The organism is Streptomyces marianii (genome assembly GCF_005795905.1).
GTDB lineage: Bacteria > Actinomycetota > Actinomycetes > Streptomycetales > Streptomycetaceae > Streptomyces > Streptomyces marianii.
In genome coordinates, this window is sequence record NZ_VAWE01000001.1 from 1,776,845 (window position 1) to 2,005,593 (window position 228,749).

General features: G+C 71.3%; 197 protein-coding genes and 15 pseudogenes (2 of these 212 running past the window's edge). 94 read left to right on the top strand and 118 right to left on the bottom strand.

Translation table 11 applies throughout. The annotated features are described in order from the left end of the window. The 3 genes and pseudogenes from FEF34_RS07880 to FEF34_RS42695 form a co-directional block, all read right to left on the bottom strand. On the bottom strand, window positions 1–1,082 hold the 5' portion of the coding sequence (locus tag FEF34_RS07880) for an SAV2148 family HEPN domain-containing protein (protein ID WP_138052506.1). It extends 163 nt beyond the left edge of the window; the window shows 1,082 of its 1,245 coding nt (coding positions 1–1,082); it begins with the start codon at window positions 1,080–1,082; the stop codon falls past the left edge of the window. Between the two features lie 99 nt (window positions 1,083–1,181). Continuing rightward, window positions 1,182–1,656, bottom strand: a pseudogene (locus FEF34_RS07885) (copper amine oxidase); the annotation flags it as partial. A gap of 407 nt (window positions 1,657–2,063) precedes the next feature. Next, on the bottom strand, window positions 2,064–2,333 hold the full coding sequence (locus FEF34_RS42695) for a hypothetical protein (RefSeq protein WP_234042322.1): 270 nt from the start codon (window positions 2,331–2,333) through the stop codon (window positions 2,064–2,066). 688 nt (window positions 2,334–3,021) lie between these two features. Between FEF34_RS42695 and glgX the strand changes: the two genes are divergently transcribed. Continuing rightward, window positions 3,022–5,142 (top strand): glycogen debranching protein GlgX, encoded by a 2,121-nt coding sequence (glgX, locus tag FEF34_RS07895; protein WP_138052507.1) that lies wholly within the window; start codon window positions 3,022–3,024, stop codon window positions 5,140–5,142. Window positions 5,143–5,286: 144 nt separating this feature from the next. Continuing rightward, on the top strand, window positions 5,287–7,602 hold the full coding sequence (treY, locus tag FEF34_RS07900) for a malto-oligosyltrehalose synthase (protein WP_138052508.1): 2,316 nt from the start codon (window positions 5,287–5,289) through the stop codon (window positions 7,600–7,602). A gap of 226 nt (window positions 7,603–7,828) precedes the next feature. Here treY and FEF34_RS07905 read toward each other — a convergent pair whose 3' ends face one another. From FEF34_RS07905 to FEF34_RS07930, 6 genes are all read right to left on the bottom strand, one after another. Next, on the bottom strand, window positions 7,829–10,225 hold the full coding sequence (locus FEF34_RS07905; protein WP_138052509.1) for a glycoside hydrolase family 65 protein: 2,397 nt from the start codon (window positions 10,223–10,225) through the stop codon (window positions 7,829–7,831). Next, window positions 10,222–10,965, bottom strand: a complete 744-nt coding sequence (locus FEF34_RS07910; RefSeq protein WP_171052868.1) for an HAD family hydrolase — start codon at window positions 10,963–10,965, stop codon at window positions 10,222–10,224. Before FEF34_RS07910 ends, FEF34_RS07905 begins: the two co-directional genes overlap by 4 nt. 190 nt (window positions 10,966–11,155) lie before the next feature. Next, window positions 11,156–12,607 (bottom strand): glucose-6-phosphate dehydrogenase, encoded by a 1,452-nt coding sequence (gene zwf, locus FEF34_RS07915; protein WP_138052510.1) that lies wholly within the window; start codon window positions 12,605–12,607, stop codon window positions 11,156–11,158. A gap of 3 nt (window positions 12,608–12,610) precedes the next feature. Further along, window positions 12,611–13,642, bottom strand: coding sequence for a phosphogluconate dehydrogenase (NAD(+)-dependent, decarboxylating) (gene gnd / locus FEF34_RS07920; RefSeq protein WP_138052511.1), 1,032 nt, complete (start codon window positions 13,640–13,642; stop codon window positions 12,611–12,613). 61 nt (window positions 13,643–13,703) lie between these two features. After that, the gene (gene tkt / locus FEF34_RS07925) at window positions 13,704–15,770 is read right to left on the bottom strand and encodes a transketolase (protein ID WP_138052512.1); all 2,067 of its coding nucleotides are present in this window, start codon (window positions 15,768–15,770) and stop codon (window positions 13,704–13,706) included. A gap of 420 nt (window positions 15,771–16,190) precedes the next feature. After that, a complete protein-coding gene (locus FEF34_RS07930) occupies window positions 16,191–17,051 on the bottom strand; it encodes a universal stress protein (RefSeq protein WP_138052513.1) in 861 nt (286 codons plus the stop codon). A 230-nt stretch (window positions 17,052–17,281) separates the two neighbouring features. Between FEF34_RS07930 and FEF34_RS41100 the strand changes: the two genes are divergently transcribed. Next, window positions 17,282–17,440, top strand: a complete 159-nt coding sequence (locus tag FEF34_RS41100) for a hypothetical protein (protein ID WP_171052869.1) — start codon at window positions 17,282–17,284, stop codon at window positions 17,438–17,440. A gap of 121 nt (window positions 17,441–17,561) precedes the next feature. Here the strand turns inward: FEF34_RS41100 and FEF34_RS07935 are convergent, their stop codons facing one another. After that, window positions 17,562–18,113 (bottom strand): DUF1707 and FHA domain-containing protein, encoded by a 552-nt coding sequence (locus FEF34_RS07935; protein WP_138052514.1) that lies wholly within the window; start codon window positions 18,111–18,113, stop codon window positions 17,562–17,564. Window positions 18,114–18,391: 278 nt separating this feature from the next. Between FEF34_RS07935 and FEF34_RS42700 the strand changes: the two are divergent. Continuing rightward, window positions 18,392–18,724, top strand: a pseudogene (locus FEF34_RS42700) (GNAT family N-acetyltransferase); the annotation flags it as partial. Here the strand turns inward: FEF34_RS42700 and FEF34_RS42705 are convergent. After that, window positions 18,699–18,944 (bottom strand): hypothetical protein, encoded by a 246-nt coding sequence (locus FEF34_RS42705; RefSeq protein WP_234042323.1) that lies wholly within the window; start codon window positions 18,942–18,944, stop codon window positions 18,699–18,701. The pseudogene FEF34_RS42700 and the gene FEF34_RS42705 overlap by 26 nt on opposite strands. Beyond that, window positions 18,938–20,032 (bottom strand): alpha/beta hydrolase, encoded by a 1,095-nt coding sequence (locus tag FEF34_RS07945; RefSeq protein WP_234042324.1) that lies wholly within the window; start codon window positions 20,030–20,032, stop codon window positions 18,938–18,940. The genes FEF34_RS42705 and FEF34_RS07945 overlap by 7 nt, the downstream gene beginning before the upstream one ends. Before the next feature lie 67 nt (window positions 20,033–20,099). Here FEF34_RS07945 and FEF34_RS07950 point away from each other — a divergent pair, with 67 nt between their 5' ends. Together FEF34_RS07950 and FEF34_RS41105 are read left to right on the top strand one after the other, a co-directional pair. Beyond that, window positions 20,100–20,717, top strand: coding sequence for a TetR/AcrR family transcriptional regulator (locus FEF34_RS07950; RefSeq protein WP_138057356.1), 618 nt, complete (start codon window positions 20,100–20,102; stop codon window positions 20,715–20,717). 43 nt (window positions 20,718–20,760) lie between these two features. Then, window positions 20,761–21,105 (top strand): hypothetical protein, encoded by a 345-nt coding sequence (locus FEF34_RS41105; RefSeq protein WP_171052870.1) that lies wholly within the window; start codon window positions 20,761–20,763, stop codon window positions 21,103–21,105. Here the strand turns inward: FEF34_RS41105 and FEF34_RS07960 are convergent. The 3 genes from FEF34_RS07960 to FEF34_RS07970 all read right to left on the bottom strand — a co-directional run bounded on the left by FEF34_RS07960 (window position 21,062) and on the right by FEF34_RS07970 (window position 24,911). Further along, window positions 21,062–22,117 carry a helix-turn-helix domain-containing protein gene (locus tag FEF34_RS07960; RefSeq protein ID WP_138052515.1) on the bottom strand — a complete coding sequence of 352 codons (1,056 nt, stop codon included), beginning with the start codon at window positions 22,115–22,117 and terminating at the stop codon, window positions 21,062–21,064. The genes FEF34_RS41105 and FEF34_RS07960 overlap by 44 nt on opposite strands. A 239-nt stretch (window positions 22,118–22,356) precedes the next feature. Next, entirely contained in the window at window positions 22,357–23,307 is a 951-nt protein-coding gene (locus FEF34_RS07965) for a tyrosine-type recombinase/integrase (protein ID WP_199800650.1), read from the bottom strand. A 227-nt stretch (window positions 23,308–23,534) separates the two neighbouring features. Further along, window positions 23,535–24,911 carry a GH1 family beta-glucosidase gene (locus FEF34_RS07970; protein ID WP_138052516.1) on the bottom strand — a complete coding sequence of 459 codons (1,377 nt, stop codon included), beginning with the start codon at window positions 24,909–24,911 and terminating at the stop codon, window positions 23,535–23,537. Window positions 24,912–25,083: 172 nt separating this feature from the next. On the opposite strand from FEF34_RS07970, the gene treZ reads away from it, so the two are divergent. Then, window positions 25,084–26,835 (top strand): malto-oligosyltrehalose trehalohydrolase, encoded by a 1,752-nt coding sequence (gene treZ / locus FEF34_RS07975; protein WP_138057358.1) that lies wholly within the window; start codon window positions 25,084–25,086, stop codon window positions 26,833–26,835. A gap of 203 nt (window positions 26,836–27,038) precedes the next feature. On the opposite strand, the gene FEF34_RS07980 is transcribed toward treZ, so the two are convergent. Then, the gene (locus FEF34_RS07980; protein WP_138052517.1) at window positions 27,039–28,547 is read right to left on the bottom strand and encodes an FG-GAP-like repeat-containing protein; all 1,509 of its coding nucleotides are present in this window, start codon (window positions 28,545–28,547) and stop codon (window positions 27,039–27,041) included. Window positions 28,548–28,697: 150 nt separating this feature from the next. Continuing rightward, entirely contained in the window at window positions 28,698–29,201 is a 504-nt protein-coding gene (locus tag FEF34_RS07985; protein ID WP_138052518.1) for a hypothetical protein, read from the bottom strand. Window positions 29,202–29,509: 308 nt separating this feature from the next. Between FEF34_RS07985 and FEF34_RS07990 the strand changes: the two genes are divergently transcribed. The 3 genes from FEF34_RS07990 to FEF34_RS08000 all read left to right on the top strand — a co-directional run bounded on the left by FEF34_RS07990 (window position 29,510) and on the right by FEF34_RS08000 (window position 35,200). Beyond that, window positions 29,510–33,361 carry a polymorphic toxin-type HINT domain-containing protein gene (locus FEF34_RS07990; protein ID WP_234042325.1) on the top strand — a complete coding sequence of 1,284 codons (3,852 nt, stop codon included), beginning with the start codon at window positions 29,510–29,512 and terminating at the stop codon, window positions 33,359–33,361. Beyond that, window positions 33,355–33,648 (top strand): hypothetical protein, encoded by a 294-nt coding sequence (locus FEF34_RS07995; RefSeq protein WP_234042326.1) that lies wholly within the window; start codon window positions 33,355–33,357, stop codon window positions 33,646–33,648. The genes FEF34_RS07990 and FEF34_RS07995 overlap by 7 nt, the downstream gene beginning before the upstream one ends. A gap of 202 nt (window positions 33,649–33,850) precedes the next feature. Continuing rightward, entirely contained in the window at window positions 33,851–35,200 is a 1,350-nt protein-coding gene (locus FEF34_RS08000) for an ISL3 family transposase (protein WP_199800618.1), read from the top strand. Window positions 35,201–35,365: 165 nt separating this feature from the next. Here the strand turns inward: FEF34_RS08000 and FEF34_RS08005 are convergent, their stop codons facing one another. The 3 genes from FEF34_RS08005 to FEF34_RS08015 form a co-directional block, all read right to left on the bottom strand. Next, complete coding sequence (locus FEF34_RS08005; protein WP_138052519.1) at window positions 35,366–36,502, bottom strand: aminopeptidase P family protein; 1,137 nt, start codon at window positions 36,500–36,502, stop codon at window positions 35,366–35,368. 354 nt (window positions 36,503–36,856) lie between these two features. Continuing rightward, window positions 36,857–37,816 carry a hypothetical protein gene (locus tag FEF34_RS08010; RefSeq protein WP_138052520.1) on the bottom strand — a complete coding sequence of 320 codons (960 nt, stop codon included), beginning with the start codon at window positions 37,814–37,816 and terminating at the stop codon, window positions 36,857–36,859. Window positions 37,817–38,077: 261 nt separating this feature from the next. Continuing rightward, window positions 38,078–38,722: a TetR/AcrR family transcriptional regulator gene (locus FEF34_RS08015; protein ID WP_234042327.1), complete on the bottom strand. Its 645-nt coding sequence runs from the start codon at window positions 38,720–38,722 to the stop codon at window positions 38,078–38,080. Window positions 38,723–38,849: 127 nt separating this feature from the next. Between FEF34_RS08015 and FEF34_RS08020 the strand changes: the two genes are divergently transcribed. Together FEF34_RS08020 and FEF34_RS08025 are read left to right on the top strand one after the other, a co-directional pair. Then, complete coding sequence (locus FEF34_RS08020) at window positions 38,850–39,683, top strand: oxidoreductase (protein ID WP_138052521.1); 834 nt, start codon at window positions 38,850–38,852, stop codon at window positions 39,681–39,683. A 50-nt stretch (window positions 39,684–39,733) separates the two neighbouring features. Then, the gene (locus FEF34_RS08025) at window positions 39,734–40,270 is read left to right on the top strand and encodes an SMI1/KNR4 family protein (RefSeq protein ID WP_138052522.1); all 537 of its coding nucleotides are present in this window, start codon (window positions 39,734–39,736) and stop codon (window positions 40,268–40,270) included. A 39-nt stretch (window positions 40,271–40,309) separates the two neighbouring features. Here FEF34_RS08025 and FEF34_RS08030 read toward each other — a convergent pair whose 3' ends face one another. After that, window positions 40,310–40,945 (bottom strand): nucleoside/nucleotide kinase family protein, encoded by a 636-nt coding sequence (locus FEF34_RS08030; RefSeq protein ID WP_138052523.1) that lies wholly within the window; start codon window positions 40,943–40,945, stop codon window positions 40,310–40,312. 63 nt (window positions 40,946–41,008) lie between these two features. Between FEF34_RS08030 and FEF34_RS08035 the strand changes: the two genes are divergently transcribed. Then, window positions 41,009–41,413 (top strand): VOC family protein, encoded by a 405-nt coding sequence (locus tag FEF34_RS08035; protein ID WP_138052524.1) that lies wholly within the window; start codon window positions 41,009–41,011, stop codon window positions 41,411–41,413. A gap of 75 nt (window positions 41,414–41,488) precedes the next feature. Here the strand turns inward: FEF34_RS08035 and FEF34_RS08040 are convergent, their stop codons facing one another. Beyond that, the gene (locus FEF34_RS08040) at window positions 41,489–42,034 is read right to left on the bottom strand and encodes an ATP-binding protein (protein ID WP_138052525.1); all 546 of its coding nucleotides are present in this window, start codon (window positions 42,032–42,034) and stop codon (window positions 41,489–41,491) included. 116 nt (window positions 42,035–42,150) lie between these two features. Between FEF34_RS08040 and FEF34_RS08045 the strand changes: the two genes are divergently transcribed. Together FEF34_RS08045 and FEF34_RS08050 are read left to right on the top strand one after the other, a co-directional pair. Further along, window positions 42,151–42,999 carry a helix-turn-helix domain-containing protein gene (locus FEF34_RS08045; protein ID WP_138052526.1) on the top strand — a complete coding sequence of 283 codons (849 nt, stop codon included), beginning with the start codon at window positions 42,151–42,153 and terminating at the stop codon, window positions 42,997–42,999. Then, the gene (locus FEF34_RS08050) at window positions 42,996–43,244 is read left to right on the top strand and encodes a DUF397 domain-containing protein (protein WP_138052527.1); all 249 of its coding nucleotides are present in this window, start codon (window positions 42,996–42,998) and stop codon (window positions 43,242–43,244) included. Before FEF34_RS08045 ends, FEF34_RS08050 begins: the two co-directional genes overlap by 4 nt. A gap of 3 nt (window positions 43,245–43,247) precedes the next feature. Here FEF34_RS08050 and FEF34_RS41115 read toward each other — a convergent pair whose 3' ends face one another. The 5 genes from FEF34_RS41115 to FEF34_RS08070 form a co-directional block, all read right to left on the bottom strand. Then, window positions 43,248–43,406, bottom strand: coding sequence for a hypothetical protein (locus tag FEF34_RS41115; protein WP_171052871.1), 159 nt, complete (start codon window positions 43,404–43,406; stop codon window positions 43,248–43,250). A gap of 32 nt (window positions 43,407–43,438) precedes the next feature. After that, window positions 43,439–43,936 (bottom strand): HAD domain-containing protein, encoded by a 498-nt coding sequence (locus FEF34_RS08055; RefSeq protein WP_138051381.1) that lies wholly within the window; start codon window positions 43,934–43,936, stop codon window positions 43,439–43,441. Continuing rightward, complete coding sequence (locus FEF34_RS08060; protein ID WP_138051382.1) at window positions 43,933–45,186, bottom strand: IS256 family transposase; 1,254 nt, start codon at window positions 45,184–45,186, stop codon at window positions 43,933–43,935. The genes FEF34_RS08055 and FEF34_RS08060 overlap by 4 nt, the downstream gene beginning before the upstream one ends. A gap of 431 nt (window positions 45,187–45,617) precedes the next feature. Continuing rightward, the gene (locus tag FEF34_RS08065) at window positions 45,618–46,091 is read right to left on the bottom strand and encodes a GNAT family N-acetyltransferase (RefSeq protein ID WP_138052528.1); all 474 of its coding nucleotides are present in this window, start codon (window positions 46,089–46,091) and stop codon (window positions 45,618–45,620) included. Between the two features lie 102 nt (window positions 46,092–46,193). Further along, window positions 46,194–47,045, bottom strand: coding sequence for an IS5 family transposase (locus tag FEF34_RS08070; RefSeq protein WP_138057361.1), 852 nt, complete (start codon window positions 47,043–47,045; stop codon window positions 46,194–46,196). Window positions 47,046–47,165: 120 nt separating this feature from the next. Here FEF34_RS08070 and FEF34_RS08075 point away from each other — a divergent pair, with 120 nt between their 5' ends. Beyond that, entirely contained in the window at window positions 47,166–48,572 is a 1,407-nt protein-coding gene (locus tag FEF34_RS08075) for an IS4 family transposase (protein WP_138052000.1), read from the top strand. Between the two features lie 237 nt (window positions 48,573–48,809). Here FEF34_RS08075 and FEF34_RS08080 read toward each other — a convergent pair whose 3' ends face one another. After that, entirely contained in the window at window positions 48,810–49,262 is a 453-nt protein-coding gene (locus FEF34_RS08080) for an Lrp/AsnC family transcriptional regulator (RefSeq protein WP_138052529.1), read from the bottom strand. 105 nt (window positions 49,263–49,367) lie between these two features. Between FEF34_RS08080 and FEF34_RS08085 the strand changes: the two genes are divergently transcribed. Continuing rightward, a complete protein-coding gene (locus FEF34_RS08085) occupies window positions 49,368–50,312 on the top strand; it encodes an SMP-30/gluconolactonase/LRE family protein (protein WP_138052530.1) in 945 nt (314 codons plus the stop codon). A gap of 87 nt (window positions 50,313–50,399) precedes the next feature. On the opposite strand, the gene FEF34_RS08090 is transcribed toward FEF34_RS08085, so the two are convergent. Further along, window positions 50,400–50,690 (bottom strand): hypothetical protein, encoded by a 291-nt coding sequence (locus FEF34_RS08090; protein WP_138052531.1) that lies wholly within the window; start codon window positions 50,688–50,690, stop codon window positions 50,400–50,402. An 86-nt stretch (window positions 50,691–50,776) separates the two neighbouring features. On the opposite strand from FEF34_RS08090, the gene FEF34_RS08095 reads away from it, so the two are divergent. The 5 genes and pseudogenes from FEF34_RS08095 to rox all read left to right on the top strand — a co-directional run bounded on the left by FEF34_RS08095 (window position 50,777) and on the right by rox (window position 54,613). Beyond that, window positions 50,777–51,199 (top strand): helix-turn-helix domain-containing protein, encoded by a 423-nt coding sequence (locus FEF34_RS08095; protein WP_138052532.1) that lies wholly within the window; start codon window positions 50,777–50,779, stop codon window positions 51,197–51,199. An 84-nt stretch (window positions 51,200–51,283) separates the two neighbouring features. Beyond that, window positions 51,284–51,541, top strand: coding sequence for a hypothetical protein (locus tag FEF34_RS08100; RefSeq protein ID WP_138052533.1), 258 nt, complete (start codon window positions 51,284–51,286; stop codon window positions 51,539–51,541). Next, a complete protein-coding gene (locus FEF34_RS08105; RefSeq protein ID WP_138052534.1) occupies window positions 51,538–51,942 on the top strand; it encodes a transposase in 405 nt (134 codons plus the stop codon). Before FEF34_RS08100 ends, FEF34_RS08105 begins: the two co-directional genes overlap by 4 nt. A 204-nt stretch (window positions 51,943–52,146) precedes the next feature. Further along, a pseudogene (locus tag FEF34_RS08110) lies at window positions 52,147–52,748 on the top strand (hypothetical protein). Window positions 52,749–53,185: 437 nt separating this feature from the next. Next, complete coding sequence (gene rox, locus FEF34_RS08115) at window positions 53,186–54,613, top strand: rifampin monooxygenase (protein ID WP_138052535.1); 1,428 nt, start codon at window positions 53,186–53,188, stop codon at window positions 54,611–54,613. A 234-nt stretch (window positions 54,614–54,847) separates the two neighbouring features. Here the strand turns inward: rox and FEF34_RS08120 are convergent, their stop codons facing one another. Further along, window positions 54,848–55,675 (bottom strand): alpha/beta fold hydrolase, encoded by an 828-nt coding sequence (locus tag FEF34_RS08120; RefSeq protein ID WP_138052536.1) that lies wholly within the window; start codon window positions 55,673–55,675, stop codon window positions 54,848–54,850. A gap of 97 nt (window positions 55,676–55,772) precedes the next feature. Between FEF34_RS08120 and FEF34_RS08125 the strand changes: the two genes are divergently transcribed. Further along, a complete protein-coding gene (locus FEF34_RS08125) occupies window positions 55,773–56,720 on the top strand; it encodes a MerR family transcriptional regulator (RefSeq protein ID WP_138052537.1) in 948 nt (315 codons plus the stop codon). Between the two features lie 414 nt (window positions 56,721–57,134). Here the strand turns inward: FEF34_RS08125 and FEF34_RS08130 are convergent, their stop codons facing one another. From FEF34_RS08130 to FEF34_RS08150, 5 genes are all read right to left on the bottom strand, one after another. Next, window positions 57,135–58,307: an acyltransferase family protein gene (locus tag FEF34_RS08130; RefSeq protein ID WP_138052538.1), complete on the bottom strand. Its 1,173-nt coding sequence runs from the start codon at window positions 58,305–58,307 to the stop codon at window positions 57,135–57,137. Between the two features lie 306 nt (window positions 58,308–58,613). After that, complete coding sequence (msrB, locus tag FEF34_RS08135; RefSeq protein ID WP_138052539.1) at window positions 58,614–59,024, bottom strand: peptide-methionine (R)-S-oxide reductase MsrB; 411 nt, start codon at window positions 59,022–59,024, stop codon at window positions 58,614–58,616. 36 nt (window positions 59,025–59,060) lie between these two features. Then, complete coding sequence (murC, locus tag FEF34_RS08140) at window positions 59,061–60,455, bottom strand: UDP-N-acetylmuramate--L-alanine ligase (protein ID WP_138052540.1); 1,395 nt, start codon at window positions 60,453–60,455, stop codon at window positions 59,061–59,063. Between the two features lie 42 nt (window positions 60,456–60,497). Next, window positions 60,498–60,968, bottom strand: coding sequence for an indole-3-glycerol phosphate synthase (locus tag FEF34_RS08145; RefSeq protein ID WP_138052541.1), 471 nt, complete (start codon window positions 60,966–60,968; stop codon window positions 60,498–60,500). Window positions 60,969–61,070: 102 nt separating this feature from the next. Further along, on the bottom strand, window positions 61,071–61,850 hold the full coding sequence (locus FEF34_RS08150; RefSeq protein WP_138052542.1) for a pyrimidine reductase family protein: 780 nt from the start codon (window positions 61,848–61,850) through the stop codon (window positions 61,071–61,073). A 654-nt stretch (window positions 61,851–62,504) separates the two neighbouring features. Between FEF34_RS08150 and zapE the strand changes: the two genes are divergently transcribed. From zapE to FEF34_RS08170, 4 genes are all read left to right on the top strand, one after another. Further along, window positions 62,505–63,560 (top strand): cell division protein ZapE, encoded by a 1,056-nt coding sequence (gene zapE / locus FEF34_RS08155; protein WP_138057362.1) that lies wholly within the window; start codon window positions 62,505–62,507, stop codon window positions 63,558–63,560. 61 nt (window positions 63,561–63,621) lie between these two features. Then, entirely contained in the window at window positions 63,622–64,047 is a 426-nt protein-coding gene (locus tag FEF34_RS08160) for an OsmC family protein (protein ID WP_093651891.1), read from the top strand. Between the two features lie 218 nt (window positions 64,048–64,265). Beyond that, window positions 64,266–65,702 carry an alkaline phosphatase PhoX gene (locus FEF34_RS08165; RefSeq protein WP_138052543.1) on the top strand — a complete coding sequence of 479 codons (1,437 nt, stop codon included), beginning with the start codon at window positions 64,266–64,268 and terminating at the stop codon, window positions 65,700–65,702. Window positions 65,703–66,135: 433 nt separating this feature from the next. Then, window positions 66,136–67,077, top strand: a complete 942-nt coding sequence (locus FEF34_RS08170) for a PPK2 family polyphosphate kinase (protein WP_138052544.1) — start codon at window positions 66,136–66,138, stop codon at window positions 67,075–67,077. A gap of 200 nt (window positions 67,078–67,277) precedes the next feature. Here the strand turns inward: FEF34_RS08170 and FEF34_RS08175 are convergent, their stop codons facing one another. Continuing rightward, window positions 67,278–68,390 (bottom strand): S1 family peptidase, encoded by a 1,113-nt coding sequence (locus tag FEF34_RS08175; RefSeq protein ID WP_456113798.1) that lies wholly within the window; start codon window positions 68,388–68,390, stop codon window positions 67,278–67,280. A 282-nt stretch (window positions 68,391–68,672) separates the two neighbouring features. On the opposite strand from FEF34_RS08175, the gene FEF34_RS08180 reads away from it, so the two are divergent. The 5 genes from FEF34_RS08180 to FEF34_RS08200 all read left to right on the top strand — a co-directional run bounded on the left by FEF34_RS08180 (window position 68,673) and on the right by FEF34_RS08200 (window position 75,111). Continuing rightward, entirely contained in the window at window positions 68,673–69,407 is a 735-nt protein-coding gene (locus FEF34_RS08180; protein ID WP_234042328.1) for an aminoacyl-tRNA hydrolase, read from the top strand. Window positions 69,408–69,516: 109 nt separating this feature from the next. Next, window positions 69,517–70,296 (top strand): DUF4142 domain-containing protein, encoded by a 780-nt coding sequence (locus tag FEF34_RS08185; protein WP_171053277.1) that lies wholly within the window; start codon window positions 69,517–69,519, stop codon window positions 70,294–70,296. A 147-nt stretch (window positions 70,297–70,443) separates the two neighbouring features. Continuing rightward, window positions 70,444–72,036, top strand: a complete 1,593-nt coding sequence (locus FEF34_RS08190) for a DUF692 domain-containing protein (RefSeq protein ID WP_138052547.1) — start codon at window positions 70,444–70,446, stop codon at window positions 72,034–72,036. Between the two features lie 6 nt (window positions 72,037–72,042). Further along, a complete protein-coding gene (locus FEF34_RS08195) occupies window positions 72,043–73,077 on the top strand; it encodes a TIGR04222 domain-containing membrane protein (protein ID WP_138052548.1) in 1,035 nt (344 codons plus the stop codon). Between the two features lie 438 nt (window positions 73,078–73,515). Then, a complete protein-coding gene (locus tag FEF34_RS08200) occupies window positions 73,516–75,111 on the top strand; it encodes an alpha/beta hydrolase (RefSeq protein ID WP_138052549.1) in 1,596 nt (531 codons plus the stop codon). Window positions 75,112–75,175: 64 nt separating this feature from the next. On the opposite strand, the gene hemQ is transcribed toward FEF34_RS08200, so the two are convergent. Further along, window positions 75,176–75,895, bottom strand: coding sequence for a hydrogen peroxide-dependent heme synthase (gene hemQ / locus FEF34_RS08205; protein WP_138052550.1), 720 nt, complete (start codon window positions 75,893–75,895; stop codon window positions 75,176–75,178). A gap of 4 nt (window positions 75,896–75,899) precedes the next feature. Continuing rightward, window positions 75,900–77,345 (bottom strand): protoporphyrinogen oxidase, encoded by a 1,446-nt coding sequence (hemG, locus tag FEF34_RS08210; protein ID WP_138052551.1) that lies wholly within the window; start codon window positions 77,343–77,345, stop codon window positions 75,900–75,902. Window positions 77,346–77,615: 270 nt separating this feature from the next. Between hemG and FEF34_RS08215 the strand changes: the two genes are divergently transcribed. Further along, window positions 77,616–78,551: a DUF4349 domain-containing protein gene (locus tag FEF34_RS08215; protein WP_138052552.1), complete on the top strand. Its 936-nt coding sequence runs from the start codon at window positions 77,616–77,618 to the stop codon at window positions 78,549–78,551. A 28-nt stretch (window positions 78,552–78,579) separates the two neighbouring features. Then, window positions 78,580–79,953, top strand: a complete 1,374-nt coding sequence (locus tag FEF34_RS08220) for an FAD-dependent oxidoreductase (protein ID WP_138052553.1) — start codon at window positions 78,580–78,582, stop codon at window positions 79,951–79,953. A 635-nt stretch (window positions 79,954–80,588) separates the two neighbouring features. Here the strand turns inward: FEF34_RS08220 and hemE are convergent. Continuing rightward, window positions 80,589–81,701: a uroporphyrinogen decarboxylase gene (gene hemE, locus FEF34_RS08230; protein ID WP_407698264.1), complete on the bottom strand. Its 1,113-nt coding sequence runs from the start codon at window positions 81,699–81,701 to the stop codon at window positions 80,589–80,591. A gap of 90 nt (window positions 81,702–81,791) precedes the next feature. Between hemE and FEF34_RS08235 the strand changes: the two genes are divergently transcribed. The 5 genes from FEF34_RS08235 to FEF34_RS08255 all read left to right on the top strand — a co-directional run bounded on the left by FEF34_RS08235 (window position 81,792) and on the right by FEF34_RS08255 (window position 89,014). Further along, window positions 81,792–82,463 (top strand): DUF3000 domain-containing protein, encoded by a 672-nt coding sequence (locus tag FEF34_RS08235; protein WP_138052555.1) that lies wholly within the window; start codon window positions 81,792–81,794, stop codon window positions 82,461–82,463. 442 nt (window positions 82,464–82,905) lie between these two features. Next, window positions 82,906–83,568 (top strand): helix-turn-helix transcriptional regulator, encoded by a 663-nt coding sequence (locus FEF34_RS08240; protein WP_093651875.1) that lies wholly within the window; start codon window positions 82,906–82,908, stop codon window positions 83,566–83,568. A gap of 80 nt (window positions 83,569–83,648) precedes the next feature. Next, window positions 83,649–84,932, top strand: a complete 1,284-nt coding sequence (locus FEF34_RS08245) for an HRDC domain-containing protein (protein WP_138052556.1) — start codon at window positions 83,649–83,651, stop codon at window positions 84,930–84,932. 628 nt (window positions 84,933–85,560) lie between these two features. After that, window positions 85,561–86,811, top strand: a complete 1,251-nt coding sequence (locus FEF34_RS08250) for an acetyl-CoA C-acyltransferase (RefSeq protein ID WP_138052557.1) — start codon at window positions 85,561–85,563, stop codon at window positions 86,809–86,811. Window positions 86,812–86,884: 73 nt separating this feature from the next. Continuing rightward, the gene (locus FEF34_RS08255) at window positions 86,885–89,014 is read left to right on the top strand and encodes a 3-hydroxyacyl-CoA dehydrogenase NAD-binding domain-containing protein (RefSeq protein ID WP_138052558.1); all 2,130 of its coding nucleotides are present in this window, start codon (window positions 86,885–86,887) and stop codon (window positions 89,012–89,014) included. Between the two features lie 140 nt (window positions 89,015–89,154). Here FEF34_RS08255 and FEF34_RS08260 read toward each other — a convergent pair whose 3' ends face one another. After that, a complete protein-coding gene (locus FEF34_RS08260; protein WP_138057365.1) occupies window positions 89,155–90,264 on the bottom strand; it encodes a hypothetical protein in 1,110 nt (369 codons plus the stop codon). Between the two features lie 172 nt (window positions 90,265–90,436). Between FEF34_RS08260 and FEF34_RS08265 the strand changes: the two genes are divergently transcribed. Further along, window positions 90,437–90,808 carry a PIN domain-containing protein gene (locus FEF34_RS08265; protein WP_138052559.1) on the top strand — a complete coding sequence of 124 codons (372 nt, stop codon included), beginning with the start codon at window positions 90,437–90,439 and terminating at the stop codon, window positions 90,806–90,808. Between the two features lie 22 nt (window positions 90,809–90,830). Here FEF34_RS08265 and FEF34_RS08270 read toward each other — a convergent pair whose 3' ends face one another. The 9 genes from FEF34_RS08270 to ngcE all read right to left on the bottom strand — a co-directional run bounded on the left by FEF34_RS08270 (window position 90,831) and on the right by ngcE (window position 103,003). After that, window positions 90,831–92,342 carry an amino acid permease gene (locus FEF34_RS08270; RefSeq protein WP_138052560.1) on the bottom strand — a complete coding sequence of 504 codons (1,512 nt, stop codon included), beginning with the start codon at window positions 92,340–92,342 and terminating at the stop codon, window positions 90,831–90,833. 170 nt (window positions 92,343–92,512) lie between these two features. After that, on the bottom strand, window positions 92,513–94,480 hold the full coding sequence (gene dxs / locus FEF34_RS08275) for a 1-deoxy-D-xylulose-5-phosphate synthase (protein ID WP_138052561.1): 1,968 nt from the start codon (window positions 94,478–94,480) through the stop codon (window positions 92,513–92,515). 243 nt (window positions 94,481–94,723) lie between these two features. Beyond that, window positions 94,724–96,019, bottom strand: a complete 1,296-nt coding sequence (locus FEF34_RS08280; protein WP_138052562.1) for a sugar ABC transporter permease — start codon at window positions 96,017–96,019, stop codon at window positions 94,724–94,726. Beyond that, window positions 96,016–96,804, bottom strand: coding sequence for an ATP-binding cassette domain-containing protein (locus tag FEF34_RS08285; RefSeq protein ID WP_138052563.1), 789 nt, complete (start codon window positions 96,802–96,804; stop codon window positions 96,016–96,018). Before FEF34_RS08285 ends, FEF34_RS08280 begins: the two co-directional genes overlap by 4 nt. Before the next feature lie 168 nt (window positions 96,805–96,972). After that, the gene (locus tag FEF34_RS08290) at window positions 96,973–98,085 is read right to left on the bottom strand and encodes a substrate-binding domain-containing protein (RefSeq protein WP_138052564.1); all 1,113 of its coding nucleotides are present in this window, start codon (window positions 98,083–98,085) and stop codon (window positions 96,973–96,975) included. A 120-nt stretch (window positions 98,086–98,205) separates the two neighbouring features. Continuing rightward, complete coding sequence (locus FEF34_RS08295) at window positions 98,206–99,405, bottom strand: ROK family transcriptional regulator (protein WP_138052565.1); 1,200 nt, start codon at window positions 99,403–99,405, stop codon at window positions 98,206–98,208. A gap of 209 nt (window positions 99,406–99,614) precedes the next feature. Next, window positions 99,615–100,541 (bottom strand): carbohydrate ABC transporter permease, encoded by a 927-nt coding sequence (locus FEF34_RS08300; RefSeq protein WP_138052566.1) that lies wholly within the window; start codon window positions 100,539–100,541, stop codon window positions 99,615–99,617. A gap of 1 nt (window position 100,542) precedes the next feature. Further along, entirely contained in the window at window positions 100,543–101,466 is a 924-nt protein-coding gene (locus FEF34_RS08305) for a carbohydrate ABC transporter permease (protein ID WP_138052567.1), read from the bottom strand. Between the two features lie 85 nt (window positions 101,467–101,551). Continuing rightward, complete coding sequence (gene ngcE / locus FEF34_RS08310; RefSeq protein WP_138052568.1) at window positions 101,552–103,003, bottom strand: N-acetylglucosamine/diacetylchitobiose ABC transporter substrate-binding protein; 1,452 nt, start codon at window positions 103,001–103,003, stop codon at window positions 101,552–101,554. A 472-nt stretch (window positions 103,004–103,475) separates the two neighbouring features. On the opposite strand from ngcE, the gene FEF34_RS08315 reads away from it, so the two are divergent. After that, window positions 103,476–107,306, top strand: coding sequence for a GH92 family glycosyl hydrolase (locus tag FEF34_RS08315; protein ID WP_138052569.1), 3,831 nt, complete (start codon window positions 103,476–103,478; stop codon window positions 107,304–107,306). 1,105 nt (window positions 107,307–108,411) lie between these two features. After that, window positions 108,412–108,630, top strand: a pseudogene (locus FEF34_RS08320) (IS1380 family transposase); the annotation flags it as partial. Between the two features lie 66 nt (window positions 108,631–108,696). Here the strand turns inward: FEF34_RS08320 and FEF34_RS08325 are convergent. Next, window positions 108,697–109,281 carry a hypothetical protein gene (locus FEF34_RS08325; RefSeq protein WP_138052570.1) on the bottom strand — a complete coding sequence of 195 codons (585 nt, stop codon included), beginning with the start codon at window positions 109,279–109,281 and terminating at the stop codon, window positions 108,697–108,699. 172 nt (window positions 109,282–109,453) lie between these two features. Here FEF34_RS08325 and FEF34_RS08330 point away from each other — a divergent pair. Next, window positions 109,454–110,454: pseudogene (locus FEF34_RS08330) on the top strand (IS5 family transposase). Here FEF34_RS08330 and FEF34_RS08335 read toward each other — a convergent pair. Then, a complete protein-coding gene (locus tag FEF34_RS08335) occupies window positions 110,388–111,140 on the bottom strand; it encodes an ATP-binding protein (protein ID WP_138052572.1) in 753 nt (250 codons plus the stop codon). The pseudogene FEF34_RS08330 and the gene FEF34_RS08335 overlap by 67 nt on opposite strands. 73 nt (window positions 111,141–111,213) lie before the next feature. Beyond that, entirely contained in the window at window positions 111,214–112,749 is a 1,536-nt protein-coding gene (locus FEF34_RS08340; protein ID WP_138052573.1) for an alpha/beta hydrolase, read from the bottom strand. Window positions 112,750–112,915: 166 nt separating this feature from the next. Between FEF34_RS08340 and FEF34_RS08345 the strand changes: the two genes are divergently transcribed. Continuing rightward, a complete protein-coding gene (locus FEF34_RS08345) occupies window positions 112,916–114,079 on the top strand; it encodes an IS701 family transposase (protein ID WP_138052574.1) in 1,164 nt (387 codons plus the stop codon). 56 nt (window positions 114,080–114,135) lie between these two features. On the opposite strand, the gene FEF34_RS08350 is transcribed toward FEF34_RS08345, so the two are convergent. Further along, a complete protein-coding gene (locus tag FEF34_RS08350) occupies window positions 114,136–115,506 on the bottom strand; it encodes a phosphotransferase (protein ID WP_171052874.1) in 1,371 nt (456 codons plus the stop codon). Between the two features lie 598 nt (window positions 115,507–116,104). Between FEF34_RS08350 and FEF34_RS08355 the strand changes: the two genes are divergently transcribed. The 10 genes from FEF34_RS08355 to FEF34_RS08400 all read left to right on the top strand — a co-directional run bounded on the left by FEF34_RS08355 (window position 116,105) and on the right by FEF34_RS08400 (window position 125,254). Beyond that, on the top strand, window positions 116,105–116,296 hold the full coding sequence (locus FEF34_RS08355; RefSeq protein WP_138052576.1) for a hypothetical protein: 192 nt from the start codon (window positions 116,105–116,107) through the stop codon (window positions 116,294–116,296). Between the two features lie 162 nt (window positions 116,297–116,458). Further along, entirely contained in the window at window positions 116,459–116,806 is a 348-nt protein-coding gene (locus tag FEF34_RS08360) for a lasso peptide biosynthesis protein (protein WP_138052577.1), read from the top strand. Window positions 116,807–116,811: 5 nt separating this feature from the next. Beyond that, window positions 116,812–118,299, top strand: a complete 1,488-nt coding sequence (locus FEF34_RS08365; protein WP_171052876.1) for an asparagine synthetase B family protein — start codon at window positions 116,812–116,814, stop codon at window positions 118,297–118,299. Then, on the top strand, window positions 118,296–118,553 hold the full coding sequence (adfB, locus tag FEF34_RS08370; RefSeq protein WP_138052579.1) for an actinodefensin-associated protein B: 258 nt from the start codon (window positions 118,296–118,298) through the stop codon (window positions 118,551–118,553). The genes FEF34_RS08365 and adfB overlap by 4 nt, the downstream gene beginning before the upstream one ends. A 7-nt stretch (window positions 118,554–118,560) precedes the next feature. Further along, window positions 118,561–119,358, top strand: coding sequence for a hypothetical protein (locus FEF34_RS08375; RefSeq protein ID WP_138052580.1), 798 nt, complete (start codon window positions 118,561–118,563; stop codon window positions 119,356–119,358). Continuing rightward, on the top strand, window positions 119,348–120,934 hold the full coding sequence (locus tag FEF34_RS08380) for an alpha/beta hydrolase family protein (protein WP_138052581.1): 1,587 nt from the start codon (window positions 119,348–119,350) through the stop codon (window positions 120,932–120,934). The genes FEF34_RS08375 and FEF34_RS08380 overlap by 11 nt, the downstream gene beginning before the upstream one ends. After that, entirely contained in the window at window positions 120,935–122,815 is a 1,881-nt protein-coding gene (locus tag FEF34_RS08385; RefSeq protein WP_138052582.1) for an ABC transporter ATP-binding protein, read from the top strand. It abuts the gene before it with no gap. A 146-nt stretch (window positions 122,816–122,961) separates the two neighbouring features. Further along, window positions 122,962–123,366, top strand: a complete 405-nt coding sequence (locus FEF34_RS08390; protein ID WP_138052583.1) for a GntR family transcriptional regulator — start codon at window positions 122,962–122,964, stop codon at window positions 123,364–123,366. Beyond that, complete coding sequence (locus FEF34_RS08395; protein WP_138052584.1) at window positions 123,363–124,286, top strand: ABC transporter ATP-binding protein; 924 nt, start codon at window positions 123,363–123,365, stop codon at window positions 124,284–124,286. Before FEF34_RS08390 ends, FEF34_RS08395 begins: the two co-directional genes overlap by 4 nt. Beyond that, window positions 124,286–125,254, top strand: coding sequence for an ABC transporter permease subunit (locus tag FEF34_RS08400; RefSeq protein WP_138052585.1), 969 nt, complete (start codon window positions 124,286–124,288; stop codon window positions 125,252–125,254). The genes FEF34_RS08395 and FEF34_RS08400 overlap by 1 nt, the downstream gene beginning before the upstream one ends. A 200-nt stretch (window positions 125,255–125,454) precedes the next feature. Here the strand turns inward: FEF34_RS08400 and FEF34_RS08405 are convergent. The 3 genes and pseudogenes from FEF34_RS08405 to FEF34_RS08415 all read right to left on the bottom strand — a co-directional run. Next, a pseudogene (locus FEF34_RS08405) lies at window positions 125,455–126,388 on the bottom strand (IS110 family RNA-guided transposase); the annotation flags it as partial. Window positions 126,389–127,159: 771 nt separating this feature from the next. Next, on the bottom strand, window positions 127,160–129,889 hold the full coding sequence (gene acnA, locus FEF34_RS08410) for an aconitate hydratase AcnA (protein WP_138052586.1): 2,730 nt from the start codon (window positions 129,887–129,889) through the stop codon (window positions 127,160–127,162). A 335-nt stretch (window positions 129,890–130,224) separates the two neighbouring features. Next, window positions 130,225–130,770, bottom strand: a pseudogene (locus FEF34_RS08415) (GNAT family N-acetyltransferase); the annotation flags it as partial. Between the two features lie 476 nt (window positions 130,771–131,246). On the opposite strand from FEF34_RS08415, the gene FEF34_RS08420 reads away from it, so the two are divergent. Then, entirely contained in the window at window positions 131,247–132,776 is a 1,530-nt protein-coding gene (locus tag FEF34_RS08420) for a helix-turn-helix domain-containing protein (RefSeq protein ID WP_138052588.1), read from the top strand. 210 nt (window positions 132,777–132,986) lie between these two features. On the opposite strand, the gene FEF34_RS08425 is transcribed toward FEF34_RS08420, so the two are convergent. Continuing rightward, window positions 132,987–133,457 carry a VOC family protein gene (locus FEF34_RS08425; RefSeq protein ID WP_138052589.1) on the bottom strand — a complete coding sequence of 157 codons (471 nt, stop codon included), beginning with the start codon at window positions 133,455–133,457 and terminating at the stop codon, window positions 132,987–132,989. Window position 133,458: 1 nt separating this feature from the next. Next, window positions 133,459–134,439, bottom strand: coding sequence for a DUF5996 family protein (locus FEF34_RS08430; RefSeq protein ID WP_138052590.1), 981 nt, complete (start codon window positions 134,437–134,439; stop codon window positions 133,459–133,461). Window positions 134,440–134,690: 251 nt separating this feature from the next. Between FEF34_RS08430 and FEF34_RS08435 the strand changes: the two genes are divergently transcribed. Beyond that, window positions 134,691–135,488: a response regulator gene (locus FEF34_RS08435; protein WP_138052591.1), complete on the top strand. Its 798-nt coding sequence runs from the start codon at window positions 134,691–134,693 to the stop codon at window positions 135,486–135,488. A gap of 255 nt (window positions 135,489–135,743) precedes the next feature. On the opposite strand, the gene FEF34_RS08440 is transcribed toward FEF34_RS08435, so the two are convergent. Continuing rightward, window positions 135,744–136,673: a sensor histidine kinase gene (locus FEF34_RS08440; RefSeq protein WP_138052592.1), complete on the bottom strand. Its 930-nt coding sequence runs from the start codon at window positions 136,671–136,673 to the stop codon at window positions 135,744–135,746. A 268-nt stretch (window positions 136,674–136,941) separates the two neighbouring features. Between FEF34_RS08440 and FEF34_RS08445 the strand changes: the two genes are divergently transcribed. Continuing rightward, on the top strand, window positions 136,942–137,094 hold the full coding sequence (locus FEF34_RS08445) for an ATP-binding protein (RefSeq protein ID WP_138052593.1): 153 nt from the start codon (window positions 136,942–136,944) through the stop codon (window positions 137,092–137,094). A gap of 24 nt (window positions 137,095–137,118) precedes the next feature. Here FEF34_RS08445 and FEF34_RS08450 read toward each other — a convergent pair whose 3' ends face one another. The 8 genes from FEF34_RS08450 to FEF34_RS08490 form a co-directional block, all read right to left on the bottom strand. Further along, window positions 137,119–138,570: an MFS transporter gene (locus FEF34_RS08450; RefSeq protein ID WP_138052594.1), complete on the bottom strand. Its 1,452-nt coding sequence runs from the start codon at window positions 138,568–138,570 to the stop codon at window positions 137,119–137,121. A gap of 513 nt (window positions 138,571–139,083) precedes the next feature. After that, window positions 139,084–139,797 (bottom strand): GntR family transcriptional regulator, encoded by a 714-nt coding sequence (locus FEF34_RS08455; protein WP_138052595.1) that lies wholly within the window; start codon window positions 139,795–139,797, stop codon window positions 139,084–139,086. A gap of 766 nt (window positions 139,798–140,563) precedes the next feature. Continuing rightward, on the bottom strand, window positions 140,564–141,565 hold the full coding sequence (locus FEF34_RS08465; RefSeq protein WP_138052596.1) for a proline racemase family protein: 1,002 nt from the start codon (window positions 141,563–141,565) through the stop codon (window positions 140,564–140,566). A gap of 413 nt (window positions 141,566–141,978) precedes the next feature. Continuing rightward, complete coding sequence (locus FEF34_RS08470; protein ID WP_138052597.1) at window positions 141,979–142,884, bottom strand: dihydrodipicolinate synthase family protein; 906 nt, start codon at window positions 142,882–142,884, stop codon at window positions 141,979–141,981. Between the two features lie 332 nt (window positions 142,885–143,216). Beyond that, a complete protein-coding gene (locus tag FEF34_RS08475) occupies window positions 143,217–144,833 on the bottom strand; it encodes an FAD/NAD(P)-dependent oxidoreductase (RefSeq protein ID WP_138052598.1) in 1,617 nt (538 codons plus the stop codon). Next, entirely contained in the window at window positions 144,814–145,128 is a 315-nt protein-coding gene (locus FEF34_RS08480; RefSeq protein ID WP_138052599.1) for a (2Fe-2S)-binding protein, read from the bottom strand. The genes FEF34_RS08475 and FEF34_RS08480 overlap by 20 nt, the downstream gene beginning before the upstream one ends. Then, window positions 145,125–146,300, bottom strand: coding sequence for an NAD(P)/FAD-dependent oxidoreductase (locus tag FEF34_RS08485; protein ID WP_234042330.1), 1,176 nt, complete (start codon window positions 146,298–146,300; stop codon window positions 145,125–145,127). Before FEF34_RS08485 ends, FEF34_RS08480 begins: the two co-directional genes overlap by 4 nt. A gap of 69 nt (window positions 146,301–146,369) precedes the next feature. Then, window positions 146,370–148,754 (bottom strand): collagenase, encoded by a 2,385-nt coding sequence (locus FEF34_RS08490; protein ID WP_234042331.1) that lies wholly within the window; start codon window positions 148,752–148,754, stop codon window positions 146,370–146,372. 403 nt (window positions 148,755–149,157) lie between these two features. Between FEF34_RS08490 and FEF34_RS08495 the strand changes: the two are divergent. Continuing rightward, window positions 149,158–149,835, top strand: a pseudogene (locus FEF34_RS08495) (M24 family metallopeptidase); the annotation flags it as partial. Between the two features lie 27 nt (window positions 149,836–149,862). On the opposite strand, the gene FEF34_RS08500 reads toward FEF34_RS08495, so the two are convergent. Both FEF34_RS08500 and FEF34_RS08505 read right to left on the bottom strand, forming a co-directional pair. Next, a complete protein-coding gene (locus FEF34_RS08500; protein ID WP_138052600.1) occupies window positions 149,863–150,261 on the bottom strand; it encodes a RidA family protein in 399 nt (132 codons plus the stop codon). Beyond that, on the bottom strand, window positions 150,258–151,400 hold the full coding sequence (locus FEF34_RS08505) for an acyl-CoA dehydrogenase family protein (protein ID WP_138052601.1): 1,143 nt from the start codon (window positions 151,398–151,400) through the stop codon (window positions 150,258–150,260). Before FEF34_RS08505 ends, FEF34_RS08500 begins: the two co-directional genes overlap by 4 nt. Window positions 151,401–151,545: 145 nt before the next feature. Here FEF34_RS08505 and FEF34_RS08510 point away from each other — a divergent pair, with 145 nt between their 5' ends. Both FEF34_RS08510 and FEF34_RS08515 read left to right on the top strand, forming a co-directional pair. Beyond that, complete coding sequence (locus FEF34_RS08510; protein ID WP_138052602.1) at window positions 151,546–153,186, top strand: AMP-binding protein; 1,641 nt, start codon at window positions 151,546–151,548, stop codon at window positions 153,184–153,186. 4 nt (window positions 153,187–153,190) lie between these two features. Beyond that, a complete protein-coding gene (locus FEF34_RS08515) occupies window positions 153,191–154,006 on the top strand; it encodes a PaaX family transcriptional regulator (protein ID WP_138052603.1) in 816 nt (271 codons plus the stop codon). A gap of 195 nt (window positions 154,007–154,201) precedes the next feature. Here FEF34_RS08515 and FEF34_RS08520 read toward each other — a convergent pair whose 3' ends face one another. Next, a complete protein-coding gene (locus tag FEF34_RS08520) occupies window positions 154,202–156,694 on the bottom strand; it encodes a bifunctional salicylyl-CoA 5-hydroxylase/oxidoreductase (RefSeq protein ID WP_234042332.1) in 2,493 nt (830 codons plus the stop codon). Further along, window positions 156,691–157,518, bottom strand: a complete 828-nt coding sequence (locus FEF34_RS08525) for an enoyl-CoA hydratase family protein (RefSeq protein ID WP_138052604.1) — start codon at window positions 157,516–157,518, stop codon at window positions 156,691–156,693. The genes FEF34_RS08520 and FEF34_RS08525 overlap by 4 nt, the downstream gene beginning before the upstream one ends. A 234-nt stretch (window positions 157,519–157,752) precedes the next feature. On the opposite strand from FEF34_RS08525, the gene FEF34_RS08530 reads away from it, so the two are divergent. After that, window positions 157,753–158,229, top strand: coding sequence for an ATP-binding protein (locus FEF34_RS08530; RefSeq protein ID WP_407698266.1), 477 nt, complete (start codon window positions 157,753–157,755; stop codon window positions 158,227–158,229). Here FEF34_RS08530 and FEF34_RS41980 read toward each other — a convergent pair. From FEF34_RS41980 to FEF34_RS44180, 4 genes and pseudogenes are all read right to left on the bottom strand, one after another. Next, window positions 158,198–158,482 (bottom strand): hypothetical protein, encoded by a 285-nt coding sequence (locus tag FEF34_RS41980; RefSeq protein WP_199800651.1) that lies wholly within the window; start codon window positions 158,480–158,482, stop codon window positions 158,198–158,200. The genes FEF34_RS08530 and FEF34_RS41980 overlap by 32 nt on opposite strands. 93 nt (window positions 158,483–158,575) lie before the next feature. Further along, window positions 158,576–159,583, bottom strand: coding sequence for an ornithine carbamoyltransferase (argF, locus tag FEF34_RS08540; protein WP_138052605.1), 1,008 nt, complete (start codon window positions 159,581–159,583; stop codon window positions 158,576–158,578). An 85-nt stretch (window positions 159,584–159,668) separates the two neighbouring features. Then, a complete protein-coding gene (locus FEF34_RS08545; RefSeq protein ID WP_138052606.1) occupies window positions 159,669–160,919 on the bottom strand; it encodes an arginine deiminase in 1,251 nt (416 codons plus the stop codon). Between the two features lie 457 nt (window positions 160,920–161,376). After that, window positions 161,377–161,499: pseudogene (locus FEF34_RS44180) on the bottom strand (hypothetical protein); the annotation flags it as partial. Between the two features lie 331 nt (window positions 161,500–161,830). On the opposite strand from FEF34_RS44180, the gene FEF34_RS08555 reads away from it, so the two are divergent. Beyond that, window positions 161,831–162,061 carry a hypothetical protein gene (locus FEF34_RS08555; RefSeq protein ID WP_171052737.1) on the top strand — a complete coding sequence of 77 codons (231 nt, stop codon included), beginning with the start codon at window positions 161,831–161,833 and terminating at the stop codon, window positions 162,059–162,061. Between the two features lie 77 nt (window positions 162,062–162,138). On the opposite strand, the gene FEF34_RS08560 is transcribed toward FEF34_RS08555, so the two are convergent. Then, window positions 162,139–163,341 carry an RNA-guided endonuclease InsQ/TnpB family protein gene (locus tag FEF34_RS08560; protein WP_138052609.1) on the bottom strand — a complete coding sequence of 401 codons (1,203 nt, stop codon included), beginning with the start codon at window positions 163,339–163,341 and terminating at the stop codon, window positions 162,139–162,141. Between the two features lie 26 nt (window positions 163,342–163,367). Here FEF34_RS08560 and tnpA point away from each other — a divergent pair, with 26 nt between their 5' ends. Further along, window positions 163,368–163,784, top strand: coding sequence for an IS200/IS605 family transposase (tnpA, locus tag FEF34_RS08565; protein WP_138052610.1), 417 nt, complete (start codon window positions 163,368–163,370; stop codon window positions 163,782–163,784). 137 nt (window positions 163,785–163,921) lie between these two features. Then, complete coding sequence (locus tag FEF34_RS41125; RefSeq protein ID WP_171052878.1) at window positions 163,922–164,059, top strand: hypothetical protein; 138 nt, start codon at window positions 163,922–163,924, stop codon at window positions 164,057–164,059. A gap of 10 nt (window positions 164,060–164,069) precedes the next feature. On the opposite strand, the gene FEF34_RS08570 is transcribed toward FEF34_RS41125, so the two are convergent. Beyond that, window positions 164,070–165,239, bottom strand: a complete 1,170-nt coding sequence (locus FEF34_RS08570) for a helix-turn-helix domain-containing protein (RefSeq protein WP_138052611.1) — start codon at window positions 165,237–165,239, stop codon at window positions 164,070–164,072. A gap of 154 nt (window positions 165,240–165,393) precedes the next feature. On the opposite strand from FEF34_RS08570, the gene FEF34_RS08575 reads away from it, so the two are divergent. Continuing rightward, the gene (locus tag FEF34_RS08575) at window positions 165,394–165,633 is read left to right on the top strand and encodes a hypothetical protein (protein WP_138052612.1); all 240 of its coding nucleotides are present in this window, start codon (window positions 165,394–165,396) and stop codon (window positions 165,631–165,633) included. Beyond that, window positions 165,588–165,833, top strand: coding sequence for a hypothetical protein (locus FEF34_RS08580; protein WP_138052613.1), 246 nt, complete (start codon window positions 165,588–165,590; stop codon window positions 165,831–165,833). Before FEF34_RS08575 ends, FEF34_RS08580 begins: the two co-directional genes overlap by 46 nt. 136 nt (window positions 165,834–165,969) lie before the next feature. Here FEF34_RS08580 and FEF34_RS41130 read toward each other — a convergent pair whose 3' ends face one another. The 8 genes and pseudogenes from FEF34_RS41130 to FEF34_RS42710 all read right to left on the bottom strand — a co-directional run. After that, window positions 165,970–166,110 (bottom strand): hypothetical protein, encoded by a 141-nt coding sequence (locus tag FEF34_RS41130; protein WP_171052879.1) that lies wholly within the window; start codon window positions 166,108–166,110, stop codon window positions 165,970–165,972. An 85-nt stretch (window positions 166,111–166,195) separates the two neighbouring features. Continuing rightward, on the bottom strand, window positions 166,196–167,110 hold the full coding sequence (mmuM, locus tag FEF34_RS08585; protein WP_138052614.1) for a homocysteine S-methyltransferase: 915 nt from the start codon (window positions 167,108–167,110) through the stop codon (window positions 166,196–166,198). Window positions 167,111–167,157: 47 nt separating this feature from the next. Beyond that, window positions 167,158–168,081 carry an LLM class F420-dependent oxidoreductase gene (locus FEF34_RS08590; RefSeq protein WP_138052615.1) on the bottom strand — a complete coding sequence of 308 codons (924 nt, stop codon included), beginning with the start codon at window positions 168,079–168,081 and terminating at the stop codon, window positions 167,158–167,160. A gap of 356 nt (window positions 168,082–168,437) precedes the next feature. Further along, window positions 168,438–169,013, bottom strand: a complete 576-nt coding sequence (locus FEF34_RS08595; protein ID WP_234042333.1) for a DUF6099 family protein — start codon at window positions 169,011–169,013, stop codon at window positions 168,438–168,440. A 125-nt stretch (window positions 169,014–169,138) separates the two neighbouring features. Further along, window positions 169,139–169,510 (bottom strand): nucleotide pyrophosphohydrolase, encoded by a 372-nt coding sequence (locus FEF34_RS08600; RefSeq protein WP_138052617.1) that lies wholly within the window; start codon window positions 169,508–169,510, stop codon window positions 169,139–169,141. After that, window positions 169,507–170,646 carry an AAA family ATPase gene (locus FEF34_RS08605; protein WP_138052618.1) on the bottom strand — a complete coding sequence of 380 codons (1,140 nt, stop codon included), beginning with the start codon at window positions 170,644–170,646 and terminating at the stop codon, window positions 169,507–169,509. Before FEF34_RS08605 ends, FEF34_RS08600 begins: the two co-directional genes overlap by 4 nt. A 56-nt stretch (window positions 170,647–170,702) precedes the next feature. Next, a complete protein-coding gene (locus FEF34_RS08610; protein ID WP_138052619.1) occupies window positions 170,703–171,122 on the bottom strand; it encodes a cell division protein SepF in 420 nt (139 codons plus the stop codon). A gap of 198 nt (window positions 171,123–171,320) precedes the next feature. Further along, window positions 171,321–171,585 (bottom strand): annotated as a pseudogene (locus tag FEF34_RS42710) (potassium-transporting ATPase subunit KdpA); the annotation flags it as partial. Window positions 171,586–171,808: 223 nt separating this feature from the next. On the opposite strand from FEF34_RS42710, the gene FEF34_RS08620 reads away from it, so the two are divergent. Both FEF34_RS08620 and FEF34_RS08625 read left to right on the top strand, forming a co-directional pair. Further along, entirely contained in the window at window positions 171,809–174,238 is a 2,430-nt protein-coding gene (locus FEF34_RS08620; protein WP_138052620.1) for a SpoIIE family protein phosphatase, read from the top strand. 122 nt (window positions 174,239–174,360) lie between these two features. Continuing rightward, on the top strand, window positions 174,361–176,436 hold the full coding sequence (locus tag FEF34_RS08625) for a SpoIIE family protein phosphatase (protein WP_138052621.1): 2,076 nt from the start codon (window positions 174,361–174,363) through the stop codon (window positions 176,434–176,436). Between the two features lie 365 nt (window positions 176,437–176,801). Here FEF34_RS08625 and FEF34_RS08630 read toward each other — a convergent pair whose 3' ends face one another. Beyond that, window positions 176,802–177,062, bottom strand: coding sequence for a hypothetical protein (locus FEF34_RS08630; RefSeq protein ID WP_138052622.1), 261 nt, complete (start codon window positions 177,060–177,062; stop codon window positions 176,802–176,804). Window positions 177,063–177,322: 260 nt separating this feature from the next. On the opposite strand from FEF34_RS08630, the gene FEF34_RS08635 reads away from it, so the two are divergent. Next, window positions 177,323–178,117, top strand: a complete 795-nt coding sequence (locus FEF34_RS08635; RefSeq protein WP_234042334.1) for an SDR family NAD(P)-dependent oxidoreductase — start codon at window positions 177,323–177,325, stop codon at window positions 178,115–178,117. A 352-nt stretch (window positions 178,118–178,469) separates the two neighbouring features. On the opposite strand, the gene FEF34_RS08640 is transcribed toward FEF34_RS08635, so the two are convergent. Together FEF34_RS08640 and FEF34_RS08645 are read right to left on the bottom strand one after the other, a co-directional pair. Beyond that, on the bottom strand, window positions 178,470–179,234 hold the full coding sequence (locus tag FEF34_RS08640) for an aldehyde dehydrogenase family protein (protein ID WP_138052623.1): 765 nt from the start codon (window positions 179,232–179,234) through the stop codon (window positions 178,470–178,472). Between the two features lie 495 nt (window positions 179,235–179,729). After that, window positions 179,730–180,338, bottom strand: a complete 609-nt coding sequence (locus FEF34_RS08645; RefSeq protein ID WP_234042335.1) for a DUF402 domain-containing protein — start codon at window positions 180,336–180,338, stop codon at window positions 179,730–179,732. A gap of 243 nt (window positions 180,339–180,581) precedes the next feature. Between FEF34_RS08645 and msrA the strand changes: the two genes are divergently transcribed. Next, window positions 180,582–181,103 carry a peptide-methionine (S)-S-oxide reductase MsrA gene (gene msrA, locus FEF34_RS08650; RefSeq protein ID WP_138052624.1) on the top strand — a complete coding sequence of 174 codons (522 nt, stop codon included), beginning with the start codon at window positions 180,582–180,584 and terminating at the stop codon, window positions 181,101–181,103. A gap of 732 nt (window positions 181,104–181,835) precedes the next feature. Here the strand turns inward: msrA and FEF34_RS08655 are convergent. From FEF34_RS08655 to FEF34_RS08670, 4 genes are all read right to left on the bottom strand, one after another. After that, window positions 181,836–182,780, bottom strand: a complete 945-nt coding sequence (locus tag FEF34_RS08655) for an endonuclease/exonuclease/phosphatase family protein (protein ID WP_234042336.1) — start codon at window positions 182,778–182,780, stop codon at window positions 181,836–181,838. 506 nt (window positions 182,781–183,286) lie between these two features. Beyond that, entirely contained in the window at window positions 183,287–183,496 is a 210-nt protein-coding gene (locus FEF34_RS08660) for a helix-turn-helix transcriptional regulator (protein WP_138057373.1), read from the bottom strand. Between the two features lie 187 nt (window positions 183,497–183,683). Next, window positions 183,684–184,538 (bottom strand): ABC transporter permease, encoded by an 855-nt coding sequence (locus tag FEF34_RS08665; protein ID WP_138052625.1) that lies wholly within the window; start codon window positions 184,536–184,538, stop codon window positions 183,684–183,686. After that, window positions 184,535–185,515, bottom strand: a complete 981-nt coding sequence (locus FEF34_RS08670) for an ABC transporter ATP-binding protein (RefSeq protein WP_138052626.1) — start codon at window positions 185,513–185,515, stop codon at window positions 184,535–184,537. Before FEF34_RS08670 ends, FEF34_RS08665 begins: the two co-directional genes overlap by 4 nt. Before the next feature lie 780 nt (window positions 185,516–186,295). Between FEF34_RS08670 and FEF34_RS42715 the strand changes: the two genes are divergently transcribed. Beyond that, window positions 186,296–186,487 carry an ester cyclase gene (locus FEF34_RS42715; RefSeq protein ID WP_234042337.1) on the top strand — a complete coding sequence of 64 codons (192 nt, stop codon included), beginning with the start codon at window positions 186,296–186,298 and terminating at the stop codon, window positions 186,485–186,487. A gap of 25 nt (window positions 186,488–186,512) precedes the next feature. Next, window positions 186,513–187,133: a mycothiol-dependent nitroreductase Rv2466c family protein gene (locus tag FEF34_RS08680; protein WP_138052627.1), complete on the top strand. Its 621-nt coding sequence runs from the start codon at window positions 186,513–186,515 to the stop codon at window positions 187,131–187,133. A gap of 291 nt (window positions 187,134–187,424) precedes the next feature. Here FEF34_RS08680 and FEF34_RS08685 read toward each other — a convergent pair whose 3' ends face one another. Then, window positions 187,425–188,000 (bottom strand): rhodanese-like domain-containing protein, encoded by a 576-nt coding sequence (locus FEF34_RS08685; protein WP_138052628.1) that lies wholly within the window; start codon window positions 187,998–188,000, stop codon window positions 187,425–187,427. Between the two features lie 82 nt (window positions 188,001–188,082). Between FEF34_RS08685 and FEF34_RS08690 the strand changes: the two genes are divergently transcribed. Continuing rightward, on the top strand, window positions 188,083–188,370 hold the full coding sequence (locus tag FEF34_RS08690) for a metal-sensitive transcriptional regulator (protein ID WP_138057374.1): 288 nt from the start codon (window positions 188,083–188,085) through the stop codon (window positions 188,368–188,370). A gap of 39 nt (window positions 188,371–188,409) precedes the next feature. Here the strand turns inward: FEF34_RS08690 and FEF34_RS08695 are convergent, their stop codons facing one another. From FEF34_RS08695 to FEF34_RS08705, 3 genes are all read right to left on the bottom strand, one after another. Then, window positions 188,410–189,153 (bottom strand): sulfite exporter TauE/SafE family protein, encoded by a 744-nt coding sequence (locus FEF34_RS08695; protein ID WP_138052629.1) that lies wholly within the window; start codon window positions 189,151–189,153, stop codon window positions 188,410–188,412. Next, window positions 189,150–189,515, bottom strand: coding sequence for a rhodanese-like domain-containing protein (locus FEF34_RS08700; RefSeq protein WP_138052630.1), 366 nt, complete (start codon window positions 189,513–189,515; stop codon window positions 189,150–189,152). The genes FEF34_RS08695 and FEF34_RS08700 overlap by 4 nt, the downstream gene beginning before the upstream one ends. A gap of 96 nt (window positions 189,516–189,611) precedes the next feature. Further along, window positions 189,612–190,979 (bottom strand): MBL fold metallo-hydrolase, encoded by a 1,368-nt coding sequence (locus tag FEF34_RS08705; protein WP_138052631.1) that lies wholly within the window; start codon window positions 190,977–190,979, stop codon window positions 189,612–189,614. A gap of 151 nt (window positions 190,980–191,130) precedes the next feature. Here FEF34_RS08705 and FEF34_RS08710 point away from each other — a divergent pair, with 151 nt between their 5' ends. After that, complete coding sequence (locus FEF34_RS08710) at window positions 191,131–191,529, top strand: DUF302 domain-containing protein (protein ID WP_138052632.1); 399 nt, start codon at window positions 191,131–191,133, stop codon at window positions 191,527–191,529. Window positions 191,530–191,746: 217 nt separating this feature from the next. Here FEF34_RS08710 and FEF34_RS08715 read toward each other — a convergent pair whose 3' ends face one another. Continuing rightward, window positions 191,747–192,334 (bottom strand): class I SAM-dependent methyltransferase, encoded by a 588-nt coding sequence (locus FEF34_RS08715; RefSeq protein ID WP_138052633.1) that lies wholly within the window; start codon window positions 192,332–192,334, stop codon window positions 191,747–191,749. Between the two features lie 330 nt (window positions 192,335–192,664). Further along, the gene (locus FEF34_RS08720; RefSeq protein ID WP_138052634.1) at window positions 192,665–195,187 is read right to left on the bottom strand and encodes a heavy metal translocating P-type ATPase; all 2,523 of its coding nucleotides are present in this window, start codon (window positions 195,185–195,187) and stop codon (window positions 192,665–192,667) included. A gap of 398 nt (window positions 195,188–195,585) precedes the next feature. On the opposite strand from FEF34_RS08720, the gene FEF34_RS08725 reads away from it, so the two are divergent. From FEF34_RS08725 to FEF34_RS08735, 3 genes are all read left to right on the top strand, one after another. After that, window positions 195,586–196,062 (top strand): hypothetical protein, encoded by a 477-nt coding sequence (locus FEF34_RS08725; protein ID WP_234042338.1) that lies wholly within the window; start codon window positions 195,586–195,588, stop codon window positions 196,060–196,062. A gap of 92 nt (window positions 196,063–196,154) precedes the next feature. Further along, window positions 196,155–196,784 carry a DUF305 domain-containing protein gene (locus FEF34_RS08730; RefSeq protein ID WP_138052636.1) on the top strand — a complete coding sequence of 210 codons (630 nt, stop codon included), beginning with the start codon at window positions 196,155–196,157 and terminating at the stop codon, window positions 196,782–196,784. A 96-nt stretch (window positions 196,785–196,880) separates the two neighbouring features. After that, complete coding sequence (locus FEF34_RS08735) at window positions 196,881–197,774, top strand: F510_1955 family glycosylhydrolase (RefSeq protein WP_138052637.1); 894 nt, start codon at window positions 196,881–196,883, stop codon at window positions 197,772–197,774. Between the two features lie 841 nt (window positions 197,775–198,615). On the opposite strand, the gene FEF34_RS08745 is transcribed toward FEF34_RS08735, so the two are convergent. The 3 genes and pseudogenes from FEF34_RS08745 to FEF34_RS42730 form a co-directional block, all read right to left on the bottom strand. Next, window positions 198,616–199,911 (bottom strand): MFS transporter, encoded by a 1,296-nt coding sequence (locus tag FEF34_RS08745; RefSeq protein WP_138052638.1) that lies wholly within the window; start codon window positions 199,909–199,911, stop codon window positions 198,616–198,618. A 12-nt stretch (window positions 199,912–199,923) separates the two neighbouring features. After that, window positions 199,924–200,421, bottom strand: a complete 498-nt coding sequence (locus tag FEF34_RS42725) for a hypothetical protein (protein WP_234043296.1) — start codon at window positions 200,419–200,421, stop codon at window positions 199,924–199,926. Between the two features lie 28 nt (window positions 200,422–200,449). Beyond that, window positions 200,450–200,923 (bottom strand): annotated as a pseudogene (locus FEF34_RS42730) (condensation domain-containing protein); the annotation flags it as partial. Between the two features lie 116 nt (window positions 200,924–201,039). Here FEF34_RS42730 and FEF34_RS08760 point away from each other — a divergent pair. The 7 genes from FEF34_RS08760 (at window position 201,040) to FEF34_RS08790 (ending at window position 205,896) form a co-directional block, all read left to right on the top strand. Beyond that, a complete protein-coding gene (locus tag FEF34_RS08760) occupies window positions 201,040–201,366 on the top strand; it encodes a PadR family transcriptional regulator (RefSeq protein ID WP_138052641.1) in 327 nt (108 codons plus the stop codon). Continuing rightward, window positions 201,363–201,719, top strand: coding sequence for a DUF1048 domain-containing protein (locus FEF34_RS08765; protein ID WP_138052642.1), 357 nt, complete (start codon window positions 201,363–201,365; stop codon window positions 201,717–201,719). The genes FEF34_RS08760 and FEF34_RS08765 overlap by 4 nt, the downstream gene beginning before the upstream one ends. Window position 201,720: 1 nt before the next feature. Next, window positions 201,721–202,047: a DUF1048 domain-containing protein gene (locus FEF34_RS08770; RefSeq protein ID WP_138052643.1), complete on the top strand. Its 327-nt coding sequence runs from the start codon at window positions 201,721–201,723 to the stop codon at window positions 202,045–202,047. Between the two features lie 183 nt (window positions 202,048–202,230). Then, window positions 202,231–202,392, top strand: a complete 162-nt coding sequence (locus tag FEF34_RS41135) for a hypothetical protein (protein WP_171052880.1) — start codon at window positions 202,231–202,233, stop codon at window positions 202,390–202,392. A gap of 31 nt (window positions 202,393–202,423) precedes the next feature. Next, window positions 202,424–203,500, top strand: coding sequence for a hypothetical protein (locus FEF34_RS08775; RefSeq protein ID WP_138052644.1), 1,077 nt, complete (start codon window positions 202,424–202,426; stop codon window positions 203,498–203,500). 909 nt (window positions 203,501–204,409) lie between these two features. Beyond that, the gene (locus tag FEF34_RS08785) at window positions 204,410–205,240 is read left to right on the top strand and encodes an ATP-binding cassette domain-containing protein (protein ID WP_234042339.1); all 831 of its coding nucleotides are present in this window, start codon (window positions 204,410–204,412) and stop codon (window positions 205,238–205,240) included. Continuing rightward, window positions 205,237–205,896, top strand: a complete 660-nt coding sequence (locus FEF34_RS08790) for a hypothetical protein (RefSeq protein ID WP_138052646.1) — start codon at window positions 205,237–205,239, stop codon at window positions 205,894–205,896. Before FEF34_RS08785 ends, FEF34_RS08790 begins: the two co-directional genes overlap by 4 nt. 548 nt (window positions 205,897–206,444) lie before the next feature. Here FEF34_RS08790 and FEF34_RS08800 read toward each other — a convergent pair. Next, a complete protein-coding gene (locus FEF34_RS08800) occupies window positions 206,445–207,911 on the bottom strand; it encodes a multicopper oxidase family protein (protein WP_138052647.1) in 1,467 nt (488 codons plus the stop codon). Between the two features lie 682 nt (window positions 207,912–208,593). On the opposite strand from FEF34_RS08800, the gene FEF34_RS08810 reads away from it, so the two are divergent. The 4 genes from FEF34_RS08810 to FEF34_RS41140 all read left to right on the top strand — a co-directional run bounded on the left by FEF34_RS08810 (window position 208,594) and on the right by FEF34_RS41140 (window position 209,783). Beyond that, entirely contained in the window at window positions 208,594–208,773 is a 180-nt protein-coding gene (locus tag FEF34_RS08810) for a hypothetical protein (RefSeq protein WP_138052648.1), read from the top strand. Window positions 208,774–208,778: 5 nt separating this feature from the next. Further along, entirely contained in the window at window positions 208,779–209,117 is a 339-nt protein-coding gene (locus FEF34_RS08815; RefSeq protein WP_138057375.1) for an ArsR/SmtB family transcription factor, read from the top strand. Window positions 209,118–209,274: 157 nt separating this feature from the next. Then, complete coding sequence (locus FEF34_RS08820) at window positions 209,275–209,472, top strand: hypothetical protein (protein WP_138052649.1); 198 nt, start codon at window positions 209,275–209,277, stop codon at window positions 209,470–209,472. 149 nt (window positions 209,473–209,621) lie between these two features. Beyond that, window positions 209,622–209,783, top strand: coding sequence for a DUF6126 family protein (locus FEF34_RS41140; protein ID WP_234043069.1), 162 nt, complete (start codon window positions 209,622–209,624; stop codon window positions 209,781–209,783). Window positions 209,784–209,994: 211 nt separating this feature from the next. On the opposite strand, the gene FEF34_RS08825 is transcribed toward FEF34_RS41140, so the two are convergent. Next, entirely contained in the window at window positions 209,995–210,312 is a 318-nt protein-coding gene (locus FEF34_RS08825) for a hypothetical protein (protein ID WP_138052650.1), read from the bottom strand. Window positions 210,313–210,350: 38 nt separating this feature from the next. Next, window positions 210,351–210,701, bottom strand: coding sequence for an ArsR/SmtB family transcription factor (locus tag FEF34_RS08830; protein ID WP_138057376.1), 351 nt, complete (start codon window positions 210,699–210,701; stop codon window positions 210,351–210,353). Between the two features lie 401 nt (window positions 210,702–211,102). Here FEF34_RS08830 and FEF34_RS08840 point away from each other — a divergent pair, with 401 nt between their 5' ends. Next, window positions 211,103–211,453, top strand: a complete 351-nt coding sequence (locus tag FEF34_RS08840; protein WP_234042340.1) for an STAS domain-containing protein — start codon at window positions 211,103–211,105, stop codon at window positions 211,451–211,453. A 395-nt stretch (window positions 211,454–211,848) separates the two neighbouring features. Here the strand turns inward: FEF34_RS08840 and FEF34_RS08850 are convergent, their stop codons facing one another. The 4 genes from FEF34_RS08850 to FEF34_RS08865 are packed head-to-tail and all read right to left on the bottom strand — an operon-like array spanning window position 211,849 to window position 214,734. Beyond that, window positions 211,849–212,271 carry an ATP-binding protein gene (locus tag FEF34_RS08850; RefSeq protein ID WP_138052652.1) on the bottom strand — a complete coding sequence of 141 codons (423 nt, stop codon included), beginning with the start codon at window positions 212,269–212,271 and terminating at the stop codon, window positions 211,849–211,851. Further along, a complete protein-coding gene (locus FEF34_RS08855; protein ID WP_138052653.1) occupies window positions 212,271–212,681 on the bottom strand; it encodes a pyridoxamine 5'-phosphate oxidase family protein in 411 nt (136 codons plus the stop codon). Before FEF34_RS08855 ends, FEF34_RS08850 begins: the two co-directional genes overlap by 1 nt. Continuing rightward, the gene (locus FEF34_RS08860) at window positions 212,678–214,396 is read right to left on the bottom strand and encodes a SulP family inorganic anion transporter (protein WP_138052654.1); all 1,719 of its coding nucleotides are present in this window, start codon (window positions 214,394–214,396) and stop codon (window positions 212,678–212,680) included. Before FEF34_RS08860 ends, FEF34_RS08855 begins: the two co-directional genes overlap by 4 nt. Further along, window positions 214,393–214,734, bottom strand: coding sequence for an ArsR/SmtB family transcription factor (locus FEF34_RS08865; RefSeq protein WP_138052655.1), 342 nt, complete (start codon window positions 214,732–214,734; stop codon window positions 214,393–214,395). Before FEF34_RS08865 ends, FEF34_RS08860 begins: the two co-directional genes overlap by 4 nt. 146 nt (window positions 214,735–214,880) lie before the next feature. Here FEF34_RS08865 and FEF34_RS42735 point away from each other — a divergent pair. Beyond that, window positions 214,881–214,943, top strand: a pseudogene (locus tag FEF34_RS42735) (acyl carrier protein); the annotation flags it as partial. Between the two features lie 122 nt (window positions 214,944–215,065). On the opposite strand, the pseudogene FEF34_RS43900 reads toward FEF34_RS42735, so the two are convergent. Continuing rightward, window positions 215,066–215,608 (bottom strand): annotated as a pseudogene (locus FEF34_RS43900) (LLM class flavin-dependent oxidoreductase); the annotation flags it as partial. Between the two features lie 390 nt (window positions 215,609–215,998). Between FEF34_RS43900 and FEF34_RS08875 the strand changes: the two are divergent. Both FEF34_RS08875 and FEF34_RS42745 read left to right on the top strand, forming a co-directional pair. Then, window positions 215,999–216,479, top strand: a pseudogene (locus FEF34_RS08875) (DNA cytosine methyltransferase); the annotation flags it as partial. Further along, window positions 216,466–217,020 (top strand): hypothetical protein, encoded by a 555-nt coding sequence (locus FEF34_RS42745; RefSeq protein ID WP_234042341.1) that lies wholly within the window; start codon window positions 216,466–216,468, stop codon window positions 217,018–217,020. The pseudogene FEF34_RS08875 and the gene FEF34_RS42745, both read left to right, overlap by 14 nt. Before the next feature lie 244 nt (window positions 217,021–217,264). On the opposite strand, the gene FEF34_RS08885 is transcribed toward FEF34_RS42745, so the two are convergent. Next, on the bottom strand, window positions 217,265–218,593 hold the full coding sequence (locus tag FEF34_RS08885; RefSeq protein ID WP_138052657.1) for a class I SAM-dependent RNA methyltransferase: 1,329 nt from the start codon (window positions 218,591–218,593) through the stop codon (window positions 217,265–217,267). Window positions 218,594–218,709: 116 nt separating this feature from the next. Further along, complete coding sequence (locus FEF34_RS08890) at window positions 218,710–220,758, bottom strand: APC family permease (protein ID WP_138052658.1); 2,049 nt, start codon at window positions 220,756–220,758, stop codon at window positions 218,710–218,712. Window positions 220,759–221,051: 293 nt separating this feature from the next. Here FEF34_RS08890 and FEF34_RS08895 point away from each other — a divergent pair, with 293 nt between their 5' ends. Both FEF34_RS08895 and FEF34_RS08900 read left to right on the top strand, forming a co-directional pair. Further along, entirely contained in the window at window positions 221,052–221,720 is a 669-nt protein-coding gene (locus tag FEF34_RS08895) for a potassium channel family protein (protein WP_138052659.1), read from the top strand. Then, window positions 221,720–222,403, top strand: a complete 684-nt coding sequence (locus FEF34_RS08900; RefSeq protein WP_138052660.1) for a potassium channel family protein — start codon at window positions 221,720–221,722, stop codon at window positions 222,401–222,403. Before FEF34_RS08895 ends, FEF34_RS08900 begins: the two co-directional genes overlap by 1 nt. 131 nt (window positions 222,404–222,534) lie before the next feature. Here FEF34_RS08900 and FEF34_RS08905 read toward each other — a convergent pair whose 3' ends face one another. The 7 genes and pseudogenes from FEF34_RS08905 to dut form a co-directional block, all read right to left on the bottom strand. After that, complete coding sequence (locus FEF34_RS08905) at window positions 222,535–223,278, bottom strand: DUF3159 domain-containing protein (RefSeq protein WP_138052661.1); 744 nt, start codon at window positions 223,276–223,278, stop codon at window positions 222,535–222,537. A gap of 3 nt (window positions 223,279–223,281) precedes the next feature. Continuing rightward, window positions 223,282–223,689 carry an OB-fold nucleic acid binding domain-containing protein gene (locus tag FEF34_RS08910; RefSeq protein WP_138052662.1) on the bottom strand — a complete coding sequence of 136 codons (408 nt, stop codon included), beginning with the start codon at window positions 223,687–223,689 and terminating at the stop codon, window positions 223,282–223,284. A 108-nt stretch (window positions 223,690–223,797) separates the two neighbouring features. Further along, window positions 223,798–224,484 carry a response regulator gene (locus FEF34_RS08915; RefSeq protein WP_138052663.1) on the bottom strand — a complete coding sequence of 229 codons (687 nt, stop codon included), beginning with the start codon at window positions 224,482–224,484 and terminating at the stop codon, window positions 223,798–223,800. 50 nt (window positions 224,485–224,534) lie between these two features. Continuing rightward, window positions 224,535–227,081, bottom strand: coding sequence for a sensor histidine kinase (locus FEF34_RS08920; protein WP_138052664.1), 2,547 nt, complete (start codon window positions 227,079–227,081; stop codon window positions 224,535–224,537). A 169-nt stretch (window positions 227,082–227,250) separates the two neighbouring features. Beyond that, window positions 227,251–227,611 (bottom strand): annotated as a pseudogene (locus tag FEF34_RS08925) (ATP-binding cassette domain-containing protein). 214 nt (window positions 227,612–227,825) lie between these two features. Then, on the bottom strand, window positions 227,826–228,602 hold the full coding sequence (locus FEF34_RS08930; RefSeq protein ID WP_138052665.1) for a DUF3710 domain-containing protein: 777 nt from the start codon (window positions 228,600–228,602) through the stop codon (window positions 227,826–227,828). 1 nt (window position 228,603) lies between these two features. Further along, on the bottom strand, window positions 228,604–228,749 hold the 3' portion of the coding sequence (gene dut, locus FEF34_RS08935) for a dUTP diphosphatase (protein WP_138052666.1). Its footprint extends 376 nt past the window's final position; only the last 146 of its 522 coding nucleotides appear in the window; the start codon falls outside the window, past its right edge — the gene reads right to left on this strand; the stop codon is at window positions 228,604–228,606.

Consider the following 228,749-nt stretch of genomic DNA (forward strand, 5'->3'; position numbering starts at 1 on the left):
TGGACGACGGCGAGCCCGTCCGCCCCGTCCCCGTCGACGAGATAGGCGGTGAAGCGCGGGGTCTCGTCGAAGACGTGGATCTCGAACGCCCCGGGGTCGCGGAGCCGCGACCGCACCCGCCGCATGTGGAGGATGTTCATCTCCACCGCCCGGCTCAGCTCCCCCTTGCGCAGCCCGAGTTCGCGCTCGCGGCGCTTCACCGCGCTGCTCGCCGGATTGAGGAAGAGCAGCCGCACCCGGCAGCCGGATTCCGCCAACCGCACCAGCCGGCGTCCGGAGAAGTTCTGCACCAGCAGATTGAGGCCTATGCCGACGGCGTCGAGGCGCCGTGCGCCCCCGAACAGGTCCTCCGCCGGAAGCTGCCGCTGCAGCCGCACGCGGTCGGGGTGGATGGAGACCACGTCCGCGTACCGGTCCCCCACCAGGTCCTCGACCGCGTCGACCGGGAGCCGGTCGGCGGACGGCACGCCGGCGCCGCTGCCGAGGATCTCCAGCAGCCGCGCCGAGGCCCGTTCGGCCTGGGCCAGCACCGTCTCGTTGAGCGCCCGGTTGCGGGAGACGACGTTCCGCGCGACCTCCAGCTCGTCCAGCGCCAGTTCCACGTCGCGCCGGTCGTCGAAGTACGGTTCGAAGCAGGGCCAGTGCTGGACCATCAGTTCCCGCAGCTGCGGCAGCGTGAGGAAGCTGAGGACGTTGTCGTCGGCGGGGTCCAGCAGGTAGCCCTTGCGCCGGCTGACCTCCCGTACCGCGACGGCGCGCTGCACCCACTCCTGCCCGGCCGGTCCCGCCGCGGCGACGACCCATTCCTCGCCGTGCACGGGTTCGTAGATGGGCCTCAGCACCGCGGCCACGACGGCACGCAGCCGCTGCTCGACCAGATTCAGCCAGATGTACGCCCGCCCGGCCCGCTGCGCGCGGGTGCGCACCTCGCTCCAGGCGTCCGCGCTCCAGTCCAGTTCGGGTCCGATCTCGGATCCCGTGTCCACCGGCCGGGCCAGGGAGACGGCGCCCGGCGGCGCGTCGGAGGAGTCCCCGTCGTGACCCGTGTCACCTGGGGGTAGCTCAAGCCCTCCCGAGCTCACCCGCGCACCGCCTTCTGCTCCCGCACACCCGTCTGCAACGATCAAGGAAGGGTACTCCGGGAGCGGGACGCGGTGCAGCAGGATCCACAGGCTCTTCGCTCAACTCCCCTCCGGGGGCGCACCGTTCTGGTCCGCGAGGTCGGCCGGGGTGAGCGGATTCATAGCCGTGACGTCCCTGGGCGCGAGCTGGAAGCCCTGCCAGTGGACGGGCATCGGCTGCCGATCCTCGTCCGGGCGACATGGTGGTAGCCGATGTGGACCCACACGACCGGGTCGGTGAGCGTCTCGCCGTTGACCCATCCGTCCACGCTGTCGGGCGTGTTCCGGCCGCAGTCGAGGGTGTTGTTGCCGGCGCACGCTCACAGGCGCGGTTCTGGGTGAAGCAGACGTCGTGGCGGGTGTAAGACCGCCCGGCGTGCCTGGCGGTCGGGCCGGGCACGATCTCGTAACTGCGGCCGTGGCCGACGGCGTTGCGGCCCTTCGCGCTGACCACGCGCCACCAGCGCATGGCCCGGGCGTCCCCGGCCAGTTCCCTGGTGACGGGGGTCCGGGTGGTCCTGGTCGTGGGGCTCCCCTGGGCGGGGGCGGGGTGGGGCCCGCCGCCGGTACCGCTCCGGCCGTGGCGGGGCCGGCCGCGTTCAGCGCGCCGCCGAGCAGCACGGCGGCGGCCGCCATGGAGGCGGCCCTCCGGGGGCGCGCACCCGGGCTCGGCGCTCCGGGGCGGATTCGGCACCGGCCGCGGAGCCCCGGGGGGCGGTTTCGGCACCGGCCGCGGAGCTCCGGGGGCCTTCCGGGCCGGTGCCGTCTTCCGGGTCGGCGACGGCCGCGGGCGTGGTCCGGGAAACGGCCCGCCGGCAGGGTCCCTTCGCCCACCGCCGGGGCGGCGGCACCACCCGGCGGCTCGGCTCCCGGGCCGCCGGCCCGGCCGGGCCGCCCGCGGGCATCCGGATGTCCGTTCCTGTCCGTGCGCATGCGAACCCCTCAGCCGGGCGGCGCGACGACGGCTGCGCGGGCGCTCAGGTCGACGGCGAGGTTCCTCGTGTCGATCCACGGCCCGCCGGTGATCCCGGCGACGACGCGCACGCACCGGTGCACGCCGCAGGAGCGGAGTCCGGGCGGCACCCGGGCCCCGCGCTCCTTGCGGTACGCGTAGCCGCTGGGGGTGAGCGGCGCGGGCGTGGTCAGGCCCGCGCCGGTGGCGTCCCGGTGGTCCGCCCGGAGCCCTGCGCCGTGCGGACTCGCGAGGATCATCTCGACCTCCCGGAGTTCCGCCCGGACCCGGGAGGGCTGCACACCCTGCCTGGCGTCGCGGCTCTCGAACTTCCCGCCCGTGACGTCGACGGTCGCCGTGACGAGCCGGTCGGTGCGGTAGTCGTAGTACGAGACGACCGCGCGGAGCGGCGGAGCGGCGGAGCGGCGGAGCGGCGGAGCGGGCCTCGGATGGCAGAGATTCGGCCAGATCGGTGGTGAGGTGCTGCGGGCCCGGGCCTCCGGCCGCGTTCAGGGCGGTGCGCGCCGCGGGAGCGGCGGCGAGCCGCCGGGCGCGCTCCGGTTCGTCGTCGGTGAGCGGATCGCGTCCCGTGGCCCCGCCTCCCCTCCGCGGGGGCCGCCGCGACGACGCCGGGTCCGGGCGGGGGAGGGCCGCCCCCGCTCCCGGGCGCCCGCTCCCCGGCAGAGGCCGGAGCACCGGGGCCCGCCCGGGCGCCCGCCGGGTCGGGCAGGGTGACGGCGACCACCGCGGCCGTGCCCGTCACCGCAATGGCGGTGCCTGCCACCGGCTTCCCCAGGTGGCCGCGCATCAATGTGCGCACTTTTCCACCCTCGTACCCGTGGTCACCCGGTAGGACGGTGGTAAGTCCTAGGAGGTTGCCCAACTTTCGGGGAGGATCTGGCCGAAGAGGTCCCCAGCACCCGGATCAGAAGTGGAAGAGTCTTATCTATGCAGGTCTGGCCGGGACAGGCGTATCCACTCGGTGCCACGTACGACGGCGCCGGCACCAATTTCGCGGTCTACTCAGAGGCCGCGCACCGAATCGAGCTGTGTCTGCTCCACGACGACGGCTCCGAGACCGCGGTCGAGCTCCGCGAGACCGACGCGTTCGTGCGCCACGCCTACCTGCCGGGCGTGATGCCCGGACAGCGCTACGGCTTTCGGGTGCACGGACCGTACGAGCCCGAGCACGGGCAGCGGTGCAACTCCGCGAAACTGCTCCTCGACCCGTACGCGCGGGCGATGAGCGGCCGCGTCGACTGGGGGGAGGCGGTCTACGGCTACCATTTCGGCAGACCGGACTCGCGCAACGATCTCGACTCCGCTCCGCACACGATGGCGTCGGTCGTCGTCAACCCGTACTTCGACTGGGGTGACGACCGCCCGCCGCGCACCGACTACCACCGCACGGTCATCTACGAGGCCCACGTCAAGGGCCTGACGATGCTGCACCCCGCACTGCCGGAGGAACTGCGCGGGACGTACGCCGGGCTCGCCCATCCCGAGGTGATCTCGCACCTGACGGAACTGGGCATCACGGCACTGGAGTTGATGCCGGTGCACCAGTTCGTCAACGACCACCGGCTGGTCGACGCGGGCCTGAACAACTACTGGGGGTACAACACCATCGGGTTCTTCGCCCCGCACAACAGCTACGCGTCCTGGGGCGACCGGGGCCAGCAGGTCCTGGAGTTCAAGTCCGCGGTGCGGGCGCTGCACCATGCGGGCATCGAGGTCATCCTCGACGTCGTCTACAACCACACCGCCGAGGGGAACCACCTCGGCCCGACGCTGTCGTTCCGCGGCATCGACAACGCCTCGTACTACCGGCTCACCGAGGACCGCCGGTACTACATGGACACGACCGGCACCGGCAACTCGATGCTGATGCGCTCTCCGCACGTCCTCCAGCTGATCATGGACTCGCTGCGGTACTGGGTCACCGAGATGCACGTCGACGGCTTCCGCTTCGACCTGGCGGCGACCCTCGCACGTCAGTTCCACGAGGTGGACCGGCTGTCGTCGTTCTTCGACCTGGTCCAGCAGGACCCGGTGGTCAGCCAGGTGAAGCTGATCGCCGAGCCGTGGGACGTCGGCGAGGGCGGCTACCAGGTGGGCAGGTTCCCACCGCTGTGGACGGAGTGGAACGGTATGTACCGGGACACGGTGCGGGACCTGTGGCGCGGGGAGCCGCGCACCCTCGCCGAGTTCGCGTCCCGGCTGACCGGCTCCTCCGACCTGTACCAGGACGACGGCCGGCGTCCGCTCGCCTCCGTCAACTTCGTCACCTGCCACGACGGGTTCACCCTGCACGACCTCGTCTCGTACAACGAGAAGCACAACGAGGCCAACGGGGAGGGCAACCGGGACGGGGAGAGCCACAACCGGTCCTGGAACTGCGGCGCGGAGGGGGAGACGGAGGACGGCGGGGTCCGGGAGCTGCGCAACCGCCAGATGCGAAACTTCATCGCGACCCTGATGCTGTCGCAGGGCGTGCCGATGCTCAGCCACGGCGACGAGTTCGCCCGCACCCAGCGGGGCAACAACAACGCGTACTGCCAGGACAACGAGCTGTCCTGGGTGCGCTGGCCGGAGTCGACGGCGGACCAGGACGGCACGCTGCTCGCGTTCACGCGTGCGATGGTGTGGCTGCGCCGCGACCACCAGGTGTTCCGGCGGCGGCGCTTCTTCCACGGCCGGCCGGTGGAGGGCACGCACGACGAGCTCTCCGACATCGCCTGGTTCACGCCGGAGGGCTCGGAGATGACGTCGCGGGACTGGCAGGCGGCCCATGCGAAGGCCCTGACGGTCTTCCTGAACGGCCACGCCATCTCGGAGCCGGGCCCGCGCGGCGAGCGGATCTCCGACGACTCGTTCCTGCTGATGTTCAACGCGAGCGACGACGACCTGGACTTCGCCGTGCCGGTCGACCACGGCCGGCAGTGGCAGGTCGTGGTGGACACCGCGCGGCCCGAGGGTGTCCCTCCGGGACAGGGGCCGAAGGTGGACGCGGGCGAGCGGATCAGGATGATCAGCCGGAGTCTGACGGTGCTGCGGCGGCCGGCGTAGTCCCTGACGGGCGAACGCGCCCCGGCCCGGGTCCTCCCCGGGGCCGGGGCGCGTTCGCCGTATCAGGTGAACGTTCGGACGGTGACCGCCGCCGGTGCGGCGGCCGATGACACAGAGCGCCGCGATCCGGGTACGTACGTTCGCATGACGCCCACCGCCACGTACCGGCTCCAGCTGCAACCGGACTTCCCCTTCCGGGCCGCCGAGGAGGCGGTCCCCTACCTCGCCGGCCTCGGCGTCTCCCATCTGCACCTCTCCCCCGTCCTGGAGGCGGTGCCCGGCTCCCCGCACGGGTACGACGTCGTCGACCACGACCGGGTGCGGGAGGAGCTCGGCGGCGAGGAGGGGTTGCGCGCGCTGGCCCGCACGGCACGCCGGCACGGTCTCGGACTGGTGGTCGACATCGTGCCCAACCACATGGCAGCCGCCCCCCGGTACAACCGGGCCCTCCGGGAGGTTCTGCGGGAGGGCCCGGAGTCGCCCTTCGCCCGCTGGTTCGACATCGACTGGGACGCGGGCGGCGGGAAGGTGCTGATGCCGGTGCTGGGCGAGCGGCTGGGCGAGGAGCTCGGAGCACTGCGGGTGGAGGGGCGGAGCCTCCACTACGGCGAACACACGTTCCCGGTGCGGGAGGGCACGGAGGAGCTGCCGCTGCCGGAACTGCTGGACGCGCAGTGGTACCGGCTCGGCTGGTGGCGGCTGGCCCGCACCGAGCTCAACTACCGGCGGTTCTTCACCATCTCCGAACTGATCGGGGTCCGGGTGGAGGACCCGGAGGTGTTCGCCGCCACCCACGCCAAGATCCTGGAGCTGGTGCGGGACGGGGTGGTGGAGGGCCTGCGGATCGACCACCCGGACGGGCTCGCCGACCCGGAGGGCTATCTGCTGCGGCTGGACGAGGCCACGGGCGGCTGCTGGACGGTCGTCGAGAAGATCCTCACCGGCGACGAGCGGCTGCCGGCGTCCTGGCCGGTCGCCGGCACCACCGGGTACGACGCGCTGTACCGGATCGACGGGCTGTTCACCGACCCGGACGGGGCCGGGGAACTGCTCCGGCAGTACCGGGACCACGCGACCCCAGCCGGGGACCGCGGCGGCTACTGGGGGGCGACCGTGCGGCGTGCCGCCCACAAGGTGGTGACGCACGAGCTGGCGGCCGAGACCGAGGCCCTGGCCCGGCTGGCCGAGCGGGTCTGTGCGGCGGACACGGCGCTGCGCGACCACGCGCCCTGGGCGCTGCGCACCGCGATCCGCGAACTGCTGGTGCGCGTGCCCGTGTACCGCCCGTACCGCACCGGCGGCGAGTCGGTGGTGACGGCCGACGCGGCTCTGCGGGCGAAGGCGGTGTTCGCGGTGGCCCGGGAGGGCGACGCCGTCGACGTGGTCCGCGACCTGGCGCTGGGCCGGCTCGGCAACGGCCCGGACCAGCGGGCGTTCCGGGCGCGGTTCGCGCAGACCTCGTCGGCACTGCGGGCGAAGTCGGTGGAGGACACGGCCTTCTACCGCTACGTACCGCTGCTGTCGGCCAACGAGGTGGGCGGCGATCCCGGCCGGCCGGCGGTGGCGCCGGAGGAGTTCCACGCCTACTGCGCCCGGCTCGCCCGGGACTGGCCGGCCACGGGGACGGTGCTCTCCACTCACGACACCAAGCGCAGCGCGGACGTACGGGCGCGCATCGCGGTGCTGTCGGAGTGCCCGGAGCGGTGGGAGCGGCTGCTGACGAGCCTGGCCTGGGCTCCGGCACCGGACCGGCACTTCGCGTGGGTGGCGTGGCAGACGGCGTCCGGATTCGGGTTCCCCTCCCCGGAACGGCTCGGTCCGGCGCTGCTGAAGTCGGTGCGGGAGGCGGGGCTGCACACCAGCTGGACCGAACCGGACGAGGGGTACGAGCAGGCCGTGGAGGAGTTCGTGGAGGCGGGGCCCGCCGGGCCGCCCGTGTACCAGGTGGCCCTGTTCGCCCGGGAACTCGACCCGTACGTACGGGCCAACTCGCTCGGCGCGGCACTGGTGCACCTGACGATGCCGGGGGTGCCCGACCTGTACCAGGGCACGGAGGGCGAGTACATCGCGCTGGTGGACCCGGACAACCGGCGGCCGTTCCGTGAGCCGGACGGGGACCGGAAGACGGCGGTGACGAAGGCGGCGCTGGACGTGCGCCGGCGGCGCCCGGACGTCTTCGGCGAGTCGGGCACGTACGCCGCCCTGACGGCACTGGGGCCCGCGGCCGGGCACTGCCTGGCGTTCTCCCGCTCGGGCGAGGTGATCACGGCGGTGACCCGGCTGGCGCTTCGGCTGGAGGAGGCGGGCGGCTGGCGGGACACCGCGCTGCCCCTGCCGGCCGGGCGGTGGACGGATCTGCTTTCCCCCGGCCGGGAGTTCACGGGCGGCGGTCCCGTGCCGCTGGCGGATCTCTTCGCCACGGGCCCGGTCGCGCTGCTGGAACGCACCGCGGACGGCTGAGCGGCGGACGGCTGAGCGGCGGACGCACCTCCGGCCGAACCCGGCGTGCTCGGGTGGGGGTAAGGCCGGCCGTACCCCACCCGAGCCCACCGGGCGCGATCCGCCCCGGCGGGCGAGGGCCTCGGCCCCGGCGGTCCCGGGGCGCACCCGGGGCGCAGCGGCGGACGGTCGCCCGTCGCCTGTCGGTATCCGGGGCCCTGATGCCGACAGGCGACGGGCGACGGGGTCAGCCGTCCGCGCACTCGTCGGCGGCGGGCCCGGCGAACGCGCGGTCCGCCGGACGGCGGCCCTTGGGCTGCTGCGGCTCGGGGAGCACCGGCACCGGCGGAAGGGGGCACTCCGTGGAACTGCCCGCGGAGAGCTCGACCGGCTTGCCATGGTGCAGGATATGCAGCGGGTCCCCGTCCTCCAGGGTGTAGCGGACCGCCTGGGGGCGGATGTCCACCCGCAGTCGGCGCCCCCGGATCAGCACGGTGAACTTCAGGCCGGACAGCTTCTCCGGCAGCCGGGGGGCGAAGCCCAGCCGGCGCACCCCCTCCTCGTCCTGGTGCTGGCGCATGCCGCCCAGGCCGACGACCAGGGCCATCCAGGTGCCGGCGAGCGAGGCGATGTGCAGCCCGTCGCGGGTGTTGTGCTCCAGGTTGTCCAGGTCCATCAGGGCCGCCTCGCCGAGATAGGCGTAGGCGAGCCGCATGTGCCCGGTCTCGGCGGCCATCACGGCCTGGCAGCACGCCGAGAGCGACGAGTCCCGTACCGTCAGCGCCTCGTAGTACGCGAAGTTGCGGGCCTTCTCCTCCGCCGTGAAGTCGTCCGGGCAGGTCACCATGGCGAGGACCAGGTCGGCCTGCTTGACGACCTGCTTGCGGTAGAGGTCGAAGTAGGGGAAGTGCAGCAGCAGCGGGTACCGGTCGGGAGAGGTGTTCGCGAAGTCCCAGTGCTGGAACGTGGTGAACCCGGCCGACTGCTCGTGCACGCCGAGGGCCTCGTTGTACGGCACGGCCGTCCGGGCTGCGGCATCCCGCCAGGCCGCGGTCTCCTCGTCGCCGACGCCCAGTTGCTCGGCCTGGTCGGCGTGCCGGGCCGCCGCCTCCGCCGCGGCCAGCAGGTTCCACCGCGCCATCAGGTTGGTGTACAGGTTGTCGCGGGCGATGGCGCTGTACTCGTCCGGGCCGGTCACCCCGTCGATGTGGAAGACGCCGTCCGGGTCGTGGTGGCCGAGCGAGTGCCACAGCCGTGCCGTGTGCACCAGGAGTTCGAGTCCCGGCCCGCGCTCGAACTCCTCGTCCCCGGTGGCCGCCACGTACCGCGCCACGGCTCGCGCGATGTCCGCGTTGACGTGGAAGGCGGCCGTGCCGGCGGGCCAGTAGGCGGAGCACTCGGCGCCGCTGATGGTCCGCCACGGGAACGCCGCCCCGGCCAGCCCGAGCTGGTGGGCCCGGTCCCGTGCCGCCGGCAGGGTCGCGTGCCGCCAGCGCAGCACCGGGGCGACGGCCCGGGGTGCCGTGAAGGTCAGCATCGGGAGGACGAAGGACTCCACGTCCCAGAACGAGTGCCCGTCGTAGCCCGTACCGGTCAGCCCCTTGGCGGGAATGGCCCGCTCCTCGCTGCGGGCCGCGGCCTGGAGGACGTGGAACAGCGAGAAGCGCACGGCCTGCTGGATCTCCGCGTCGCCCTGCACTTCGACGTCGGCGCACGACCAGAAGTGGTCCAGGAACGCCCTCTGCTCCGCGAGCAGCCCTTCCCAGCCCGTGCTGCGGGCGGCGGCGACGGCCGCGTCGGCCTGGTCGTGCATGGCCGGCAGCGACCTCTCGGCCGACCACCCGTACCCGACGAACTTCACCAGCCGCAGCCTCTCCCCCCGCTTCAGCCTGGCGGTGACGGTGAGCCGGCTGACGTCCGGCTCGCTCTCCGCGGACCAGGCCGTCCCCTCCGGGCCCTCGACGAGGTGGTCGGCCGCGGCCGCCACCCGCTGGCCGCTGCGCCGGGTGCGGTGGACCAGCCGCAGCCCGGTGTCCCGGGCGAAGTGCTCCTCCGGCTCCAGTGGCGCGTCGACGGCGGCGGCGACGCGCGGGTCGCCGGGTTCGCGGGGCATCTGCTCGTTGGCGACCAGCTCGGACTGGACCGCCGCGTGGACGGGTCCGTCCAGCGGCTCGACCTCGTAGGCGATCGCCGCGATCGCTCGCTGGGTGAACGACACCAGCCGCTCGGAGGTGATGCGCACGGAGCGTCCGCCCGGCGAGGTCCACTCCACCGTCCGGCGCAGGACTCCGGTGCGGAAGTCCAGTACCCGCTCGTGGGAGTCGAGTTCGCCGTAGCGCAGGTCGAAGGGGTGGTCGTCCACGAGCAGCCTGACGATCTTGCCGTCGGTGACGTTGATCATTGTCTCGCCGGACTCCGGATAGCCGTATCCGGCCTCGGCGTACGGCAGCGGATGGAGTTCGTGGACGCCGTTGAGGTAGGAGCCGGGCAACCCGTGCGGCTCGCCCTCGTCGAGGTTGCCGCGCCAGCCGATGTGGCCGTTGGCGAGGGCGAAGACGGACTCGCTCTGGGCGAGGACGCCGAGGTCGAGCCCGGTCTCGCGCAGACACCACGGTTCGATCGTGTAGCCGGAGTGGGTGATCATCGTGGCTCCATCAGTTCGGCCAGGTCTTCCACCACGACGTCCGCACCGTGCCGCCGCAGCTCCGCGGCCTGTCCGGTGCGGTCGACGCCCACGACGAGGCCGAAGCTCCCCGCCCGGCCGGCCTCCACCCCGGCGAGCGCGTCCTCGAACACGGCCGCGGCCCCCGGCGCGACACCGAGGGCGCGGGCCGCGGCCAGAAAGGTGTCGGGCGCCGGTTTGCCGTGGAGCCCCTGCTCGCGGGCGACGATCCCGTCGACGCGTTCGTCGAACAGGTCCTCGATACCGGCGGCGGCGAGCACGTCGCGGCAGTTGGCGCTCGAGGAGACGACGGCGGTACGGAGCCCGGCGCGGCGGACGGCGTGCACGTAGGCGACGGAGCCCTCGTACGCCTCCACGCCGTCCTCGTGGATCCGGCGGAGCACCAGCTCGTTCTTGCGGTTGCCCAGGCCGCCCACCGTCTCGCGCTCCGGCGGGTCGTCGGGCGCCCCCTCGGGCAGCTCGACGCCGCGGGATGCGAGGAAGGTGCGGACGCCGTCCTCTCGGGGGCGGCCGTCGACGTACTCGTCGTAGTCGCGGACGGCGTCGAACGGCACGAAGGCGACGCCTTCGCCATCGGCCCGGCGGCGCAGGAAGTCGTCGAACATCTCCTTCCAGGCGGCGGCGTGGACCTTCGCCGTGCGGGTGAGGACGCCGTCGAGGTCGAACAGACAGGTGTGCACATGATCGGGAAGCCCCAGCATGCGGTCGAGGCTAGGAGGCGCCGGCGGCAGTCGGGGGCAGCAGTGGACTCCCGCCGCACCGCGCGTACCCCGTGGGGATGACGTGCCCGGTGCCATCCGGAGCAGCCCGCCGCCGGGCACCCGCCGGCCTCCGCTTCCTGAAGGGTCCGCGCCCCGGCGGGGGGGCGCGGACCCGTTCGGCTTCCGGCACTCACCGGCGGCCCGGCAGGCTCCAGTGGTGCGGCGCGATGAGGCGGTCGATGTTCTCCGGCCCCCAGGAGCCGGGGGCGTAGGGCTCCACCGGCGGCGGGTTCTCCAGCAGCGGGGTGGACACCTCCCAGAGCCGTTCGATGCCGTCGGCACGGGTGAACAGGGACTGGTCGCCGAGCATCGCGTCCAGGATGAGGCGCTCGTACCCCTCGAGCGCGTACATCGTGTTGAACGACTCGGCGTAGCTGAAGACCATCTCCGCATCGCTCAGCCGCATCGCGGGCCCGGGGTCCTTCACCAGGAAGCGGGCGGCGATCGTGCCCGGGTCGCCGAAGTCGATCACCAGCTTGTTGGCGCGGGTGCGTTGGCGTGCGGTCAGCGGGAACATCCGCAGGGCGGGCTCCCGGAAGCCGAGTGTCACGACGTGCCGCCCCTCCCCCAGCGACTTGCCGGAGCGCAGGTAGAACGGCACACCCGCCCAGCGCCAGTTGTCGAGTTCGACGCGCAGCGCGACGAAGGTCTCGGTGTCCGAGCGGGGGTCGACGCCGGGCTCCTCGCGGTAGCCCTCGTACTGCCCGCGCACCACGTGTGACGGGTCCAGTGACCGCATGGACTGGAAGACCTTCTCCTTCTCGTCCCGCAGGGGCTTGGCGGCGAGCGTGGTCGGCGGTTCCATCGCCACGAAGCCCAGCAGCTGGAAGAGATGGGTGACGATCATGTCACGGAAGGTGCCGGTCCCCTCGAAGAACTGGGCGCGGCCCTCGATACCGATCCTCTCCGGCACGTCGATCTGCACATGGCTGATGTGGTCGCGGTTCCACACCGGCTCCAGCAGGCCGTTGGCGAACCTCAGCGCCAGGATGTTGTCGACCGACTCCTTGCCGAGGAAGTGGTCGATGCGGAAGACCCGCGACTCGTCGAAGACGGAGTGGATGGTCGCGTTGAGGGCCCGCGCGGAGGGGAGGTCCGTGCCGAACGGCTTCTCCACGATGACGCGCGCGCCGTCGGCGAGGCCCGTCGCACCGAGCATCTCGATGACGGAGGCGAACGCCTTCGGCGGCACGGCGAGGTGGAACAGCCGGCGGGGGCCGCCGCCCACGGCCTGCTCGGCGTCGCGCACGGCCTCCAGCAGCGGCTCCGGGGCCTCGGGGTCGGCGGCCCCGAAGGACAGCGACTCCTCGAACCTCCGCCACTCCTCGCCCTCGGGCCCGGACCTTCCGAACTCGGCGACCGACTCCCGCGCCCTCTTGCGGAAGTCGTCGTCGCTGAGCGCCGCCTGGGCTGGCGCGGAGCCGACGATCCGGTAGCGGTCGGGCAGCAGTCCGGCCTTCGCCAGGTGGAAGAGCCCCGGCAGCAGTTTGCGCCGTGCGAGGTCGCCGGTGGCCCCGAACAGCACGATGACGTGGTCGTCCGGTACGGCACCGGGGTGCTCCGCTCGGTTTCCTCCGGTCACGGTTCACCCCGCCTTCTCGGCGTGCCCGCCGAACTCGCCGCGCATCGCGGACAGCACCTTGTCGGTGAACTGCCCCAGCCCGCGTGATTCGTAGCGCTCGATGAGCGCGTTGGTGATGACGGGCGCCGGCACGCTCTCGTCGACCGCCGCCAGGACCGTCCAGCGGCCCTCACCGGAGTCGGAGACCCGCCCGGAGTACGCGTCGAGCTCGGGCGAGCGGGCGAGCGCGTCGGCGACGAGGTCGACCAGCCAGGACCCGACGACCGAGCCGCGCCGCCACACCTCTGCGACCTCGGCCACGTCGATCTCGTACCGGTACGCCTCCGGCTCGCGCAGCGGGGCGGTCTCGGCGTCGACCGTGCGTGAACGCAGGCCCGCGTCGGCGTGCTTGATGATGCTGAGCCCTTCGCCGATGGCCGCCATCATCCCGTACTCGACACCGTTGTGGACCATCTTCACGAAGTGGCCGGCCCCGCTGGGTCCGCAGTGCAGATAGCCCTCCGGTGCGGTCCCGCCGGAACGGGTCCGGCCGGGTGTGGGGGCGGCGTCGCCGACGCCCGGGGCGATGGTGCGGAAGACCGGGCCGAGGCGCGCGACCGGCTCGTCCTCGCCGCCGATCATCAGGCAGTAGCCGCGTTCGAGGCCCCACACGCCGCCGGAGGTGCCGCAGTCCACGTAGTGGATGCCGCTGGGGGCGAGCTGCCGTGCACGGGTGATGTCGTCGCGGTAGTACGAGTTGCCGCCGTCGATGACGGTGTCGTCGGCCGCCAGCAGGGCCGCCAGCTGGTCGAGCGTGGACTGCACGACACCGGCGGGCAGCATCAGCCAGACGTTCCTCGGCTGTTCCAGCCTGTCGACGAGGTCGTGGAGCGAGGAGGCGGCCGTCGCCCCCTCCTTCTCCATCTCCTTCACGGCGTCGGTGTCCAGGTCGTAGACGACGCAGCGGTGGCCGTCGCGCATCAGCCGGCGCACGAGGTTGGCGCCCATCCGGCCGAGTCCGACCATGCCGAGCTGCATGGGTGTGTCCGTGGTCATGGTCGATCTCCCCGTTCTCGGTGAGTGCGGACGGTCTGCGGGACTGCTCGGCGACGGCCCGTCACGGCGCCGCCTCCCGGCCGGCCGCCAGCAACCCGCGAGCGGTCTCGGCCACCCGCTGGGCGGTGAACCCGAACTTGCCGAGCAGTTGTTTCAGGGGCGCCGAGGCGCCGAACGTGTGCATGCCGACGAGGGCACCCCGGTCGCCGACGTACCGGTCCCAGCCGAACGTGGAGGCCTGCTCGACACCCACCCGGGCGGTCACGGACGGCGGCAGCACCTCGTCCCGGTACGCCTGCGGCTGACGGTCGAACAGCTCCCAGCACGGCATGCTGACCACCCGCGCGCCGATGCCCTCGGCAGCGAGCTCGTCCCGCGCCGCCAGGGCCAGGGACACCTCGGACCCGGTGGCGAGCAGGATCACCTGCGGGGCGCCGGAGGGCGCGTCGGCCAGGACGTACGCTCCGCGCGCGACGCCCGACGCGGCCCCGAGCCGGGTGCGGTCGAGCGTGGGGAGCGCCTGACGGGAGAGCACCAGCGCCGCCGGCTCGTGGCGCAGCGCGGCGACGTACCGCCAGGTCTCGGTGACCTCGCCGGCGTCCGCGGGGCGGAACACCAGCAGCCCCGGCAGCGCCCGCAGTCCCGCGAGCTGCTCGACCGGCTGGTGGGTCGGTCCGTCCTCGCCGACGCCGATGGAGTCGTGGGTGAAGATGTGCACGACGGGCAGCTCCATCAGCGCCGACAGCCGGATGGCGCCCTTGGCGTAGTCGGAGAAGATGAGGAAGCCGGACCAGTAGGGCCGCAGTTTCGTCAGGGCCATCCCGTTCGAGATGGCGGCGGCCGCGTGCTCGCGGATACCGAAGTGCAGATTGCGTCCGCCCGGCTCGTCGGGTTCCTGGTCTCCCGCGCCGTCGAACGTGAGCCTGGTCTTCGTGGACGGGGCCAGGTCGGCCGAACCGCCGAGGAGCCAGGGGATGTTCTGCGCCAGGTCGTTCAGCACCCGGCCCGAGGAGTCCCGGGTGGCGAGGCCCTTGGGGTCCGGAGGGAACTCGGGGAGCGCCCGGTCCCAGCCGTCGGGGAGCTCGCGCCGCTGGATGCGCTCCAGTTCGTCGGCCTCGGCGGGCCAGGCGGCGCGGTAGTCCTCGAACCGCTTCTCCCACGCGGCGCGCAGTTCGGCGCCGCGGGTGCCGATGCCCTGGGCGAACCGTTCCCGCACCGCGTCGGGAACCCAGAAGTCCTCGTCCTCGGGCAGACCGAGGAAGCGTTTGGCCGCACGGACCCCGTCGGGGCCGAGCGGTGAGCCGTGGGCCTTCGGGGAGTCCTCGACGGGTGAGCCGTAGCCGATGTGGCTGTGCACCAGCACCAGGGTGGGGCGTTCGGTCTCGGCCCGGAAGTCGTGGAGCGCCCGGGCGACGGCGTCGAGGTCGTTGGCGTCGGCGACGGTGGTCACGTTCCAGCCGTAGGCGAGGAACCGGGCCGCGACGTCCTCGGTGAAGGCGATGTCGGTGTGGCCCTCGATGGTGATCCGGTTCGAGTCGTAGATCCAGCACAGATTGGACAGCCGCTGGTGGCCGGCGAACGAGGCGGCCTCGGAGGCGATGCCCTCCATCATGCAGCCGTCACCGGCGAGGGCGTACACGTCGAAGTCGAAGAGCGGGAAGTCCTCGCGGTTGTACGCGGCACCGAGCCACCGGCCGGCGAGCGCCATGCCGACGGACGTGGCGACGCCCTGGCCGAGCGGGCCGGTCGTGGTCTCCACCCCGCTCGTCCAGCGGTACTCGGGGTGCCCGGGGCAGCGGGAGTCGAGCTGGCGGAAGGACTTCAGATCCTCCATGGTGACCGCCGGACGGCCCAGCATCTCGTAGTCCGGGTCGACGGCGTGGACCCCGGCCAGGTGCAGCAGGGACCACAGCAACGTCGAGGCGTGGCCCTCGGACAGCACGAATCGGTCGCGGTTGGGCCAGATCGGGTCCCGGGGGTCGTACCTCAGGAACCGCTGCCAGAGCGTGTACGCGACGGGGGCCATGCCCATCGGTGTGCCGGGGTGTCCGGACTCGGCGCGCTGGACGGCGTCCATGCACAGGCCGCGGATGGTGTTCACCGACAGGGTGTCCGGATCGTCGGTCATGAGGCCTTCCCCGTTCTCCGCGTGCTCGGCGTGCTCGGCGTGCTCGGCGTGCTGTTCTCCGCCGGACGGGCAGGGGTCCGCAGGCCCGGCGGGTCGGGATCCTTCCCGCATCGTGTCCACGGAGCCCGCGGGCGGGCCTCACCCACGCCGGGTGAAATGCGGGAGCCGTGGCCGAGGTGCCCGGGACGGAGGGCGTGTCCCGGGCCTGGACCGCTGGGGCGGACGGCGTGCCCGGGACGGAGGGCGTGTCCCGGGCGTGGACCGCTGGGGCGGCCGACGTGTCCGGGGCGGAGGGCGTGTCCCGGGCGTGGACCGCTGGGGCGGCCGACGTGTCCGGGGCGGACGGGGGCCACGGACGGATGCCCGTCCCCCGTGCCGGGGTGCCCGACACGGGCGGCCGCCCTCGGACGCGCCGGCATGTCAGCCGTGCGGGACCACGGCCACCGGGCAGGCGGCGTGGTGGATGACGGCGTGGGTGATCGAGCCGATGTGCGAACCGGAGGCCGCCCGGCGCCGGCCGACGACCACCAGACGGGCGTCCGCGGCGGCCTCCACGAGCTGTGCGGCGGGCCGTCCGGGAGCCGACTCCTCCGTCACCTTCACGGTGGGGTACTTGTCGCGGAACGGACGTACGGCCCGGGCGAGCGCCGACGCCATCTCGGACTGCACGCCCGGATCCGGGTCGGCCCGGTGCCGGTGGTAGAACGGGGCGTTCCAGCCGTGCACCACGTGGAGCGGGGCGTCGCGCCGTGCCGCGTGGTCGAAGGCGAACTCCAGCAGCTCGTCGGAGGCATCCGTCACGTCGAGGCCGAGGACCACCCTGCGCCGGGCGCCGGCGGGCGAGCCCTGCGGGTCCTCGCGGTAGTCCGGCCGTACCAGCACCACCGGCTCCTTGGCGCCGGTGACGACCTCCTGCCCCACGGAACCGATGATGAAGCCGCCCACGCCGCCGAGTCCGTGTGACCCGACGACCAGCTCATCGGCCCGGGACGCCGCCTCCAGCAGGACGCTCGCGGGTGAGTCCTCGATCTCCTCGGCGGTCATCGCGAGCTCCGGCCTGCGGGACCGTACGCGCTCCTCCATCGCGCCGAGGACGCCTTCCGCCTCGCCGGCCCGGTCCTCGTGGGACATCCGCACGGCCTGCAACTGATGCGCGATCCACCGGGTCGCATACACCAGCCGCAGTGCCGCACCGCGCAGCGCGGCCTCGTCGGCGGCCCAGTCCACGGCCGCGAGACTTCCGTCGGAGCCGTCCACTCCCACGACGATGGGTCGGGACATGCCGTCCTCCTTGCCTCGGGCTCTTGCGAAGGGCCGGGCCCGGTGGGCGCGGCCGTCGACGCGAGAGGACACCTGATCAAGAAAGTACCGACTCCGGAGGAACGGCGCGATTCAGGAAATCACGGACAGTGACGGAGCGCATCGGCGCACACGTGCGGGTCGGCACCAGCCGTGTCCCTCCATCCGTGCACGGACCGATCCGCGACCACCCGTGCAGGAACACGCCGTGAGTGAGGCGTGCACAGCGCGCCAAGGTCGAGCACGTCCACCGGCACACCTTCGCCACCCGCACCGAGGCCCGGATCAGGACCGCCACCCGGATCACCGACTTCTGCAACACCGGGCGGATACACGGCGCATGCGGGTTCAAGAGCCCGTTCGGCCCGTGAACGTGACTGCCGAGCCACCCTCGCCGAGGGGCTGGCCGGACAGATCGTCCCCACGCTGCGAGGGGATCGACAGGGCGCCCCTCGTCTCGCGGCACCGCTCCGCACCGCCCGTGTACCCGCCTCAGCGCGCGTCGAGGCGGAAGCTCATGTGGCCGAAGCCGACCATGTCGCCGGCCCGGACCACCACGGCACCGGTCACACGACGGCCGTTGACGGTCGTGCCGTTGGTCGAACCGAGGTCGCGGAGGACCCACAGTCCGCCGCGCAGCACCAGTTCGGCGTGCAGCCGCGACACCGTCTCATGGCTGAGCCGCAATCCGTTCGACGGGTCACGGCCTATCCGCAGCGGATACGGACCCGGCTCCGGCAGCAGCAGCGGAGGCAGCCGCTCCGCCCGCCAGGCGCGGCCGAGCCTCATCGAGAACGCCGAGATCCTCCCCACCGCGCCGAACAGCTTCTCGGACAGCCGGCGGCCTTCGGGCCGCAGGTCCGCGGTGAGCGCGCGGAGTTCGTCGGGTCCGCGGGCGGCCAGGGCGAGCTCCATGCGCCGCACGAACGTGTCGTGCGACAACCGGCCCTGGACGGCGCCCTCCCGGAGCACTCCGAGGACGCGCTCCCGCTCGGCGTCGGAGGGCCGCGCGGGATACGTCTGGAACTCGAAGGAGGACGTCACAGTCGTGATTGTCCGGCCGAGCGCCCCGGGTGTCCAGAAGGAACCGTGAAGATCACTTCCGTTCCGGTACGGCAGGTCCTGTGCCGGCGGGTCGGAAGCGCGGGCGTCCGCCGGGCCGCGAACGCCCCCGACACCGCCTCCGACCGGCGGTGCCTCGGAGTTCGGCGAGGCCGCGCTGCGCGACCGTGTCCAGTGCCTGGTCCGTGCCGCCTGGACGGAACGTGCCCTCGGCCGCGCCGAGGACGGCAGCGCGCGGATGCGGCGGCCTTGTCGGCGCATGGTGGCGGCTGGCGTACCGGGACGGCGAACTCGTCGGTCTGCGCATCCCGGCGCACAACCCTTCGGGCCCGTGCATCGGCTTCATCGGAGTCGTTCCGGAGCACCGCGGCAACGGCGACGCGTACGACCTGCTCGCCGAGTGCACGCACCTCCTGGCGGAGCGGGGCGCGGAGTTCGTCGCCGGCGCCACCGACCAGGGCAACGTACCTTTTCCGGACTACGAGCTCGTCCTTGGCTGTACTTCGTGCAGGGCCCAAGCGGCTTCGCGGTTTCGCCCGCCTTTGCCGGTGCCGGGCTGCAACGTCTTCATTTGTGGTCGCGCAGGAAGGTAGGGATCTCGTCGCGGGTCGGGTAGTTCGGCAGGGGTGCTGGCTTGTCCTGAAGGAACGCGGTGATGACGGCGGCGGCTCGGTCGTTGTTGTCGTCCAGACCGTTCCACATGTGGTGTCCGACTCCGGGCATGTAATGCGTGCGCTGGATGGCGGGGTCATTGGCAAGGACGGTGGTCTCCCATTGACGGATCTGGGAGGAGCACTCGGCGATCATCAGCATCGCGGGGTCCGGGAGCGCCTCAGTTTCGGGGCGATGGAGGGTGAGTCCTTGACCGTTTGCTGGATGCGGAGGCTGGCGGCGGGGCTGAAGGAGAAGTTCTGTGCGGTGTCCTCGGCGGGGATGCGGTGCGCGTCGCGCGCGCAGTATGCGGATGCGGTGTCGCTGCCGAGGTCTGCGGCGGTGAAGGCGTTGTCGCCTTCCGCCTGTCCGATCAGTCCGGTGTCGGGGCTGAGGAGTCCGAGCCGCATGAGGCCGAATGCCACGGCGTACCGGGGGACGTATGTCGATCGCGGTCCGGTCGGGGCCGGCGCGAGGCCGTGTGCGGATTTTCGGCCCTTGTGCCCGGTGATGTGTGCGGTGGGGCCGTCCATGGGGCCGGGCTCGGCGATGATCGCCCGGTGCAGGCGTGCGGCGACGCGCGGGTCGGCCAGGGCTCGGGTGAGCACGGCCCCGCCTGAGGAGAAGCCGAGGATGTCGACCTTGCCTTTGTTCAGGCGGTCGATGAAGGCGGCGAGGTCGCGGACCGGCCTGGAGATCGTGTACTGGCCCATGGGGAGCAGGTCGCTTCGTCCGCCGCCGGCCTGTTCGTAGGCGTAGACGTCGTAGCCCTGGCGGGCCAGGAGTTGCAGGAACCGGTGGTCGAGTACCGAGATGCCACGGACCGGTCCGCCGTTGAGGTACACGAGCGGGGTGGGATGCCGGGGACTGGGGTGCGCGGGCGGGTAGTGGTACACCGCGACCCGGCTGCCCGTGGTCAGGCTCCAGTGCTGCGTGGTCACGAAGGGTAGCGCGGGCGGGTACCGCCGGGTCGTCGGCACGGTCGGGATGCAGACCGATGCCGTCAGCGCCGCCGCGACAGCCACCGGCAGGAACGGCACGAGCCGCGCCGGCCACGTGCGGCGCCGGCTCCGCCACGTCGCGAGGACAGCCCCGACTCCAAGGGTCGGCAACCATGCGGCGAGCCCCGAGCCTGCCCCGTCCGTGAGGGCGATCAGCGCGAGAAAGACGACGACCAGCATCACGAAGGCGGCCAGGGCCAGCAGTAAGCGTCCGGTGAAGCGGACGAGACGTATGGCGGGCGTGGGCACAGCGGACCTCCGAAGTTTCAGAACACTGTTTCAAAACGACGTTATCAAAGAGGGTAGGCTGCTGGCCGTGGGTAGGCCCAGAACAAACGATCAGGCCGTCAAAGAGCGGCTTGTGGAGTGCGCGACCGAGATGCTCGCCACCCGTCCACGGGAGTCGCTCACGGTCCGCGCCGTGGCCGCTGCTGCCGAGGCGTCGACGACGGCGGTGTACTCCCTGTTCGGTGGAAAGGACGGGCTGATCGGTGCGGTGCGCGACAGAGCCGTCGCTGGCCTGTTCCAGGACCTGTCGACGGTGCAGACCTCCGCGGACCCTCTAGCCGACCTCTACGCGCTGGCCGTCGCCTACCGTCGTTGGGGGCGCGGACACAGCCACCTGTACACGGTGCTGTTCGGTGGTGTGCAGTCCTTCGACCCGTCGGGGGAGGTCGGTGCCAGTGACCCGATCCGTCCGCTCCTCGCGGCAATCGATCGCGCGTTGGCGGTGTCTGTCCTCGCTGGCGACGCAACGGCGATCGCCCTGTCGATCTGGGCCACCCTGCACGGGCTCGTCACTCTTGAACTGGCTGGGGCTCTCGACGCCGCCACGGCCGAGGCCGCATTCCGATCGGCGGTTCACGCCACGTTGCGCGGGTGGGCGACCCCGGCGGTGTTCCGCAGCCTTGGCGAAACCGAACTCGCTCCTTGACAGGATCAGGGCCGGTTATCCGGTCCTGGCGGGGGCGGGGTACGTGGTCAGTGAAGACAGGCATGCCAAGGTCGATCAGCTGTGGCCGACCATCGGTTGGAGATCGCTTGAGGCTGTTGAGTTTGGCCATCGCAGCGTCGAAGCTGACCTGGAGTCCCTCGACCTCGCCGAGCCAGCCGTTGGCGCGGGCCTCGCGGATGCGTTCTCGGAGGTTCTGGATGATCTCGATGAGGCGTGGCCTCTGGCGGGGATCCATCTGGAGGGCGGGGCAGCGAATGCAGGCTTCTCTGAACAATCGGTGAGTGACTCGAAGCTGTCGTGCCTCGGTGTTGCGATGAGAGGTATCAGGATCCAGGAGGCTTCTCCTCATGGCCAGCTCCAGCTATGAGTGCTCGTATGCGGGCTACTCCCTGGGCCTGACTGAAATGTGAAACCTCTGCCTGACGTCGATCAGAATATCGAGCATCTTCACGAAGCGGATCATCTGTCATCGCCTGGTCGAGTTTTCGCAGCGCCAGGATATTGATGGCCTGCGGGGTTCGGTCAACCACTTCGGTGCCGAGGAGGCATTCGAATGACGCATACAATGGCGCGAACTCGTCGGTTGCTTCCGTGAGGTGCCTTGCTGCAGCCCAACTGCCGTAGCCGAAGCTACCAGCAATGACCAGAACCGGAACCTGGGGATTGAATGGGTTCTTGGTTTTCACTACGAGGCCGTAGTCGGTTCCTTCGTCTCCTCGTGGCTGCAACTCGGGGGCGTAGATTTGATCAGTCTGGCTGTCATGGAGTGAGACATCATGGGGACTTCTTCTACTGAACCCCAGGGAGAGGGAGCTTGACAGCCGTTGCATGACTTCATCCGTGATGCCGTTGCTGTCTGGCCCTCCGATCAAGATGAGGGGGTGGCGTCTTTCTGCGCCTTTGATTCGATCACCGTATGTGATAACAGGAGATGGTGCGCCGATACGAACAAAGTATTGTTGGAGCTCGGAAAGAGCAAAAGCACAGCCGACTCCGATGAGGCCGGAAGGCTCCCAACGGCCGAGCTGATGCAAGCCGACCACCACTGTGAGGTTGGGCTTGCTGAACTCACGCCAGAACGCCCGGGATTGACGACTTCTCGTTTGGGCGGTATGTGGCTTGGCTAATTGGTAAATCCGGGCCAGCGCGGCTAGCCAAGGCTCCGGATCCTCTCCGCACGCCTCAACAAATTTTTCAAGCGTCTTCTTTCTCGGGATATTGGTCTTACCGTCGATCAGGCTGTGAATCGTCGCGCTGCTGAGGCCAGCCGCGTTGGCCAGGCGGTCGAAGCTCCACCCGCCGGCAGCAAACAGCCGTTCCAGCTGTTTGATCAGATCCTCTCGACTGTGAACTTGATCTGGATTGATCCGAACCCCCACGTGGTCCTCCTGGTCTGGCCGTTCGCTTCATTCGGATGGAAGCGTAGCCGAGATGCTTCATGACCTGGGAAGACGAAAAAACTGGGGCGATATCGATCATCTCTGATGCTTCCGAATGCAGGGGAGGTCCAGGGTGTGCTCACCAGCCAACACCATTGAAGAAGGAGTCCCGTGGTGAGCAGGAACAGGAAGAAGACTCGCCCGGTGCACGACGGTGCGGTGCCGACAGGCACGGTCACTCAAACCCTGTGCACCATCCTCGACAAGGCCATGGCCAGCTGGTGTGCTGTCCTCCGTCTCACCGCGGCTTGCATGGCCCTGTGCCTGCCCGTCGCAGCTGCTGTCACTGTGTACCTCTTCCTCCATTGGTAGAGCCGGACCCAGATGAACGCCTCCGCGCTCGCGGGCAGCCACTGCTCGGTCTGGGCGCCCTTGCGCACTACACGCACGAGCTGGTCGCCCCAGTCCACGTCGGCCCCCTTCATGCCCAGGAGTTCCGAGGCGCGGGCGCCGTTGCTGATGGCGAGCGCGACGAGCGCCCGGTCTCGGTTGGAGCGCAGCGCGGCGAACAACTCGTTCCACCGTTCGTCCGACATCTGCCGGGGCCGACGGCGTGGGATTTTCGGGATGTACCGGAGTCGGCCCTCGCCCCGGTACGGATCGAGCGGGTTGTGGTGGGCGTGGGGACGGCGGCACTCGGAGCGCGCCAGCGGCACCGGGTTGATCAGTGGGCCTTCGCCTGTCTCGATCCAGAAGGTGTAGAAGCTGCGGATCACCGCGTTGCTGTGCCGGATGGTGCGGGGCTTGTAGCGGTCGTCCAGGTAGGGCTTCTTGGTGATCGGGTTGATGGTGCCCGCTGTCGCGGTGGACACCGTCCGCGCAGCGTTGGGGACTTTGACCGTCGCCCCCAGCCACAACGCGAAGTCCCGACCTTCGGCAGGGGTGGCCTGGTTCCACGGAACATTGACCACCCGGAGCCACCGCCACCACCGCAGCAGGTCGAATGCGTAGCTGCGGACGCTGCCGGGCCGGTTGTACCGGGCGACGAAATCGATCAGGTACCGGCGTACCGGCTCGGCAGACCGCCCCTCCTCATCGAAGACCAGCCACGGCACCACGCCCGGGTTTGCGGCGACGTGGCCCCATCGGGGCAGGCGAATCGATCGGACATCACGCGAGTACTCGTCCAACTTTGCTGCGCTCCTTTGTCGTTCGGATGCGCAACATCTATCGACTAGACCAACCGGGGGATGCGCCGTGGCCCGGCGAGTCGCTCGGTAGTCCGGTCAATACCTCGATGGCAGCCACCTTCGCCAAGGCCGGGCACCCGTGGTGCAGGAGCGCGTCCACCTCGGTTTCTGACCCGGTGCGCGCGGAGCGGGATCCGCTCCGCGCCCGGGGCCGCGCCCCGGGCCGGTCAGCGCTGCGGCGGACACGCGGTCCGCTGGGCGCGGATGACGTCGCGGTACCACGCGTACGACGCCTTCGTGGTGCGCTCCAGGGTGTCGTAGTCGACGTGGACCAGGCCGAAGCGCTGCGAGGCGCCCTCCGCCCACTCGATGTTGTCGGTGAGCGACCAGACGAAGTAGCCGCGGACGTCGACGCCCTCCTCCACCGCCCGGTGCAGGGCTCGCAGATGGCCGTCGAGGAACGCGATCCGGGAGTCGTCGTCGAGGCCGTCGTAGGAGCAGCCGTTCTCCGTGATGTGGACGGGCGGCAGGCGGTCGCCGTAGCGCGCCCTGAGGGTGACGAGCAGTTCCCGCAGGCCGTCCGGGACGACGGGCCATCCGAAGCGGGTGCGTTCGGCGCCCTCGATCTCCCTGAGTCCGAAGGGGAGTTCCGCGGGCATGCCGAGTCCGGCGTAGGAGTCGAGCGCGTCGGTCGCGGGTGCGCCGACCAGCATGGGGCTGTAGTAGTTCACGCCGTACCAGTCCAGCGGCTCGGAGATGACCGCGAGGTCGTCGGCGACCGGCCCCGGCATCAGTCCGTCGAATCCGTCCGGGTAGCGGCCCATCAGCAGCGGGTCGGAGAAGAGCCGGTTGGTGAGCGTGTCGTAGAGCTCGGCGGCGGAGCGGTCCTCGTCGCTGTCGCTCGACGGGTGGACGGGCGAGTGGGACACGGCGAGGCCGATGTTCCCGGCGCCCGCGGCACGCAGGGCCCGGACGGCGAGGCCGTGGGCGAGGAGCTGGTGGTGGGCGGCGGGCAGGGCGTCGAAGAGGAGCCGCTTGCCGGGGGCGTGCTCGCCGAGCGCGTAGCCGAGCATGGTGACCTCGGCGGGCTCGTTGACGGTGATCCACATGGGGACGCGGTCGGCGAGCCGTTCGGCGACGACGGCCGCGTAGTCGGCGAACCGGCCGGCGGTGTCGCGGTTGAGCCACCCGCCGGCCTCTTCCAGGGGCAGCGGGGTGTCCCAGTGGTAGAGGGTCGGCGCGGGGGTGATGCCGTGCTCGCACAGTGCGTCGACGAGCCGGTCGTAGAAGCCGATCCCGGCGGGGTTCACCGGACCGCTGCCGCCGGGTATCACCCGGGGCCAGCTGACGGAGAAGCGGAAGGCCCCTGCGCCCAGTCCGGCGAGCAGGGCCACGTCCTCGCGGTAGCGCGCGTGGAAGCCGGTTCCGCGGGAGGCGTCCGCGCCGTCCTTGATCCGTCCGGGTTCCGCCGCGAACACGTCCCAGCCGGAGGGGCCCTTGCCGTCGGCGTCGGCGGCGCCCTCCGTCTGGAACGCGGACGCCGAGGCACCCCACAGGAATCCGGGCGGGAAGGAGGGCAGCGGTGTCGCGGAGGGCGATGTCATGGCGCGGACCCTAGTACCGGCGAGTACGGCGCCTCCAGAGGGCGAAGTTGCCAGGATGGGGAGAACTGCCGCCGACGACACGACTCCGCCGGCGTGACGGACGCCCGGGCGACGGAGGCCGCATGACGACGCCGGCATCACCGACGCCGAGATGACAGGGGATCGATCACCAGTGCTGTTCGAGGTATGGGCACCGCGGGCGCAGGACCGGGTCGACTTGTGGCTGGAGGACACCGAACAGGGGATGGAGCGCGATCCGTCGCGGGAGGACTGGTGGACGGCCGAGGCGGACGCGGGTGACGGGGACCGCTACGGCTTCCGGCTCGACGGCGGACCCGTCCTGCCCGACCCGCGCTCGCGCCGTCAGCCCGAGGGCCCGGACGGGCCGAGCGCGGTGGTCGCTCCCGACACCTACGTCTGGCGCAGCGACGACTGGCGCGGCCGGGACCTCACGGGCGCGGTCCTGTACGAGCTGCACATCGGCACCTACACCCCCGAGGGCACGCTCGACGCCGCCGCCGCCGCGCTCGGCGAGCTGGCGGAGCTCGGCATCACCCATGTGGAACTGATGCCGCTGTGCCCCTTCCCGGGAACGCACGGCTGGGGCTACGACGGGGTGGCGCCCTGGGCGGTGCACGAGCCGTACGGCGGCCCCGGGGCGCTGAAACGCTTCGTGGACACGGCCCACGGTCTCGGGCTCGGTGTCGTCCTGGACGTCGTCCACAACCACCTGGGACCCTCCGGCAACCATCTTCCCGCGTTCGGGCCGTATCTGACGGACATTCACCACACCCCCTGGGGCTCGGCGATCAACCTGGACGCGCCCGGCTCGGACGAGGTGCGCGCGTACCTGATCGGCAGCGCGCTGGCGTGGCTGCGGGACTACCGCGTCGACGGGCTGCGGCTGGACGCGGTCCACGCCCTCGTCGACACCCGGGCGCTGACGTTCCTGGAGGAACTGTCCGCGGCGGTGGACCGGTTCGGGGCGGACGTACGGCGGCCGGTGTTCCTGATCGCCGAGTCGGACCGGTGCGACCCGAGGACGACCACCCCGCGCGAGGAGGGCGGCCTCGGGGTCCACACCCAGTGGAACGACGACTTCCACCATGCCCTGCACGCCTCGCTGACCGGTGAATCGCAGGGCTACTACGCCGACTTCGCACGCGCGCCGCTCGGCGCGCTCGCCAAGACCCTCGGCCACGTCTTCTTCCACGACGGCACGTACTCCACGTTCCGCGGCCGTACGCACGGCCGTCCCGTCGACCTCGTCCGCACACCCGCGCACCGGTTCGTCGGCTACGCCCAGACGCACGACCAGATCGGCAACCGCGCGACCGGCGACCGGCTCTCGTCGGCCCTCCCGCCCGGACTTCTGGCCTGCGCGGCGGTGCTGGTGCTGACGGGGCCGTTCGTCCCGATGCTGTTCATGGGCGAGGAGTGGGGCGCCCGTACGCCGTGGCAGTTCTTCACCGACCACACCGACCCGGAACTCGCGGAGGCGGTACGGCAGGGCAGACGGCGGGAGTTCGCCGGGACCGGTTGGGCGGCGCAGGACATCCCCGACCCGCAGGACCGCGCCACCCGGCGACGCTCCTGCCTGGACCGCTCCGAGCGGGACCGCGAACCCCATGCCCGGCTCCTGGCCTGGTACCGGGAGCTGATCGCCCTGCGCCGGGGCGAGCCCGACCTGTCCGACCCGGACCTCGCGGCCGTGCGGGTCGCCTACGACGAGGAGGCGCGCTGGTTCGTCTTCCGCCGGGGCGACATTCGGGTCGCGGTCAACCTCGGCGAGGAGCCCGTCACGATCCCGCTGGGGGCGGGGGGCGGTCGGGTGCTCGCCGCCTGGGGCGAGACCGGGCCGGCGGGGCCGGAGGGCGTGCTGGAACTGGCGGGCGAGTCGTGCGTGGTGCTGCACGACGCGTGACACGGCAGGGCTGCACGCACCTCACATCGGACAACGACGTCGGTCCGTTCCACAAGGACGAGGTGGAACGGACCGGGTTCGCAGCACATGGCCGCTTCTCAACAGGGTCTCGTAGGGGGTCGGCCCCTTCGAGGCCCGGCTTGCGGATCGGGTGGGATGGTGGCTCTCCCCTCCTGCACCGCGTGCGGCCGGGCACGTGCGGATCAGGTGGCAGGCGCCGGGGTGACGACGGGGGTGCCGAAGCCGCCCTTGTCGTTGCCGGGGTAGGCGTAGATGCTGCCGTTGGTGTGGATGGCGATCAGGTCGCTCTTCTGGTCGCCGTTGAAGTCGGCTTCGGAGAGCAGGCGCATGCTCTGCCAGCCACGGCCGGTCCTGCTCGCGGTATTGAAGGTGCCGTTGCCCTTGCCGGAGTAGAGGTACAGGTCTCCGCTGTTGTGGACGGCGTAGATGTCTGCCTTGCCGTCGCCGGTGAAGTCCCCGGCGGAGAGCATGCGCATGTTGGTCCAGCCGGTGCTGGTCACGCTCCCCGAGGCGAAGTTCTTGCCGTTGCCCGGGTAGAAGAAGAGGTTGCCGTTGGTGTGGGCGGCGATCAGGTCGCCCTTCTTGTCGCCGTTGAAGTCGGCGGCGGTCATCAGGCGTATGCCGCCCCACCCGCTCGCGACGACGGAGGAGCCGGTGATGCCGTTCCTGCCGTTGCCCGGGTAGAGGTAGAGGTTGCCGTTGGTGTTCGCGGCGAGGATGTCGGCCTTGCCGTCGCCGGTGAAGTCCGTGGCGGCCAGCAGACGCATGTTGGTCCACCTGCCCTCGTTGACCTTGACGCGCTTGCCGAACTTGCCCTTGCCGTCGCCGGGCTGGGCGTAGAGGAAGTCGTCGGCCGCGTCGATCGCGAGCAGGTCGGCCTTCTTGTCGCCGTTGAAGTCGGCGGCGGTCATCAGCAGCGCCCACGACCGCCCCGCGGTGGTGGCGATCCAGTCGGCCAGGTCGTCCGTGCGCGTGGCGACGGCGTCGGTGCGGGTCTCGGACTCGCCCAGACAGCCGCCCTGCCGTGAGCGGGTGGCGATGCCCACGAGCGCGACGCCTTCCTCGGCCTCCCGTAGCAGGGGGGCGCCGGTGTCGCCCTTGCACAGGGCGTCGTTCGCGGTGGCACCGGCCAGGGTGAGCTCGGTGTCGGAAAGCGCGCTGATCTTCATCGACGCGGTGTGGGCCGCTCCGGGCACCCATTCGGTCCTGGTGCGGCCGAAGCCGACCGCCTGCAGGGTGTCGCCCTCGCCCGCCGGGGAGGCGGCAAGTTCGATGGGGGCGATGCCGGTGGGGGTGGGTGTCGCGAGGCGGGCCATGACCAGGTCGCCGGTGAGAGAGGGCACGAGCTCCGCGACGTCGGCGGCGTGTCCGCCGGTCCCGGTCAGGGAGCTGCGACCGATGGTCGCGGTGGTCTTGAGGGCCGGCTTGCCCGCGGCGACCTGGGTGGGGTTGACGGGGTCGACGGCGAAGCAGGCCGCGGCGGTCAGCACCCACTGACGGTCCACCAGGGCTCCGGAGCAGGAGCGGGTGGTGTCGCCTTCACCGATGTGGAGGCGGGCGACGGATGCCTCGGTGCCGGCGAGGGCGTCCGGACCGGTAGCGGCGGTGGCGGGCGTACCGGTGAGGATGGCGGCGCCGGTGACGGCGGCGAGGGCCGCGGCGAGCATGGAGCGGTTGCGTGTACGGGACAAGGTGACGCGTTTTCCTGTCTGGGGTAACGGGAGCAGAGGCGTGGCGGGAAGCCGGAAGCGGCGTCAGGCACCGTGGAACACGGCGCGGACGGTGTGCGGCACGTCTGCCTGCCGGGCTGCGGAAGGGTCTTGTGAGCCGGAAACCGTGGGTCAGCCGGTGACGCGCAGCTCGACCAGGACGGAGCGCTCGCCGTTGTCGCCGGCCTCGCCGATGGGCTGGTAGTCGTTGGCCGCCGCGTGGACGACGGTCTCCTCGTTGCCGGCGGTGATGGTGGCCGTCACCGGGTACGCCTCGGTCCAGATGCCGAATGCGTCGGGTAGTTCGAGGGTGAGGTAGCCCTGCTTGGCGCTGACGTCGAAGCAGTAGCTCTTCTTGCCGGTGCGGGACTTGACCGTGATGTCGGTGGTGCCCTCACAGGGCACCAGGGTGATGTGGCCGTCGCCGCGCTTGAGGACGATCTGCTGGTCCTGCTGGATCTGCGCGGCACCGGGGTGGGTGAAGTCCTCCACGGCGTAGGGCAGCTCCGTGGCGGAGGGTGTACCGCCGTCCTGCGGAGCGGCGTTCGCCACGCCGAACGTTGCGATACCGGCGACGGCTACGGTCGCGGCGGTGAGAGTGGTGAAGAGCGCCGCGCGGGCACGCGAGATCGCCATGGTTCCCCCTGTTGGTCAGTGGAATGCGTGAACTCCCCCACGCAAGTTACCCAAGAGTAAATCAGATGTAGAGTGCTCCGTGCGCACACACGGACCCCTTTGGGAGGTGTGGGCATTCGGGGGGCTCGGGGATTCTCAACTGTGGTGACGTGAAACGCCGTTCATCCTTTTGACCACCGCTTCCACACGACAAGCACGCCCGGCTGACCCCCGGGGTGCGGGGCTTGTTGTGCGCACGCTCGAAGTTGAAGGTCGAACGAGGGGTGCCGATGAAGCGGCAAACAACCTCCGGAATGCCGAATTCCGGAATGTCATCTCGCATAAGGAGAGGGGTACGCAGGGGCGTCTGCGGCGTCGTCCTCCCCGTGGTGATGGGCGCGGGCTTGCTGGGGAGCACGCCCGCGCACGCCCAGGAGGAAGAGCTTGACGGCTCGATCGGCCGGTACCTGGCTGTCCAGTACTGGGACACCGGCGGGGCGGGCATCAAGGAGGCGGCTGAGCGGGCGCTGCTGGGTTCGGACGACGACGTTCGGAAGTTCCTGGACGAGGCGCCCGCCATCGAGTACGACGACGACTATGTCGACGCGAGCCGGGTCTACAACGTCGGCGGCGTGGCGGTGCGCGAGGCGACGAAGAAGGCGCTGAAGGGCACTCCGGAGGAGTTGCAGGAGTTTCTGCGCAGTGGGTGGCAGAAGCCTTTGGAGGAGGACCGGGAGGTCGAGGCGTCCCGTGTCATCAACTTCGGCGGTGTGGGCGTCAGGGAAGCGGGCAAGGCTGCGCTGAAAGCCGGGCCCGAGGCGGTCAAGGAATTCCTCGAGTCCGGTCAGTACAAGGAGCGGGAGACCGATAACGAGGTCGAGGTCTCCAAACTGATCAACTCGGGTGGGCCGAACATGAAGGCCGCCGGAAAGGCGGCGCTGAAGGGCACGCCGGAGGACATCGCCGAGTTCCTGGCCGTCGGGCAGTTCGTCGCCCGCAACCGCGACCAGGAGCATGCCACCATCGAGCAGCTCACCGAGCAGGCCAAGCAGGCAGGGCTGCAGGCGGAGGCCGCCACGAAGAAGTCCGAGGAGGCGTCCGCTCGCGCGATCGCCGCTTCGGAGCTGGCCAAGGAAGCCGCGGCGAAGGCCGCCCGGGAGACCGAGGCGGCGCGCAAGGACTCCGTCCGCGCCGCCTACAAGGCCAAGCAGGCCGCCGCGTCCGCACGCGCCGCCGCCGCTGCCGCCCAGACGGCGATCGGCGCGGCCAACGCCGCAAACCGGGCCGCCCGGATCGCCGCGCTCGCCGCGGCGCAGACCGCGAACGCCGCCGCAGCAGCGGCGAACGCGGCCAACAACGCCTACAAGTCGGCGATCGCCGCGGCCGGCAACGCGAGCCAGGCCGACACGGCCAAGAAGGACGCGGTCGCCGCCCGCAAGGCAGCCGCGCTGGCCCGCACCGCGGCTGCCGCCGTCGATCAGGCGGCCAAGGCATCCGCCGCCGCCGGTGTCGCCGCGGCCGCCTCCCGCAGCGCGGGCGCGAACGCGAACGCCGCCGCCGACTCCGCCGAGGAAGCCAACCGGCATGCCGAGGCCGCCGGCGTCCACTCCGCAGAGGCCCGCAACGCCGCCGCCGAAGCGCGCCGCCACGCCAACGCCGCCAACCGGGCCGCCAACAACGCCACCGCGCTGGCCCAGCGCGCGTCCCAGCAGGCATATGCGGCCCGCGACGCGGCAAACTCCGCCGCCGGCCACGCCGAGAAGGCCGCCGACGCCGCCGATCTCGCGGCGAAGTACGCCGGGCAGAGCGCGTCCGCCGCGGCGGACTCCCGCAAGTGGGCCGCCGCTGCGAAGACCGCCGCAGACACGGCCACCACCGCGGTCAATACCGCCAAGCAGGTCCACCAGGTCGCCCTGGACGTCGAGACCGAGGAACTCGCCTCCCGCGGCGAAGCCGCTCTGGAGCGCGCCCGCACCGAGAAGGCCCAGAGCGACGCCGTGGTCTCCGCCACCGAGGCCGTCGTCCGCGACGCGCGCGCCCTGGACGGCACGGCGGAGGCTCTGGCCATCGAGGCGGCCACGCCGGACGTGAACGTCACGGCCACCGCGGCCAAGGGCCGCGAACTCGCCCTGGACGCCCTCAAACTCCGCGGCCCCTGGCACCAGCAGGCCGCCGCCGACGCGCTGAGCGGTACGGACGCCGATGTACTGGAATACCTGCGCAGCGGCTGGAAGAACGCAGCCGCCGAAGAGGCGCGTGACAGGGTCCTCCGGCTGAGCACGGACAGCCCCTACCCCTCGGTACGGGAGGGTGCCGCGGAAGCACTCAAGGGCACCCCGGAACAGATCGCCGCCTTCTACGCCGACGGCCAGTACACCGTCGCCGAGACCGACCTCGCCGTCGCCGTGTCCAAGGTCAACAACTTCGGCGGGACCAGCGTCAAGGACGCCTCCAAGATCGCCCTGAAGGACGGCAGCGGCAAGGCCCTTGCGGCCTTCATGGAAGTCGACCAGTACACCGCCCGCGTGACCGACGAAGAGGTCATCGCCTCCAAGCTCGTCAACGGTGGAGGCGAAGAGGTCAAGGCAGCGGCCAAGGCAGCCCTGGCGGGCCCCCCGGGCAAGCTCCACGAGTTCACAGCCGTCGGCCAGTACACCGCCACCCGCAAGGACGACCTCACCGCCACCCACCGCGCCCAGATCGGACGGCTCCTCGCCGAAGGCGAGATCATCGCCGCCAACGCCCAGGCCAACCGCTGGCGCGCCGCCGAAGCCGCTGCCAAGGCCAACAAGGCCGCCACCGAAGCGGCCAACGCCGCCGGCGAAGCCAAGAAGTCCGTTGCTGCGGCCAATGGCTACGCGGCCGCGGCCAAGAAGTCCGCCGACGCCGCCGCGGTCAGCGCCGACCAGGCACGCAAGTCCGCCACCACCGCACGCAACGCCGCCGACGCCGCCAACCGCGACGCGGACGCCGCCGAAACCTCCGCCGCACAGGCCGAGTTCTCCGCCGAATACGCCCGCCAGTCCGCCAGGGAAGCCAGCGACTCGGCGGGGGACGCCCGCTACGCCGCGATCGCAGCCGGCAAGAGCCAGGCGGAAGCCGACGCGGCCGCGAGCCAGGCATGGACCGACGTCAAGCGCAAGCGTGAAGCGGAAATCGCCGAAGCCAAGCGCAGGGCCGAAGAAGCCCGGAAGGCCGAGGAGGCCCGGAAAGAACCCGGCGCCTGCGGCTACACGATGGTGGCCGGCTACGCCCACCCCAACCCCTGCGAGGAAAGCGACGCCTTCGGCCTCGACGACCTCGTATGGGAACTCGTGGGCGGCGCCGACATCGAGAAATGCGTCAAGAACCCCTCCTGGGGCGACTGCGCCATGGCAGTCGTCGCCGTCACACCCGCCGGCAAGCTCAAAATCATCAAGAAGGGCGCCGATGCCGTCGAGGACGCCGCCAAGGGAACCCGCCGGGGCAAGGAAGTGGGCGAGTGCCTCGTCAAGGGGGCCAAGAAGGACAGCTTCCCTGCTGGCACTTCCGTCCTCATGGGCGACCGCACCCCACGCCCGATCGAACAAGTCAAGGTCGGCGACCACGTCCTGGCCACCGACCCCGAAACAGGGGAAACCGGCCCGCGCCGCGTCGACGCGACCATCTACACCCCCGACGACCGCGACTTCACCGGCATCACTCTCGACCAGACCAACGGTGACGGCTCCCTCACCGCGACCAGCCACCACCCCTTCTGGACCGAGAACGACAAGACGTGGAAGAACGCCGCCGACCTCACCTCGCAGGACACCCTCCGCACCCCCGATGGCGGCACGGCACAGATCAACGCCGTCCGTCACTGGACCGGACTCGCCCCCGCCTACAACCTCAACGTCAACGACCTGCACACGTACTATGTGCTGGCGGGCAGGACTCCGGTCCTGGTCCACAATGCCGACGACGGTCTGACTCCTGAGCAGCAGAAATCCATCGAGTCGTACCGCAAGCTGATCGAAGAGCATGAGGAAAAGCTCCGTAAGTACCTGGCTGACCCAGATGCCTACGACAACAAGGGCTTTCTCAAGAATGCGCCGAGTGAAGAAGTGCGCCAGCGGATCATCGACGGGCGCACCAGGCACCTGAGAAAAGAAATCCAGACCTTCCGCGACAACATCGCAAAAATCTCCGGGAAATGCTGATGGTCGAGATCCCTGTTGAAAAGCTCAAGGACGTGTTCGATCTGCTGATTAAGAGAGTGTGCGCCGACGAGGAGGTAGTACGAGTCAATAGGGAAGCGTTCTGGTCCATTGCCTCGGACGAGGCCTACGAGGTCTACAGCGAGCCCGGGGAACTCACCATCGGCATGCTCTCCGAGTCGTGGAGCCAGCTTGAAGGCATGCTCGCGGATCCCGACCGCGTGGTGGGGTACGGATTCGTCTGGCTTGCCGAGGTTCTACGCGCCATTGGGGACGAAGCCACGTCCTGAGCCGTTGTGAAGGGTTCGTAAGGACGAGAAGGTGCACCTATGGTGGGTCTTCGAATTTAGTGGGGGGTGCGGCGGTGACGGGCGCGCTCGCCGGTCACGCTGTGTGAGGTGGTTGGGGTGCGGGCGCCCTGGACGCAAGGAGCCCGCGGGCCTTCGTGATCATGGTTGTTGTCTAGGCAACCGATCATGAAACCCCACGGGCTTGAACAGCGACGATACCGGCATCAACGAAGCGGCAACGCGACTTCTGGGGCTGGAGGGGGTGAGTGTGACGCAGGTCAAGGACGACGGGGCGGGCGGTTCGACGGTGTACGTGGTCACGAGCGAGGACTCCGCCCGGGCCTGCCCCTCGTGCGGGGTCTTCGCCACCCGGCTGAAGGACTACCGCACCACCCGGCCCCGGCACCTGCCCTGCGGTGGACGCCCTGTGAGTATCCGGTGGCGCAAGGCACGCTGGTACTGCGCCGAACCCGCGTGCGAGCGCGGCTCGTTCACCGAGGCGATCCACGCGGTGCCCGCCGGGATGCGCACCACCACCGCCCTGCGCCGGGCGGCGGGGGCCGCGGTCTGCGACGGATCCCGCACCGTCGTGCAGGCCGGCCGCGACCTGTCCTTGAGCTGGCCCATCGTGCAGCGATGCTTTGAGGACTACGCCGCGACGGTCCTGCCCGAGACGCCGCCCGCGACCGAGGCGGTCGGGATCGACGAGACCCGGCGGGGCAAGCCGGTCTGGGCCCAGAACCCGGCCACGCAGAAGTGGGAACTGGTCGCGGACGCCTGGCACATCGGCTTCGTCGACGCGATCGGCGGGCAAGGACTGTTCGGGCAGGTCGAAGGCCGCAACGCCACCTCGGTCGCCGACTGGCTCAGCTCCCAGCCCGCATCCTGGCGGGCACAGGTGCGCTACGTCGCCATCGACCTGTGTTCCACCTTCCGCGCCGCCGTCCACCGTGCCCTGCCGCACGCGACCGTGGTCGTCGACTGCTTCCACATCGTGCAACTCGCCCAGCGCCACCTCGCCGACCTGCGCCGACGCCTCACCTGGCGGCAGCACGGCCGCCGGGCCCGCAAGGGCGACGGCATCTACACCGTCCGCAAACTCCTGCGCCGCAACAAAGAAGACCTCACCGAAGACCAACGCCTCCTCCTGAAGACCGAGTTGGAGTACATGGGTACCTACGGCCGGCAGATCCACGCGGCCTGGCAGGCCAAGGAACTCCTGCGCGACCTCCTCGGCCTGGCCGTCAGCCGCACCCACCACGCCCCCGACCGCTCCGCGATCTCCGCCGCCCGCCACCGCTTCTTCACCCACGTCGCCGACCACGCCCACCTGCACGAACTCCTCACCCTCGCCGAGACCATCGAGCAGTGGTGGGACGGCATCGAGACCTACCTGACCACCGGCATCACCAACGCCGCCTCCGAAGGCAACAACCGCCTCATCAAGCTCGAAGCGCGTAACGCCTTCGGCTTCCGCAACCGCGCCAACCAGCGCCTACGCTCACGCTGTGCGACCACCCGCCGGAGCCGACGGCAGGCGCACCCCCACTAAATTCGAAGACCCCCTATGGTGGTCAATAGGCCCTGCCGGATCTGGTCTGGCAGGGCCTATCGGCTAGTGAGGACCGTGCGGGCCTCCATCTTCTGGAAGTTCACGGGATCCCTAACGTGCCGGTCACCTCGGCGACGGCCCGGCGCGCCCCCGCACGGCGCCTCCCTACTCGACGATCGCCAGCTCGCGCGGCGTGTTGTTCAGCCGCCGGCCGCCCGTCTCCGTGACGGTCACGATGTCCTCGATCCGCACCCCGAAGCGGCCGGGGAGATAGATGCCGGGCTCCACGGAGAAGCACATCCCCGGGACCAGCGGCTGCTCCTCCCCCTCGATCATGTACGGCGGCTCGTGCGTGGTGACGCCGATCCCGTGGCCGGTGCGGTGGACGAAGTACGCCCCGTAGCCGGCGTCGTCGATCACCGCGCGCGCCGCCCGGTCGACGTCCTGGCAGGCGGCACCCGGCCGGACCGCCTCGTACCCGGCCTGCTGCGCCTCGCGCACGACGTCGTGGACCCGCCGCTCCTCTTCGGTCGGCTCCCCGACGTGGACGGTCCGGCTGGTGTCGGAGCCGTAGCCGTGTTTGAGCCCTCCGAAGTCGAGGACGACCATGTCGCCTTCCTCGATCGTGCGTTCACCGGCCTCGTGGTGCGGGTTCGCCCCGTTCGGGCCCGATCCGACGACGGTGAAGTCCACCTGCGAGTGCCCGAAACGCAGCAGCAGTCCGGCGAGGTCGGCGGCCACGTCGGTCTCCCTGCGGCCGGAGAAGCGCACCTTGAGGATCTCGCGGTACGTCTCGTCGGCGGCTGCCCCGGCCGCCGCAAGCCGGGCCAGCTCCCGCTCGTCCTTGACCGCGCGCAGCATGGGCAGGGTCCGGGTGAGCGAGGTGTACGTCGTGCCGGGCAGTTCGCGCTGCATGCCGAGCAGGTGCATGGCCCAGGCGTTGTCGCTGATCCCGTAGCGGCCGCGGCCTTCGAGCAGTGCGGCGGTGACGGCGTACGGGTCCTTGCCGTCGGTCCAGTCGCGCAGCCTGAGCGCGGCTCCTCCGGCCGCGCTCGCCACGTCCGGGGCTTCCAGGGTCGGCACGACCAGCACCGGGTCCTGGCCCTCGACGAGGACCAGGAAGGTCAGCCGTTCGGTCGGCACGGGCTGGTAGCCGGTGAGGTGGACCAGGTCCGGGCCGGGGGCCACGAGGAGACCGGAGAGCCCGGCCTCGGCGGCGGACCGGGCGGCCCGGGCCATCCGCGCCCGGTAGTCGTCGGCGGTGAAGGGCGCCGGCGTCGCGGACTCTGCGGTGCTGGGCATGGGCTCTCCTCCTGCGTTCGGTACTCGTCCCCGGTCGGTCGGGTCGCGGTCCCGTGCCCGGTCGGGGTTCCCGGGTCGGGTGCGTCGGTGTCCTCGCCGGGACGGGGTTCCCGGGTCGGGTCGGGGTTCCCGGGTCGGGTCGGGGTTCCCGGGTCGGGTGCGTCGGTGTCCTCGCCGGGACGGGGTTCCCGTGCCCGGTCGGGGTTCCCGGGTCGGGTGCGTCGGTGTCCTCGCCGGGACGGCCTCCCCGGTTCGCCGGGCCGGGGCCCTCGGAACGGCCCGATCCCGGGGCCCGATCCCGGGGCCCGACCCCGGGACCCGACCCCGGCACACTGGCCGGGCCTGGGGTCGGTGTCAGTCGTCGCCGGTATGCCGTGCCACGAGACGTTGCAGCATGTCCTGGAAGTCCTCGCCGACCACGATCCTCAGCCCCTCGCCGCCCTCGTCATGGTCGCTGAGCTGGGTCAGCGCCCCGGCCCGCCACCAGTAGACGTACGGGGTGATCGCCCCCGGCGTGTCGGCGTACCCGGACGCGGCGAAGGCGGCCAGCGCGTTCAGGGACGGGATGACACCGGCGTCGCGGATGACGTGGAAGGCGATCTGGTGCCGGAAGGGCAGTGCGACCAGCGCGCCGTCGTCGGTGATCTGCTGCCCGGTGACCTGGCGGACGAGCGCGTCCAGCACGAGGACGCGGCTGGCCGTGTAGAAGGAGTCGCCCACCACCACCTCCAGGCGCATGCCCCCGGCGTCCTTGATGGTCTGGTGGCCCTCCACGGGGAGGTCCCGCAGATTGGCCATCGCGCGCTCGCGCAGCACCGGCACGTCCCCGAGCGGCTCGAGGGCGTCGTCGGTCAGGATCATCACGCTCTCGGGCAGGTCGAGCGCGAGCACCTCGCTCAGTCCCGGCGCGAGTGCGCGGGCGTAGCGGAACGTTTCCCTGTCCAGGCCCTCGGAGCCGATCACCCGCGGGTACAGCTGGGACCGGATCTGGTCGGGCGGCAGGGTGTCGAGCGCGGACGGCGCGTCCATGGTGCGCAGCACCATGCCGACGTGGCCGCGGATGACCTTGGGCCAGACGCGGGGGCCCCGCTCCTCGTTGTGGCACACCGCGGCGAGGTTGCCGAGCCCGAACTGGCGTCCGGCGCTGTCGGTGACGACGTCGGAGTAGACGGTGACCTCCAGGCCGCGCTCGGCGAACGCCTCCCGGACCTGGCCGCGGAAGCGTGCACCCTCCGCCACCGAGAAGAAGGCGAACTCCGCGTCCCGGGGCGCGTCCTCCCCGTCCCGCTTCGGCCCTCGCCGGAACAGCCTCACGTCGGCCCCCGCTCATCCTGTGTGGGATCGGATCCTGATTGCTCGGGTGTTGCGTGTGCTCGGTTTTCCTCTGGGTGTGCTCAGGTTTCGAGCGTACCGACCGCACCACGGGCCCCGCTTGCCAGACCCGGGCGACGCCCGCGCGCCCCTCGGGGCCACGGGGCCACGGGGCCGCATGCCTGCCGGTGCCGCGGCACGCCCTCGGGGTTCCCGAGCGGACGTCCACCGGCCGGGCCGGGTCCCGGGGAGGGTGTGCGGCGGTCAGTCCCCGGCGTTCCTCTCGCGCGATTGGACGGTGAACCCGGCCAGGAAGAGGGTGAGCCAGCGGTCCCGTACGGCGGGCTCCTGGTCGGTGGGGGCGGTGAGGATGAGCATCAGGAAATCGTCGACGGTGACGTCGGGGTGGAGGTCCCCGTCGGACACGGCGGCGGCGATGATCCGCTCCATCGCGCCCCTGAACCGCTCTTCCTGCTGCTCGGTCCAGTGTGCGGCGCCCAGGGTCTGGGCCGCCGCCTTGACGCTGCGGTCCCGGGCCGACGCCTCGACCGTGCGCTCGGCCAGGCGGGTGATCTCCGCCATCGCCCGGGAGCCCTCCCCGACCCGCGCAGCCGCGGCTTCGATCTCGCCGGTGATGATCTCGCTGTGCTCGGCGATGACGGCCCCCACCAGGTCCGTCTTGGTCGGGAAGTGGCGGTAGAGCGTGCCCACGGCCACGCCCGCCGCCTCGGCGATGGCGTCCATCGGGACGTCGGGCCCGTGGCGGGTGATCTGCTCGCGCGCGGCGGCCAGGATCTTCGTCCGGTTGCGGACGGCGTCGGCACGCAGGGGGCGGGAACCGGCCATCGGGTCCTCCAAGTCGGCCAGGGGGACGACCTCTCGCGCCGGGGTCCGCGGCGCCGCGTCCACGACAGGAACATGAATTGTAGTTCAGGATCACACTCCCTCCGCTTGCGCAAACATGAACCAGCACTCAGGATGATGGTGAGCCATGGTTCACTTTATTGCCGCCCCCAACCCCACCGGAGGACCCGCGATGCCGAACAAGGTCGCCCTGATCACCGGAGCTTCGTCCGGGATCGGCGAAGCCGCCGCCCTCGAACTGCACACCCGCGGATTCACCGTCTACGGCGCCGCCCGCCGCGTCGAGCGGATGTCCGCCCTGGCCGAGCGGGGGATCCGCACGATCGCCATGGATGTCACCGACGAGAACTCGCTGCGCGCCGGAGTGGACCGGATCGTGGCCGAGACCGGCCGGATCGACGTCCTCGTCAACAACGCCGGGTACGGCTCGTACGGCCCCGTCGAGGACGTGGCCCTGGACGAGGCCCGGTACCAGTTCGAGGTCAACGTCTTCGGCGCCGCCCGGCTGACCCAGCTCGTGCTGCCGCACATGCGCTCCCACCGCAGCGGCCGCATCATCAACATCACCTCGATGGGCGGCAGGATCCACACCCCGCTGGGCGCCTGGTACCACGGCACGAAGTTCGCGCTCGAAGGCTTCAGCGACTCCCTCCGCATGGAGGTCAGGCCCTTCGGCATCGACGTGGTCATCGTCGAGCCGGGCGCCATCCGTACCGAGTGGAGCGGAATCGCGGCCGACCGGCTCCGCAAGGTGAGCGGCGACAGCGCGTACGCCGCGCAGATCGAGTCCATGGCCGCGGCGCTGGAGTCGGAGAGCAACGCGCGCCGGTCCTCGTCCCCGTCGGTCGTCGCCCGCGCCATCGGCCGCGCCGCCACCAGCCGCCGCCCCAGGACCCGTTACGCGGTGGGCATGGGCGCCAAGCCGCTGATCCTGACCCGCCGCGTCCTGCCCGACCGGGCGTACGACGCACTCATCGGACGCGCGATGGGCAGCCTCGGCGCATAGCGCGGCCGGGCACGGACGGCTGTGTCAGTGGGGCCGGTTACGGTTCACGCATGACCGAGACGACCGTCGACGACCGCGCCTTCCCGGCTGCTCTGGCCGAGGTGGCCAAGGTGGAGTTCGTGTACGGAGAGGACGGCGACGGCGTCGACTTCGAGCCGTACGCCGCCTTCGACTCCGCGGAGAAGACGACCGACTGGCTGCGCCACTGGACCGGCAACCACGAACTGGACGGGGACGCCTTCCGGGTCTTCGGCCAGGACGGTTCCGGCGGCCTCGCCGCCATATGGTTCGCCCGCCCCGGCCGGCCGCCGGCCGAACAGCCCGCGGTGTTCATGGGTTCGGAGGGCGAGCGCGGCGTCGTGGCAGGGAACCTGTCGGACTTCCTCTGGGTGCTGGCCGACGGCATAGGCCCCTTGGAGGCCGTCGAGTTCGGGGAGCGCGAGGCACGTCCGAACGCCGACCCGGACCTGGCCGCCCTCGCCGAGCGGCACGCGACGGCCCCGCGCCGGGCCGCGGGGCAGATCATCGACGAGGCCGGCGCGGAATTCCCCACGTTCTCCGACGACATCGACGCGCTCTGCCGCTGAGGCGGGGGCCGTGCGCACGGCAGCGGGGCGGCTCAGACCTCAGGCACCAGGTCCCATCAGCACCGTCAGATGGGCGCGGTGCCGGCCGCGCGCCACCAGCCGGGCGTTGAGCTCGTCGGATTCGCGGACCCAGCGTTCGGCGTACGCGCGGTCCTTGCCGAAGCGGACGTGCCGGTCGACGAGCCGGGGCACCCGTACCGCGTCGGGCAGTTCCAGGTACCAGACCTCGTCGAGCAGCGCACGGATCCGCGACCAGGCCCCCTCGTCGTGCAGCAGGTAGTTGCCCTCGGTGACGATGAGTGGGACGTCCGGAGCGACCGGGATGCTGCCCGCGACCGGCTCCTCCAACGTCCGGTCGAAGGCAGGCGCGTACACCGCCGTGCCCGCCTCGGGGCTGCGGAGGCGGGTCAGCAGTGCCGCGTATCCGGCGGCGTCGAAGGTGTCCCGGGCGCCCTTGCGCCGAGCCCGGCCGAGCCGCTCCAGCTCGGCCCCGGCGAGGTGGAAGCCGTCCATGGGGACGAGCACGGCACGCCCCGGGCCGAGTCGCGACACGAGCTCCGCGGCGAGCGTCGACTTGCCCGCCCCCGGCGGCCCGGCGATGCCGAGGAGGTGCCGCGCACCGGGGCGGGCGAGCCGCCGGGCACGGTCGGTGAGCTGCTCGATCGACGGGTCCATGCGAGGCATTGTGCACAGCGTCGGTGATACTGGACCGCCCCCGAGCAAGGAGACCCGACCCAAGTGTCCACCGCACCGCTCCCCCGCATCGCCCTCGTCACGCTCGTCGTCCGTGACTACGACGAGGCCATCGCCTTCTACCGGGACGCCCTCGGCTTCGCCCTCGTCGAGGACACCGACCGGGGCGACGGTTCACGCTGGGTCGTGGTCCGGCCGGGTGGCGAAACGGGCGGCACGGACCTGCTGCTGGCGCGGGCGAGCGATGACGAGCAGTCGGCGAGCGTCGGCGCACAGACCGGCGGCCGGGTCGGCTTCTTCCTCCACACCGACGACTTCGCCCGCGACCACGCCCGGATGACGGCGGCGGGCGTCCGCTTCCTGGAGGAGCCCCGCCACGAGCCGTACGGTTCGGTCGCCGTCTTCGAGGACCTCTACGGCAACCGCTGGGACCTGCTGCAGCCCGCGTAGCGACCCGCGAGGTCCCGGTCTCCGGTCCGCACGGGTACCCGGCATTCGCGTTCACGCGGGCGGCGGCGTTTCCGTTCACGCGGGCCCGCCGGTCCCGTCCGCACCGGCACCCGGCGTTCGCGTCGGACGGGCGCTCCGGGCGCTCACCACTGCAAGGTCCATCTCGGCGCGCACGGTCTTCCCTACCGGTACGCGGTCGAGGACGGACCACCGGTCGGCGAGCGCCGCGACGAGCACCAGGCCCCGGCCGGTCTCCGTGTCACCGGCCGCGCCGTCCGGGAAGCCGGTCGCTCCGGGCCGGGGCGGGCGGCGCTCGCCCCGGGCGTCCGACACGTCGACGGTGAGCGTCCCCGGCGCGAGGGCGAGCCTCAGCTCGAAGTCCCGCCCCGGCACCCGGCCGTGCGTCACCGCGTTCGCCGCCAGTTCCGCGACCAGCACGGCCGCGGTCTCGGACAGCTCCGTCCCGTGCGGAACGCCCCAGGAGTGGAGCTGGTGGAGCGCCAGGTGCCGGGCGAGCCGGGCGCCGCGCGGTGTGGAGCTGAAGCGCTGTGTGAACACACGTACGGTGACGGGCGGTTGGGGCGCGGCGGTGGCGGTCGGTGGGGTGGCCGGTGCGGTCATGGACCCCAATCTGACGGCCGGACCAGGGGTTTCTCCAGAGGACGGCCGCGTACGCTGCGTCAGCGTACGCGCACTACCGGTGGACGGTACGCGTCACCATCCGTGACCATGGTCCGATGGCGATGACGGACACCGGCGGAGCCGGTACGCACGCGACGGAACCGGAAGCCTCGGACAGTCTGAGGACGTTCGGGGCGGTCGTCCAGGCGTTACGCGAGCACGCGGGCCTCAGCCGGGGCGACTTCGCCCCGCTCGTCGGGTACTCCAAGCACACGGTGGCCTCGATCGAACTGGGCCGCCGGATGCCTGACGACGACTTCGTGGAGCGGGCGGAGACGGCGCTCGGCAACACGGGGGCGCTGCGGCGGGCCGCGCAGCACCTCTCGCGCCGGCCGGGGCTGGCGGCGTGGTTCCGGAGGTGGGCGCGGCTGGAGGCGGTGGCGAGCAGCCTCTCAACATACGAATGCCGGTTGGTTCCGGGTCTGTTGCAGACGGAGGCGTACGCGCGGACGCTGTTCGTCAACCAGCTTCCGCCGCTGGGGGACAAGCAGATCGAGGCGCAGATGGCGGCCCGGCTGGAACGGCAGCGGCTGCTGAGGGAGCGCCCGAACACGGCCTACAGCTTCATCCTCGAAGAGCACCTGCTCCTACGGCGGACGGGTGGCGCGGCGGTGACCCGCGAGCTGGTGGGCCACATCCTCGGCCTGGCCGAACTGCGGAACATCGAGCTCCAGATCATGCCGCTGGTACGGGAGAGCCATGCGGGACTGGACGGTCCCGTGCAGTTGCTGGAAACCCAGGAGAACAGGCGGTTCGGCTACTGCGAGGGGCAACGAGGCGGTCAGTTCGTCTCCGACCCCAAAGAGATCAGCGTGCTCCAGATGCGGTATGCCAGGATGCGCTCACAGGCGCTTACCCTGGAGGACTCACTGAGTCTGTTGCGGCGGATGCGAGGAGCGCTATGAGCGGCAGCACAGAACTGGCCTGGTTCAAGAGCAGCCACAGCGGCGGCGACGGCGACGACTGCGTGGAGGTGGCGCTCTCCTGGCACAAGTCCTCCTACAGCAGTGGTGGCGACGGCGACTGCGTCGAGGTCGCCGCCTGTCCCGCCACCGTCCACGTCCGCGACTCCAAGGACAAGCAGGGCCCCCGGCTCGCCCTCTCCCCCGCCGCCTGGACGGACTTCGTCGCCTACGCCGCCCGGGACTGACGCCTACGGCACCGGCGTGGCCTCCAGCGCCTTGCGGTGCTGCATCGCCGTGAGACACCGGACGACGCGGACGGCCGGCACCGCGGCGGCGATGTCGAGCAGCACGGAGAGCAGCGTCAGGGCTGTCGCCTGCGGCGTCTCGGCCGGCCCCTCGGCGAGCAATTGTCAATTCCTGTGGATCACCGTGGGGAGCCTCAAGTGGCCCGCAGCCATTGATCGAGAACTGTGAAGTCTTCGTTGGTGAGGCCGCGGGACGACGCGATGCGGTGGAGGAAGGCCGGAGCGGGGTGGTTGGTGGACACCCAGTCCCGATCGGCGTCGGTGATCTCGTCATCGACCCAGATGAACGGGCGTCCGCCTGCCCATGCCGCCAGGGTTCGGGTCTTCCAGTGGAGCCCGAACCACTGGTCCTCGCGTTCCTGCGCGTCGGAGGGTTCCGGCCAGTGCACGACCGGCAGCGGCGGCAGGCCGAGCAGCGGTGCGATGTCGGTGTTCGCCGTCTCCTCCCACGTGGTGGCCCAGACCAACTCGCACGGCAGTGCCGCGAGGCGCGGTCCGAAGCGCGGGTCGAGCCGCATCAGGTGCGAATCTGTCGTGGTGCTTGACGGCTCGCGCTGCGAGCCGTCACCGAACGGGAGGAGAGGTCCGTCGACGTCCAGGAACAGCAGCGGGAGTTCCTTGGGCTCACTCATGCCGCAACCTCCCGCTCACGCTCGACCAGGACGCCACGTTCGAAGCGGGCGCCGCTGCGGACGAGGGCGACGAGGTGGGGTGCGGTGATCGCGCGCCAGCGGGCCTGGGCGGACTCGGCGAGCTTGAACACCATCGCCAGGGCCGCGGCCGGGCTGCCGGCGCCGCGGGTGACCTTGGTCCGCAGCTTCACCGTGCTGAAGGTCGACTCGATCGGATTCGTCGTGCGCAAATGGACCCAGTGCTCGGCCGGGAAGTCGTAGAACGCCAGGAGTTCATCGACGTCGTCGGTGATCTTCTTGACGGCCTTGGGCCACTTCGCGCCGTAGGAGCGCCCGAAGTCCTTCACCGCCTTCTCGGCGTGGTCGCGGTCCTCGGCGTTGTAGATCTCCTGCAGTGCCTTCTTCGCGCCGGGCTGGGCCGATCCCGGTAGGGCGTTGAGCACGTTGCGGGTTTTGTGAACCCAGCACCTTTGATGTCTGGCCTGCGGAAACACCTCGGTCAGCGCCCGCCACAGCCCCATGGCTCCGTCGCCGACGACGAGCTCGGGATCGCGCATGCCGCGTCGGCGGCAGTCCCGCAGGAGGTCGGCCCAGGACTCGGTCGACTCGCGCAGGCCCTCAGCGAGCGCGATCAGCTCCTTACTGCCGTCGGTACGCACGCCCATGAGGACCAGGACGCAGGAGCGGGCCTGGCCGAGGCGGACCTTGGGGTGGACGCCGTCAGCCCACACGTACACGTAGTCGGCCCCGGACAGGTCCCGCTCCTGGAAGGCGGCGTGATCGTCGCTCCACTGCTTGGTCAACCGAGTCACCGTGGCCGACGAGAGCCCAGCGGCCGAGCCGAGGAACTGCTCCATCGCGGGCACGAAGTCGCCCGAGGACAGACCGTGCAGGTAGAGCAGGGGAAGGACCTCGCTGATCTTCGGGGACTTCCGGCACCAGGGGGCGAGGATCTTCGACGAGAACCGCTTGCGCTCGCCCGTCTCGCCGTCGACCCGCTTGTCGTTCACCCGCGGCGCCTTCACCACGATCGGCCCGGCGGCGGTGGCCACCGTCCGCTCGCGGTGGTGGCCGTTACGGACCACCAGACGGCGACCCGCCTCGTCCCGCTCACCCGCCAACTCGGCTATGTACTGGTTGACTTCGGCCTCCAGGGCCGCGGCGAGCATCCGGCGGGCGCCCTCACGGACGATGTCGTCCATCAGGGAGCCGCTCTGGGTGGTGCCGTCCTCGTTGACTACGCTCAGCACGGGCGTGCCTTCCCGACCCGCGCTGCAACGCGGGCCTACTCGATGACCAGAAGTCGATCACTCGGGAAGGTACGCCCTTCGCGTTCCGCGAGGCACCCTCCCGGGTCCGATCCACAGGTCTTGAGCATTGCTCCCCCTCGGCCCTGGCGTGGCTCCATGTCGCCAGGGCCGTGAGGACGGTGCTCACGACCCAGAGCGTCCACCAGGCGTTGACGGGGTCGAGGAACATCGGAACGAAAACCGGCGCTAAAGAGCGTCCGCCAGTAGGTCATGGGCCCGACAATGCGGTTGGCTTAGCGGGTGCGAGTTTGGTGATCATGGAGTTTCTACGGCCTGTGACTGGCGAGACAGTTCGTGTTGGCGTGCCTGCCTCTGTCATCGTGTCCGTCTAGTGAAGGGTTGGTCCGTGCAAAGTCACTGGCGGCCAGCCGTTACGGGGTTTGCGGAGTGTCATGAAGGAACAACTTGAATCCGGCGTGGCTGTGGGTGAAGCCAAGCCGGGTGTAGAAGTCGTGGGCGTCGGTGCGTGATTGGTGGGAGGTGAGTTCCATGATCGCGCAGCCGCGAGCACGCGCTTGTCGAATGGTCCAGCCCATCATGGTGGTGCCGATACCGATTCCACGGTGGTCGGGGTGGACGTAGAGGGCCTCCGTCAGGGCGCGGAGACTGCCACGCCAGGCCAGTCCTTGGAGGAACGAGAGTTGCACGGTTCCGACCACGACTCCAGTAGTTTCGGCTACGGCGAGAATCTGGTGCGGCGAGGTGTTGATGGCGGTGAACGCCTTGCGATAGGGGTCCAGCTCCTGGGGGGTCTCCCGGGCAGCTCCCAGTCGGTCTGCCGCCAGGAGACCGACAAGCCGCGGCAGGTCCTGCTCTGCCGCTCGGCGGATGAGGATCTTAGGCACGGCAGCAGTGTGGCGGGATGTTGCCTCAGTGCACAGGAAGTACCGACGCGTGTCAGTCTTGGCCTGCGGCCAGGAGCCCTGCGGCAGCTGGTGACCTGAAGATCATCGGATGCGAGGGCTGGCGGGTCGGGTGTCCCAGCGATGGGTGTACCAGGCTCGCCGGATCAGGCTGCGGACGGTGATAATGGCGGTGGCCAGAGCTAGGAAGAACTCGGTGCATGCGCGTCGGCGTTCGGTGTTGCGGCGGAGTTTGCCGAAGTTGTTCATCCACGAGTTCGTGCGCTCGACCACCCAGCGTCCGTCGGTCTGGATCGGCGTCTTCGTGCCGCGTTTGGTGATACGCGGCGTGATCTCGCGTTCGGCAAGGTCCGTGTAGACGGGCTGGTAGTCGTAGCCAGCGTCCAAGCTCAAGGCCGGGTGCTGTGGGGAGTGGTCGAGGTGCTCGGCCAACTCGGTGAATTCATCAAGGGTTTCGGGCAGCAGCGTGTGGTCACGGGTGTTAGCGCCAGCGGGCACCGTGACCACGGGTATTCCGTAGCCGTCGGTCAGCTGGGAACGCTTGAGGCCCTGCTTGCCACGGTCCACCGGGGACTTCCCGGCACATTCTCCGCCCGAGGGCGCCTTGGTGATGCAGCCGTCCGCGGCCAGGTCCTCAAGTTCCAGCCCCACCATCCGGTCGTAGGCCCGCAGCGCCGCGAAGACCAGATCGCGGGCGACGCCCGCCTTGATCCACTCATCCCGCCGCCGACGGATCGTGGTGGCCGAACACACCTCGTCAGCGACCCGCTCGTAACCCATCCCCGACACCAGCGCCAGGACAAGCCGGTCGAACACGACCGCATCCGAGATCCGCGGGTTGTGGCACCCGAGCGGATGTGAATCCCGTCGGACAGGCAGCAGCCTCAGGAACTCCTCACGGACCGGGGCGATGATAGACGCAGGCACGACGGGCACGAACCCAACACCGTTGCGTTTGGTCTTTGAGTTGTAAGTCAAGCCCTGCTGAACAGCGCGACGGGACCACCTGATAGATCAACGATCGGCGAAGAGAGTCGATCAAGGTCAGGGGTCCCGTTGCAGGAGAAGTCTGTCATCACGTCCACGATCGAGACAGCCCGGGGTGTGTTCGCGCCGGGTCATCTGGGGGAGTTGACCCAGGTCGTGGACTTCGCGCTGGTGGACGCGGTGCTGGAGGAGACCGGCCGGCGCGAGAAGCGCCTGCGGCTGCTGCCTTCTCGGGTGGTGGTGTACTTCGTGCTCGCTCTCGCGCTGTTCGAACACCGCTCGTACCGCACGGTGTGGTCCCAACTGACTGCCGCCCTGACCCCGCTGGCCCTGGTGCGTCCTGCGGTCTCCTCGCTGACGCGGGCCAGGCGCAGGGTGGGGGCCGCACCTCTGCGGCGTCTGTTCGAGACGCTTGCCGGGCCCGTCGCCCGCCCCGGGCAGGAGGGGTCCTTCTACCGGGGCCTGCGCACGGTGGCCGTCGACGGGACCCTGCTGCACACCCCCGACGACGAGACGCTCACCTGGCACTACCCCAAACGGGCCGGGGAGGGTCTGGAGTTCGGCTATCCGCTCCTGCGGCTGCTGACCCTGGTCGAGTGCGGCACCCGCGCGCTCATAGCCGCCGCCTTCGGACCGGAGTCCCAGGGCGAACTCCCCTACGCCAAGCGGCTTCTGACCTCCCTGGACCAGACAATGCTCCTACTCGCCGACACGGCCTTCGACGGCAACGAGTTCCTTGATGCCGTCCATCAGAGCGGGGCCCGGTTCCTGGTGCGCTCCGGGGCCCGCCGCGTCCCCACCCCCGCCGAGCACCTGGGCGACGGCTCCTACATCGCCCGCATCGGCTACGGCGTCCTGCCGGTGCTGCTGCCGGTGCGCATAATCGAGGCGGCCCTCACCGTCACCCTGGCCGATGGCACCGTCCGCACCGAGCAATGGCGGCTGATCACCAACCTGCTGGACCCCGTCCGTTATCCGTCCGCCGAGCTCGTTGAGCTCTATCACCGCAGGTGGCAGGCGGAAACCACGTATTTTTCGATCAAGGCCACGATGCTCGACGGCCGTGTCCTGCGCTCCCGCAGCACCGACGGCCTCGACCAGGAGGTCTACGCCCTGCTCACCGCCTACCAGGCTCTGATCCGCGCCGGCGACGACGCCCTGACCAGGCGGCCGGAAGTACCCAGGGAACGGATCAGTTTCACCGTCCTGCTGGCCGCCGCAACCGACACCGTCACCGCCGGCCATGGAATCTTCCCCGGCACCCCCATCGACCTGGTCGGCACGATCGGCCACGCCGCCCTGAGCGACCTCCTGCCCGCCCACCGACGGCAACGAGTGAAGGCCCGCACCCGCAAGAACCCCACCAGCAAGTACGGACCGAACGCCGGACAGCACCCCCAGAAGGCCCAGAACTACACCGTCCACACCACCGTCGCGTTCTTCGCCCACGGCCTCAACAGCCGCTCACAGCGCTAACGCAACGGTGTTGGGCACGAACCCCCCAAATGATCACAGAGCGTAGACAACTCTATGATCATCCACAGTTTAACCGTCGTGTCGCTCCTTGCCACGTCTATGACCTACCGGCGGACGCTCTAAGTGGTCGGGGCCGGAAGTTCCTCGGGGGTTGACGCTGAAGCAGCGACCGTGCATGTCGCTGCGGCAGATGTCAGGGGTCGCGGGATAGGGGGGAGCGTCCGATGAAGTGCTCGATCACGTCTGCTCGGGAGTCTGTGGGGAGAGCGGCCGCTCGAAGAAGGTCTCAAGGACCACCGTGGCCTGCGTCCTGCTGACCCCCTCGATGGCGTAGATCCGGCGCAACACATCCTGCAGTTGCTCGGTGGATGCGGTCCTGACCTTCACCAGCACCGAGGCGCTGCCAGCGATGATGTGCGCCTCCAGGATTTCGGGGAGCGCGGCGAAGTCCTGCGCCGCATCACCCATCCAGGAAGTCGAGTCGACCATCACATAGGCCAGCACGGCGCCGCCCAGCGCAGCCGGGTCCGTCTCGACGGTGGTGCGCCGGATGACGCCTCGCTCCCGCAACTTGCGCACACGTTCGTGAGCGGCGCCGGCCGAGAGGCCGGCGGCCCGGCCCAGCGCGGCGTATGACTGGGTGGCGTCTTGCTGGAGCTGCGCCAGCAGGACGCGATCGATGTGATCCATAGCCCTCCGTTCGGAACCCCCTTGCATTGACCATACCTTGTCCTGCAATCTTGGCTTTGAGCCAAAGAATGTTCAGTATGCGGTGCCTGCAGAAGGGAGGGCCTCATGACCGGCGAGCGCCCCGGGCTGTACGAGATGCTCGATGACCGGTTCCGTACCGGGCGGTGCATGAACGGTGACGAGGCACTGGAGGTCCTGTACACCGGCTGCCGCTGGGCCGAGGGGCCGATCTACCTGCCTGCCTGGCGGCAAGTGGTCTGGAGCGACATCCCCAACGACCGGATGCTGCGCTGGGACGAAGAAACCGGTGCCGTCAGCGTCTTCCGCCACTCCGCCGGGCACACCAACGGCAACACTCTCGACCGTCAGGGCCGGCTGATCACCTGCGAGCAGGGCAACCGTCGAGTGACCCGGACCGAACACGACGGCACCATCACCGTGTTGGCGGACCGGTGGAAGGGCAAGCGCCTGAACAGCCCGAACGATGCGGCCGTCAAGTCCGACGGTTCGATCTGGTTCTCCGACCCGGACTTCGGCATCACCAGCGACTACGAGGGCTATCGTGCGCTGAGCGAGATCGGCTCCAACAACGTCTACCGTATCGATCCGGCCACCGGCGAAGTGCGGCTGGTCGCCGACTGTTTCGGCGCCCCGAACGGCCTGGTCTTCTCACACGACGAGCAGCAACTGTTCGTCTCCGACACCCGAGCAGGCTTCATCCGGGCCTTCGACGTACACGAGGACGGCACGCTGTCCGAGGGCAAGGTCTTCGCTGAAGCGGAGGCTCGCAAGGCCGCCCGCTTCGACAATCTCCGCTTCGACGACGCCGGTCGGCTCTGGGCCGCCGCGATGGGCGACGGAGTGCACTGCTACGACCCCGACGGCACGCTGATCGGGCGTCTCAACGTCCCCGAGGCAGTTGCCAACATCTCCTGGGGCGGCGCCAAGCGCAACCGTCTCTTCATTGCCGCAGAGACCAGCCTCTACTCGGTGGTCATGGGCGTCACAGGCACGCACCCGACCGGACCGGGCCGCCGACCCTGGCTCTGAGCGGTCGGCTCCGGAAGTCCTTCGGGGGTTGACTTCGAAGCTGGCGCCCGGTCAGGTGTCCGGGTTGGCGAGATGGAGGTTGCAGGCTCAGTCGAGGGCCTGTGAGGGGGTGCCGGTGATTGAGCCGGTGGGCAGGACGGTGTTCTCGTATGTGTCGCTGCTGGCGAGGTAGAGGGCGAAGCCCCACGTGGCGGCGGTGCCGGTGTGGCGCAGCCGCATCAGCTTGACCTGTTCGCCGTCGGCCAGCTGGCCGGCTACGTAGGCGAAGGCGCCGCGATGGCGGACGTGCAGCCGAGCCAGCTGCGGCCAGGCGGTGCGGGCATGGTCGCCCAGGCGCTGTTCGAGCGAGAGCCTGGTGTGTTCCGAGGGTGCGGGCATATGGCCATCCTGCCCGCCGGGCCGGGGCCGGGAGACGGCAGGCTACGTCTGTCGTGCTCTGCCTCTCTCATGATCGGCTCCGCTTCATGCCCGTGGTCCCGGCCCGCCCGATCGCCCCGACCGCCTCCGAGCGTGAGCGGCTCAAGAAGATGGCCTACGGTCACAAGACCGAGTATCGGCTGCGGGCTCGGGCGCAGGTGGTGCTGCACGCGGCCAGGAGCCGCTCCAACGCGCGGATCGCCCGGGAGACCGGCCTGCATCTGGACACGGTGCGCCGGTGGCGGGGTCGGTTCGCCGAGCAGCGCCTGGCCGGGCTCGCCGACCGTCGACGCTCCGGCCGCCCGCCGGCCTTCACCGCGTTGCAGATGTCCGAAGTCAAGGCGCTGGCCTGCCGGTTACCCGCCGAGACCGGTGCGCCGTTGTCGCGCTGGTCGTGCCCAGAACTGGCCCGCGAGGCGATGGCCCGGGGCATCGCCACCTTCGGGTCGGCGTCCACCGTGCGCCGCTAGCTGGACCGGGACGCGCTCAGACCCTGGCAGCACCGCTCCTGGATCTTCATCACCGACCCCGACTTCCGCACCAGGGCCCAGCGCGTGCTGGACCTGTACGCCCGCACCTGGGATGGCGTCCCGCTCGGCGAGGACGAGTACGTGATCAGCGCGGACGAGAAGACCTCCATCCAGGCCCGCTGCCGCTGCCACCCCACCCTCGCTCCCGGCCAGGCGAGAGCGATGCGCGTGAACCACACTTACGAGCGCGGCGGTGCCTTGGCCTACCTGGCCACCTACGACGTCCACACCGCAGGGTGTCCGGCCGCACCGAGCCACGTACCGGCATCGGGCCGTTCATGAACCTGGTCACCCAGGTCATGAGCCGGGAACCATATGCCAGCGCCAGACGGGTGTTCTGGATCGTCGACAACGGCTCCTCCCACCGCGGCAAGAAGGCCGCCGACCGGCTGACCGCCGCGTTCCCGAACGCCGTCATGGTTCACACGCCCGTCCACGCCTCCTGGCCGAACCAGGTGGAGATCTACTTCTCCGTCGTCCAGCGCAAGGTCGTCTCGCCCAACGACTTCACCGACCTCACCGAGGTCGGGGACCGGCTCCGAGCCTTCGAAGACCGCTACAACGCCACGGCACAGCCGTTCCAGTGGAAGTTCACCACCTCCGACCTGGACGATCTGCTGGCCAGGCTCGACCGGCACACCACCGATCACGAGGAAGAATCCTCGCTCCGCCTCGCCGCATGATCAACCCCCGAAGGACTTCCGAAGCCGACCACTAAGCCTCCGTTGGCCCTGGTGGGCGGCTGACGGAACGTCGGCGGCCTGACCCGTCTGAAGTCGTCCCACGGATAACACCCCAATATCTGCGGTGGCGTGATCCGCCACCTGCGGTGACGTTCTCCGGCCCCTACGTGAAGCGGCCCTGTTGTCTGTGGCAAGGAGGAAGCGGTGCCCACCGTCGTAAAGCTGCCGACCGGGAAGGCACTGACTGTCCGGGCGGCGGCAGACGTGTTCCTCGACTCGCTCGGCAACCCGAACACGGTTCGGAACCATGGGATCGGGGTGGGCAAGACCGCCGAACGGCTCGGTGAGGCCCGGCCGCTGGCGTCGGTCGCGGACGACGAGATCGGCGAGGCTCTGGAACTGCTGTGGGGCACCGCGGCGGTGAACACCTGGAACTCCCGCCGGGCGGGGGTGTCGTCCTGGCTCGGCTGGTGCCGTGAGCGCGGCTACGAAGGGCCGATGGTCCCGGTATTGCAAGCCCCCGCGACGTCTGCCCGGATACCGGGCTGGCCCGGCTTTCCTACGGACAGGCCCGCGCCCTGCTGGACGAGCACACCGCGGTGCGTGGTCCCGGAACGGGCTGGGACCTGCACGAATACCGCCACTCCGCCCTGACCCACCTCGGTGAACAGGGCGCCTCTCTGCTGATGCTCATGGCCAAGTCCCGGCACAGGCAGCCGGAGAACCTCCGCCGCTACTTCAAGCCCTCGGCCGAGGCGATCGCCGAAGTCACCAGCCTGCTCGCACCCGGCGACGCTCGGCGGTGATCCGCCCGGTCAGCTGGGACGCCGACCCTCACACGCGGTGGGGTTGGGCGAGGATCGCCGCCTTTGGCGACCACGCCTCGGCTGCCTGCCGCGCATCGCGGACCCCGATGCGGGAGGGTCTTGTCCGTCCACAGCGGATGGCAAATAGCAAAGGCAAGGAGGTTACCTACTCCTTGCCACTTTCAAGTTATAGCGAAGGCGGGGCCTTGCGGCAAGGCCCGGGGCGTGGCGCAGAATCATCGGCCGAGGCCAGGACTTGGGGAAATCAGGGATTCGCGAAGTACGTGCGTTTATCGACTGTGGGTTCTGCGGGACGTGAAGCCGCCGGTGGGACTCGCGGTGCGGTTGCGGGCACGCGGCGCGGAGGTCCGGGTGTGCGCGCCGCCAAACTGCGCGGAGAGCTGGCCGCAATGCAACTTTGTTGAATGGGGGGTTTCATGATTGATGTGATCGTTGCCGGCGGCGGACCGACCGGCTTGATGCTGGCCGGCGAGTTGCGGCTGCACGGCGTGCACGCGCTCGTGCTGGAGAAGGACGCGGAGCCGACCAGGATCGTCCGCTCGCTCGGCCTGCACGCGCGCAGCGTCGAGGTGATGGACCAGCGCGGTCTGCTGGAGCGGTTCCTCGCGCTCGGCACGCAGTACCCGGTCGGTGGTTTCTTCGCTGCCATGAACAAGCCGGCGCCGGACCGGCTGGACACCGCACATCCGTACACGCTCGGCATCCCGCAGACCACCACCGATCGCCTGCTTGCCGAGCACGCCACCGAACTCGGCGTCGAGATCCGGCGCGGCTGCGAACTCGTCGGGCTGAGCCAGGACGAACACGGGGTGACCGCCGAGCTTGCCGACGGAACGCGGCTGCGCTCGCGCTACCTCGTGGGTTGTGACGGCGGCCGCAGCACGGTGCGCAAGCTGCTCGGCGTCGGCTTCCCCGGCGAGCCCTCCAGGGTCGAGACGCTGCTGGGCGAGGTGGAGGTGACCGTGCCGCCGGACACGCTGAACGCCGTGATGGCCGAAGTCCGCAAGACCCACAAGCGGTTCGGCGCCATGCCCCTCGGGGACGGGGTGTACCGCCTCGTCGCACCCGCCGAAGGGGTGGCCGAGGACCGCACGGTCCCGCCGACCCTGGACGAACTGAAGCGGCAGGTGTGGAAGCTCGCCGGCACCGACTTCGGCGTGCACTCACCGCGCTGGCTCTCCCGCTTCGGCGACGCCACCCGGCTGGCCGAGCGCTACCGGACCGGCCGGGTGCTGCTGGCCGGCGACGCGGCGCACATCCACCCGCCGACCGGCGGGCAGGGACTCAACCTCGGCATCCAGGACGCGTTCAACCTGGGCTGGAAGCTGGCCGCCGAAGTCAACGGCTGGGCACCGGAGGGACTGCTGGACAGCTACCACACCGAACGGCACCCGGTGGCCGCCGATGTGCTGGACAACACCCGCGCACAGATGGAACTGATGTCTGTCGAGCCGGGTCCCCAAGCAGTACGCCGACTGGTGTCGGAACTGATGGACTTCGAGGAGGTGAACCGGTACCTGATGGAGAAGATCACTGCGATCGGGGTCCGCTACGACTTCGGCGAGGGGCATGAACTGCTCGGCCGACGGCTGCGGGACGTGGGGCTGAAGCGGGGTCGCCTGTACGAGCTGATGCACGGCGGCCGCGGGCTGCTGCTCGACCAGACCGGCCGGCTCTCGGTGACGGGCTGGGCAGATCGAGTCGACCACGTCGCCGACATCAGCGAGGAACTGAACGCGCCCGCGGTGCTGCTGCGGCCGGACGGCCACGTAGCGTGGGTCGGTGACGATCAGCAGGATCTGCGCGACCGGCTTCCCCAGTGGTTCGGCGCAGCGGTCGGCTGAGCGCGCATGTGGGGCACGAAATCCCACCGGGCCTGCCGCCGGACGGAGCGGGTACGCAAAGCTGTCACTCATGAGGGGACGCTGTACCCGCTCCAGGCCACTGACCAGCTGACGCGGAGGTGGAGTGCACCGCCGACTCACCCTTCCGGCCGGCCGGTCGGCGGGACGCGGGGCCGGGACACGGCCCATCGTGCCGCGGAGCGTCCCCCGGCAGCGCCCCACCGCACCGTGGCGTCACACCGTGGGCGCACCGTCACGGCCACCCTCGGTTCTCGCCAACCGATGCCCCTCCCCCGCGGCGGCGCGCAGCAGGACCGTCACCAGTTCGTCCGGCACGGACAGCATCGGCCAGTGCCCGGTGGCGAGTTCGAAGAACCCCCAGCGCGGTTCCGCGAGCTGCCGGAACAGCGGGTTCCCCGTCGCCACCAGGGCTTCGACGCCGCCGATGTCCATCGTGCCGCCGACCGTGCAGAAGACGCCCGTCATGGGCAGCCCGCCGACCGCGTCCGTGAACCGGACCGGCTCGGTCAGGGTGCCCATCGGCTGGGGTGCGGCGAGGCGGGCCAGGCGGGCGACCCCGTGCTCGGGGACACCCGCGAGGTTTCCCCACTGCCGCCACTCGTCCCGCGTGGGCGCGGGCACGCGCCAGCCGTCCTCGGCCCGGGCGGGCTGACCCAGCATCCGGTCGCGGACGGGGCCGTGCGGCATCTGCTCGCGTACCTGGTCGAGCAGGGAGAGCCCGTCGCGGGGCAGGGGCGCGTCCACGTACACGATCCCGGCGGTCCGGTCCAGGCGCCGGCCGGCGGCACCGAGCGCCGGGTAGATGCCGTAGCAGTGACCGACGAGGACGACCTCCGGCTCGTCCACATGGTCGATGAGCTGCACCAGGTCCTCGACATGGGTGGCCATGTCCGTTCCGGGACCGGCGAGATGGCGTCGGTCGCCCATCCCCGTCAGGGTCGCCGGGTGCGCCCCGGCTCCCGACTCCCTCAGCCCGGAGGCCACTTCCCGCCAGACCCATCCTCCGGTGTGGCCTCCCGACACCAGCACGAACACCGTCATCACGCCTCCTCGGCCAGGGCACGTTCCATACGGCCGGCCCCCGTGGGCCGGCCCGGTCCGGGTACCGTAGGAACTCCCCCTGAGGGAGGTTCAAGCCTTGCCGCCGGACGCCATGTTGACCATCGGGGAGCTCGCGGAACGTGCGGGCGTCACGGTCAAGACGGTCCGCTTCTACTCGGACCGCGGCCTGCTCCCCGAGTCCGGCCGCAGCGCGGGCGGACACCGCCGGTACGGCCCCGAAGCGCTCGACCGGCTGCGGCTGATCCGCTCGCTGCGCGGGCTCGACCTGCCGGTGTCCGAGGTGGGCCGGGTCCTGGAGGGCCAGGACGGCGACGCGCCGGACGATGTCCTGGAGGACGTGATCACGGGGCGGTTGCAGGTGCTCGGCCCCCAACTGGCCGCCCTGCGCTGGCGGGAGGCGTCCCTGCGGCTGCTGCGTGACTGCGACCCCGGCGAACGCGCCGAGCGGCTGCGGCTGATCGGCACGCTGTCCGTGCCGCCCAGCACGGCGTCGATGACGCGGTTCTGGCGGTACTGGCTGCCGCCGAGGCTGCCGTCCCGGGTGGTCTCCGCGTTCCTCGACCAGGCCGTACCGCACCTTCCCGACGACCCGACGCCCGCCCAGGTGTGGGCCTTCGCCCGCATGCACGCGCTGGTGTCCGGGAACTGCTCCGGTTCCGTCCGGCCCCAGCCCGCGGTCCACCTGCCTGACCGGGGCTACCGTCCCGCCGTGCTGTACGACGGTCTCGGCGAGGCATACGCGCTGGCCTCGGCCGAACTGCGGGCGGGGCGGCCGCCGCGGACGGGCGAGGCCCTCGACTGCTTCGTCTCGGTCTACGCCGTGTCACGCGGCACGCGCGACACGACGGCGTTCCGCCGGCTCCTGCGCCGCCAACTGGCCGCCGATCCCCGTATCGACGTGTACTGGCAGCTCACGGCCGAGCTGTCCACCCCGCCCGGCGCCCCGCCCGAACCAAACCCGGGCTCCGCCCACGACTGGCTGTGTGCGGCGCTGGACACGGGGACCGAGCGGCACGCGGGCTGAACCCGGGCGCGCCCCCTCCACCGGAGCTTCCTTGTTGGTCACAGGTGGCCTCGGCGCGCGCGCCCATGGGGTCGGTGGCGGACAACTGCGCCGGACGTCGTGGCGTCCGTACGGTCCAGGGACACCCGGTTGCTGCGCCGTCGGCAGTGCCCCCGCGCTGGTCCGGCCGCTCGCCCTGCTGCGACGGCAGAGGGACCGCGCCATGAGCCGACCGCCAGCGCGGCCTGCTCCGTTCCCGCAAGCTCAGCCATGACAAAGGCTACGAAGACAACAAGAGGACGCGCAGCACCCACGAACCTGCCCCCCACTCCGGTGATCACGCAGAGTGAAGTTCCAGGCCTCTTCCAGATGAAATCCACGACAACAACACCGCTGTTGTGAGACTGAGCACGAACCGAACCAGATGACCCCGGATCAGTTCGGCCGCACCACCTCGGCCGTATGCCGCTCTTCGCCGACGCGCCCGCCACCCGCCGCAGCACCCGGGCCGCTGCCGCGGAGCCGGCGCTCGAGGGGATGCTCCACCCAGCGGTAGGCGCACGCTGACAGGGTCAGGCTGACCGCGATGACCACCAGCCACACCACGGCGGTGTCGGACGCCCCCTCGGGCCGGCCGTGCCTCGCCACCCACACCCGGATGACGATCTCGTGGATCAGGTACCAGGCGAATGACCAGTGCCCGAGCCGTATGGCCCACTGCCCGCCGAGTCCCGTCGTCCGGCCGCTCAGATCCGCGTGGGCGGCCGCGGCCACGAGGAGCGCGAAGAGAGGCGTGGAGAGAAGCTGTGAGGCCTGGTACGGGCTGTACCAGAGCGCGTCGGGGACAGCCCCCGACCAGGGGATCAACGCCAAGTGCCAGCCGATCACCAGTGATACGGCGGACCACAGACCGATGGGCGGCCTCCAGCCGCGGGCCACCGCGAGCCCGGCCACCACGCCGAGCAGGAACTGCAGAGTGCGGGTCAGCGGCAGGTAGTCGAGCGCCCAGACGCGCGGCACCCCGCTGTCGATCAGGGCACCGCTCAGCCACGCGAGAACAACGCCCACACAGACCGTCACCCAGATCCAGCGTCGTCCGCGGCCCGAACGCACGGCCGGAAGGGCCATCAGCGCGGGAAAGATCAGATAGAACCATGCCTCGTCGCTGAGCGACCACGCGGCGGGATTGCCGCCCCGCAGTATGACCTGGTCGGGTATCCAGGCGTTGACGAGCAGCAGCGTGGCGGCCACGGCCTTCGTCGACACGGCCTTGCCGAGCGCGAGCCACACCCCCACGGACAGCACTGTCGTGGTGGCGAGGAGCGGCCAGATACGGGCGAAGCGGCGCCGGAGAAAGACCTTCGCGGGTATCTGCTTGCCGTCGTACGTCCATGCCAGGACGAACCCGGACAGCACGAAGAAGAAGGTCACTCCGCTGCGGCCGTACCAGGCCAGCTCACTGGCCCCGGGTATCTGGCCGACCTGCCGCGAGAGGTGGTACGTCACCACCAGGAGAGCCGCCCAGAAGCGCAGTCCGGTAAGGGACGGGAGGCGATCCCTGCCGGACGGGACGGCGGAGGATCGGCTGCCGGGGGCCCTGTGTCGCATGGGGCGATTATCGGATGGCGCCCGAGGGGCTCCATCACGGGGGACCTGCACAGCCATACCGGGTGCGCGTTCGGTCGGCGTCCCGCTCCGCACTGCCCAACCGGCCTTTGCCGGTTCCCGGAGCCGGGCGGCCGCCTCCGCGACGAGGATCACTTCCCCATCGGCCCTGGTCGCGAGGTCAACGCGAGGGCCGACCCGCGGGGCCCGCGGCGGCTCGCGAGCCACCCCTACGGACGACGAGGGCCCGGGAGCGGTGTGCTCCCGGGCCTCGTGTGCACCGGGGCTCCCCGGGCTCTCAGTCGGTGATCACGCCTCCTCCGCCGGCTCCAGCCTCAGCGAGATCGAGTTGATGCAGTAGCGCTGGTCCGTGGGCGTCGGATAGCCCTCGCCCTCGAAGACGTGCCCGAGGTGCGAGCCGCAGCGCGCGCACCGGACCTCCGTGCGGACCATGCCGTGGGTCCGGTCCTCCAGTAGTTCCACCGCGTCCGAGTCCTTCGGGTCGTAGAAGGACGGCCAGCCGCAGTGCGATTCGAACTTCTCACCGGAGGTGAAGAGCTCGGCACCGCACGCCCGGCAGGAGTACACGCCCTTGGTCTTGGTGTCCGTGTACTCGCCGGTGAATGCGGGCTCGGTCCCGGCCTGCCGGAGCACGGCGTACTCCGCGGGGCTCAGCTCCGCGCGCCACTGCTCGTCCGGCTTGTCGACGTCGTAGGCCATGATCGGTCTCCCTCACCACTACGGCCCCGAAGGGCCTCAGTCCGACAGACGGGCCAGGATCTTCGGACCGAGGTCCGTCACATCGCCGGCCCCCATGGTGAGAACCAGATCCCCGGGTGCGGCCATTCCCGCAAGCACGTCCGGGACGCTCTCCTTGTCGTGGACGGCCGTCACCCGCGCGCCCGCCGCCTCCGCGGCAGCGGTGATCATCACGCTGGTGACGCCGGGGATCGGGTCCTCGCGGGCCGGGTAGATGTCGAGCACCACGGAGGCGTCGGCGAGCGCGAGGGCCCGGCCCATCTCGGCGCCGAGCTCCTGGGTGCGGGAGAACAGGTGCGGCTGGAAGACGACGAGCAGCCGCCGGTCGCCCGCCGCGGCGCGCATGGCCTCCAGGTCTGCGGTCATCTCGGTGGGGTGGTGCGCGTAGGAGTCGATGACCTGGACGCCCTTCGCCTCGCCCTTGAGCTGGAGGCGGCGGCCGACACCCGTGTAGGCCGTGAGGGCGTGGGCCAGCCCGGCCGGGTCCAGGCCCAGCCGGGCGCCTGCGGCGAGGGCGGCGGCGGCGTTGTGGGCGTAGTGGCGTCCGGGGACGGAGACGGTGAAGGTGATCTCCCCGGCGTCCGGGAGGACGACCGTGACCTCGCTGGTCATGCCGTGGGGTGTGATCGAGCGGATCCGGACGTCGGCGCCCTCGTCCTCACCGACGGTGACGACGGTGAGGTCCGGGCGACCGGACACTCGGGCGGCCAGCTCGCGGGCTCCGGCGTGCTCGCCGACGACCAGTGCCCCGCCGGCGGGGATCTTGGCGACGAAGGCCTCGAAGGACTCGTAGATCTCGTCCATGGAGGCGTAGTTGGCGTGGTGGTCGAGCTCGACGTTGAGGACGATCGCGACGTCCGGGTCGTACTTCTGGAAGCTGCGGTCGCTCTCGTCGGCCTCGGCGACGAACAGGTCGCCGTCGCCGTGCCGGGCGTTCGTGCCGGGCCCGGCGAGGTCGCCGCCGATGGCGTACGACGGGTCGAGTCCCAGCTCCGTCAGCGCCACGGCCAGCATCGACGTGGTGGTGGTCTTGCCGTGGGTGCCGGCCACCGCGATGGTCCGGGAGGCGCGCATCAGCGCGGCGAGGGCGTCGGACCGGTGGACGACCGGTACGCCGAGCTCGGCGGCACGGGCCAGCTCGGGGTTGTCGGCGCGGATGGCGCTGGAGACGACGACGCAGGACGCGTCGTCCGCGAGGTGCTCGGCGGCGTGCCCGACGTGCACGGTCGCACCCAGCGCCCGCAGCGCCTCGGCCGTCGTGGACTCCCTGGCGTCACTGCCCGCGACCTTGGCGCCCCGCTGGGCGAGGATCTTGGCGATCCCGGACATTCCGGCGCCGCCGATGCCGATGAAGTGCGGCCGTTCCATGGCGTTGGGGATGCCGGATGCCATGCGCGTGTCTCCCAGGGTGCGACGTCGTACGAGGGGCCCAGCCTATTCGCTGTGCGCGAAGAGCTTCAGCACCGGTACGCCGACCTTGTGCCGGGCACGGGAGGCCCAGTCGCGGTGGAAGAACTCCTCGACGTAGTGGGGCGCGGTCAGGACGATCACCTCGTCGGCGCCGGCCTCCTCGACGACGGTCTTCATCTTGTCGAGCGGGTGCTCCTCGACGACCTGGCCGACGGCCTCGGCCCCGGCGGCCCGCAGGGCGTTCAGGGAGTGGACGAGGGCGAGCTCCGCAGGCTGCCGGGCCTTCGCGCCCTCGGGCTCCTCACCCTCGCGGACGGCTTCCTTGAGCTCGCCCATGGCCACGTCGTCGATGGCGCGCAGCAGCAGGTCGGCCTGGTCGCCGCGCGGCTGCATGAGCACGATGAACGACACGGGCTCGTCTCCGTGCAGCGTCGTGACGAACTCCACGTCGGTCGCCGTGAGGGGCTTCTCGATCATCAATACGCTTGTGAACACGTCAGGAGCCCTTCTGCCGGAACCGTCCTTCCCCGTGTCGGTACGGGGCCTGCGAGTAGTGTGCCCGGCCGTAGCAAACCAGTACATAACCTGTCGGGAGCGTCAGGTCCGACGGTATCGGGCGAAGAGGAACCCGGCCTCCTCCAGCAGGGACGCCAGCGCGAAGCGCTCCGGCACCGCCCGGTCGGTTCCGTACGCGATCCGCTGGGCGGTACCGGAGGTGAGCGTCGGCGACACCGTCAGGCACAGCTCGTCGAGTACCCCGGATCCGACGAACTGACCCAGGAGCCTCGGCCCCCCTTCCGTGAGCAGCCGCCGCAGGCCGCGTCCGGCCAGCGCCTCGACGGCCCGGGCCGGGTCGACGCCCGTCCCGTCGCCCGCGACGAGGACCTCCGCCCCGGCCTCCGCCGCGGCGGCGACCCGCTCCGGCGGCGCGGAGGCCCCGGTGAGGACCAGCGTCGGCACCAGGGGGGAGGTGAAGAGCGGCAGGGAGAAGTCGAGGTCGAGGCTCGCGCTGACCACGGCGATCGCGGGGGCTGGGGCCTGTCCGGCGGCCGCACGGCGGCCGGCGAAGGCGTCCCGGGCACGGGCGGGGCGGTAGCCCTCCTGCCGTACCGTCTCCGCACCGACGACGACGGCGTCGGCCAGCCCCCGCAGGGTGCCGAAGATCCGCATGTCCGAGTCGGACGACAACGGCTGCGACTTCCCGTCGTGCTGGGCGGCCCCGTCGAGGGACGAGACCATGTTCGCCCGCAGCCAGGGGCCCTCCACGGCCGGATAGGCGTAGGCGTCGGCCAGCTCGTCCAGCCCCCACTCGCGGTCGGTCGCGGCGCGTGCACCGGCAGGGTCGTTCGGGTCGGGCAGGGGGAACAGACGTCGCATACCGAGCAGTCTGGCACGGGCCGCGCGTCCTCATGACGCGGCCACCGGAGCACGCACGCCCGGCCGCGGAGACCTCGCGTCGGGCTTCCCGCCCACGCACGTCCCACGCCAGTCCCGCCCACGCACGTCCCGATTGCGCACGTCCCACGCACGTCCCGGTCACGCACGTCCCACCCACGTACCGCTTGCGCACATCCCACGCACGTCCCGCTTGCGCACATCCCACGCACGTCCCGCCCGCGCACGTCCCCCGTACGTCCCGGTCGCGTGCGTCCCGGTCGCGCGCGGCGGGCCGCGGGCACACGTGCTCCGCCGCCGACGGGTCAGGTACGGCAGGGGTCCGACGGGGAGCCCCGGGAGCGCCCCTCCCCCGCGCCGAGAGGGCACGCGGCTCCCGGACGGCCGTTCCGTGCCCTTCCAAGAGCTCTTCCGGCGGCCCCAGCAGATCCGCCCGGGATCCGCCCGGGATCCGCCCGAAGCCCGTCCGACGGCCGCTCCCGGGCGCACGCCGTTCCGGGGCGCGTGGGACGCGGGGCGTGCGACTGCCCGGGGATGCCCTGACGTGCGAGGGCGCCTGCCGTCCTGGGGCGCTGGACGCGCGGGGCGGCCGTTCTCCCGGACTCAGTACAGTGGGGGGTTGTGTCGACCACCCCCATGACCGAAGCCGTCCCGCTCTCGCTGTGCGCCCGCGAGCCCCGTGTCCCCGCCGACCGCCTGGTCGCGGAGATGGTGCCGCCGCCGCGCTTCGACTCGGTGCGCTTCGAGACGTACGTCCCCGATCGGAACCAGCCCAGCCAGGCCGAGGCGGTCACGGTGCTGAGCTCGTTCGCCGCGGGTCTGGGCGGTGCGCACGCCACCGGCAGCGGCAGGCGCCGCTGGTTCACGAGGAAGCCCGCGGCGCCGGCGGCGCCCAGGGGGGTCTATCTGGACGGCGGCTACGGCGTCGGCAAGACCCACCTCCTCGCCTCGCTCTGGCACGCCACACCCGCCGAGCCGTCCCTCAAGGCGTTCGGCACCTTCGTGGAGCTGACGAATCTGGTCGGCGCGCTGGGCTTCCAGCAGACCGTGAAGACCCTGAGCGGCCACCGGCTCCTGTGCATCGACGAGTTCGAGCTGGACGACCCGGGCGACACCGTTCTCGTGTCGACCCTGCTCGGCAAGCTCGTCGAGGCGGGCGTCGCCCTGGCGGCGACCTCCAACACCCTGCCCGGCAAGCTCGGGGAGGGCCGCTTCGCCGCCGCCGACTTCCTCCGCGAGATCCAGGGCCTGTCCGCACACTTCCGGCCGCTGCGGATCGACGGCGAGGACTACCGCCACCGCGGCCTGCCCGAGGCGCCCGCACCCTTCTCGGACGAGCAGGTCACCCGGGCCTCGCACGCCACCGGGGGCGCTTCGCTCGACGACTTCCCGCAGTTGCTGGAGCATCTCGCACGGGTGCACCCCAGCCGTTACGGCGCGCTGACGGACGGCGTGCGCGCGGTCTGCCTCACCGACGTGCGGCCGGTGCCGGACCAGTCGACGGCTCTGCGGCTCGTCGTGCTCGCGGACCGGCTCTACGACAGGGAGGTGCCGGTACTGGCCTCCGGTCTCCCCTTCGACCGGCTGTTCAGCGACGAGATGCTGCAGGGCGGGTACCGGAAGAAGTACTTCCGGGCGATCTCCCGGCTGACGGCACTCGCGCGGGACGCCAAGGGCCTCGTCGAACAGTAGGTTCCAGTAAGTTGGGCCCGGTTGGAACCGATTCATTGAATGCTTTGAGAAGGGATCCATCATGGCCACCACGCGCCAGGCCCACACCGTCTGGGACGGCGACCTGCTCTCCGGCTCCGGCGTCGTCACGTTCGACTCCTCCGGTATCGGCGACTTCCCCGTCTCCTGGCCGTCGCGCGCCGAGCAGGCGAACGGCAAGACCAGCCCTGAGGAGCTGATCGCCGGCGCCCACTCCAGCTGCTTCTCCATGGCCCTCTCGCACGGTCTCGCGGGTGCCGGCACGCCGCCCACCCGCCTGGAGACCAAGGCCGACGTCACGTTCCAGCCGGGCGAGGGCATCACGGGCATCCACCTGACCGTCGAGGGCCAGGTTCCCGGCCTCGACCAGGAGGGCTTCCAGGCGGCCGCCGAGGAGGCCAAGAAGAACTGCCCGGTGAGCCAGGCCCTTTCGGGGACGACGATCACGCTGACGGCGAAGCTCGCGTAGCACGGCGCGGTTCGCGCAGCGACGCCTCGCCGCTCGCCCCGGGCCCTCGAATTCGCCACTCGCCCGGGGCCCTCGCCACTCGGGAGACACCGCGCGGCCGTCGCTCAAGCAGCACCGCGCGTCCCACGGGGCACGGTGACCCGCATGCTTCACGCGTGACCACACGCCTGGTACACACATGCGGGTCACATCTCTGTCCGCCAACAGGGAGTTGCCTCATGACCGCAGAACACACGCAGGAATCACAGGGATTTGCCGGGGGCGGGGCCTCCGAACCCCCGGGTGCCCCCGCCGCCTCCTCCGCGACGCGGCGCCGGGTCCTCGCCGGTACGGGTGCCGCTGTCGCCGGAATCACCTTCACCGGAGCCTTCTCGGAGCTCTTCGCGGGTACGGCCGCCGCCCGCGGCCACTCCGGCTACGGCCCGCTCGTACCGGACGCGCACGGCCTCCTCGACCTGCCGAAGGGTTTCCGCTATCGGGTGCTCTCCCGCGAGGGCGAGCCGCTGCGCTCCGGCGAGGGCCCGGTGCCCGGCAACCACGACGGCATGGCCGCCCTGCCCGGACGCCGGGGCCGGGTCCATCTCCTGCGCAACCACGAGAACCGGCACAACGCCCGCATCGGCGTTCCCGTCGTCGACGGCCTCACCTACGACCCGGCGGCCAAGGGCGGCTGTACGGCGCTCACCCTCGACGGCCGCAACAACGTCCTCGACGAGCACGTCGCCATCGCGGGCACCGCCGTCAACTGCGCGGGCGGGCCCACGCCCTGGGGAACCTGGCTCACCTGCGAGGAGAACGAGGACAAGGCCGGCACCAACGGCTGCACCAAGGACCACGGTTTCGTCTTCGAGGTGGACGGCGCCGATCCGCGCCGGACCGGCGCCGTACCGCTGACCGCGATGGGCCGCTTCCAGCACGAGGCGGTCGCGGTCGATCCGCGCAGCGGGATCGTCTACGAGACGGAGGACGCCTTCGAGAGGCCGTTCGGGCTGTTCTACCGCTTCCTGCCGGAGAAACCACTCGGCGGCAGGGGCTCACTGCGGGCCGGGGGACGGCTGGAGGCGATGCGGGTCCCGGGGCTGCCCGACCTGTCCGCGATCCAGGAGACGGGCGTCGGGTTCGACGGCGTCGAGTGGGTCCGCGTGCCCGATCCGCAGGCGCGTCGGACGCCCGTCCGGCTGCAGGACTTCGGCCCGAAGGGCATCACCCACGCCCAGAAGCTGGAGGGCTGCTACTGGGGCGGCTCGTCCGTCTACTTCGTCTCCAGTTTCGCCCGCAGCGCCGAGGGCTCGGCGGCCGACCACTTCGGGCAGGTGTGGCGGTACGAACCGCGGCGGCGCCGGCTGACCCTGGTCATCGTCTTCGGGCCCGCGACCGACGTGCAACTGCCCGGCGAGTCCCCGGACAACATCTGCCTCGCCCCGGGCGGCGGGCTGATGGTGGCGGAGGACGGGAACGGCGCCCAGCACGTGTACGGGGTCACCAAGCGCGGCGAGGTGTACGCGATGGCGCGCAACCGCCAGGACATCGGCACCCCGGAGGAGCCCGCGTGGGGCGAGTTCGCGGGCGTCACGTTCTCGCCGGACGGCGGCACGATGTACGTGAACTGCTACACGCCGGGTACGACGTTCGCGGTGACCGGACCCTGGCGCTGATCGCCGCGGCCCGGCTCAGAGCCCGGCAGGACCGGGCCCGGACGCCCGGGCCAGGACGGGCCGGAGTCGGAACGGGGCGGAGCCGGGCCGCGGCGGGGCCGGGTCACCGCCGCCGACGGGCGCACGGATCGCTTCCGGGCGCCCGTCGGCGCACACCGGGCGCCGCCGCCGCGCCCCGAGGCCCGCCGTGCCGCGGACCCCCGGGTGCCGCCTCGCCGGCGGATCGGGCGTCGCTCGCGCCGGCGCCCGATCCGGTGGAGGATCGGAGGGCCGGATGGGCCCGGGGAAGACCTCGGGGCGCAACGGTGGTGGCCGACGAGGCCCCCTCCCCGGGAACACCGGTGGCCGGGCGGGACCGGCGACCGGAGGAGAGACCGGTGGCCGGACAGGACCGTGGCCGGAGACGACCGGGAGAGAGCCCGAGGTGACCAGGATGACCACGAAGAGCGGCCGCAGCGGGCGACTCCCCGACCCGCTTCCCGATCCGGGGCCGGCCCCGGCCCCGGCCCCGGACGAGGTCGCGGACCGTTACCCGGGCCGGCTCCGTGACGTGCTGCGCGTCCCGGCGGGCGGTCGCCTCGACCTCTCCTCGTACGACCCGGGCGGGGTCCCGGCCGGCCCGCGGGACAAGGTCGCGGGCCTGGAGGCGGCCGCGGCGGCGGGCAGGCGCCTGGCGGAGCTGCAGGAGCGGCTGTACGCGGCGGCGTCCGCGGGCGACCGGCGCCGGCTGCTGCTGATCCTCCAGGGCATGGACACCAGCGGGAAGGGCGGCACCGTCAAACACGTCATCGGCCACTTCAATCCCGCCGGCTGCCGGATCAAGGCGTTCAAGGCCCCCACAACGGAGGAGCGGGACCACCACTTCCTCTGGCGGATCGCCCGGGAGTTGCCGCGCTCCGGCGACATCGGGATCTTCGACCGCTCGCATTACGAGGACGTCCTGATCGCCAGGGTCCGCGACCTGGTGCCGCGCGAACGGATCCGCCGCCGCTACGACGAGATCAACGCCTTCGAGCGGGCCCTCGCGGAGGACGGCTTCACCATCGTGAAGGTCTTCCTCCACATCTCCCCCGAGGAGCAGCGGCGCCGGCTGCTGGCACGCCTCGACAACCCGGACAAGCACTGGAAGTTCGACCAGGGGGACATCGAGGAGCGGGCCATGTGGCCGGCCTACCAGAAGGCGTACGAACGGGCCCTGGAGCGCTGCTCGCTCCCCGAGGCGCCCTGGTACGTCGTTCCCGCCGACCGCAAGTGGTACCGCAACTGGGCGGTGAGCAGACTGCTGCTGGAGCACCTGGAGGAGCTCGACCCGCAGTACCCGAAGGGGGACTTCGACATCGAGGCGAGCAGGAAGCTGCTGCTGGGGAACGGCTGAGCGCCGGAGCCGGGTCCCCGGCTCTCGGTCGTGGCCGCGAAGGCAGACGCGGCAGCGGCCCCGGGCATCCGCCGATGCCCGGGGCCGCTGCCACTGTCTCTCCCCCGTTCCCTCGCTCTCCGTCGTGCCCGGGTGCCGTCTCTCCACCCGGGCAGGCCCTCGGCGGGGCGGGCCGCCGCCCGCCCCGGTGGGTGGCGGCGTCAGCCGATCTGTGCGCCGACCGCCTCGAGCGCGGTCGTCACCGGCTGGAAGAAGGTCTCGCCGCCCGAGGTGCAGTCGCCGCTGCCGCCGGACGTCAGGCCGATCGCATTGCCGTCCCGGGTGAACAGCGCGCCGCCGCTGTCGCCCGGCTCGGCGCAGACGTTGGTCTGGATCAGTCCGCTGACGGTGCCCTCGGGGTAGTTGACCGTGGCGTTCAGGCCGGTCACCTGGCCGCCGTTGAGGCCGGTGGTGCTTCCCATGCGGAAGACCTCCTGGCCGACGGCCGCGTCGGCGGCCTGCCCGATCTCCAGGAGCTGCCCGTTGCCCAGGTCGACGGCGCTCGGCGCCTCCGTGTTCGGGTCGTCGTACGTCACGAGCGCGAAGTCGCCCTCACCGGGGAAGACGGACTCCTGGGCGGTGCCGACGGGCTGTCCGCCCTGTTGCTCGGACCACTGTTCGGAGGCGGCGGTGCAGTGGCCGGCCGTGAGGAATCCGGGCTGTCCGTCCTGGGTCGTGACGTTGAAGCCGAGTGAGCAGCGCGAACCGCCGCCGAAGATGGCGTCCCCGCCTTCCAGGAGGGGCTTGAACTCGCCCTTGGACTTCTGGAGCCGGGCCACCCCGTCGCCGAGCGACTCGACGGCCGACTCGACGGTGTTCCACCGGTCGCCGGTGACGGTGCGGTCGGCGGTCACCAGGATCTGGTTGTTCCTCGGGTCGATGGCCCAGGCCGTGCCCGGGACCGCGGCGTCGCTCGAGAGCGAGCGGGTCGCGGACTTCAGCGTGGAGAAGCTGTTCTGCACGCTGCGGGCCACCGCACCGGCCCGCTTGATCTCGATGTTCACATCGTTGTCGTTGCCGACGACGTTCACGATGAGCTGCTGCTTCGACGCGTCGTAGTAGGCGCCGCCGTAGGAGTCGCCGAGCTGCTTGCCCAGCTGCTGGAGGAGATCCGCGGCCGAGGCGGCACTCATCTTTCTGGGAGCGGTCTTGTCGTCCTCGGATCCGGACTGCGAAGCGTTGGCATTCGGCAGCAGTATGGCGGCTGCGGCTATGCCCACCGCTCCGGCTCCGGCGAGTATCGCCTTCCGCTTGGGTATACGCCTGTGACTCAACTCTTCGCCTCCTGCGGGGGTACGGACTCCGGTCGCCGAAGGGGACCGGGAGGGGGGACGCGTCCGGCCCTTCATACGGACGCGGCACCCGTGTTTGTTCATCGCCCCCGCAAAGAAACTTGCCTGACGGTTCGTCAGGCAGGAAGTTGGGCCCCTGTCACCCCGGCGGGCCGGATGCCCGGGGGAGGGCAGCGAGCAGCGCGTTCCCTCCGGTTCACCGGCGCCGCCGGACCTGAGGCCCCGGGCCCCCGGCCGCTCGCCTCCGACTGGCAGACTGTGCGGGTGAACAGCACCGACAGCCCCGGCAGCCCCTTCCGCCAGGAGCCGACACCCCGCGACGAGGCCCCCCAGTTCGTCCTGCCGCTCGTCGTCCGGATCGAGAAGGCCGCGCCGCCGTCCCGTACCGACGCGCTGGAGACCGCCGCCCGCGCGGTCGTGGTGATGCTCGCCGACGGGCGGTCCTCCGGGGACGGCGAGTGGGCCGCGCGCGTACGGGACTGGCAGGACGGCCGGATCCGGAAGGTGGTGCGCAGGGCGCGCGGCGCCGAGTGGCGCAAGGCGTCGGAACTGCCGGGCATCACCGTGACCGGGGCCGGCGCCGAGGTCCGGGTCTTCCCGCCGGTGCCGCTGGACGGCTGGCCCAGGGAACTGTCGAAGCTCCAGGTTTCCGGCACGGAGCTCGAGGACCCCGAGGAACCGGCCGGTGACGACGGCCCCGACCGCGCCCTGATCTGGCTCAACCCGGACCTGCGCATGTCGACGGGCAAGGAGATGGCCCAGGTCGGCCACGGGGCGCAACTGCTGTGGTGGGACATGGACGAGGCCGAACGTGCGGCGTGGCGCGACGCCGGGTTCCCCCTGGCCGTCCGGACCGCCGCCGCCGGCCGCTGGGCCGAACTCGCCGCGAGCGGCCTGCCGACGGTCCGGGACGCCGGTTTCACGGAGATCGCCCCCGGCTCCGTGACGGTCGTCGCCGACCGTCCCGTACGGAAACGAATCTTCCCCGAGCGCGACTGAACGGATCGGGCCTCCCGAACGTACCTTCCGGTACTGCCAAGCAGTCTGGGCCGCCGGTTCCGTGACCGGCGGTCCCGCGGTACGCACATCGGATCGGGAGGCACACTTGCTGCGTCGCGTCAACGGGACAGCTCTCATCATCGCGGCACTGGTCGCCACAGTGGGCGCGCTCGCTTTCCCCGTATGGTCGTACGCCGACCGGTCCGGGACAGGCCAGGCCAATCTCAACGCCTCGTCCGTGGCCACCCAGTGGGGGCCGCTGACGGCCACCGACCGCGACTTCCTGGTCAAGGTGCGGCTCGCCGGCCTGTGGGAGCTGCCCGCCGGGCAGCAGGCGCTCGAGCGCGCCCCGACCCAGGCGATCAAGGACGCGGGCGACCACCTCATCGTCGGTCACAGCGACCTCGACCAGCGCGCCCGCGACGTGGCGGCCAAGCTCGGCGTGGAGCTGCCGAACGTGCCCAACGAGCAGCAGCAGGGCTGGCTGAGAGAGCTGTCGGCGGCGAGCGGCCGCGAGTACGAGTACAAGTTCGCGAACCTGCTGCGCAACGCGCACGGCAAGGTCTTCTCCCTCATCGCCCAGGTCCGCCACTCCACCCGCAACACCCTGATACGCCAGCTGGCGTCCGACGCGAACCAGACGGTGCTCGACCACATCACGATGCTGGAGAACACCGGCATGGTCGACTTCGACTCGATCGCCAACGAGGCCGCCGGTGGTGCCACGGCCAGCCCCACGGGCCCGCCGCCGCCGGACGGGAACCTGCCGCCCGCGCCGACCCCGGCCGTGCCGCCGGGCCAGACCGAGACCACCTCCCGTCCCTCGACCCAGCCGGGGCCGCCGACGGCGGTCAACACCAACCGCCCGGCTCCGGGCGCGAGCAACTGACGACGGGTGCGCCGGCCCCGGCCCCCGGGCCGGGGAATCCCCGGCCCGGGGGCCGCAACCTCAAATGAAGCTCTGAACGTCCCCTCCTCCGGATTGGTCGGGGCCCCACGGGGCCATGACCCCTGCAGACACGGAGGAGGGGGACCCATGAAGCAGCCCGACAGGCTCGGAACCGGTATCGGCTGGCGCCCGGAGATCGCCGCTGCCGTGGAACGGCTCCCCGGTCTCGACTGGGTCGAGGTCGTCGCGGAGAACGTCTGCCCCGGCCATCTCCCCGACTCGCTCGGGCGGCTGAGGGAGCGGGGCGTCACCGTCGTCCCGCACGGTGTCTCGCTGGGACTCGGCGGGGCGGAACGGCCGGACGCTCGCCGACTGGCCGATCTGGCCGCACGCGCCGAGGCGCTGGGGGCGCCGCTCGTCACCGAGCACATCGCCTTCGTCCGCGCGGGCGGTGCCCTCACCGCCTCACCCCGGGTGGAGGCCGGGCATCTGCTCCCCGTCCCGCGCACCCGCGACGCGCTGGACGTCCTCTGCGAGAACGTCAGGATCGCCCAGGACAGCCTGCCCGTGCCGCTCGCCCTGGAGAACATCGCCGCCCTGATCTCATGGCCCGGCGAGGAGATGACGGAGGGCCGGTTCCTCGCGGAGCTCGTCGAGCGCACCGGGGTACGGCTGCTGATCGACGTCGCCAATCTGCACACCAACCACGTCAACCGGGGCGAGGATCCGGTCCGGGCCCTGGACGAGCTGCCCGTCGGGGCGATCGCGTACGTCCATGTCGCGGGCGGTCTGGAGCGGGACGGCGTCTGGCACGACACCCACGCCCACCCCGTGCCGCGGCCGGTCCTCGACATCCTCGCCGAGCTGCGCTCGCGCATCGACCCACCCGGGGTGCTACTGGAGCGGGACGACGACTTCCCGCCCGAGGAGGAGCTGGCGGCGGAACTGGAGACGATCCGCGCGATCCTCGCCGCGCCCCCGCCACGGGCACCTCGCACCCAGGTGCAGGGCGCTCCGGCCGCGCGTACCGATGATGCGGACGCGGCGCGCGAGCCGGCGTCCCGTACCGCGGCGACGACGGCTCCGGTTCCGGGCACGGGACCGGGCACGGGACCGGGCACGGGTCCGGGACCAGGCACGGGACCGGGCACGGAACCGGGCACGGAACCGGGCACCGGTACGGACGCGGGACCGGGCACGGAACCAGGCACGGGACCGGGCACCGGTACGGACGCGGGACCGGGCACGGAACCAGGCACGGGACCGGGCACCGGTACGGACGCGGGTACGGATCCGCCCACGAGGACGAGCCGGAACGCGGCTGCGGACCCGGCCGCGCGGGAGCGGCTCGGGCTCGCGCAGGCCGCTCTGCTGTCCGCGCTGGTCGCCGGGACGCCCGCGCCGGAGGGGTTCGACGCCCGGCGGCTGAAGGTGCAGATCCGGGCGCTCGCGGCCAAGCGGGCCGACGTCGTCGCCAAGGTGGCGCCCGAACTGCCGGAGATCCTCGGCGCCGGCTACCGGCACGCGTACCTCGACTACGCCAAGTCCCGCCCGATGCGCGACGGTTACCGCCGGGACGCGCTGGACTTCGTCGAGCATCTGCTGGTCGCGGCCGGGCCGGAGGACCCGGTCGCACGCCGGCGGCTCACCCGCTGGTGGCAGGACCGGGCGGCACCGCGCCCGCCGCGCCGCGCCGCGCGCTTCGTCCGCGCCGCCCGTGCCGCTCTCGTCAGGAGGTGAACCCGTATGTCGCTGAACGTACTCGCCGTCGTCGTGTATCTCGCCGTGGGGGTCTCCTCGGTCCTGGTCGTGAGAGGCCTGGCGCAGGCCCGCAGGGGTCCCGGCGGCCCGGTGCACGACCTCATGGAGGCGGCGTTCCTCAACGGCGGACCCGCCAGAGCCGTCGACACCGCGCTGACCGCGCTGGTCACGGACGGGCGGCTGGCGGTCGGAGGGCCGGGCGTCGTCGCCGTCCGTCGGCCCGTCGCCCGCGACCACGTCGAACGCGCGGTCCTGGACGAGCTGGCACGGGCCCCGAGCGGAGCGCTGCACGACCTGCGGCTCGCGGTGATGCGCAACCCCGCCGTGCAGGAGATCGGCGACGGGCTCGCGGCGCGCGGACTGATGATCGCGCCCGGCGACGTCCGGCGCTGGAAGACCTGGTCCACCTGGCAGCTCGTGCTGTCCCTGGTACTGCTGCCGGTCTCGCTCGTCGCGACGTTCGTGCAGTACGCGCTCCACGAGGGCTTCGGCGACATGCCGTTCCCGTTCGTCGTCAAGGTCCTTCCCGCGTGCTTCGCGGGGGTGGTCGTCGCGGCGGTCTGCATCTCCCGGGCCCGCCGCCGCGTCAGCGCCGCGGGGCACCGCGCGGCCGCGGATTTCCGGACGGCGCACGCCCACCGCACCGACGCCGGCCATCTGGTGGTGTTCGGCGGACTGCGCGCCGTGCCCGACCCCGTGCTCCAGGCGCAGTTGATCGCGGCGGCCAGGCTGGTGCGCGCCGGCGGCGGGCGGCCTTCCCCGGCCGGTGCCCGGCCCGGTGGCCGCACCGGAGGCAGCGGCCACAGCGGTACGTCCGACACCGCGGCCTACCTCCCCGTCGCCGTGTGGTGCGCGGCCTCCGGCGGCTGTTCGAGCGGGGCCGGCGGCGGTTGCGGCGGCTCCGGCGGTGGGTCCGGCTGCGGGGGCGGCTCGGGCGGTGGGTCCGGCTGCGGGGGCGGCTCGGGCGGTGGGTCCGGCTGCGGGGGCGGGTCAAGCTGCGGCGGGGGCGGGTCGACCTGACGGCTCGCCCCTGCGGGACGGCCGCGGCGTCACAACGGCGGGCCTTCCGGGTCAAGGGGACCCGGTACGGCGGCGCGCGCCGGCCCGGGGCCGGGGTTCGCTACGAGCGGGGCCCACCGACGCTTCCGGCCCGGGCCGGAAGCACGGGCCCGGGCGGGTCGCACCGCACCCGCCCCGGGCCGCGGTGGCCCGCATCCCGGAACTCCCGTGGTGCCCGGGGCCGATGCCGCTCGCCGGACCCGGCCGGCACCCGAGGCGTGACGCCTGGCCGCGGACACCCGGCGCCCGGCGCCCCCGAGCGGACGCGTCACGTCTGACGTGTGAAACACCACGTGTGCCGCAAAAGGGTCATCGACCGCGACACCCGAACAAGATCCTTTACAAAGTCCGTTGTTCTGGTGACCTTCGAGCCACGACCGGTGGCACGAAGGGAACGCGATGAGAGCAGCAGCCCTGTACGGAGCCGCCGGCTCCCTGATCCTCTCCGCCCTCACGGCGGCCCCGGCCGCCGGTGCACCGCCGTACGGCGCCCGGGAGGACCGCGGAACCGTCGTCGCCGCCGCCCGTGCCGTGGCCGCCGGCGTCACGTTCGGGGCGTGCCCCGCGGAGGAGGACCTGCCGCCCACCGTCGAGTGCGCCGTCGTCCGGGTCCCGCTCGACTACGCCGAACCGTGGGGCCGGCAGATCGGTCTCGCCGTCAGCCGGGTGAAGGCGACGGGCGGGCCGGCGGTGCGGCAGGGCGCGCTCCTGTACAACCCCGGCGGCCCCGGCGGTTCCGGCATGTACTTCCCCGCGCTCGCCAAGGAGCCCGCGTGGAAGCGCATCTCGGAGGCGTACGACATGGTGGGCTACGCGCCGCGCGGCGTGGGCCGTTCCGCGCCGATCTCCTGCGAGCACCCGGTGGAGTTCACCAAGGGCCCCACCGCCGCTCCCGTCCATCCCTCCGCCGCCGAGAAGCGGAAGGGCATCGCCCGTGCGCGGGCGTACGCACGCGGCTGCGCGCACAACGCCGGTCCCGCGCTCCGGCACTACCACTCGCTGAACAACGTCCGTGATCTGGAGGTGCTGAGGGCGGCCCTCGGCGAGCGGCGGCTCACCTTCCTGGGCGCCTCCTACGGCACCTACCTGGGTGCCCTGTACGCGGTGAAGTTCCCCGAGCGGGTGCGGCGCATGGTGCTCGACTCGCCCGTCGACCCGGACCCGGCGAAGGTCTGGTACCGCAGCAACCTGGAGCAGTCGCTCGCGTTCGAGAGCCGCTGGGCGGACTTCCGCGCCTGGGTCGCCCGGCACCACGCCACGTACGGCCTCGGCACAACTCCGCAGCAGGTGCAGGGCAGTTACGACCGGGCCCGCGCCCAGCTGGCGAGGAGACCGGCGGACGGCACCGTCGGGCCGGGCCAGTTGCACTCGGCGTTCACCCGGACCGTCTACAACGACCTGTACTGGCCGCGCCGCGCCCTCGCGCTGTCGGCGTATCTGAAGGGCGATCCGCGGCAACTCGTCAAGCAGGCGAAGCCCCGAGCCTCGGCGTCGGCCGGGGAGGAGAACGGCAACGCCGTCTACACCGCCGTGCAGTGCAACGACGCTCCCTGGCCCGCGGACTGGGCGGTGTGGGACCGGGACAACACCGCGCTGGCGCGGCGGGCGCCGTTCGAGACCTGGGCCAATGTCTGGATGAATCTGCCGTGCGCGTACTGGCAGCCGCCGCGGCAACGTCCGGTCGACGTGCGCACGGGGCCGGGGGACGTGCCGCCGCTGCTGATCCTGGCGGCCGAGCGGGACGCTGCCACCCCGTACGCGGGTGCCCTGAGGCTGCAGGAGCGCCTCGCGGGTTCCGTGCTGGTCACGGAGCGGGGTGCGGGAACGCACGGCATCTCGGGCGGCGACAACGACTGCGTCAACCGCCACATGGAGGCGTACCTGCTGACCGGCAGGACGCCGGTGCGGCGCGCTTCGTGCGCGCCGCACCCGCAGCCGGACCCGGTGTCGCTGGACCAGCGGGCGGTCGAGCGCGTGCTGCCGCCCGCTGTCTGATCTTCCGGGTCAAAGGGAGGCGGGCCGCCCTTGCGGGAGCCCGCCTCCGGGTCGTTCGGGGCCGTCAGGCCAGACCGGCCACCAGGTCCGCGACGCTCTTGCGGCGCCCGGTGAAGAAGGGGACCTCCTCGCGGACGTGCATCCGGGCCTCGGAGGCGCGGAGGTGGCGCATGAGGTCGACGATCCGGTACAGCTCGTCGGCCTCGAAGGCCAGCAGCCACTCGTAGTCGCCGAGGGAGAAGGAGGCGACCGTGTTGGCGCGCACGTCCGGGTAGCCGCGGGCCATCTTGCCGTGGTCGGCGAGCATGCGGCGGCGGTCCTCGTCCGGCAGCAGGTACCAGTCGTAGGAGCGCACGAACGGGTACACCGAGACGTAGTCGCGCGGCGTCTCGTCGGCGAGGAAGGCCGGGATGTGCGACTTGTTGAACTCGGCGGGACGGTGCAGCGCCATGTTCGACCAGACCGGCTCCAGTGCACGGCCGAGGCGGGTGCGGCGGAACAGGTTGTACGCCTCCTGGAGCTGGTCCGCGGTCTCGGCGTGCCACCAGATCATCAGGTCGGCGTCGGCGCGCAGACCGGACAGGTCGTATGTGCCGCGGACGGTGACGTCCTTCGCCGCGAGCTGGTCGAACAGCTCCTGGACCTCGTCCGCGTACCCGGCGCGGTCCGCGTCCTGCGGCAGCACGTCCCGCAGCCGGAAAACGGACCACAGGGTGTAGCGGATGACCTCGTTGAGGTCCTTCGCCTTCTTACCGGCGTTCGGGATCTTTTCGGGCGCACTCATAGGGCTATTCTCGCCCGTCACGGACAGTGCCCCGCACCAGGGGGGCCGTGGCGATGATCTCGTCCGCCGCGCGCTGTCCGCTGCCGACGCAGGCGGGGATGCCCACGCCGTCGTACGCCGCCCCGCAGATCCGCAGCCCGGGCAGCGCGGCCACGGCGTCCCGGACGCGGGCGACCCGGCCGAGATGCCCGACCGGGTACTGCGGCAGTCCGCCGATCCAGCGGGTGACCTCGGTGGCGACGGGGCGCGCGGTCAGTCCGGTGGCCTCGGCGAGGTCCTTGAGGGAGGCGGCGGCGAGGTCCTCGTCCTCCCGGTCGAGTTGATCCTCCTCGCCGTGGCGGCCGACCGAGGTGCGCAGCAGGAACAGTCCGGGGGCGCGGTCGGCGACCCAGCCCCACTTCCTGGCGGAGAACGTGGACGCCTTGATCGTGCGTCCGTCGACCGGCGGTACGAGGAAACCGGATCCGGCGGGCAGCGCTTCCGTGTCGCCGCTGCGGAACGCGAAGGTGACGAGCGCCATCGACGCGTACTCGACGCCGGCGAGCTCGGCGGAGGCGGCCGGGGCGACGTCGGCGAGGAGCACGCAGGCCGACCAGGCGGGCGTGGCGAGGACGACGCCGTCGGCGGTGAGCTCGCGCTCGTCGGTGCGGATCCGCCAGCCGTCGGTGCCGCGGGCCAGGCCCCGTACCGGCGTCCCGGTGAGGATCTCCCCGCCGGCGGCCCGGACGGCGTCGGCGACCGCGGGCGGGAGGGTACCGATGCCGCCGTCGAGGCCCATGAAGACCGGGCCGGTCTCCTGCCGCTCGGCGGCCCGGCGCTGCACCTCGCGGACGCCCTCCAGCAGGCTGCCGCCGGCGGCTCCGGCCGCGTCGAAGAGTGCGGGGACGGCGGCCCGCATGGAGATGCGGTAGGCGTCGCCCGCGTACACGCCGCCGAGCAGTGGCTCGACGAGCCGGTCGACGACCTCGCGGCCGAGGCGTTCGGCGACGAAGCCGCCGACGGCGACGTCGTCCCCGAGTTCGGCGGGGGGCAGTTCGCGCTCCCGGCCGATCCTGGCGATGCCCTCGGCGGACAGCAGCCCGGACAGGGCCTCGGGGCTGCCGGGGACGCCCATCACATGGCCTCGGGGCATGGGCCGCAGGGCGTCGCGGGTCCACACGGAGGCGGTGGTGGTGGCGGGGGCCTGCAGCCGGTCGCCGAGCCCGACGGCGCGTGCGAGGGCGACCGCCTCGGGCCTGCGGGCGAGCACCGACTCGGCACCGAGGTCGACGGGGGCTCCGGCGACCTCGCCGGTCAGGAGCTTGCCGCCGAGCTGGTCGGTGGCCTCCAGCAGGGTCACCCGCACCCCGGACGTGGCCAGCCGGTGGGCCGCCGCGAGGCCGGCGATCCCGCCGCCGATGACGACGACGCGGCCGGCGCCGGACGAGGGGTGCTCTGACGAGGGCGACATGCCTCCACTCTCTCAAACCGCTCCGGGCCGGACGGCATCGGCTCGGACGCCCCGGCCGGTGCCCCGTCCCCGGGTGGCGCGGTGCGCGCCGTCGCACGGGCCGCGCGTCCCGTGCGACGCGGCCCGCGGTCCGCTTCGCACCGCACGGTGGCCCGGCGTGCCGTAACGAGTCCCTACCGTGACCGCTTCGGAACCGGGACGGGGCAACCGCGTTCGGCGGCCGCACGTCGAACCGGCACCGAACTCACCGCATCCCTTGGGGGGACCATCATGCGTGCACGGCACAGGCCGGCGGCGGCACTTCTCGTCGCCTCACTCGCACTCGCCGGCTGCGGCGCCTCCGACGACGAGTCCGCCTCCACCGCCGAGCGGTCCGTCGTGGGCGGGGGCTCGAAGGCCGATGCCCCCGGCGCGGCCGCCGACGCCGCGGCCGGAGCCGCGGGGCCGAAGGCCGGCGGGCCCGGTGACGGCGGCGGGCGGCGGCTGCCCGCGACGCACGTCATCAGGACCGCCGAGCTGGCCGTTGAGGTCGGGGACGCCGCCCGCGCGCTCGCGGGCGTCCGTACCGCGGTCGAGGGAGCCGGCGGGCATGTCGCCGACGAGTCCACGGAGCGGGTCGACGGGGACCGCGTCGAGTCCACGGTGGTGCTGCGGGTGCCGCAGGACCGGTACGCGTCGGTCCTCGCCCGGCTCTCGGGTTCGGGGAAACTGCTGTCCCGCAAGGCGGACGCCAAGGACGTCACGGACCAGGTCGTCGACGTGGAGAGCCGGGTCGCGACGCAGCGGGCGAGCGTGGCACGGGTGCGGGCGCTGATGGACCGGGCGACGAAGCTGTCGGACGTCGTCACGCTGGAGGGAGAGCTGAGCAGGCGTCAGGCCGAGCTGGAGTCCCTGCTGGCCCGCCAGGCTTCGCTGGAGGACCGGACGGCGATGGCGACGATCACGCTGCGGCTGTCCGAGCCCGAGAAGCGGGAGCGTCCGGGCGAGGAGGGCGCTCCGGGCTTCCTGGACGCGCTGTCGGGTGGCTGGGACGCGCTGGCGTCGACCGCCCGGTGGGCGGCCGCGGTGGTGGCCGCGGTGTTCCCGTTCGGCGCGGCGCTCGCGCTGCCGTACGCGGTGTGGCGGTGGCTGGTCCGGCCGATGCGGGCGCGGCGGACCGCCCGGGATTCCGGCACCTCGTCGGCGCAGGGCCCCGGGCAGGACTGAACGGCCGCTCCCCCGTAGCGTGTTCCGCATGGAACGCATGGTGGTCGTCGGCGGCGACGCGGCGGGGATGTCCGCCGCGTCGGGGGCGCGCAGGCTCAGAGGTCCGGGGGAACTGGAGATCGTCGCCTTCGAGCGCTCCCCCTTCGCCTCGTACTCGGCGTGCGGCATCCCGTACTGGATCGGCGGCGACGTGGCGGAGCGGGACTCGCTCATCGCACGGACGCCCGAGGAACACCGGGAGCGCGGTATCGACCTCCGGACGCGCCACGAGGTCACGGAGATCGACGTCGGGGCCCAGCGGGTCAGGTCCCGGGACCTGGTGGCGGGCACCGAGACGTGGACGGGCTTCGACAAGCTCGTCATCGCGACCGGTGCCCGGCCGGTGCGGCCTCGGCTGCCCGGGATCGACGCCCCGGGGGTGCACGGCGTGCAGACCCTCGACGACGGCCAGGCACTGCTGGACGCGCTCGGCAGGACGGCGGGCCGCCGCGCGGTGGTCGTCGGCGCCGGCTACATCGGTGTGGAAATGGCGGAAGCGCTGCTGAAACGCGGCTTCGACGTCACGGTCGTCAACCGCGGGGAGCAGCCGATGGCGACGTTGGACCCCGACATGGGCCTGCTGGTGCACGAGGCGATGGACGCCTTGGGCATCACCACCGTCGACGGCGCCGATGTGACGGGCATCCCGACCGGCGGGGACGGCCGGGTGCGTGCGGTGTCGACGGCCGAGGGGGAGTACCCGGCCGACGTGGTGGTGCTGGGGATCGGCGTGGAGCCGGAGACGACCCTCGCGGGGGCGGCCGGCCTCCCCCTCGGGGTGTACGGGGGGCTGCTCACGGACCGTGCCATGCGGGTGCGCGGTCACGAGAACGTCTGGGCCGGCGGCGACTGCGTCGAGGTGCACGACCTGGTGTCGGGCCGGGAGCGCCACGTCGCTCTCGGTACGCACGCGAACAAGCACGGCCAGGTCATCGGCGCCAACGTGGGCGGCGGCTACGCGACCTTCCCGGGGGTCGTCGGCACGGCCGTGAGCAAGGTGTGCGACCTGGAGATCGCCCGCACGGGTCTGCGCGAGAAGGACGCCCGCGAGGTGGGGCTGCGCTTCGTGACGGTGACCGTCGAGTCGACGAGCCGGGCGGGCTACTACCCGGACGCTGCCCCGATGACCGTCAAGATGCTCGCCGAGCTCCGCACGGGACGCCTGCTGGGCGTGCAGATCGTGGGGCGTGAGGGCGCGGCGAAGCGGGTGGACGTCGCGGCGGTCGCACTGACCGCCGGGATGACGGTGGAGCAGATGACCGCCCTGGACCTCGGCTACGCACCGCCGTTCTCCCCGGTGTGGGACCCGGTGCTGGTGGCGGCACGGAAGGCGGCGGCGGCCGTGCGCGCCGCGAGCGGCTGACCCGGACACGTCGCGGGCTGCGCGAGGTGCGGGGCCGGCGCCGCTCGGTGGCGCGGCGCGGGACGTGCGGGGAGCCGCGCCGACCCCCCGAGGCGGTCAGACCGGTACCCGCTGCTCCTCGGTCTTCGCAGGCACCGCCCGGTCGTCGTCCGCGCGCCGCGGCAACGGCTCGATGCCGTCGGCCGAGCCGCGGTCCGGGCAGCTCCACCAGGTGGTAGGTGAGGGCGCTCAGCACGAACAGGACGACGGGGAAGGCGAGCAGCCAGAGCAACTGCGCGGCTCCGCGGGGGTTGTCCCACGCGCGCCATGGGCCCGGACAGCACGGAGAGCAACGGGCGGTGCAGCAGGTACAGGAGAAACCGACCACGCCCAGCTAGTGTCCTGCGCCAGCAATCCTTCGGTAGATCTGCCGCGCCTCGGCGACCGGGGTTCCGGACGCCGATCAAGCGCGTCGGCCGTTCGGGCCAGGCGCAGTCGTCCGGTCTCGGTCAGGGGTGCATCACGGTGGGGCATGAGGGCCTTCTGATGGTCGGTGCAGATATCGCAATCCACACCGAACCCGGAAGGCCCTCACCCGTTCAAGATCCCTCAACCGAGATCTGCCTCACCGTCCACAACCTCCCGGGACAGAACACCTAGCGCGCCGTCCGGGTGTGGACGTACTCCACGAGCCGGGTCAGGGCGTCGGGGTCCGTCGTCGGCAGCACGCCGTGGCCGAGGTTGAAGACGTGGCCCTCAAGGCCGTGTGCCGCGTCCAGGACCTCGCGGGTCCTGGCCTCGACGGCCTCTCGGGTGGAGAACAGCACCGCCGGGTCCAGGTTGCCCTGGAGCGCCTTGCCGGGCCCGACGCGGCGGGCCGCCTCGTCGAGCGGCACGCGCCAGTCGACGCCGACGACGTCCGCGCCGGCCTCGCCCATCGGGCCGAGCAGTTCACCGGTCCCGACGCCGAAGTGGATGCGCGGCACACCGTACCCCTCGACCGCGGCGAAGACCTTCGCGGACGCGGGCATGACGAAGCGGCGGTAGTCCGCGGGGGCCAGCGCGCCGACCCAGGAGTCGAAGAGCTGCACCGCGGAGGCGCCGGCCTCGATCTGCACCTTCAGGAAGGCCGAGGTGATCCCGGCGAGCCGGTCGAGCAGGTCGGCCCACAGCTGCGGGTCGCCGTACATGAGGGCCTTGGTGTGCTCGTGGTTGCGGGACGGGCCGCCCTCGACGAGGTAGCTGGCGAGGGTGAACGGGGCGCCGGCGAAGCCGATGAGCGGGGTGGCGCCGAGCTCACCGGTGAGCATCCCGATCGCCTCGGTGACGTACGCGACGTCCTCGGGGGTCAGGTCGCGCAGCCGGGCGAGGTCCTCGCGGCGGCGGATCGGCTCGGCGACGACCGGGCCGACGCCGGGCTTGATGTCGAGGTCGATGCCGATGGCCTTGAGCGGCACGACGATGTCGCTGAAGTAGATCGCGGCGTCCACCTTGTGTCGGCGCACCGGCTGCAGCGTGATCTCGGTGACGAGCTCGGGCCGCATGCACGACTCCAGCATCGGGATGCCCTCGCGCACCTTCAGGTACTCGGGCAGCGACCGTCCCGCCTGCCGCATGAACCACACCGGTGTGTGCGGCACGGGTTCGCGTCGGCACGCCTTCAGGAAGGCGGAGTCCCGCAGGGCGTCGGTCGTCGTCTGCTGGCCCTCGGACGGGGCGTCCCCGGCGGGGGCGGTGCCCCGAGCCGGGGGAAGGTCGTTGGCGCTCACGCCCAGAATCTTCGCATGTGCGCGCACGGAGCATGCGCGGGTGGGTGTCCCTCCCTGCGCCGGGCCCGCGTTCCGCCTACTCTTCCCCGCATGGCTGCGGCTCAGGGACAGTTCTCCGATCCATCCGACGGCGCCGAGGACACGGACGGCGCCGAGCGGAACTCCGTGCCGCGGGCGTTCCGCCTCGCGGTCGACGCGCTGCGCGCGGCACGGCCGCGGCCCGGGATCGAGGTGGACCCGGCCCGGCCGCCGCAGCGCCTCGCCCCGCACGCGTACGCCCTGGAGGCGGCGGTCGTCGACGACGACGACGAGGACCTCGCGGACGGCCGGCTGGTCCTGCTGCACGACCCGGCCGGGCACGACGCGTGGCAGGGCACGTTCCGGCTGGTGACGCTGGTGCGCGCCGAGCTGGAGCCGGAGATGGCGGCGGACCCGCTGCTGCCGGAGGTGTGCTGGTCGTGGCTGACCGGCGCGCTGGAGGCGCGGAACCTCTCGTACGGGGAGCCGAGCGGCACCGTCACCCGGGCGGGGTCTCACTACTTCGGTGGACTCGCGGAACGCCGCCCGGCGACGCAGATCGAGATCCGGGCGTCCTGGACCCCTCGCGAGGGCCGTGACGGGGCGCCGGACACCGCGGCGCACCTCGCGGCCTGGTGCGACCTGCTCTGCCAGATCGCCGGACTGCCGCCGGCGGGCGTCCCCGACGGCACGACGGCGGGCGTCGTCACACTGCCGCAGCGCCGGGGCCCGCACGCGCCGTAGCTCCGGTGGGCACCCGGCGCGCCGGAGCACGGGCGCGAGAAGGCGGAGCGGCGGCGCGCGGTGCGGTGGGGGCGAGTGCAAGCGCCCAAAGGCGCGCCGGTCCGCCGGGCGGCGCACGGTGCGGTCGCGACGGGGGTGCGCGGGTCATCGGCGGATCCGCCGGCGCGGCGGGCTCCGGGTGCCTCCGGTGGCCGTCCGCCCGGGATCCGAGACGGCGGTGCCGGCCGCAGGTCCGGGGCGCGGAAGGGCACCGGGGATGTCCGGACAGGATCGCAGCATGATCGATCACGCGTCCTAATTGCCGGAATTGTTACTCACCAAATCGTGATCTTTCTCTAAAGGCGACCAGGTTTGCTGCCGAAGAGGTGGTGACCCATCAAGCACGGTTCGCCCCGGCTTCATCCCCGAGCCGGCTCCGTCCCCCACCTTCCCAGGAGGCCTGGTGTCCGTTCTCCTCGAGCAGCCCGCAAGCCTGGTCGCCTACCGCCCGAACAAGCCGACGGCCATGGTCGTCGTGGCCGACCCGCGCGTCCGCTCCACCGTCACCCGCCACCTGTGGGCGCTCGGGGTGCGCGATGTCATCGAGGCGTCGTCCATCGCGGAGGCCCGTCCCCGCGTCGGCAACCCGCGCGACATCTGCGTGGCCGACGTCCACCTGCCCGACGGCAGCGGGCTGACCCTGCTGTCCGAAACCCGCGCCGCGGGCTGGCCCAACGGCCTCGCCCTCTCCGCCGCCGACGACATCGGCGCGGTCCGCAACGCGCTGGCCGGTGGGGTCAAGGGCTACGTCGTGACCGGTACGCGCACCAACCTCGGCCACCCCACCCGCCCCGGAGCCGCCCCGATCGGCGCCGCGGCCGCCCGGCTGCACCGCCGTCCCCCCGGCGCCCCGAGCCACCCTGGCGGCTACCGCGAGCTGTCCGGCCGCGAGGTGGAGGTGCTCCGGCTGGTCGCCGAGGGGCAGTCGAACAAGGCGATCGGCGTCTCGATGGGCCTGTCCGCGCTGACGGTGAAGAGCCACCTGGCCCGCATCGCGCGCAAGCTGGGCACCGGCGACCGTGCCGGCATGGTGGCCGTGGCGCTGCGTACCGGCATCATCCACTGAGCCTCCTCTACACCGGTCCGGTGCCCGTCGACGGAACGTTCCGTCGACGGGCGCTTGCCGTTCACGGATACCCTTGACAGGTGACCGACGCCCAAGAGACCGCAGCAGAGCCGGACCTGCGCACCACCGGGGGCGGCCCCCCGGACGACGGCGTCTCTGACGAAGGGGCGCCGATCCCCCTGCTGGAGCCGCGGGAGGGCATCCCTCCGGTGGTCTCCACACCCGAGGCACTGGAGTCCGTCGTCGCCGCGTTCACCGCCGGCACCGGCCCCGTCGCCGTCGACGCCGAACGCGCGTCCGGCTACCGCTACGGGCAGCGCGCATACCTCGTGCAGCTGCGCCGCCAGGGCGCCGGCACCGCGCTCGTCGACCCGGTCGGCTGCCCCGACCTCTCCCCGCTCGGCGACGCCCTCGCCGGCACCGAGTGGATCCTCCACGCGGCCACCCAGGACCTCCCGTGTCTGCGCGAAATAGGCATGCTGCCGACGAGGCTCTTCGACACCGAACTCGCCGGGCGGCTCGCGGGCTTCCCCCGGGTGGGCCTCGGGGCCATGGTCGAGTCGGTGCTCGGCTACGCCCTGGAGAAGGGCCACTCGGCGGTGGACTGGTCCACCCGCCCCCTCCCCGAGCCCTGGCTGCGGTACGCGGCGCTCGACGTCGAGCTGCTCGTGGACCTGCGGGACGCGCTGGAGAAGGAACTGGACCGGCAGGGGAAGCTGGAGTGGGCGCGGCAGGAGTTCGACACCATCGCCTCGGCCCCGCCCGCACCCCCGCGCAAGGACCCGTGGCGGCGCACGTCGGGCATGCACAAGGTCCGCCGCCGCCGTCAGATGGCCGTCGTACGGGAACTGTGGACGGCCCGGGACAAGGTGGCGCAACGCCGCGACGTGTCCCCCGGCAAGGTGCTCGGCGACGCGGCGATCATCGAGGCGGCGCTGGCGCTCCCGCTGAACGTGCACGCACTCACGGCCCTGCCCGGGTTCGGGCACCGCATGGGCCGGCGGCAGCTGGAGCAGTGGCAGTCGGCGGTGGACCGGGCGCGTGCACTGTCGGAGGCGGAGCTGCCGCAGCCGGGGCAGCCAGTGGCCGGACCGCCCCCGCCGCGCTCCTGGGCGGACAAGGACCCGGTGGCGGCGGCACGGCTGTCCGCGGCGCGGGCGGCGGTGTCCGCGCTGGCGGAGCAGCTGAACCTGCCCCAGGAGAACCTGATCACTCCGGACACGGTGCGGCGCCTGTGCTGGGAGCCGCCGGTGGAACCGGACCCGGAGGCGGTCGCCTCGGCACTGGCCGCGCTGGGTGCGCGGCCGTGGCAGGTCGAACTGGTGACGCCGCTCCTGACGAGGGCGCTCCAGGCGACTCCCTGACGCCGTACCGCGCGGGCTCCGGGCGTCGCACGTCCCTGCACGGCGCCGCACGCGCGGCGCCCGTCGCGGTGCGCTGCCTCCGGGGCAGGTGCGGCGTCCGGGGGCCTCCGGCCCGCAGGCGGGACGGCATGGGGTCCGGCCCCCGACCGTGCACCGGCCGCGGTCCGGTTGGGGCGCGGCACATGACGGAACGTCCCGAGCACGCCCCTCCGCGCTCGGACTCCTTCCGCGGCCCGTGGGCGCACCGGTGGGAAAGGCGTCGCCGCCACGTACGGCCGTCCGCCCGGTGCGCGCCGCGGAAGCCGTGCACCCCCGGCGCCGAGGACGGGCCCGCGGGCCCGCGGACACCCCCGCCCGTCCCCAACCGCCGCGCCCCGCACGGGAGACGCCGCGCAGGCGTGTCGCACGGTGCGCGGGACCCCGTGGGCTGGACCCCGTGCGCGCGACCGGTCCGGGGTGCCTGCGGGGCGTCGACGCCGGTGGCGCGAAGCTCTCGCGTGTGACGTTCGCCGCTCCCGCCGCGAGGGGTGGGCAACCCGGTTACCCGCAAGTAGCATGAAGGCAGCAAGCGCACGCTTAGCCGCGCGCCACGCAGCAGTGCCACCCCGCACCCTGGAGGAGAGCCATCGTGCCTCGTACCGTCAGGGACGTCGTCTTCGTCGACGGCGTCCGCACCCCGTTCGGCAAGGCGGGCCCGAAGGGCATCTACCACGAGACCCGTGCCGACGATCTCGTCGTGAAGGCCATCCGGGAGCTGCTGCGCCGCAACCCGGACCTCGACCCCAAGAAGATCGACGAGGTCGCCATCGCCGCGACCACGCAGATCGGCGACCAGGGCCTGACCATCGGCCGCACCGCCGGCATCCTCGCGGGTCTGCCGCAGTCCGTCCCGGGCTACTCCATCGACCGCATGTGCGCGGGCGCGCTGACCGCCGTGACCTCGGTCGCCGGGTCCGTCGCCTTCGGCGCGTACGACGTCGCCATCGCCGGCGGTGTGGAGCACATGGGCCGCCACCCGATGGGCGAGGGCGTGGACCCGAACCCGCGCTTCGTGTCGGAGAAGCTCGTCGACCAGTCCGCCCTGTTCATGGGCATGACCGCCGAGAATCTGCACGACCGCTACCCCACGATCACCAAGCAGCGGGCCGACGAGTACGCCGTGCGCTCGCAGGAGAAGGCCGCCAAGGCGTACGCCGACGGCAAGATCCAGCAGGACCTGGTACCGGTGTCGGTGCGCCGCACCGCTGTACCCGACGGCGGCTCCGCCGCGGGCGAGGCCGGCGAGACCGGCTGGGGCCTGGTCACCGCCGACGAGCCGATGCGCCCGGGCACCACGCTGGACAACCTCAAGGGCCTCAAGACGCCCTTCCGCGTCCACGGCCGCGTCACCGCCGGCAACGCAGCGGGCCTCAACGACGGCGCCACCGCCTCGCTGATCGCCTCCGAGGACTTCGCCCGGGAGAACAACCTCCCCGTCAAGATGCGCCTGGTCTCGTACTCCTTCGCCGGCGTCGAGCCCGAGGTCATGGGCTACGGTCCGATCCCCGCGACGGAGAAGGCCCTCGCGCAGGCGGGGCTGTCCATCGACGACATCGGCCTGTTCGAGATCAACGAGGCGTTCGCCGTCCAGGTGCTCGCCTTCCTCGAGCACTACGGCATCGCCGACGACGACGCCCGGGTGAACCAGTACGGCGGCGCCATCGCCTTCGGCCACCCGCTGGCCTCCTCCGGCGTGCGTCTGATGACGCAGCTGGCGCGGCAGTTCGAGGAGCAGCCGGAGGTCCGCTACGGCCTCACCACGATGTGCGTCGGCTTCGGCATGGGCGCCACCGTGATCTGGGAGAACCCGCACCACAAGGACGCCGGAGGCAACAAGTGACCGAGCGCAGCGAGCGAACCATGGAGAGGTGCAGCATGTGCGCATGCCCCACCGAGCGAAGCGAGGTTGCGGCATGAGCACCACCTCAGAGCTCCTGAAGGGCGCGGCCGAGCTGTTCCCGGACGAGGTCGTCACCCAGGCGCACGTGCGCCACCTCGACCTCCCCGGCGGCGCGGGCCGGTTCGCCCTCATCACGCTGGACAACGGCCTGGACCACACCAAGCCGACGACCTTCGGCCCGCAGTCGCTGGCGAACCTCAGCACCGCGATCGACCAGGTGGAGAAGGAGGCGGCCGAGGGCGCGATCGTCGGCGCCGGCATCACCGGCAAGCCGTTCATCTTCGCCGTCGGCGCCGACCTCAAGGGCGTCGAGCTGCTGAAGCAGCACTCGGACGCTCTCGCCATCGGCAAGGGCGGTCACGACGTCTTCAAGCGGCTGTCCTCGCTCGCCGTCCCGACCTTCGCCTACTACAACGGCGCGGCGATGGGCGGCGGCGTGGAGGTGGGTCTGCACTGCTCCTACCGCACGGTCTCCAAGGCCCTGCCGGCCTTCTCGCTGCCCGAGGTCTTCCTCGGTCTGGTTCCCGGCTGGGGCGGCTGCACGATCCTGCCGAACCTGATCGGGGCGGACCGCGCAGTCTCGGTGATCATCGAGAACTCGCTCAACCAGAACAAGCAGCTCAAGGGCGTCCAGGTGCACGAACTCGGCATCGCAGACGCGATCTTCGAGGGCGCGGACTTCCTGGAGCAGTCGCTGATCTGGACCGCTTCCGTCCTCAAGGGCGAGATCGTGGTGGAGCGCCCCGAGATCGACCGCGGCGAGGCCTGGGACCAGGCCGTCGCCAAGGGCCGGTCCATCGCCGACTCCAAGGTGCACGGTGCCGCTCCGGCCGCCTACCGCGCCCTCGACATCATCGAGGCCGCCAAGGACGGCGACCTGCAGAAGGGCTTCGACGCCGAGGACACCGCACTGGCGGACCTCATCATGGGCGGCGAACTGCGTTCCGGCATCTACGCCTTCAACCTGGTGCAGAAGCGCGGCAAGCGCCCCGCCGGCGCCCCGGACAAGTCGCTGGCCCGCCCGGTCACCAAGGTCGGTGTCGTCGGCGCCGGTCTGATGGCCTCCCAGCTGGCGCTCCTGTTCCTGCGCCGCCTGGAGGTGCCGGTGGTCCTCACCGACATCGACCAGGAGCGCGTCGACAAGGGTGTGGGCTATGTCCACGCCGAGATCGAGAAGCTGCTTGGCAAGGGCCGCATCAACCAGGACAAGGCCAACCGCCTCAAGGCGCTGGTGACCGGTGTCCTGGACAAGGCCGAGGGCTTCGCGGACGCGGACTTCGTCATCGAGGCCGTGTTCGAGGAGATGACGGTCAAGCAGAAGGTGTTCGCGGAGGTCGAGGCCGTCGCCCCAGCGCACGCGATCCTCGCCACCAACACCTCCTCGCTGTCGGTGTCGGAGATGGCCTCGAAGCTCCGGAACCCGGAGCGCGTGGTCGGCTTCCACTTCTTCAACCCGGTCGCGATCCTGCCGCTGCTGGAGATCGTCCGCGGTGAGCAGACCGACGACGCCTCCCTGGCCACGGCCTTCGCCGTCGCCAAGAAGCTGAAGAAGACCGCGGTGCTCACCAAGGACGCCCCTGCGTTCGTCGTGAACCGCATCCTGACCCGCTTCATGGGCGAGATCCAGAACGTCATCGACGAGGGCACCCCGGTCGCCACCGCCGAGAAGGCGATCGAGCCGCTCGGTCTGCCGATGTCCCCGCTGGTGCTGCTGGAGCTGGTCGGCCCGGCGATCGGTCTGCACGTGTCCGAGACGCTGAACCGCGCCTTCCCGGAGCGCTTCACCGTCTCCCCGAACCTGAGGGCGGTCGTCGAGGCCGGCAAGCGCGGCTTCTACGTGTACGACAGCGGCAGGCCGGAGTTGGACCCGGAGGTCGCCGCGCTGCTGAAGCAGGGCGACAGCGTCCTGACGGAGGAGCAGGTCCGCGCCCGTGTCCTCGACGCGGTGGCGCAGGAGATCGGGCTGATGCTGGAGGAGGGTGTCGTCGCCGAGGCGCAGGACATCGACCTGTGCCTGATCACCGGCGCCGGCTGGCCCTTCCACCTGGGCGGCATCACGCCGTACCTGGACCGCGAGGGCGTCAGCGAGCGCGTCAACGGCAAGAGGTTCCTGGCGCAGGGTGTGGCGAGCGTCCCCGCGTGACCACATGACCGCATGGCCGCCGCACCGGTGACGGTGCGGCGGCCATGCGGGCCGACAGGAACGGGCCGTACGGGAGGGATCCCGTACGGCCCGTTCTCGTGCGTCCGTCCCCGGTGCGCCCCCGGCCGGGGGCGCGGGCCTCACGCCCGCGTCCACGCCTCCATCGCCAGCCCCGACTCCGACTTCTGCCGGGTCACGCGCAGGGAGCCGTCGGCGCCGAGGGCGGCGAGGACGACGCGGCCGGTGCCGTCGATGGCGAGGGCCGGGGCGCCGGCACAAGCGTCGCCCGTGGGCGTCCAGTTGAGGCCGGCGGACTCCTCCTCCGTCGGGTACGCGGCGAGGGCCGGGCGGCCGTCGGCGCCGCGCTGGGCGAGGATCGTGCAGTCCTGCCCGTCGACGGGGGTACGGAGCACGGCGACCGGTCCGGTGCCGCCCTCGCCGCCGAGGGCCGCGGGCGCGGCCATGCCCTCCCGCCAGGCGTGGACGGCGCCCGTGGCCGCGTCGCGCCAGAAGTGGGTCAGCCGCTCGCGGCCGGTGCGCTCGGAGCTGACGGAGCCGTTGGCGGCGGAGAACGCGATGTCGTCGGCGCGCTGGAACTTCACGCCCTGGGTCTCCTGGTCCCACCGCAGCACGGCGTCCTCCGTCGGGGCGAGGACCTCCATCAGCCCGTGGTCGGTGACCGTCGCGGCGGGCAGGCCGAGCGTGCCGCTGCCCTTGAGGTCGGCCCACTTGTTCCACTTGCCGTTCGGCACCTGCGCCCGGCCGCAGACACCGCCGCCCGCGTTGCGCACGAAGACGTGGAGGGAGCCCTCCGAGTCCACGACGGCGGCGGGGAGCCCTGTGGTGGCCGCGAGGGCGCGGTCCTGGGCGTACGGGGTGCCGAGCGCGTACCAGTCCCGCAGGGGGCGCCCGGACTGGTACTGGATGGCCTGCACGACGTCCGTGGCGACCTCGCCGCCGGGGAGCGGGGTGCGCCGCAGCGCGACGAGCTGCACATAGCCGTCCGAGCCCTGGGCGATCGCCAGGTACGGCAGGATGCCGGGGGCGGGGAACAGTTCGGGGCCGGTCCACTCGGGCCCGCCGGGCCGCTTCTCCGTCCAGCGCAGGACGCCGTCGGCGGCCGGCGTGTACGCGGAGAGCCGTCCGTCCTTGCCGCGCAGCAGCCAGCCGGCGGTCGACGGGAGCGAGGGGTCGGCCGGCAGCGAGGTCGTCGCCCGGGCCGCCCGGCGATGCCGGCCTTCGGCGCCCACGCTGTCGGGCGGGGTGCCCGTCCGACGCTTCGACCGCCGCGCAGACCGCAATGACATGGCCCGTTGCCCACCTTCCCCGAGCGCCGTGCAATCTCTTGATTCACGTGACGATAACACCCGGCGGCAGACCGGTTCGCCCGCCCGCGGACCGGTCCTGTGACACGCTTCCGCCATGGTCCCTCTCCTGATCGTCGATGGCGCGAACGTGGTCGGTTCGGTACCGGACGGCTGGTGGCGCGACCGCCGGGGCGCGGCCGAGCGGCTGCGCGACGGACTGGTCCCGCTCGCCGAGGAGGGCATCCCCGGGCACCCCGGTCCGGTCGAGGTGGTCCTGGTCGTCGAGGGCCGTGCGAGGGGCGTCGGGCCCGTCCCCGGCGTACGGGTCGAGGCCGCGACCGGCAGTGGGGACGACCGCGTCGTGGAACTGGTCCGGGAGAACGCCGGCCGTCCCACCGTCGTGGTCACGGCCGACCGGGGGCTGCGGGACCGGGTCGAGGCACTGGGCGCACGGGTCGTGGGGCCGCGCACGGTCCGCCGCGGCTGACCCGCCCGCTCGCCCCTACCAATCAGTACTCGGCGTTCCTGCCCAGCTTGCCGAGACGGCTGTGGGAGCGGCCGTACAGGTAGTAGACGACCACGCCGATCGCCATCCACACGGCGAACCGCAGCCAGGTCTCCGCCGGGAGGTTCAGCATCAGCCAGAGCGACGCCGCGATCGACACGATGGGCAGCACCGGCACCCAAGGGGTCCGGAACGCGCGGTGCAGGTCCGGCCGGGTGTTGCGGAGGATGATGACGCCGAGGGCCACGATGACGAAGGCGAAGAGCGTGCCGATGTTCACCAGGGCGGCGAGCGCCTCGAGGCTGGTGAAACCCGCGATGAGCGCGATCACCACGCCGAGCACGATGGTCGCCCGGTGGGGCGTGCGGAACTTCGGGTGGGTGACGGAGAAGAAGCGCGGCAGCAGTCCGTCGCGGCTCATCGCGAAGAACACCCGGGTCTGGCCCAGCAGCAGGATCATGCAGACGGTGATGAGCCCCACGACCGCGCCGAGGCTGATGGCGCCGGCGAAGAAGGGCTGGTCGACCGCCTTGAAGGCGTCGGCGAGCGGGGCCGTCTCCGACATCTCCGTGTAGTGCTGCATACCGGTGACGACGATGGTCACGGCCACGTACAGCAGGGTGCAGATGAAGAGGGAGCCCAGGATTCCGCGCGGCATGTCCCGCTGGGGGCTCCTGGTCTCCTCGGCGGCGGTGGCGACGACGTCGAAGCCGATGAAGGCGAAGAAGACGATGGCGGCCGCGGTGAAGATGCCCATGACGCCGAAGTTGGTGGGCTCGTAGCCGAACAGCGCCTGCACCAGCGGCGCCGCGAGGCCGCCGCCCGTCTCCTGCGGCTGGGCCGGGGGGATGAACGGCACGTAGTTGTCCGCCTTGATGAAGAAGGCGCCGGCGACGATGACCAGCAGCACCACGATGACCTTGATCGCGACGACGATCGCGGTGATCCGGGCGGACAGCTTCATGCCGATGACGAGGACCGCGGTCAGCGCCAGGATCAGCAGGAAGGCCAGCAGGTCGAAGTGGCCTCCCGCGTCGGGCCCGGAGAGCGCGGCGGGCATCTGCCAGCCGAGGTTGGTCTCCAGGAGGGCGCGCGCGTACCCGGACCAGCCGACCGCCACCACCGCCGTGCCGAGGGCGAACTCCAGGACCAGGTCCCAGCCGATGATCCAGGCGGGGAGTTCGCCGATCGAGGCGTAAGAGAAGGTGTAGGCCGAGCCTGCCACCGGAACGGTGGACGCGAACTCGGCGTAGCAGAGCGCGGCGAGGGCGCAGACGACGCCCGCGGCGACGAAGGACAGAGCGGTCGCGGGCCCGGCGTTCTCCCTGGCGGCGATACCCGTCAGGACGAAGATGCCCGTGCCGATGATGACACCGACGCCGAATACGGTGAGGTCCCAGGCGGAGAGTGACTTCTTGAGCGCGTGCTCCGGCTCCTCCGTGTCCCGGATCGACTGCTCGACCGTCTTGGTCCGGAACGCCCCGGTGCTCCGCGGGGGCTGCTGCTGTGTGCTCACCGGCGTACCTCCGTACCCATGGCCGTGTGGCCATGATCGAGAGGAGTGCGGGACCTCGCCCGCCCACGGAGTCCGGTTCACACGAAAGGACCGGCCGGAAACCTCTCACGGTACTCCGACCGGCCCAATCCGACTCCGTCCACCGGGTGCGCGCCGGGCGGCGCGCCCGCTCAGTCCCGCGCCGGCTCGGCGGTCCTGCTGGGCTCGTCGTCGAGTCGGCCGTCCAGCCTGGCGACGAGACCGGTGACCTGGCGGGCGATGTCCGGAGCGGTCAGCCCGATCTCCGCCATGACCTCCTTGCGGGAGGCGTGGTCGAGGAAGCGCGGCGGGATGCCGAAGTCGCGCAGCGGCAGGTCCACTCCGGCGTCGCGCAGTGCCTGGGACACGGCGGCGCCGACACCGCCGACACGGCCGTTGTCCTCGACGGTGACGACGACCCGGTGCCGCTCGGCGAGCGGGGCGAGGGCCTCGTCGACCGGCTTGACCCAGCGGGGGTCGACGACGGTGGTGGAGATGCCCTGCTTGTCGAGGAGGTCGGCGACCTCCAGGCACATCGGCGCCAGGGCGCCGACGGAGACGAGGAGGACGTCGGGCCCGGGGGTACCTCCCATGCCCGAAGGGCCATGGGGGACGGTGCCCGGCTCGCGCAGGACGTCCATGCCGCCGACGCGGCCGACGGCCGGGACCGCGGGGCCGACCACGCCCTTGGAGTAACGGACCACGGTCGGCGCGTCCTCGACCTCGACGGCCTCGCGGAGCTGGGCGCGCAGCTGCTCGGCGTCCCGCGGGGCGGCCATCCGCAGGGTCGGGACGACCTGGAGGATCGACATGTCCCACATGCCGTTGTGGGAGGCGCCGTCGTCGCCGGTGACGCCGGCCCGGTCCAGGACGAACGTGACCCCGCACCCGTGCAGGGCGACGTCCATCAGCACCTGGTCGAAGGCGCGGTTGAGGAAGGTGGCGTAGACGGCGAAGACCGGGTGGAGCCCGCCGGTGGCCAGACCGGCGGCCGAGGTCGCCGCGTGCTGCTCGGCGATACCGACGTCGAACACGCGCTCGGGGAAGGTCTCGGCGAACTTCTTCAGGCCGACGGGCTGGAGCATCGCCGCGGTGATGGCGACGATGTCCTCGCGCTCCCGGCCGAGCTTGACCATCTCGTCGCCGAAGACGGACGTCCAGCTGACCGCCGAAGCCTTCACCGGCAGGCCGGTGTCGGGGTGGATCGGGCCGATGCCGTGGAAGCGGTCGGCCTCGTCCTGCTCCGCGTGCTGGTAGCCGCGGCCCTTCTCGGTGAGGCAGTGCACGATGACCGGGCCGCCGAACCGCTTGGCGCGGGTCAGCGCGGACTCCAGGGCCTCGATGTCGTGGCCGTCGATGGGGCCGACGTACTTCAGGCCGAGGTCCTCGAACATGCCCTGCGGGGCGATGAAGTCCTTCAGGCCCTTCTTGGCGCCGTGCAGGGTCTCGTAGAGCGGCCTGCCGACGACGGGGGTGCGCTCCAGGATGTCCTTGCCGCGGGCGAGGAAGCGCTCGTAGCCGTCGGTGGTGCGCAGGGTGGCCAGGTGGTTGGCGAGGCCGCCGATCGTCGGGGAGTAGGAGCGCTCGTTGTCGTTGACGACGATGACGAGCGGGCGGTCCTTGGCGTCCGCGATGTTGTTCAGCGCCTCCCAGGCCATACCGCCGGTGAGGGCCCCGTCACCGATGACCGCGACGACGTGGTCGTCCTTCTTCAGCACCTCGTTGGCCTTGGCGAGGCCGTCCGCCCAGCCGAGGACCGTCGAGGCGTGCGAGTTCTCGATGACGTCGTGCTCGGACTCGGCGCGCGAGGGGTAACCGGACAGACCCCCCTTGGCACGGAGCCGGGAGAAGTCCTGGCGCCCGGTCAGCAGCTTGTGGACATAGCTCTGGTGCCCGGTGTCGAAGAGGACCTTGTCGTTCGGTGAGTCGAAGACGCGGTGCAGGGCGATGGTCAGCTCGACCACGCCGAGGTTGGGGCCGAGATGGCCGCCGGTCTTGGAGACGGCGTCCACGAGAAAGGTGCGGATCTCCGCGGCCAGCCGGTCGAGCTGCTCCGGGCCGAGCCGGTCCAGGTCACGCGGTCCTCTGATACGGGTAAGCAGCTCCCACCTGTCGCCCACCGCCACCCTTGAACGACGCGCTACGCGCGGCTGCGTCACCGTGCCTCCTTGCGTTTGAGCTGGTCGAGCTTGCCGATCTGCCGAGTCTAATGTTCCGCTCCCGGCCGCTGTCATCGGGCGGTGCGTTCCGCGTCACGCCATCGGAGGACACGGAGGCCCCCGGGGGACGGCCGCGGCTCCCCGGGAGAACACGCAGCAGTGCCCGGCACCGGTTCCGGCGCCGGGCACTGCTGGCGGTGGCCGCTACGCGCGGCCGGCGGTCTTCTGCGTCTTGCGCGTGACCGAGTCGATCACGACGGTGGCGAGGAGCACACCACCGGTGATCATGAACTGGATCGGGGTGGCGATGCCCTCCAGCGCCAGACCGTACTGGATGGAGACGATCACCATGACGCCGAGCAGCGCGTTCCAGGTGCGGCCGCGGCCGCCGAAGAGGCTGGTGCCGCCGATGACGGCCGCCGCGATGACGTTCATCAGCAGCTCACCGGCGCCCGCGCTCTGGTTGGCGGCGGCGATCTTGGAGGCCCAGAACAGGCCGCCGACGGCCGCGAAGGTGCCGGCGATGGCGAAGACCGAGATCCGGACCGCGGTGACGTTGATGCCCGCGCGGCGGGACGCCTCGACGCTGCCGCCGAGCGCGAAGATCTTCCGGCCGTAGGCGGTGCGCCGCAGGACGAAGTCGGTGATCACCAGGACCACGAGGAACAGCACCAGCGCCAGGGGCAGGCCCTTGTACTGGTTGAGCATGTACGCGGCGCCGAAGGACACGACGGCGAGCAGGACCGTGCGGAACACGATGTCGCCGAGCGGCCGGGACGGGATGCCGGCCGCGTCACGGCGGCGGCTGTCGAGGAACGCGGAGAGGAAGAACAGGGCCACGGCCAGCCCGGCGAGACCGTAGGCCGCCGCCACGTCGGAGAAGTAGTACGTGGTCAGCTTGGCGACGACGCCGTCGCCGTCCAGGTTGATCGTGCCCTGGGAGCCGAGGAGCTGGAGCATGAAGCCCTGCCAGAACAGCAGGCCCGCCAGGGTGACGGCGAAGGCGGGCGCGCCGATCCGGGCGAAGAAGAAGCCGTGGAGGGCTCCGATGACCGCGCCACCCGCGATCGCGACCACCAGGGCCAGCCACTCGTTCATCCCGTTCGTGACACTGAGGACGGCCACGATCGCGCCCGAAACGCCACTGACGGCGCCCACGGACAGGTCGATCTCGCCGAGCAGCAGCACGAAGATGATCCCGACCGCCATCATGCCGGTGGCGACCATCGTGACCGCGATGTTGCTGAGGTTCTGCGCGGAGAGGAACTGCGAGTTCAGGCTCTGGAAGATCGCGCAGATCAGGACCAGGCCGATGACGACCGGGATGGAGCCCAGGTCGCCGGCGTGCAGCTTGCGCTTGAACTCCGCGATGTAGCCGCCGAAGCCCTGCTCGCGCACGAGGAGGCGGGGGTCGACCGCGGTGACCGCGTCGTGGGCGGCGTCCGGGTTGACCACCCGGTGGCGGCCGCCGGCGGGTGCCGGAGTCTTGTCGATGCTCACTTCTGCGCCTCCGAGGTGCGCGCCGCACGACGGGTCACGGCGTTGTCCGTGGCGCCGGTGATGGCGGAGATGATCTCTTCCTGCGAGGTGGACTTGACGTCGAAGACGCCGTTGTTCCGGCCGAGCCGGAGCACCGCCACCCTGTCCGCGACGGCCTTCACATCGGCCATGTTGTGGCTGATGAGGATGACCGCGTGGCCGCGTTCCCGCAGCCGCTCCACCAGGTCGAGCACCTGCGCGGTCTGCTCGACGCCGAGCGCCGCGGTGGGCTCGTCGAGGATGACGAGCCTGGGCGCGCCGAGCATCGAACGGGCGATGGCCACGGTCTGCCGCTGACCGCCCGAGAGCGAGGCGATCGGGATGCGGACGCTGGGGATGCGGATGGAGAGCGTGCTCAGCAGCTCGCGCGAGCGGCGCTCCATCTCGACCTCGTCGAGGACGCCGCGCTTGCGGAGTTCCCGGCCGAGGTACAGGTTGCCGACGACGTCGATGTTGTCGCACAGCGCGAGGTCCTGGTAGACGGTCGCGATGCCCAGGTTCTGGGCGTCGTGCGGCTTGCCGATCGACACGGCCCTGCCTTCCCATTCGATGACGCCCTCATCGATGGGGTGCACGCCGGCGATCGTCTTGACCAGCGTGGACTTTCCGGCGCCGTTGTCGCCCACCAGGGCGACGACCTCACCGGCGTGGACCTCAAGCTCTACGTCGGTGAGCGCCTGAACGGCACCGAACCGCTTGGAGACCCCGCGCAACGCCAGCACGGGCGTAGCGGACACGTGAACCATCTCCTTCGCCGCCTGACCGGCGGGATGCCGCGCCGGGAGGGATGGCGCGGAGGTTGAGCAGAAGCGGGGAGAAGCGTTTCTGTCCGGCGCCCCGCCCCGATAGCGGGGGCTGGAGGGGGGCGGGGCACCGGCCAGGCTTCAGGGAGCGTCCCTCAGGGGACGTGGTGCCTACTTCAGGCCGATCGCGTCGCAGGCGGCCTTGAACTTCGGGGTGCAGATCTCGGCGGCGGTGTAGACGCCGTCCGCGATGACCGATTCCTTGATGTTGTCCTTGGTCAGCGAGACGACCGGGACGAGCACCGACGGGATGCCCTTGGCGGTCGGGCTGTCGACCTTGGACGTGGCGATCGCGTCCAGGCTCTGGCCCTTGGCGAGCGCCACGGCCATCTCGGCGGCCGCGGCGGCCTCCGGGGCGTACGGCTTGTAGACGCTCATGAACTGCTCGCCCGAGACGATGCGCTGCACACCGGCGAGCTCGGCGTCCTGGCCGGTGACCGGCGGGAGCTTGTCGAAGCCGCCGGCCTTCAGGGCGGTGATGATGCCGCCCGCCATGCCGTCGTTCGCGGAGTAGACGCCGACGATCTTGTCCTTGCCGAGGGCCGAGATCGCCGCCTCCATGTTGGCGTTGGCGTTCTCCGGCTTCCACTCCTTGGTGTCGTACTCCTTGCCGACGTTCACCTTGCCGTCGAGGACGCTGTGGGCGCCCTTCTTGAAGAGCGCGGCGTTCGGGTCGGTGACGGAGCCGTTCATCATGACGATCTGGCCGCTCTTGGGCTTGTCGCCCAGCGCCTTGAGTAGGGCCTCGCCCTGGACCTTGCCGACCTCCTCGTTGTCGAAGGAGGTGTAGGCGTCGATGGGGCCCTCGGCGAGGCGGTCGAAGGCGACGACCGGGATGCCGGCCTCCTTCGCCTTCTTCACACCGCCCGCGATGGCCTTGGAGTCCACCGCGTCCACGATCAGCGCGTCGACCTTGTTGGTGATCATCGTGTCGACCTGCTGCGTCTGCAGCGTCGCGTCCTGCTTGGCGTTGGCGTAGACGACCTCCGCCTTGCCGTTCGTCAGCTCGCTGATCTTCTTCTCGATGAGCGGCTTGTCGAACTTCTCGTAGCGCGCGGTCTGGTTCTCCGGGAGCAGGAGACCGATCTTGAGGGCGTCACCCTTGGCGGCACCGGTCTTGGCGCCGTTCTCGCCGGACTCCTTGGCGCTGCCGCAGGCGGCGAGGGACACGGCCATCGCGGCGGCGCTCACTGCCACGGCGACGCGACGCATCTGCGTGTTCATTCAGAAACCTCCCTGACGAGGCCGCGTCCTTGCGGCCGAGGTGGCTGGAAGTCAACTCGGCCGCAACGCCAGCGTCAAGGAGTAAATCCTTAACGAGATGACAACGGTGCCATTCGTTATCTAAGTGAAGGCAGGCGTCCCGGCCGGTACCGAGCTGTCCAGAAGTGTCGAATCACCCATTTCGCTGAGTACGAGGGCCAGTGCCCCCAGCACCTCGGCCCGGCTTCCCAGTGCCCCCGGAAGGACGGAGAGCCGGCGGGCGGCGCTGGGGATGGCGTACCGGGAGACGGACTCGCGTATCGGCGCGAGGACCAGCTCCCCGGCCTCCGCCAGACTGCCTCCGAGGACCACCCTGCTGGGGTTCAGCAGGTTGCACAGGTTGGCCACACCGCTTCCGATGTGCCGGCCGACGTCGGAGACGACCCGGCGGCAGCCCGGATCGCCCTCCCGCGCCAGCTGCACGACCCGTTCCATGGTCAGGTCCGGGCCGTGACTCGGCCGGAGGAGCGGCAGCACGTAGGGGGCCGCCGCGAAGGTCTCCAGGCAGCCCCGGTTGCCGCAGCGGCAGACGGGCCCCGACTCGTCCAGTGTGATGTGCCCGATCTCCCCCGCCGTACCGCCGGGGCCACGGTAGATCTGGCCCGCTATGACGAGTCCGGCGCCGACACCGCCGGCGACCTTGATGTAGGCCAGGTCCCCGACCCCGCGGCCGCTGCCCCAGACCAGTTCGCCCAGGGCGCCGAGGTTGGCGTCGTTGTCGACGTACACGGGCACGCCCAGTCGGCCGGAGAGCTCCTCGCTGGGATTGATGCCGCTCCAGCCCGGCAGGATCGCGGTGGAGCCCAGCGTGCCGGTCTCCACGTCGATCGGCCCGGGCACGCCCAGCCCCACTCCGACGATCTTGTCCTGGCCGATTCCGGTGGCCTCGATAAGCCGTTTGACCAGCTGTTCCGCCCGGTCGAAGCCCTGCGCGGAGGAGGCGTCCACGTCGAGCGGCTCGGACTCCTCGGCGAGGACCTGGTGGGCCAGGTTGCCGATGGCGACGCGCAGGTGCGTATGGCCGAAGTCGACGCCGACGACTATGCCGGCGTCCCCGCTGAGCGAGACGCTGCGGGCCCGGCGGCCGCCCGCGGAGGTGGGCGTGACCTCGACGGTCCCGCCGTCCTTCAGCTCGCGGACGATGTTGGAGACGGTCGCGGCGGACAGGCCCGTGCTCCTGGCGATCTCGGCCTGGGTGAGCGACCCGGCCAGCCGCACGGCGCGTACGACCCGCTCGAGATTGGCCCGATGCAGAGATGTCTGCGACCCCGGAGTCTCCATCGACTCACACACTCCTGCTCTTCACTCCAACATGTGAACTCTAAGGGGAGCCTTTCGAGCCGCTCCCCGTCAAGACCTGAGCGAAAGCCCGGCACAACCCGGGACGCACGCGTACCGCCCGCCGGCGGCTTCCGGCGGGCGGTACGGGGCGGTGGCGGGGCGGGCGCGGTCGCCGGGCGGGTGGACGCGTTCGCCGGGCGGGGCGGGTTCTACTTCAGGGCACCCGCCGTGAGGCCCGCGACGACCTGGCGCTGGAAGACGACGTACGCGGCCAGCACCGGCAGCATCGCCATCACCAGGCCCGCGAACAGGCCCGACCAGTCCCCCTTGTACCCCTGGCTGACGGCCAGCTGCACCAGGCCCTGGGACAGCACCTTGTTCTCCTGCTCGGTGTTCAGCACCGTCGGCAGCATGTACTGGTTCCACTGGCCCAGGAAGTTGAAGATCCCGACGCTGATCAGACCGGGCTTGGCCATCGGCAGCATGACCTGGAAGAACGTCCGGGTGTGCGAGGCCCCGTCGATCAGCGCCGCCTCCGCCACCGAGGTCGGCAGCGTACGGAAGAAGGCGGTCAGGAAGAACACGGTGAACGGCAGCGAGTAGGCGATGTAGACCAGGATCAGGCCGTGGATCGTGTTCAGGAGCTGAATGTTGTTCATGACGTAGAACAACGGGACCAGCGCGAGCATGATCGGGAAGCTCATCCCCCCGATGAAGAGGAAGTAGATGAAGCGGTTGCCCGGGAAGTCGAACCGGGCGAGGACGTACGCCGCCATCGAGCCCAGCAGAAGGGTGCCCGCGAGGGAGCCGGCGACCACCAGAACGGTGTTCAGGAAGTAGTCGCTCATGTGCGCCTGGCCCCAGGCACGGGACCAGTTCTCGAAGTGGAGCCGGTCCGGCAGCGACCACGGCGAGCTGAAGATCGCGTTGTCGTCCTTGAAGGACGTCATCACCGCCCACAGCAGCGGCATGACGACCATGAAGGCCCAGAGGACCAGCATTCCGTGCGAGAAGACGTTGAGGATCCTGCCGTCGCCGCGCTTCCCCGCCTTCGGTTTCGCGCCGGGCAGATCGGTCCTCACCACGTGCGGCAGGGGCTCCGCGGTGCCGGCGGGAGAGGTTTCGGTCGTCTTCATCTCAGTACTCCAGGCGCTCGCGCCGGCCCAGCTTCATCACGACGGCCGCGAAGGCCAGCGTGACGACCAGCAGGGCGACGCCGATCGTGGTCGCGTAGGCCGCCGCACCGTCGCGGAACGCCGACTGGTACACGTACAGCACCATCACCGTGGTCGAGTAGTCGGGACCGCCGGGCCCCGTCGTCATGATCTGCACCACCGCGAAGGACTCGGCGCCGAGCGCGAGGATGCCCATGTAGACCCAGCCCGACTGGATGGTGTCCCACAGCAGCGGCAGCGTGATCCGGAAGAAGGTGGTGATCCTGCTCGCGCCGTCCAACAGCGCCGCCTCGTAGAAGTCCTTCGGGATCGACGCCATACCCGCGGAGAAGAGGACGACGAAGAAGCCGACCGTGGACCAGACGAGGACCGCCATCACACACCACAGGGCGAGGTCCGGGTCACCGAGCCAGAGCGGCTGGACGTCGCCGAGCCCGATCGCCTTGAGCCCGGAATTGATCGCTCCGCTCTCCGGGTTGTACGCGAACTGGAAGAGCAGGGCGACGATCGCGATCGACAGCACCTGCGGGAAGAAGTAGGCGATCTTGTAGAACGACGACCCCCGCACCCCGGAGACCGCGGCCCCCCTCCGGTGCCGCCCGCCGACGTTGATCATGAAGGCGAAGAACAGGGCGAGGCCGATCGTCACCACCGGCAGCAGCAGCGCGAACAGCAGGCTGTGCCGGAGCGACTTCCAGAAGACGTCGTCGCCCCACAGCCGTGCGTAGTTGTCGAAGCCGACCATGGAGAAGTCCGGGCTCAGACCGGTCCAGTCCGTGAACGAGTAGTAGATGGACTGGACGAACGGCCAGAGCACGAAGAGCGCGTACAGCGCCAGGGGCGCCGCCAGGAACCCCACGATGAACCGGTACTTGCCGTGCTGCATGGTTACCGACCCCGATCTTCCGGAGTGTGCCGCCGCTGGTGCAGTGTGCTCCCGGGGGCGCGCCGCCCCCGGGTGCACAGGCCGCTCACTGGTGCTTGTACTTCTTGACGGACGAGTCCTGGGCAGCCCTGTCGGCGAATCCCTGGATCTTGCTGACGGCCTCGGCCGGGGTGAGCCGTCCGGCCATCATCTCGCCCAGACCGGCCACGCCGATCTGCTCCTTCTGGAGCTTGACGTACCAGTCCTGCAGACGCGGGTTGACGACGTTCCCGCCGGCCTTCTCCAGCGCGGCGACACCCGACTTCAGACCCGGCGTCAGCGCGATGCCGTCGGTTCCGCCGTTGAACGCGGTCAGCGACTTGACCTGCTTGGTGAAGTTCTTCGAGGACTCCTCGCCGAGCATGATGCGCAGCTGTTCCATGCCGCCCTCGACGTTCTTCGCCTTCGCCGGGACGATGAACGGCTCACCGCCGGAGGCCCAGAGGGTGCCGAAGGGCATCTTGTCCGAGGCGTCCAGGCCGGACGGCGCGGAGACGGCCAGGTTGAAGTCCTTCGGCATGGTGCTGGCCGCCTCGTTCTCCACCCAGGAGCCGTTGGGGATGAACAGCGCCTTGCCCTTGGTCCAGGCGGTCTGTGACTGGATGTGGTCCAGGCCCGGGGTGCCCTTGAGGACGTAGCCCTTCTTGTAGAGCTCGTAGTACGCCTCGAACGCGGCCTTGACGGCCGGGTGCTTCCAGGCGTTCGGCTCCAGGTTGTCGATGGAGTCCAGGACCTCCCGACCGCCGATCTTGGCGATGAACGGGTAGAGCGAGAAGGGGAGGTAGTAGGGATGCTTGCCGGCGTACGTCCAGCCCGCGATGCCCTGCTTCTTCGCCTTCTCGCACAGGGCGAGCATCTCGTCCCAGGTCTCGGGGTACTGCGCGTCGAGCCGGTCGAGCGCGGTCTGCGAGTACCAGACGCCGTAGACGGTGTAGGCGTAGTAGAGGATCCACACGGGCGCGCCGTCGAACTGGCCCATCTCGACGATGCCGGGGCGCAGGGTGTCCCGGACCTTCTTGTTCGGGTCGTCGACGGAGGGCGCGTCCAGCAGCGGGGTGAGGTCGGCGAGCTGCTTCTTGCCGACGAGGACGCCCATGTCCATCTGCTCGGCCCCGGAGTTGTCGATGAGGTCCGGCGGGGTGCCGCCGTTGAAGCGGGGCTGGAGCTCGGACTGGATCTTCTGGGTGGCCTTGTGCTCGACCTTGGGGGCCTTGGGGAAGGCCGCGTTGTACTTCTTCTCCGCGTCGATCGCGTACTGCTGCCCGAAACCCCCGTCGAAGATGACGACTTCGAGGGCCGCGGTCTCGTTGACGCCGAGCGGGTTGGCCTTGGTGACCTTCCCCTTCTCGACCTTGGAGCCGCCGGCTCCGCCGTCGCCGCTCGCGCAGGCGGAAAGGAAGCTCATCGTGGGAATGGTGACCAGGCCGAGCGCCGCGGACCGCTTGATCAGGTCGCGGCGGCCGAGACCGCCGTTCGAGTGGCCGGAGGTGGATCCCATGCTGAAGTCCTCGCCTTCTCCAGGACTCAGGCGGTGAACCGGTCGCCCGCCTTCCTGGGATGAAGGGCCCCGCCACCGCGGTCAATTGCTGAAGCTGGTCGTGCAGGGGTAATACCGTGGCAGTGGGAACGGACTTCTGCCCGGGCCGCAGACGATACTTCGCCTGCCCGTTCCCCCCGGCCCTTCGCCGTGTCTTCCGGCGAGGCGGACGCCGACAGGTATAGTCCACTTCCCGCCCACGGAGCAAGATCGAAAGCAAGGTTGCGCGGCAGTCTTTCCCGAGTTGAGACCTCCCGCACACGGTAGCGGCGAGCGCGGGGAATCCACCGCGGGAAACTCACCGAACCGGCCGAAAACCAACCCGCCGCACCGTCAACACCCTTGACACCCCGCGGCACTTACTCCCTACTAGTGCCTGCGCATTGCTCCTGACAACGTTGTCTATCGCTTCGGCGGGAGGAACGGCTTCGACATGCGGCCAAGATCCAGCCCCAGGCACCCCCACGCCCGCTCGGCCGCCCTGGTGGCGGCCGCTTCCCTGCTGGTGGTGACGGCGCAGTCGGCGGCCGTCGCCCTGCCCGCCCGTCCCCCGGCCCCCGCGCCGGAGTTCTCCACTTCGTTCGAGGCGGACGAGGCCCAGCCCGACTGGCGCAACACCGTGGACACGGGACCGGACGGCGCGAAGCGGTCCGACGGGGTCGACGGCGGCTTCGCCTCGGGCATACCGGGCAATGTCACCGACAAGGTCGTCGAACTGCGCGCCAGCGGCGAGAACGCCGGCGCCGGTGAGACCAAGGAGAACCTGGTCGACCTCCAGCCGTCCACCAAATGGCTCACGTTCGAACCGACCGGCTGGGTCGAGTTCGACACGGACAGCCCCGTCAGGGTCGTCACCTATGCGCTGACCTCGGCCAACGACGTCGACGAGCGCGACCCGAAGGACTGGACGCTCAAGGGCTCGGAGAACGGCGAGGACTGGACGGTCCTGGACACCCGCGAGGGCCAGACGTTCGAGAAGCGCTTCCAGACGAAGACGTACGGCATCGACCCGGGGAAGGCCGGCTCGTACGCGCACTACCGCCTGGAGATCACCCGCAACAACGGGGCCTCGGGCATCGTCCAGCTCGCCGACGTGCAGTTCTCCGACGGCGACACCGGCAGCCCGGTGCCGGAGGACATGCGCAGCCACGTCGACCGCGGTCCCGCCGGTTCCCCGACGGCGAAGGCCAACGCCGGCTTCACCGGCAAGCGCGCCCTGCGGTACGCGGGCACGCACAAACCGGACGGCCGCGCCTACTCGTACAACAAGGTCTTCGACGTCGACACGGCAGTGCGGCGGGACACCGAGCTGTCGTACCGCATCTTCCCTTCGATGGCCGAGACCGATCTCAACTACCCGGCCACCAGCGTGGCGGTCGACCTGGCGTTCACCGACGGCACCTATCTGAGCGACCTCCGGGCGGTGGACTCGCACGGCGGGCTGTTGACGCCGCGCGGCCAGGGTGCGGCGAAGCGGCTCTACGTCAACCAGTGGAACCAGGTCGCGTCCCGGATCGGCTCGGTGGCCGCGGGCAAGACCGTGGACCGGATCCTCGTGGCGTACGACGCGCCCAAGGGTCCGGCGAAGTTCCAGGGGTGGATCGATGACGTCCGCATCGCCCCGAAGCCGCCGGAGAAGCGGCTCGCCCGTCTGTCCGACTACGCCTCGACCGTGCGCGGCACCAACTCCAGCGGCTCGTTCTCGCGCGGCAACACCTTCCCGGCGACGGCTGTCCCGCACGGCTTCAACTTCTGGACGCCGGTGACCAACGCCGGCTCGCTGAGCTGGCTGTACGAGTACGCACGCGCCAACAACGCCGACAACCTGCCCACGGTGCAGGCGTTCAGCGCCAGCCACGAGCCGAGCCCGTGGATGGGCGACCGGCAGACCTTCCAGCTGATGCCGTCCGTCGCCGAGGGCATTCCGGACACGGGCCGCGCCGCCCGCGCCCTGCCCTTCCGCCACGAGAAGGAGACCGCCCGCCCGCACTACTACGGCGTGACGTTCGAGAACGGGCTGAAGGCGGAGATCACCCCCACCGACCACGCGGCGATGATGCGGTTCACCTACCCCGGCGACCACGCGTCGGTCGTCTTCGACAACGTCACGGAGCAGGCCGGGCTGACGCTCGATCCGCAGACCCGCTCCTTCACCGGCTACTCCGACGTGAAGAGCGGACTGTCCACGGGCGCCACCCGGCTGTTCGTGTACGGCGTCTTCGACGCGCCCGTCACCTCGTCCGCGTCCCAGGGCGTCAAGGGCCACCTCCGGTTCGACGCCGGTGAGGACCGCACGGTCACCCTGCGCATCGCCACCTCGCTGATCAGCGTCGACCAGGCCAGGGAGAACCTCGCGCAGGAGATCCCCGCGTCCGCGTCCTTCGGCCGCGTCAAGGACCGTGCGCAGGACGCCTGGGACGACCTGCTCGGCCGGGTCGAGGTCGAGGGCGCCACCCACGACCAGCTGGTGACCCTCTACTCCTCGCTCTACCGGCTGTACCTCTACCCGAACTCCGGGTTCGAGAAGGTCGACGGCAAGGACAGGTACGCCAGCCCCTTCTCGCCGCAGACCGGCCCGGACACCCCGACCCACACGGGCGCGAAGATCGTCGACGGCCGGATGTACGTCAACAACGGCTTCTGGGACACCTACCGGACGACCTGGCCGGCCTACTCCTTCCTCACCCCCAAGAAGGCGGGGGAACTGGTCGACGGATTCGTCCAGCAGTACCGGGACGGCGGCTGGATCTCCCGCTGGTCCTCCCCCGGCTACGCCGATCTGATGACCGGCACCTCCTCCGACGTCGCCTTCGCCGACGCCTATGTGAAGGGCGTCCGCGGCTTCGACGCGGAGAAGGCCTACGAGGCGGCGCTGAAGAACGCGACGGTGACCCCGCCGCACCGGGGCGTGGGGCGCAAGGGCATGGAGACCTCGCCGTTCCTCGGCTACGCCTCCACCGAGACGCACGAGGGCCTGTCGTGGTCGCTGGAGGGCTACCTCAACGACTACGGCCTGTCGAAGATGGCCGACGCCCTCTGGGCGAAGACGAAGAAGGCGCGCTACAAGGACGAGTCCGCGTACTTCCGGAACCGGGCCCGGAACTACGTGACGCTGTTCGACAAGAAGGCGGGATTCTTCCAGGGACGCGATCTCGAGGGCGACTGGAGGGTGCCGTCGGACACGTACGACCCCAGGGTCTGGGGCTACGACTACACCGAGACCAACGGCTGGGGCTATGCGTTCACCGCGCCGCAGGACAGCCGCGGTCTGGCGAATCTCTACGGCGGACGGCCGGCCCTCGGGAAGAAGCTCGACACCTATTTCGCCACCCCGGAGACGGCGTCACCGGAGTTCGTCGGCTCGTACGGCAGCGTCATCCACGAGATGACCGAGGCCCGTGACGTGCGGATGGGCATGTACGGGCACTCCAACCAGGTCGCCCACCACGTCACCTACATGTACAACGCGGCCTCGCAGCCGTGGAAGACGCAGGAGAAGGTGCGCGAGGTCATGTCCCGCCTCTACACCGGCAGCGAGATCGGGCAGGGCTACCACGGCGACGAGGACAACGGCGAGCAGTCGGCCTGGTTCCTGTTCTCCGCACTCGGCTTCTATCCGCTGGTGATGGGCAGTGGGGAGTACGCGGTCGGCTCGCCGCTCTTCACCAAGGCGACGGTCCACCTGGAGAACGGCCGCGAACTCGTGGTGAAGGCGCCCCGGAACAGCGCCCGCAACATCTACGTCCAGGGCCTGAAGGTGAACGGGAAGCGCTGGAACTCCACCGCCCTCCCGCACGCGCTGCTGGCGCGGGGCGGCACGCTGGAGTTCGCCATGGGGCCGAAGCCGTCGCGCTGGGGCACGGGCAGAGCCGCCGCGCCCGTCTCGGTCACCGAGGACGACGAGGTGCCCTCGCCCCGCCGCGACGCGACCAGCGGCACGGGCGCGCTCTTCGACGACACCTCCGGTACGGAGACGGCGCTGGAGGCGGCCGTGGACCTGCCGGTCGCGGAGGGCACCCGGGCCGTGCAGTACACGCTCACCTCGGCGGCCCGCGACAAGGCCCCGGCAGGCTGGGTGCTGCAGGGCTCCCGGGACGGCACCGCCTGGACCGATCTGGACCGGCGTTCCGGCGAGTCGTTCGCGTGGGACCGGCAGACACGGGTCTTCACGGTCGCGCGCCCCGGCACGTACCGGCAGTACCGGCTGGTCCCCGCCGCGGGTGCGGCGCAGTCGGTGCTCGCGGAGGTAGAACTGATCTCCTGACCGGTCCTCCGTCCCTGTCCGAGGCCGCAGTCCCCCAGGGGGCTGCGGCCTCCGCGCGCCTCGTCGCCGTGGCGGAGGAGCGGAGCCCGACCCGCGCATCGGAGCGGCCGTTCGTGCCGCTGCCCGTACCGCCCGAGCCGATCCGCCAGCCGGAGGGCCTGGCGGCTGCGGGGCCGTTCAGGCGCTCCGGGCCGGTACGGCGCTCACCGAACCCGGCCGGGTGCCGGCGCGGCGGGCCGTCGCCGGCGGCGGAACGGGATGCCGCGGGAGACGAGGGGGCGGCGCCGGACCGGGCCGCGACCGGGAAGCGGACCACCATCGGGAACCGGGCAACAACCGGGCACCGGACGGCAGCGCGGGACCGGACCGCGACCGGGAAGCGGACCACCGCCAGGAACCGGACGATGGCGAATGCGCCGGATGACGGCGGGGCGCCGGAATACGGCGCCGGACCGGGCCGCAACCGGGGAGCGGACCACCGCCAGGAACCGGGCAACAACCGGGCACCGGACGGCGGCCCGGGACCGGACCGCGACCGGACGGTGAAGGGCCGCACCCCTGCTCTTAGGGGTGCGGCCCTTCACCGTGCTGCCGGACCGCCCGCACCGCGGGCATCCGCACGGCGGTACCGCCGTGCGGATGCCGGTACCGCCGTGCCCGCGGCGCCCCGGCCTGATGGCCGGACGCCGCCGGGCGGCCTACTTGCGGATCAGGCTCCGGAGCACGTACTGCGACGTGCTCCCGCTGCACGGTAGTTCTGCAGGATCTCGAGGACGATGGCGTTCTGAGCAGTGGTCCTCGCATCAGATCGCCACAATGCGCATAGTTTCCGGGCGTGGAGAGCACATCTGGCTGAGTTTTCCTACCGCCAACGCAGCACCTCAACACGCGCGGCACAGCGAGTCAACGTGCTCCGTTGGCGGTTGCCCCGTGTTCCGCCCGCTGTTATGGCGGCGGGTCCGGGTCCTCGCGTGACCGGGCTCCTGTGCGCCCCTTCATTGCCGATCCCCGACCTCTCGCCAGTAGATGCTTCGGCGCGATCTCGTCGGCCTCTGCAAGGCTGACGGCATGGCCGACTCCGACGACCCGATCTGCTTCACGCTCGGCAGCCATCGACCTTGTGGCCTGGACCCGCGTCCTGCTGCTGGACGGCGAGCCGGCTAGCGCCGAACCCAAGAGACTCCGCTTCCGGATCCTGCACGTCGCTGCCCGTCTCACCCGCGGCGGCCGCCTCCTCCTGCGGATCGCAGCAACCTGGCCCTGGCGACACCAACTCGCCGCCGCCTTCCAGCGTCTGGCCGCCCTACCCGGCCCCGCCAACTGACCAGCCGCCCGGCCACCTACGACACGAAAGACCTTGGAGAACCCGACCAACGCGCCGGGTCCCCCTCTATAAACCTGCGAGCTGCCTCTGGTCTACGGAGAAGGGCTCCATCTCTGCCTGTTCCCTGGCATAACACCTCAGCAGGTCGTTCATCCGGTAGCGCCCTGACGGGGTGCTCTCGATCAGATGACCGTCCAGCAGGTGCTCGGTCGCCCACTCGACGCTGGCCGACGGGAGACGGAGCGCCTCGGTCATCGCAAGGCCTGAGATCTCGGTGATTCCCGGCTGGCCGAAGAGCAGGAAAGTCCGGGCCAGGGTGCGGTGCGTGTCATCGATACGGGCGAGGTCTTGATAGCTGACGGCGAAGCTGGCCCGTAGCTCCATGTCGTCGACCCGCAGGGCGTCCAGACAGTGCTGTTCGTCCGCCAGCCGGGCGTTGAGCGCCGCGACCGACAGATCCGTCCTGACCGCCAGGCGCGCGGCGGCGAGCCGCAGCGCCAGCGGCAGCCCTCCGCAACGCGCCGCCAGTTCACTCACCAGCCGCCCGCTCAGCCCTGCCCCCTCGTCGCCGAGCATGCGCCGCAGCACCGCCTCGGCCTCCGGGAGCGGCAGGGACTTGAGCCGGGCGCGCCGCGCGCCGTCGATCGCCACCAGGCTGGAGCGGGAGGTGACAAGGATCGGGCTGCGCGTGTGCGCCGGGATCAGCGGCCGTACCTGGCTGGCGGAGGTCGCGTCGTCGAGGACGACTAGGGGGCGTATTGCGTCGTGATCAATCTGCGAGATCTGCCTGCGCGGCAGGGTTTGGACCGGTAGACCTCTTTGGGTGACGCGAGCGCAACTGACGGATGTGGAGTGGGAGTTGATCGAGCCGTACCTGCCGATCGGCGAGTACGGCCCGTACCCCGAGCGGCTGCGGCAGCAGTTCGAGGGCGTGATCTGGAGGTTCAAGACAGGCGGGCAGTGGCGGGAGATGCCGACGGAGTTCGGCGCCTGGTCGACCGTCCACAACCGCTTCCGGCAGTGGCGTGACTCCGGCGTCTTCGAAGCCATCATGGAGGGCCTGGTCACGGAAGCCGCGAAGCGCGGCGAGGTGGACCTGTCCCTGGTCAGCATCGATTCCACCACCGCCCGGGCCCACCACGACGCTGCCGGGATGCACATGGACGAAGACGTCCTCACCGCTTTGGAGAAGGCTGCCGCCGAGACCGAGAAGGCCAGGTCAAAAGGGGCGACTGCGACGAACAAACCGGACAGGAGGCCGAAGGCGATCCCGTGCGGGAAGAGCGGCGGCGCATCCGGCGCCGACGAAAACTCCGGCTGAAGGCCGCCCTGCTCGGGCGTTCCAGGGGAGGGCAGACCAGCAAGATCCATGTCGTCGGCGACCGGAAGTGCCGCCCGCTGGCGTTCATACTGACCGCGGGCCAGGCCGCCGACAGCCCGCAGTTCATCCCCGTATTGGGGAAGGTGCGGGTGCGCATGCCCGTCGGCCGTCCGCGCACCCGGCCCGGCGCAGTCGCCGGGGACAAGGCGTACTCGTCCCGCGGCAACCGCGCCCACCTGCGCAAACGCCGTATCAAGGCGGTCATCCCGGAGAAGAAGGACCAGGCCGCCAACCGGAAGAAGAAGGGCTCCAGAGGCGGCCGGCCCGTCAGCCACGATGCCGACCTTTACAAGGAGCGGAACACCGTCGAGCGGCTGATCAACAAGCTGAAGGCCTGGCGAGGCATCGCCACGCGGTACGACAAGACCCCCGACAGCTACCTCGCCGGCCTCCACCTCCGCGCCTCGATGATCTGGCTCAGAGAGCTCACCCGGACCACCTGATGATCACAACCACATACGCTCCCTAGGACCCTGCGGTCGGCGAGGAGGCTGCGAAGCAGGGCCGTGCACTCGGAGATGTCGGCAGGCAGCTGATACGGGGGGATGCCGAGGCCGCGCAGCAGCCTGGTGACGACGTGGTCCACGGGCAGCGGTTCGGCTCCCGGAGTTGCGCAGCGCAGCTCCACGTACAGCTGGCCGTCGGGGTAGTGGGCCACGACGCGGCGCAGGGCCCGCAGCGCGAGGACGGACTTCCCCACGCCCGGTGGGCCGGTGATCACGGTGACCGGTGGCTGGGCGTGCGGCGAGGTCAGCCAGTCCACGACAGCGGATAACTCACGCTCGTGGCCGATAAGATCAGGCGCGCAGTACGGCAACTGCCGCGGTTGGGTGACGACGCTGTGCGCACCGGTGTCCGCCTCTGGGCGCAGGTCCGCGACTCTCCGGTACGCCTCCTGCCACGTCGCCGGATCGGCCCCGCAAGCGCGTACGAGGGCCGTGACGAACTCCTCCTTCGGCAGGGTCGTACGGGCGAGCGTGGAGGCGACGGTCGAGCGGGGCAGCCGGAAGCCCGCTCGCCTGGCGCGGCTCTCCAACTGGCGATATGTCAGTCCGCTGCGATCCTTGAGCAGCCCGAGAACCGCGACGAGTTCACGCTGGGAGTGCACCTCGTCCGGGTTCGGCAGCAAACAGACTGATGTCGCGAGGCGATCCGCGGACACACTCGTCCCCCCTTCGGTCGGCCAGTGGATCAGTGCGGCGTCAGCCGGCGAACGGTCCCGCGTCCGGTCGGCACTCGGTTCCGTGGCCGGGGCTTCCACGGCCGAGCAGATAGTCCGTGGTGATGTCGTCGGCGCAGCGGCTCAGGCCGAGCGCGGTGTGACCGATCATGTCAACGGTGACAAGCTCCGCCCGGCCGAGCTGGTCCGTCAGGCGCTCCGCAAAGCGGTACTGGGTGGTCGGGTCGTACCGGTTTCCGATCACGAGGACCGGCTGGTCGGTCTCCCTGTTCCAGGGTCCGGTGTAGCGGTCGGCCTCGTACGACCGGACCGGCCATGTGGCGCAGACCGCGGACTCGAAGGCGACCATCCTTCCGAAGGTCGGTGCTTGTCTCTCCCAGCGGTCCGCGCGTGCGGGCCAGGTGCCGACAGCTGCCGGGTAGGGCTTGTCCAGGCAGTTGTATGCCGCTTCGGAGTCGTCCCCGCGATACGGGCCCCCGGCGGCGACCGCTGCTGTGGAGTCGGTGCGCGGCGCGGGAGGTGCCGTCTCCAGGAGGGCCAGTGCGCGGGCCAGGCCGGGCAGGCGGGAGGGGGTCGCGAGCGAGTCGGCCACCCGGGTGGTGAAGGCGCTCAGTGTCATGGTGGTGCCGTCTGGCAGGGCCAGCGGGCCGCCGCGCAGCCGTTCCCGGACCCGGTCGAACTTCCGGCGAGGGTCGCCCCCGCTGAATGCGCAGGCGGTACCAGCCTCTTCGCACGCGCGCAGGAACTCCGCGAGTGCGATCTCCATGCCGATGGCGCGCTGCCGGTCGTACTCCAGACCGTTGTGCGAGCGAAGCCGCGGATCGACGGCGCCATCAAGGACCATGGCGTCGAGGTGGTCCGGATGTAGGTTGGCGTAGGTGGCCCCGAGCAGGGAGCCGTAGGAGAAGCCGATGAAGCTGATCTGCCGTTCTCTCGTGGCCCTGCGCAGCTGTTCCAGGTCCTGGGCCGCGTTGAAGGTGGTCATGTGGGGCAGCAGCGGGCCCGCGACACGGGCACAGGCCGCCGAGTGTCCGTCCGCCGCCCGCATGGCTCCGGCGATCTCGTCCTCGGTCACGGGTACGGCCATTGCGCCGCGGAGCGTGTCGTCGTGCTCGGTCTGGCTCCGGAAGCACTTCAGCGGATCGCTCAAGTTAACACCGCGCGGATCGAATCCGATGACGTCGTACCGGGCCAGGACCTCGGCGTCGAGGAACCGTTCTGCTCGGTAGGCGGTGTGCAGGCCGGACGTACCCGGCCCGCCCGGGTTGACGAAGAGTGTGCCGCGCCGGCTGTCCGGATCGGTCGCCCTACGGCGCAGCATCACGATCTCGACGGAGCCAGCGGACGGACGCGCGTAGCCCCGGGGAACGTGGTGGGTCGCGCAGTCCGCGACCGCGGGATCCACGGGCGCTCCGGTCAGCTCCTTGCAGCTCTGCCAATGGAGTTCGGATGCAGGCAGTGCGATGGAGACGGAGGCGGAGGCCACCGTGGGACACAGCGCCACAGTGGTAATGGCGGCGGTCGTACACGCCAGCAGCCGGAAGATCCCGCTGAACACGGAGAGACTCCTCTGGTGTGTGTGTGGGGGTGACCCTTGTGAGCGGCGTCGGGAGAGGCGAAGCGAGGCGTCAGGGACCGGTTAGTACTGCAACCGCATGTGGCGTGACGGAGTGTCGTGTTGGTCGTTGGGCTGACTGTGTGATGAATCGCTGACGGTCGCGCAGATCGAGGACTGGTCCGACGGGATAGCTGGTCTCCATGCCCGGTTCGCAGGACGTTTTGGCAGGTCGGAGCCGCGTGAGCGGGCGCTGGACTACCTGTCCACCTTGCTCTCGCCGCTGGAGAAGAAGAACGGGTGGACGCTGGCCGAGCAGGCCGGCCAGCGTCGGCCGGACGGTTTCCAGAGACTGCTGAACTTCGCCGACTGGGACGAGCACGCGGTCCGTGACGACATCCGTGACTTCGTCGTCGAGACGATCGGAGCGAAGGATGCGGTCCTGATCGGGGACGACACCGGGTTTTTGAAGAAGGGCGTCAAGTCAGCCGGAGTCCAGCGGCAGTACTCCGGCACGGCCGGACGCACGGAGAACTGCCAGATCGGCACGTTCCTGGCCTATGCCTCCGCCGCGGGCCGGGCCTTGATCGACCGCGAGCTGTACATCCCGGTCTCCTGGACGGACGACCGCGAGCGGTGCCGGGCGGCCGGGATCGGTGACGAGGTCCCGTTCGCCACGAAGATCGAGCACTTCAAGTGGATGCTGCAACGCGCGATCGACGCACGCGTCCCCTTCGCCTGGGTCACCGCAGATGAGGCATACGGCCAGGTCAAGCACCTGCGGGCCTGGCTGGAGGAACGGCACGTCGCCTACGTGCTGGCCACCAAAGTCAATGACACAGTGACCACCGCCGACGGCACCGACGCCGAGGTCCGTGCGCTGATCACCCGCCTGCCCCGGCAGGCATGGAAGCGGATCTCCGCCGGTGCGGGCGCGCACGGCCAGCGATTCCACGACTGGGCCCGGATCGCGATCCGGGCCCAGTGGGTGGACGGTTTCGGGCACTGGGTCCTGGCCCGCCGCAACACCAGCGACCCCACCGAGATCGCCTACTACGTCTGCTACGGGCCCGTCACCTCGCGGCTGAAAGACCTGGTCAGGACCGCCGGAGCGCGATGGCAGGTAGAGGAATGCTTCCAGACCGCCAAGGGAGAATGCGGCCTGGACCACTACCAGGTCCGTCTCTACCGGGCCTGGTACCGGCACATCACCCTCGCGATGGCCGCCCTCGCCTACCTGACCGCCATCCGCGCCACAGAAGCCGCAAAAGGGGCAGCCCAGACGACGAGCGAGACCTCATACCCCTCAGCGTCCCGGAGATCCGCCGGATGATCGGGCACGTCGTCATCACACCCCAACGCCACACCAACGAGCATCGTCTGCGCTGGTCACACTTCCGACGCCGTAGCCAAGCCCGAGCCCGCCGCTGCCACTACCAACGCCGAGGCCACGACCCACACATGCGGTTGCAGTATTAGGAGCTCCCGTAGTTGCGCTGCCACCGTGCCCGCGAAGGGGAGGGCGCGGTCGGCGCGGAGGGTGGCGAGGGCGTCCCGCCACAGCAGAGCGCGGCTGACGATGCCAGGCGCCGAAGCCGGCTGCAATGCCTCATCGAGAGGCACGGGGCCGCTGATATCGGCCCATTCCCGCAAGTAGGCGTCCGCGACCTGGCGCTCGGCGGCAAGGTCACTGGGGGCGACCGATCGCACATCGCGCAGGACGACATCGAGCGAGACGAACGGGTGCCCGAGGACGCTTTCCGCCCAGTCGAAGATCAGCGGCCCCGTGTCGGTGAACGTGTAGTTCCCGCGCCAGATGTCCAGGTGAATGATCGTGTGCGGCACCCCGCTCCCGGCGAGCCGGGCGCAGTGGTCCCGGAACCGCGCGGATAACGATACGAGTTGACGTCTCTCGTCGACGGTCAGTCCGTCGACCTCGGCCACCAGCGCGTCGTACAGCCCGGGGAGAATCTCCAGTCGGTGGTCCGGGCAACCCGTGGCGAGCAGTGCGTCAGCCTGCTCGGCCATGCCGCGCTGGAGACGAGCGAGTTCCGGCACCATGCGCACATAGGCGTCCACGGTTTCGGCTGGGTTGGCGGAGTGCCGTATCCCGCCGAAGTCCTCTGTGAGCATCCAGCCCCGTCGCTCGTCGACGGCGAGCACATTCGGCACGGCTTTCGGAAACCGCTCCGAGAGCAGCAGGCTGACCGCAGCCTCATGACCGTACACCGGGGGTGATGCCTTGAAATAGAGATCCCGCGGAATCGCGGGCAGTCGGAGCTGATACGACCAGGAGCGCATTCCGGCCTGTACGGGGTTTCCGTTACTCCGGAATCCCGCGGCACGCAACCGATCGGTCGCCCAGTCCGCCGCTGGCGCGTACCAGCCGAAACAGGTCCAGGGAGGTCGGCCCGTACCGCCGAGTTCCGACTCCGTGAACCACTGGTCGAGCATCGCCCGCTGTGCGGCGCTGATCCCGCTGATCGCGGGGAGTTCCTTCGTGCGGAACCAATGGCCGTTCTTCGCCGTTCGCCCGTCCACCGACTCGAATACGAAGAAGCGCGGCTCCCGTCCGATGCAGTCGAGCGTCGATACGACGAGGCCGAATCGATCTGCGATATCAGCGTGAAGGCCGGCGATGTCGGATTGACGCTGGATGGGCAGGGACAGACCGTCCGGCCCCGACAGAAGCAGTATCTCGGTGGTGGCTTCCTGTCTTCGTGCGATGACAGCGACCTGCCGCGGCGCATCCTGTCCCATGCATCCCTCCGAACACAGTGTCCCCCGAAACCTCATGCGCACAGAATGCGAACAGTAGAGCGAGAGTTGACGTCAAGTTAATGATTCTCTGTATCGGTGCGGAGGTGCCCCGTGCTCCTTTGAGCAGCCAAGGGCCATCGCGTGATCGGGATCGGTCCGGTCGGCCGGTCTCGTGCATGACGCGGCGCAGGGCCGCCGCCGGCGGCCCGCACCGGGTTGCTGGAGTGTGTGCCCGACCGCCGCGACGGCGGGGGCAGCGGTCCCGTAGCCGCACCGCCGTGCGCGGCCGGCACGGCGGTGCCGGACGGCGTCCGCTTGCTCATCCGCCACTCCGGCCGCGACCACCACCGCCCCTGTCAGCACTCGGCCTCACCTGACGAAACCGACGGATCTGACCGCGCAATGACCTCCGCGCCGGTTACCTCATGGAGAGCGGCCGTGTGGACACCTCTCCCAATATCTCCCGTCCCGGCCTGTCCCGGACGGGTTCGAGGCCGTCTCGGCATTCCCCCGGTCTTCGCCGGGCCATAGCCTCCCTGAGGTCCTGTCGATCAGCCACGGGCGGCAACCGCCCGTTGGTTTCCGTCAGAAGAAGAAGGTGAACACTGTGCCGACGATGTCGATTGCTTCCCAGCTGGCCGGAAACGGTCTGCAGCAGCACCTCTACTCCGAGCCCACCGCAGTGGCCGAAGAATGCCGGATGGCCGGATACAGCTGCTGGTGGGACTCGGACTGCTGCAACGAGTCCGTCAAGCTCATCTGCGAGTGGTGGACCTGCCGCTACGCGTAATGCGGTCGAACGCCACCAGTGTTGAAGAATGACGACTGCCGGGCGGATCTCCGGAACTTCGGATTCCTGCCCGGCGGGCCGTCGTCTGACTATCTTGGACAAGGATCGATGGCGAGAGGAACGCTGGCGCTGCCGAATGCCGCCCGGGGAGCAGCTGCCTTCTTGAATTCGGCACGTGCCGGGAGCGGTATCTACCGTCTGGACAACTGGCCGGCCGTCCGGGACGTATGGCAAGCGGACATCGCACGAGTGGGCACGGCCGTCGCACGCCTGCGGATCGCCCAGCGGCTGACGGTCGGCTTCCTCGATCCCGTTGAGGACGCGCTCTACCTCACTGCCGGGCTCCGGATGATCGGCCTGCCCGCGACCTTCCACCTCGGCCGGGAACTGGTCCCTGCCGCCCCGCCCGCAGGCTTCTATGCGTGGGTGGAGCACAAGGGACACGTCGTCAGCACCTCGCTTCCAGTCCGCGAGGAGTACATCGAAGTACACCGGTCGGAGGAGGGATGAGTCGCATGCTGGGTGTTGTCGAGATGTCCGCCGGTGTGCTCCGCCGCACCGACCCCAGCACCCCGCACGATGAGTCGGGCGTCAGCGCGGAGGCCACCGCCCACTCGTTCATCCTGCGTCGGACCGCACCGCAGGGCCGGCCAGTCTACTTCCGGGTCGGGCGCGGTCGGCTGGAGTGGGGCGAGGCCCTGGAGTCCTTCCTCGAGCCGGGCGGCCGGGTGGAGCTGGAGTCCGGCGCGCTGCTGGCCCTGGTGCACGGGCAAGCGGCCCCTCCCGACTCCAGCCCACTCGCCGGTGTGCGCCGACTCACGTACGGCACCCAGGTGCAGGTGGACGCCGACGGCGTCACTGTGTCAAACACCCCGCCCGAACTCCCCGCCCGGCCGCGCGATCTGCGGGTTGCCCTACGCGACGCACTGTCCCGCACCGGCCCGGACTACCTGATCGCCTACAGCGGCGGGCTGGCCTCTGCCAGCCTCGCCGTGACCGCCGCCGAGGCGGGACACCGCGCGCAACCGTTGCACGCCGACTTCGGGCTGCCGGGGCGGAGCGCGCCTCCGGCGGCCCTGCCGGGGACGCCCCCGCGTTCCGTGCACGTGGACCCCTACGAGCTGGCCGACCATCACATCATATCCGGCAGTGAACTCCTGCCGCCGATGCCCGACTTCGTCATACCGCGACGCCTGCACGCCATCCTCGTCGGTGACTCCGGGCTGCCACTTGTCTCGGGTGCGCTGCTGGCGTCCCTGGTCTCGGTCAAGCTGCCCGACGTGCCGCGCGGACCGCGATCATGGCGGCTGCTGACCTGCGAGCCGTTCCACATCTCCGGCACGATGGGCAGCCTCTCCGAAGCGGCCGAACTCCTCGACAACCGCGTCGTCTACGCCCCCGGCCGCCGTCCGGCAGGCGACAGCGCTACGGACTCCCAGCAGCTCGGAGCCCCGCCGCCGCCCTCGCCGACCGGCGGCAGCAAACTCGGCTGGCTCACGGAAGACGGCAAGCAGGCATACGAGACGGCGCACCGCGGTTCGATGGCGGTCTGGCAGGACCGCCTCGATGCCCAGGAGCGGGTTGTCGGACGGCTGATGGGCGGCCTGGAGGAGCAGGGCACCGAGTGCTCGGAGCTGCCCGCCGCGGACCCTAGAGTCCTGGCGGCCGCCGCCGCACTGCCGCCCCACGTTCTCGGCCGCATCCGCCGCGGGGGCTTCCAGAACCATCTCCCGCTGCACCGGATCGTCTCCGCTGCTGGCGTCACCAGTGTGTCCTGCTCGACGCCGGGCCACTGGCTGCGGCTGTGTGCCGCGAGCTATCTGTACAGGGAACGCACCAAGCTCGCAGCCGAGCTGACCCGGGAATGCGCACTCGGTGACCTCGGCCTTGTTGAACCGGGCGCCGTGGCCGCCGACTTCAACGACGGCAGGGCCCTGTCCGCCAAGGCGCTGCCTCTGCTCCGGCTCGTGTGGCTGGACCGCTGGCTCAGGGAGCGCTCATGACGACCACCACTCCGCCCCCGGCCGGCACGGCGCTCCGGCTCGGCCCCGGTGTCACCCTGACCCAGCTGCCGTTCGGCGGTGTCGTCCTGGCAAATGGGCGCACCCTCGCGGTCACCGAGATCGGCCCGCCTGTCGCCGTGGTCGTGGACCGCATCCTCGGAGTCGGTATGCCACCGGAGGAGGCCGGGCCCTGGGCAGTCCGCTTCGCCGCTCATCTCCTTGAGGCCGGCTGGCTCGTGATCGATCGGAGTTGACTGACCGATGTCTCTATCCGCGCTGAACGACATGGCGCTCCCGGCGGTGGCGGGGCCGCTCGTCATCGCAGGCGCCGCCAAACTCATGGCTGATTCGGGACAGTTGGCCTGGCCCATACGCTCGGGCCCCCTCGCGTTGCCCTGGGGTCCCCGTCTCGTGGGCACGGCCGAACTGCTGGCCGCGGTGGGCATCGTGTTCCTTCCCGGCCGGTGGGCGGCCGCCTCGGCACTGCTCGCTTATGCCGCCCTCACCGCGGTGGCGGCTCGCACCAAGGGACAGAAGTGCGCCTGCTTTGGCCTCGCCCGGCTGGCCGCCATCGGCAAGACGCACATTGGCACGAACGCCGCCGGCGCACTGCTCGCCGCGGTGGCCCTCGCACTTCCGCCGGGAGACGGCGGGATCGTCACCCGAGCAGTGGCCGCGGCGGTCGGCACCGCCGTGATGCTCGGCGTCCTGCTGGCCATCGACCGGCGGCTGCGGACCGCCCAGGAGGCCACCCTTCCCTGCACCGAGCAGGTCAGCGCGGTACGGATGTACGTCGCGGACGACTGCCCCTCGTGCCGCTCCCTCAAGCACCTGCTCTCCGCCGCCGAACCGGAGCGACTCGCCCTGGTCACCACCGTCACGGTGGCCAAGGAGGCCGAACTCCCGGGCGTGCTCCACGGCCTGGGCGTGCCGTGCGCCATCGGCCTCGACCGCACCGGCATGCCCGTGTGCTCTCCGGTGTCCGGGATCGGCGCGGTCAAGGCACTGGTGGACGCCATCACCCTCACGCACCTTCCGGCGGACACTCATGGCCGATGAATTCGACCGTACGCGCCAATACCGACGCCACGCCCCCGACGGCCGGGCCTCGCTCCTCGTCACCAGTGCCGTCCACCCGTCGGCCGACGAGCGCAATCCGGCCGCCGTGCAGTGGCGCGGGCTTACGGCCGACCCCGCGCTGGCCGGCCTCGTCCCCGGCCGGGCCCGGCCGCAGTACGCCGAAGTCCACACCGAGGCGCGCTCCGCGGACGGCTGGCGGCTGCCCGTACCGCATCTGCTGCCGGTCGCACCGGCCTGGCACCCATGGCTCCCGCTGCTGGCGGGACTGGCGGTGGACGCGCGGAAGCGCACCGCATACCTCTGGACGGCCGACTACTCGTCGCGCTCGGTGCGTACGTACGAGCACGTGCCCGCAGCCACCGGCCTCACCGCGCTGGGGCCGCCCGGGTGCGCTCCGGTCGTCTGGCTGGACGACGGCAGGATCGCGCTGCTGACCAAGGGCGCTGAGCCCGAGCCGTCACTGCAGGACGCGGCGCGGGAGTGGCGGCCGGTCAGCCTCGAGGCAATCGGCCCGAACTTCATCACCTTCGAGCCGGGCGAGGACGTACTGCTGCGCCTCGCAGGCGCGACGGTCACGGTCCTCGATCCCGCCGACGGTGTGGCGAGCCCCCTCACCTCCCCCCTCCTGATACGGCAGTTGAGTACCGCCGCACACGACGGGCTGCTGCTCGACCATGTGCACCCCGCGCACGGAGCCCCTGACGAGCACGGTCTGTGCTGGTCCCGGTCCCATGTCTCTCCCGCTGCGCCGGGACGCCTGCGCCCCGCACCGGCCGCCGCGACCGCCCCGGTTGAGCGGGCCACTCCCCAAGGGCCGGTCACCGCCTACGCCGATCAGGGAGGCGAGGAGCAGGCATCCGCTCCGCCGCTCCGGCACGCCCTCGACACCGGATTCGGCCAGGCCCAGCTCACCGTCCTGCCGGAGGGCGACGGCACCTGGCTGCTGTGGATCCGCGCGTTGAGACAGGGCGAGGGGCCGTCACCCGGAACGCCCACCTTCCTCACCGGTGCCGGCCATAGCGGAGCGGTTCTCGACCTTCCCCTGTACTGGCCCGGCGACGCGGACCCGAAGCTGATCCACGACCAGATCACCACCGCGGTGGAAGGCGCCCTGGCGCTGCTCGGCGACATGCGGCCGGGCCGTGTGGTGGTGGGCGGTCACAGCTTCGGGGCGACTCTCGCCCTGTACTCCCTTGCATATCTGGAGGGGCTGGCGGGCGCGATGGCCCACAGCGGCTGCTACAACCGCACCCTGACGCCCACAGGATTCCACTACGAGCGGCGCACTCTGTGGGCGGCTCCGGAGATGTACCGGGCCTTCAGCGCACTGCAGTTCGCCAATCGGCTCGACCGGCCGGTGCTCCTCGTCCACGGCACCGAGGACGCGAATGCGGCCACGCCGAGCGATCAGGCCGTGGAGCTGTACCGGGCGGTCGTCGCGACCGGTGGACATGCCCGTCTTGTCTTGATTCCCGGTGAGGGGCACACCTTCCATTCCAGGGAAGCGCTGCGTGCGGTTGCCAAGGAACACCACGACTGGCTGGAGCGCTGCTGAATGCCCGCCGCATCGCCCGACAGCCGGCGAAGGGGCACCACCGCCTCGTTGCGGAGTCTGACGGAAAACGCCAGATTCGCAGCCCAGTTGGCCTGGCGCGCCGACCGTCGCAGTCTGCTCCAGGTCCTGATGGCGCAGCTCGTCTCCGCGCTGGGTCTGCTCGTGGTCCTGCTCCTGGTGCGTCACGCCATCGGGGGCGCCCTGCCCGCGGTCGGAGGCGGCCCCGCCTCCGGGCCGCAGCAACGTTGGCTGATACCTCTGCTGGCCGGGATGGTTGCCCTGGGGACCGGAGCGGGCGTCCTACGGGTGATCGCCGCGGCCAGGCAGCGGATCCTCGCGGTCAAGGTGGACCAGTACGCCGTGGCGCAAGTGCTGCGGGCCGCGAACCGTGCCGAACTCGCGGAGTTCGAGGACCCCGTGTTCCACGACCGGCTGCAGCGCGCAGTGTTCGCCTCCCGCTCGCAGCCCACGATGGTGGTCACAGCCCTGATCGGCGCCCTGCAGGCGGTGCTGACTGTGGGCGCGGTGGGTGCGGTGTTCGCGCTGACCGTCTGGTGGCTGTTCCCGCTGGCCTTGCTCTCCACTCTGCCCACGCTGCAGGCGTCCCGCAAGGAGCGCAGCGCGGGTTACGACCTGCACCACTCGCTTTCCGAGAACAGACGCGCCCGGCAGTATCTGGAACGCCTGCTCACCGGCCGTGACGAGGCCAAGGAGATCCGCTCACTGGGCCTGGGAAGCACTCTGCGGAACCGCTGGAGCCAACAGTTCCGGCAGGAGATCGAACAGGTCGAGGACATGCACCGGGCACATGTGCGGCGCAAGATCACCGCACGGCTCAGCGGCGACCTCATGACGGCTTCGGTGATCGCCGCCATGTGGTGGCTGGTCTCCGTCGAGGCGATCGGACTGCCCACGGCGATCACGGCACTCGTCGGCCTGTGGCAGATCTCGCTGCGGATGCAAATGATCGGCGCCTTGCTGAACGGACTGGGCGAGTCGGTTCTCTACCTCCAGGACCTGAGGAGCTTCGGCATGGCGCCCGACGGCGCCGATGCACCGCAGCGCCCTGCCGAGCAGGGGGCCTTCGTGGCGCTGCAGGCTGATTCGGTCGGCTTCAGCTACCCCGGCTCCGCCGCGCCGGCCCTGAAGGGCGTCGACGTGACTCTGCGGGCGGGCGAGATCGTCGCGCTGGTCGGGGTCAACGGTTCGGGCAAGACCACGCTCGCCAAGATCCTTGCCGGCCTCTACCGGCCGTCGCACGGACGGCTGGAGTTCAACGGGCAGCCCGACCCCGATCCGGAGCAGTTGCGCAGGACGAGTGCCGTGGTGTTCCAGGATTTCGTCCGCTACAAGCTGCCGGCGGTGGACAACATCACTTACGGCAGGCCGGAGGCACAACCGGACCGGGAGCGCGCCGCCCTGGCCGCCGAACACGCCGGCGCGCATGCGTTCCTCACCCGGCTGCCGGATGGCTACGACACCGTGCTGAGCAAGGAGTTCAGCGAGGGCTCGGATCTCTCCCTGGGGCAGTGGCAGCGTCTCGCACTGGCGCGCGCCTTCTACCGGGACTCCGATTTCGTGGTGCTGGACGAGCCCACCGCTTCGCTCGATCCGCAGGCGGAGGCCGACCTCTTCGGCCACATACGGGAACTCTTCGCGGGTCGCACCGTTCTCCTGATCACGCACCGTTTCGCCAATGTGCGCGAGGCCGACCGCATCTACGTGCTCGACGCGGGACGCATCGTCGAGCAGGGCGACCACGACTGCCTGCTCGCGGCCGATGGCATGTACGCCCGCCTCTATCGGCTGCAGGCCGAGGCCTATCAGGACGCGTACGTGCCCGGCCAGGCAGCGGGGGCAGCCGTGGCCCAGAAGCTCTGATCGCTCCTGCGCTCGCCTCCCTCGCGCTTTGGCTCCGTATGGCCAACTTCCCCTTCAAGTAGCGAGTTCCTGCCTTTGGCCTCTTGACGTCGGCCGCTGGCGCATCCCATAGTTATTCCACTAATCCCTTAGTGGAAGGGTGTGGAGTGATCGAGTTCCGGATCGATCGCCGCTCGGGCGTGGCGACCTACCTGCAGATCGTGCAGCAGGTGAAGCACGCACTGCGGCTCGGTCTGCTGGAACTGGGAGACCGGCTGCCCACGGCCAAGGAGGTCGTCGCGGCCACGGCTATCAACCCGAACACGGTGCTCAGGGCGTATCAGGAGCTGGGGCGTGAAGGGCTGGTCGAGTCACGGCCGGGCCTGGGGACGTTCGTCAGCAAGTCCCTGGCCGGACCAGCCATTGCCCCGGACGCACCGCTGCGCACCGGTCTCGAGACATGGATGACGACCGCGCGATCCGCCGGACTGGCGCGCGAAGACGTAGAAGCCCTGGTCAAGGACGCCATCGACAGGAGCTTCGCCAACGAGCGGAGGAGTGACATCAATTGAGCAACACAGAAGACACCGAGGCGCTTTCGGCGGAAGGGCTCGGTAAACGCTACAAGCGGGGTTGGGCGCTCCAGGACTGCTCCTTCGGGCTGCCTCGCGGCCGGGTCTCCGCCCTGATCGGCCCCAACGGAGCGGGCAAGAGCACGCTGATGTCCCTGGCGACCGGGTTACTGGCGCCCACCTCCGGCACGATCAGGGTCCTGGGCGATGTCTCCGGGCGCGGCGGCACCCATCCGCGCCTTGCTTTTCTAGCCCAGGACAAGCCGCTCTACCGGGGGTTCACCGTTGAGGAGATGCTCCGTGCGGGGCGGGCGCTCAACAAGCGGTGGGACCACGCCTACGCCCGGAGTCTGGTCGACGCGGCGGGAGTTCCGGCCGGGGCCCGGATCTCCACTCTCTCCGGCGGTCAGCGCACCCGGGTCGCCCTCGCCATGGCGCTGGGGCGCCGCCCGGAGATCATCGTCCTCGACGAGCCACTGGCCGACCTCGACCCGCTCGCCCGGGAAGAGGTCATGCAAGCCCTCATGCAGGAGGTCGCGGAGACGGGCATGACAGTGCTGCTCTCCTCGCACGTACTCGCCGACCTCGATGGCATCTGCGACCATCTGCTCCTGCTGGCCGGTGGCCGGGTCCAACTGGCGGGCGACGTGGAGGACCTGATCGCCTCGCACAGAGTGGTGATCGGCCCGCGCTCCGGCGGTGAGCAGTCCTTCTCCTCGGGGACCGTCGTCGAATCCCGATTGACTCAGCGCCAGACGACTGCAGTGGTGCGGGGCGCAAGCACGGTGCCACCACAGGGCTGGGAGGCGCATGAACCAACTCTGGAGGAACTCGCCATGGCCTACCTACGTTCCTCCCGGCAGCCGTCCGCCCAGGACACGCGGCCCATGGGCCACGAGTCGGCGGAGGTGGCTGCCTGATGCTGTGGGTCGCCTGGCGCCAGCAGCGCTTCCAGCTGCTGATCAGCACGCTCCTTGTCTGCGCGGTGGGCGGAGTGATGCTCTACTACCGGTTCTCCGCGGACGCGTACATGCAGGATCACGGCATCGTCGGGTGCCTGCGGATCGACGAAGGCGCCTGCACCGCGAGCGCCATGAACGCGTTGAGTGACACCTACAAGACATACGTCTCGATCATTCCCCTGGTGCTGCTCTGTCTGCCCGTCCTCCTGGGCATGTTCGCCGGAGCGCCGCTCTTCGCCCGCGAGATCGAGCAGGGCACGCATGTCTTCGGACTGACTCAGTCGGTCGGCCGTGGCCGCTGGTGGGCGACGAAGTCGCTGGTGGCCGGTGGGCCGCTGGCCTTGCTCATGCTCGGACTCGGTCTGTTCGGCTTCTGGGCTCTGAAGCCTCTCAACCATGTGACGCGCGGTCCTGTGATGACCCCGGGCTTCGAGACCCAGGGACTGACACTCGCGGCCTACACGGTGCTCGCCTTCGCCATCGGAGTCGCCGCAGGTCTGCTGTTCCGCAACACCCTGGCCGCGATGGCGGTCGTCATCGGTCTCTACCTCGTCGTGCTCGTTGGTGTCGGCGCAGCCGCCCGTCCGCACTACCTCGCGGCCGAGCGCATCACGGGGACCGTGGCCGAGAGCACTGGGGAGAGCGAGCGGGGCGGGCAGAGCTGGATCCCCGACGACGCCTGGCGGGTCGGGTCCGCCTACTACGGCAAGGACGGTCGTAAGGTCTCCTTCAACCCCTCCGGCTGCGACGGCACGGAAACGATCCAGCGCTGCCTGACCAGGCAAGGCGTGGCCAAGCAGTCCGCCGACTATCACCCCGCCTCGCAATTCTGGGGCCTGCAGGCGATCGAGGCCGGGGTCTTCCTCGCACTGTCGGCCGGTCTCCTCGGGCTCGGCGCGTGGACACTGCGCCGCCGGGTTCTGTGAGCCCAGACAGGTTGTGGCCGTGAGGGGTTTCGCACGCAGGCCAGCGAGACCGAGGCGCGTCCCCCGCAGGAGCCGCAAACAAGGGCTGATCGTTCCGTATTGAGCTTGACTCTGACGCGTAAATAACTGCAGATGGGACCATCCCGGGCACGATGGTGTACCCGGTCGGGCCGTGTCCGCCGGGTTTCGCTCCGGTTGGTTTATCCAGCGGTCTGCAGGGGGTCGAGGGTGACCCGGTAACCGAGTTCGTTGAGGCGGGTCACGGCCCTGCGTGCGGCCCGTTCGGGGTCGCGCCGGGTGAAGTAGTGGCCGCCGAGCTCGTGGTTGGGAAGGTTGTCGGTGAGCATGTGCCAGATCGCGGTGATGATCGAGTGCTCGACGGCGATCAGCGCCTTCATCGGGCCTCGGCGGGCGGTCAGTCGTTTGTAGCGGGCCTGGAGGTAGGAGTCCTTGGTCCGTGACGCTGCGAACGCGGCCATTCCCAGCGCGCCCTTGAGGTGGGCGTTTCCGGGGCGGACCCGGGTGCTTCTGACTTTGCCGGCCGATTCGTGGTGCCCGGGGCACAGTCCGGCCCAGGACGCCAGGTGTTTGGCCGAGGCGAACCGGGTCATGTCACCCCCGGTCTCGGCCACGATCACCTCGGCCACTGCCCGGTTCACCCCTGGGATCGTGTCCAGCAGGTCCAGCACCGGCCGGAAAGGGGCCATCGCCTCCTCGACGCGCACGGTCAGCTGGTTGATCGCGGAGGACAGCTGGTCGTACTGGTCGAGGTAGAGACGGGTCAGGAAGGCGTGGTGCTCGCGGAAGCGGCCGGTCAATGCCTGGCCCAGCTCGGGGATCTTGCTGCGCATGCGCCGCTTGGCGAGGTCGGCCAGGACCTGTGGGTCGCGCTGGCCGTCGATCAGGGCCTGGAGCATGGCGCGGCTGGAGACGCCCATGAGGTCGGAGACGACGGCGGACAGCTTGATGCCGGCGTCCTCACAGGAGCTTCTCCAGCCGCTGCACGACCTGGGCGCGTTCACGGGTGAGCTGGGTGCGGGCCCGGGTGAGATCCCGCAGCTCGCGGACCGGCTGCGGTGGGACGAATGAGGCCCGGATCAGGCCGTGGGAGCCGAGTTGGGCCAGCCAGGCCGCTCCCAGACGGCGCATATCCTTCTTCCCGCCCGCTTTCGGAATCATCCGTTCGCGGACGGGGAGCGGGCGGAATCGCTGTGCCTTCACGTCCTCGCGAACCTCGGCGAGGAAAACTCCCACGCCTCGGCACTGTTCAACGTAGAAGGCCTGGCTCAGAGAGCTCACCCGGACCACCTGATGATCACAACCGCATACGCTCCCTAGCTCCGTTCCCGTCCGGTTCCTCGGGGTCGTGGTGCCGTTCCGGGAGGGCCAAGGCAGTGCGAAGAGTCTGACGCGCGTGCTCATGGCAACACTCCACGGTTCCCGTGGGCGGCCCTCAGTACCATGCTGTCGGGCGAGCTCGGAGGCATCACAGAGTCATCGGTCTCGTCCGGAACGAACAGTTCCACAGTCCGGACGCGACCGTCTCCGCGACAGGGCGGACAAGCGACCTGAAGGCGCACGACGGCGCATTTTTACTGTGCCCCCGGCGCACGGCGAAGCCGCGCTGATGTGCTGTCGGGGATCTTGGATGGTCGAGCTTCAGCTACCGAGGTTCCGCAGGACTTCGGCCGGGGGATCACGTTCTGATCCAGAACGCGCGACCCGCACGACATCCTCGTGGAACTCCTTCGAATACGGCTCGGGCACTGCAACATCCTTCCAGGCCGCCTCTCAGCAAGCCAGGTCAGGTGTCACCCAACCCTGCAGCAGTCCCTTCCGCCCCGTCTCGCGCGAGCGCCCTGCCCTCGCGCGAGATGCAGGGGCAGGGCGCTCGTTCACGTCAGGTCAAGAACCGACAAGTTGGCGAAGCACGTACTGCATGATGCCGCCGTTGCGGTAGTAGTCCGCCTCACCGGGGGTGTCGATGCGGACGACCGCGTCGAACTCCACACCGCTGTCGGTGGTCACCTTCACCGTGCGGGGCGTCGTGCCCTCGTTGAGCTCGGTGACACCGACGATGGAGAAGGCCTCCTCGCCGGTCAGGCCGAGGGACTCGGCCGAGGCACCCTCGGGGAACTGCAGCGGGAGGACGCCCATGCCGATGAGGTTCGAGCGGTGGATGCGCTCGTACGACTCGGCGATGACGGCCTTGACGCCGAGGAGCGCGGTGCCCTTGGCGGCCCAGTCGCGGGACGAGCCGGAGCCGTACTCCTTGCCGGCGAGCACGACCAGCGGGATGCCCTGCTCGATGTAGTTGCGCGAGGCGTCGTAGATGAACGACACCGGAGCCGCGTCAGCAGTTGCGGACCGGGTGAAGTCGCGGGTGTAGCCGCCCTCGGTGCCCGGCGCGATCTGGTTGCGCAGGCGGATGTTGGCGAACGTACCGCGGATCATGACCTCGTGGTTGCCGCGGCGCGAGCCGTAGGAGTTGAAGTCGCGGCGCTCCACCCCGTGCTCGGTGAGGTACTTGCCGGCCGGGGTGTCGGCCTTGATGGCACCGGCCGGGGAGATGTGGTCGGTGGTGACCGAGTCGCCGAGCTTGGCCAGGACGCGGGCGCCCTCGAAGTCGGTGACCGGGGTGGTCTCCATCGTCATGCCCTCGAAGTACGGGGGCTTGCGGACGTAGGTCGACTCGGCGTCCCACTCGAAGGTGTTGCCGGTCGGGATCGGCAGCGCCTGCCACTGGGCGTCGCCCGCGAAGACGTCCTGGTAGGACTTGTTGAACATGTCCTCGCCGATGGCGTTGGCCACGACGTCGTTGACCTCGGCCTCGGAGGGCCAGATGTCCTTGAGGAAGACCGGGTTGCCGTCGGTGCCGGTACCGAGCGCCTCGCGGGTGATGTCCACCTTCATGGAGCCCGCGAGGGCGTAGGCGACGACCAGCGGCGGGGACGCCAGGTAGTTCATCTTGACGTCGGGGTTGATCCGGCCCTCGAAGTTGCGGTTGCCGGAGAGCACCGAGGTGACGGCCAGGTCGTGGTCGTTGACGGCCTTGGAGACCTCCTCCGGCAGCGGGCCGGAGTTGCCGATGCAGGTGGTGCAGCCGTAGCCGACGAGGTTGAAGCCGACCTTGTCGAGGTACGGGGTGAGGCCCGCCTTGTCGAAGTAGTCGGTGACGACCTTGGAGCCCGGGGCGAGTGTGGTCTTGACCCACGGCTTGCGGGTCAGGCCCTTCTCGACCGCCTTCTTGGCCACCAGCGCGGCGGCGACCATGACGTACGGGTTCGAGGTGTTGGTGCAGGAGGTGATCGCGGCGACGGTGACGGCGCCGTGGTCGATCTCGTACGTCGAGCCGTCGGGGGCGGTGACCGTGGTCGGCTTCGACGGAGCGCCGTTCGGGGAGATCGCCGGGGCGTCGGAGGCCGGGAAGGACTCCTTGCCGGCCTCGTCGACCTCGTCGACGTAGTTGCGTACGTCCAGCGCGAACTGCTGGGCGGCGCCTGCGAGGACGATGCGGTCCTGCGGGCGCTTCGGGCCGGCGATGGAGGGGACGACCGTGGAGAGGTCGAGCTCCAGCTTCTCGGAGAAGTCGGGCTCGGCGGCCGGGTCCAGCCACAGCCCCTGCTCCTTGGCGTACGCCTCGACGAGCGCGACCTGCTGCTCGCTGCGTCCGGTGAGCTTGAGGTAGTTCAGGGTCTCGCCGTCGATCGGGAAGATCGCGGCGGTGGAGCCGAACTCCGGCGACATGTTGCCGATGGTGGCGCGGTTCGCGAGGGAGGTGGCGGCGACGCCCTCGCCGTAGAACTCGACGAACTTACCGACGACGCCGTGCTTGCGCAGCATCTCGGTGATCGTGAGCACGAGGTCGGTGGCGGTGGTGCCGGGCTGCAGCTCGCCGGTGAGCTTGAAACCGACGACGCGCGGGATGAGCATCGAGACGGGCTGGCCGAGCATGGCGGCCTCGGCCTCGATGCCGCCGACGCCCCAGCCGAGCACGCCGAGGCCGTTGACCATGGTGGTGTGCGAGTCGGTGCCGACGAGGGTGTCGGGGTAGGCCTGGCCGCCCCGGACCATGACGGTGCGGGCCAGGTGCTCGATGTTCACCTGGTGGACGATGCCGGTGCCGGGCGGGACCACCTTGAACTCGTCGAAGGCGGTCTGGCCCCAGCGCAGGAACTGGTAGCGCTCCTTGTTGCGGCCGTACTCCAGCTCCACGTTCTGCGCGAAGGAGTCCGGGGTGCCGAACTTGTCGGCGATGACGGAGTGGTCGATGACCAGCTCGGCGGGGGCGAGCGGGTTGATCTTCGCCGGGTCGCCGCCGAGCTCCTTGACGGCCTCGCGCATGGTGGCGAGGTCCACGACACAGGGAACGCCGGTGAAGTCCTGCATGATCACGCGGGCCGGCGTGAACTGGATCTCCTGGCTCGGGTGCGCCTGCGAATCCCAGCCGCCGAGCGCCCGGATATGGTCGGCGGTGATGTTCGCGCCGTCCTCGGTGCGGAGCAGGTTCTCCAGGAGGACCTTGAGGCTGTAAGGGAGGCGTGCGGAGCCCTCGACCTTGTCCAGCCTGAAGATCTCGTACGACTCGTCACCCACGCTCAGCGTGCTGCGGGCGTCGAAGCTGTTCGCCGACACGACAGTCTCCTTCATCAATGTGCGCGTACTGACCGCATCCTGCCGCCTGCGACTCCCCGGGATCCGTTAAGGTAAGGCTTAGTTAGGTCACCCTTACTCAACAGCCCGGCGGAAAGCGGCCGCGGTGCGCTTTCTGTAGATATCTCGATGTCGAGATAACTCTAGTACATGACCGCTGACGGGTCATGTCCGGAGGCGAGTGACCGCTCTCATCCAATCGAGGCGTTTGACAGCGAACCCAGGCGTTTCGGCTTCCTGGCCGGCGAACCTGGTCGTACGTGGGGACGTACTGGGGGTGCTGGGTGGCCGTACTGGTCGGGGCGGATCTCGCGAAGACCAGACGACGCGACCGGGGACCACACGCCGAACCACTGCTCGGCGCCCCACTCCTCGAACCGTTCCACCTCGGTGAACCCCAGCTTCGCCGCGAGGTGCGTCGAGCGGTCGTTGGCAGTCTGGGTGCACAGCACCACCGGCTCGCCGGGAAACGCGCCGGCGAACCAGCCGAGCGCCGCCGCGCACGCCTCGGCGGCATACCCGCATCCCCACGCCCCCGGCAGGAACATATAGCCGAGCTCGGCCTCCCCTGCATCCGGACGGATGTGCCCCGGACGCTCCGCGTCGCGCCGATCGAGCGTGATCGCCCCGATCATCGCTCCGTCGAGATCGATCACGAAAAGGCCGGGGCGCCGCCCAGGCAGTTCAGGCACCTCGCGTTCGAGCTCGTCACGGGGGCGAGGGCCACCAAGGTAGGTCCGCACCTTCGGCGAGGCGAACAACTCGATGAACGCCGCACGGTCCTGAGCCTCGGACTCGCGGAGCACGAGCCGCTCGGTCCTTATCGGGGCAGGTGGCCAGGCAACGGGTCCTAACTCAGTCATGGCGGGCAACCTATCGAACGCCCATGAGCGTGATCCGAAACAGTAAGGATCGGGCCCGAGGTCTGTCCCAGGCCTTGTCATTCCACCCGGAAGGCGGTACCGCCACACCCCGAACCGGATGGACGGCGGCGGGTGCACACCCCAGGCGGCAGGCGGGCCGCGGGGCGAGGGCGCACGAACGGCCGACGCACCCCGACGGCGGCGGAGGCGGAGGCGGACGGACGGAGCGGCGGACCTGGCGGCGGGGCGGCGGGGCGGCGGGGCGGCGGGGCGGCGGCAGGATCGCCGCGAAGCCGGCAGGACCACGGCCGGGCGGGCCGCGCGCGCTCCGGGGGCCGGAAACGCGACGCCCGACTCCCGAACGGCCCAGCCCGTTTTGTCTTAGTTGAGCGAATGATGGACCATCAAAGCCAGGCATCACCCGTATGGTCCACCCCAGTGGACGTCTCATCTCATATCTGAGATAGCCTGCACCTATGGCAGACGACTACCTCGCACGCATCGGCAAGCTCATCCGTGACGCCCGTCAGCATCGGGGCTGGACACAATCGCAGCTCGCCGACGCACTCGGCACCAGCCAGAGCGCCGTCAACCGCATCGAGCGCGGCAATCAGAACATCAGTCTTGAGATGATCGCGCGGATCGGCGAGGCGCTCGACAGCGAGATCGTGTCCCTGGGCTACGCCGGTCCCATGCATCTGCGGGTCGTCGGCCGGCGCCGCCTCTCCGGCTCCATCGACGTTAAGACGAGCAAGAACGCCTGCGTCGCACTGCTGTGCGGCTCATTGCTCAACAACGGTCGCACCGTCCTGCGCCGGGTCGCCCGGATCGAGGAGGTCTACCGGTTGCTTGAGGTACTGCACTCCATCGGCGTGCGCACCCGCTGGATCAACGACGGCACCGACCTCGAGATCATCCCGCCGGCCCGGCTCGACATGGACGCCATCGACGCGGACGCCGCGCGTAGGACCCGCTCGATCATCATGTTCCTCGGCCCGCTGCTGCACCGCCTGGACCGGTTCCGCCTGCCGTACGCCGGCGGCTGCGACCTGGGCACCCGCACCATCGAGCCGCACATGATCGCGCTGCGCCGCTTCGGTCTGGACATCACCGCGACCGAAGGCCAGTACCACGCGGCCGTCGAGAGCTCGGCCGCCCCGGACCGCCCGATCGTGCTGACCGAGCGCGGCGACACGGTGACCGAGAACGCGCTGCTGGCGGCCGCCCGCCACGACGGCGTCACCGTGATCCGCAACGCGTCCTCCAACTACATGGTCCAGGACCTGTGCTTCTTCCTGGAGGCCCTGGGCGTACGCGTCGACGGCATCGGCACGACCACGCTGACCGTCCACGGCGTGGCCGAGATCGACGTGGACGTCGACTACTCCCCGTCCGAGGACCCGGTTGAGGCGATGAGCCTGATCGCGGCCGCCGTCGTCACCGAGTCCCAGCTGACGATCCGCCGGGTGCCGATCGAGTTCCTGGAGATCGAACTCGCCGTGCTGGAGGAGATGGGCCTCGACCACGACCGGACGCCCGAGTACACCGCCGACAACGGACGGACCCGGCTGGTGGACCTGACCGTGCGCCCCTCCAAGCTCGAGGCGCCGATCGACAAGATCCACCCGATGCCGTTCCCCGGCCTCAACATCGACAACGTGCCCTTCTTCGCGGCGATCGCGGCCGTCGCCCAGGGCCAGACCCTCATCCACGACTGGGTCTACGACAACCGCGCCATCTACCTCACCGACCTCAACCGCCTCGGCGGCCGGCTCCAACTCCTCGACCCGCACCGCGTCCTGGTCGAGGGGCCGACCCGCTGGCGGGCCGCCGAGATGATGTGCCCGCCGGCCCTGCGCCCGGCCGTGGTCGTCCTGCTCGCGATGATGGCGGCCGAGGGGACCTCTGTGCTGCGCAACGTGTACGTCATCAACCGCGGTTACGAGGACCTGGCGGAGCGCCTCAACTCGGTGGGCGCGCAGATCGAGATCTTCCGCGACATCTGAACACCTCGGGAAAAGCTGCCGCCATACCCCTCCTGACGTGCATGAACGCCAGGAGGGGGGCGTGTTGGCGCTTCTGGGGCTTTTCTGGGATTTCCGGCCGTGACTGAACGCTTCCGTTCGACACGCACTCCGTATGGTGCGTCATCGGAACACAGGCATGGGAAATTCGGCGGCGGCGGGGCGGACCGCCGAGGCGGCCTCGGGCGGGCCTCAGCCCGTCCCGGACCCCGCCGGCGGGTCGGCGTAGACGCCGCGCAGCATGCCGGTCGCCTGGCCGACCTCGATGAGACGGCCGTCCGGGTCCTGCATGTAGCACCGCAGTTCGGCCTTGCGGTCGAGGGGCTCGGTCAGGAACCGGACACCCTTCTCCTTCGCCCGGGCGAGAACTCCGCGATGTCCGCGACGCGGATGTTCATGAACGCCGACACGGGGTCCCCCGGCTCGGGTGCGGTCAGGGTGACGTCCGGCTTGTCCGGTGAGGGGCCGCCGCCCGGGTTCATGCTGACCCGGCTGTTGGCGGGCCTTCACGATGGCCGGGTTCTCCGCCGGCACGACCTCGCCGCCGAGGACGTCGGCGTAGAAGTCGCGCGAACGGGCCACGTCGCGCACTGTCAGGAAGTGCGTCAGGAACAGCCCCGTCTCCGGCGCCGGGAGGTCGGACAGGCCGGGCAGGCCGGGCATGTCAGCCCCCTCGGCGTTGGCGTCGGTGGTGGCGCGGCCGCTGCCGGGCCCACCGGTCGGGATCGTCCTCCAGGGCCTCCCGGTCCCACCCTCCGTGCTCGGCCGCCGCCTCGTAGGTCGTGTGCAGGAACGACGCGAGGGCCCGGTCGGGGTCGCCGGCGGTGCGGACCGCCTCGTACGGCAGGAGGAACTGGCCGTTGTCCTTGCTGTAGAACGCGGCATCGGGCGCGACCGCGTGGTCGGCGAAGCCGTCGGGTTCGGGGTAGGCGTACGCGTAGAAGGCGCCCTCCTCCCCGCCACCCGGCCAGAAGCCGCAGCTGCTCAGCTCGCGGGAGTAGCCCTCCTCCATCACCCAGTCGCCGCAGTTCGGCGCGCCGCCCGGGTGGGGTGGTGCCGGCCTTCCGGAGAAGCGGGTGCAGGCCAGGTCCATCGCGCCCCAGAAGAAGTGCACCGGGCTGACCTTGCCGACGTAGTACGAGCGGAACTCGCCCAGCACCCGGTCCGCCTGCAGCAACTGCCGCCAGAACTGGTGTGCGGCGGCGGGGTCGTAGGTGGCGTGCCGGTCGTCCTCGGCGAAGGGGATGGCCACTTCGACCTCGTTCGGGGCCGGCTGGATCCTCGTCGGAATCCCGAGTTCGCCGAGGGTCCGCATCGTCTCGCGATAGAAGTCCGACACCGGTTTGGGCTCGAGTGCGACGGTGCGGACGTCGCCCTCACTGGTGCGGACGACCAGCCGGTGGTCGACGAAGTCGAACTCGATGTCGAAGACACCCGACCGGTAGGGGATCGCGGACGTCGTCAGGCCGCGGGGACTGACGTACGAGGTGACCTGCCACCAGTGGTTGAGCAGTGGGGCGTGCGCCAGCCTGATCTTGCCCACGATCTGCATCCACATGTGGAGCGTGTCCCGTGTCGCGGTCCAGTCGTCCACGCGCAGCGCGGGCCATGTGATCGGCGCGTCGGTGGTGTGTTCCCCCGTCATACCGCCTCCCTCCGTCGGAACGGGGCGATGCCGACCACGCTGCCACTGAGGGGGGTACCGGGCAACCGCGCGGCCGGAGGGCTGGAGGGTTGAGGTCCGGGGAAGTGGGGCCGGCGGGGCGTTGCGCCGGGGCATGCCGGGGGGTTCCGCTTTGGCGGGTCCACGCGCGTACGGCGACGATGAGGGTGAGGGTGAGAGGGCAGGGCGCGTACGGCGCGCGTCCGTGCCGGTACCGGTGCCGGAGGACCGCCATGGTGATCCATGTCCTGATCGCCGACGACAGTGAGATCGTACGGCGCGGCCTGAGCGACATCGTCGAGGCCGGGGACGATCTGCACGTCGTCGCCCAGGCCTGGGACGGCCGCAGCGCGGTGAACGCGACCCGGCAGTTCAGCCCGGACGTGGCGCTGCTCGACATCCGGATGCCGGGTATGGACGGACTGGAGGCGACCCGGGAGATCAGGGCGCTGCCGCGCCCGCCGCGGGTGCTGATCCTGACGATGTTCGGGGCGGACGAGTACGTGGACGAGGCCGTACAGGCCGGCGTCAGCGGGTTCCTGCTGAAGGACACGCCCCCGGAGGATCTGCTGCGCGCCGTGCGTCAGGTCGCCGAGGGCAAGGCGGCGCTGGACCCGGCGGTGACCGGGCGTGTCCTGGAGCAGCTCGCCGGGCAGTCGGCACGGCTGACGGTCGGGGAGCAGCAGGTGCTGGACTCGCTGACGGAACGTGATCTGCGGGTGCTGCGGCTGATCGCGAGAGGGCTGTCCAACGCCGACATCGGCACCGCGCTCCACATCAGCGAGGGCACGGTCAAAGGCCAGGTCAGCCGGTTGCTGGCCAAGCTGGGGCGCACAACAGGGTGCGGGCGGCCCGGCTGGCGTACCGGGCGGGGCTGGAGCGCTGACGAGGGCGTCACGCGGCGGCCCGGGGCGGAGTCGGGGACACCCGGGGCGCAGGCAGGCACGGGGGCGGGGGGACGGGGACGGGGACGGGGACGGGGACGCCGTACGGATCGCCGGCGAGCTGAGGTCGGGCCGGGGCCGGGCTGAGGTCGGGCCGGGGCATCCCTGACGCGAGGGGCGGGCCTGGGGCAAGGGCAGGAGCGAGGCAGGGGGACGGGGCGGAGGAAGGGCCGGTGCGGGGTTCGGGAGGGGTTCGGGAGGGGTTCGGGAGCTACTGGTGGCGCGGCCGTGGGGCCGCCGGCGCGTCGCGGTGCGGGATGAAGGCGTCGATGCGGTACCCGCCGTCGCGGGGGCCCGCCGAGAACGTGCCGTCCAGCAGGCCGACCCGTTCTCCCAGTCCGATCAGCCCGTTTCCCCCGTTCGGTGGCGGGGCGCCGTCCCGGGGACCCGCCACCGGGCCGTTGGTGACCCGCACCTCCACCCCCTCGATCCGGCACTCCACGACAACGTCGACGTCCGCCCCCGGCGCGTGCTTCGCGGCGTTGGTGAGACCCTCCTGCACGATGCGGTGGATCGCGCGCTGAACCGCGTCCGGCAGGGTCTCGGGTGGCCGTCGACGTGCAGTACCGTACGGCGGCCCAGCAGCCCGGCGTGGTCGACGAGGGCCTGCAGCCGGGAGACGTCCGGCCGTGGTGCCGGCCCGGTGAGGACGCCGAGCACCTCGCGCAGTTCCTCCAGAGCCTGGTGGCCCTCGCCTCTGATCAGCTCGGCCGCCCGGGCGACGGCCGGATCGCGGGCCGGGTCCCCGACCCTGAGCGCGCCCGCGGTGAGGACCATGTTGCCCACTCGGTGCGCCACCACGTCGTGGAGCTCACGGGCGATCCTGGCCCGCTCCCCCACCTGGGCCCGTTCGACGAGCAGGTGCTGCTCGCGCTCGAGGGCGTCGACGGTCGCCCGCGCCTCCAGGGCCAGGTCGCGTCGGATGGCGACGGCGCAGCCGACGACCAGCGGCCCGAGGATGAACGCGAGGGCGAACCCCGCCTCCCGCAGATCCCAGCCCGGCGGGCCCGCCCACAGCACCAGCACCCCCGCCACGCAGCCGGCGGCACCGAGCAGCGCGAGGGTGCGGACGCGCCGGTACGTCTCCCCCACGGTGTACATGGCCACGCCGAGGGCGACCGAGGTGAAGGCGATGACGTAGCCGGCCATGACGGCGAGGGCGACTGCGCCGGGGGTGCGGCGGCGCCACCACAGCAGGGAGCCGACCAGGCCGGACGCGGCGGCGGCCACAGGGGTGGCCAGGCCGGTGAGGAGTCCGTTCGACGGCTTCACCCAGGTGTCGGGCCACGCCGATGACCACGACGACGGCGGTGATCAGGGGCGTCCTTCCGGCGCGACGACCAGTCGCCCTTCTCGCCGCTTTCCACCGGCCGTGGACCCACTCGGCTCTCCCGGCCCTCCCGACCCTTGCGCTCGGTCTTCTGTCCGAGGTGGTCGCAAACGCGGTCCGCCACGCGGACGGAGCGGTCATCGAGGTGGCCGTGGCCCGTGACCCGGCCGTGGGGCCATCACCGGCGCGGTCTTCGACGGCGCGCCGGACATGGGCTCCGGAACCCGCTCCTGCGACGCGCCCTCCGACGAGATGGAGTCGGGGCGCGGCCTGGACCTGCTGGAGGCCCTGGCCTCGTCCTGGGGCGTGGCCACGGTGGGTGACCGCGGCAAGTGGGTGTGGTTCCAGCTGCCGGGGGCCTGAGAACGGTGGTGGGTGCGGTGTGCGTCAGCGCCCTCCCGGCCGCCCTGCCGTGCCCTTCAGTCGCGCGATGTCCGAGGGCCGTACCCGGATGACGAGCAGCGCGATCAGCGCGGCGACTCCGGTGAAGACCGCGGCCAGTACGAACGCGGCACTGGCCCCGGCAGCGAGCACCTGGTCGCCCCAGGGCGGCGGCAGCTGCCCGGTGCGCTCGTGGAACAGCCGCTGCGGCGGGGTCGCCCGGGCGAGGAACTCCGGCGCCAGGCGGGCCGTCTCGTGCGCGGCCGCCACACCGAACACCGTGACCAGGACGGACAGACCGAGCGACCCGCCGAGCTGCTGGCTGGTGTTGAGCAGCCCCGAGGCCGCGCCCGACTCGTGCGGCGGGACGCGGGAGAGCGCCATGAGGGTGAGCGAGACGAACTGCAGCCCCATTCCGAAGCCGAAGAGGATCATCGGGCCGAGGATGTCGCCCCCGTACGTGGCGTGGACGTCGGCACCGGTCAGCCAGGACAGTCCGGCCGTGGCGAGCAGCGCCCCGGTCACCATGAAGGGCTTGGGCCCGAACCGGGGCAGGAGACGCGAGGCCAGGCCCGCTCCGGTCGCGATCACCGCACTGACGGGCAGGAAGGACAGACCGGTCCGCAGCGGGCTGAAGCCGAGCACGTTCTGTACGAAGAGCGTCAGGAAGAAGAACATCCCGAACATCGCCGCGGCGAGGCTGAGCATCATCCCGTAGGTGCCCGAACGGTTGCGGTCGGCGAGCATGTGCAGCGGGGTGATCGGCTGCCTGGAACGGGTCTCCACCAGGACGAAGACCGTGAGGACCACGGCCGCGGAGGCGAAGGACGCGAGCGTGCCCCCGTCCCGCCAGCCGTCCTGGGCGGCGCGGATGAAGGCGTAGACGAGAAGCACCATGCCGAGCGTGGAGGTCAGGGCGCCGGCGATGTCGAAGTGCCCCGGGTGGCGTGCGGACTCGCGGATGCGGCGCGGGGCGGCGAGGACGATGAGCAGTCCGATGGGCACGTTGACGAAGAAGACCCAGCGCCAGTCGAGCCATTCGACGATCACGCCGCCCGCGAGGAGCCCGATGGCACCGCCGGTCGCGGACACGGCGGCGAAGACGCCGAAAGCCCGGTTGCGGTCTGGTCCCTCCCGGAACGTCGTACTGATCAGGGCGAGCGCGGTCGGGGAGGCGACGGCACCGCCCGCGCCCTGCAGGGCGCGGGCGGCAAGCAGTTGCGGGGCGTTCTGCGCGAGGCCGCCGAGCAGTGATGCGACGACGAAGACCAGTACGCCGGTGACGAACACCCGCCGCCGGCCGAGGATGTCGCCCGTGCGTCCGCCGAGGAGCAGCAGACCGCCGAAGGCGAGCGTGTAGGCGCTCACCACCCAGGCCAGGCCCGTGGTGGAGAAGTGCAGCGATCGCTGGATGTGCGGGAGGGCGATGTTCACGATGGTGGCGTCGAGGACGACCATCAACTGGCACGAGGCGATGACCAGCAGCGCGATCCTGTTTCCGTCGCCCCGGGCGGGGGCGGCGGTGTGCGGTACGGGGTGGGCGGGGGCGTGGTCATGGCGTGGCTGCCTGGTCGGACGTCGGGCATCCGTCCTTCGACCGTAAGCCCGGCCGGAGAGGTCGACCAGTTGATCAGATGTGGGGCCGCGTGGAGGCTCGGTTGATCAACTGGGGCGTCCGGTATTCGAGTTCGGCGGGGCGCGCGGAGGCCGGGGCGTCCGGTACTCGGGGTCGGCGGGACGCCCCGGCGGCCGGAGTGTCCGGGACGGGGCGGGGCATCGGCGGCACCGGTTGCGGGGGAGGTGGGCGGGGCATCGGCAGCACCGTCGCGGGGGACGGGGGCGGCAACGGCTGCCGAGGCTCTGTCGCCCGGGGGCGCCGGTCCGCTCGGGCCGGGGTGCCGGTCCGCGTTTGGGGTGCCGGTTCCCGGTCGGGGTCCCGGGACGCCGGAATATACGGTGGTGGTCCCTCCGTCAGCGGGCGCCGAGGGTGCGCTTGGTGCGCGGCTGCTCCACCGGTTCCTTCCCGGCCTGCGCCCAGAGGGAGCGGACGTGGCCGAGATGGCGGGCCATGCACTCCTCGGCGGCGAGTTCGTCACCGGCGAGCATGAGGTCGAGCAGTTCGTGGTGCTCCTCTGCGGAGGCGACCAGCAGGCCGAGTTCGTCGAGCCGTGTCAGCCCGTAGAGCCGTGAGCGCTTGCGCAGGTCGCCGACGGTCTCGACGAGACGGTCGTTGCCGGCCAGGGAGAGCAGGCCGAGGTGGAAACGGCGGTCGGCGTCGAGGTAGCCGATCAGATTGTGGTTGCCCGCGTGCTCCACGATCTCCTCGGCAACCGGGCGCAGTGCCTCGAGCTGGGCCTCAGTGGCGATCTGCGTGACCCGGCCGATGGTCGGCACCTCGATCAGGGCGCGGAGTTCGCTGTACTGGTCGAGGTCGCGCTCGCTGACCTCGGTGACGCGGAAGCCCTTGTTGCGCACGGGTTCGACCAGTCCCTCGCGGGCGAGGTCCAGCATGGCCTCGCGGACCGGTGTGGCGGAGATCCCGAAGTCCGCAGCGAGTCCGGGCGCGGAGTACACATGGCCGGGGCGGAGTTCACCGGCGACCAGCGCGGCCCGCAGGGCGTGGGCGACCTGGTCGCGCAGCCGCTCCTGAGCGGTGATCAGGCCGATCTGCTTCAGGTCCCCCATAACGCTTCCTCCGAGAATCCAGTGGAGGGCAAGCGTACAATGTCACCTTTCCCCGCCCCCTTCGGTCGTGGCCGCGCTGTGGACTGCGGCGGCCACGGCAAGATCCTCCCAGGCTCGCCCCGTCGAGAAGCAGGTAGCCGCCGGTGATGCGCGGCAGCCCGCGGGCGGGGTCGGCCGGTACGGTGCCCGCGATCTTCACCCCCGCGAGGCCGCCTGCGGCGGCCGACATGAGCGCCAACTGTCCCGATGGCAACCCCAGTTGGGTGCGGTGCGGGCCCTCCTCCGGGTCGAGGCCACCGAGGAGTGCGGCCTCGACCGCGTCGGCGGTGGTTCCGTGGCACCACGAAGCCGCCGTACATCCCCGCGTGGCCCCGGGGTTCCTGGACGAGGAGCCGGCGGATGTCGTCGGCGGGGCCGGGACGGGGAGCCGTGGCGGCTCCTCCGGACCGATGACGTGGGCGCCGCGCTCGGCGACGGTGCCGCCGGGAACCGGGGGCAGTCCTCCGGCCACGATGCGGAAGGGATTACCGGCCGTGTGGTGGTCGGTGGTGCGGACGGTCGTCAACGGCCTGGCGCCGGTCGGGCCCTGGGGTGCCGGCGCCGGGGGGTTCGTTCCGGTTCCGGCCGGTGCGGCCGGGACGGCCCGCGGAGCCGGGGACGCCGGCGCGCTCTTGGCCGGCGGCGCGGCGGGCGAGGCCGGCGTCGGTTGGGGCCGGCGCGTCGGTTGGGGCCGGCGCGTTGGGTGAGGTGGGTGAGGACGGCGCGGTCACAGGAGGAAGCCTCCGGGGAACGGGTCGGACGGATCGAGCAAGTACTGGGCGGTACCGGTGATCCAGGCCCGGCCCGTGACGGTGGGGATCACTGCGGGCAGTCCGCCGACGGTGGTCTCCCCGACGAGACGGCCGGTGAACTCGGTACCGATGAAGGACTCGTTGACGAAGTCCCGGCCGAGCGGCAGTTCGCCGCGGGCGTGCAGTTGCGCCATGCGGGCACTGGTGCCGGTGCCGCACGGGGAGCGGTCGAACCAGCCCGGGTGGATCGCCATGGCGTGCCGGGAGCGTGCGGCGTCCGAGCCGGGTGCGGTGAGGTAGACGTGCTTGACGCCGGCGATGCCGGGGTCCTCGGGGTGGACGGGCCCGGCGGTGGTGTTGACGGCCTCCATCACGGCGAGGCCGGCGGCGAGGAGGTCGTCCTTGCGGTCTCGGTCGAAGGGCAGCCCGAGGGCGTCGAGGGAGACGAAGGCGTATAGGTTGCCGCCGTATGCCATGTCATAGGTGACGGTGCCGTACCCGGGGACGTCGGCCTTGAGGTCGGTTCCGAGGCAGAACGAGGGCACGTTGGTGAGCGTGACGGAGCGCGCCTCGCCGTTCTCGACACGGACGTCGGCGGAGACGAGCCCCGCGGGGGTGTCGAGACGGACGGTGGTGACCGGTTCGGTGACGGGCACCATGCCGGTCTCGACGAGGACGGTGGCGACGCCGATGGTTGCGTGGCCGCACATGGGCAGCAGTCCGGACACCTCCACGAACAGCACGCCGTGGTCGGCGTCGGGCCGGGTGGGCGGCTGCAGGATCGCGCCGCTCATGGCGGAGTGGCCGCGCGGCTCGTACATCAGCAGGGTGCGGATGTGGTCGAGGTGATCGGCGAAGTGCAGCCGGCGCTCGGCCATGGTCGCGCCGGGGACGACGCCGACCCCTCCCGTGATGACGCGGGTCGGCATCCCTTCGGTGTGCGAGTCGACGGCGTGGTAGACGTGGCGGGTGCGCATGGGTGGTGTCCCCTTCGCGTGTTGCGCGTTCTCGTGTTCCCGGTCTCGTGTTCCCGGTCTCGTGCCGTGCGGTCGGTTCCGGCTAGGGCGTGTTTGCAGGGCGGGGTCTGCGACGTCTGGTGCACGGGGTCTCCCCCAGCCCTCCATCCGAGGGGGTGGGATCTCCCCCAGCCCTCCGGCCGAGGGGGTGGGATCTCCCCAGGCCCTCCGGCCGAGGGGAAGATCGCAAGGCGGAGGATCACCCTCGTACCGGACGTACTCGGATGTCTCCGACAACGCAGCGAGCGTGCGTGCCAGGCGTCGCGGGCCAGGAGGGACTTTCGCCACACGCCCTCGGGCTGCGCCGACGACCGACAACGCCGCGAGGGTGCGTGCCAGAGGCCCCCGCCCAGACGGGACTTTCGCCACACGCCCTAGTGGTGGCCTTCCGCGAGGACCTTCTCAGTCGCGGCGCGGACGGCGGTCTGCTGCTCGCCGGTCAGGGGGGAGCGGGGCGGGCGGGTCGGACCGCCGGGGCGCCCGGCAAGATCCATGGAGAGTTTGATGGCCTGGACGAACTCGGTCCGGGAGTCCCAGCGCAGCAGAGCGTGCAGGGACCTGTAGAGCGGTAGCGCAGTGTCGAGGTCGCGGGCGACGGCGGCGTGGTAGAGGGTGGCGCAGGCGGTGGGGAGGGCGTTGGGGTATCCGGCGATCCAGCCGACGGCACCGGCCAGGGCGAGTTCGAGCAGGACGTCGTCGGCGCCGATCAGCAGGTCGAGGCCCGGGGCGAGTTCGGCGATCTCGTAGGCGCGGCGGACGTCGCCGCTGAACTCCTTGACGGCGACGATGCTCTGTTCGCCGTGCAGCCTGGCGAGCAGGTCGGGGGTGAGGTCGGTGCGGGTGTCGTGGGGGTTGTTGTAGGCGACGACGGGCAGACCGGACCGGGCGGCCTCGGCGTAGTGGGCGGCGACGGTGTCCGGGTCGGCGCGGTAGGCGTTGGGGGGCAGCAGGAGGACGGACCCGGCGCCGGCGTCGGCGGCCTGGTCGGCCCAGCGGCGGGCTTCGGCGCAGCCGTACGCCGAGACGCCGGGCATCACACGGCTCCCGTCGCCCGCCGCCTCGACAGCGGTACGCACGACACGGGCGCGTTCGTCGTCGGTGAGCGTCTGGTACTCGCCGAGGGAGCCGTTGGGGACGACGCCGTCGCAGCCGTTCTCGACGAGCCAGGCGACATGGGCGGCGTAGGCGTCGTAGTCGACGGAGAGGTCGTCGCGGAGGGGCAGGGCGGTGGCGACCATGATGCCGTGCCAGGGACGTGTGCGGCGGGGTGCGGATGCCATGGCGACTCCTAGTGTGAGGTGTGACATTTTACTGATCGGTGCCCCGACGCCACAAGAGGAGCTGCGGTGCGACGGTGAACTTCTGACGTGTCGTCGGGTGACGGATTCCTGTCCGGTGCCGCCCGCCGGCGGTTGGTCGGCTGATGGTCCTCGGGCCCGTCGGCTTCCGGTCCGTCGGCCCGCGGCCGTCCATCGCCGACCGGCCATCGCGGGCCGTCGGTTCCCACGTGGGCGACAACCGGGCACCTCGGCCGGCCCTGTCGCCGACCGGGGCGGACCCGGTGGACGGTGCCGGTCCCGCCTGAGCGCAGTCCCGGGTGCCGTTCCCCGGGTCAGCGGTCCTCCGGGGCGGGCGGGCCGGATCGGTCCGGTGGCTGGGCCGGGGCGGGCGGACCGTCCCCGGGCAGGCCGGCGAGGTGTCCGAGCGGTACGGGGCAGGACAGGGGCCTGCGGTCCGGTGCCGGGGCCCCGCCGGCCAGCCGGGCGACCGCGGGGCCGCACATACGGCCCTGGCACCAGCCCATTCCGGCGCGGGTGAGCAGTTTGACCGTGCGGGTGTCATGCGCGCCGAGTTCGCCGGCCGCCTGCCTGATCGCCCCGGCCGTGACCTCTTCGCACCGGCACACCTGGGTGTCGTCGTCGAGCCATGCGGTCCAGCCCTCGCCAGGCCGGTGCACGGCGGCCATCGTGTCGGCGAAGGCCCGCAGGCGGTCCCGGCGTCCGCGCAGGACCGCCGCTCGCGGTGGCAGCGGGATGCCGCGCAGGGCGCAGGCGACGGAGCGGGCGGCCAGTTCGCCTTCGGCCAGGGCGGGTTCGGCGCCACCGATCCCGCCGGTCTCCCCCGCCGCCCAGACGCCCGCCACGGAGGTGCGCTGTTCGTCGTCGAGGGCGAGAGCGGGGGTGCCGTCGGCCGCGTGGCGGGTGGCGCAGCCGAGTCCGGTGGCGAGTTCGAGCTGGGGAACGAGTCCGTGGCCGGTGGCGAGGGCATCGCAGGGGATGCGGCGGGCGCTGCCCGGCACGGGCCGCCAGTCCCGGTCGAGCCGTTCGACCGTCACTTCCTCGATCCGGCCGGTGCCGTGGGCGGCGGTGACCGCGTGGCGGGTGAGGACCCGTACGCCGTGCCGGAGAAGCGTGGCGCCGTGTGCGGCGCCTTCGGCGAGTTTGCCGGGGTTGCGCAACAGGGCGGCCGGCCGGCGTGCGTAGGCGGGGTATGCGGCGGCCTCGACGACCGCGGGCACGGTGGCACCGGCGGACGAGAGGGCGGTGGCGACGGCGAGCAGCAGTGGGCCGCTGCCGGCGACGACGGTCCGGCGGCCGGGGAGGACGAGTCCGGACTTGAGCATGGCCTGGGCCCCGCCGGCGCCGACGACGCCGGGAAGGGTCCAGCCGGGGAAGGGCAGTTGGTGCTCGTGGGCTCCGGTGGCGAGGAGGACGGTGCGGGCCCGGACGGTGACGGGTCTTTCGTCGCCGTGGCCGCCGGCGTCCTGGTCGCCGTCCTCCGGGACCCGGCCCGCGCCGGCGCCCTCGACGGTGGCGGTGTGCAGTCGCCAGACCGGGGCCTGGGCCGGGGCTGCGACCGGAGCCTGGGAGGACTCCCCTGTTTCCGTGGGCTGTTCGGGCAGGACGCTCCACACGTGGTGGCCGGGCAGGTACCGCAGACGGCCGGTGGCGGAGTGGGCGCCCAGCCGGCGTTCGAGGCGGGCGAAGGTCTGCCAGTGGTGATGCAGGGCCTGGGGCCGGGCGGCGCGGAGGCCGGGTGCGGGGTGGCGGTAGTACTGGCCGCCGGGGTGTTCGGCCGCGTCGAGGAGCGTCACGCGCAGTCCGAGTCCGGCGGCGGTGACGGCGGCGGCGAGTCCTGCGGGGCCGGCGCCGACGACGGCGAGGTCGCAGGGCGTGACACCGCGGGCGGCGCCGGGGGGTGTGCCGGGTTCAGACGGCGAGGTCGTCATGGCCGGTTCCCTTCTGCGTGGTGATCACGTCGCCCGGGCGGGCGGGGACGAGACAGGCGCGGCGGTTGGGGCGGCCGTTGACGGTGGCGAGGCAGTCGAAGCAGGTGCCGATCCCGCAGAAGGCGCCTCTGGGTGAGCCGCCGTAGCGGGTGGTGCGCCAGGAGAGGATCCCGGCGGCCCACAGGGCCGCGGCGATGCTCTGTCCGGGCCGGGCGGGGACGGGGAGCCCGTCGAAGCTGATCTCGTACGGAGGGCCGGGTTCTGCGCGGACGAGCCGGGCCGGGGTGGTGGTCACTGCGCTGCTCCTGCCTGGTCGAATCGTTCGGGCCGGAACGGCCGGAGGTCCAGGGCCGGACTGTCGCCGGCCAGTGCGGCGGCGACCAGGAGCCCGGTGGCGGGGGCGAGGCCGATACCCGCGCCCTCGTGGCCGCACGCGTGGAACAGTCCGGGGACGCGCGGATCGGGGCCGATGGCGGGGAGGTGGTCGGGGAGGTAGGGGCGGAAGCCGTGGTAGGTGCGGATGACGCGGACACCGGCGAGTACGGGGAACAGGGCGGCGGCCTGGCGGGCGAGCCGGCGGAGGGCTTCGGCGGACAGGGAGCGGTCGTAGCCGACGCGTTCGCGGGTGGCGCCGACCAGGACCGGTCCGGCGGGGGTGCCCTCGACGACGGCGGAGGACTGGAGGGCCGCGGAGCCGCTGGCTACGTCGGAGATGTAGTCGGCGGCGTAGACCTTGTGGCGGACGACGCGTGGAAGGGGTTCGGTGACGAGGACGAAGCCTCGGCGCGGGTGGACGGGCAGGTGCGTGCCGGCGAGGCGGGCGAGGTCGCCTGCCCAGGTGCCGGTGGCGTTGACGACGGCGGGGGCGTGGAGTTCGCGGTGCGGTGTGCGGACGCCGCGCAGGGTGCCGTCGGGGTGGGTGAGGACCGCGGTGACCTGTTCGCCGAGGTGGACGACCGCGCCCGAGCGGCGGGCCGAGGCGAGGAGTTGGGCGGCGGCGCGGGCGGGCTGGACCTGGGCGTCCTGGGGGTAGTGGAAGCCGCCGGCGAGGCCGGGGGTCAGATGGGGTTCCAGGTCGCGGAGAGCGTGGGAGGGAACTTCGTGTGTCTCGACGCCGGCTTCGCTTTGGGCTTCGGCGAATCGGCGGAGTGCGGTGAGGGCGGTCTCGTCGGGCGCCACGACGAGACCGCCTTTGGGCTCGTACTCGGTCTCCGGTGGGAGGACTTCGGCGAGTTCACGCCACAGCCGGGTGGACAGCAGCGCGAGGTCGAGCTCGGGGCCCGCCTCCTTGTCGGAGACGAGGAGGTTGCCTTCCCCGGCGCCGGTGGTGCCGCCCGCGACGGAGCCGCGGTCGACGACGGCGACGACGAGGCCGGCGCGGCTCGCGTAGTGGGCGCAGGCCGCTCCGACGACGCCTGCGCCGACGATGACGGCGTCCAGGGGACCGGGAGGGTATCCGGTGGGCACGGCAGTAATATGTCACATTGCCGTGTTGCCGGGAAGGGAATCGCGGGAACGGCCCCGTCCCCGCCCGGCTCAGCTGCGCAGGGGCCCTTCGCAGCGGTAAGTGGACGTACCGGCACGTCCGTTGGCCCAGATCTCGACCGGCCCGAAGGAGCAGTTCATGTCGGCGAGATTGGTGGAGGCGACTCCGGCGCGGTCGAGGATGAAGTAGTCGACGGTCTCGGACATGTCCTTGAAGACGAGGTCCGGGGAGGCGGAGTCGGTGAGGTTGGCGGTGATCCGGCCGGTGCAGGTGAAGCGCCGCTTTCCGGGGTCGCCGTTCTCCGCGCAGACGGGACGGGACTGGGTGGCGGCGGCGAAGGAGACGCGGACCGCTTCGGCCGAGGCGTCCCTGAGCCGGTCGTTGGGGATGTAGGTGGTGTTGGGCACGAACAGCTCGTCCACCCTGGCGATCTGCGCGTCGAGGAACGCGTCGTAGGCGCGCTGGAGTGCCGGGTCGCCGCCGTGCCGGCCACGCCAGGAGTCGAAGCCCGCAGGGTCGTCCGCCCGTAGCAGGCCGTACATCTCCCGCAGCAGGGACGGCCGTTCGGTCCACAGGAACTCGAAGAAGGTCCCCGCGTAGTCGTAGAAGCGGAAGCCGTCTCCGTCGTAGGTGGCGTGCAGGAGCTGGTTCACGGTCATCCGGGGGCCGCCGCCGGCGGTGTCGTCTATGACGCCCTGGACGAGGGACCTGCGGACGGCTATTCCGTCGTCGCGGGTGGCGCCGTCGAAGAACTCGGCCGTGCCCTCGTCCATGGCGGTGGTGCGGTCGCCGCTGTACCAGGGGCCTTCGCCGAAGTACCCGGGCACCGCCCAGCGCCCGTTGAGATAGTGGACGTACTCGTGCCGGAAGAGTTCCTCGAGGGTGAGCGAGGAGTCCTGCGGGACCCTGCGCTGGTAGGTGTAGAACGTGGCGCCGCGTTCGATGTAGATGCCGCCGTTGTCGGTGCCCATGCCCGTGAGGAGGGGGTGGTAGACCTCGTAGTCGGCGCGGGAGGCGTAGAGCACGATGTCGAGTGAGGTGTTGGTGTCCCCGGCGAGCGGGGCCTCGGTGCCGAGCACCCGGTGGAACTGTGCCTTGACCTGCTTGCTCGCGTAGTAGAGCTGGTCGACGGTGGCGCGGTCGAGGCCGCTGCGGACCTTGATGGCACCGTTGTCGTAGGTGAAGGTGTTGGGGAATATCCGCCGCTCGATGTCGTCCTTGCAGACCGCGTGGGGCTTGCACGCCCCGTAGAAGATGAGCCAGGAGACGAGCGAGGCCCAGGAGCGGCTGCCGTTGCCGAAGTTGGCACGGGTGACGGGCAGCAGGACGCCGAGGTCGGGGACGATGCCGCCGTTGAGTGCGGCGATCTGGCCGAAGCGGCCGTACTCGCTCAGCGCGTCGCGAACGACCCACTCGTTGACGGTGCCCTTGAGGTGGGTGTGGCCGGCGAAGGCGCGGAAGGCGGCGCGGTACGAGACGTTCCCCGTGACGACGTTGTGGAAGGCGGTGTCCTTGTTGCCCGGGTAGACGCCGAGGTAGTTGACGGAGAGGGCGGCGAGTGCCGCGCCGCCCCAGGAGGCGTCGTCGTATTGACCCTTGTGGTACTTGCCCATCGTGGCGAGGACCTTCTTGACCAGCCCGAGCTGGCTGTGCCGCAGGCCGGGGGCGCTGGCGGTGTAGAGCGCCTCCCGGAGGGTCTCGGCGTTGGTCCGGGTGACGTCGAAGGTGCGGGCTGCGGTACCGAAGTCGTTGACCGCGCGTCGCAGGACCTCGGTGGTCGGGATGTCGGTGATGTCGATCTCGGGGCGCGAGAAGTCGTGGTAGGCGACGGCATGGAGGAAGGTGAACATCTCCAGCAGGTGTGTGCCGTTGGTGCCGTTGTGCGTGGCGGCGAGTGAGGATATGCGCCGGCCCACGGCCTGCACATGCGTGTCGGACATGACCGGGGTGAGGCGGGCGTCCCAGTCCCAGATGAGGCCGGAGAGGCAGCCGTCGGCGGTGACGGCGGGGTCGGCGAGGAAGTCGGCGAGCTGCCGGGGGCCCAGGCCGGTGAGGCCGTCGAGGGTGCAGGGGACGCCGGCGGCGGTGCGGGTGCCGCCGCTCCGGGCCGCGTCGGTACGGGCGGAAGCGGCGCTCCGGCGGCCGGGGGTGCGGCCCTGGGCGAGGCCTCCCGGAGCGGGGGCGGGGGCTGCGGCGGGTTTGGGGGCGCGCGCGAGGCGGTCGACCTCGTCGTGGGGGTTCGCGCCGCGAGCGGCGGGTGCGGCGGGGGCGGGACGGCCGGTGAAGGCGGCGGGGGCGGGACGGGCCGCGGGATCGCCGGGGGCGGCGGCACCGGCGTGCGCGGCCTGGCCGAGCGGAGCGAGGAGGGCGACGGCGACCGCTGCGGCGAGCAGGGGTCTGCGGGATCGGGACAGGGTGGGTCGGGGTTGGGACACCGGTGTCTCCTGTGTGGGAGGTGGCTGGGGGGTGAGTCAGCGGTGCGGTGATCGCGAACTCCGTTGAAATACGCGGGGATTGGCCGTAATCGAAGCTGCGCGATGTGACCCGTAACATAGTAATGTGAAATTGCACTGACAACCCCTCAGCACCGTTTCGTATGCGCGGATTCGAGGGTTCACGGATCCGCAGACTCGAGGAGACGAGATGGCCGGCAGCGCCCCCTCCCCCAGCGCCCCCGTACCGGCAGCCACGACCTGCCGGTTTCCACGGAGTTGGCGGCGTTCATGACCGAGGGCTGGGCGGAGGGGCCGCTGCCCGGCGATGCTCGCGTCGCGGCCCGTGACGTGACGCCGGCCCGGCGGGCCCGGCTCTCGGCGCGCTTCCCCGGTGAGCGGCTGCGTGTTCGGGCTGCGGGCCCGGTTGGAGGGCAACGGTACGGGCTACGAGACCATCGCCGCGTCAGGGGCGCACGCGTGCGTGCTGCACTGGACCCGCGACGACGGCCGACTCGACCCGTCAGAGCTGCTGCTGCTCGACGCGGGTGTGGAGACGGACACCCTCTACACGGCGGACGTCACGCGCACGCTCCCGTTGTCCGGCCGCTTCTCCCCCGTGCGGCGGCGGGTGTACGAACTCGTCCTCGCCGCACAGGAGGCGGGCATGGCGGCGCTGCGGCCGGGAAGCCGGTTCCGTGACTTCCACCGCGCCTGCATGGGTGTGATCGCGGAGGGTCTGGCGGACTGGGGGGTGCTGAAGGACCGGGAGGGCGACCTCCATCGCAGGTACACGCTGTGCAGCAGCGGCCACATGCTCGGGCTCGACGTCCACGACTGCGCCCGGGCGCGTGCCGCGGAGTATCTCGACGAGGTGCTGGAGGAGGGGCAGGTGCCGACGGTGGAGCCGGGTCTGTACTTCCAGCCCGACGACGGGACGCTGCCCGCCGAGTTGCGTGGGATCGGGGTGCGCATCGAGGACGACCTGGTGGTGACGGCGGACGGGGCGCGACTGATGTCGGGGGCGCTGCCGCGGGTGCCGGAGGCCGTCGAGGAGTGGACGGGTTCACTGCTGGCGGGCTGACGGCGGGCGGGCCGCGTGTCGACCGGGTCAGGGCAGTACGGCGAATCCGTCGAGTTCGACGAGGGCTTGCTCGTCCCAGAGGCGTACGGCGCCGATGACCGCCATGGCGGGGTAGTCGCGGCCGGCGTGCCGGTGCCAGATGCGGCCGAGTTCGCCGGCGTGGCGGCGGTAGTCGGCGACGTCGGTGGCGTACACGGTGACGCGGGCGAGGTCATGGGGGGTGCCGCCGGCCGCGGCGAGGGCGGCGAGGAGGTTGGTGAGGGCGGTTTCGAACTGCTCGACGAGCCCGCCGCCGGTCACCTTGCCGTCGGCGTCGAGCGCGGTCTGGCCGGCGAGGAAGACCAGGCGGGAGCCGGTGGCGGCGACGGCGTGGGAGAAGCCACCGGCGGGTGACAGCCCGGGCGGGTTGATCCGTTCGAGGCTCATCGGGTGGTCTCCTCGGTGCCGGCGGTGGCGTACAGCTCCCTGGCGATGATGCCGCGCTGGACCTCGCTGGCGCCTTCGTAGATGCGCGGGGCGCGCACTTCCCGGTAGAGGTGTTCGAGCAGATGGCCGCGCTGCAGTGCGCGTGCGCCGTGGAGTTGTACCGCGGTGTCGACGACGTACTGGGCGGTCTCGGTCGCGAACAGTTTGGCCATGGCGGAGCGGCGTGGCACGTCGGGGGCACCGGCGTCGTAGGCGCAGGCGGCGGCATGGACGAGGAGCCGGGCGGCTTCGGTCCGGGTGGCCATGTCGGCTGCCTGGTGGGAGACGGCCTGGAGGTTCTTGAGGGGGCCGCCGAAGGCGTTGCGGTGTGCGGTGTGGTGGAGGGTGGCGTCGAGTGCGGCCTGGGCCATGCCGACGGCGAAGGCGCCGACGCTGGGCCGGAAGAGGTTGAGGGTGTCCATGGCGACGCGGAAGCCGGCGCCGGGGGTGCCGAGGACGTCGTCGCGGTTGACGGGGACGCCGTCGAAGGTGAGGGCGCCGATCGGGTGGGGGGAGAGCATGTCGAGGGGGCGGCCGGTGAGGCCGGGGCGGTCGGCGGGGACGAGGAAGGCGGTGATGCCGCGGGCACCGGGGGCTTCACCCGTGCGGGCGAAGACGGTGCAGAAGTCGGCCTCGGGGGCGTTGGAGATCCAGAGTTTCTCGCCGGTGAGGCGCCAGCCCTGGCCGTGCGGTTCGGCTGCGGCGTGGAGGGCGAGCGCGGCGGCGTCGGAGCCGGCGTCCGGCTCGCTGAGGGCGAACGCGGCGACGGCGCGGCCCGCGGCGACGGCGGGCAGCCAGCGGTCGCGCTGGGCGGGGGTGCCCGATCGGTGGAGCGGATGGGCGCCGAGCCCCTGGAGGGCGAGTGCGGTCTCGGCCTCGGTGCAGCCGTGGGCGAGGGATTCGCGCATCAGGCAGAGGTCGAGTGCGCCGGCAGTGAAGAGCCGTGCCAGGAGGCCGAGTTCACCGAGAGCGGTGAGGAGCGGCCGGTTGACACGGCCGGGCTCGCCCTTGTCGGCGAGGGGGCGCAGTCGTTCGGCGGCCAGGATGCGCAGTTCGGCGCACCAGGCGGTCTGTGCCGGTTCGAGCGAGAATGCGGGCATCCGATTCCCCACTTCCTGCGGCCGGATGACGGGGCGGGTGGCGCGGTTGCGCGGCGACCTCGCCAAGCAGGCTATCGCGGACCGTTGACTGTCGTCACCATCACGCTACGCTCGTTGCGCGACCCCACCACGACAAGGGGGCGAAATGGTGCTGACACCCTCGGCCGGCCCGGAGCTGACTCCTTCGGCTCATCACGACACGTTCGCGCGGGACCATCTGCCGCCCCCGGAGCAGTGGCCGCGGTTGCTGTTCGATCTGCCGGAGCTGCGGTATCCGGAGCGGCTCAACTGCGGCGGGGAGTTGCTCGACACCACGATCGGGCGTCACGGGGCCGGCCGTCCCGCGTTCCGGGACGGTACGGGCGCCGTCTGGACGTACGGGGAACTGCGTGAGCGGGTCGACCGGATCGCGCATGTGCTGACCGGTGAGCTGGGTGTGGTGCCCGGCAACCGGGTACTGCTGCGGGGCCCGACGACGCCGTGGCTCGCCGCGTGCTGGCTCGCGGTGATGAAGGCGGGCGGGGTGGCGGTGACGGTCCTCGCCCAGCAGCGGGCCCGGGAGCTGGCCGTCATGTGTGACATCGCACAGGTGACGCATGCGTTGTGCGATGTCCGCTCCGTGGACGATCTGGTGAAGGCGGAGGTGCCCGGGCTGCGGGTCACCGCGTTCGGCGGGGACGGGCCCGACGATCTGCTGCGGCGGACGGAGGGCAGTCCGGCCGTGTTCCGGGCGGTGGAGACGGCGGCGGACGACGTGGCGCTGATCGCGTTCACGAGCGGGACGACGGGGCGGCCGAAGGGGTGCATGCACTTCCACCGGGATGTGCTGGCCGTGGCCGACACGTTCTCGGCGCGGGTGCTGCGGCCGTCGCCGGACGACGTGTTCGCGGGGAGCCCTCCGCTCGGTTTCACGTTCGGTCTGGGCGGTCTGGTGGTGTTCCCGCTGCGGGCGGGGGCGTCGGCGCTGCTGCTGGAGCAGGCGGGACCGGGTCAGTTGCTGCCGGCGATCGCCGAGCACCGGGTGTCGGTGCTGTTCACCGCACCGACGGCGTACCGGGTGATGCTGGACGGTGTCGGCGGCCACGACGTCTCCTCGCTGCGGCGCTGCGTGTCCGCCGGGGAGAACCTGCCGGCCGCGACGTGGCAGGCGTGGCGGGAGCGGACGGGGCTGCGGATCATCAACGGCATCGGGGCGACGGAGCTGCTGCACATCTTCGTCTCGGCGGCGGACGGGGACATCCGGCCTGGGACGACGGGCGTTCCGGTCCCGGGCTGGAAGGCGCGGGTGGTGGACGGGGACTCGGGGGAGCCGGTGCCGGACGGTGAGCCGGGGCTGCTGGCGGTGCGGGGGCCGGTGGGCTGCCGGTATCTGTCGGATCCGCGACAGGGCTTGTACGTGCGGAACGGCTGGAACCTGACAGGTGACATGTACGTACGGGAACCGGACGGGTGGTTCCGCTATGTGTCCCGCGCCGACGACATGATCATCTCGGCGGGGTACAACATCGCGGGCCCGGAGGTGGAGGACGCCCTGCTCGCGCATCCGGATGTGGTGGAGGCGGCGGTGGTCGGCCGTGCCGACGAGCTGCGGGGCCAGATCGTGGTGGCGTACGTGGTGGTGCGGGACGGTGCCGCGCGCGACGAGGCGGGTGCCGAGGCGCTGCGGGAGTTCGTGAAGACGCGTCTGGTGCCGTACAAGTGCCCGCGGGCGATCGTCTTCATGGACGCGCTGCCGCGCACGCCGACGGGGAAGCTGCAGCGGTTCAGGTTGCGGGGCCTAGAGTGATCACGTGGCCGAGCAGCACACTCCCCGTTCCCTGATCGTCACCCTGTACGGCGCGTACGGACGCGAGTCGGCGGGGCCGTTCGCGGTGGCGGAGCTGATCCGGCTGCTGGGGGCGGTGGGCGTGGACGCCCCTTCGGTGCGTTCGTCGGTGTCGCGGCTGAAGCGGCGGGGTCTGCTCGTCCCGCAGCGGACGGGGGCCGGGGCCGCGGGCTACGCCCTGTCGGCCGACGCGCGGCAGCTGCTGGACGACGGTGACGAACGCATCTACGGCCGCCGTGCGGCACTGCTGTCGGACGGCTGGGTGCTGGCGGTGTTCTCGGTGCCGGAGGCGGAGCGGCACAAGCGGCATCTGCTGCGGTCGCGTCTCGGCCGGCTGGGGTTCGGCACGGCGGCTCCGGGGGTGTGGATCGCGCCGGCGCGCTTCTACGAGGAGACGCGTCACACCCTGCGGCGGCTGCAGCTGGATCCGTACGTGGACCTGTTCCGGGGCGAGCATCTGGGGTTCGCTGCGACGGCCGAGGCCGTGGGTCGCTGGTGGGACCTGGCGGGGGTGGCCAAGCAGCACGAGGAGTTCCTGGACGCGCACGGTCCGGTGCTGCGGGCCTGGGAGTCGCGTGGGGCGACGCCGGCGGAGGAGGCGTACCGGGACTACCTCCTGGCGCTGGATTCGTGGCGCCGGCTTCCGTACGCGGATCCGGGGCTGCCGGCGGAGCTGTTGCCGCAGGACTGGCCGGGCGGGCGTTCGGCGGAGGTGTTCTCGGGGTTGCACGAGCGGCTGCGGGACGCGGGCGCGGGGTACGTCCGGCCCGACGGCGTGTGAGCGGTCCGCGGTAGCCGGGGGGTGGTTCGGCGCCGTCGCCGGACGGGCCTCGCGCGGGCGCCGGTCCTGACGGGCCGGGTCCGGCCGCGTCGGGCGTCGGGCGTTTACGGTACGGGCGCCGGTCTCGATCGCGGTACGGGCGCCGGGCGTTCACGGTACGGGTGCCGGTCTCGTCCGCGCCCGGACCCCGGTGGGTCACGGCTTCGTCGGTGCCCCGGTGAGGGTGAGGCGCGGCTTGGGGGCGTCGGTGCGGCCGGTCGGGGGTGTGCGGCTGCCGGCCCGGTAGGGCGCGGGCCAGGGCGCGGCGGGCCCGTCGTAGCTCTGCTCGGCGGCGGCGTGGAGCGTCCAGTGGGGGTCGTACAGGTGGGGCCTGGCCAGGGCGCAGAGGTCGGTGCGGCCGGCGAGGAGGAGGGAGTTGACGTCGTCCCAGGAGGAGATCGCGCCGACGGCGATGACGGGGACGCGGAGGGTGTTGCGGATGCGGTCGGCGTAGGGGGTCTGGTAGGAGCGGCCGTACTCGGGGCGTTCGTCGGGGACGACCTGGCCGGTGGAGACGTCGATGGCGTCGGCGCCGTGGGCGACGAAGGCGCGGGCGATCTCCACGGCGTCGTCGGCGGTGGTGCCTCCGGCGGCCCAGTCGGTGGCGGAGATCCGGACGGTCATGGGCCGGTCGTCGGGCCAGACGCCGCGGACGGTGTCGAAGACTTCGAGGGGGTAGCGGAGGCGGTTGGCGAGGCTGCCTCCGTAGGCGTCGGTGCGGTGGTTGGTGAGGGGGGAGAGGAAGCCGGAGAGGAGGTAGCCGTGGGCGCAGTGGAGTTCGAGGAGGTCGAATCCGCTGTCGGCGGCGCGGCGGGCGGCGGCGGCGAACTGGTCGCGGACGAGGGTCAGTCCGGCGCGGTCGAGCTGGTGCGGGGTCTGGTTGACGCCGGGCCGGTACGGGAGGGGTGAGGCGGCGACGAGGGGCCAGTTGCCGTCGGGCAGGGGCTGGTCGATGCCTTCCCACATGAGCCGGGTCGACCCTTTGCGGCCGGAGTGCCCGAGTTGGACGCCGATCGCGGTGCCGGGTGCCTGCCCGTGGACGAAGTCGGTGACGCGGCGCCAGGCGGTGGCGTGCGCGTCGGTGTAGAGGCCGGCGCAGCCGGGGGTGATACGGCCTTCGGCGCTGACGCAGACCATCTCGGTCATGACGAGTCCGGCTCCGCCGAGGGCGCGGGCGCCGAGGTGGACGAGGTGGAGGTCGCCGGGGTTGCCGTCGGCGGCGGAGTACATGTCCATGGGTGAGACGACCACGCGGTTGCGCAGGGTCAGCCGGCGCAGCCGCAGGGGCGTGAACATGGGCGGGGTGCCGGGCGGGCATCCGAAGTCGTCCTCGACGGTGCGGGTGAAGGCGGGGTCGCGCAGCCGGAGGTTGTCGTGGGTGACGCGGCGGCTGCGGGTGAGGAGGTTGAAGGCGAACTGGCGGGGTGGCTGGTCGAGGTAGGTGTGGAGGTCCTCGAACCAGCGGAGGCTTGCGGCGGCGGCGCGCTGGGTCGATTCGACGACGGGGCGGCGTTCGGCCTCGTAGGCGGCGAGGGCGTCGGGGAGGCCGGGGTGTTCATCGATGCAGGCGGCGAGGGCGAGTGCGTCCTCGACGGCCAGTTTGGTGCCGGAGCCGATGGAGAAGTGCGCGGTGTGCGCGGCGTCGCCCAGGAGGACGGTGTCGCCGTGGGACCAGCGTTCGTTGACGACGGTGCGGAAGGCGGTCCAGGCGGAGTTGTTACCGCGGAGGGGGCGGCCGCCGAGGGCCTCGGCGAAGATCTTGGCGCAGCGTTCCGCGGACTGCTGCTCGTCGCATGCGTCGAGTCCGGCGGCGCGCCAGACCTCTTCGCCCATTTCGACGATGACGGTGGATGCTCCGGTCGTGCGGGGCTCGCCGGGGTGTTCGGTCTGCTGGTGAGGGCCGGGTTCCGGGCGCTCGAAGGGGTAGCCGTGGAGCTGCATGACGCCGTGTTCGGTCTCGGCGATGTCGAAGCGGAAGGCGTCGAGGGCGAAGTCGGCGGCGAGCCAGATGTAGCGGCAGCGGTGGGTGGTGATGCGGGGGCGGAAGACGTCGGCGTGCGCGGTGCGGGTGGTGCTGTTGACGCCGTCGGCGGCGATGACGAGGTCGTGATGGGCGGCGAGTTCGGCCGCGGGTGGGGCCGGGGTGCGGAAACGGAGTTTCACGCCGAGATCCCGGCAGCGGTCGTGGAGGACGCGCAGGAGGGTGTGGCGGCCGAGTGCGGCGAATCCGTGTCCGCCGGAGGTGAGGGTGTGGCCGCGGCGGACGATGTCGATGTCGTCCCAGCGGACGAATGCGCGCTGGAGTGCGCGGTGGACGGTGGGGTCGGCGTGTTCGATGCCGCCGAGCGTCTCGTCGGAGAGGACGACTCCGAAGCCGAAGGTGTCGTCGGGGGCGTTGCGTTCCCAGACGGTGATGTCGCGTGCGGGGTCGAGGCGTTTGAGGAGGGCGGCGGCGTAGAGGCCGCCGGGGCCGCCGCCGACGACGGCGACACGCAGGGGGGCGCTCCGGCGCGGTGTCCGGTCGGGGCCCGGGAGGAGGCGGGGGGCGTCCGGGGCGCCGGGCGTGCCCGATACCCCCGGGGGCGGCGCTTCGGGGGCGGTGCCGGACGGGAGCGCGGCGTCGGGGGTACGGGGCGGCGGCGGGGTCATCGTCCCTGCCAGTTCGGGGCGCGCTTCTCGCTGAAGGCGGCGTGGAACTCGGCGTAGTCCTCGCCGTTCATCAGCAGGGCTTGGGTAGCGGCGTCCAGTTCGACCGAGGCTGCGAGCGGCATGTCGAGTTCCGCGGTGAGCAGCGCCTTGGTCTGGGCGTGGGCGAGGGCGGGGCCGTCGGCGAGGCGGCGGGCGAGGTCAGCGGCGGCCTTGTCGGCCTGGCCCTCCTCGGTGAGTTCGCTGATGAGTCCGATGCGTTCGGCCTCTGCGGCGCGGACGGGTTCGCCGAGCATCAGCAGCCGGGTGGCGTGGCCGAGGCCGACGACGCGAGGAAGCAGATACGCGGCGCCCATGTCTCCGCCGGAGAGCCCGACCTTGGTGAAGAGGTAGGAGAACCGGGCGGTGGGGTCGGCGACGCGGAAGTCGGCGGCGAGGGCGAGGACGGCCCCGGCGCCGGCGGCGGCACCGTGGACCGCGGCGATCACGGGGAAGGGGCATTCGCGGAGGGCGCGCACGACCTGGCCGGTCATCCGGTTGAAGTCGAGGAGCTGGGCGGTGTCCATGGCGAGGGTGGCACCGATGATGTCGTCGACGTCGCCGCCGGAGCAGAAGCCGCGGCCCTCGCCGGCGAGGACCAGGGCGCGCACGGAGCGTTCCCGGGAGAGTTCCGCGAGCAGGTCGCGCAGGTCGGCGTAGGCGCCGAAGGTGAGCGCGTTGAGCTTCTCCGGTCGGTCGAGGGTGACGGTGGCGATGCCGTCCTGCCTGGTCAGGCGGATGTGGCGCCACTGCTCGGTACGGGATGCGGAGCTGGGAAAGGGGCTCATGGACGTGTGGCCTCCTTCGGTGGGCGCGTCTCGTCCCACGTCTGCCTGCCACCCGAATTTATCACTTCTTCGTGACTTCCGTCACGAGGCCGCGATAACTCGCGGGTGCGTTGCGGCTCGGCGCAGGGCCCGTCACGGGTGTGGCACGGCTCCCGGCGGAGCGACCGGGGCATGCCGTCGCCCAAGATTCCGTCTCGTAAGGTTGAACCCACTACCAGACGCAGTGCCGGCCGCATGCGGGCCGTGATCGGAATCAGAGCCTTGCCCCACTCCCCCGGAACCGCCCCCGCCGCCGCGGTCACCGCCCTCTGGCGGATCGCGCTGCCGCACACCACCGCGGCGGTGCCGATCGCCCGCGCGCTGGTGCGCACGGCCCTGGCGGACGTCGAGGACGGGGCCGACCGCGACACGGCGGAGCTGCTCACGGCGGAGCTGGTCGCCAATGCCGTCGAGCACACCGGCGGCGTCACCCCGATCGAGCTGGCGGTGGAGCTGCTGCCGGAGGGCTGCCGGGTCGAGGTGCACGACCCCGACCCGTCCCCGCCCGGTTCCCTGTCCGGCCCTCCCCCGCACCCGGTGCCCGACCCGTGGCAGGAGCACGGCCGCGGGCTGCTGCTGGTGCGCATGCTGAGCGCGGCGTGCGGACACCGTCCGACCGCGCGGGGAAAGGCCGTCTGGTTCAGACTCCCCGGTGCTCCCGCTCAGGCGTGACCTCGGCGCTCATCTCGTCCGCCGTCCCGGAGGGGGTGGCTCCGGTGCCGGCGAGGCGCGAGTTGCGGCGGCCGTGGAGGCCGTACACCAGGGCGCCGGCGGCGAGGAAGACGGCGAACCGGAGCCAGGTCGTCCAGCCGGTGCCCCACATCGGACAGAGGCAGAACAGCACGCCGAGCACGAGGCCGAGGAGGTACAGCGGCACGCGGAACGAGGTCGCGGTGCCGGGGTGCGGGGATGCGGGGTCGTGCAAACGCGACGAGGTCCGGGCCCTGTGAGCCCGGACCCCTCCTGAACGGGAGAGATGCCAGCCGCGGAGCCGCATACGCCCCGAGCGCGGGTACGGCTATCCGGCCGCGGCCATGGTCGCCACGAGGACGGCCTTGATCGTGTGCATCCGGTTCTCGGCCTCGTCGAAGACGACCGAGTGAGGGGACTCGAAGACCTCGTCGCTGACCTCGAGCTCGGTGAGGCCGTGCCGTTCGTGGAGCTCGCGGCCGATGCGGGTGCCCAGGTCATGGAAGGCGGGCAGGCAGTGGAGGAACTTGACGTCCTGGTTGCCGGTGGCGCGCAGGACGTCCATGGTCACGGCGTAGGGGGCGAGGGCCGCGATGCGCTCGTCCCACACCTCCTTGGGCTCGCCCATGGAGACCCAGACGTCAGTGGCGATGAAATCCGCGCCGGCAACGCCCTCGGCGATGTCCTCGGTCAGGGTGATCGCCGCCCCGCTGGCCTCCGCGGCCGCGCGGGCCGCGGCGACGACGGCGTCGGCGGGCCAGTAGGCCTTGGGGGCGACGATCCGCACGTCCATGCCGAGCAGGGCTCCGGTGACGAGGTAGGAGTTGCCCATGTTGAAGCGGGCGTCGCCGAGGTAGGCCAGGGCTATCGAGGCGAGGGGCTTGTCGGTGTGCTCGGTCATGGTGAGCACGTCGGCGAGCATCTGGGTGGGGTGCCAGTCGTCGGTGAGCCCGTTGAACACCGGGACCCCGGCGTACGCGGCGAGCTCCTCGACGGCCGCCTGGCTCTCCCCCCGGTACTCGATACCGTCGAACATCCGGCCGAGCACGCGCGCGGTGTCCCTGACCGACTCCTTGTGCCCCAGCTGGGACGCGGCCGGGTCGAGATACGTCGTCGACGCCCCCTGGTCGGCGGCCGCGACCTCGAAGGCACAGCGGGTGCGGGTGGACGTCTTCTCGAAGATCAGCGCGACGTTCTTCCCGCGCAGACGCGGCACCTCGGCGCCGGCCCGCTTGGCGGCCTTGAGCCCGGCGGCCAGGTCGACGAGGCCGCGGAACTCCTCGGCCGTGAAGTCGAGCTCCTTGAGGAAGTGGCGGCCTTCGAGTTGTGTCGCCATGGTCGGCTGCTCCTGGATCGCGAACGGGACAATGGAATTCTATACACACTCCCGTATTGCTATACGACCGGGTCGGGTGGTGGCGTCAGGTGCCCGGCTGGACGGCGTCCCGCTCCACGGGACAGCTCATGCAGCGGGGGCCGCCCCGGCCCCGGCCGAGTTCGCTCCCCGGGATCTCGATCACCTCGATCCCCTGCTTGCGCAGATGCGTGTTGGTCGTCACATTGCGGTCGTAGGCCACGACCACGCCGGGCTCCACGGCGAGGACGTTGCAGCCGTCGTCCCACTGCTCCCGTTCCGCCGAGTGCACGTCCTGCGTCGCGGTGAGCACACGGATGTCCTTCAGCCCGAGAGCCGCCGCGATGGCGCTGTGCATGTGTTCCGGCGGATGGTCGGTGACCCGCAGGGACACGGCCCGGTCGCCCCCCGCCGGCTCGATCGTGTACGAGCGCAGCATGCCGAGGCCCGCATACTGCGTGAACGTGTCGTGGTCCACCATCGTCATCACCGTGTCCAGGTGCATGAACGCACGGCGCTTGGGCATGTCGAGCGCGACGATCGTCCGGGCCGAGCCGGCGGCGAACAGCCCCCGGGCGAGCATCTCCACGGCCTGCGGGGTGGTGCGCTCGCTCATGCCGATGAGCACGGCCCCGTTGCCGATGACGAGGACGTCGCCGCCCTCGATCGTGGACGGGTAGTCGTCCTGGCCCTCGGACCAGTGGTGGAACTCGCCCGCCTCGGGGCCTGTGAACAGCGGATGGTGCTTGTAGATCGCCTCGAAGTGCACGGTCTCGCGCTGACGGGCGGGCCAGCGCATGGCGTTGATGGAGACGCCGTCGTAGATCCAGGCGGAGGTGTCGCGGGTGAAGATGTGATTGGGCAGGGGGCCGAGGAGGAAGTCGTCGAGGTCCATCACGTGGAAGCGGACCGACGACGGCTCGGAGTGGCCGGCGAGGAACTCCCGCTTCGTCATGCCCCCGATGAGCGCTTCGGCGAGCCGCCGGGTGTCCATCTCGTCGAAGGCGGCCCGCAGATGGTCCGTGGCGAGCGGACCGTACTCCTTCTCGTCGAAGACCCGGTCCAGCACGAGCTTGCGCGCCGCCGGGATCTCCAGCGACTCGCGCAGCAGGTCGCCGAAGAGATGGACGGCGACGCCCCGGTCGCGCAGCACGTCGGCGAAGCCGTCGTGCTCCTGGCGGGCGCGCCGGACCCAGAGCAGGTCGTCGAAGAGCAGCGCGTCCTTGTTGCTGGGCGTGAGCCTCTTCAGCTCCAGATCCGGCCGGTGCAGAACGACCCGGCGCAGCCGCCCGGTCTCGGAGTCGACATGGAATCCCATGCCTCCATCCTGGCCGTCCGGAGGGCACTTCACCCGGCGAACGCCCGGACCGTCCGCTGCCGTATCCCGCGCCGCACGGCAGCCGGACGCTCCTCGGCAGCGGGCCCGGCGACGAGCGGCGCCCCGCCGGCCCGCTCCGGCTCCCCGGCCCCGGAGCGGTACGCGGGCCGTGGGGCCCGCCAGCGGTGGGTGACGCGGACGCGACCACCCACGGGCCGTGGCTGGGGCGCCGCATCTCCTCCGGTCGCCCGGACCGGCACCGGACCCGGTGGTGGTCCTTTCCCCCACGCCGTCCCCCCTCGCCGTCCCACTGCGCACACGGTGCCCACCCGCCCGTACGCCGTCCCGAAGAGCCTGCCCGGAGCGGGTGGTCCCACCGTACGGGGAGGCACCGACAGTGCCTCCCCGTATGCTCCGGCACGGCGACCGCACGGCTCCGGGTCCGCCTCGGGCCGGTCTACAGCCGGGGGTCGACCGGCTCCGACTCCAGCGCGAGCACCGCGAACACGGCCTCGTGGACGCGCCACAGCGGCTCACCGCCGGCGAGACGGTCGAGGGCCTCCAGGGCGAGCGCGTACTTCGCGGCGTGGGTCAGGGCGTCGGCCGGGCTGACGACGCCGTCCATCGCACGGATGACCTCGGTACCGTCCGCCCCCACCTTGATCACGAAGGACTTCAGCTTGGCGTCATGGCTGCGAGCGAACAGCCGCTTCGTGGTCGCCCGGCAACCGGTGGTGCGGCCGTCGGCGGTGGCGAACTGCGAGCAGGTGCAGGCGTTCAGCTCGACGGTGGTCTCGGTCTGCGCGGTCTTGGCGGCCATTTCCAGTCTCCCGAATTCCACATCCGCCGTACTACTCACGCACCTGCTGCCCCGTGCCCGCGACCGTCGGCACAAGGTGTGGGACCGCCGGATGGATACGTACGTCGAGTTGTTGAAATCGCGTCGGGCCATGGGGTTCGCCCGCCGGGACTTCCTCGCCAAACGAACGACATCGTCCCAAGTCTTCGACGCAGAGCAGGAACTCAAGGATCTCGGTCCACTCCGAGCACAGCTGTCGATGTTCGGGTCGACGGCCGTCCAGGCGCTTGATGACCTGGCGCTGACCGGGTTCACGGTGTGGATGAAGGCTGTCAGTGATTGACGCTCTCCCCCGTGAACGGGGGAGATTCCCACCGGGCCGTCGTTGTTGGACGGCGGTCGCGGGTGGTTCCTGTTTCATCACCCGCTGCCCGGCGTGCCGGGTCTTACGTGGGCTCCGCAGGCGTTTTGCGTGTCCGGGCGTCCCTCGGCCACGATGCGCCGTCCTTCACGGCGGAGGTTGAGTTCTGCGTTCTCGTCCCGGTTGTGGGCTGCCCCGCAGGAGCACACCCAGTTCCGGACCTTGAGTCCTTCCAGTCCCTTCGGCCCCTCGATCGACCCGCAGGCGGAGCACAGTTGCGTGCTGGGGAACCAGCGGGAGGCCTTGGCGAAGGTGCGTCCGTACCGTGCGCATTTGGCTTCGAGGGTGCGGGCGAACATGCTGAGCGACTGGTCGTGGACGGACTTGCCGCGCTTGCCCTTGGCGGTCCCCATGCCCTTCACGTTCAGGTCTTCCAGGTACACGGCTTGGCTCTCGCGCGTGATCTTGGTGGTTTCCTGCTCGATGAAGTCGCGTCGCTGGTCGGCGATGCGTGCGTGGATCTTCGCTACGGCGAGCTTGGCCTTGCGACGGTTGTTCGAGCCTTTCCGGGCTCGGGACAGCTTGCGCTGAGCCCGCTTGAGCTTCTCGGCCTGGCGGCGGAAGAACTTCGGCGAGCTGATCTTCCGGCCGCGCAGGACCGCGTAGGTCGACAGGCCCAGGTCGATACCGGTCTCGGTGTCGTCCAGGTCCAGCTCCGGCAGCGGCTTGCCCTCGGCCTCCACGACGAAGCTGGCGAAGTACCTGCCGGCTGCGTCCTTGATGATCGTCACGGACGACGGAGCGGAGGGAAGGTCTCGGGACCAGCGGACTTCCACGTCACCGATCTTCGGCAGGCGGAGCTTGCCGTCAGCGGTCACGGAGAAGCGAGCGTTCGTGGTGAACCGGATCGCCTGGCGGCTGGTCTTCTTCTTGAACTTCGGCGGCCCCGTCTTCGGACCCTTGCGGGTGCCGTTCTTCGACGCGAAGAAGTTGGAGTAGGCGGTCTCCAGGTCCCGCAGGGACTGCTGGAGGACCACGGCCGACACCTCGGACAGCCAGGCCCGTTCCTCGGTCTTCTTCGCCTCGGTGACCAACCGCTTCGACAGCTCCGCCGCCTTCGGCCGCTCGGCGCCCTGCTTGTAGGCGTCCTGGCGCAGACACAGCCCGTCGTTCCAGACCACGCGGGCACACCCGAACGCCTTCGCCAACGCCGTGCGCTGAGGAGCGTTCGGGTACACGCGGAAGGAGTACCTGAGCCGCATGCCAACGATCGTACTACAGTCGGTTTATGGCCGAGTATCAGAACATCCGCACTGGTAGACACTGCACGTTCGTCATGCACGTGCACTTGGTCTTCGTGACGAAGTACCGGCACAACGTCTTCACCAACGCCCACTTGAAGCGCATGGAGGAGATCATGCGCAGCGTCTGCGAGGACTTCGAAACCGAGCTGGTCGAGTTCAACGGCGAGACCAACCACGTGCACCTACTGGTGAACTTCCCACCCAAGGTCGCCATCTCCAAGCTGGTCAACAGCCTCAAGGGCGTCAGCTCACGCAGGCTCCGCCAGGAGTACCCAGAGCTGATCCGGCACAACTGGCGGGCACAGCACCTGTGGTCCGGCTCCTACTTCGCCGGGCCAGTCGACGGGGCTCCACTGTCGATTGTCCGTCAGTACATCGAGCAGCAGAATCGTCCGCTCTAGTCCGCGCGTCAGAACAGCACTGAGAATCGCTTCACCCCCCCCCGTAAACGGGGGAGCACTGCGATTAGTCCCGGTAGCGTGACTTCGACAACGTCGCCCGTGCCGACCCTGAGGCGGCCCGGAAGGCCGAAGAGAAGTTGGAGCAGATCAAGACGCTGAGCGAGAACGCCGACCTGATCGAGGAGCGGCCAACCGTGGCGATCCTCGCCGAGGCCAACCTCAAGGTGCCGTTCAGCTGGAGCGGTGGCGGAGGCCCTTCCGGAGAGATGCCATGAAGCGCTGAGGTCAGAAGGGCACGCCCGCGCGCTTGGCCAGCCGGGTCAATCGCGGGTTGCTCCGGCGGTGCAGCGAGGTCAAGACGCGCATCAATTCCTGAGACGTGGGGTGAACCCGGGCCATCTCGGGCGCGACGTCCCACGCCTCTTCGAGCGACTCGAGGGCGGCGTCACGGTCACCGAGGGCGAGATGCGACCTGCTGAGGTTCATGTGGAGGGGACCGATGCGGGTGGCTGGGAGGTCCGTGCCGCCCCGGATCAGGTCGTCGGCGGTGTCCAGCGCGGTGCGGTGCTGGTCCATGTCGGAGTACGTCGAGATGACGTGCGTGGCCGTCTGGTCGGGCCCGAAGTGGATGCCATGCTCGTCGGCGTCCTCGCCGTACTCCTCGGCCGTGCTCCACGCGGCCTCGATATGCTGCCCGGCGGTGGCCTTGTCCTTCAGGCGTCCGGCCAGCGTCAGCCCACGCAGGTGCAGAATGCCCAATCCGAAGGCGCGGTCACGACCGTGCAGGGTGGTCTCGGCTTCCACGATCGCGCGGTCCACGATGGCCAGCCCGCCCGCGAAGTCGCCGGAATTGAGGAAGGTTCCGGCCTCGTCCCTCGCGGCCACCGTGGCAGCGATCGGGTTCGCCCGTTCGGCGGCCAGCCTCTGTTTCATGACGGCCAGCTCGGCGAGGTGCATCCAGCGGTGCCGGGCGGCCAGCCAGTACACGACCGAGTACGTGTCGGCAACGCGCGTCCAGGCGTCGGGCGACCGGGTGGCGTGGGCGAAGTTGGTCGCCCGGGTCAGCACGCCCGGCGTCTTCTGCAACACGGCGGACAGCTCGGTCCGGTAGCGGTGCTCGTTCAGCCCGGCTAGCTCGCGCGGCAGGTCCTCGGGGTGAGGCGGAGGGCCGTCGGGGATGTCGAACCGCCGGATGGCGTAGTTGAGGGCGGTAAGGCTGTTCTCGTCGGCGCCCTCGACCGGGGCCGTACCGAGCAGCTCGTCAAGGGTCATCCGCATGGCTTGCGCGAAGGCTGCGGCGATGCCCTGCGTCAGCGCGCGGTCGCCCACCTCGATCTTGCTGAGGAGCGAGACCGACACACCCGCCCGTCGGGCAAGGGCAACCTGGCTCAGGCCACGTGCCTTGCGGCAGACGGCCACGTTCGCACCGGGTCCGGGAATCCTGGTCGCGCTCATCCTTTGCGTCTTCCCCGCTCGACTTCCGTTACGTCCCATCGTCCCACCGTGGCCACCGCCTCGCCCTGGTGTTGTGCAAGAGGTGTGCAAGTTCGGCTTGCACAGCGGCAGTTCTCTTGGGTGACACACGTATGCCCGGGTGGGACGAGGGGGCATGGCACAGACATACGAGAAGCCACCGACGACGCTCAGCCACGGCGAGCTGCCGTACCCGCACGGAACGCTCGTCGAGGACACGCAGCACGAGCGGACCGGCGAACTCGTCGGCGTGATCGAGGAGCACACCAAGGAGGGCAGGAAGCTCATCAGCCAGACTGCGTATCTGCGCCCCAAAGGGGGTGGCATGGAATGGGAAACGCCTTTGGCCCGTATCCGACCCGTCGAGAACCATTAGACGTTCCGACCAAGCGCGCGGCCCTCATCACCTCGGGCGACGTGATCGGCTACGAGGGCGAGTGGCGCACCGTCAAGGAGGCGTCCACCGCCCGCGGTCCGATGGGCGGGTTAGCCGTCGTGGTCACCTGGGAGGAGAGTGGTTCGGCGCGCTTCCCCGCCGGGGACGAACTCCTTCTCGGTGAGCCGGACTCCGCCTGACCAGCTTCACCGGTGGATCAGCGCGGCGTCAGACGCGGTGCATCGCAAGGCGGAGGGTCGTCCTCATACTGGGCGTATTCGGGCGATCCGGCAACGCAGCGAGGTGCCGCAGCTGCCGTCGTGCGCCCGCCGGGGACTACGGGACAGCCCTTAGCTGGACCAGTTCGCGGCGGCTCTCCCGCTGCACGCTGGTTGCCGGGGTGCTTGTGCAGCAGGAAGCGCCCAGGTCGATGGCGGGACGCTCGGGGGTGCCGGTCGTACTGATCGTCAGGAACACGTGTCCGAGTATCACCGACTCGTCCCCTCCCGACCAGCGGTTTCCCCGACCTTCGGCCGCTCGGCGGGTGCCTGCGGGGCCGGGCTCAGGGGCGTGCCGTCCGGGTGCGCGCGGCCAGGGCGGCGATGCGGTCCGGGCCGACGCGGCAGCATCCACCGGCCAGACGGGCCCCCGCGGCGGCCCAGTCGGAGAGCCGGGCCGGGTCGAAGGCGATGTCGCCGGTCCAGGCACGGGCCCTGGCGTCCCACCGCTCCCCGCTGTTGGGGTAGACCACGACCGGTCTGCCCGTTTCGCGCGCGGCGACCTCCACGGCCGGGCCGACGTCGGCGGGCTCGCAGCAGTTGACGCCGACGGCGACCACGTGGTCGTGGCCGGCGGCGAGGGCGAAGGCCTCCGCGAGGTCCTGGCCGGCGCGGGTGCGTCCGCCCTCGATCGTGTAGGACAGCCACACCGGCACGCCGGTGTCCGCCGTGGCCCGCAGCAGGGCCGCGGCCTCGTCGGTGTCCGGCACGGTCTCCAGGGCGAGCACGTCCGGGCCGGCTCGGGCCAGGGCCTCGATGCGGGGCCGGTGGAATGCCTCCAGCTCCCGCACCGTGAGTCCGTAGCGGCCGCGGTACTCGCTGCCGTCCGCGAGCAGCGCGCCGTACGGGCCCACCGAGGCGGCCACCCACACCTCCCGCGTCGTCCGCTCCCCCGCGGCGCGCGCGAGCGCCACACTGCGGGCGAGGAGCGCGGCCGCCTCGTCCGGACCGGCACCGCGCCTGGCGAACCCCTCGTACGTGGCCTGGTAGCTGGCGGTGATGAGCACCTGGGCGCCCGCCCGCACATACGCCGTGTGCGCGGCCTCGATCTGTTCGGGACCGTCGGCGAGCAGCCGTGCCGACCAGAGGCCGTCGGACAGGTCGCAGCCCTGTGCTTCCAGCTGGTTGGACAGTCCGCCGTCGAGGACGAGCGGACCGTCCCCGGCCAGGGCGGCGGCGAGGCTGCGGGCGGGCTTCACGGGTGGCCCCACTTCCGGTGGTCGGGCGTCCGGGACGGCGGTCGGCCTCAGTTCAGCTGGGACTGGACCTGCGCGGAGATGAGCTCGAGGTGGTCGAGGTCGTCGAGGTCGAGGACCTGGAGGTAGACGCGGGAGGACCCTGCAGCGGCGTAGCGGCCGAGCTTGTCGACGACTTCGGCGGGCGAGCCGGCGAGGCCGTTGGCCTTCAGCTCGCCGACCTCGCGGCCGATGGCGGCGGCGCGTCGGGCGACCTCCGCGTCGTCCCTGCCGACGCAGACGACGAGGGCGTTGGAGTAGACGAGGTCGCCGGGGGAGCGTCCGGCCTCCTCGGCGGCCGCGCGGACCCGTCCGAACTGCCGCTCCGTGTCCTCCGGCGACGCGAACGGGATGTTGAACTCGTCGGCGTACTGCGCGGCCAGGCGCGGGGTGCGGATGGCGCCGTGGCCGCCGATGAGCACCGGGACCCTGTCCTGGGCGGGCTTGGGCAGCGCCGGGGAGTCCTGCAGCTGGTAGTACCGGCCTTCGTAGCTGAAGGACTTGCCGATGTCGGTGCTCCACAGACCGGTGACGATAGCCAGTTGCTCCTCGAGCCGGGCGAACTTCTCCTTGGGGAAGGGGATGCCGTACGCCCTGTGCTCCTCCTCGAACCAGCCGGCGCCGAGGCCGAGCTCGACCCGGCCGCCGGACATCTGGTCGACCTGCGCGACCTGGATCGCGAGCACACCCGGCAGCCGGAAGGTGCCGGCCGTCATCAGGGTGCCGAGCCTGATCCTCGTGGTCTCCCGGGCGAGGCCGGCCAGGGTGATCCAGGCGTCGGTGGGTCCGGGCAGGCCGTCCGCCGATCCCATGCTGAGGTAGTGGTCCGAGCGGAAGAAGGCGTCGAAGCCCAGGTCCTCGGTGGCCCTGGCCACGGTGAGCAGGGTGTCGTAGGAGGCGCCTTGCTGGGGCTCGGTGAAGATTCGAAGGTCCATACATCCATCCTGCACCTCGGTCCGTGCTTCAACCTCACCGTGCCGTGCCGCACGGCGCCGTGCCGCGCAGGCCGGAACGGATCGGCCGGAACGGGCCGCGCAGGCCGCGACCGTGCTGCCGCGCCGGACGCCTCGTGCCGTGCCGGTCCGCACGCATCGGGCCGGTCCGCACGCATCGGGCCGGTCCGCACGCATCGGGCCGGTCCGCACGCATCGGGCCGGTCCGCACGCATCGGGCCGGTCGCACCGACAGCGTGCGCCGGGCGGGCCGACCGCGCGGTCCACGGGAGTGGACCTGCGGCGGAGCGGGCGCGCGACCGGGGGTGCGCGGTCAGTGGGGTGCGGGGCGTTCCGGCTCAAGGCGGACTCGCCGTCGGTTCCGCCGCATCCGGACGGCGGGCGGCGAGCCCGCGACCACCGGCGCCGCCGCCTTCCCGTCCCCGCTCCCGGTAGTGGTCGAGGTCGCGGTCTCTTCGGCGCTCCCGGTCGCGCTCGCACAGGAAGAGGCGGTGGAGCATGGCGCGGACGCGGTCGCTGGACTCGTCCGCGGCGTCGATCGCCTCGATGCACTGCCAGTAGAGCCCCTCCTCGTCCGTGGCGCAGGCGACGCCGACGAGCGCTATGCCGACCTCGCCGAGCAGGGTCCCGAGCGCGTCCAACGAGCGCCTGGGATCAGCCACTTCGGTGAGCCGGGCGGCTCTCGGCCCGCCTGAGCGCAGGACGGCCGGGTCGGCGAGCATGCCGGCCCGGCCACCTGCCTCGCTGAGTCCGCGCGCCTCGCCTCTCAGCTCCTGCGGTCCGTTCACCGCCAGCCGGCTTCCGATCGCCTGGGCGAGGGCCTGCGTCTGCCACGCCTCCGCCACCACGTCGAGCGCCGTGCGGCACTCCGCGAGTGCGCGCCTGCCGATTGCCACGAGCCGTTCCGCGTCCATGTACGCCGCCCCCGTTCGTACGACTGTCTGCCCACTGAGTCACTACCCAGAGTGAAGGAGCTCCAGACGAAAAGCCAGGGGAATTCGGAAATCTGTGGACAGGTAGCCGCTTGGGGAAAGATCAGTCACTCCGTAGAGTGACGATCCTGTTCGGACGGACCGTCGGACGCCCGTTCGGCCAGCGGGAAGCGGAGCTCGTTCCGGTCGATCTTCTCCGACAGCGCCCGGAGCACGTCGATCCCGACCACCTCACAGAACTGGAGCAGATACGCAAGCACATCGGCGACTTCGTCGGCCACCCGGTGGGCCTTGCGGGGATCGTCCATCACCCGCGCCGACTCCTCCGGCGTGAGCCACTGGAAGATCTCGACGAGCTCCGCCGCCTCGACCGTCAGCGCCACGGCCAGGTTCTTCGGTGTGTGGTAGGGCCGCCAGTTCCTCGCCGCGGCGAACTCGGCCAGTCTGCGCTGCAGCGCCCGCACGTCCAGTTCCGTCATCGCACCAGGTCTACCACCGTCACACCCCGGACCTCCCGGGCGGCCGCGGCCTCCCCCACCTCCCCCACCAGGCGGAGGTGCCCGTCGGCGCAGACGGACGCGGCCAGGGCGAGGAGGGCGCGGAACTGGGCGGCGTCCAGGGCGCGGTCGAGGTTCTCGGCGAGGACGGTCAACGACTGCAGCGCCCGCGGGACCTCCGACGCCTGGTCGACCGCCAGCACTCCGGGTCCGGTCAGCAGGACCAGGGCGAGCGCCAGGAACCGCAGTTCACCGTCGCCGAGACGGCCGAGCGGGGTCGCCCGGGCGGCAGCGCCGTCCGCCGGGTCCCGGCCGAGGACCGCGCGGACCGTTCCGTCGGCGAGCTGCTCGACCCCGACGTCGCTGACGGGGCCGGCGCATGCCGCACGGGCGACGGACGTCAGCCGCGCATGGCGGCGCGTGCACTCGTGGCGGGTGCGGTGGAGCACGGCGGCGAGGTTGTCGCAGCCGCTCCGCAGCCGTCCCTCCCCCGGCGCCACCGGCTCCCGCATCAGCTCGGGCCTCGGATCGCAGGGGAACACCGACCGCAGCGCCACCACGACCTGCTCGGCGGCCGCGAGCACCTGCCGCTGCCCGTCCGTCGTCCCGGCGACCCGCAGCGGCAGGAGCGCGGTGCCGAGCAGGTCGTCGGGTAACGGTGCGCGGGTGACCCGGCCGCCGCCCGCGGTGTGCCAGGCGGCCTGGACGCTCGAGCGTCCGGGGTCGCGCAGGGCGGTGCTCAGCAGCGTCCGTCCGCGGGCGGTCAACCGCTCGCCGACGATGCGCGGTTCGGGTTCGGCCTGCACGGCGAGGTCGAGCCGGACGGGCCCCTCCGGACCGTCGGCCGTGCAGCCGATCCTGAAGCCCCGCCGGCCCTGCTCGTCACGTGCCGCGCCCTCGGGCACGCAGCCCGCCGGATCGGGAAAGACCTCGCCCAGTGCGGCGCCGGCCCCGAGCCGGGCGAGGGCCTCGTACGCGCGCAGGGCGGTCGACTTGCCGCTGCCGCTCGGCCCGGCGAAGAGGGTCACGGGGCCGAGCGGCAGGACACTCCCCCGGTGCGCGGCGAAGGAGGAGAGTCGCAGTTCGGTGACGGTGGGGCGAATGGCTGGTGCGTCCATGCGGGGGACGCTACGCAGGGCCCGGCGCGCCGAACCGTTACCTCGGCAGACGCTTCCTACGAACGGGGGACGGCCGCCGCCGCGAGACCGTCGACCTCCGTGCCGACGGGCGCGAGCAGGAACACGTTGCGGTCGACGCGGTGCATCCCGCAGCCGAGACCGAAGACGACGCCGCTGCTGAAGTCGAGGATGCGCTTGGCGACTTCGGCGTCGGCACTGGTGAGGTCGAGCAGGACGGGAACCCGGGAGATCAGGTGCTCGGCGACGTCGCGGGCGTCGGCGAAGACCTGAACGCGCAGGACGACCATCCGACGCTGCTCCACCTCGGCACCGGGCGCGGCGGCGGCCAGGCGCGCGCGGGGGATCGTGCGGTGGTCCACGCGTGAGGGCCACTCGTTGCGGCCCCGCAGCGGCACGACCTGGGCCAGGCCCTCCCACTGTTCGTCGGTGACGTCGTACCTCTCGTACCTGCTCATGCGACCATCTTCGCGCCCCTCACCCATTCGGCCCAACAGCGACACGGACGAGTCCGCGCCCGCACGTGGACGGGAGAGGACCGGCTCCGGCGGCGGGCCGCGGAGGCTTCCGGCGGTCGCCCGCGGGTTCACCGTTCACCCGGTGTGCCGCCGGGCCGGCGTTGTCCGGCGGGTCACCCGTCGGCGAGCCGCTTCGGCGGCCGCGAGGTTGATCTCGCGGGTGCCGATCTCCTTGCCCGGGTACTCCGGCGTGCGGCCGACCATCGGCCCGGCGACGAACACCGCGATGATCGCCGTGATCAGGATGCCGTAGCGGCCGGACCCGGCACCACCGGTGGCGATCTCGCCCAGCATCATGCCGAGTGGTGGTCCCACCGCCCGGGCCCGTGCAGGACGAGTGGAACGAGTCCACGGCGCCCGGCCACGTCAGCGTGGCGGACGAGTCAGAGGAAGACCCGCCGTCGGGCCGTTGTGCGCTCCCTTGACGGTGCCCTGACGTCCCCGGGTGCGTCCTTGACGCGTCTCTTACGGCCGGATCGCCCCGACGCGGCAAAACCGCAGGCAGGGGCGTGTGCGGGCGGGCCTGGACGGTGGCCCGCCGCCGCCGCTGCGGGCCTGCCGGTGAATCGGCGTCGAACGCGCCACGGGGCGTGCGCAACCGTCGGAGCCGGTGGAGCATGAGAGTGATGACCGGATCCATGACCCTGATCAGTGAGAGCCCGGAGGACCCGTTCTCGCTGGGGCGGGCCCTCTCCCTGGTGCTGGACGAACGTGGGACGGTGGTCGGCTGGAGCGAGCGCGCAAGCGAACTCCTGGGGTTCACCGACGAGGAGGCCCTCGGCCGCCCCGCGGAGGACCTCCTCGTCGACGGGCCGGACCGCGGCCTCGTGCGGGAGGCCGCGGCGGGCTGCGTACGGGACGGCGGCTGGTTCGGGGTGGTGCCGGTCCTCGACCGGGAGGGCCGCAGGTCCCGCTACGGGGTCCGGGCCAGACGGGTGATACGGCCGGGCCGGGCGGATGAGTGGCTGCTGGTGGGCGCGCCGGCCGAGGAGGTCACCCAGTGGGAGATCGACCGGTCGGTCATGGAGGGGCTGTTCCGCCGCTCCCCCATCGGTCTGTCGGTGCACGACCCGAACCTCGCGATCCTGCGGATCAACCGGCCGATAGCGCATATCGGCGGCATCTCCAGCGACCAGGCCCGGGGCCACCGCATCGGCGACTTCCTGGTGGCCATGGACGCCGAGACGATCGAGTCGCGGCTGAGGGAGGTCCTGGAGACCGGGATTCCGATGATCTTCACCGAGCAGTCGTGCCGGCTGCTCGTCGAGCCGGGGATCGAGCGGTACGTCGCCGTGTCCGCCTTCCGCATGGAGGACTCGGGCGGCCGGACGCTCGGCGTGACCCAGCTCGTCGAGGACGTCACCGACCGGCACCGGGCGCGCCGCCGGCTGGCGATGCTGAACGAGGCGAGCGAGCTCATCGGTACCACGCTGGACGTGGAGACCACGGCGCAGGAGCTGGTGGACGTCGCCGTGCCGGGTATCGCCGACTGTGTGACGGTCGACCTCCTGCCGGCGGTGGGGCTGGGCGAGGCGCTGTTCCCGGAGCGCGGCGGGCCGCTGCGCAGGGCCGCGTTCAAGTCGGTCGCGCCGTACCCCGAGCGGGTGATGTACCCGGTGGGCACGCTCAGATCGTTCCCGAAGGACTCTCCGCAGGCCCAGTGCCTGGTGAGCCGGCGCCCGGTGCTGGTTCCCCACATGGTTCCCGACGAAGTGGAGCTGGGGCTGGACCCCGAACGGGCCGAGCACGCCCGGGCGCTGGGCGTCCACTCGCTGATGGTCGTGCCGCTGACCGCCCGGGGCCTGGTGCTGGGGCTGGTCTGCCTGTGGCGGTATGTCGCCCCGGAGCCGTTCGAGGAGGACGATCTGACGCTGGCGAACGAGTTCGCCGCCCGGGCCGGGGTCGCCATCGACAACGCCCGCCGCTACACCCAGCAGCGCCGGACCGCACTGGCGCTGCAACGCCGGCTGCTGCCGCGCGAGATCCCCTCGCAGCCGGCGGTGCGCGTCGCGCACCGGTATCTTCCGGCGGGCGGCTCGGCGGGAGTCGGCGGTGACTGGTTCGACGTGATCCCGCTCTCCGGGGCCCGGGTCGCGCTGGTCGTCGGCGACGTCGTGGGCCACGGCATCAACGCCGCCGCGACGATGGGCCGGCTCCGCACCGCGGTGCACACCCTGGCCGATCTGGACCTGGAACCGGACGAGGTGCTGTCCCACCTCGACGACCTGGTCACCCGGCTGGCCGGCGAGCAGGAGCAGGGCGACGAGGGCTCCCCCGGCGAGCAGGTGGTCGGCGCCACCTGCCTGTACGCCGTGTACGACCCGGTGTCCCGGATCTGCTCCGTGGCCCGCGCGGGTCATCCACCGCCCGCGCTCGTCGCACCGGACGGCGAGGTGAGCCTGCCCGATCTCCCGGCCGGGCCGCCGCTGGGCCTCGGGGGGCTGCCGTTCGAGTCCGAGGAGCTGGAGCTGCCGGAGAACAGCGTGCTCGCCCTGTACACCAACGGGCTCATCGAGGGCGACGCCCATGACATCGACGCGGGTCTCGACCGGCTGTCAGAGGCCCTGCGGGGCCCGGACCGGCCGCTGGAGGACATGGCCCAGTCGGTGGTGGACGCGCTGCTTCCCGCACGGCCCTCCGACGACGTGGCCCTGCTGCTGGCCAGGACCCGCACCCTCGCACCCGGGCAGGTCGCGACCTGGGTGCTGCCCGCCGAGCCGACCACCCCGGCCCGGGCCAGGGTGCTGACCTCCCAGAAGCTGACCGAGTGGGGCCTGCAGGAGATGATCTTCACCACCGAGCTGGTCGTGAGCGAACTCGTCACCAACGCCTACCGCTACGCCGGCGGTCCGGTGACCCTGAGACTGATCCGTCTCCACCGTCTGATCTGCGAGGTCTCCGACCCCAGCAGCACCTCGCCGCATCTGCGGCGGGCCCGCAGCACCGACGAGGGCGGCCGCGGACTGCTGCTCGTGGCACAACTGACGTCGCGATGGGGTACACGGCACGCACATGAGGGCAAGACTGTCTGGACCGAGCAGGAGCTGCCGGGCTGACCGGTGGGGCCGAAGCTGCACGGATCCGGGCGCGGAGGGACGATGAGAGCGCCCAGGTTTCCGGCGGGGTGGGCATGACCTGCACACATACCCTGTGACGGTGGCGGGAGGAGCAGCTGCGGATGGGTGGCACCGAAGCGTTCCCCGGTGACCTGGTACCGAGCGTGGAGGCCGGCCCCGCCCCGCCCGGCGGGCTGCTCGACGTGCTCGGTCTGGCACCGGTGGTACTGGACGCCGAGGGACGGATCGCCCTGTGGAGCCAGCAGGCCGAGGAGCTGCTGGGCTACACCGCGGAGGAGGCGCTCGGGGAGTACGCGCTGCGGCTGCTGGTCGACGAGGAGCACATCGAGACCGTCCTGGAACTGTTCTCGAGCGTGATGGAGAGCGGCGAGAACTGGGCCGGGGTGTTCCCGGTCAGGCACAAGGACGGCGCGCTCCGTCAGCTGGAGTTCCGCAACATGCGGCTCCAGGACCGGCACGGCGGCTTCTACGCCCTGGGGCTGTCCACCAGCCAGGAGACCCTGCGCCAGGTGGAGCGCGACCTGGCCCTGTCGGTGCGGCTGGTCGACCAGTCGCCGATCGGTCTGGCCGTGCTGGACCCCGATCTGCGGTGTGTGACGGTCAACCCGGCGCTGGCGGGCGTGAGCGGACTCCCGGCGGAGCAGCACGTGGGCAGGCGGGTGAGCGAGACCCTGCCGTTCCTGGACGCCGCCCGGATCGAGGCCGCGATGCGCCGGGTGCTGGAGACCGGCACGCCGATGGTGGACCGCCAGGTGCTCGGGCGTACACCGTCCGACAGGGACACCGAGCGCGCCTGGTCGGTGTCCCTGTACCGGCTCGAGGACCCCCGCGGCCGCATCCTCGGGGTCGCGGCGTCCGTGGTGGACGTCACGGACCGGCACCACGCCGCCAAGGAGGCGGAGCGGGCCCGGCACCGGCTGGCCCTGGTCGCCGACGCGTCGATGCGCATCGGCACCAGCCTGGACCTGTGGGAGACCGCCCGGGAGCTGGCCGACGTGACGGTGCCGGAGCTCGCCGACATCGCCGCGGTGGACGTGCTGGACTCGGCGGTCGAGGGGCGCCGGGAGTCGGTGCAGGCCGGGAGCACCGCGGTGTTCCGCGCCCTCGCCGTCGCCGCCGCGCACCCGACCGTCGCCGTTCAGGCCGCGGACCCTCCGGGCGAGATCACCCGCTACGAGGCCGACCGGCTGGTCACCCAGTGCGTGCAGACGGGCGAGCCGATCGTGGTGCCGCATGTGGCGAACGAGGACCTGCCCCGCATCGCGCGGGACGCCTCGGCGGCGGTGCTCCTGGCCGCGGCGGGGGTGCACTCGTACCTCGCCGTGCCGCTGATCGCCCGCGGGGAGGTACTCGGGGCGCTGGACCTCAAGCGCTTCCGCAACCCCGTCCCGTTCGACTCCGACGACGTGCTGCTGGCCAGCGAACTGGCGAGCCGGGCCGCGGTGTGCATCGACAACGCCCGCTGGTACCACCAGCAGCGCAACGCGGCACTCGCCCTCCAGCGCAGTCTGCTGCCCCGGCATCCGCCGAACCTGGTCGGGCTGGAGGTCGCCTCCCGCTACCAGCCCGCGGGAGCGGTCAGCGAGGTCGGCGGCGACTGGTTCGACATCCTCCCCCTGAGCGGCGGGAAGACCGCGCTGGTGGTGGGGGACGTGATGGGCAGCGGGATCAACGCGGCGACGGCCATGGGGCGGCTGCGCACCGCCACCCAGACCCTCGCCTCGCTGGGTCTCGGGCCCGACGAGGTACTACGGCACCTGGACGCGACCACGGGTGAGCTGGAGCCGTACATCGCGACGTGTCTGTACGCGCTGTACGACCCGAACGAGGGCCGGGTGTGCATCTCCACGGCCGGTCATCTGCCGCCGGTGCTGCAGCGGCCCGGTGAGGCGCCGGTGCTGCTCGACCTGCCCACCGGGGTCCCGCTGGGCGTCGGCGGGGTGGAGTTCTGCTCCGTCGACTTCGCACTGGGCCCCGGGGACACCCTGGTGCTCTACACCGACGGTCTGGTGGAGACGCGCGACCAGGACATCGACGCCCGGCTGCATGTGCTCCTGACACTGATGGCGGGGCCACCGGCCGGGCTGGAGGAGACGTGCGACCGTCTCCTGGACTCGCTGCGGCGGGGCCCCGTGGAGGACGACGTGGCGCTGCTCATCGCCCGTGTGCGGGAGTGAGAGCCGGCCGGCGACGTCATCGCGGGGTGGCGCCGGCCTGCGCGGAGCCGCCCTACCGGTGCCGTTGCGCGCCGACCGGTGCGGGAGGCGCTCACGACGTTGACGACGTGGACGACGTGGAGGGCACCGTCCTCGGGCGAGGGGCCGGCCGCGGTCGGGCGCCCGGCGGGGAGACCGCACCACCGCGGGATCGTGCACCGCGGCGGGGGCGGCGGCGACACCGGTCCCCGTCCGCGACGGATCGGGGCCGGGTCACGCCGTTCCGTGTGACGTGCCGTCAACCGACCGCCCCGGGCGGGGAACCAGCCCGGGGCGCCCCTACCGGCCCTGCACTCCCCAAGCTCCCGCCAAGTGGCAATTGGCTCTCACTGGCGACGCCACCATGCTGCGGTCACGTAGTCGTCCGGGCGCCATCGGCGACTTCGGGGCGTAGCCGCGAAGCCGCGGTGCGTGTTCGGCCTTGTGGTCTCGGCCCATGGGAGGTGTTCTCGCTCGATGGAGCGGACGCGGTGGACGAGTCGCAGCTGGTCCTTGCGGAGCGATGTCGAGGGCAACGCCGTGAAGGTCTCCGGGAGTACGGCGACCATGCCGTCGACCTGCTCTCCGTTGCACACATGCAGCAGCATGGCGCACCGCCACCAATCGATCTCGTCGCCGAGCGTTCGGAGTACGGGACCAGTAGTAGTTCGCCGGATCCGGGAGCGGATAGTGGACGTGACCGACGCTGTCTGGGCGAGAGGGGGTCGGAGCCACGATCCGCCACCACCCGGGCCGCGCCGAAGCCGTCGGACCTCGTCGTTCAAGGCTCAGACCGCTACGGTGTCGAGGGCCTTGAGAACGTTCGCTTCTCCCGGCTCCCCGCGGGTGTTCGGCAGTACATGCGCGAGTGACCTACGAGGATGCGGTGTTGACTCTCTGCGAGCGCGTGCGGACGGAACCGTGGTCTGATTGCATGGGATCTGTGAACGGCTCCTCGGTCACCCCGCGCGTCGCTGTGGTCACCGGATCGAACCGCGGCCTGGGTTTGGCCATCGGCCGCGCGCTGGCCCGCACCGGCGATCATGTTGTGGTTGTCACGGGGCGCAGCGAGCAAGACGCCCAGTCGGCAGCCGCGCGACTGCGACTGGACACCGAGGTTATGGCGCACACGCTCGACGTCACCGACCCCGCCAGCGTCTGCCAGCTGTTCGCCGACGTCGAACGCAACTACGGGCGCCTGGATGCACTGGTCAACAACGCCGGCATAGCCATCGACTGGCACCTGCGGGCGACCACCATCGACATGGAGACCGCACGCGCCACCTTGGAGACGAACCTGTTCGGCGCCTGGCGCTGCGCTCAGGCAGCCATCGCCCTGATGCGGGTCCACGACTACGGCCGGATCGTCAATGTCACCAGTTGCCTGGGCTCCCTGGAACGGATGGAAGCGGACTGTCCCGCCTACCGGATATCCAAAGCCGCCCTCAACGCACTGACCCGCATCCTGGCAGCCGAGACCGAGGACGAGAACATCAAGGTGAACGCCGCCAGCCCGGGCAGTGGCGTGGACACCCGGATGACTCGCGGCACGCCAGCACTCTCCGCTGACCAGGCGGCTGATTCCCTGCTGTGGCTGACCTGCTGCCCACCCGACGGTCCCACTGGCGGTTTCTTCCTCGGCAGAGAGCAACTGCCCTGGTAACACCATCACCGGTGCCAGGGCACATCTCGCCCGAGCCGGACCAGTACCGGCACTGTCGACTTTCTAGGCATGTTCGCGCCAAGAAGAGCGCGCCAACCCTGGCAGACGTCCGCAGATGTTCCGGCGAGGTGACCCCCGTCTCCGCCGCAGCGATGGATTTCCCGACGTGGACTCATCGCATCGCACGCAGAGGCATCGAGCCCTCGGCCCGGCTCGGCCCGGCTGGGCCGCCACCGCTGGACCATCGACCGCACGATGCCCTGGCTCGCCTGACACCGCAGACTGCACCGCCGCTAGGAAGCACGCCCGACCCCTCTCCTTGATCACCACAACGCGACCAAGGTGGCGGGCCCTACCGCTGGATGGTTCCCGGGGTGATCGTCACACGTTCGCACTCGATGAAGTCCTCCATCGCCGACGGCTCCCCGGCGGTCCCGTCCAGGGCGCACGGCACATCGGCCGCGGCGACCAGGTACCGGGCGCCCGCGCCGTCGTCCTCCGTGAACCCGTTGACGACGCCGCGCGGCAGGGACTCGATCTCGGAGAAGATCCCGAAGACCAGGGCATTGACGCGGGCTGTCCGCCCCGGCATCCGCACCACGCTGGTCGTCCCGGCCGCCAGGGCCGGGGCCAGGGAGCAGATGAGCAGGACGACCGGTGACCGGCCCGGCACGACGATTCCGGCCACACCGCGCGGGCGCCGCAGGACGAGGGAGCAGTTCCCCGGGGCGACTTCGAGGGCGCGCCCATGGCCGGTGCGTACGAGCGAGGCGAAGTAGCGCAGCCGCGACGGCGCCGTCTCCGCCTCGAAGCGCGCGTGCTGCCTCGGCCTTCCGTCCGCCTGGGCCAGCGCCTCGGTCAACTGCCCGATGTGCGCGGCGAACACGTCCGCCATCTCGTGCAGGGTCCTCGCACGCAGATGCCGGTCGTCCTTCCAGCGGGTCTCGCCGAAGGCCCGCCGGGCCGCCGCGAGCGCCCGAGCCGCCATCTCCTGCCCGTCGCCGGCCCGTCGGTCCGTGCCCCGCTCCCCCAGCGCCGGACGGATGCCGGCGCCGCCACGGCCGCCCGGACCCACCCAGGTGCCGTCGATCCAGTGCAACGCGGTCCCAGTCGTCATGGCTCACTCCCAGCTTCGTCCGGAGCGATGAGTGAACGGACACGTCGTTGTTCGGTGCTTCGCCGCCCGACATGGCCGCCGTACCGGACGACGCCGGGCGCCGTGCAACGCGCCGCGGCCCGCATCGGCCGCCTCCGCGCCGACGCCGCCGGTGTACCCGAGTGGCAGATCCGTCTCGTGCAAGAACGCTGATCGGTCTCGTGGTGGAGTCGCTCGGACTTCCGTGGCGCCCGGGGCGCCCGCTCAGCCGTTCCCGGAGTGACCGGCTGATCTGGGTGGAATCGCCGCACCGCCCACATGCCGGTGGTCCCGGCGGTCGCCGCCGGTTCACCGGCGGGTGGCCCGTCCCACGGGCCGTCCCACCATGCTGCCGTCCCCGGGTGCCGGGCGCAACGCGAACCCGGGACTCCCCCCGTGCCGGGCTTCCCTCCTGGTACGGGTGGTCGTGCCGGGCGGGGCCGCCGAGCGCGCCGGGCGGCCGGGGCGCGGCGGCCCTCAGAGCGCGCCCGGGGAGCCGCCGTCCGTCAGGGCGACGGGTGCGGGGACCTCCCACCCGGCGGGCGGTGTCCACTCCCGCCACCGCTCCCACCAGCACTCACCGCGCTCGACGAGACCGGCGACGCGGGAGGCGGCCGCCCTCACGGATGCCGCCTCCCCGGGCGTGAAACCGCCCGTGCGCACGCGTTCCTCGAAGTGCTCGACGTCCTTCCACCGATACGGGGAACCGTCGCCCGGGATGACGAGGTCCAGCTCGTGGTCGAGCGTGTCGAACCCGTGCGCCGTACGGGTGTACGGCGCCTGGAAGTTGACGTACCACTCCCTCAGTCCACCGCCCTCCCAGCGGCCCCACACCGCGTACTCCTCGCCCGGGCGCTGGAGTTGGAGCACACCGCTCGACTGCCACACGTGCGGGAACTCGCGCCAGGGGTGCGGGCCCCAGCGGAAGTCCCCCTGCCCGAAGGTGAGGGGCGTGCCCTGGGCCAGGTACACGGCGAGCGCGTGCTCGTCGTCACCGGCCACCCGCACGGGGAGGACCAGCCATTCGCGCCCGTCCAGCATCTCTCTGCGGACGATGGCCTCGCCCACGCGGAATCGTCTGCCCATGGGGCGCCACCCTACGGTGGCGGGCAGCTGCGCCGGCGACGCCGGTGAGCGGCCGGCCGGTGCCGCCGCGGGGCCTCGCGGGAGGGGTCAGCCGGACGGCGACGGGCAGAGCCGCACCCCCAGCACGGCGTTGCCGCCGGTGCCGTACCCGGGGAACGCCACGGGACACCGCCCGCCCACCCCGGTTCGCGCAGGGCACGCCGGCCGGAGGAGACTGGGGACCGGACAGAGAGGAAGTGGGACATGACTGCCCGAACCGAGAAGGCCGTACTGGCCGGCGGCTGCTTCTGGGGGATGCAGGACCTCATCCGCAGGCAGCCGGGCGTGCTGGCCACCCGGGTCGGCTACACCGGGGGCGACACCCCCGACGCCACGTACCGGAACCACGGGGACCACGCCGAGGCGATCGAGATCGTCTACGACCCCGGCGCGACGAGTTACCGGGACCTGCTGGAGTTCTTCTTCCAGATCCACGACCCGACCACCAAGGACCGCCAGGGCAACGACGTTGGCCGCAGCTACCGCTCCGCGATCTACTACACGGACGAGGAGCAGCGGCGCGTCGCGGTCGACACCATCGCCGATGTCGAGGCGAGCGGGCTGTGGCCGGGCTCGGTGGTGACCGAGGTGGAGCCCGAGGGCGACTTCTGGGAGGCGGAGCCGGAGCACCAGGACTACCTGGAGCGGTACCCGGACGGCTACACCTGCCACTTCCCCCGCCCCGGCTGGAAGCTCCCCCGCCGCGCCGCCGGCGCGGCGAGCTGACCGCCCGCACAGCCATCCCTTCCGGCTGTCCGGCCAAGGTGCGGCCGCGCCGCAGACCCTGGTCACCGGGCCCGCCGGGCAGTCCCCGCGCACGGGATGCGCACGGCTTGACCTCCTGAGCCGGGCAGGCTTAGCGTGACCAGCCCGGTTCGACAGAGGCCACCAGCCGGTGCCGGCGACCGGGCCGGAGAAGCGCGACGAGGCGGGACGGCGATGACGGACGGGGGGCCGGCCATGAGGGACGGCGGACGGAGTTCTGACAGTTTCGAGCGGGACGCACGGGAGATGGCCCGGTTCCTGGCGCACTACCGCGAGTCCGTCGCATGGCGGAACCGCATCGCGTTGGTCTGCGTGTGCGTGGCGGTGTGCCTGTCCGCATTCGCGGTCGGCGTACTCGTCTTCTAGTGCCGCATCAAGCAACGTTCGCCCCGTCGCGGCGCCCGGCACGGCAACTCGCGGCGTTGCCGGATCAACCGAGTAGGCCCACTACGAGGTCGATCCGGCGCCTTGCGACGTACCGCACCGGACGCCGCTCCTTGACGGGCAAACCTTGCCTGACGCGGCACTAGCTAGCGTGTTGCGGGAGTAGCTCCGTCCTCCCGCAGGGGCGGGTTTCCGGGGACTTTCGCACACGCCCCAGAGCCGGGGAAGGACGCCGGTGCCCCGCCCCGGTTCTCGTGCGCTCCGCTCCGGCGGAGAGCCGGGACCACGCCCCGGCAAGAGGCGCGGGCGTCAGCCGTCGTCGCCGTCCGCGGTGAAGGTGAACGTGACGGACGGCGGATTGTGGTCGGACAGCGGCTTCCCCTTGCCGTCGAGGAACCGTTCGTACTCGTTGCCGTAGCGGACCGCTTCCAGCGTCAGCCCCGGACCGCTGCGGTAGAAGATCTTGTCGAGGAGCTCGCACGCGGTGGATTCCTTGCACGTGGGTGCCGAGTCGTCGACTCCGGGCGTCGAGCCGCCCCTGACCAGCTGGACCCAGGCGTCGGTGAGCCCGTTGCCGTCCCGCAGTTCGCGGATGACGTCGCCGGATCTCGTGTAACGGCTGTTCGTGTCACCGGTGACGATGACGGCCCTCCCGGCGGAGTGCTTCTTGATGTAACCGGACAACTGCCGGACGTTGTCACGGCGGGCGCGCAGCATGTCCTCGGTGCCGGAACCCGCGTTCATGTGCGCGTTGTACAGGTCGAGCGACCGCCCGCCGGGAAGTTCCAGCCGCAGGTACGTGAAGCCCTTCGGCGTGAGGCAGTCGGCGTTGGTGCACCGGTTCCACGTCACCCGGTCGAGTTTCCTGAGCTTGAAACCGGACAGGGTGTTGAGACCGTCCGAGAAGGGCACACCGGGCACCGGCACCCACGAGGGAACCGAGGGAGGTGTCCGGTAGCGGTGCTCGTCATGCTTGACGAGGTCGGCGTGGTACGCGAAGTCCTCCTGGACGTTCACGACGTCGTAGGCGTTGATCCTCTTGGATATCTCCTTCGTGTTCCGCGCGGGCCGACTGCCCGACAGGGGTTCGGGAAGTCCGGCGATGTTGTAGGTCAGCACGTCGAAGGTGCCGGTGAGGGGCGCGGTCGGGGAGTCGTCCGCGTATGCGGCGGGGGACGCGACCGTGGCCGCGACGACCGCCGTCAGGCTCAGGCAGAGCATGCCGAACCGTGCTGCTTCACGTGGTGCGGACATGTCTTGGCCCTTCTCTGGGGGGACGGCGGAGGACGTCGGCACTACGGGAGACCACGGCCCGTGCGGGCCGACGACGGGCGCAGCCGGGGTGGCCGCACCGGATCTGCGGCACGCAGGTCGCCGCCTGCGGCACGGCACCCGTCGTGACGCCGCCGGCTCCGGCCCGTGCGGGCGCGGACACCGCTCCGGCGTGGAACACCCGCGCCGGCTCGAACTGACGGGTTGTCATGAACTCATCTTCACGGTTGCGGACGGCCGGGCACAACCGTCCGGTCCGGCCGGGCGGTCCTCCGCTGCCCCCGACGGCGGCGCAGCGGCCGCCGAACCCGCGGCAAGTCGGCCCAACACTCTTGCCGGACCGCGGACATGGGGCGGGCCGGCAGCACCTGCCCGACGCCTGTTCCGCCGATACGCGCACCGTCTCCACGGCATCCGGCACCTGACCGCCCGGTGTCCGGCGCGCCGTGGCCGCGGGGGAATCGACGCCCCTGCGGCCAGGTCATCCCTCACTCGGAGGGTGAGGTGCTCCCGATCCGGGGGAACGGGGTGGTCGAGAAGATCACCTCGACCGGGACCTCGAAGTACTCCGCGATCCGCAGGGCCAGGTACAGGCTGGGACTGTACTCACCGCGCTCCAGATAGCCCACCGTCTGGTAGTGCACCCCGAGGGCGTCGGCGAGCTGCCTGCGGGTGATGGCGCGCTCCACCCGCAGCATGGCGATGCGGTTGTGTACCGTCTCGGTCCCGGCGCCGCCCCGGGAGCGTCCCTGTTCACCGGCTGCCCGTCGGCCCGCGGCGGGCTTGTCGGTGCCGGTGCCGGGCCGGGGATCCGACGCCCCGGTCTCCGGCTCAGGCGCCGACGTGCCGCGGCGCGTCAGACCGCCCTTCCTGCCGGATGCCCTGTCACCCAACGCGCTTCAAAGCCTCCTGCTGCCGTGCCTCTACCTTCGATCCCGTCTCACCGCGCGCCGTACGGCCCAGGACCTTCGGCGCGATCAGCAGCGCGACGACGGCCCAGGCGAGCAGCACGACCGCGGTCATGGGCCTGCGCCAGGAGTCGCCGAGCTCGACCGCGACCGCCGCCTCGGGCAGCAGCGCGGCGCGCGTGCCCAGTCCCACCCAGTACACGGGAAAGACCTGCGCGACGCCCTGGAGCCAGCCCGCCAGTGAGGTGATCGGATAGAAAATACCCGAGATCGCCATCAGACCCATCGTCGGGAAGATGCCCCAGGTGTTCGCGCCGCGCGGGTTCTTGACCATCGCCCCGATGATCAGGCCGATCGGCAGGGTGGCGAGCAGCCCGAGGCCCAGCACCCACAGCAGGTTCAGCCACTTGGCGAGGTCCCCGGTCACCAGGTCGTCGAAGAGGAACACGCTCGGCACCAGGATGATCGTCAGTGTGAGCACGGTACTCAGAGCAATTCCCAGCACCCGGCCGGCGATGTAGCCGACGAGACCCTGCGGTACGGTCCTGGCCCGCAGCAGCGTGCCGTCCTCCCGCTCGGCCGCCAGCGCGAACGCCGCACCGCCCAGCGCCTGGAAGGCCAGCAGTCCGCCGATCATGCTCGGCATGGAGAGCGTCGCCAGCGAGAGGCCCGTCCCCTCCACGGTCGAGTTCCGCATGAAGAACAGCACCCCGAGGAACACGCCCCCCAGGACGAGGTAGTAGACGATGTCGCCGGGCGAGGTCACGCTCTGCCGGAACTCGGTCCGGCCGCGGCGCAGGCCGAGCCGTACCGCGTAAACGGTGGGATTCACTTGCCCGCCTCCCGGAACGCCGCGATCGCCTCTTCGGACCGGCCGGCCTCGTGCTGCCGGACCATGGCCATGTACGTGTCCTCCAGGCTGGCCCTGCGCACCTCGAGGTCACGAACCCGGTCCCCGTGCTGCTTGAACAGCTCGTGGACGAACACGCCGGCGTCCGGGGCGGCGTGGACGTAGTGCTCGCCGCCGACGCTCCAGCGGACCTCGGCCTTGCCCTCGGTCTCCCTGGCAAGCTGGTCGGCACTGCCGTCGGCGACGATCCGGCCGCCGGCCAGGATCAGGATGCGGTCGGACAGCTTCTCGGCCTCGTCCAGGTCGTGCGTGGTAAGCAGGATCGTGGTGTCCTCCAGGTCGGAGAGCCGGTGCACCACGTCGTGGAAGTCCCGCCGCGCCTTGGGGTCGAACCCGACGGTGGGCTCGTCCAGGAACAGCACCTCGGGCCGGCCGACGATGCCGATGGCGACGTCGAGGCGACGGCGCTGACCGCCGGACAGGGATGCGATCCTCTGGTCCGCCTGCTGCTCCAGGCCGACCATGGCGATCAGCTCGTCCACGTTCCGCGGGCGGGGCCGCTCGGCGGTGGAGTAGGGCCGGTAGAAGTCACCGAGCTGGGCCAGTAGTTCCCGGACCTTCCACTTCCCGTGGTCGCGCCACGACTGGAGCACGATGCCCAGCCGGGCGCGCCACCGCTCGTCGCCCCTGGCCGGATCGACGCCGAGCACACTGACCTCACCCGCCGAACAGGTGCGGAACCCCTCCATGATCTCGATGATCGTGGTCTTCCCGGCGCCGTTCGGCCCCAGCAGAGCGAGGACCTCGCCCCTCCGAACGCCGAAGTCGACTCCGTTCAGCACGCACTTGGAGCCGTACCGCATCCGGAGTCCGCGGACGTCGATCGCCCGTTCCCCTAAGGCGCCGCCCAGTGCTCCCTCTGCCTGACCCAGCTCTTGCAGATCGCCGGCCCCTGCCATAGGCCCCCACCTCTCGATCACATTTGTTAGATCAACGATAGTATCTCTACTACGAACTGCACAAGTCACACAGTCGATGGTTCGTGACGCATCGTGAGGAGGTGCGCCACAGAACCAGGGGCGGTTCCGGGACGGCACCGGCGACCGCGGAGCGCGGACGTCGCAGTACGGGCCCGGCACGCCGGGCGCCTCGGCCGACAGGGCCCGGGATCGACCTGGAGCCGTACCTGCGGCGCGACCAGGGACGTGGGCAGGCCGTCGGGAAGGGCCGGGCGCTCCCCGCGCCGTTCGGCCGCGCCTCGGCTCCCCTTTCCCACGTGGCGATGTCGGGCTTTGGCGTGTGAGGTCGTCCAACGCGGGCGTCGTCCCTCGCAGCCTGCTCGACGGCGTCCGGAACCGGCGCCGGACGTGGCCGGGCGGAGGATCGAGCGGCCGTGGAGCAGCGGGCCGAGCGAGCCTCGATCCGCTGCAAACGGCGGTGTTGCGATGCTCGTCGGCGACGAGCACGCCGAGAACCGGAGGCATGACGATGAGTCAGAATGTCGAAGCCGTAGGCCGGATGATCCAGGCGTGCAACACGGGCAGGACCGGTGACGTCCACGCGTTCCTCGACCCGGAGCACCTGAATCAGGCCACGATCGAGCACGGGTTCGGGAAAGGGCCCGAGGCGTTCGCGAGGGCGGTAGCCTGGCCGCGGATGACCTTCCCCGAGGACGCGCACCGCGCATCTGGGAGGAGGTCGAGATCGAGGAGCGGGGCGACTGGGTCCGGGCGTACCTGGTGCTCTACGGCCGGCACGTCGGACCGTTGGCGGGCTTCGCACCCACCAGCCGCCGCTTCACGGGTGAGCAGATCCATTCGCTGCGCGTCGTCGACGGCAAGGTCGGGGAGCATCGGGACTGGCCCGAGTACCGGGGCACGTGTCGCCGGCTCGGTGAGCCGTGGCCGGAGTCGTGGGACCGGCGCCGATAGAGCGCGACCGTGCGAGGAGCCGATCATGACCGAACTGCGAACCGTCGACTTCTGGTTCGACCCCGTCTGCCCGTACACGTGGATCGCCTCGCGGTGGATGGTGGAGGTCACCAAGGTCCGGCCGGTGGGCGTCCGCTGGCGGGTGATGAGTCTTTCGGTGCTCAACGAGCACCGGGACGACGACCCCGAGGGCGACTGGGAGGACTACATGTGGGCTCCGGTGCGGGTGTGTGCCGCCGTGGAGGAGCGGTTCGGCCAGCAGGCGCTCGGCGACCTCTTCACGGCGATGGGCACCCGCTTCCACCTCCGGGGGGACTGGGGGAACCTCACCGCGGTACTGGCGGATGCCGGGCTGCCGGAGGAGATCGCGGAGGCCGCCGAGTCCACCGCCTACGACGAGGTAATCCGATCCTCGCACGCGCAGGCCGTCGCCCTGGCCGGCGGTGACATCGGCACCCCGGTGGTCTCGGTCGCCGGTCCCGGTGGCCAACGTGTCGGCTTCTTCGGTCCGGTCGTCTCCCCCGCGCCCACCGGGGAGGCGGCCGGACGGCTGTGGGACGGTTTCGTGCTGATGGCCGCTGTTCCGGGCTTCCATGAGGTCAAGCGCACCCGGACCGGCGAGCCCCGGTTCGACATGGCCGACTGACCCGCACGTCCGGTGGGGCCCGCGCCGCCTACCGCTGCCGGTGCACGTGCCGGAGCACGGCCTCGGCGAGCGGCCGGTACACCGGGCCCGGCAACGCGTGCCCCCGTGCCCGCGATCCCCGCCAGCTCCGGGTGTCCTCCGCCGCCCGGCCGGGCAACACGGCCTGCGCCCCTCAGAGACGAACCATCCTCTCGGAGCCGCCTACGCGCGGGGGACGCACTCAGGACCTCGGGCCCTCCGGAGGAGAGCGAGCGGGAACCCGGCGAGCCGGGCCCCCCGCCCTCTCCCCGTTCAGCGGTCGCGGAGTCGGGCCAGGGTGTGGTCGAGCTCGGCGGCGCGGGGGCGGTTGTGGGGGAGCTTGGCGAGCATGGCGGCCATGCCGCAGGTGTTGGTGAGGGCGGAGACGGCCAGTCCGGCGGCGATGCCCGCCGACAGGATCTGGAATGCGGGATGGACGAGGAGGCCGAGGAGGAGGCCGAGAAGGACGACGGCGCCGGCGGTGAGGCGGACCTGTCGTTCCATGCCCCAGGTGGCGCGAGTGGCGCCCTGGGGGCGGTGCAGGTCATGGCCGTCGGCAGCCCAGGCACCGGTGCCGCCGGAGAGCGTGGCGGTGGCGATGCCGTTCTCGGCGAGGATCCGGCAGGCGTTCTCCGAGCGGGCGCCGGAAGCGCAGACGACGAGGACGTCGCCGCGGTCGGCGACGTGGCGGATGTCGGGCAGGGCCCGCTGGATCTGGTCGAGGGGAATGTTCAGCGCACCGGGCAGGTGGCCGCCGGCGTACTCACCCGGGGTGCGTACGTCGATGACGGTCAGTTCGTGCAGCCGGGTGCGGGCTTCGCCGGGACCGAGGGTGGTGGGCGTGACCATGGCGGATGTCATCCTTTTCTGTCGGCAGTGCCCCCGACGAGGGGAGTATCTTACCCCTGGGGGTATTTAGTGAGGAGTGATGATGGAGCTTGATCTGGCGGGAGCGGAGCTGAAGGCGGTCCTGAACCGGCTGCGCCGGGCACAGGGCCAGATCTCTGGGGTGATCCGGATGATCGAGGAGGGCAGGGACTGCGAGGAGGTCGTGACCCAGCTGGCGGCCGCGTCCCGCGCGCTGGACCGGGCCGGATTCGCGATCATCGCCACGGGGCTGCAGCAGTGCCTGACCGGGATGGAGGACGGCAGCCGCTCCGGTGAGGATCGCGACGAGATGCGCGGCCGGCTGGAGAAGCTCTTCCTCTCGCTGGCCTGAGCCGTCCTCAGCCGCCCCGAGGCGCGGCGGCCTGCGCGCTCAGACGACCACGTCGACGAGCATGAAGGCCGCCACCCCCAGCAGGGCGAAGGCGAAGGCCCGTTGCAGGGCCTGGCCGGTGATCCTCGCGGCGAGGCGCTTCCCGTCCCAGGCACCGAGGACCGCGGCTCCGGTGAACGGGGCGATCACCTCCCAGCGCAGGTCCCCGCCGGTTCCGGTCCGCGCGGTGAGCGCGGCCAGCGAATTGACGGTGATGACCAGCAGGCTCGTGCCCACTGCCTGCTTCATCCGCAGACCGAGGACCCCCACCAGAGCCGGGACGGCGAGGAACCCGCCACCGACGCCGAGGAAGCCCGTCACGGCTCCCAGCCCGGCCCCCGCTCCCGCCGCCCTGGCGGGACGTATCCGCTCCGGCGGCGGGGAGTTCGCGGGTCGCAGCATGCGCAGGGCGGCCAGCGCGGCGATGACCGCGAAGGCGGCGGTGAGCACCTCTGCCGGGAGGCGACCCGCGACCGCTCCGGCGAGGAACGCCGGCAGGATGCCCGCGGCCGCGAACAGCGTCCCGGTCTTCCATACGGCGTTGCCGTCTCTCGCGTGGGCGTAGAGGGCGGCGGCCGAGGTAGCGGTGACGATGACCAGGCTCGCGGTGGTCGCCGACGCGGGCGAGAACCCCAGCAGGTAGATCAGTGCGGGGACCGCGAGCACGCTGCCACCGCCGCCGAGGGCGCCGAGGGCCAGGCCGATGACGGCCCCGGCGATCAGGGCGAGGATCAGGGTGCTCACGCTATCGAGCCGCTGTTCCCGCGATGGTCGACCACCGGGAATCCGGCGGCGGCCCACGCGTCCATGCCGCCCTCGACGTCCGTCGCGTCCGCACCCCGTTCCGTCAGGAGCTTCGCGGCCTGCTGCGAGCGGTGCCCGCTCCGGCAGATCACCACCAGCGGACGGCTCTGCGCGGAGGTGGGCAGTGCCGCGCCCGCGGCCAGCCGGGTCAGCGGGGCGTGCACGGCACCCGGGGCGTGCCCGGCCTGCCACTCGGGCTTCTCCCGCACGTCCAGCAGGACGGCTTCCGGCCGGTCCCCACTGGTGCGGGTGCGGGCCTCGTCCACGGACAGGCGCGGTGCACTCCTACGGAAGAGGAACATCGTCCACTTCACCCTTCTCTCTGTCTTCTTGTGCGGTCTTCTTGCTCAGGCGCCTTGTTCCGGTGCCCCGTTCGGGCGCGCCGGGCCCTGCCCGGTTCAGCCGGTGACGACGGTCAGCCCGGCCTCGGCGGCGGCGTCGAAGCCGTCGTCCACGGCCACCACCCGCCGTCCGGCGGCGTCCAGCACCGAGGCGGCGATACCGGCGCGCATGCCGCCGGCGCAGTGCACCCAGACCGTGCCGTCGGGCACCTCACCGAGGCGGCGGTGCAGCTGGTGGATCGGGATGTGGACCGATCCCGCTATCCGGCCTTCGGCGTGCTCGGAGTCGCGGCGCACGTCGAGCACGACGATCCCGTTCCCGCCCTGCCCGTTCCGCTCGGCGAGTTGCGCGAACGTGGCACGGGGGAAGGACGCGGGGCTCTCGCCGTCGCGGAGCCAGTCACCGGGACCGCCGGTCGCGGCGGCGGCCGGGCGGTCGATGCCGACGCGCACCAGTTCCCGCTGAGCGGCGGCCAGTTGCCCGGCCGTGTCGGCGAGCAGGGTGACCGGCTTGCCCCACGGGATCATCCAGGCGAGGTAGGTGGCGAGCTTGCCGTCCGCTTCGAAGTTGAACGAACCGGCGACGTGCCCCTCGGCGAACGCGATCCGGTTCCGCAGGTCCACCACCCACTCTCCGGCCGCGAGCCGTGCGGCGATCTCGGCCGGGTCGGCGACCGCGGGCGGGGTCAGGTCGACGGGGGCGGGGCCTGCGGCGTTGGCCGGACCCATGTGGGCGTAGTAGGCGGGCACGTCCTCGAGTCCTGCGAGCAGGTCGGCGACGAAGGTCTCCACATCGGCGGTGAGAGCCGTGTTGGCGACCTTCTCCTTGCCGATGGTCGTGGCGTCGCCTTCGGCCTGCGCGGACGAGCAGAAGCTGCCGAACCCGTGCGTGGGCAGAACCGCCGTGTCGTCCGGCAGGGCGTCGGCGAGGCGGTGTGCGGAGGCGTGCTGGGCGCGGGCCAGCCGTTCGGTCAGGCGGGGCTCGACGAGATCCGGACGGCCCACCGTGCCGATGAGCAGGGAGCCGCCGGTGAAGGCGGCGACCGGGTGCCCCTCCACCCCGAGGACGTACGCGGTGTGATGGGGCGTGTGCCCGGGCGTCGCGACGGCCGTCAGGGTCAGGCCCGTGTCGACGTCGACGGTGTCGCCGTCGACGACCGGGGTCCGGGTGAACGAGACCCGCGCACCGGCCGGCACGAGATAGGCGGCTCCGGTGATGCGTGCGAGTTCCAGGCCGCCGGTGACGTAGTCGTTGTGGAGGTGCGTCTCCACCACATGGGATATGCGCACTCCCCGCCGGGCGGCGGCGGCGAGCACCTGGTCGACGTCACGGGGTGGGTCCACCGCCACCGCCGCCCGCTCGCCGCCGGCGAGGTAGCTGCGGTTGCCCAGGCCCTCGAGCTCGATCGTGTCAACGAAGAACACCGGGATACTCCTTTCGCGTGGAAATTACCCCCAGGGGTATTACACTCACCCTAACCTTTACCCCCGGGGGTATATTTCACCGAGTGGCAGAGGTCACATGGCAGCGCACCCGCCGGGTACCCCGGCCGTACCGGAAACGAGGTGGAAGACCGTGTCCTACGAACGGACCGTGACGCTGAAGGCACCGTTCGAGCAGGTGCAGCAGGCCGTCCGGCAGGCCCTGGCCGAGCAGGGCTTCGGCGTCCTGACCGAGATCGACGTACAGGCGACCCTCAAGGCCAGGCTCGACCACGACATGGAGCGGTACCTGATCCTCGGCGCCTGCAACCCGCCCCTGGCACGCCAGGCCCTGGAGGCCGACCGTTCCGTCGGGCTCCTGCTGCCCTGCAACGTCGTCGTCCGGGCCGACGGCGACCAGGTCGTCGTGGAGGCCCTCGACCCCGGCGCCATGGTCGCCCTCACCGGCCTGGACGCCATGGCACCCGTCGCGCGTGAGGCCACCCGCCGTCTCGACGCGGCCCTCTCCTCCCTCAATGCCGCGGGCGCATGACGGCCGAGCCCGCAGCGCGCGAGGTCCCGCGACGACGGCCCGTCCAGGGCCGGCGTCATCGCCGCAGCCGGTCCCCCGCCACCCGTGGGCGGGGACGGGTCCACCCGGCGCCGGTGCCGCCGGCACCGTGCCTGTGGCACGAACCCGGCGAGCGCCGTCGCGCAGGGTGCCGCGCCGGCGGTCGGGCGGCAGGGCGCGCGGAGGCCGCCGGTCGACCTCACCGGCGGACGGCGCGGACCACCGTGTCCAGTGCCACCTCCTGCCCCACCGGGCGGCGTGCGACCTCGGCCACGACGACATCGGCACACGGTTCCCACGCCGCCCTGACCTGCTCCAGGCTGGAGAGCACCCGCGGATCCTGCGGCCCGCCCGTCCCCTGGGTGAGGTTGGCGACGTCGTGGCCGACCAGGAGCAGCGTTCCCCCGGGCCGTGCGGCCCTGCCCGCGGCTTCCAGGACCCCCGCCATGTCCTGCCGGGGGAGTTGGAGGTAGGACAGGAGGACCAGGTCGTACGCGGCCTCTTCGGCGGTGTACCGGGTGACGTCGGCGACCTCGGCCCGCACCTCCGCCTGCCGCACGTCCGCCGCGTCGGCGATACGCCGGACGGCGACCGGTGAGAAGTCGACGGCGTCCACGCGCCAGCCGCGGCCGGCCAGCCACAGGGCGTTGCGCCCCTCCCCCGCGGCCAGGTCCAGGGCCCGGCCGGGGGACAGCCCGGACGTCTCCCTGACCACCCACCTGTCGGGTTCGGCCGGCCACACGCGTTCCGACGCCCTGTACCGCTCGTCCCAGGCGTTCGCGTCCATGTCCCGCCTCCTCGGGTCCCGGGCCGCCAGGGCGAGCCGGGTCGCGCGCCGGGTGCGGCCGTCCTCCTGCCGCCAAGCTACGCGTCCCGTCGCACGGAGCGCTCCGGAAGAAGCGGTCGAGGACGCGAGAGGGGAGCTCGTCGTCGGGGATGGCACGCCGGTGCCGGCCACGCTCAGGAGCCGCCCACCCGACCTCCTGGTGCAGGATGAGGGTGCCCGTGCCGCCCGGGGACGGACTTCGGCGCAGCCGGCCCCTGCCCTACGAGGCGGTCTCCTCGCCCCGGTACGGGGGCGCGGGCCCGTTTCCGCCCTCCTCTTGCGTGAATCCGCTCATGCGGCCGCGTGGGCCGGCGCCTCGGCCTCGGCCCGTGCGGGCGGGGCGCCGGGCAGCGGGCTGGGGGTGAACCGGCGCAGCCGGTTGGCGTTGCCCACCACCGAGAGCGAGGACAGCGCCATCGCCGCGGCCGCGACCATCGGGCTGAGCAACCAGCCGGTGAACGGGTAGAGCACACCGGCCGCGACGGGGATGCCCGCGGTGTTGTAGACGAACGCGAGGAACAGGTTCTGGCGGATGTTGCGCATCGTGGCCCGGCTCAGCGTCACCGCGGTGACCACGCCGCCCAGCGACCCGGAGATCAGCGTGATGTCCGCCGCCTCGATGGCGACATCGGTGCCGGTGCCGATGGCGAAGCCGACGTCTGCCTGGGCGAGCGCCGGGGCGTCGTTGATGCCGTCGCCCACCATGCCGACGCGCTTGCCCTCCTCCTGGAGGCGGCGGATCTCGTCCGCCTTGTGCTCGGGCAGCACCTCGGCCAGCACCCGGTCGATGCCGACCTCGGCCGCGATGGTCCCGGCGGTCCGCGCGTTGTCCCCGGTGATCATCACGATCTCCAGGCCGAGCCGCTTCAGCTCGGTGATGGCGGCGGCCGAGTCCTGCTTGACCGTGTCAGCGACGGCGACCAGGCCGAGCGGCCGGCCGTCGGCGGCGGCGTACATGGCCGTCTTGCCCTCTGCGGCCAAGCGGTCCGCCTCCGCCGACAAAGCTGCTGTGTCGATGCCCTGGTCGGACAGGAGCGCTTCCTTGCCCACCAGCACCCGGCGGCCGTCGACGACCGCGGTGATGCCGTGTCCGGTCACCGAGTCGAACTCGCCGACCCGAGCCAGGGCGATGCCACGGCCGGTGGCGCCGGAGACGATCGCCTGGCCCAGAGGATGCTCGGAGGAGTACTCGGCCGAGGCGACCAGGCGCAGCACCTCGTCCTCGGTGGTGCCCTCGGCGGCGAAGACGTCGGTCAGCTTGGGCCGCCCCTGGGTGACCGTACCGGTCTTGTCCAGCACGACCACGTCCAGCCGCTGCGCGGTCTCCAGCGCTTCGGCGGAGCGGATCAGGATGCCCGCCTGGGCTCCCTTCCCGGTGCCCACCATGATCGACAGCGGGGTCGCCAGACCCAGCGCGCAGGGGCAGGCGATGATCAGCACCGCGACGGCGGCCACCAGCCCGAAGGTCAGCGCCGGGGCAGGCCCGACGAGGAACCACACGGTGAACGAGGCGATGGCGATGAACACCACCACCGGTACGAAGTAGCTCGCGACCAGGTCGGCGATCCGCTGGATGGGGGCCCGGGATGCCTGCGCCTGCTGCACCAGCCTGACGATCTGGGCGAGCATCGTGTCCGCGCCGACCTTGGTCGCCCGGAAGCGGAAGGCCCCGGTCTGGTTGATGGTCGCGCCCACGACCTCATCGCCCGTGCTCTTGGTCACCGGGATCGACTCACCCGTCACCATGGACTCGTCCAGCGTGGATCGGCCCTCCACGATCACCCCGTCCACCGGGACCTTCTCCCCGGGGCGGACGGCGACGACGTCCCCTGCGGCGACCTGCTCGACGGGCACCTCCACCTCCGCACCGTCCCGCACCACCCGGGCGGTCTTCGCCTGCAGGTTCAGCAGTTCGCGGATCGCCTGCCCGGTGCCCGCCTTGGCCTTCGCCTCGAAGAGGCGGCCGAGCAGGATCAGGGTGAGGATGACGCCGACGGCCTCGTAGTACACCTCGCGCACGCCCGCGGGCAGCAGTCCCGGCGCAACGGTGACCAGCACGCTGTAGCCGTACGCCGCCGACGTGCCCAGCGTGATCAGCGCGTTCATCTCGGCAGCGCGGTTACGCAGGGCGAGCCAGCCGGTGCGGTGGATCGGCCACCCGGTGTAGAACATCACCGGCGTGATCAGCGCGAACTGCCACCATCGGTCGAGCAGCAGGCGGGGCACGTCCACGCCGAACACCTCGTGCAGCATGACGGCCGCCACGACCGGCAGCGACAGCACTGCCCCGACGGCGACACGCCGCGTCAGGTCGGCGATCTCCGCACCCCGCGCGGCCGCCTCGGCATCCTCCCGCTCCGCGGCACCCGCCTCGGGACGCGCGAGCGGAGCCGGCTCCTCCTCGGTGGCGCCGGCGGCGGACTCCGGGATCTCACCGTCGCCCGGCTCGACGAGCAACGTTCCGTGCACCATGCTCATCCCGCACACGAACCCGAACCGTCCCGGCCGGTCCGGGGTGAACTCCACCACGGTCGTGTCGAACGCCGGGAGCGAGGCGGCGATCCGGAAGTCGGGGAAGAGCACGCGAGAGGTGCAGTCCCCCGCCTCCTGCCGGTCGAAGACCATCCGGACCGGTACGCCTTGACGGACCCGGATCAGATCCGGCGCGTAGCTGCCCTTGACCGTGACGCCGATCTCCTGGAAGCCGCCTCTGAGCTCGGCCCGGCTCGACTTCTTCGAACCGAAGAAGTACCAGGCCAGCAACGCGATCAGCGCGACCGCCCCGACCACGACCCCGATATCCGCGGCGCTCATGGCGCCCTCCCTCCGTGGGCCGGTCGTTCAGCGGTGCCGACCGCGACATCACCTGGGCTCCTGAGTCCGAAGCTACGCCTCTCCCCGGGGGTGGCAAGGCGGCGACGCGGGGACGGAAAACCGCTCACCGGGCAGTGGCCGCGCCCCCGCCTGGAACACGAACACCCTGATCACCGGCGGAATCGTGGACTCCCCCTCCCGGCACGGGCCGGACACGCCCGCGCTCCGGGGCGTCGACGGTGCACGGCCGACAGCCCCATGACGCACACCCAGCCCTCCGGCAGCTTCGCGGCCACGCTCGCCGGCCGCGTGGGGTCGGGCCGGAGCCACTGACAGCCGGGGCGCCGCAGAGCAGATCCCGGAGTCTCGGCTATCTTCGACGGCGGAGGTGGGTGCAAGTGCAGCAGTGCACACGAGCGGTGGGCGTCGCAGCGCGTCTCCTGCTCGTCGTGGTGCTGGCACTCGGTGTGTTCATCATGCACACCGTGGGTCACCCCGGCGACGGCTCCGCGACGGGGACGGCCTCCCCCTCGCACATGACGAGCATGGTCGGGATGCCCGCGCACGGCCACGAGCACGGCGCGGACGTCGTCCCCGACACGGGGCCGCCCCCGGCTCCACGCGCTGCGGACGCGGCCGCCGGACCGGAGCAGGCCTTCGGCCCCGCGCCGGCGGACGTACCCGGTACGGCGATGGACATGGCCTCGCTGTGTCTGGCCGTCCTCGGCTCCTGGGCTCTGGCCGGGCTGCTGCACGCCGTGTTCGTGGGGCGACGCGACCTGTTCGCGAGGCTCGCCACCAGGGTTCTCGCAGCCGCGCGCCCCGATCCCCCGAGAGCTCCCGACCTCGCCCAACTGTCGATTCTGCGGATCTAGGCCGAATCTCCCGCGCAGGGGGCCATCGGCTCTGCCCTGCCGTCACGCCTACGCATCCACACGCACGATCGACACCACGAGGTACCCGGAACATGACCGCGTTCAAGCCTTCCTTCCGTATGCCCCCGCACCGCCGTGTCGCGGTGGTGGGAGCCGTCGCCGCCGGCGCCCTGCTGCTCACCGCCTGCGGCGGCGACGGCAGCGACTCCCCCGCTTCCCCGCCGGCCAGGACCGCGGCTTCCACCGCGGACGCGTTCAACGACGCGGACGTCGCATTCGCCCAGGGCATGATCCCGCACCACCAGCAGGCCGTGGAGATGGCCGAGCTGGCCGACGGCCGCGCGTCCGACCAGGAGATCAAGACCCTGACCGGGCAGATCGAGAACGCCCAGGAGCCCGAGATCCGGACCATGCGGTCGTGGCTCAGTGCCTGGGGCAAGCCGGAATCGCCCGGCACGGACCACGGCGCCGCCCACGGCGCCGGGGAGATGCCCGGGATGATGTCCGACGACGACATGGCCGCGCTCATGGCCGCCAAGGGCACGGACTTCGACCGCAAGTTCGCCCAGATGATGATCGACCACCACAACGGTGCCATCGAGATGGCGAAGGACGAGCAGGCCAAGGGCCGCAACGCCGCCGCCAGGAAGCTCGCCGACGAGGTCGTCAAGACCCAGTCCGCCGAGGTCGAGCAGATGCGGAGCATCCTCGACCGGCTCTGATCCGCACCGCGCGCACGCTGTTCCGGGCCTTCACGCAAGGCCCGGACAGCGTGCGCGCGCCCCACTCACCCCATCCCTCGGCAGGACAAGAAGAAGATGAAGCTCAGCATTCCCCATCGCCCACTGGCCGCCACCGCGGCCCTCGCCCTCGGACTCGTACTGACCGCCTGCGCCGGCGACAGCGACACCGGCACCGGCACCGGCACCGCTGCCGGGGAGACGTCCGCTTCGCTGCACGGCCACGTCCACGGGTTGGGCACGGACCCCGCCGACGGCCGGCTCTACGTCGCCACCCACGAAGGCGTCTTCACGCCGGGCAAGGACGGCGCGGCCGAGCGGGTCGGCGCAAGCGCGGACGACTTCATGGGATTCACCGTCGCCGAGGCGGGGACGTTCCTGGCCAGCGGCCACCCCGCCACCGGAACCGGCGGCCCCGCCAACCTCGGCCTGATCGAGAGCACCGACTCCGGCAAGACCTGGAAGACCCGCTCCCTGTCCGGCGAGGTCGACTTCCACGCCCTCGAGTACGCCCACGGCACCGTCTACGGCTACGACAGCACCAACGCGCTGCTGCGTGTCAGCAAGGACGGAACGGCCTGGGACGACCGCGCCCGCCTCCAGGCACTGGACATCGCCGTCAGCCCGGACAGCCCGGACACGGTCCTCGCCACCACCGTCGACGGCGTCGCACAGAGCACCGACGGCGGAAGGACCTTCGCCAAGGGCCGGCAGCCGGCTATGGCGTTCCTCTCATGGCCGGAGTCCGGGGCTCTGTACGGGATCGACGACGCGGGCGGGCTCAGCCGCAGCGGCGACGGTGGCGCCACCTGGCAGCAGGCGGGCACCGTTCCCGGCGGACAGGCCCAGGCACTCACCGCGGTCGACGACCGGCACGTCCTCGCCGCCACACAGAGCGGCGTCTACGAGTCCCGGGACGGCGGAAGGACGTTCACCCAGCGGTTCACGGTCGAGGCCGGCGACGGCCACTGACCCACACGGCCGGAAGGCTCCGCCGGAGCCGGTGCCGTGGGGCACTGCTCCGGCGGGGGCCTCGTCTCGGCCCGGCGGCGCCGGACGACGCGTACGGACAGCCGACGCGCACCCCGGCTCCGCCCAGGGGCCCGAGGCCCGCCACCGGCAGCGTTCGCCGTTGGGCGTTCCGGCAATCCGCGGCGCGCCAACGCAGTGCGCGGGCACGCCCCACCGCGCCGCCGGGTTCGCCGTTGACGTCGCGCCCGGGCCTCAGGCGGACCCTCGTGCGGACCACCAGCCGGTGAGGCGGCGGGCTACCAGAACGGTTGCGGCCGGCTCGTTCACGGCCTGCGTTTCGCAGCGTGCCGGGGTCGAAACCGCCGGGCGGGGCGATGAGTGCCACGTCGGCGTGCATGTTCTCCGCGTACCGCTCCTTGGCCATGGCGACCTCGGTGGTGCCCATGCAGAGGTCGGCGCAGCTGATGCCGGTGAGCAGCATGACGGGAGTGATCAAGCCCGGACCACGGCTCGTCCAGGACAAGCAGCCCGGGTTCCACCAGGAAGGCCTGGGCCGGCGCGACCTTCTGCGCGTTGCCCTTCGACAGGCTCCGAAGGGGGCGTGCTTGCCGCCCACCAGCGCGAGTCGGTCCAGTAGCCGACCGGCCCGCGCCGAGGCGACCGAGGTGGTCAGCCCGCGGACACGGCCCATGTGCGTCAGGTACGCCGCGGCCGACATGCGTTCGTCGGGGGAGAACCGGTCCGGGACGTACCCGACAACGGGCGGCCGGGCGGCCACCCTGTACGGGGGGCCGCCCAGCCGGTCGCCGGTGGTGGGGGTGGGGTTGCCGGGGAGGGGTGGTCAGGCCGCGGTGGTCTGTTCGGCGGGGGCCGGTTCGCGGGTGCGTTCCGCCCAGCGCACGACGTACGGCATGATCAGTCCGACGACCACGAAGACGGCGCCCATCACCAGCCATCCGGGGGCGCCCCAGGTGATGCAGAGCAGGCCCAGGACGGAGGGCGCCGCGGCGCTCGCGAAGCCGTGGCCGAGGCCGGACAGACCCGAGTACTGCCCCTGCGCGTGGCGTGGCGCGAGTCCGAAGCTCAGCTCGAACGAGGCGGCCGCGTGCCAGAGTTCACCGACCGTGTGGACCGCCACGCCCGTGACGATCACCACGGCGGCCAGCTTCCCCGACATCTCGCCCGTCGTCGCGATCAGCGCCATGCCCAGCAGGAAGGCGAGGCTGGCGCGGCGGACCGCCCGGGTGGCCGCCGTGTTGGTGTCGATGCCCCGGCTCGCCCGCACCTGGAAGCACACCACCAACATGGTGTTGACCAGCACGCACACGGAGACCAGCCAGCGCGGCGCGCTGCTCTCCTCCACGATCCACAGCGGCAGCGCGAACACCAGCACATAGCCCTGGAGGGACAGGATCCCGTCCAGCGCGGTGACCGTCACGAACGGGGTGTCCCGCAGCGCGATCCAGCGCCCCTGCCGTTCCGGCGCCTTGACGGGCGGGAGGGACGGCAGCCGGGAGATCACGGCGGCGCAGGCCACGAACGTCAGGGCGTTGCCCAGTACGAGGGCCAGATACGCGGCCCGGGTGTCCAACTGCACGGCGATGCCCGCCGCGACGCCGCCACTGGCGCCCGCGAGGTTGCTGAGCGCCCGCATGTAGGACCGGAACTTGGTCGGGTTGGGACCGGCGAAGCCGCGTACCAGCGGTCCGCGCGCCGCCTGGCTGGCCGAGCTGGCGAGCTGGATCACGCAGACGACGATGACGAACAGCCAGAACGTGTGGACGAACACCAGCGCGGCCATCGCCACGGCTTCCACACAGATGGTGATCAGGTAGGTCTCGCGCGGGCCCCGCCGGTCGGCGAGGTGCCCGACCGGGACCCCTGAGAGCAGACCGGCCAGGGCGGCTATGCCCATGCCGAGGCCGACCTGCGTCACGGACAGACCCACCGACCGGGTGAAGTAGAGCGCGGCACCGATCATGAACAGGCCGTTGCCGATCTCGTTCACGAAGGTGGCGAGGGCCAGGGTCCGCTTGGGGCCGCGCTCGGGGATCAGGCCCCGGGCGACCAGGCGGGACCCCACTCGTGACGAGCCCTCGGCCGACGTGTCGTCGGATGGCTCGCTGTTCTTTTCCATGTCCTCAACCTTCTACTGGGGCAGCTCGTTCAAGCGCTCAGCCACGATTCGTCCGATCTCGCGCAGCGGTCCGGGCTGGGTCATCGCCCCGTGCGCGCAGTCGATCTCACGCAGCTCGACGTCACCGGAGACGTACGGGGACCAGAGGCCGCTCCCGGTGCGTTCGGCGCGGCCCGCGGTGGCGGCGAAGAACAGCATCTCCCCGTCAAAGACTCCGGAGGAGTACGAGCCCCGGAGGTTGGACAGGTCGGCGAAGACCCGCGCCAGGGACGTGAGCCCGTCCGCGCCCAGACCAGCGAGCGGACTGCCGGGGTCGGCAGGGTCGTGCCCGACCGGCTCCACGATCGCCGGCCACACCCTCGGATCGTCGTGAGTGTACCCGGGTCCACGCTGCCCGGCGGCCGCGGGCAACCCGTCGAGTACGGCGAGGAAGTCGACCTTCTCCCCGGTCTCCTGGAGCCGCACGGCGACGGCGTGGGAAGGTCGTACCGGTCGTGCGGGCCAGCTCATCCAGCCGAGCGTGCAACTCCACGCCCAGCTCGACCTCGAACCCCCCACCACGCTGCGACGCCACCGCCGGACGAGGCCGGTCCGTCGGATACTCCAGCTCAACCGGCAGATCCGCCAGCGCCTCACGCCAGAACGCCAGCTGACCGCTCAGCTCCGAATCCGGGTCCTCCTCCGAACCCGGCACCTGCCGCTGCCACAACGCATAGTCCGCGTACTGCACCGGCAGCGGCGCCCAGTCCGGCACCCCACCGGAAAGCCGAGCCTCGTACGCCACACTCAGATCACGCACGAACGGACGCATCGACTCACCATCCGTGGCGATGTGGTGGAACAACACCACCAGCACATGATCGTCCACACCCAAGGACACCAGGGTCGCCCGCACCGCCAGCTCCGACGCAAGCGCGAAGGTGTAACCGACCTCCTCGCGCACCACCTCATCCAGCTCCACCTCCCCGCACTCCCGGCGCTGCAACACCAGCCCGCCAGCAGGCACAACCACCTGCAACCGGTTCCGGGTTTACGCCTATCGAAGGTGCTGCCGCCCTCCACTACTCGGTGGTACCGTATAGCGGTACTCGGTAGCACGTAGTACCGACAGGCTGAGGAGTATCCGCGATGGAGGACCTGACGGAGATGTTGAAGGGCACGCTCGAAGGGTGCGTGCTCGAAATCATCGGCAGCGAGGAAACCTACGGGTACGCCATCACCCGCCAGCTGAACGAGCTCGGCTTCGCCGACGTCGTCGAGGGGACGGTGTACACCATCTTGCTGCGGCTGGAGAGGAACGGACTCGTTCAGGTGACGAAACGACCCTCCGGGGTTGGTCCGCCGCGCAAGTTCTACGCGCTCAACGACGCCGGACGCGAGGAACTCGCGAAGTTCTGGGCGAAATGGCAGTACCTCTCATCACGCATCGACAGGCTCAAGGAGGGCGGGAGATGAACTTCTGGGAGAAGGTCACAGGCAGCGATCTCACCAGGGAATGGAAGGCGTTCGAGGCCCGGGCCGACGTCCTGCCGGACGACTACCGGGCGACGTGGGGGCAGATCGTCGCCCACCTTTTCCCCTACGGGGACTTCACCGGTCGCAACCTGATGCCGATCCTCGACTCCGCCCTGGGGCTGCTCGAAGTAGCAGCGGCGGACGGCCAAAGCGTCCACGAGGTGCTCGGCGAGGACATCCAAGGCTTCTGCACCGCGCTGGCCGGCGGAGCGGGGGCCCGGACCTATCGCGACCGGTGGCGCGAGCAGTTGAACAGGAACGTCGCGAGGAAATTGAGCCGGCTGGGAGGCTGACGTGGGCATCCAGAACATCATCGAAGGCAAGAATCAGTGGCGGGCGCACGTGGCTCGGGTCAAGGCACTCCCGCCGGACTACCAGATCGTCTACAAGGAGATGCAGAAGTACCTGTTCAAGGTCGGACCGATCAGCCTGCCTGAGGGGCCCCTGCTTCCCGGGATCGTGGACTTCTTCGAGGAGGGCGTCGCCGCAGGCAAGGGGGTTGTGGAACTCATGGGCACCGACGTCGCCGCGTTCTGCGACGACCTGGTCAAGGACTCCCCTACCTACGCCGATGTCTATCAGGCATCCATCAGCGCGGAACCCGGCGCCTACGAGAAGTGACGCCCGCCTCCCGGGGTGCGGGCCGAAATCGAGGGCACTGCGTAACCGTCGAGCAGCACCCTCGCACTCACTCATCGTCCTCTTCGTCCTCATCCGGGACACAACCTGGTCACGCAGACCAACAATCCGACGAACTCGTCGCCGGACCAACGTGACCAGGTGGAGCAGGTCATCTTCGATCAGGTGACCAAGAACAAGGAGGTGGTCCAGTACCACATCAAGCCGATCTACGCAGGTACCAACCCCATTCCGATCCGAATCGAATTCACCGCGTTCGGCAACAAGGGCTTCACCTTCTCCCACAGCCTGGAGAACCCCGCCGGCAACGTCCGAACCGCCATGTAGCGTCGACGCCGAACCGCCTTGGAGGTCTCGCATGACCCGCACCACGCCACCGCGCCCTGTCGACGTCGAGGCTGTCTTCCCCGCACTTGCCGCCCACCGGCGGACCGCGACACGGCTGCATCCGCGCCCTGGTGCACCCAAGACGGAGGAGAGTTCGGTCGCCGGGCCCCTGCTGTGGCCGGCCGACGAGCCGTGGCCGGTCTGCACCACGGTCCACCCCAAGGGCACGGGCCACCTCCTGCCCGACGTGCGCCTGCGGCGGCGCATCCAGAACGAGGCGCGAGGACGGGACTACACCGGCGAGGAGCAACTGCTCCTGGAGGGTATGACGTGCGGACTCCACGTCCCGGATCTGGACGACGCAGACCCGTTGCCGCTTCTGGCCGTGGCCCAGCTCTACGCACGGGACGTGCCGGACCTCGTCGGGCCGGACGGATGCGACCTGCTCCAGGTGTTCTGGTGCCCCTTCGAGGTACACGGCCCGGACCGCACGATCGACGTGGTCCTCAAGTGGCGGCGTGCAGAGGATGTCGGCACCGCACTGACGCCGCAGCCCGAACCGCCGGTCGCCGGCCGCGAGGAGTGCGTCCCGACCACGTGCGTGCTCCATCCGGAGCAGGTCGTGGAGCACGAGTACCCCGGCCTGCTGAGCGAGGACCTCCAGCAGGAGATCGCCGAGTGGGAACGGTGCCTCCTCGAAGAGGAAGACACCGAGGACGCCTACGACTCCTCAGCCCCGGCGAACTACGCCACCTACGAGGAGTACGAAGCGGCCATGGCCGCCGCCCGCGCCGAGGAACCGGACGAGATCGACTACACGAGCGACCTCTCCATCGCCCCCGGCTGGAAAGTCGGCGGCTACGCCTCCTGGCACCTGACCGGCCCCGCCCCCGTCGACTGCCCCCAGTGCGGGACCCCGATGCCGCCGCTGCTCACCGTCGACAAATGGGAGTGCGACGGCGGCTCACGAAGCTGGATGCCCATCGAGGACCGGACGGATGACCCGGGAGTCATCGATCCCGTCGGTGTCCATCTCGGCCGCGGCCAGATGCGCGTCCACACCTGCCCGACCGACCCGACCCACCCACACCGTCTCAGCTTCCAGTGAGCCCCCTTCAGGCCGCATGACAGAAAGCGAACGCTCGACCCCGGCCAGAAAAGCACCCTGGACCAGAGCCACGACGGCCGCCGTGCCCGCCGAAGGTGCTCAGCCGACGTCCCCACGGCCCTGCTCACAGGCACCGGCCCGGGTTCGCGCTGTTGCCGAGGAGGTCGGCCTGGCCTTGGAGCGTGGCTGGCAGTGGTCTTTCCCGCCCAGCCTGCCCATGACACAGCCGGTGAAGAAGCATGGGCGGGTGACGTTCTGCTGGTGCGGGGTGCCCGAAGCCCGGGAGACGAAGTGGACGGCATCGAGCCCCGGGTCGACGGCTGAGGCGAACTGCCACAGCCCGCTTCCACGTGCTGCCGGTAGCGTCCGGCAGCCGCCCTGCTCTGGGTGTTCTCTACCTGCCTCATCCAGCGGCCCATGGCGACGGACTTGAAGGCCAGCTCCTACGGCTTGGTGTCCCTGGTGGGGAGGTATGCGGCTGGTGCGGTCGCCGACGGTGACCAGCATGGTGGTGGCGGCGTCCTGACCGCGGCCCCCGGAAACCAGGTCGGGACCTGCGAAAGCCGGCGGTGGTCGGAACTCTCATCAGCGTTTCAACGGCGACCCTCGGGTCCGCGCGGCGCTTCGGCGCGCTCCGGACACCGATGGGCCACTTCTACAGTGGACCGGGCGGTTCCAACGAGTCCCGTCTCTCCGTGAGTTCCCTCATCGAGGAGGGGCTCGACCGGCTCGTAGCCCTCTTCGCTGAACGGGTTGCTCCCCCGCCACGAATACTCAGCTCATGCAAAGCGGAGGCGCCCCGTAATCTGCGAGCACGTGGAGATTTCCGCACCGGACGAAGGAGATCAGTTGTTACGTCTTGAATCAGTGAGCAAGCGCTACGGCCGTGGCGATTGGATCCTGAGAGACGTGGACGTGGAGGCCCCGGCCGGCGAGGTCGTGGCCTTCGCCGGCGGGAACGGATCGGGGAAGTCGACCCTGCTGCGGATCGCGGTGGGGCTGTCCCGGCCAACCCGCGGAACGGTGGCCGCCCGGCCGCCCGTTGTCGGGTACGTCCCGGACCGGTTCTCCCCCGACGAACGCATGTCGGCCGCGGCGTACCTGACGCACATGGGCCGTGTCCGCGGGCTGACCACCTCGGTCGCCTCGGCGCGGGCCGGTCGGCTACTGGACCGACTCGCGCTGGTGGGCGGCAAGCATGCCCCCCTTCGGAGCCTGTCGAAGGGCAACGCGCAGAAGGTCGCGCTGGCCCAGGCCCTCCTGGTGGAACCCGGGCTGCTTGTCCTGGACGAGCCGTGGTCCGGGCTGGATGCCGATACCCACGGCGTGCTCGCCGAGATCATGACCGAGGTCGCGGCCTCCGGCGGCACGGTGGTGTTCACCGACCACGACGAGTCGGTGACCCGGGCCCGCGCCACCCGGACCTACACGCTCGCCAAGGGCCGCGTTTCGTCGCGCGGACCGGAGCCGTGCGTCACCGAGCGGCGGCCCGCGTCCGATGTCGTCCTGACCGCGGGCCGGGACGGCCGCGTACCGCTGGACCTCGCCTGGGAACAACTGGACGGCGTGCTGACGGTGAGCCAGGACGTCACCGGCGTCAGGATGCGTGTGGGACGCGAGTCCATCGACGCTCTGCTGCTCACTGCGCTCCAGCACGGCTGGTCCGTCGAGTGCGTCAACGGGACGACCACGAAACACCATCGGGCGCCAAACGCCGCGGCGAACGGAGACATGCGGTGACCGCGCTCATCCGCTACACCTTCGCCACCGTGCTGCACACGCAGCGCTACCTCGCCCCGCTGCTCCTGTTCATGGGGCTCATGGGCGTGCTGACCGTCAACGGCAGCGGCCCGCTGCCCCCCGCCTACGCCTCTTCCGCCGGCGCGCTGTTCGTCTGCTCGACCTGGCTGACCATCGCTCTGATGAGCCTGGACGCCCCGCCGCAGCGGGCGATCGTCGTCATCACCGCGGGCGGCGGGTCGCTCACGGTCCTGCTCGCGGTGATCGGCACGGCCCTGCTGAGCTGTCTCGTCCTGATGGTCTTCGGACTGTTCTTCCCGCTGTGGATGGGCGACTACGTGGTCACCACGACCGACCTCCTGCTGGGCCTCGAAGCACAGCTCACCTGTGCCCTCGTCGGCATCGCCATTGGCGTACTGTGCTCGAAGCCGGTCTTCAGGCGGCAGGGGTATGCGCTGGTCGCCGCCCTCGCGTTGGTGATGGGAGCCCTTCTTGCCAAGGGCATGCCTCCGGTCAACCGTCTGTTCACCCTGATGGCCACGACCCCCGACGCGGCGAAACTGCTCGCCCCCACGGGTGCCATGCTCGCGATCTCCGCGGTGATCCTTGCCGTGTTCACCGCTGTCACGCAGTTCGTCGCCGGTCGCAGGGAGTAGATCCTCGGGCCCGTGGCCGTGCCGTCGGCTCGTCGATCAGCCGGCGCGAGGCGAACGGTGGAAGAGCCGGGAAGGCGGATCATCACGCCGGTTCCAAGCTGGAACGGAACGACGTGCGACGGCGTGCCTCAACCAGTGCCCGTCAGACCTTCTCCACGGCGACGCGTGAATGGCCGGTGGTGAGCACGGCGATGCCCTCGACGTCGGACGTCTACGGCGAAGCAGAAGGGAATGAGCCGACGGAGTCGACGGGAGCGAAGGAGCAGGCCTTCGAGAAAGCCGTCGACGGGCAGCACCGTCAGCCGTGCGACGTGCAGCCGCTCAAGCGCGCGGCACGCTTCCAGGACGGCTGGATGCACGGGCACCCGCATGGGGGTGATTGCCGGAGGGGTTGCCGACGTGGTCGGTCGGATGCGGCAGCATCGCTTGGGCGACGAGGGGGTCAACCGGGGCAGTGGCGCGTGGTCGAGGCAGACCGGCCCGCCGACGAGTCCCGGAGGCGACCGAAGGCTGTCGGGAACTGCGACCCGGGACGTGGTCTCTCCCCGTCACCTCCCGGCCGCCGACCAGCCGCGTACGTTCACGGTGGCCATCATGCCCAGATCCTCGTGGTCGAGGATGTGGCAGTGGAACACGGTACGCCCGGGGAAGTCGGAGAACGGGATCCGCAGGCGCACCCACCCCTGAGCCGGGACGAGCACGACGTCCTGCAGCACGCCGGTCGGCGGCGTGCCCGCGCTGCCCGCCAGCACGTGGAAGGGCCAGGCGTGCAGGTGGAACGGATGGTCCATGGGGCTGGTGTTGACCACGGTCCACTCCTCGACCGCCCCGAGGGCGACGCTCTGATCGTCACGATCAGGGTCGTAGGTACGCCCATCGATGGTGAAACCCATTCCACCCATACCCGTCCGAGCCATGCCCATGGCGAAGGTGAGTCGGCGTTGCCCGGTCACCGGGCTCTGCGGGACGGCCGGGGCCGGCAGCGTCGCGGGCACCGAGGGCGGTGTCGTGGCCGGGCCGGCAGTGCCCAAGGCGGCCAGGGCGATCGGACCACTGGTGGACGGGCGACCGTTCATCATGCCGAGCCCGCCGCGGTCGTAGGGGTCGCTGACCAGCGCGTACCGGCCGCTGCGGGTGGGGCGGACGAGCAGGTCGGTGCGGTTGCCGGGGGCCAGCACCACGAGGTCCCGGTCGACCGGCGCGGGCAGGAACACGCCGTCCTGGGCGACCTGGGTGAGCCGGTGGGCTTCCAGCCGTAGCGCCAGGACTCGGGAGACGCAGCCGTTGATGACCCGCCATCGCTGCACCGACCCGGGCGTGGCTGTGATGACGGGCTGGTGCTGTCCGTTGACCAGCACCAGTTCACCCTCGCGGCCCACCGTCCTGGCCATCATGGTCGGTGAGGCAACCCGGCCGGCCGCGTCCAAGGTGGTGTCGGTGACCAGCAGCAGCCGGTCGCCGCTGACCGGCAGGTCCGCCACCCCTCCCACATCCTCGACCAGCAGCGCCCCGACCAGGCCGGCGAAGATCTGGTCCGCGACGGTGCCGTGGTGGTGCGGGTGGTACCAGAACGTGCCCGCCGGATGCCCGGCCGGAATCCTCATGGCGTAGTCGTAGCTGTCACCGGGCTCGACGGTGATGAACGGGTTGTCGCCGTTGCCCGAAGGGGATACGTGCAGGCCGTGGGTGTGCAGGTTGGTCGGCTGGCCGATGCGGTTGACCAGCCGCACCCGCAGCAGGTCCCCGGGCCGCACCCGCAACGTCGGTCCCGGCGAGGTGCCGTTGTACCCCCACCCCGTGGTGTCCCGCCCCGCCAGTCGTACACCCGGGGCGGCGACAAGCCGTACGTCCAGCAGCCCGTCGCGGCTGGCCAGCACCTGAGGCTCGGCCAGCTCCTGGCCCCGGGCGGTCGGCCTCGGCCGGGCGCCCGGCCCCGTCGCCCAGCCCGCCGCGCCAGCCGTACCCAACCCGAGCAGAGCCAGCGCCCGGCGGCGACTGATCGGCTCCCCGCTCATGGCAGTATGATCCTGCGCCGCCGGTCATCCTGCTCGTCGATCTCCCAGCGGTGTGTAGCGCTCGCCGCTACTTCAGGCAGACACTGCCGTTCTCCTCGCCGGACGCGAAACGGAACATGGGCAACCGTGAGGAGGTCCGCGAGGCCCTCCCGCGGCGAGCGAAGATCACCCCGGTGCAGGCAGGTCTGCGCAGGAGCGCGGTCGCCGCACTGGCCGACAGGAGCGGTTCCCCGGCCACCGGTCGCGCGCGAGCACCGCCGGCGTCCCTGGTCGTGGTCTCGCTCACTGCGCTGCCTTGCTCAGTGGGCGGATCGTCACGATCGGGCGAGGTTCCGCCGCACAGGGTGACCCCGTCGGCGCCGATCGATACGTCACGGCCGCCGGCCAGGCCCGGCACCGCATGGGTGGCTGAAGGAGGACCGGCAGCGGATGTGCTGTGGAACGGCGACAACGGCGGGGGACGCCGGGTTGCTCAGGATGGCGGGGTCGCGCGTCCGGCACCGGTGCCGGACCCTCCCCGCCGGCCGGCCTTGTGGAGCAGCCCCGGACTGACGAACGCCTCGGGCTGCTGGTGCCGCGGGGCGCAGTGCAGCGGCACTCCTCGCCGCTACAATTGAAGAGTTCTTCAATTTGCTAGTTGCCGATGCGCTCAAGATCGATGCCGCCGGCAGGGAGGGTGACTATGAGCGGGTTCGTGGAGGCGGTGCTGGAGCGGGTGCGGAAGGCGCGGGCCGGGCTGGAGGCCGCCCACGAGGCTGACGATGCGTATGAAGTCGCTCTTGCCGCGGACGAGCTGGATGACGTACTGCGGCTGGCGCGCAGACACGACATCGGCACGGAAGACGAGGAGTGCCAGCAGTGAATGCGATGCCGGTTCCGCTCTATCAGGCCAAGGCCGAGTTCTTCCGGATGCTCGGTCATCCGGTACGCATCCGGGTCCTGGAGCTGTTGCAGGACGGGCCGATGCCGGTACGGGATCTCCTCGCGGCGATCGAGATCGAGCCGTCGAATCTGTCTCAGCAGCTGGCCGTGCTGCGCCGGTCGGGGATCGTGACCGCGACCCGGGAAAGTCCCACCGTGGTGTACGAGCTGGCCGGCGGGGACGTGGCGGAGCTGCTTGCCACCGCTCGGCGCATCCTGTCCGTTCTGCTCGCCGGGCAGCAGGAGCTGCTGGCCGAACTGCGTGCGGTGGAGTCTGTGCCGTGACGAGTGTCGGTCGGTTCCGGCCGTGGGGCAGCGGAAGCCCGCCGTCGGCACTGGGCGCACCCGGCCCCTGATCCAGCGGGCGGGTGGCGTCTGCCGAGGTGGCGCCGGAGGCGGTGCGGGAGGCGACGCAGGCGGTGGCGGAGCACCCCGCCCCAGGGTGGGAGTCGCGCCGAGGTCCGCGTTCGCCGACGCGGTGCTGCTGCTGGTGGTCGGTGAGCTGGTCACGAAAGTACTGCGGCACGTCGCGCACACTCCGGCGGCGGAGGTGGGGACAACGGTCAAGGGCGGAGAACCGGTGATCGTCGGCGCGCACGGCGACCCGCGCCTTCCCGACCTGACCGCGGACGCATGGTGAGGGCTGCGGACGGTGATCGGGCCGGCAGCCGAGTGCGGGGGCGTCGTCAGTGCGGAGCCGGCCGTTGACCACGACGGCGAGGGCCTGCTCGTCCCGTCCGGCATTCCAGAGCAACGAGCCAAGGGAGATCAGAGTCCGTGAGCGATGACATGACCGAGAACGCGGCCCGGACCGCGCAAGGGCGGAAGGACGTCGAACAGTGGAAGGAGCGCGGTGTCATGCTCCGCGTCTTCGTGTACGTCTTCGCGACCCATCTGTTCGCCGGTTTCGTCTGGTTGCTCTTCTACGTCGGCGAGCACGCCCAGAAGTAGCGGAAGCACGCCACCACGCGACCGATGCCGTGTGGTGTCTGCCGAGCGCCCTCCGGCGCTCGACCGGCACAGCAGTGCACGCACATGATCAGGAGAGTGAGCCGGCGGACGTGCTCGCTCGCAGGCATTCGGACGCAGGGGACCGGCGGCGATCGCCGTGGCAGGGCGCCAGGAGCTCCGATCGCCTGGGCGGCACCGTGCCGCAGGGCGGTCAGCGGGCCGGCCGTGATGCCGAGGGCGGCGCGAGCCACCAGGCCCGGGACGAGGGGCCACCGCCCTTCGCGCCGAAGCCCGGGATCACGAGCGCGATCCCGAGCCGGGTGACCGCCGGATCCGGACCGTCGGCCTGGGCGGCAAGGATGGGCCGGTCAGGGGCGTACGCCTCGGGGACGCCGGCCTGCCGGGCGGCGTGGCAGACGAAGGAGGGTGCCCTGGAGATTGCCTGTTCTGTTGAGGCTTTGTCGCTCGGGTACCCGCCGGCGGCGAATCGAAGGCGGCCGCGCCCCTCACCGCGCAGAGCGCTGTCCATGTACGGCGAGGGGGCGGCTGCCGGTACGGGGCCTGGGCTCAGGTCGGGCGCCTGCCCTCCGGCGCCGCGGCCTGCAGATCGGCGAGCAGCTCGGCCTGGCCCGCCAGCACGCCGGACAGAATCGTGCGCGCGACCTTGAGCAGCTCCGCCACCTGAGGGCTGGCCAGCGAGTAGTACACGGCAGAGCCTTCCCTGCGGGTGACGACCAGATTGGCCCGGCGCAGGACAGCCAGCTGCTGCGAGAGGTGAGCGGGCTCGACGCCCACGACGGGCAGCATCTCGGAGACCGCGTGCTCGCGCTCGCTCAGCAGTTCCAGCACGCGGATCCGCACCGGATGGCCCAGTGTCTTGAAGAACTCAGCCTTCAGCTGGTACAGCGGCGCGCTCACCGCCCCGACCCCGCTCCCGGACAGGTCGCCGCATCGCCCGACGGGCGTTGCCGTGCCTGCCGCGTGCATCGCATCCATCCCGAACTCTTCACCATGGGCCCATCCTCGCGCCATCACGCCGAGATGATGACCTCGAGAATTGCTAAGATTAGCAATTCCGAAGGCTGAGAGGTGCAGGTTCGGGTGCGGATCCCACGACTGCGCGGCGGTGGGGCACTGCTCAAGTGCCCCGCGTGCCGTCTCAAGTGCCTGCCGGCGGCCGTCGGCTCGGACGGCTCATGCCCCCGCTGCGGGAACGAGCGCCTGTTGAGCATGGACATCGACCGCGGCTGGGTCGGCGGCAGCGCCCATGCGGCGGACAAGCAGAAGCAAGCGCAGGACGCACCTGGAAGGAGCCGTCGGTGAGCATCAGCTGGAGTGTCGAGGAGCATCGTGGCGTGGCCGTCATGGCTGTCGCCGGGTTCCTCGGCAACAACGCCGTCGGTCGCTTCTCGGACGGATTCGGCTGGGTGGTCGCCCGGAGCACCGGGCCGGTCGTCCTGGACCTGACCGAACTGCTCGGGTGGAGCGCCGAGGGGGAGACGGCGGTCATGCAGGCGGCTACCAGACTGCGAGGCGGGAGGGGCCCTTTGGGCTTGTGCGGCCTGGACCACCTGGAGGTTGCCGACGGGTGGGCCGACCGTCCCGGGTCAATGGCCGTCTACCCGGACCTGGCCGCCGCCCTCGAGGCCCGGCAACCGCCCGTCGGCTGACCGGCGCAGACCGTCGGCAGCCACTGGGGGAAGGCTGAGTCGACGAGCATGGAACGCGGGCGGTCGCCGGTCTTGATCCATGAGTGAAACCCGCCAGGAAACCGTGATTCCGGCACTTCCTACCGCCTGGCACCGCGCCCCGCGGCGAGCTCCGGACTCCCTCTTCTGCCGCGAGCAGGCGGGCTGCCCGGGTGACCGCGAGCCGGCCTCCGGACCAGCGGCGCAGCTCGGTGAGGTCGAGGATGACCGGCCCGGTGCCGCGCGAGACGGCCCAGCCGACGGCCCCGGTGAACCGGTCCACGGCGTCGGCACCCGGGAACCCGGCCAGGGACGGTACGCCGAGCTTCTCGTGCGTCGTGCATCGCCACTCGACGGTCGTGATCGGTTTCTCGCTCTCACAGGGGGAGGGTGATCCAGATGCTCTTGCCCTGGTCATCGGCGTCGGTACGCAGGACCGCGGTGCCGCCGAGGCCGAGGGTGAGTTCGACGACGGTCGCAAGTCCCCCGCGGTGCGCGAGATGGGCGTGCAGCAGAGAGGGTTGATACGGGTGGCGGTCGTGGACGGCGAACGCGAAGGCGTCCGGGCCGCCCGCGTAGATGACGGTGATGTTCGGGGACAGCGCCGAGGCGTGCCGCACGCTGTTGGTGACCAGTTCGCTCAGGATCAGCAGCGCGGGGCCGACGATCCGATGGGTCCGGTGGATGCCCCACTCGGTCACGACCTGCTCGGTGGTCTCCCGCGCGATCCGGACGGCGGAGCCCATGGCGGGGAGCGTCAGCACATGCCGGTACGGCAGGGTCTCGTGCTGACGGGCCATCAGGCCGTCTCGTGGGCGAGGCGGAAGCCGGTCACCGTCTGGGGGTGGATGCGTACGAGGGTGTCGTGCGGACCGTGAACCCAGCCGGGCAGGGTGCGGCGGTAGTGGGCGGCCTCGTCGGGGTCTGTGATGACCTCGGCCGGCCCGGCGGCGGTCACCGTCCACCCGGTGCCGCCGGCCACCGGTATCTCGTCCGCGTGGTACGTGAGCACGGTTCTGCCGGTGAAGGCCGCCGCCTGGGCGGGAGTGCGGACGACGAGGCGCCCGTACCGGAGCAGGTGCACGGCCGGGCGGACCACCGCGGTCTCGCGCTGGACGTACACCAGTAGTCCCTGGGCGGCACCCTCGAGCAGCCACAGAGCCTCGGTTCCGGAGACCTCGACCATGCGGCGGGAAACGGGCGTGCTCATCGGGATGCCTCCTCGCGGGCGGCGGCCTGTGCCGGGACGGCGGGCAGGACCCCGGCGCCGTGCAGATGGGCGCGGGCCCCGGCGATCGCCTCAGGAGTCGTGGCGTACTCCCGGCCTTCCAGGCCCAGTAGGTCCAGCGCCCCCACCGAGTCGAGGACCTGCCGCTGGCCGGGTCGTATCCCGGAGCTCATCACGACGATGCCGCGCCGGTTCAGCTTCTCGATCGCGTCCTTGAGGACGAGCGCCCCGGTGGCGTCCATCGTCGTGATGCGGGACATGCGCAGAATCACCACGCGTACGTCGGCGACCTCGCTCAGCTCCAGCAGGAAGCGGTGCGCGGCGGCGAAGAACAGCGGCCCGTCGATCCGGTAGGCGACGATGTGCTCGGCCAGCAGCGCGTGCTCCTCGTCGCTGTGGTCGGCCAAGTCGAGGGACGTCTGCTCCATCCGGGCCTGCCTGGCAACCGCCCGCAGCGCGAGCGCGCCGGCCACGACCAGCCCGATGATCACCGCGTAGACGAGATCCAGCGCGAGGGTGGCGACCGCCGTCAGGACCAGGACCAGTGCGTCGGAGCGGGTGGCCTTCGCCATCGCCCGCAGCGCGCCGACCTCGACCATGCGGATCGCGGTGGCCAGCAGCACCCCCGCGAGCGCGGCCAGCGGGATCCTCGACACCAGCGGAGCGGCCACGAAGACGACCACAGCGAGGACGGCGGCGTGCGTCAGGGCGGCGAGCCGCGAGCGCGCTCCGGTACGGACGTTCACCGCGGTACGGGCGATGGCGGCGGTCGCCGGAACACCGCCGAACAGCGGCGCGGCCAGGTTCGCGACGCCCTGCCCGAACAACTCCCTGTCCGGATCGTGCTGCTGCCCGACCGTCATCCCGTCCGCGACCGTGGCGGACAGCAGGGACTCCAGCGCGGCCAGCGCAGCCACCGCCAGCGCCGGGGCGACCAGCGAACCCAGCGCGGACAGATCGAGGAAGCCCAGCGACGGTGCCGGCAGCCCGGACGGCAGATCACCGATAGGGGCCGCATCATCCAGGTGGAAGAGCTGGGCGACGGCCGTCGCGGCGATGACCGCCAGGATCGAGAAGGGGACGGTCGGCCGCCACCGCGCGCCCAGCAGCATGACCGCGGCGACACCGGCCGCCAGGGCGACAGCAGTCCAGTTCGGCGTGCGCATGAACTCCTGGACGGCGTGCCAGGCCACCACCAGGACACGCTCGCCCTCCGGCTTTCCGACACCCAGGGCATTCGGCACCTGCTGGAGGAAGATCACGCAGGCGATGCCGAAGGTGAAGCCCTCCACCACCGGGGCCGGTACGTACCGCATGTACTTCCCGGCCCGGAGCAGGGCGAGCGCGACGAGCATCAGCCCGGCCAGCAGCCCCACGGCAAGCACCCCGCCCGGACCGTGCTCGGCGACGATCGGCACCAGCACCACCGTCATCGCCCCGGTGGGCCCGGACACCTGCAGATTCGAGCCGCCGAACAGGGCCGCGAGGGCCCCCGCGACCACCGCCGTCGCCAGGCCCGCCTCTGCGCCCAGACCTGAGGAGACACCGAAGCCGAGGGCCAGCGGCAGCGCGACGATCGCGACGGTGAGACCGGCGAGCAGATCGCGCCGGGGATTGCGCTTCATCGTGGCGAAGTCCGCTCGCGCAGGCAGCAGCGAGCGCACGGGGCTCCACATCCGATCCAGCAGCGCATTCACTTCGCCGCGACCTCGGCTTCCCGCAACTCCACCGGCAGCACGTTCCGACCCGAGAGCATCTCGGTCAGGATCCGCCGCGCGGCCCGCAGCAGATCCGCGGCATCCCCGCCCGCCGACCCGTGGAACACCGTCGGTGCCTCCCGCGCGGAAGCCGCGATCCCCGACCGGCGCAGCACCGCCGGCTGCTGCGACAGCACCGACGGTTCGACCTCGATCTCCGCGGGCAGGTCCCGCAACGGCATCGGCCCGTCCTGCAGCAGCTCCAGCACCCTGATCCGCACCGGATGGCCGAGCGTCCGGAAGAACTCGGCCTTGGCCTGACACGGCGGAACCGACACGACCCCTCACGCTTCCTCGTCGACGCATGAGCTGCGCCCGCGGCTACCTGCGGGCACAGCCTCTATAGCATGTAATGAATTGCGAAATTTTGCAATTCTGATAGTCGATATAAGGTGGCGCGGCGGCTGGACGGCCCTTCCTGGAGATGGGCTTCGACTCGCTGACCGCGGTCGAGCTGCGCAACAGGCCGGCCCGGGCCGTCGGGGTGCCGCTGCCACCGACGGTCGCCTTCGAGAACCCGACGCCCGCCGCGCTCGCTGCGTACATCGCCGACTCCGCGGCCGCCGCGGCCGCTGCCCCCGAGGGCACCGACAGCACCGCCACTGCCGCGCGGGCCGGCCCCTGGTCCAGGGTCTGCTGGACGGTGAAGACGACCTCCGCCCAGCGGGCGGCGAAGTCCTGCCCGTCCGGGGAGGAGCCCGCCTGGACGATGACGGGGTGGCCCTGCGGCGGGCGGGCGACGTTCAGCGGGCCCTGTACGGAGAAGTGCTCGCCGCTGTGCCCGAGGATGTGCAGCTTCTCCGGGTCGAAGAAGCGGCCGGATTCCTGGTCGTCGAGGAAGGCCCCGTCCTCCCAGCTGTCCCACAGCCCGGTGATGCCCTGCATGAACTCCCGGGCCTGCGGCGTCTGGTGCATGGGGCCTCCCCCGGCCCTCCGGGCCGAGGGGAAGATCGCAAGGCGGAGGATCATCCTCGTACTGGACGTACTTGGATGACTCCGACAACGCAGCGAGCGTGCGTGCCAGGCGTCGCGGGCCAGGAGGGACTTTCGCAACACGCCCTTGATCTTTAACCTCTGGGCCCGAACGGGTCCTCGTACTTGCTCACTCGGACTGGTAACTGCAGGACGTGCGGGCGGCCCTCGGCTGAGCATGTGATCCGACCAAGGAACACACAAGCTCAGCGCGAAGGCCGTGGGGATGAGTCTGTCGCATCATGCTGTCCGGCAGGATCCGTTTGCGGGACTGTCGCGATCGTTTTACAGACCCCTTGGGAGCTGACCGCGGTTCGGTTACGCGGCGGAACCGATGGCCTAGGGTTCTTGGCGAGCGTCCCCGAGCTCGCCGGTGCCACTCTTCTGGATCTCTTGAAGGACGTCGCGGAGCACGCTCTGCTCGGAGTCGCGCTCATGGAGAAGCTCCCCGATGCGGGCGGTTGCCGCCTCGCTGTCGGCCGGCAGTGCGGCGCGCACCAGCTGGCGCAACTCGGCGAGGCAGGCACCCTCGCCCCTGGGGACGCGGGCGATCACGGTGGCTGGCGAGACGTGATCGCGAGTCCGCCGTGTCAGGCGTGGTCGATGGCCGGCAAGTGCCTCGGGCTGGTGGACCAGCCACTGGTGCACCAGGCGATCGCCGACCTCGCCGCCGGACGCGACACCCGCGAGCAGCTCCTCGCCGTCTGCCGGGACGAGCGCAGCCTGCTGACCGCCGAGCCCATGCGCTACCTCCACGCCCTGAACACGGCTGGAGAGCCGGAGTGGGTTGCCATGGAGGAAGTACCGGACGTCCTGCCGCTGTGGAAGCAGTACGCGGCGATCCTGCGCTGCTGGGGATTCTCCGTCTGGACCGGTATCCTCAACGCCGCAGACTACGGCGTCCCCCAGACACGGAAGCGGGCCATCCTGCTGGCCTCCCGCCTCCGTACGGCGCAGCCACCCACGCCCACGCGCCCAACTCGCCGAACCAGACTCGCTGTTCGGTCCGGGCCGCGCCCGTCGGGTCAGCATGGCCGATGCCCTGGGATGGTTCCTGGGTCAGGATCCCGCGCTTCGACTACACCCCGTCCGAGCGTCTCCGCTTCGTCCTCAGCGTCGGCCACCCGCACCGGGCGAGCGAATGGTCCGACACCCCCGGCCGCCCCTTGGAAGACCAGCTCGCCGAGATCGCCCAAGAGGTCACCCTCCGCGGCGAAGCCGCCGAACGCAGACGCCTGGACGAGATCGAAGCGGCCCGCCAGAAACGCATCCGCTGGGAAGCCGCCATGGAAGAAGCCCGCATCCGGTATGCCGAGGCGTACCGCGTCAGGCATTTCGAAGCGCAGGAAGCGGCATGGCGCCACGCCATCCGACTGACCGAATACGTGAGCGCTGTACGCGCGCGAGTCGACGCCATGCCGCCGGGCCAGGCCAGAACCGAGGCCGAGGCATGGATCAGCTGGGCAGCGGCCACAGTGGAGCGCCTCGACCCACTGAACACACCGCCCCGGCTGACCGACATTCCCGAGCCACGCCCCGACGACCTGAAGCCCTTCCTCGGGCACTGGAGCCCCTACGGCCCGACCTACTGACGCCCGCTCCGCCAAACGTCCGGCCCGCCGAAGTACGGCGAACCGGAACCCGGCTGATTTTCCTTCAAGTTCCTGCAAAGCCAGCCCCCGGAAGCACGTCTTCCGCCCAGCATGACGTGCACCATCAGTCAGGTGACGCCCCGTCAGGACGAGCGTCATTTGAGCGTCACGAGCGTCATTTCAGCGTCAAGATATCGCCCGTAATACCCACAACGCACATAGTGGACATCGGCAAACCCGCAGGTCAGGAGCCCTTTGCGGCCGGCTCAAGGATCGCGACGCACTCCACATGATGCGTCATCGGAAACAGGTCGAACGCCCGCAGCGTCCGCGGCCGGTAGCCGTTCTCGCGGAAGTACGCCAGGTCCCGTGCGAGGGCCGCCGGGTCGCAGGCGACGTAGGCGATGCGGCGGGCACCGAGGCCCGAGACGTACTCGACGGTGGAGCGGCCGGCGCCCGCGCGGGGCGGGTCGAGGACGACGAGGTCGGCGTCGGTGATGCCGGTGCGGGGCAGGACGGACTCGACCTTGCCCTGCTCGATGCGCACCCGCGGCAGGTCCTGGAGGTTGTGGCGGGCGTCCTCCACCGCGCGCTTGCCGGACTCGATGCCGAGTACCGCGCCCTTCTCGCCGACGCGTTGGGCGATCGCTCCCGCGAACAGGCCGACGCCGCAGTAGAGATCGAGCGCGGTGTCGCCCTTGCGCGGCAGCAGGCCCTGCATCACGGCTTCGACGAGCGTCTGGGCCGCCTTCGGGTGGACCTGCCAGAAGCCGCCCATGCCGACCCGGTAGGTGCGGTCGTCGGCACGTTCGCGGACGAAGGGGCGGCCGTGGACCCGGTGCACGCTGCCGTCGCCTTCGTGGACCCGCAGCACGGAGACCGGTCTGTCGAGTTCCACGATCGGGAGCCGGGCACCGGGCTTCGGGGTGAGGATCACCTGGCGGTCCTGGGAGCCCGTCGCGGCGATGGCCTCGATCGAGGCCATGCCCTCCCAGGTCCGCTGCTCGATCCCGAGTTCCGAGACCCCGGGCGCCGCGATCATGCAATGCTCGACCGGTTCCACCTCGTGGGAGCGGTGCCTGCGCAGCCCCGCGCGCCCCTCCGCGTCGACGGCGTACTGCACCCTCGTACGCCAGGCCGGAACCTGGCCCGCGGGTAGTTTGTCGCCCTCCGCCGGCATGACGGTGCCGTCCCAGCCGGCCTCCTCCGGGGTGAGGCCCGCGAGCCGCTTCAGCTGCTCGGCGACGACCTCGCCCTTGAGGCGCCGCTGCGCACCCGGCTTGGCGTGCTGCCAGTCGCAGCCGCCGCACCGGCCGGGCCCGGCGTAGGGGCACGGCGCCTCGACGCGGTCCTTGGACGGCTCCAGGATGCGCACGGCGTCGGCGCGCAGATAGCGGGAGCCCTCCTCACCCTCGGTGATCCGGGCCACGACCTTCTCGCCGGGCAGCGCGTGCCGGACGAAGAGGACCCGGCCGGCGTCGGTGCGGGCGATGCAGTGCCCGCCGTGCGCGACGGGGCCGACCTCGACCTCGTACTCCTCCCCGACGAGCGAGGCATCGGAAGCGTTCGGCATGGCGGGATGACTCCAGGGATACGAGAGGGGGCCGTCGCCCGTCCGCGGACGACAGCCCCCCAGTCTACGTGGGCCGGAGGGTGCCCCGGCCCGTGCGGCCGGTGCCCGTACCCGTGTCAGCTCCGGCCGCTGGACTCCTTGGTCTGGTCGCTCACCGGGCCGCGGCGCACCGATCCGGGCGCGTTCCACTCCTGGCGCTTCCTGGCCCGCTTCTTGGCCAGCTCGGAGGACTGGAGCTGGTAGGGGACGGAGGTGACCATGACGCCGGGGGTGAACAGCAGCCTGCCCTTGAGGCGCAGGGCGCTCTGGTTGTGCAGCAGGTGCTCCCACCAGTGGCCGACCACGTACTCGGGGATGATCACACTGACGGCGTCGCGCGGGCTCTCCCGCCGAAGGCTCCTCACGTACTCGATGATCGGCCGGGTGATCTCGCGGTACGGCGAGTGGAGGATCTTCAGCGGGATGTTGATACCGCGCCGGTCCCACTCCTCCTTCAGCGCCTTCGTCTCCGCCGGGTCGACGTCGATGCTGAGGGCCTCCAGCTTGTCGGAGCGCATGAGCTTGGCGTAGGCGAGGGCCCGCAGGGTCGGCCGGTGGACCTTGGACACCAGCACGATGGAGTGGACCCGGGAGGGCCGGACGCTGTCGTCGGAGGGCTCGACGGGTGCGGCGATCTCGTCGGACACCCGGTCGTAGTGGCGGCGGATCGCCGACATGGTCCCGTAGAAGATCACCATGCCCAGGAGCGCCACCCAGGCGCCGTGAGTGAACTTGGTGACGAGGACGACGACCAGGACGAGACCGGTGAAGAAGGCGCCGAAGGCGTTGATCGCCCGCGAGCGGATCATGCGGCGCCGTGCGGCCGGGTCCCGCTCCGTCCGCAGATGGCGGTTCCAGTGCCGGACCATGCCGGTCTGGCTGAGGGTGAAGGAGACGAAGACACCGACGATGTAGAGCTGGATGAGCTTCGTGGAGTCGGCGCCGTAGACCCAGACCAGCAGCATGGCCGCGCCGGCGAGCAGCACGATGCCGTTGGAGAAGGCGAGCCGGTCGCCGCGGGTGTGCAGCTGGCGCGGCAGGTACCGGTCCTGGGCGAGGATCGAGCCGAGCAGCGGGAAGCCGTTGTAAGCGGTGTTGGCGGCCAGGAAGAGGACGAGCGCGGTGGCCGCGGCGAGCAGGACGAAGAAGAAGGTCTGCTCGCCGAAGACGGCTGCCGCCACCTGCGAGATCACCGGATCCTGGACGTAGCCGGGGCCGACCGGCTGTCCGTTCTGGACGAGGTCGTGGGCGGGGTTCTCGGCCATCCGTACGTCGCTGGCCATGGCCAGGCCGATGATGCCGCAGAACATGGTGACCGCGAGCATCCCCATGAACAGCAGTGTCGTGGCGGCGTTCCGGCTCTTGGGCTTGCGGAAGGCGGGGACGCCGTTGCTGATGGCCTCGACTCCGGTGAGCGCGGCACAACCGGAGGAGAAGGCGCGCAGCAGCAGGAAGACCATGGCGAAGCCGGCCAGGCCCTGCTGCTCGGGTCTGATCTCGAAGTCCGCGGTCGGGGCGCGCATGGTGTCGTCGAGGACGAAGCCCTTGAAGGCACCCCAGGCGATCATGGTGAAGACGCCGAAGACGAAGACGTACGTGGGGATCGCGAAGAGCTTCCCGGACTCCTTGACCCCGCGCAGGTTCATCAGGGTCAGCAGCAGGATTATGACGACGGCGCTGAGCACCTTGTGCTCGATCACGAAGTGGACCGCGGAGCCCAGGTTCTCCACTCCGGAGGAGATCGACACGGCCACGGTGAGGACGTAGTCGACGAGGAGGGCGCTGGCGACGGTGAGACCGGCCCTCGGGCCGAGGTTGGTGTTCGCCACCTCGTAGTCGCCGCCACCGCTCGGGTACGCGTGGACGTTCTGCCGGTACGAGGCGACGACGGTGAACATCAGGACCACGACGGCGGCCGCGATCCAGGGGCTGTACTGGTAGGCCGACACACCCGCGATCGAGAGGACGAGCAGCACTTCCCCGGGCGCGTACGCCACCGAGGACAGCGGGTCGGAGGCGAAGACGGGGAGCGCGATCCGCTTCGGCAGGAGCGTCTCTCCCAGCCTGTCGCTCCGCAGCGCCCGGCCGATCAGGATGCGTTTGGGCAGGTCGGTCAGTTTGGACACGGAGAGGATCGTAAGGGGTTCCTCTTGACGGCGCCCACCCGTGGGCCCCTCCGCCACGAAATCGCCTCCGCTCGGCCACGCTGCGGCAACGCAGCAGCCACGTAGTGCTACGTCATCGGGTCTACCGGCGGTATCGGCACCGCGGATGAGGGCAACGCGGGGAGCGCGTCATAAGCTCGTCTGGGGCGACCACCGCACTCTGAGCCCCGTCGTTGCCCGGCAGAGCCGAGAGAGAAGAGTGAGCAGGGTGTTTGCGCAGGTCATCGGGATGACCAGGACTGCGGGGTAGATAGGTGCACATCGTGATCATGGGTTGTGGGCGTGTGGGAGCCGCGCTCGCGCAGACCCTGGAGCAGCAGGGGCACACCGTCGCCGTCGTCGACCAGGACCCCACCGCCTTCCGCCGTCTGGGCTCCGGGTTCGGCGGGCGCCGGGTCACCGGTGTCGGCTTCGACCAGGACACGCTCCGCGAGGCGGGCATCGAGGAGGCCGGCGCCTTCGCGGCGGTCAGCAGCGGTGACAACTCCAACATCATCGCCGCGCGGGTGGCCCGCGAGATGTTCGGGATCGAGAACGTCGCGGCCCGCATCTACGACCCGCGGCGCGCCGAGGTCTACCAGCGGCTGGGCATTCCCACCGTGGCGACGGTCCGCTGGACCGCGGACCAGATGCTCCGCCGGCTGCTGCCCTCCGGGGCGGAGGAGCTGTGGCGGGACCCGAGCGGCGCGGTGCAGCTCGCCGAGGTCCACACCTCCCCGGCCTGGATCGGCCACAAGGTCAGCCGGCTGCAGGAGGAGACCGGTGTGCGGGTCGCGTTCCTCACCCGGCTGGGCGAGGCGGTCCTGCCGACTTCCCAGACCGTGCTGCAGGAAGGCGATCTGGTGCACGTGATGATGCGCACGGACGAGATCGAGAAGGTCGAGGCGGCGTTCGCCCAGGGTCCCGAGGAGGGCGGTCACTGATGCGGGTCGCGATTGCCGGGGCCGGCGCGGTGGGCCGTTCCATCGCGGGAGAGCTGCTGGAGAACGGGCACGAGGTGCTCCTGGTCGACAAGGCGCCCACCGCCATCTCGGTGGAGCGGGTGCCGCAGGCGGAGTGGCTGCTGGCCGACGCCTGTGAGATCACGTCGCTGGACGAGGCGGCGCTGCAGCGCTGCAACGTGGTGATCGCGGCGACGGGTGACGACAAGGTGAACCTCGTCGTCTCCCTGCTCGCGAAGACCGAGTACGGCGTGCCGCGCGTGGTGGCCAGGGTGAACAACCCCAAGAACGAGTGGCTGTTCAACGAGTCGTGGGGCGTCGATGTCGCGGTGTCCACGCCGCGTCTGATGTCGGCGCTGGTCGAGGAGGCCGTGAGCGTCGGCGACCTGGTGAGGCTCCTCCGCTTCAGCCACGGCGACGCCAACCTCGTCGAGCTGACCCTGCCGCCGGAGTCGGCGCTGGCCGGCACGCAGGTGGGCGACGTGGCCTGGCCCGAGGACACCTCGCTGGTGACGATCATCCGGGGGCCCCGGGTGCTCACTCCGCACGACGAGGAGACCCTGGAGCCGGGCGACGAGCTCCTCTTCGTGGCCGCGCAGGCGCGCGAGGAGCAGCTGGAGGACCTGCTGTCGGACCGCCGCGAGGACCCGACGACGGCGGGCTGACTCCGCACGGAACGCGGAAGGCCGATCGCCGGACGGGCTGGGGGATCGATCCAGTCGGTCCGGCGATCGGCCTTCCGGCTGCCGGCGCCCCGGAGGGCGTCGGTGGCGGAGGTCCGTGCGTGCCCGGGCGGTTACGCCTCGCCCTCGCGGGCCGCGGCCGCCTTGCGGGCCTCCTCGGCGCGCTCCTGCTCCTCCATCTCGGCGAAGACGTCGATGGGCGGCGGGGCCTTCGCCAGGAAGACCCAGGTCAGATAGACCGCCAGCAGGAACGGCGGGATCTTCAGCGCGACCAGCACCCAGCCGAGCTGGGTCGTGTCCGCCCACCAGTAGAGCGGGAAGAGGATGGCGCACTTGGCGAGCAGGATCAGGCCCCATGCCCAGCTGGCCTTGGCGTAGGCCTTCTTGCGGCCGGGGTTGCGGGTGCGCCAGGAGAGGTTCTCCTTGAAGACCGGCCCGAGGATGAGGCCGATCAGGGGGACGCCCGCCAGGGTCGTGATGATGTACGCGAGGGCGAGGCCCAGCGTGTACAGCATGCCCGGCAGGTAGAAGTCCTTGGCGTTGCCGGTCATCATCGCGAACACGACGCCGAAGGCCACACCGAACACGCCGCTGAAGGCGTGCTTCACGGTGTCCCGGCGGACGAGCCGGACGGCGACGAGGGCCAGGGACAGCCCGAGGGCCGCGATGGCCGAGATGTGCAGGTCCTTGTTGATCGTGTAGATCGTGACGAAGAGCAGTCCGGGCAGGACCGTCTCGACCGTGCCCCGGATACCGCCGAAGGCCTCGAACAGGGCCGCTTCGGTCACGGCCTTGGCGTGCCGGCCGTGGCCGTCGTCGTCCTGTTCCTGCGTGGTCGGCTTGTCGAGGGACGTCACCGGCTACTCCTGTCCGAGCGGTCGGAGCTCGTATTTGGGATTGAACAGCACCCGCCGGCCCTGGCTCATGGAGATCCGGCCGGAGGCGATCATCTTGCGGCCCGGTTCTATGCCCACGATGGAGCGCCGGCCCAGCCACACCACGTCCAGCGCCGCGGACCCGTCGAAGAGTTCCGCCTCCAGGGCCGGGACTCCGGCCCGCGGACGCAGGGTGACCGTGCGCAAGGTACCAGTCACCTTCACGATCTGCCGGTCGCCGCAGTCGCAGATCGGCGTGCAACCCGATGCCTGCGCGTCCTCCTTGAGCTCCGCGGACTCGAGTTCCTGCTGGGAGCTGGACAGACGGTCGAGCATCCGCCGGAAGCGACCTGCCGGCTTCTCGGCGTTCCCGGATCGAGGTACAGCACTCATGGTGAAAGCGTACCGGGGCGATGTACGGGCACCGTCAAGAGCCGTGTGGTGCGGACCGGCAGAAGCGCCGCCGCGCCCCGCCGCCCGTGGATGCGGCGGCGCGGGCCCTCAGCGCTCGAAGCGGTAGCCCATGCCCGGCTCGGTGACGAAGTGCCGGGGGTGCGACGGATCGGTCTCCAGCTTGCGGCGCAGCTGGGCCATGTAGACCCGCAGGTAGTTCGTCTCGGTGCCGTACGAGGGCCCCCACACCTCCTGGAGCAGCTGCTTCTGGCTGACGAGGCGGCCGGTGTTGCGGACGAGGACCTCCAGGAGGTGCCACTCGGTCGGGGTGAGCCGGACGTCCCTGCCCTCCCGGTTGACCTTCTTCGCCGCGAGGTCGACCGTGAAACCCTCGGTCTCGACGATCACGATCTCGCCCTCGTCCCCGCCGGCCGGCTCGGCACGGCGCACGGCGGCCCGCAGGCGGGCCAGCAGCTCGTCCATGCCGAACGGTTTGGTGACGTAGTCGTCGGCGCCGGCGTCGAGGGCCTCGACCTTCTCGTCGGAGGTGTGCCGGGCGGAGAGGACCAGGATCGGCACGCGGCTCCAGCCCCGCAAGCCCTTGATCACCTCGACCCCGTCCATGTCCGGCAGCCCGAGGTCGAGGACGACGACATCGGGGTGGCGCGCCGCGGCGACCTGAAGGGCCGTCGCGCCGTCGGGGGCGGCGTCGACCTCGTAGCTGCGCGCCTTCAGGTTGATCACCAGGGCGCGTACGATCTGCGGCTCGTCGTCGACCACGAGCACTCGGGTCATGCGTGCCTTCCTTCCGTCTCTCGTCCGTTCGTCGGGGTCGGCGGGCGGGGTCAGCCGGCGACCCGGGTGGCGGGGGTCCCGGTGCCCGCGGCGGCGGTGCCGGGGGCCGTCTGGAGGGTGAGGACCATCGTCAGGCCGCCGCCGGGGGTGTCCTCCGCGGACAGTGTGCCGTCCATCGCCTCGACGAAGCCCCGGGCCACGGCGAGGCCGAGCCCGACTCCGGCGCCGCGCGGCGCGTCGCCGTAGCGCTGGAAGGGCTCGAAGATGCGGTCCTTGGCGTCGTCCGGGACGCCGCGGCCGCGGTCCACGACCCGTACCTCGACCCGGCCGCCGTGGGCGCTCGCGGAGACGGCGACGGGGGTGCCGTCGGGGCTGTACTTGACGGCGTTCTCGACGATGTTGGCGACGGCCCGCTCCAGCAGGCCCTTGTCCATGCGCACCATCGGCAGGGTCTCGGGGATGTCCAGCTCGACGCTGCCCTCCGGAACACCGACGAGGGCCATGGGGACGACCTCGTCGAGGTCGATGCCGCGGATGAGCGGGGTGACGGTGCCGGTCTGGAGCCGGGACATGTCGAGCAGGTTGCCGACCAGGTGGTCCAGCCGGTCGGCACCGGCCTCGATGCCTTCGAGGAGTTCGGCCCGGTCGTCCTCGGACCACTCGACGTCGTCGGAACGCAGCGAGGTCACGGCCGCCTTGATGCCTGCGAGCGGGGTGCGCAGGTCGTGGCTGACCGCGGCGAGCAGCGCGGTGCGGATGCGGTTGCCCTCGGCGAGCTTGCGGCCCTCCTCGGCCCGGTGGACGAGCCGCTGCCGCTCGAGGACGACGGCGGCCTGGGCGGCGAAGGCGCCGAGCACGCGCCGGTCCTCGGCGGGCAGGACGCGGCCGGACAGCGCCAGGGCCATGTTCTCGCCGACGGGTATGTCCACATCGGCGTCCTCGGGACGGCCGACGGGCCGTGGTCCGACGCTGCCCGCGCGGGTCCACGGGTCCACGTCGCTCAGGCGTTCCAGCAGGGCCACGGACTCCATGCCGAAGGTCTCACGGACCCGCTCCAGCAGGGCGTCGAGGGCCGTCTCACCGCGCAGCACGCTGCCCGCGAGGAACGACAGGATCTCGGATTCCGCGCGCAGCCGGGCCGCCTGCTGGGTCCGCCGGGCGGCGAGGTCGACGACCGACGCGACGGCGACGGCGACTCCGAAGAAGACCGCGATGGCGACGATGTTCTTCGGGTCCGAGATCGTGAACCGGTGCAGGGGCGGTGCGAAGAAGTAGTTCAGCAGCAGCGAGCCGAAGGCGGCGGAGGCGAGGGCCGGCAGCAGGCCGCCGAGCAGCGCCGCGGTCACCGTCAGCGACAGGAACAGCAGCATGTCGTTGGCCAGCCCGAGGTCCGCGTCGGTGTGCGTGAGCAGCAGCGCCAGCACCGCCGGGCCGGCGACGCCGGCCAGCCAGCCCGCGACGATCCGTGCGCGGCCGAGCCGGGCGCCCCGGGCCACGGGCAGCCCGCGGCCCTTGGCGGCCTCCTCGTGGGTGACGATGTGGACGTCCAGGTCGGGGCCCGACTCCCGGGTGACGGTGGCGCCCACACCGGGGCCGAGGACGTATTGCCAGGTCTTGCGCCGTGAGGAGCCGAGTACGATCTGGGTGGCGTTGACCCCGCGGGCGAACTCCAGCAGCGCGGAGGGGACGTCGTCGCCGACGACGTGGTGGAAGGTACCGCCGAGGTGCTCGACGAGCGTGCGCTGGACGGCGAGTTCCTTGGGCGAGGCGGCGGTCAGTCCGTCGCTGCGGGCGATGTAGACGGCCAGCACCACCCCGCCCGCGCCCTTCTCCGCGAGGCGGGCGGCGCGCCGGATCAGGGTGCGTCCCTCGGGGCCCCCGGTGAGGCCGACGACGATGCGCTCGCGGGCCTGCCAGGTGGAGCGGATGTCGTGCTCACCGCGGTACTGCTGGAGGTACTCGTCGACGCGGTCGGCGACCCAGAGCAAGGCGAGCTCGCGCAGGGCCGTGAGGTTGCCCGGGCGGAAGTAGTCGGACAGTGCCGCGTCGACCTTGTCGGGCTTGTAGACGTTGCCGTGGGCCATCCGCCGGCGCAGGGCCTGGGGCGACATGTCGACCAGTTCGATCTGGTCGGCGCGGCGGACGACGTCGTCGGGGACGGTCTCCCGCTGCAGCACGCCGGTTATCGACCCGACCACGTCGCCCAGTGACTCCAGGTGCTGGATGTTGACGGTCGAGATCACGTCGATACCGGCGGCGAGGAGTTCCTCGACGTCCTGCCAGCGCTTGGTGTTGCGCGAGCCGGGCACGTTGGTGTGGGCCAGTTCGTCCACGAGGGCGACGGCGGGCCGGCGGGCCAGGACGGCGTCCACGTCCATCTCGGTGAAGACGGCGTCCCGGTACTCGAGCTCGGCGCGGGGGACCTGCTCCAGACCGTGCAGGATGCCCTCGGTCCGCGGCCGGTCGTGGTGCTCCACGAAGCCGACGACGCAGTCCGTGCCCCGCTCGACGCGCCGGTGCGCTTCGGAGAGCATCGCGTAGGTCTTGCCCACGCCCGGTGCGGCTCCGAGATAGATCCGTAGCCTGCCGCGCGCCATGGCCTCATTGTCCTTCACCGGCAGCCGGGCACCGGCTGCTGCGCCCGCCGTGGACGCCCCGCCGAAACTACATCCAGGAAATCGGACACGTCAGACCGCTTGCTCTGTCGTGGGACGTATTGACGCGATTCTGACGCGCTGGCGCCCCTGGTCGGGGGGACCCCGGTGGTCAGCCCTCGGCGATCTCGCCGTCGCTCAGGGCCAGTACCCGGTCGGCGAGGCCCGGCAACCGGGCTTCGTGAGTGACGACCAGCGCCGTGAGGTCCTCGCTGCGCACGACCGCCCGCAGCGGTTCCATGACGGCGAGGCTTTCCGGTCTCGGCGCCGCGCTGATCGGTCGGCTCGTCGGCGATCAGCAGCGCCGGCAGGTTGGCGAGGGCCCGGGCGACGGCGACCCGCTGCTGCCGGCCGCCGGACGGCTCCCCGGGGCGCTGCGCCGCCTGGTCGGCGAGCCCCGACACCCCGCGCAGGGCGTGGACCGCTGCGGCTCCGGTGCCGTACGAGCGGTGCAGGTCCTCGACGCGCACCATGGGCCAGTCCGCCAAGCGATTCCCCTCCCCGTCGCGCCACCGGCGACTCACCGTGCGGCCGCCGTCGCCCCGGCTCCCCTGCCCCGGAACGGGGATCAGAGTCGGCGGGAACGGCCCCGGGGCGCAAGGGGGTTGAACGGCGGTGGGCCGCACCCCGCCCCGGGGTGCGGCCCACCGCACGCCTCCGCGGCGCGCCGCCGTGGAGGGAGCCGCCTCAGCGCACCTCGGTGATCTCCGGACCGCGCTGCAGCTGTCCCATGCCTCCGGAGAAGCGGGACGTCTCCTGCTCTTCCTGCTGGACGCCCTCGGGCACCATCTGCGCGTCGTTCGGCAGCTTCAGGACGATCGGGTCGCGGGGGGCCATCGGCCCCTCGCCGCGGACCACGACCGTGTCCCGGAAGATCTGCTCCAGCAGACCCGCGGCCTGCGGCTGCACGGCGCCCTGCCCGGAGATCACTCCGCGCAGGAACCAGCGCGGCCCGTCCACGCCGACGAAGCGCACCAGCTGTACGCCGCCGGTACCGTCGGGCAGCTGGACCGGGACCTGGGCCCGGAGCTCCCAGCCCAAGGGGCCCTCGACCTCGTCGATGACGCCGCCCTGCTGGGTGATGCCGGAGGCGATCTCCTCCCGGACCTCGCCCCAGATGCCTTCCTTCTTCGGGGCGGCGAACGCCTGCAACTGGATCGCGCTGTCACGCAGCACGATGGTGGCCGCGACGATCGCGTCCCCCGCGACCTCCACGCGCAGCTCCATGCCCTCGACCCCGGGCACGTGGAGACCGCCCAGGTCCACGCGGCCCTCCTCGGGCCGGGAGACCTCGGAGACGTCCCAGGGGCCGTCCGGTCGCGGCGCTGGCGGAAGGTTCACCCGGCGGGGCTCGTCGTGCTCCGCCGCGTCGTCCGTGTCGAGCTCGTCGACGACCTGCTCGGCCTCGCCCGCCACGTCCGCTGCTTCTCCAGCGGGACTGCTCTTCTTGCGACGTCCGAACACGTCACTGTCCTTCCCGGTCGGATACGACCGAAGCGTATCGATTCCCACCCTGTGAGCCGCCCGGTCCGTCCACGGCGGCATGACCGCCGGTGGACCCGAAGCCCCCCTCGGCCCGCGCCGAGCCGGGAAGCTCCGCCACCTCGTGGA

Excerpts from the sequence above, each read along its gene's own strand:
- glgX (WP_138052507.1), top strand. The coding sequence starts at position 3,022 with ATGCAGGTCTGGCCGGGACAGGCGTATCCACTCGGTGCCACGTACGAC.
- hemQ (WP_138052550.1), bottom strand. The coding sequence starts at position 75,895 with ATGAGTGCGCCCGAAAAGATCCCGAACGCCGGTAAGAAGGCGAAGGAC.
- FEF34_RS08595 (WP_234042333.1), bottom strand. The coding sequence starts at position 169,013 with ATGGACGCGGAACGGCTCGTGGCAATCGGCAGGCGCGCACTCGCGGAG.
- FEF34_RS08855 (WP_138052653.1), bottom strand. The coding sequence starts at position 212,681 with ATGAGCACGCCCGTTTCCCGCCGCATGGTCGAGGTCTCCGGAACCGAG.
- FEF34_RS42725 (WP_234043296.1), bottom strand. The coding sequence starts at position 200,421 with ATGAGCTGGCCCGCACGACCGGTACGACCTTCCCACGCCGTCGCCGTG.
- FEF34_RS08765 (WP_138052642.1), top strand. The coding sequence starts at position 201,363 with ATGAACTTCTGGGAGAAGGTCACAGGCAGCGATCTCACCAGGGAATGG.
- FEF34_RS08510 (WP_138052602.1), top strand. The coding sequence starts at position 151,546 with ATGGTGCTGACACCCTCGGCCGGCCCGGAGCTGACTCCTTCGGCTCAT.
- murC (WP_138052540.1), bottom strand. The coding sequence starts at position 60,455 with ATGGCATCCGGCATCCCCAACGCCATGGAACGGCCGCACTTCATCGGC.
- FEF34_RS08810 (WP_138052648.1), top strand. The coding sequence starts at position 208,594 with ATGAGCGGGTTCGTGGAGGCGGTGCTGGAGCGGGTGCGGAAGGCGCGG.
- FEF34_RS07930 (WP_138052513.1), bottom strand. The coding sequence starts at position 17,051 with ATGTCCCGACCCATCGTCGTGGGAGTGGACGGCTCCGACGGAAGTCTC.
- FEF34_RS08030 (WP_138052523.1), bottom strand. The coding sequence starts at position 40,945 with ATGGACCCGTCGATCGAGCAGCTCACCGACCGTGCCCGGCGGCTCGCC.
- FEF34_RS08435 (WP_138052591.1), top strand. The coding sequence starts at position 134,691 with ATGGTGATCCATGTCCTGATCGCCGACGACAGTGAGATCGTACGGCGC.
- FEF34_RS08400 (WP_138052585.1), top strand. The coding sequence starts at position 124,286 with ATGCTGTGGGTCGCCTGGCGCCAGCAGCGCTTCCAGCTGCTGATCAGC.
- FEF34_RS08200 (WP_138052549.1), top strand. The coding sequence starts at position 73,516 with ATGAGAGCAGCAGCCCTGTACGGAGCCGCCGGCTCCCTGATCCTCTCC.
- FEF34_RS08005 (WP_138052519.1), bottom strand. The coding sequence starts at position 36,502 with ATGCCCAGCACCGCAGAGTCCGCGACGCCGGCGCCCTTCACCGCCGAC.
- hemG (WP_138052551.1), bottom strand. The coding sequence starts at position 77,345 with ATGTCGCCCTCGTCAGAGCACCCCTCGTCCGGCGCCGGCCGCGTCGTC.
- ngcE (WP_138052568.1), bottom strand. The coding sequence starts at position 103,003 with ATGGGATCCACCTCCGGCCACTCGAACGGCGGTCTCGGCCGCCGCGAC.
- FEF34_RS08850 (WP_138052652.1), bottom strand. The coding sequence starts at position 212,271 with ATGGCCCGTCAGCACGAGACCCTGCCGTACCGGCATGTGCTGACGCTC.
- FEF34_RS08365 (WP_171052876.1), top strand. The coding sequence starts at position 116,812 with ATGCTGGGTGTTGTCGAGATGTCCGCCGGTGTGCTCCGCCGCACCGAC.
- FEF34_RS08285 (WP_138052563.1), bottom strand. The coding sequence starts at position 96,804 with ATGGTTCACGTGTCCGCTACGCCCGTGCTGGCGTTGCGCGGGGTCTCC.
- FEF34_RS07910 (WP_171052868.1), bottom strand. The coding sequence starts at position 10,965 with ATGCTGGGGCTTCCCGATCATGTGCACACCTGTCTGTTCGACCTCGAC.
- FEF34_RS08920 (WP_138052664.1), bottom strand. The coding sequence starts at position 227,081 with ATGGCGCGCGGCAGGCTACGGATCTATCTCGGAGCCGCACCGGGCGTG.
- FEF34_RS08655 (WP_234042336.1), bottom strand. The coding sequence starts at position 182,780 with ATGTCCGCACCACGTGAAGCAGCACGGTTCGGCATGCTCTGCCTGAGC.
- zapE (WP_138057362.1), top strand. The coding sequence starts at position 62,505 with ATGACCGAAGCCGTCCCGCTCTCGCTGTGCGCCCGCGAGCCCCGTGTC.
- FEF34_RS08290 (WP_138052564.1), bottom strand. The coding sequence starts at position 98,085 with ATGAACACGCAGATGCGTCGCGTCGCCGTGGCAGTGAGCGCCGCCGCG.
- FEF34_RS08775 (WP_138052644.1), top strand. The coding sequence starts at position 202,424 with ATGACCCGCACCACGCCACCGCGCCCTGTCGACGTCGAGGCTGTCTTC.
- FEF34_RS08025 (WP_138052522.1), top strand. The coding sequence starts at position 39,734 with ATGACCGAGACGACCGTCGACGACCGCGCCTTCCCGGCTGCTCTGGCC.
- FEF34_RS08450 (WP_138052594.1), bottom strand. The coding sequence starts at position 138,570 with ATGGTCGTCCTCGACGCCACCATCGTGAACATCGCCCTCCCGCACATC.
- FEF34_RS42745 (WP_234042341.1), top strand. The coding sequence starts at position 216,466 with ATGCCCTGGGATGGTTCCTGGGTCAGGATCCCGCGCTTCGACTACACC.
- FEF34_RS08605 (WP_138052618.1), bottom strand. The coding sequence starts at position 170,646 with ATGGACGCACCAGCCATTCGCCCCACCGTCACCGAACTGCGACTCTCC.
- FEF34_RS08150 (WP_138052542.1), bottom strand. The coding sequence starts at position 61,850 with ATGCGACGTCTGTTCCCCCTGCCCGACCCGAACGACCCTGCCGGTGCA.
- FEF34_RS08685 (WP_138052628.1), bottom strand. The coding sequence starts at position 188,000 with ATGGTCACGCCCACCACCCTCGGTCCCGGCGAAGCCCGCACCCGGCTG.
- FEF34_RS08915 (WP_138052663.1), bottom strand. The coding sequence starts at position 224,484 with ATGACCCGAGTGCTCGTGGTCGACGACGAGCCGCAGATCGTACGCGCC.
- FEF34_RS08375 (WP_138052580.1), top strand. The coding sequence starts at position 118,561 with ATGTCTCTATCCGCGCTGAACGACATGGCGCTCCCGGCGGTGGCGGGG.
- FEF34_RS08315 (WP_138052569.1), top strand. The coding sequence starts at position 103,476 with ATGCGGCCAAGATCCAGCCCCAGGCACCCCCACGCCCGCTCGGCCGCC.
- FEF34_RS08545 (WP_138052606.1), bottom strand. The coding sequence starts at position 160,919 with ATGGGATTCCATGTCGACTCCGAGACCGGGCGGCTGCGCCGGGTCGTT.
- FEF34_RS08085 (WP_138052530.1), top strand. The coding sequence starts at position 49,368 with ATGACCGGCGAGCGCCCCGGGCTGTACGAGATGCTCGATGACCGGTTC.
- FEF34_RS08500 (WP_138052600.1), bottom strand. The coding sequence starts at position 150,261 with ATGAGCCTCGAACGGATCAACCCGCCCGGGCTGTCACCCGCCGGTGGC.
- FEF34_RS08625 (WP_138052621.1), top strand. The coding sequence starts at position 174,361 with ATGGGTGGCACCGAAGCGTTCCCCGGTGACCTGGTACCGAGCGTGGAG.
- FEF34_RS42705 (WP_234042323.1), bottom strand. The coding sequence starts at position 18,944 with ATGCTGATGATCGCCGAGTGCTCCTCCCAGATCCGTCAATGGGAGACC.
- FEF34_RS08455 (WP_138052595.1), bottom strand. The coding sequence starts at position 139,797 with ATGGGGGACCTGAAGCAGATCGGCCTGATCACCGCTCAGGAGCGGCTG.
- FEF34_RS08465 (WP_138052596.1), bottom strand. The coding sequence starts at position 141,565 with ATGCGCACCCGCCACGTCTACCACGCCGTCGACTCGCACACCGAAGGG.
- FEF34_RS08055 (WP_138051381.1), bottom strand. The coding sequence starts at position 43,936 with ATGAGTGAGCCCAAGGAACTCCCGCTGCTGTTCCTGGACGTCGACGGA.
- rox (WP_138052535.1), top strand. The coding sequence starts at position 53,186 with ATGATTGATGTGATCGTTGCCGGCGGCGGACCGACCGGCTTGATGCTG.
- FEF34_RS08425 (WP_138052589.1), bottom strand. The coding sequence starts at position 133,457 with ATGCCCGGCCTGCCCGGCCTGTCCGACCTCCCGGCGCCGGAGACGGGG.
- FEF34_RS08170 (WP_138052544.1), top strand. The coding sequence starts at position 66,136 with ATGACCACGAAGAGCGGCCGCAGCGGGCGACTCCCCGACCCGCTTCCC.
- FEF34_RS08815 (WP_138057375.1), top strand. The coding sequence starts at position 208,779 with ATGCCGGTTCCGCTCTATCAGGCCAAGGCCGAGTTCTTCCGGATGCTC.
- FEF34_RS08445 (WP_138052593.1), top strand. The coding sequence starts at position 136,942 with ATGGGCTCCGGAACCCGCTCCTGCGACGCGCCCTCCGACGAGATGGAG.
- FEF34_RS08530 (WP_407698266.1), top strand. The coding sequence starts at position 157,753 with ATGCGGGCCGTGATCGGAATCAGAGCCTTGCCCCACTCCCCCGGAACC.
- FEF34_RS08105 (WP_138052534.1), top strand. The coding sequence starts at position 51,538 with ATGAACCTGGTCACCCAGGTCATGAGCCGGGAACCATATGCCAGCGCC.
- FEF34_RS08735 (WP_138052637.1), top strand. The coding sequence starts at position 196,881 with ATGAAGCTCAGCATTCCCCATCGCCCACTGGCCGCCACCGCGGCCCTC.
- treY (WP_138052508.1), top strand. The coding sequence starts at position 5,287 with ATGACGCCCACCGCCACGTACCGGCTCCAGCTGCAACCGGACTTCCCC.
- FEF34_RS08610 (WP_138052619.1), bottom strand. The coding sequence starts at position 171,122 with ATGAGCAGGTACGAGAGGTACGACGTCACCGACGAACAGTGGGAGGGC.
- FEF34_RS08800 (WP_138052647.1), bottom strand. The coding sequence starts at position 207,911 with ATGAGCGGGGAGCCGATCAGTCGCCGCCGGGCGCTGGCTCTGCTCGGG.
- FEF34_RS08560 (WP_138052609.1), bottom strand. The coding sequence starts at position 163,341 with ATGCGGCTCAGGTACTCCTTCCGCGTGTACCCGAACGCTCCTCAGCGC.
- FEF34_RS08590 (WP_138052615.1), bottom strand. The coding sequence starts at position 168,081 with ATGGACCTTCGAATCTTCACCGAGCCCCAGCAAGGCGCCTCCTACGAC.
- FEF34_RS08580 (WP_138052613.1), top strand. The coding sequence starts at position 165,588 with ATGGGAAACGCCTTTGGCCCGTATCCGACCCGTCGAGAACCATTAGAC.
- FEF34_RS08380 (WP_138052581.1), top strand. The coding sequence starts at position 119,348 with ATGGCCGATGAATTCGACCGTACGCGCCAATACCGACGCCACGCCCCC.
- FEF34_RS08645 (WP_234042335.1), bottom strand. The coding sequence starts at position 180,338 with ATGGGCAGACGATTCCGCGTGGGCGAGGCCATCGTCCGCAGAGAGATG.
- FEF34_RS08680 (WP_138052627.1), top strand. The coding sequence starts at position 186,513 with ATGACCGAACTGCGAACCGTCGACTTCTGGTTCGACCCCGTCTGCCCG.
- FEF34_RS08020 (WP_138052521.1), top strand. The coding sequence starts at position 38,850 with ATGCCGAACAAGGTCGCCCTGATCACCGGAGCTTCGTCCGGGATCGGC.
- FEF34_RS08350 (WP_171052874.1), bottom strand. The coding sequence starts at position 115,506 with ATGGGACAGGATGCGCCGCGGCAGGTCGCTGTCATCGCACGAAGACAG.
- FEF34_RS41140 (WP_234043069.1), top strand. The coding sequence starts at position 209,622 with ATGACCGAGAACGCGGCCCGGACCGCGCAAGGGCGGAAGGACGTCGAA.
- FEF34_RS08900 (WP_138052660.1), top strand. The coding sequence starts at position 221,720 with ATGCGGGTCGCGATTGCCGGGGCCGGCGCGGTGGGCCGTTCCATCGCG.
- msrA (WP_138052624.1), top strand. The coding sequence starts at position 180,582 with ATGACTGCCCGAACCGAGAAGGCCGTACTGGCCGGCGGCTGCTTCTGG.
- FEF34_RS08120 (WP_138052536.1), bottom strand. The coding sequence starts at position 55,675 with ATGACGGTGTTCGTGCTGGTGTCGGGAGGCCACACCGGAGGATGGGTC.
- FEF34_RS08295 (WP_138052565.1), bottom strand. The coding sequence starts at position 99,405 with ATGGAGACTCCGGGGTCGCAGACATCTCTGCATCGGGCCAATCTCGAG.
- FEF34_RS08715 (WP_138052633.1), bottom strand. The coding sequence starts at position 192,334 with ATGGACGCGAACGCCTGGGACGAGCGGTACAGGGCGTCGGAACGCGTG.
- FEF34_RS08190 (WP_138052547.1), top strand. The coding sequence starts at position 70,444 with ATGAAGCAGCCCGACAGGCTCGGAACCGGTATCGGCTGGCGCCCGGAG.
- FEF34_RS08470 (WP_138052597.1), bottom strand. The coding sequence starts at position 142,884 with ATGGCATCCGCACCCCGCCGCACACGTCCCTGGCACGGCATCATGGTC.
- FEF34_RS08555 (WP_171052737.1), top strand. The coding sequence starts at position 161,831 with ATGGATACGTACGTCGAGTTGTTGAAATCGCGTCGGGCCATGGGGTTC.
- FEF34_RS08220 (WP_138052553.1), top strand. The coding sequence starts at position 78,580 with ATGGAACGCATGGTGGTCGTCGGCGGCGACGCGGCGGGGATGTCCGCC.
- FEF34_RS08090 (WP_138052531.1), bottom strand. The coding sequence starts at position 50,690 with ATGCCCGCACCCTCGGAACACACCAGGCTCTCGCTCGAACAGCGCCTG.
- FEF34_RS08430 (WP_138052590.1), bottom strand. The coding sequence starts at position 134,439 with ATGACGGGGGAACACACCACCGACGCGCCGATCACATGGCCCGCGCTG.
- FEF34_RS08385 (WP_138052582.1), top strand. The coding sequence starts at position 120,935 with ATGCCCGCCGCATCGCCCGACAGCCGGCGAAGGGGCACCACCGCCTCG.
- FEF34_RS07985 (WP_138052518.1), bottom strand. The coding sequence starts at position 29,201 with ATGGCGATCTCGCGTGCCCGCGCGGCGCTCTTCACCACTCTCACCGCC.
- FEF34_RS08660 (WP_138057373.1), bottom strand. The coding sequence starts at position 183,496 with ATGCTGCGGGTGGAGCGCGCCATCACCCGCAGGCAGCTCGCCGACGCC.
- FEF34_RS08575 (WP_138052612.1), top strand. The coding sequence starts at position 165,394 with ATGGCACAGACATACGAGAAGCCACCGACGACGCTCAGCCACGGCGAG.
- FEF34_RS08195 (WP_138052548.1), top strand. The coding sequence starts at position 72,043 with ATGTCGCTGAACGTACTCGCCGTCGTCGTGTATCTCGCCGTGGGGGTC.
- FEF34_RS08475 (WP_138052598.1), bottom strand. The coding sequence starts at position 144,833 with ATGACGACCTCGCCGTCTGAACCCGGCACACCCCCCGGCGCCGCCCGC.
- FEF34_RS08160 (WP_093651891.1), top strand. The coding sequence starts at position 63,622 with ATGGCCACCACGCGCCAGGCCCACACCGTCTGGGACGGCGACCTGCTC.
- FEF34_RS08640 (WP_138052623.1), bottom strand. The coding sequence starts at position 179,234 with ATGACGACTGGGACCGCGTTGCACTGGATCGACGGCACCTGGGTGGGT.
- FEF34_RS07905 (WP_138052509.1), bottom strand. The coding sequence starts at position 10,225 with ATGATCACCCACTCCGGCTACACGATCGAACCGTGGTGTCTGCGCGAG.
- FEF34_RS08620 (WP_138052620.1), top strand. The coding sequence starts at position 171,809 with ATGACCGGATCCATGACCCTGATCAGTGAGAGCCCGGAGGACCCGTTC.
- FEF34_RS08825 (WP_138052650.1), bottom strand. The coding sequence starts at position 210,312 with ATGGACAGCGCTCTGCGCGGTGAGGGGCGCGGCCGCCTTCGATTCGCC.
- FEF34_RS08630 (WP_138052622.1), bottom strand. The coding sequence starts at position 177,062 with ATGCTGCTGCATGTGTGCAACGGAGAGCAGGTCGACGGCATGGTCGCC.
- FEF34_RS08130 (WP_138052538.1), bottom strand. The coding sequence starts at position 58,307 with ATGCGACACAGGGCCCCCGGCAGCCGATCCTCCGCCGTCCCGTCCGGC.
- FEF34_RS08095 (WP_138052532.1), top strand. The coding sequence starts at position 50,777 with ATGCCCGTGGTCCCGGCCCGCCCGATCGCCCCGACCGCCTCCGAGCGT.
- adfB (WP_138052579.1), top strand. The coding sequence starts at position 118,296 with ATGACGACCACCACTCCGCCCCCGGCCGGCACGGCGCTCCGGCTCGGC.
- FEF34_RS08700 (WP_138052630.1), bottom strand. The coding sequence starts at position 189,515 with ATGTTCCTCTTCCGTAGGAGTGCACCGCGCCTGTCCGTGGACGAGGCC.
- FEF34_RS08420 (WP_138052588.1), top strand. The coding sequence starts at position 131,247 with ATGGCAGACGACTACCTCGCACGCATCGGCAAGCTCATCCGTGACGCC.
- FEF34_RS08745 (WP_138052638.1), bottom strand. The coding sequence starts at position 199,911 with ATGGAAAAGAACAGCGAGCCATCCGACGACACGTCGGCCGAGGGCTCG.
- argF (WP_138052605.1), bottom strand. The coding sequence starts at position 159,583 with ATGGCGACACAACTCGAAGGCCGCCACTTCCTCAAGGAGCTCGACTTC.
- FEF34_RS08080 (WP_138052529.1), bottom strand. The coding sequence starts at position 49,262 with ATGGATCACATCGATCGCGTCCTGCTGGCGCAGCTCCAGCAAGACGCC.
- gnd (WP_138052511.1), bottom strand. The coding sequence starts at position 13,642 with ATGACCACGGACACACCCATGCAGCTCGGCATGGTCGGACTCGGCCGG.
- FEF34_RS08600 (WP_138052617.1), bottom strand. The coding sequence starts at position 169,510 with ATGACGGAACTGGACGTGCGGGCGCTGCAGCGCAGACTGGCCGAGTTC.
- FEF34_RS08235 (WP_138052555.1), top strand. The coding sequence starts at position 81,792 with ATGGCTGCGGCTCAGGGACAGTTCTCCGATCCATCCGACGGCGCCGAG.
- FEF34_RS08165 (WP_138052543.1), top strand. The coding sequence starts at position 64,266 with ATGACCGCAGAACACACGCAGGAATCACAGGGATTTGCCGGGGGCGGG.
- FEF34_RS08570 (WP_138052611.1), bottom strand. The coding sequence starts at position 165,239 with ATGAGCGCGACCAGGATTCCCGGACCCGGTGCGAACGTGGCCGTCTGC.
- FEF34_RS08050 (WP_138052527.1), top strand. The coding sequence starts at position 42,996 with ATGAGCGGCAGCACAGAACTGGCCTGGTTCAAGAGCAGCCACAGCGGC.
- FEF34_RS08505 (WP_138052601.1), bottom strand. The coding sequence starts at position 151,400 with ATGCCCGCATTCTCGCTCGAACCGGCACAGACCGCCTGGTGCGCCGAA.
- FEF34_RS08720 (WP_138052634.1), bottom strand. The coding sequence starts at position 195,187 with ATGAGCGCCGCGGATATCGGGGTCGTGGTCGGGGCGGTCGCGCTGATC.
- FEF34_RS08690 (WP_138057374.1), top strand. The coding sequence starts at position 188,083 with ATGGAGCTTGATCTGGCGGGAGCGGAGCTGAAGGCGGTCCTGAACCGG.
- FEF34_RS08255 (WP_138052558.1), top strand. The coding sequence starts at position 86,885 with ATGAGCACCACCTCAGAGCTCCTGAAGGGCGCGGCCGAGCTGTTCCCG.
- FEF34_RS07990 (WP_234042325.1), top strand. The coding sequence starts at position 29,510 with ATGTCATCTCGCATAAGGAGAGGGGTACGCAGGGGCGTCTGCGGCGTC.
- FEF34_RS08040 (WP_138052525.1), bottom strand. The coding sequence starts at position 42,034 with ATGACCGCACCGGCCACCCCACCGACCGCCACCGCCGCGCCCCAACCG.
- FEF34_RS08520 (WP_234042332.1), bottom strand. The coding sequence starts at position 156,694 with ATGACCCCGCCGCCGCCCCGTACCCCCGACGCCGCGCTCCCGTCCGGC.
- FEF34_RS08730 (WP_138052636.1), top strand. The coding sequence starts at position 196,155 with ATGACCGCGTTCAAGCCTTCCTTCCGTATGCCCCCGCACCGCCGTGTC.
- FEF34_RS42695 (WP_234042322.1), bottom strand. The coding sequence starts at position 2,333 with ATGATCCTCGCGAGTCCGCACGGCGCAGGGCTCCGGGCGGACCACCGG.
- FEF34_RS08670 (WP_138052626.1), bottom strand. The coding sequence starts at position 185,515 with ATGGCAGGGGCCGGCGATCTGCAAGAGCTGGGTCAGGCAGAGGGAGCA.
- tnpA (WP_138052610.1), top strand. The coding sequence starts at position 163,368 with ATGGCCGAGTATCAGAACATCCGCACTGGTAGACACTGCACGTTCGTC.
- FEF34_RS08045 (WP_138052526.1), top strand. The coding sequence starts at position 42,151 with ATGGCGATGACGGACACCGGCGGAGCCGGTACGCACGCGACGGAACCG.
- FEF34_RS07995 (WP_234042326.1), top strand. The coding sequence starts at position 33,355 with ATGCTGATGGTCGAGATCCCTGTTGAAAAGCTCAAGGACGTGTTCGAT.
- FEF34_RS08525 (WP_138052604.1), bottom strand. The coding sequence starts at position 157,518 with ATGAGCCCCTTTCCCAGCTCCGCATCCCGTACCGAGCAGTGGCGCCAC.
- msrB (WP_138052539.1), bottom strand. The coding sequence starts at position 59,024 with ATGGCCTACGACGTCGACAAGCCGGACGAGCAGTGGCGCGCGGAGCTG.
- FEF34_RS07970 (WP_138052516.1), bottom strand. The coding sequence starts at position 24,911 with ATGACATCGCCCTCCGCGACACCGCTGCCCTCCTTCCCGCCCGGATTC.
- FEF34_RS08910 (WP_138052662.1), bottom strand. The coding sequence starts at position 223,689 with ATGAGTGCTGTACCTCGATCCGGGAACGCCGAGAAGCCGGCAGGTCGC.
- FEF34_RS08885 (WP_138052657.1), bottom strand. The coding sequence starts at position 218,593 with ATGCCGAACGCTTCCGATGCCTCGCTCGTCGGGGAGGAGTACGAGGTC.
- FEF34_RS08305 (WP_138052567.1), bottom strand. The coding sequence starts at position 101,466 with ATGCAGCACGGCAAGTACCGGTTCATCGTGGGGTTCCTGGCGGCGCCC.
- FEF34_RS08300 (WP_138052566.1), bottom strand. The coding sequence starts at position 100,541 with ATGAAGACGACCGAAACCTCTCCCGCCGGCACCGCGGAGCCCCTGCCG.
- FEF34_RS08760 (WP_138052641.1), top strand. The coding sequence starts at position 201,040 with ATGGAGGACCTGACGGAGATGTTGAAGGGCACGCTCGAAGGGTGCGTG.
- tkt (WP_138052512.1), bottom strand. The coding sequence starts at position 15,770 with ATGACCGACGATCCGGACACCCTGTCGGTGAACACCATCCGCGGCCTG.
- FEF34_RS08215 (WP_138052552.1), top strand. The coding sequence starts at position 77,616 with ATGCGTGCACGGCACAGGCCGGCGGCGGCACTTCTCGTCGCCTCACTC.
- FEF34_RS08265 (WP_138052559.1), top strand. The coding sequence starts at position 90,437 with ATGGTCCCTCTCCTGATCGTCGATGGCGCGAACGTGGTCGGTTCGGTA.